At 34.5% G+C, this 230,686-nt stretch carries 183 protein-coding genes, 1 tRNA gene and 1 pseudogene (2 of these 185 cut by a window edge); 86 read left to right on the plus strand and 99 right to left on the minus strand.

Annotation, left to right across the window (positions count from 1 at the left end):
* Both gmk and nadD read left to right on the plus strand, forming a co-directional pair.
* A protein-coding gene (gene gmk / locus C3L50_RS08035; RefSeq protein ID WP_103805660.1) for a guanylate kinase crosses the window boundary here: on the plus strand, positions 1-36 show its 3' portion. Its footprint begins 534 nt before the window's first position; the window shows 36 of its 570 coding nt (coding positions 535-570); the start codon falls outside the window, past its left edge; it ends in the stop codon at positions 34-36.
* 70 nt (positions 37-106) lie between these two features.
* Positions 107-688, plus strand: a complete 582-nt coding sequence (gene nadD, locus C3L50_RS08040) for a nicotinate (nicotinamide) nucleotide adenylyltransferase (protein ID WP_103805661.1) — start codon at positions 107-109, stop codon at positions 686-688.
* A gap of 88 nt (positions 689-776) precedes the next feature.
* On the opposite strand, the gene C3L50_RS08045 is transcribed toward nadD, so the two are convergent.
* The 3 genes from C3L50_RS08045 to C3L50_RS08055 all read right to left on the minus strand — a co-directional run bounded on the left by C3L50_RS08045 (position 777) and on the right by C3L50_RS08055 (position 19,029).
* Positions 777-5,366: a T9SS sorting signal type C domain-containing protein gene (locus tag C3L50_RS08045; RefSeq protein ID WP_103805662.1), complete on the minus strand. Its 4,590-nt coding sequence runs from the start codon at positions 5,364-5,366 to the stop codon at positions 777-779.
* Between the two features lie 460 nt (positions 5,367-5,826).
* Positions 5,827-10,623, minus strand: coding sequence for a T9SS type A sorting domain-containing protein (locus C3L50_RS08050; RefSeq protein WP_103805663.1), 4,797 nt, complete (start codon positions 10,621-10,623; stop codon positions 5,827-5,829).
* A 351-nt stretch (positions 10,624-10,974) separates the two neighbouring features.
* Positions 10,975-19,029 (minus strand): HYR domain-containing protein, encoded by an 8,055-nt coding sequence (locus tag C3L50_RS08055; protein ID WP_103805664.1) that lies wholly within the window; start codon positions 19,027-19,029, stop codon positions 10,975-10,977.
* A gap of 336 nt (positions 19,030-19,365) precedes the next feature.
* On the opposite strand from C3L50_RS08055, the gene C3L50_RS08060 reads away from it, so the two are divergent.
* Positions 19,366-19,842 carry a regulatory protein RecX gene (locus C3L50_RS08060; protein WP_103805665.1) on the plus strand — a complete coding sequence of 159 codons (477 nt, stop codon included), beginning with the start codon at positions 19,366-19,368 and terminating at the stop codon, positions 19,840-19,842.
* Between the two features lie 171 nt (positions 19,843-20,013).
* On the opposite strand, the gene C3L50_RS08065 is transcribed toward C3L50_RS08060, so the two are convergent.
* The 5 genes from C3L50_RS08065 to purN all read right to left on the minus strand — a co-directional run bounded on the left by C3L50_RS08065 (position 20,014) and on the right by purN (position 25,661).
* Complete coding sequence (locus C3L50_RS08065) at positions 20,014-21,168, minus strand: beta-ketoacyl synthase N-terminal-like domain-containing protein (protein WP_103805940.1); 1,155 nt, start codon at positions 21,166-21,168, stop codon at positions 20,014-20,016.
* Between the two features lie 371 nt (positions 21,169-21,539).
* Entirely contained in the window at positions 21,540-23,438 is a 1,899-nt protein-coding gene (locus C3L50_RS08070) for an amidophosphoribosyltransferase (RefSeq protein WP_103805666.1), read from the minus strand.
* Between the two features lie 165 nt (positions 23,439-23,603).
* Positions 23,604-24,527 (minus strand): PfkB family carbohydrate kinase, encoded by a 924-nt coding sequence (locus C3L50_RS08075; RefSeq protein WP_103805667.1) that lies wholly within the window; start codon positions 24,525-24,527, stop codon positions 23,604-23,606.
* A gap of 75 nt (positions 24,528-24,602) precedes the next feature.
* Entirely contained in the window at positions 24,603-25,082 is a 480-nt protein-coding gene (gene rnhA, locus C3L50_RS08080; protein ID WP_103805668.1) for a ribonuclease HI, read from the minus strand.
* A 9-nt stretch (positions 25,083-25,091) separates the two neighbouring features.
* Positions 25,092-25,661, minus strand: coding sequence for a phosphoribosylglycinamide formyltransferase (gene purN / locus C3L50_RS08085; RefSeq protein ID WP_103805669.1), 570 nt, complete (start codon positions 25,659-25,661; stop codon positions 25,092-25,094).
* A gap of 175 nt (positions 25,662-25,836) precedes the next feature.
* On the opposite strand from purN, the gene C3L50_RS08090 reads away from it, so the two are divergent.
* The 6 genes from C3L50_RS08090 to C3L50_RS08115 all read left to right on the plus strand — a co-directional run bounded on the left by C3L50_RS08090 (position 25,837) and on the right by C3L50_RS08115 (position 31,208).
* Positions 25,837-26,073, plus strand: a complete 237-nt coding sequence (locus C3L50_RS08090; protein WP_007137004.1) for an acyl carrier protein — start codon at positions 25,837-25,839, stop codon at positions 26,071-26,073.
* Between the two features lie 174 nt (positions 26,074-26,247).
* Positions 26,248-27,501, plus strand: a complete 1,254-nt coding sequence (fabF, locus tag C3L50_RS08095) for a beta-ketoacyl-ACP synthase II (RefSeq protein WP_103805670.1) — start codon at positions 26,248-26,250, stop codon at positions 27,499-27,501.
* A gap of 9 nt (positions 27,502-27,510) precedes the next feature.
* Positions 27,511-28,251: a ribonuclease III gene (gene rnc / locus C3L50_RS08100; RefSeq protein WP_103805671.1), complete on the plus strand. Its 741-nt coding sequence runs from the start codon at positions 27,511-27,513 to the stop codon at positions 28,249-28,251.
* A gap of 113 nt (positions 28,252-28,364) precedes the next feature.
* Entirely contained in the window at positions 28,365-28,850 is a 486-nt protein-coding gene (locus tag C3L50_RS08105) for an IPExxxVDY family protein (RefSeq protein WP_103805672.1), read from the plus strand.
* Positions 28,851-28,855: 5 nt separating this feature from the next.
* A complete protein-coding gene (pyk, locus tag C3L50_RS08110; protein ID WP_103805673.1) occupies positions 28,856-30,286 on the plus strand; it encodes a pyruvate kinase in 1,431 nt (476 codons plus the stop codon).
* Positions 30,287-30,434: 148 nt separating this feature from the next.
* Positions 30,435-31,208: a Bax inhibitor-1/YccA family protein gene (locus C3L50_RS08115; RefSeq protein ID WP_103805674.1), complete on the plus strand. Its 774-nt coding sequence runs from the start codon at positions 30,435-30,437 to the stop codon at positions 31,206-31,208.
* Positions 31,209-31,259: 51 nt separating this feature from the next.
* On the opposite strand, the gene dinB is transcribed toward C3L50_RS08115, so the two are convergent.
* Positions 31,260-32,342: a DNA polymerase IV gene (gene dinB, locus C3L50_RS08120; RefSeq protein WP_103805675.1), complete on the minus strand. Its 1,083-nt coding sequence runs from the start codon at positions 32,340-32,342 to the stop codon at positions 31,260-31,262.
* Between the two features lie 126 nt (positions 32,343-32,468).
* Between dinB and C3L50_RS08125 the strand changes: the two genes are divergently transcribed.
* Positions 32,469-32,936 carry a CYTH domain-containing protein gene (locus tag C3L50_RS08125; protein WP_207764313.1) on the plus strand — a complete coding sequence of 156 codons (468 nt, stop codon included), beginning with the start codon at positions 32,469-32,471 and terminating at the stop codon, positions 32,934-32,936.
* A 2-nt stretch (positions 32,937-32,938) separates the two neighbouring features.
* Here the strand turns inward: C3L50_RS08125 and C3L50_RS16585 are convergent, their stop codons facing one another.
* The 9 genes from C3L50_RS16585 to C3L50_RS08175 form a co-directional block, all read right to left on the minus strand.
* Positions 32,939-33,523 carry a septal ring lytic transglycosylase RlpA family protein gene (locus tag C3L50_RS16585; RefSeq protein WP_317044957.1) on the minus strand — a complete coding sequence of 195 codons (585 nt, stop codon included), beginning with the start codon at positions 33,521-33,523 and terminating at the stop codon, positions 32,939-32,941.
* Between the two features lie 77 nt (positions 33,524-33,600).
* Entirely contained in the window at positions 33,601-34,020 is a 420-nt protein-coding gene (locus C3L50_RS08135; protein ID WP_103805677.1) for a hypothetical protein, read from the minus strand.
* A gap of 102 nt (positions 34,021-34,122) precedes the next feature.
* Positions 34,123-36,858, minus strand: a complete 2,736-nt coding sequence (locus tag C3L50_RS08140) for a TonB-dependent receptor (RefSeq protein ID WP_103805678.1) — start codon at positions 36,856-36,858, stop codon at positions 34,123-34,125.
* A 327-nt stretch (positions 36,859-37,185) separates the two neighbouring features.
* The gene (gene pgi, locus C3L50_RS08145; protein ID WP_103805679.1) at positions 37,186-38,829 is read right to left on the minus strand and encodes a glucose-6-phosphate isomerase; all 1,644 of its coding nucleotides are present in this window, start codon (positions 38,827-38,829) and stop codon (positions 37,186-37,188) included.
* Between the two features lie 593 nt (positions 38,830-39,422).
* A complete protein-coding gene (locus C3L50_RS08155; protein WP_103805681.1) occupies positions 39,423-39,938 on the minus strand; it encodes a hypothetical protein in 516 nt (171 codons plus the stop codon).
* Between the two features lie 23 nt (positions 39,939-39,961).
* Entirely contained in the window at positions 39,962-41,377 is a 1,416-nt protein-coding gene (locus tag C3L50_RS08160) for a CotH family protein (protein WP_103805682.1), read from the minus strand.
* A gap of 4 nt (positions 41,378-41,381) precedes the next feature.
* On the minus strand, positions 41,382-42,845 hold the full coding sequence (locus C3L50_RS08165; protein ID WP_103805683.1) for a T9SS type A sorting domain-containing protein: 1,464 nt from the start codon (positions 42,843-42,845) through the stop codon (positions 41,382-41,384).
* An 84-nt stretch (positions 42,846-42,929) separates the two neighbouring features.
* Positions 42,930-43,643: a hypothetical protein gene (locus tag C3L50_RS08170; protein ID WP_103805684.1), complete on the minus strand. Its 714-nt coding sequence runs from the start codon at positions 43,641-43,643 to the stop codon at positions 42,930-42,932.
* Positions 43,644-43,684: 41 nt separating this feature from the next.
* Positions 43,685-45,217 (minus strand): transglutaminase domain-containing protein, encoded by a 1,533-nt coding sequence (locus tag C3L50_RS08175; RefSeq protein ID WP_133158865.1) that lies wholly within the window; start codon positions 45,215-45,217, stop codon positions 43,685-43,687.
* Between the two features lie 146 nt (positions 45,218-45,363).
* On the opposite strand from C3L50_RS08175, the gene C3L50_RS08180 reads away from it, so the two are divergent.
* Positions 45,364-47,109, plus strand: a complete 1,746-nt coding sequence (locus C3L50_RS08180; protein WP_103805686.1) for an O-antigen ligase family protein — start codon at positions 45,364-45,366, stop codon at positions 47,107-47,109.
* Between the two features lie 60 nt (positions 47,110-47,169).
* On the opposite strand, the gene C3L50_RS08185 is transcribed toward C3L50_RS08180, so the two are convergent.
* The 4 genes from C3L50_RS08185 to uvrC all read right to left on the minus strand — a co-directional run bounded on the left by C3L50_RS08185 (position 47,170) and on the right by uvrC (position 53,568).
* Positions 47,170-48,384 carry a M23 family metallopeptidase gene (locus tag C3L50_RS08185; protein ID WP_103805687.1) on the minus strand — a complete coding sequence of 405 codons (1,215 nt, stop codon included), beginning with the start codon at positions 48,382-48,384 and terminating at the stop codon, positions 47,170-47,172.
* 64 nt (positions 48,385-48,448) lie between these two features.
* Positions 48,449-49,231, minus strand: coding sequence for a DUF3108 domain-containing protein (locus C3L50_RS08190; RefSeq protein ID WP_103805688.1), 783 nt, complete (start codon positions 49,229-49,231; stop codon positions 48,449-48,451).
* 332 nt (positions 49,232-49,563) lie between these two features.
* Positions 49,564-51,765, minus strand: coding sequence for a patatin-like phospholipase family protein (locus tag C3L50_RS08195; RefSeq protein ID WP_103805689.1), 2,202 nt, complete (start codon positions 51,763-51,765; stop codon positions 49,564-49,566).
* A 9-nt stretch (positions 51,766-51,774) separates the two neighbouring features.
* Entirely contained in the window at positions 51,775-53,568 is a 1,794-nt protein-coding gene (gene uvrC, locus C3L50_RS08200) for an excinuclease ABC subunit UvrC (protein WP_103805690.1), read from the minus strand.
* 96 nt (positions 53,569-53,664) lie between these two features.
* Between uvrC and C3L50_RS08205 the strand changes: the two genes are divergently transcribed.
* From C3L50_RS08205 to C3L50_RS08215, 3 genes are all read left to right on the plus strand, one after another.
* The gene (locus C3L50_RS08205; RefSeq protein ID WP_103805691.1) at positions 53,665-54,903 is read left to right on the plus strand and encodes a pyridoxal-dependent decarboxylase; all 1,239 of its coding nucleotides are present in this window, start codon (positions 53,665-53,667) and stop codon (positions 54,901-54,903) included.
* A complete protein-coding gene (locus tag C3L50_RS08210; protein WP_103805692.1) occupies positions 54,896-55,459 on the plus strand; it encodes a 5-formyltetrahydrofolate cyclo-ligase in 564 nt (187 codons plus the stop codon). Before C3L50_RS08205 ends, C3L50_RS08210 begins: the two co-directional genes overlap by 8 nt.
* Before the next feature lie 292 nt (positions 55,460-55,751).
* On the plus strand, positions 55,752-56,747 hold the full coding sequence (locus tag C3L50_RS08215; RefSeq protein WP_103805693.1) for an NAD(P)H-dependent glycerol-3-phosphate dehydrogenase: 996 nt from the start codon (positions 55,752-55,754) through the stop codon (positions 56,745-56,747).
* Here C3L50_RS08215 and C3L50_RS08220 read toward each other — a convergent pair.
* A complete protein-coding gene (locus C3L50_RS08220; RefSeq protein WP_165783990.1) occupies positions 56,744-59,089 on the minus strand; it encodes a CHASE domain-containing protein in 2,346 nt (781 codons plus the stop codon). The two genes, C3L50_RS08215 and C3L50_RS08220, sit on opposite strands and share 4 nt — an antisense overlap.
* A gap of 321 nt (positions 59,090-59,410) precedes the next feature.
* On the opposite strand from C3L50_RS08220, the gene C3L50_RS08225 reads away from it, so the two are divergent.
* Positions 59,411-60,085: an SCO family protein gene (locus C3L50_RS08225; RefSeq protein ID WP_103805695.1), complete on the plus strand. Its 675-nt coding sequence runs from the start codon at positions 59,411-59,413 to the stop codon at positions 60,083-60,085.
* Positions 60,086-60,103: 18 nt separating this feature from the next.
* On the opposite strand, the gene C3L50_RS08230 is transcribed toward C3L50_RS08225, so the two are convergent.
* Complete coding sequence (locus tag C3L50_RS08230; protein WP_103805696.1) at positions 60,104-60,526, minus strand: hypothetical protein; 423 nt, start codon at positions 60,524-60,526, stop codon at positions 60,104-60,106.
* Between the two features lie 301 nt (positions 60,527-60,827).
* On the opposite strand from C3L50_RS08230, the gene C3L50_RS08235 reads away from it, so the two are divergent.
* Positions 60,828-61,061 carry a FeoA family protein gene (locus C3L50_RS08235; protein ID WP_103805697.1) on the plus strand — a complete coding sequence of 78 codons (234 nt, stop codon included), beginning with the start codon at positions 60,828-60,830 and terminating at the stop codon, positions 61,059-61,061.
* 6 nt (positions 61,062-61,067) lie between these two features.
* A complete protein-coding gene (gene feoB / locus C3L50_RS08240) occupies positions 61,068-63,170 on the plus strand; it encodes a ferrous iron transport protein B (protein WP_103805698.1) in 2,103 nt (700 codons plus the stop codon).
* Between the two features lie 121 nt (positions 63,171-63,291).
* On the opposite strand, the gene C3L50_RS08250 is transcribed toward feoB, so the two are convergent.
* Complete coding sequence (locus C3L50_RS08250; RefSeq protein WP_103805700.1) at positions 63,292-63,951, minus strand: metal-dependent transcriptional regulator; 660 nt, start codon at positions 63,949-63,951, stop codon at positions 63,292-63,294.
* Between the two features lie 71 nt (positions 63,952-64,022).
* Entirely contained in the window at positions 64,023-65,894 is a 1,872-nt protein-coding gene (locus C3L50_RS08255; protein ID WP_103805701.1) for an Nramp family divalent metal transporter, read from the minus strand.
* 92 nt (positions 65,895-65,986) lie between these two features.
* Between C3L50_RS08255 and C3L50_RS08260 the strand changes: the two genes are divergently transcribed.
* From C3L50_RS08260 to C3L50_RS08345, 18 genes are all read left to right on the plus strand, one after another.
* Positions 65,987-68,068 (plus strand): TonB-dependent receptor plug domain-containing protein, encoded by a 2,082-nt coding sequence (locus C3L50_RS08260; RefSeq protein ID WP_103805702.1) that lies wholly within the window; start codon positions 65,987-65,989, stop codon positions 68,066-68,068.
* An 80-nt stretch (positions 68,069-68,148) separates the two neighbouring features.
* Positions 68,149-68,613: a thioredoxin family protein gene (locus C3L50_RS08265; protein WP_103805703.1), complete on the plus strand. Its 465-nt coding sequence runs from the start codon at positions 68,149-68,151 to the stop codon at positions 68,611-68,613.
* A 108-nt stretch (positions 68,614-68,721) separates the two neighbouring features.
* Complete coding sequence (locus tag C3L50_RS08270; RefSeq protein WP_103805704.1) at positions 68,722-69,132, plus strand: BrxA/BrxB family bacilliredoxin; 411 nt, start codon at positions 68,722-68,724, stop codon at positions 69,130-69,132.
* A 179-nt stretch (positions 69,133-69,311) separates the two neighbouring features.
* Positions 69,312-70,679 (plus strand): oxygen-dependent tRNA uridine(34) hydroxylase TrhO, encoded by a 1,368-nt coding sequence (trhO, locus tag C3L50_RS08275; protein WP_103805705.1) that lies wholly within the window; start codon positions 69,312-69,314, stop codon positions 70,677-70,679.
* A 68-nt stretch (positions 70,680-70,747) separates the two neighbouring features.
* The gene (locus tag C3L50_RS08280; protein WP_103805706.1) at positions 70,748-71,989 is read left to right on the plus strand and encodes a peptidase U32 family protein; all 1,242 of its coding nucleotides are present in this window, start codon (positions 70,748-70,750) and stop codon (positions 71,987-71,989) included.
* The gene (locus tag C3L50_RS08285; RefSeq protein ID WP_103805707.1) at positions 71,989-72,219 is read left to right on the plus strand and encodes a ferredoxin; all 231 of its coding nucleotides are present in this window, start codon (positions 71,989-71,991) and stop codon (positions 72,217-72,219) included. Before C3L50_RS08280 ends, C3L50_RS08285 begins: the two co-directional genes overlap by 1 nt.
* Positions 72,220-72,392: 173 nt before the next feature.
* Entirely contained in the window at positions 72,393-73,748 is a 1,356-nt protein-coding gene (locus C3L50_RS08290) for a PSP1 domain-containing protein (RefSeq protein ID WP_103805708.1), read from the plus strand.
* Positions 73,732-74,211, plus strand: coding sequence for a gliding motility lipoprotein GldH (locus C3L50_RS08295; protein WP_103805709.1), 480 nt, complete (start codon positions 73,732-73,734; stop codon positions 74,209-74,211). Before C3L50_RS08290 ends, C3L50_RS08295 begins: the two co-directional genes overlap by 17 nt.
* Positions 74,212-74,217: 6 nt before the next feature.
* Positions 74,218-76,530: a penicillin-binding protein 1A gene (locus C3L50_RS08300; protein ID WP_103805710.1), complete on the plus strand. Its 2,313-nt coding sequence runs from the start codon at positions 74,218-74,220 to the stop codon at positions 76,528-76,530.
* A gap of 115 nt (positions 76,531-76,645) precedes the next feature.
* Positions 76,646-77,467 (plus strand): class D beta-lactamase, encoded by an 822-nt coding sequence (gene blaOXA, locus C3L50_RS08305; protein WP_103805711.1) that lies wholly within the window; start codon positions 76,646-76,648, stop codon positions 77,465-77,467.
* 32 nt (positions 77,468-77,499) lie between these two features.
* Positions 77,500-78,201, plus strand: a complete 702-nt coding sequence (locus C3L50_RS08310) for a CoA transferase subunit A (RefSeq protein WP_103805712.1) — start codon at positions 77,500-77,502, stop codon at positions 78,199-78,201.
* 31 nt (positions 78,202-78,232) lie between these two features.
* The gene (locus C3L50_RS08315; RefSeq protein WP_103805713.1) at positions 78,233-78,781 is read left to right on the plus strand and encodes a lysozyme inhibitor LprI family protein; all 549 of its coding nucleotides are present in this window, start codon (positions 78,233-78,235) and stop codon (positions 78,779-78,781) included.
* A gap of 143 nt (positions 78,782-78,924) precedes the next feature.
* Positions 78,925-79,581, plus strand: a complete 657-nt coding sequence (locus C3L50_RS08320) for a CoA transferase subunit B (protein WP_103805714.1) — start codon at positions 78,925-78,927, stop codon at positions 79,579-79,581.
* A gap of 118 nt (positions 79,582-79,699) precedes the next feature.
* Positions 79,700-80,779, plus strand: a complete 1,080-nt coding sequence (locus C3L50_RS08325) for a sensor histidine kinase (protein ID WP_103805715.1) — start codon at positions 79,700-79,702, stop codon at positions 80,777-80,779.
* Positions 80,776-81,465, plus strand: a complete 690-nt coding sequence (locus C3L50_RS08330; protein WP_103805716.1) for a LytR/AlgR family response regulator transcription factor — start codon at positions 80,776-80,778, stop codon at positions 81,463-81,465. Before C3L50_RS08325 ends, C3L50_RS08330 begins: the two co-directional genes overlap by 4 nt.
* A gap of 137 nt (positions 81,466-81,602) precedes the next feature.
* Positions 81,603-82,358: a dioxygenase family protein gene (locus C3L50_RS08335; RefSeq protein ID WP_103805717.1), complete on the plus strand. Its 756-nt coding sequence runs from the start codon at positions 81,603-81,605 to the stop codon at positions 82,356-82,358.
* Between the two features lie 87 nt (positions 82,359-82,445).
* Complete coding sequence (locus tag C3L50_RS08340; protein WP_103805718.1) at positions 82,446-83,135, plus strand: pirin family protein; 690 nt, start codon at positions 82,446-82,448, stop codon at positions 83,133-83,135.
* Between the two features lie 6 nt (positions 83,136-83,141).
* Positions 83,142-83,645: a hypothetical protein gene (locus tag C3L50_RS08345; RefSeq protein WP_103805719.1), complete on the plus strand. Its 504-nt coding sequence runs from the start codon at positions 83,142-83,144 to the stop codon at positions 83,643-83,645.
* A gap of 70 nt (positions 83,646-83,715) precedes the next feature.
* Here C3L50_RS08345 and C3L50_RS08350 read toward each other — a convergent pair whose 3' ends face one another.
* From C3L50_RS08350 to C3L50_RS08375, 6 genes are all read right to left on the minus strand, one after another.
* Positions 83,716-85,317: a fumarate hydratase gene (locus C3L50_RS08350; RefSeq protein WP_103805720.1), complete on the minus strand. Its 1,602-nt coding sequence runs from the start codon at positions 85,315-85,317 to the stop codon at positions 83,716-83,718.
* A gap of 176 nt (positions 85,318-85,493) precedes the next feature.
* On the minus strand, positions 85,494-85,952 hold the full coding sequence (locus C3L50_RS08355) for an FKBP-type peptidyl-prolyl cis-trans isomerase (protein WP_103805721.1): 459 nt from the start codon (positions 85,950-85,952) through the stop codon (positions 85,494-85,496).
* A 234-nt stretch (positions 85,953-86,186) separates the two neighbouring features.
* Complete coding sequence (locus C3L50_RS08360) at positions 86,187-87,626, minus strand: nucleoside recognition domain-containing protein (protein ID WP_103805722.1); 1,440 nt, start codon at positions 87,624-87,626, stop codon at positions 86,187-86,189.
* Positions 87,613-88,065, minus strand: a complete 453-nt coding sequence (locus C3L50_RS08365) for a hypothetical protein (protein ID WP_103805723.1) — start codon at positions 88,063-88,065, stop codon at positions 87,613-87,615. The genes C3L50_RS08360 and C3L50_RS08365 overlap by 14 nt, the downstream gene beginning before the upstream one ends.
* 10 nt (positions 88,066-88,075) lie before the next feature.
* Positions 88,076-88,789, minus strand: coding sequence for a 3'-5' exonuclease (locus tag C3L50_RS08370; RefSeq protein WP_103805724.1), 714 nt, complete (start codon positions 88,787-88,789; stop codon positions 88,076-88,078).
* A 74-nt stretch (positions 88,790-88,863) separates the two neighbouring features.
* A complete protein-coding gene (locus C3L50_RS08375) occupies positions 88,864-89,334 on the minus strand; it encodes a methylated-DNA--[protein]-cysteine S-methyltransferase (RefSeq protein WP_103805725.1) in 471 nt (156 codons plus the stop codon).
* A gap of 191 nt (positions 89,335-89,525) precedes the next feature.
* On the opposite strand from C3L50_RS08375, the gene C3L50_RS08380 reads away from it, so the two are divergent.
* Entirely contained in the window at positions 89,526-90,599 is a 1,074-nt protein-coding gene (locus C3L50_RS08380; protein ID WP_103805726.1) for a T9SS type A sorting domain-containing protein, read from the plus strand.
* 87 nt (positions 90,600-90,686) lie between these two features.
* Here C3L50_RS08380 and C3L50_RS08385 read toward each other — a convergent pair whose 3' ends face one another.
* Genes C3L50_RS08385 through hemA form a run of 8 tightly spaced genes read right to left on the minus strand, consistent with a single transcriptional unit; the run spans position 90,687 to position 97,455 of the window.
* Complete coding sequence (locus C3L50_RS08385; protein WP_103805727.1) at positions 90,687-91,079, minus strand: c-type cytochrome; 393 nt, start codon at positions 91,077-91,079, stop codon at positions 90,687-90,689.
* A gap of 3 nt (positions 91,080-91,082) precedes the next feature.
* On the minus strand, positions 91,083-92,078 hold the full coding sequence (gene hemB, locus C3L50_RS08390; RefSeq protein ID WP_103805728.1) for a porphobilinogen synthase: 996 nt from the start codon (positions 92,076-92,078) through the stop codon (positions 91,083-91,085).
* Between the two features lie 56 nt (positions 92,079-92,134).
* On the minus strand, positions 92,135-93,037 hold the full coding sequence (gene hemF / locus C3L50_RS08395) for an oxygen-dependent coproporphyrinogen oxidase (protein ID WP_103805729.1): 903 nt from the start codon (positions 93,035-93,037) through the stop codon (positions 92,135-92,137).
* Entirely contained in the window at positions 93,037-93,402 is a 366-nt protein-coding gene (locus C3L50_RS08400) for a hypothetical protein (RefSeq protein WP_103805730.1), read from the minus strand. Before C3L50_RS08400 ends, hemF begins: the two co-directional genes overlap by 1 nt.
* A gap of 8 nt (positions 93,403-93,410) precedes the next feature.
* Positions 93,411-94,439 carry a uroporphyrinogen decarboxylase gene (gene hemE, locus C3L50_RS08405; RefSeq protein ID WP_103805942.1) on the minus strand — a complete coding sequence of 343 codons (1,029 nt, stop codon included), beginning with the start codon at positions 94,437-94,439 and terminating at the stop codon, positions 93,411-93,413.
* Between the two features lie 58 nt (positions 94,440-94,497).
* Positions 94,498-95,163 carry a uroporphyrinogen-III synthase gene (locus C3L50_RS08410; RefSeq protein ID WP_103805731.1) on the minus strand — a complete coding sequence of 222 codons (666 nt, stop codon included), beginning with the start codon at positions 95,161-95,163 and terminating at the stop codon, positions 94,498-94,500.
* Complete coding sequence (gene hemC / locus C3L50_RS08415) at positions 95,163-96,092, minus strand: hydroxymethylbilane synthase (protein ID WP_103805732.1); 930 nt, start codon at positions 96,090-96,092, stop codon at positions 95,163-95,165. Before hemC ends, C3L50_RS08410 begins: the two co-directional genes overlap by 1 nt.
* A 58-nt stretch (positions 96,093-96,150) precedes the next feature.
* A complete protein-coding gene (hemA, locus tag C3L50_RS08420; protein ID WP_103805733.1) occupies positions 96,151-97,455 on the minus strand; it encodes a glutamyl-tRNA reductase in 1,305 nt (434 codons plus the stop codon).
* 223 nt (positions 97,456-97,678) lie between these two features.
* On the opposite strand from hemA, the gene C3L50_RS08425 reads away from it, so the two are divergent.
* From C3L50_RS08425 to C3L50_RS08455, 7 genes are all read left to right on the plus strand, one after another.
* Positions 97,679-98,551, plus strand: coding sequence for a helix-turn-helix domain-containing protein (locus C3L50_RS08425; RefSeq protein WP_103805734.1), 873 nt, complete (start codon positions 97,679-97,681; stop codon positions 98,549-98,551).
* A gap of 63 nt (positions 98,552-98,614) precedes the next feature.
* Positions 98,615-99,628 (plus strand): ferrochelatase, encoded by a 1,014-nt coding sequence (hemH, locus tag C3L50_RS08430; RefSeq protein ID WP_103805735.1) that lies wholly within the window; start codon positions 98,615-98,617, stop codon positions 99,626-99,628.
* A gap of 19 nt (positions 99,629-99,647) precedes the next feature.
* A complete protein-coding gene (locus tag C3L50_RS08435) occupies positions 99,648-100,514 on the plus strand; it encodes a hypothetical protein (RefSeq protein ID WP_133158866.1) in 867 nt (288 codons plus the stop codon).
* Between the two features lie 10 nt (positions 100,515-100,524).
* Complete coding sequence (locus C3L50_RS08440; protein WP_103805737.1) at positions 100,525-101,076, plus strand: CopD family protein; 552 nt, start codon at positions 100,525-100,527, stop codon at positions 101,074-101,076.
* 73 nt (positions 101,077-101,149) lie between these two features.
* Positions 101,150-102,622, plus strand: coding sequence for a sensor histidine kinase (locus tag C3L50_RS08445; protein WP_394338022.1), 1,473 nt, complete (start codon positions 101,150-101,152; stop codon positions 102,620-102,622).
* A 12-nt stretch (positions 102,623-102,634) separates the two neighbouring features.
* Positions 102,635-103,417 (plus strand): enoyl-CoA hydratase/isomerase family protein, encoded by a 783-nt coding sequence (locus C3L50_RS08450; RefSeq protein WP_103805739.1) that lies wholly within the window; start codon positions 102,635-102,637, stop codon positions 103,415-103,417.
* Positions 103,418-103,592: 175 nt separating this feature from the next.
* Positions 103,593-103,991, plus strand: a complete 399-nt coding sequence (locus C3L50_RS08455; RefSeq protein ID WP_103805740.1) for a hypothetical protein — start codon at positions 103,593-103,595, stop codon at positions 103,989-103,991.
* Between the two features lie 655 nt (positions 103,992-104,646).
* Here the strand turns inward: C3L50_RS08455 and C3L50_RS08465 are convergent.
* The 4 genes from C3L50_RS08465 to C3L50_RS08480 all read right to left on the minus strand — a co-directional run bounded on the left by C3L50_RS08465 (position 104,647) and on the right by C3L50_RS08480 (position 108,083).
* Positions 104,647-105,300, minus strand: a complete 654-nt coding sequence (locus tag C3L50_RS08465) for an HD domain-containing protein (protein WP_103805742.1) — start codon at positions 105,298-105,300, stop codon at positions 104,647-104,649.
* Between the two features lie 170 nt (positions 105,301-105,470).
* Complete coding sequence (locus C3L50_RS08470; protein WP_103805743.1) at positions 105,471-106,457, minus strand: acyl-ACP desaturase; 987 nt, start codon at positions 106,455-106,457, stop codon at positions 105,471-105,473.
* Positions 106,458-106,523: 66 nt separating this feature from the next.
* Positions 106,524-107,258: a lysophospholipid acyltransferase family protein gene (locus tag C3L50_RS08475; protein ID WP_103805744.1), complete on the minus strand. Its 735-nt coding sequence runs from the start codon at positions 107,256-107,258 to the stop codon at positions 106,524-106,526.
* Between the two features lie 90 nt (positions 107,259-107,348).
* The gene (locus C3L50_RS08480) at positions 107,349-108,083 is read right to left on the minus strand and encodes a lysophospholipid acyltransferase family protein (RefSeq protein ID WP_103805745.1); all 735 of its coding nucleotides are present in this window, start codon (positions 108,081-108,083) and stop codon (positions 107,349-107,351) included.
* A 118-nt stretch (positions 108,084-108,201) separates the two neighbouring features.
* Here C3L50_RS08480 and C3L50_RS08485 point away from each other — a divergent pair, with 118 nt between their 5' ends.
* From C3L50_RS08485 to C3L50_RS08505, 5 genes are all read left to right on the plus strand, one after another.
* Entirely contained in the window at positions 108,202-108,624 is a 423-nt protein-coding gene (locus tag C3L50_RS08485) for a hypothetical protein (protein ID WP_103805746.1), read from the plus strand.
* A gap of 156 nt (positions 108,625-108,780) precedes the next feature.
* Positions 108,781-109,353, plus strand: coding sequence for a DUF6705 family protein (locus C3L50_RS08490; RefSeq protein WP_133158867.1), 573 nt, complete (start codon positions 108,781-108,783; stop codon positions 109,351-109,353).
* A 167-nt stretch (positions 109,354-109,520) separates the two neighbouring features.
* Entirely contained in the window at positions 109,521-109,925 is a 405-nt protein-coding gene (locus C3L50_RS08495; RefSeq protein ID WP_103805748.1) for a ribonuclease P protein component, read from the plus strand.
* Between the two features lie 74 nt (positions 109,926-109,999).
* The gene (locus C3L50_RS08500; protein WP_103805749.1) at positions 110,000-111,637 is read left to right on the plus strand and encodes a S41 family peptidase; all 1,638 of its coding nucleotides are present in this window, start codon (positions 110,000-110,002) and stop codon (positions 111,635-111,637) included.
* The gene (locus tag C3L50_RS08505) at positions 111,637-112,428 is read left to right on the plus strand and encodes an OmpA family protein (protein ID WP_133158868.1); all 792 of its coding nucleotides are present in this window, start codon (positions 111,637-111,639) and stop codon (positions 112,426-112,428) included. The genes C3L50_RS08500 and C3L50_RS08505 overlap by 1 nt, the downstream gene beginning before the upstream one ends.
* Before the next feature lie 22 nt (positions 112,429-112,450).
* Here the strand turns inward: C3L50_RS08505 and C3L50_RS08510 are convergent, their stop codons facing one another.
* From C3L50_RS08510 to C3L50_RS08540, 7 genes are all read right to left on the minus strand, one after another.
* Entirely contained in the window at positions 112,451-114,058 is a 1,608-nt protein-coding gene (locus tag C3L50_RS08510; RefSeq protein ID WP_103805751.1) for a DUF1501 domain-containing protein, read from the minus strand.
* Between the two features lie 11 nt (positions 114,059-114,069).
* Entirely contained in the window at positions 114,070-115,899 is a 1,830-nt protein-coding gene (locus C3L50_RS08515) for a DUF1800 domain-containing protein (protein ID WP_103805752.1), read from the minus strand.
* 165 nt (positions 115,900-116,064) lie between these two features.
* Positions 116,065-116,514 carry a GNAT family N-acetyltransferase gene (locus C3L50_RS08520; protein WP_103805753.1) on the minus strand — a complete coding sequence of 150 codons (450 nt, stop codon included), beginning with the start codon at positions 116,512-116,514 and terminating at the stop codon, positions 116,065-116,067.
* 42 nt (positions 116,515-116,556) lie between these two features.
* Positions 116,557-117,534, minus strand: coding sequence for a DUF4837 family protein (locus C3L50_RS08525; protein ID WP_103805754.1), 978 nt, complete (start codon positions 117,532-117,534; stop codon positions 116,557-116,559).
* An 82-nt stretch (positions 117,535-117,616) separates the two neighbouring features.
* On the minus strand, positions 117,617-118,276 hold the full coding sequence (locus tag C3L50_RS08530) for a 3-keto-disaccharide hydrolase (RefSeq protein ID WP_103805755.1): 660 nt from the start codon (positions 118,274-118,276) through the stop codon (positions 117,617-117,619).
* Between the two features lie 31 nt (positions 118,277-118,307).
* On the minus strand, positions 118,308-120,362 hold the full coding sequence (locus C3L50_RS08535) for a LysM peptidoglycan-binding domain-containing protein (protein WP_103805756.1): 2,055 nt from the start codon (positions 120,360-120,362) through the stop codon (positions 118,308-118,310).
* 107 nt (positions 120,363-120,469) lie between these two features.
* The gene (locus C3L50_RS08540) at positions 120,470-121,657 is read right to left on the minus strand and encodes a phosphoglycerate kinase (RefSeq protein WP_103805757.1); all 1,188 of its coding nucleotides are present in this window, start codon (positions 121,655-121,657) and stop codon (positions 120,470-120,472) included.
* Positions 121,658-121,881: 224 nt separating this feature from the next.
* Between C3L50_RS08540 and C3L50_RS08545 the strand changes: the two genes are divergently transcribed.
* On the plus strand, positions 121,882-122,649 hold the full coding sequence (locus tag C3L50_RS08545) for a hypothetical protein (RefSeq protein ID WP_103805758.1): 768 nt from the start codon (positions 121,882-121,884) through the stop codon (positions 122,647-122,649).
* A 117-nt stretch (positions 122,650-122,766) separates the two neighbouring features.
* On the opposite strand, the gene C3L50_RS08550 is transcribed toward C3L50_RS08545, so the two are convergent.
* Positions 122,767-123,645, minus strand: a complete 879-nt coding sequence (locus tag C3L50_RS08550; protein WP_103805759.1) for a helix-turn-helix domain-containing protein — start codon at positions 123,643-123,645, stop codon at positions 122,767-122,769.
* Positions 123,646-123,834: 189 nt separating this feature from the next.
* On the opposite strand from C3L50_RS08550, the gene C3L50_RS08555 reads away from it, so the two are divergent.
* The 5 genes from C3L50_RS08555 to C3L50_RS08575 all read left to right on the plus strand — a co-directional run bounded on the left by C3L50_RS08555 (position 123,835) and on the right by C3L50_RS08575 (position 132,792).
* On the plus strand, positions 123,835-125,814 hold the full coding sequence (locus C3L50_RS08555) for a glycoside hydrolase family 97 protein (RefSeq protein WP_103805760.1): 1,980 nt from the start codon (positions 123,835-123,837) through the stop codon (positions 125,812-125,814).
* A gap of 29 nt (positions 125,815-125,843) precedes the next feature.
* Positions 125,844-127,487 carry an alpha-L-fucosidase gene (locus tag C3L50_RS08560; RefSeq protein ID WP_103805761.1) on the plus strand — a complete coding sequence of 548 codons (1,644 nt, stop codon included), beginning with the start codon at positions 125,844-125,846 and terminating at the stop codon, positions 127,485-127,487.
* Positions 127,488-127,504: 17 nt separating this feature from the next.
* Positions 127,505-127,846, plus strand: a complete 342-nt coding sequence (locus tag C3L50_RS08565) for an L-rhamnose mutarotase (protein ID WP_103805762.1) — start codon at positions 127,505-127,507, stop codon at positions 127,844-127,846.
* A 170-nt stretch (positions 127,847-128,016) separates the two neighbouring features.
* A complete protein-coding gene (locus tag C3L50_RS08570; RefSeq protein ID WP_103805763.1) occupies positions 128,017-129,573 on the plus strand; it encodes a glycoside hydrolase family 43 protein in 1,557 nt (518 codons plus the stop codon).
* A 138-nt stretch (positions 129,574-129,711) separates the two neighbouring features.
* The gene (locus C3L50_RS08575) at positions 129,712-132,792 is read left to right on the plus strand and encodes a glycoside hydrolase family 95 protein (RefSeq protein ID WP_103805764.1); all 3,081 of its coding nucleotides are present in this window, start codon (positions 129,712-129,714) and stop codon (positions 132,790-132,792) included.
* A 228-nt stretch (positions 132,793-133,020) separates the two neighbouring features.
* On the opposite strand, the gene C3L50_RS08580 is transcribed toward C3L50_RS08575, so the two are convergent.
* The 6 genes from C3L50_RS08580 to C3L50_RS08605 form a co-directional block, all read right to left on the minus strand.
* The gene (locus C3L50_RS08580; protein WP_103805943.1) at positions 133,021-133,998 is read right to left on the minus strand and encodes a PorP/SprF family type IX secretion system membrane protein; all 978 of its coding nucleotides are present in this window, start codon (positions 133,996-133,998) and stop codon (positions 133,021-133,023) included.
* Between the two features lie 42 nt (positions 133,999-134,040).
* Positions 134,041-148,233 carry a T9SS type B sorting domain-containing protein gene (locus C3L50_RS08585; RefSeq protein ID WP_133158869.1) on the minus strand — a complete coding sequence of 4,731 codons (14,193 nt, stop codon included), beginning with the start codon at positions 148,231-148,233 and terminating at the stop codon, positions 134,041-134,043.
* Between the two features lie 125 nt (positions 148,234-148,358).
* On the minus strand, positions 148,359-151,301 hold the full coding sequence (locus C3L50_RS08590; RefSeq protein WP_103805766.1) for a PorP/SprF family type IX secretion system membrane protein: 2,943 nt from the start codon (positions 151,299-151,301) through the stop codon (positions 148,359-148,361).
* Between the two features lies 1 nt (position 151,302).
* Positions 151,303-152,778 (minus strand): T9SS type B sorting domain-containing protein, encoded by a 1,476-nt coding sequence (locus tag C3L50_RS08595; protein ID WP_103805767.1) that lies wholly within the window; start codon positions 152,776-152,778, stop codon positions 151,303-151,305.
* Between the two features lie 91 nt (positions 152,779-152,869).
* Positions 152,870-154,159 (minus strand): hypothetical protein, encoded by a 1,290-nt coding sequence (locus C3L50_RS08600; RefSeq protein ID WP_103805768.1) that lies wholly within the window; start codon positions 154,157-154,159, stop codon positions 152,870-152,872.
* 80 nt (positions 154,160-154,239) lie between these two features.
* Entirely contained in the window at positions 154,240-154,686 is a 447-nt protein-coding gene (locus C3L50_RS08605; RefSeq protein WP_103805769.1) for a hypothetical protein, read from the minus strand.
* Positions 154,687-155,142: 456 nt separating this feature from the next.
* Between C3L50_RS08605 and C3L50_RS08610 the strand changes: the two genes are divergently transcribed.
* The 5 genes from C3L50_RS08610 to recA all read left to right on the plus strand — a co-directional run bounded on the left by C3L50_RS08610 (position 155,143) and on the right by recA (position 158,978).
* Positions 155,143-156,291, plus strand: a complete 1,149-nt coding sequence (locus C3L50_RS08610) for a DNA polymerase III subunit (protein WP_103805770.1) — start codon at positions 155,143-155,145, stop codon at positions 156,289-156,291.
* Positions 156,292-156,294: 3 nt separating this feature from the next.
* On the plus strand, positions 156,295-156,678 hold the full coding sequence (locus C3L50_RS08615; RefSeq protein WP_103805771.1) for a DoxX family protein: 384 nt from the start codon (positions 156,295-156,297) through the stop codon (positions 156,676-156,678).
* 27 nt (positions 156,679-156,705) lie between these two features.
* Positions 156,706-157,215, plus strand: coding sequence for an acyl-CoA thioesterase (locus C3L50_RS08620; RefSeq protein ID WP_103805772.1), 510 nt, complete (start codon positions 156,706-156,708; stop codon positions 157,213-157,215).
* Between the two features lie 58 nt (positions 157,216-157,273).
* Entirely contained in the window at positions 157,274-157,819 is a 546-nt protein-coding gene (locus C3L50_RS08625; RefSeq protein WP_103805773.1) for a hypothetical protein, read from the plus strand.
* Between the two features lie 154 nt (positions 157,820-157,973).
* Positions 157,974-158,978, plus strand: coding sequence for a recombinase RecA (gene recA, locus C3L50_RS08630; protein ID WP_103805774.1), 1,005 nt, complete (start codon positions 157,974-157,976; stop codon positions 158,976-158,978).
* Positions 158,979-159,021: 43 nt separating this feature from the next.
* Here the strand turns inward: recA and C3L50_RS08635 are convergent, their stop codons facing one another.
* Positions 159,022-159,768 carry a lysophospholipid acyltransferase family protein gene (locus C3L50_RS08635; protein WP_103805775.1) on the minus strand — a complete coding sequence of 249 codons (747 nt, stop codon included), beginning with the start codon at positions 159,766-159,768 and terminating at the stop codon, positions 159,022-159,024.
* Positions 159,769-159,883: 115 nt separating this feature from the next.
* On the opposite strand from C3L50_RS08635, the gene trpS reads away from it, so the two are divergent.
* Positions 159,884-160,855 (plus strand): tryptophan--tRNA ligase, encoded by a 972-nt coding sequence (gene trpS / locus C3L50_RS08640; RefSeq protein ID WP_103805776.1) that lies wholly within the window; start codon positions 159,884-159,886, stop codon positions 160,853-160,855.
* A 65-nt stretch (positions 160,856-160,920) separates the two neighbouring features.
* Here the strand turns inward: trpS and dprA are convergent, their stop codons facing one another.
* Positions 160,921-162,021, minus strand: coding sequence for a DNA-processing protein DprA (gene dprA, locus C3L50_RS08645; RefSeq protein WP_103805777.1), 1,101 nt, complete (start codon positions 162,019-162,021; stop codon positions 160,921-160,923).
* 102 nt (positions 162,022-162,123) lie between these two features.
* On the opposite strand from dprA, the gene C3L50_RS08650 reads away from it, so the two are divergent.
* Positions 162,124-163,071, plus strand: coding sequence for an HU domain-containing protein (locus C3L50_RS08650; RefSeq protein ID WP_103805778.1), 948 nt, complete (start codon positions 162,124-162,126; stop codon positions 163,069-163,071).
* 56 nt (positions 163,072-163,127) lie between these two features.
* On the opposite strand, the gene C3L50_RS08655 is transcribed toward C3L50_RS08650, so the two are convergent.
* The 7 genes from C3L50_RS08655 to C3L50_RS08685 form a co-directional block, all read right to left on the minus strand.
* Entirely contained in the window at positions 163,128-163,613 is a 486-nt protein-coding gene (locus C3L50_RS08655) for an energy transducer TonB (protein WP_103805779.1), read from the minus strand.
* Between the two features lie 80 nt (positions 163,614-163,693).
* A complete protein-coding gene (locus tag C3L50_RS08660; protein WP_103805780.1) occupies positions 163,694-165,961 on the minus strand; it encodes a helix-turn-helix domain-containing protein in 2,268 nt (755 codons plus the stop codon).
* Between the two features lie 237 nt (positions 165,962-166,198).
* A complete protein-coding gene (locus C3L50_RS08665) occupies positions 166,199-166,756 on the minus strand; it encodes an OmpH family outer membrane protein (RefSeq protein WP_103805781.1) in 558 nt (185 codons plus the stop codon).
* Positions 166,757-167,003: 247 nt separating this feature from the next.
* Entirely contained in the window at positions 167,004-167,852 is an 849-nt protein-coding gene (locus C3L50_RS08670; RefSeq protein WP_103805782.1) for a class I SAM-dependent methyltransferase, read from the minus strand.
* A gap of 124 nt (positions 167,853-167,976) precedes the next feature.
* A complete protein-coding gene (mnmG, locus tag C3L50_RS08675; RefSeq protein WP_103805783.1) occupies positions 167,977-169,848 on the minus strand; it encodes a tRNA uridine-5-carboxymethylaminomethyl(34) synthesis enzyme MnmG in 1,872 nt (623 codons plus the stop codon).
* 188 nt (positions 169,849-170,036) lie between these two features.
* Positions 170,037-170,456 (minus strand): rRNA maturation RNase YbeY, encoded by a 420-nt coding sequence (gene ybeY / locus C3L50_RS08680; protein WP_103805784.1) that lies wholly within the window; start codon positions 170,454-170,456, stop codon positions 170,037-170,039.
* Positions 170,453-173,773 carry a DUF4175 family protein gene (locus C3L50_RS08685; protein ID WP_103805785.1) on the minus strand — a complete coding sequence of 1,107 codons (3,321 nt, stop codon included), beginning with the start codon at positions 173,771-173,773 and terminating at the stop codon, positions 170,453-170,455. The genes ybeY and C3L50_RS08685 overlap by 4 nt, the downstream gene beginning before the upstream one ends.
* A 164-nt stretch (positions 173,774-173,937) precedes the next feature.
* On the opposite strand from C3L50_RS08685, the gene gltX reads away from it, so the two are divergent.
* Complete coding sequence (gene gltX / locus C3L50_RS08690; RefSeq protein WP_103805786.1) at positions 173,938-175,440, plus strand: glutamate--tRNA ligase; 1,503 nt, start codon at positions 173,938-173,940, stop codon at positions 175,438-175,440.
* Between the two features lie 33 nt (positions 175,441-175,473).
* On the opposite strand, the gene C3L50_RS08695 is transcribed toward gltX, so the two are convergent.
* Positions 175,474-176,112, minus strand: a complete 639-nt coding sequence (locus C3L50_RS08695) for a hypothetical protein (RefSeq protein WP_103805787.1) — start codon at positions 176,110-176,112, stop codon at positions 175,474-175,476.
* 76 nt (positions 176,113-176,188) lie between these two features.
* Between C3L50_RS08695 and C3L50_RS08700 the strand changes: the two genes are divergently transcribed.
* The gene (locus tag C3L50_RS08700; RefSeq protein WP_103805788.1) at positions 176,189-177,172 is read left to right on the plus strand and encodes an SPFH domain-containing protein; all 984 of its coding nucleotides are present in this window, start codon (positions 176,189-176,191) and stop codon (positions 177,170-177,172) included.
* Between the two features lie 31 nt (positions 177,173-177,203).
* Here C3L50_RS08700 and C3L50_RS08705 read toward each other — a convergent pair whose 3' ends face one another.
* From C3L50_RS08705 to C3L50_RS08720, 4 genes are all read right to left on the minus strand, one after another.
* Positions 177,204-177,458 carry a DUF6327 family protein gene (locus C3L50_RS08705; RefSeq protein ID WP_103805789.1) on the minus strand — a complete coding sequence of 85 codons (255 nt, stop codon included), beginning with the start codon at positions 177,456-177,458 and terminating at the stop codon, positions 177,204-177,206.
* Between the two features lie 3 nt (positions 177,459-177,461).
* The gene (locus C3L50_RS08710; protein WP_103805790.1) at positions 177,462-177,812 is read right to left on the minus strand and encodes a competence protein; all 351 of its coding nucleotides are present in this window, start codon (positions 177,810-177,812) and stop codon (positions 177,462-177,464) included.
* 19 nt (positions 177,813-177,831) lie between these two features.
* Positions 177,832-178,182 carry a YtxH domain-containing protein gene (locus C3L50_RS08715; protein ID WP_103805791.1) on the minus strand — a complete coding sequence of 117 codons (351 nt, stop codon included), beginning with the start codon at positions 178,180-178,182 and terminating at the stop codon, positions 177,832-177,834.
* Between the two features lie 273 nt (positions 178,183-178,455).
* Complete coding sequence (locus tag C3L50_RS08720; RefSeq protein ID WP_103805792.1) at positions 178,456-180,576, minus strand: glutamine--tRNA ligase/YqeY domain fusion protein; 2,121 nt, start codon at positions 180,574-180,576, stop codon at positions 178,456-178,458.
* A gap of 110 nt (positions 180,577-180,686) precedes the next feature.
* Between C3L50_RS08720 and C3L50_RS08725 the strand changes: the two genes are divergently transcribed.
* The 3 genes from C3L50_RS08725 (at position 180,687) to C3L50_RS16320 (ending at position 181,447) form a co-directional block, all read left to right on the plus strand.
* Complete coding sequence (locus tag C3L50_RS08725; RefSeq protein ID WP_103805793.1) at positions 180,687-180,914, plus strand: hypothetical protein; 228 nt, start codon at positions 180,687-180,689, stop codon at positions 180,912-180,914.
* A 19-nt stretch (positions 180,915-180,933) separates the two neighbouring features.
* The gene (folB, locus tag C3L50_RS08730) at positions 180,934-181,293 is read left to right on the plus strand and encodes a dihydroneopterin aldolase (RefSeq protein WP_103805794.1); all 360 of its coding nucleotides are present in this window, start codon (positions 180,934-180,936) and stop codon (positions 181,291-181,293) included.
* An 83-nt stretch (positions 181,294-181,376) separates the two neighbouring features.
* A tRNA-Cys gene (locus C3L50_RS16320) sits at positions 181,377-181,447 on the plus strand.
* 230 nt (positions 181,448-181,677) lie between these two features.
* Here C3L50_RS16320 and C3L50_RS16325 read toward each other — a convergent pair.
* From C3L50_RS16325 to rnr, 4 genes are all read right to left on the minus strand, one after another.
* The gene (locus tag C3L50_RS16325; protein WP_103805795.1) at positions 181,678-182,064 is read right to left on the minus strand and encodes a hypothetical protein; all 387 of its coding nucleotides are present in this window, start codon (positions 182,062-182,064) and stop codon (positions 181,678-181,680) included.
* 28 nt (positions 182,065-182,092) lie between these two features.
* A complete protein-coding gene (locus C3L50_RS08740) occupies positions 182,093-182,770 on the minus strand; it encodes a LysE family translocator (RefSeq protein WP_103805796.1) in 678 nt (225 codons plus the stop codon).
* Positions 182,771-182,840: 70 nt separating this feature from the next.
* Complete coding sequence (locus C3L50_RS08745) at positions 182,841-183,506, minus strand: head GIN domain-containing protein (RefSeq protein ID WP_103805797.1); 666 nt, start codon at positions 183,504-183,506, stop codon at positions 182,841-182,843.
* A gap of 27 nt (positions 183,507-183,533) precedes the next feature.
* On the minus strand, positions 183,534-185,714 hold the full coding sequence (gene rnr, locus C3L50_RS08750; protein ID WP_103805798.1) for a ribonuclease R: 2,181 nt from the start codon (positions 185,712-185,714) through the stop codon (positions 183,534-183,536).
* A gap of 108 nt (positions 185,715-185,822) precedes the next feature.
* On the opposite strand from rnr, the gene C3L50_RS08755 reads away from it, so the two are divergent.
* From C3L50_RS08755 to C3L50_RS08770, 4 genes are all read left to right on the plus strand, one after another.
* Positions 185,823-186,056 (plus strand): DUF2007 domain-containing protein, encoded by a 234-nt coding sequence (locus tag C3L50_RS08755; RefSeq protein WP_103805799.1) that lies wholly within the window; start codon positions 185,823-185,825, stop codon positions 186,054-186,056.
* Between the two features lie 644 nt (positions 186,057-186,700).
* Complete coding sequence (rpiB, locus tag C3L50_RS08760) at positions 186,701-187,129, plus strand: ribose 5-phosphate isomerase B (RefSeq protein ID WP_103805800.1); 429 nt, start codon at positions 186,701-186,703, stop codon at positions 187,127-187,129.
* A gap of 4 nt (positions 187,130-187,133) precedes the next feature.
* Entirely contained in the window at positions 187,134-188,051 is a 918-nt protein-coding gene (locus tag C3L50_RS08765) for a cation diffusion facilitator family transporter (protein ID WP_103805944.1), read from the plus strand.
* Between the two features lie 197 nt (positions 188,052-188,248).
* Positions 188,249-189,391 (plus strand): ATP-binding protein, encoded by a 1,143-nt coding sequence (locus tag C3L50_RS08770; RefSeq protein ID WP_103805801.1) that lies wholly within the window; start codon positions 188,249-188,251, stop codon positions 189,389-189,391.
* Here the strand turns inward: C3L50_RS08770 and C3L50_RS08775 are convergent.
* Positions 189,381-189,647 carry a DUF1294 domain-containing protein gene (locus C3L50_RS08775; RefSeq protein ID WP_103805802.1) on the minus strand — a complete coding sequence of 89 codons (267 nt, stop codon included), beginning with the start codon at positions 189,645-189,647 and terminating at the stop codon, positions 189,381-189,383. The two genes, C3L50_RS08770 and C3L50_RS08775, sit on opposite strands and share 11 nt — an antisense overlap.
* Positions 189,648-189,702: 55 nt before the next feature.
* Between C3L50_RS08775 and C3L50_RS08780 the strand changes: the two genes are divergently transcribed.
* The gene (locus C3L50_RS08780) at positions 189,703-191,826 is read left to right on the plus strand and encodes a Tex family protein (RefSeq protein WP_103805803.1); all 2,124 of its coding nucleotides are present in this window, start codon (positions 189,703-189,705) and stop codon (positions 191,824-191,826) included.
* On the opposite strand, the gene C3L50_RS08785 is transcribed toward C3L50_RS08780, so the two are convergent.
* Positions 191,823-192,545 (minus strand): hypothetical protein, encoded by a 723-nt coding sequence (locus C3L50_RS08785; RefSeq protein ID WP_103805804.1) that lies wholly within the window; start codon positions 192,543-192,545, stop codon positions 191,823-191,825. The genes C3L50_RS08780 and C3L50_RS08785 overlap by 4 nt on opposite strands.
* Position 192,546: 1 nt before the next feature.
* Complete coding sequence (locus C3L50_RS08790; protein WP_103805805.1) at positions 192,547-195,666, minus strand: Eco57I restriction-modification methylase domain-containing protein; 3,120 nt, start codon at positions 195,664-195,666, stop codon at positions 192,547-192,549.
* Between the two features lie 49 nt (positions 195,667-195,715).
* Here C3L50_RS08790 and C3L50_RS08795 point away from each other — a divergent pair.
* Positions 195,716-195,844, plus strand: a pseudogene (locus C3L50_RS08795) (S1 RNA-binding domain-containing protein); the annotation flags it as partial.
* Between the two features lie 56 nt (positions 195,845-195,900).
* Here C3L50_RS08795 and C3L50_RS08800 read toward each other — a convergent pair.
* The 10 genes from C3L50_RS08800 to tatA all read right to left on the minus strand — a co-directional run bounded on the left by C3L50_RS08800 (position 195,901) and on the right by tatA (position 204,612).
* Positions 195,901-196,503: a porin family protein gene (locus tag C3L50_RS08800; protein ID WP_103805807.1), complete on the minus strand. Its 603-nt coding sequence runs from the start codon at positions 196,501-196,503 to the stop codon at positions 195,901-195,903.
* A gap of 183 nt (positions 196,504-196,686) precedes the next feature.
* Complete coding sequence (locus tag C3L50_RS08805) at positions 196,687-197,700, minus strand: hypothetical protein (RefSeq protein WP_103805808.1); 1,014 nt, start codon at positions 197,698-197,700, stop codon at positions 196,687-196,689.
* Positions 197,681-199,306 (minus strand): flavin monoamine oxidase family protein, encoded by a 1,626-nt coding sequence (locus C3L50_RS08810; protein WP_103805809.1) that lies wholly within the window; start codon positions 199,304-199,306, stop codon positions 197,681-197,683. The genes C3L50_RS08805 and C3L50_RS08810 overlap by 20 nt, the downstream gene beginning before the upstream one ends.
* The gene (locus C3L50_RS08815; RefSeq protein ID WP_103805810.1) at positions 199,281-200,801 is read right to left on the minus strand and encodes a polyamine aminopropyltransferase; all 1,521 of its coding nucleotides are present in this window, start codon (positions 200,799-200,801) and stop codon (positions 199,281-199,283) included. Before C3L50_RS08815 ends, C3L50_RS08810 begins: the two co-directional genes overlap by 26 nt.
* The gene (locus C3L50_RS08820; RefSeq protein ID WP_103805811.1) at positions 200,794-201,009 is read right to left on the minus strand and encodes a DUF350 domain-containing protein; all 216 of its coding nucleotides are present in this window, start codon (positions 201,007-201,009) and stop codon (positions 200,794-200,796) included. The genes C3L50_RS08815 and C3L50_RS08820 overlap by 8 nt, the downstream gene beginning before the upstream one ends.
* A 17-nt stretch (positions 201,010-201,026) precedes the next feature.
* A complete protein-coding gene (locus tag C3L50_RS08825; RefSeq protein ID WP_103805812.1) occupies positions 201,027-201,209 on the minus strand; it encodes a hypothetical protein in 183 nt (60 codons plus the stop codon).
* An 11-nt stretch (positions 201,210-201,220) separates the two neighbouring features.
* Positions 201,221-202,417: a DUF4178 domain-containing protein gene (locus tag C3L50_RS08830; RefSeq protein WP_103805813.1), complete on the minus strand. Its 1,197-nt coding sequence runs from the start codon at positions 202,415-202,417 to the stop codon at positions 201,221-201,223.
* Between the two features lie 3 nt (positions 202,418-202,420).
* A complete protein-coding gene (locus tag C3L50_RS08835; protein WP_103805814.1) occupies positions 202,421-202,783 on the minus strand; it encodes an S-adenosylmethionine decarboxylase family protein in 363 nt (120 codons plus the stop codon).
* Between the two features lie 99 nt (positions 202,784-202,882).
* Positions 202,883-204,265, minus strand: coding sequence for an alpha/beta hydrolase family protein (locus C3L50_RS08840; protein WP_103805815.1), 1,383 nt, complete (start codon positions 204,263-204,265; stop codon positions 202,883-202,885).
* A gap of 167 nt (positions 204,266-204,432) precedes the next feature.
* A complete protein-coding gene (tatA, locus tag C3L50_RS08845; RefSeq protein ID WP_103805816.1) occupies positions 204,433-204,612 on the minus strand; it encodes a twin-arginine translocase TatA/TatE family subunit in 180 nt (59 codons plus the stop codon).
* 206 nt (positions 204,613-204,818) lie between these two features.
* On the opposite strand from tatA, the gene C3L50_RS08850 reads away from it, so the two are divergent.
* The 5 genes from C3L50_RS08850 to C3L50_RS08870 are packed head-to-tail and all read left to right on the plus strand — an operon-like array spanning position 204,819 to position 210,828.
* The gene (locus C3L50_RS08850; protein ID WP_103805817.1) at positions 204,819-205,319 is read left to right on the plus strand and encodes a peptidase; all 501 of its coding nucleotides are present in this window, start codon (positions 204,819-204,821) and stop codon (positions 205,317-205,319) included.
* A gap of 9 nt (positions 205,320-205,328) precedes the next feature.
* On the plus strand, positions 205,329-206,816 hold the full coding sequence (locus C3L50_RS08855; RefSeq protein WP_103805818.1) for a GH3 family domain-containing protein: 1,488 nt from the start codon (positions 205,329-205,331) through the stop codon (positions 206,814-206,816).
* A gap of 7 nt (positions 206,817-206,823) precedes the next feature.
* On the plus strand, positions 206,824-207,705 hold the full coding sequence (locus C3L50_RS08860) for a carboxypeptidase-like regulatory domain-containing protein (RefSeq protein WP_243400354.1): 882 nt from the start codon (positions 206,824-206,826) through the stop codon (positions 207,703-207,705).
* Between the two features lie 43 nt (positions 207,706-207,748).
* Positions 207,749-209,431 carry a DUF6909 family protein gene (locus C3L50_RS08865; protein WP_103805819.1) on the plus strand — a complete coding sequence of 561 codons (1,683 nt, stop codon included), beginning with the start codon at positions 207,749-207,751 and terminating at the stop codon, positions 209,429-209,431.
* 44 nt (positions 209,432-209,475) lie between these two features.
* Positions 209,476-210,828: an exopolysaccharide biosynthesis polyprenyl glycosylphosphotransferase gene (locus C3L50_RS08870; protein WP_103805820.1), complete on the plus strand. Its 1,353-nt coding sequence runs from the start codon at positions 209,476-209,478 to the stop codon at positions 210,826-210,828.
* On the opposite strand, the gene C3L50_RS08875 is transcribed toward C3L50_RS08870, so the two are convergent.
* The 4 genes from C3L50_RS08875 to C3L50_RS08890 form a co-directional block, all read right to left on the minus strand.
* Positions 210,825-212,021, minus strand: a complete 1,197-nt coding sequence (locus C3L50_RS08875) for a glycosyltransferase family 4 protein (protein ID WP_103805821.1) — start codon at positions 212,019-212,021, stop codon at positions 210,825-210,827. The two genes, C3L50_RS08870 and C3L50_RS08875, sit on opposite strands and share 4 nt — an antisense overlap.
* Before the next feature lie 86 nt (positions 212,022-212,107).
* Positions 212,108-213,193 (minus strand): non-hydrolyzing UDP-N-acetylglucosamine 2-epimerase, encoded by a 1,086-nt coding sequence (gene wecB / locus C3L50_RS08880; RefSeq protein ID WP_103805822.1) that lies wholly within the window; start codon positions 213,191-213,193, stop codon positions 212,108-212,110.
* 9 nt (positions 213,194-213,202) lie between these two features.
* A complete protein-coding gene (locus C3L50_RS08885) occupies positions 213,203-213,733 on the minus strand; it encodes an ORF6N domain-containing protein (protein ID WP_103805823.1) in 531 nt (176 codons plus the stop codon).
* 110 nt (positions 213,734-213,843) lie between these two features.
* A complete protein-coding gene (locus C3L50_RS08890) occupies positions 213,844-215,157 on the minus strand; it encodes a phenylacetate--CoA ligase family protein (protein WP_103805824.1) in 1,314 nt (437 codons plus the stop codon).
* A 128-nt stretch (positions 215,158-215,285) separates the two neighbouring features.
* On the opposite strand from C3L50_RS08890, the gene purD reads away from it, so the two are divergent.
* The gene (purD, locus tag C3L50_RS08895) at positions 215,286-216,560 is read left to right on the plus strand and encodes a phosphoribosylamine--glycine ligase (RefSeq protein WP_103805825.1); all 1,275 of its coding nucleotides are present in this window, start codon (positions 215,286-215,288) and stop codon (positions 216,558-216,560) included.
* A gap of 35 nt (positions 216,561-216,595) precedes the next feature.
* Here purD and C3L50_RS08900 read toward each other — a convergent pair whose 3' ends face one another.
* Positions 216,596-216,826, minus strand: a complete 231-nt coding sequence (locus C3L50_RS08900; RefSeq protein WP_103805826.1) for a DUF6341 family protein — start codon at positions 216,824-216,826, stop codon at positions 216,596-216,598.
* Positions 216,827-216,874: 48 nt separating this feature from the next.
* Between C3L50_RS08900 and C3L50_RS08905 the strand changes: the two genes are divergently transcribed.
* Positions 216,875-217,804: a DUF6427 family protein gene (locus tag C3L50_RS08905; RefSeq protein ID WP_103805827.1), complete on the plus strand. Its 930-nt coding sequence runs from the start codon at positions 216,875-216,877 to the stop codon at positions 217,802-217,804.
* On the opposite strand, the gene upp is transcribed toward C3L50_RS08905, so the two are convergent.
* Complete coding sequence (upp, locus tag C3L50_RS08910) at positions 217,799-218,452, minus strand: uracil phosphoribosyltransferase (protein ID WP_103805828.1); 654 nt, start codon at positions 218,450-218,452, stop codon at positions 217,799-217,801. The genes C3L50_RS08905 and upp overlap by 6 nt on opposite strands.
* Positions 218,453-218,577: 125 nt before the next feature.
* Here upp and C3L50_RS08915 point away from each other — a divergent pair, with 125 nt between their 5' ends.
* From C3L50_RS08915 to C3L50_RS08925, 3 genes are all read left to right on the plus strand, one after another.
* Entirely contained in the window at positions 218,578-219,183 is a 606-nt protein-coding gene (locus C3L50_RS08915; RefSeq protein ID WP_103805829.1) for a DUF4254 domain-containing protein, read from the plus strand.
* Between the two features lie 134 nt (positions 219,184-219,317).
* Positions 219,318-220,310, plus strand: a complete 993-nt coding sequence (locus C3L50_RS08920; protein WP_103805830.1) for a glycosyltransferase family 9 protein — start codon at positions 219,318-219,320, stop codon at positions 220,308-220,310.
* A 115-nt stretch (positions 220,311-220,425) separates the two neighbouring features.
* A complete protein-coding gene (locus C3L50_RS08925) occupies positions 220,426-222,396 on the plus strand; it encodes a T9SS type A sorting domain-containing protein (protein WP_165783991.1) in 1,971 nt (656 codons plus the stop codon).
* 113 nt (positions 222,397-222,509) lie between these two features.
* Here C3L50_RS08925 and C3L50_RS08930 read toward each other — a convergent pair whose 3' ends face one another.
* A complete protein-coding gene (locus C3L50_RS08930) occupies positions 222,510-222,818 on the minus strand; it encodes a hypothetical protein (protein ID WP_103805831.1) in 309 nt (102 codons plus the stop codon).
* A 469-nt stretch (positions 222,819-223,287) separates the two neighbouring features.
* Here C3L50_RS08930 and C3L50_RS08935 point away from each other — a divergent pair, with 469 nt between their 5' ends.
* On the plus strand, positions 223,288-226,071 hold the full coding sequence (locus C3L50_RS08935) for an outer membrane beta-barrel protein (protein WP_103805832.1): 2,784 nt from the start codon (positions 223,288-223,290) through the stop codon (positions 226,069-226,071).
* A 50-nt stretch (positions 226,072-226,121) separates the two neighbouring features.
* Complete coding sequence (locus tag C3L50_RS08940; RefSeq protein WP_103805833.1) at positions 226,122-226,883, plus strand: GLPGLI family protein; 762 nt, start codon at positions 226,122-226,124, stop codon at positions 226,881-226,883.
* Between the two features lie 247 nt (positions 226,884-227,130).
* On the opposite strand, the gene C3L50_RS08945 is transcribed toward C3L50_RS08940, so the two are convergent.
* Entirely contained in the window at positions 227,131-227,658 is a 528-nt protein-coding gene (locus C3L50_RS08945; RefSeq protein WP_103805834.1) for a MepB family protein, read from the minus strand.
* Positions 227,659-227,897: 239 nt separating this feature from the next.
* Here C3L50_RS08945 and C3L50_RS16330 point away from each other — a divergent pair, with 239 nt between their 5' ends.
* Positions 227,898-228,050 (plus strand): hypothetical protein, encoded by a 153-nt coding sequence (locus tag C3L50_RS16330; protein WP_165783992.1) that lies wholly within the window; start codon positions 227,898-227,900, stop codon positions 228,048-228,050.
* Here C3L50_RS16330 and C3L50_RS08950 read toward each other — a convergent pair.
* Positions 228,047-228,775 (minus strand): hypothetical protein, encoded by a 729-nt coding sequence (locus C3L50_RS08950; RefSeq protein ID WP_103805835.1) that lies wholly within the window; start codon positions 228,773-228,775, stop codon positions 228,047-228,049. The two genes, C3L50_RS16330 and C3L50_RS08950, sit on opposite strands and share 4 nt — an antisense overlap.
* Before the next feature lie 246 nt (positions 228,776-229,021).
* Complete coding sequence (locus tag C3L50_RS08955) at positions 229,022-230,074, minus strand: ferredoxin--NADP reductase (RefSeq protein WP_103805836.1); 1,053 nt, start codon at positions 230,072-230,074, stop codon at positions 229,022-229,024.
* 301 nt (positions 230,075-230,375) lie between these two features.
* Between C3L50_RS08955 and C3L50_RS08960 the strand changes: the two genes are divergently transcribed.
* Positions 230,376-230,686 carry the 5' portion of a GIY-YIG nuclease family protein gene (locus C3L50_RS08960; RefSeq protein ID WP_103805837.1) on the plus strand. The gene runs 1 nt beyond the window's last position, so the window shows 311 of its 312 coding nt (coding positions 1-311); the start codon lies at positions 230,376-230,378; the stop codon is cut by the window's right edge — 2 of its three bases fall inside, at positions 230,685-230,686.

Here is a 230,686-nt window from a genome sequence, read left to right on the forward strand (position 1 = left end):
GAAGCACATCAATTGGTGAAGGATTTTGTAAAATAAGGCATTAGGTTTTAGGTATTGGGTATTAGTAAAATCCAAAACCTAAAACCTAAAACCTAAAACCTAAATTATGAAAATCGGTCTCTATTTCGGAACATTCAATCCCATTCATATTGGGCACTTGATTATTGCCAACCACTTTGCTGAATATTCTGGTTTGGATCAAATTTGGATGGTTGTGACACCGCACAATCCGCTCAAAAACAAACAGACTTTATTGGACGATTACCAACGACTGCAATTGGTGTTTTTGGCCACCGAAGATTACCCAAAAATCAAGCCTTCGGATATCGAATTCAAGTTGGCACAACCCAATTATACCGTGAATACTTTGGCTCATTTGCAGGACAAACATCCGCAACACGAATTTTCGTTGATTATGGGAGAAGACAATTTAAAGTCCTTACATAAATGGAAAAACTATGAGGTAATTTTGCAAAACCACGACATTTTCGTCTATCCAAGAATTTCATCGGAACTGGAAACTTTGCCATATAAAGACAATCCCAAAATTCACATTATTGATGCGCCAATTGTAGAAATTTCATCGACCTTTATCCGAGAAAACATCAAAAACAAGAAGAATGTTCGCCCACTTTTACCTGAAAAAGTTTGGGAATATATCGACCACAATAATTTATATAAAAAGTAAAAAAATCTATTCAATTAGTAAATAGTAATCCACAAAAAAACCTTCTAGTTAAATACTTAGAAGGTTTTTTTTAATCTTAGAATATGGTCTAGAATATAATTTTATTCGTAACTAATTCGCCATTTTGCAAAGTAGTTTTTACAATCAAAGCTTGATGACTCGAACTGAAATCTGTTGTCAAAAACTCATTGCTATCTACTTTGTTGTTTTGATATATTTGTCTTCCTAACAAGTCGAAAATGACGACTTTGTTTATCGTTTCTGACAAGGAATTTATTTTTATTTGTTTGTTTTTTACAGAAACTACAACTTTGTTTTTTTGTGTTGTTACAGTATCTGTTCCTAAGGTTTTACCATTGGTATAACGCAACACAAATCGATCATTAAATGTACCTGCAACAGTACTAAAAGTATAATTACCAGCGTTTAATTCAGTGATGGTATTGGTTAATTTGTCTTCAATAAAAATCTTTTGATTAGTCATTGAACCATCTACTTGATCAATACTTATTGTGAAAGGGCTTTCAATTGTTGACCTGAATCCTAGAGGAACTTCATCATTTTCGCTAAATGGTAAGGCACGACCCTGAATTGTTAAATTTTTACCTTGGTTCACACTGTAAAAGTCTATGAATTCTTGCCCATCAAAACTTTCTCCATCAAAAGCATTATCAATATCATTTGTAGCTCCATCAATATAACCTACCAAGGTTTGTTTAAACGCTCCTTTTGCATTGGTTAGATTCAACCAAATACGGTTTTTCTCTATTTGTGCTGTTTTGCCTTTAGTGTTTTTAATTTTAAAAAACTGGCTGTTATCCAATATTGCTCCTCCTGAACTTAAGCGCATGGCATTATTGAATGCAACTGAGCCTCCTGTAGCTTTACTTGTAGTAAAAAAAGCTTGTCCTGCAGCAATTTCACCTGTTGGAATTATTCCTCCGCTAACCGCTACTCCACCTGTTCCGTTATAAGATGCATAATCATCCGAAGTATATGCAAATGCTCCTGACCCAGCAGTTCCGTTTGTAATGTTAGATGCTAATTGAATAGCCGTGTTGTGTGTCCAAAAATAAATCGTTCCCTCTATAACAGTACTATTGGCTGACAAAAATTTATTGGCATCAATAGCTGATGGATATGGATTTCCTAACAAATTAGAGTTTCCTGTTGGCCCAATCACAATGCTTTTGTTTCCATTGTGTGGTGTTCCTGTAAAAGTAGCTTGATAAAAACTTGGCGGCGGAGGCGGGGTTGGCGATCCTATTTGTTGTCCTCTAATAATGTATCCTTTTCCGACGGTCATTATCGTTGAAGCTGATTCTGATTTCCAAGATTCTGGAGTGGCAAAATCATTAAATGAATAAAACATTCCAGAAGTATAAGCAGGAGATATAGCCAAATTTTGATTAGCAACTGGTGAAGACCAATAAGTATAGTCAGAAATACGAACCGATGATGTATTTCGTTTATAGATAATATTGCCTGAATTTATTGCGGCATCATTTATTTGTACTAAACTGGCAGTGTTTTCGAAAGTTAAACTTCCTGCGGTAATTTTTAATTCATTGGTCAGGGTCAAAGTATCATTTGCATTAAAAGTAACCGCTCCTGAAGTTATCATACAAGAACAAGCAGTTACATTTCCAGTTGAGGAATAATTTGCAGCAAAAACAATTTTTTGATTTACTGTAGGTATTCCTTGTGACCAAGCTCCAGTCCAAGTATTGGTAACCAAAGAATTAATAACTACATTTCCAGTTGCCGATGAAGTACAAGTTCCGTTGGAAGCTGAAAATTGATAAGTTCCTTCAGTTAAACCTGATATTGTCATTGATGTTCCTGTAATAGGAAAATTAGTTACTACAGTTCCTGTTTGATATATCGTTCCAGATGCAGGCAAACCACTTAAGACTACGCTTCCAGTTGGGGTTGAACAATTAGGCTGAGTTATAGTTCCTACTGTTGGTGTTGCTATTCCAACTGTAACGGTTATTGGATACGATACCGTACTTGTACAACTAGGCCAATCCGTTTTAAGCGTTAAAGTTGCATTGTAAACTCCAGCATCTGCACCCCAAGGCACATTTACTGAAAATGTATTTGGAGCACTTCCTAAACCAACATAAGATAAATCACTAAATCCAGCTGTATTAGCCGTTGAATCAAAATCCACAACACAAGCAGCTGGCGAACCCGTTGTGGCTGAATAAGCAAAAGATGCGGTGGTCGTATTTTGACAAACACTAGAATTTGAATTAATTAATGTAATGGTTAGTTCTGGATTTACCGTTACACTAAAAGCAGAAGAATTAACTGTAGCACAACTTCCACTACCAACAACGGCTCTATATTCCCAAGTTCCAGCTACCGAAGGGTTTTCAGAATAAACTGTAGTTGTATTAGCAATAGTAGTCCAAGTAACTGATGGTAGTAATCGTTTTTCCCAACGCACTACATTACCTACGTATCCACCACCTAATGTCATATTTCCGGTAGAAGAATTTAAACAAATTGGTGTGTTTCCACTATAAACTCCACCTCCTACTGGAGTTGGACTTACAACAATAGTTTGTATTGAAGAATAAGCAGAAGTACAACTACCGCTTTGAACCACAGCTCTATATTCCCAAGTTCCGGCGGCATAAGGAATTTCAGAAAAAGTGGTAGCGCTTCCGCCTGCCCAATTCCATCCACCACCGTTGAGTTGCTTTTCCCAATTTACAATGGTTCCTGTATATCCAGAAAGAGTTAAAGTTCCTGTAGAAGAACCTTGACAAATTGGTGTTGAACCTCCAGAAACTGTTCCACCAACACTTGCTGGATTAACAGAACTAATATTTATAAGAGAACTAACAGAACACCCTAATTCATCTGCATAATTAAGCGTGTAATTTCCAGAATCTAATGCTGTACGATTTAAAGTTGTAGCTCCATCTGCCCACGAAACATCTAAAACATTAACTGTTACAGGAACATTGGCACCCGATTGATACAAATCGATGGTTTTAGAATACACTAAAGTATTAGATGCGTCAAAAAGTTCTAATAACATATTTTGCCCTCTATCTTGACAACAATCTGTACGATTAAAAATTCTTAAATAATCAATATTTTTTCCCAATTGTAAATCAACTGTAATATACTCATTAATATTTGATGTTGCACTATGCCAAAAATTATTACTTCCAGAATTATTTCCATCAATAGCACTTGATGCTGGGTATAACCCTGAAAGTGTTGAAGTTGCAGAAGCTGTTGCTCCATTCGAAGATCGTGCAACATTGGTTCCAGTAAAAATTTCATAAGCCTCAATTTCAGCCACTTGTTGCCAAGAAGCATACTTTTGGGTCAGTCTTATGTATCTAATATTTGATAATCCTCCTGAAAGAGTAGGTGAAATACTTCCATTATTCGAAACTGGACAAGTTTCATCAACCTTGTTTGGAGTGATAACAGGCAATGCTTTGACCGTCAACAAGACTGAATTGGAATTAGTGCGACAACCTGTACTAGATCGCACAACACATCTCACATAATTACCAGTCCAAGCAGCAGGCGTGTTAGTCAATGTAAAAGTAGCCGTTGTATATCCCGCTACATAAGGATTTAAAGCGGCATCTATATTTACCCAGTTTGTATTATCTGCTGAATACTGCCATTGATAGGTTGGACTTGAGGCTGAAGTTGCCACACTAAAGCTTCCGCCAGAATTTTCGCAGATAGTTAAAGCTGTAGGTTGTGTTGTTATTGTTGGAGCAGTACAACTATTGTTTATTCTACCTGTTGTTGCAGCAAAATAAGTATTGTCCTTATTGGTTGCCGTAGATGATGTTGACCCCCAAGAACCTGGAACAGTTCCTTCTCCTCCAAGAGTTATAGTTCCAGCCGTATGAGTTAAACTAGTTCCTAGATTAGCGATTACATTTGTGGCAATAGAAAAATCATTATTGATAGTAGTTGCAACACCAAATGTTTTAGTTCCTGAACCAGAAAGCGTAAGATTGTTGTAAGAATAATTCCCAATATTTTGATTTCCAGAGTTATTGTAGTTTACTGTCCCTGTTGATGGTGTTAACCCACCACCTGTCATTGTTCCTCCCAAATTTAAAGTTCCAGCCCCTGTAAAAGTTACTTGATTCCTATTAGTCGAACCATTCATTGTTATATTTCCGCTAACATTGATAGTACCTGTGGAAACAGATAAAATACAATCCCTATTATTATTTCCTGAATCAGACATTGATATTGAACTAGCAGAAAGTGAACCATTATCAACATTAATAATAGTATTCCTTGTCCCTCCAGTTGGTCCAGTCATTACTATTGCTCCATAAACGACAAGCGTACCAGGTGAGGTGATTGTTAAAGTGTTGGTATTAGTACCTGTATTATTTATAGTCAAAGTTAAACAAACTGCTCCGGCAATTGAAATAGTTGGTTTGTTGGCAACATTAGGTATTACAACATCATCCGCAGCTGTAGGAACAGCATTTCCACTCCAGTTAGCTGCTGTATTCCAATTTGTACTGGAAGATCCATCCCAAGTTCTAGTGGCGCCAAAAGAAACTAGAGGTGTTATAGAAACAAACAAAACCATCAAGAACAATCCAATTGCTGATGATGATTTTGATGATAATATAATTTTTATAACAGAATTTAAGTAGGATGAATTCATGAATTTATTGGCAGTGCTTTTCTATTTTACTAAAAATCTATTCTTTACACTTAATTGGGGTTAGCAAAAAATTGGCTTTTGTGGCTCGAAAATAGTTTATCTTAATCATCAAGAATAAAAAATCCGATGAAACACGTTTTTTATCGATAAAAAACAAAATTTAATATAAATGGATTGTTATTGCATAAATAAAATAGTTCTAGTTTAAAAAAAACAAGGTTTTTAAAACATTTTACAATAGCCTAATTAACAATTCCTATGAAATTTTTAGCATAAGTCAAGTACAAAAAAACAAATGGATGAATTTTAGAAATAAAAAAAACTCCTTGTCAATAACAAGAAGTTTTGGATTTTTGAAAAAAATTATTGTTTTACTTTAGTAAAATTTCTTTGACAAATGCTAAACAAAAAATATAAAATGATAAAAAATGACACTATCTTGTTCTAATTCCTTACATATTTATTTAATCATAATTTTTTTACTGAATTCTCCTTCCGTAGTTTTGATATTTACAATATAAATTTCGGATGGTAGATTTTTTATTGGAATCTGAATAAGTGCTTGTTCTCTTTCTTTAACATCCCAATTGGCTATTTTTTGACCTGAAATATTGTACAGAGTTACTACATTTAGAGTTGCATCCTTGAGATTATTTTTGATGATTAGTGTTTTATAATTATTGGAATATAAAACATCTATTCCATCTCTTTCCCCGGTTTTTTCTTCGACACTCAAGGTTTTATCTGTGTATCTCAATACAAATCGATTGTCAAATTTTCCTGCAGCAGTATTGAAAGTATAGTTTCCGCTTTTTAAATTAGTGATAGTATTGGTCAATTTGTCCTCAATAAAAACATCTTGATTAGTCATTAAACCATCTACTTGACCAATATTTATGGAGAAAGAACCTTCAATTGTTGATCTGAATCCCAGTGGAACCTCATCATTTTCATCAAACGGCAAAGCTCTTCCTTGAATGGTTAAATTTTTATCCTCATTAATACTATAAAAATCAACAAATTCCTGACCATCAAAACTTTCTCCATCAAAATCATCATCAATAGCATTTGTAGCTCCAGTTATATAACCCACCAAGGTTTGTTTGAAAGCACCACCGGTATTAGTTAAATTCAACCAAACGCGATTTTTCTCTATTTGTGCCGTTTTGCCTTTAGGATTTTTAGTTTTGAAAAACTGACTGTTGTTACCAGTTATTCCATTAACTCCAACACGCATATCATTATTAAATACTATATTGGTTCCAGATATTGAAGGTTTGCTTGAGGCAAAGAAACCTTGTCCTGCAGCAATTTTACCAGTAGGAATTGCTCCTCCGCTTGGAGCAGAAGCAGTGCCTAAAAGATTTTCAGGAGCTAGTGCTACACCAACGCCACCAGTAGCATTATAAGAAGCATAATCATTTGCAGTATAAGGCAAGGCTTCTGGCCCATTATTAGAGGTACCCTTTCCAATTTTGGTATTGTGAGTCCAGAAATAAAGAGTCCCATAAAGGACATCCTTGTTTTGTAACAAAAATGCATCTGCATCTAAAGCCGATGGATATGGATTCCCTATAAGATATGATTTGTCAGGAATGATTGATGTGATTTCATAATGTCCATTGTTTGGAACGCCATTAAAAGGAGCTTCCCAAAAAGCTGGAGGATTTGGAGGATTTGGCGACACCCCTCCAATAATATAACCTTTTCCTATACTCATGTTATTGGATGTCGATTCAGCTACCCAATTTTCTTCAGAGGAGTCAAAAGAATAAAACATACTCGGAGAGGTTTTAGGAGAAACTTTAATTAATTGTTGATTCGCTACTGGCGATGACCAATATGTATAATCAGTTTCACGGGTTGAAGTATTTATTCTTTTATATATTATGTTGCCAGAATTTAAGTTTGTATTGTAGATTTGAACTAAACTAGCTGTATCTTCAAAGATTAAGTTTCCTGTCCCCGAAACAGTAACTGCATTAGTTAAAGTTAAAGTATTTGGTGAATTAATTGTTACAATTATTCCTGAGTTCACTTGGCAAGAACAGCCTAATAAATCTTCGGTAGATGAAAAAGTATCGTCAAAAACAATATTTTGTTCTGCAGTTGGTGTACCAAAAGTCCAAGCTCCAGCAGACCATGTGTTTGATAATGATGTTATCGAAATATTGACTGTTGGAGAAATACAACCACTAGCATTTTGAGCCCTTATTGTATGCAAGGACCCTTGCACTAATCCTGAATATACTAAAGTATTCGAAAATGCACCACCGTCAAAACTATAAGTTTCTGTCCCAATTTGTGTTATAGTAATTGTGCCTGTTTGTATAGCACAAGTTGGAGCTGTTTCTGTTACCGTAGGCGCTAATGGTAAAGTAGGTTGAGCATTAATTGTAACTTGCTTTGAGGGAGAATTACAACCGCCAGCACTTTGAATAATTAAATTGTAATTTCCAGCTGTCAGTCCTGATTTTATATTACTAGATTGAAAAGAGACGCCATTATCAAAACTATAGAAATCCCCAGCATTTTGAATAGCTACCGTAATTGTTCCTGATGAAAATGAACAATTTGGATGTACAACAGAGGTAATCACTGGTGTAGAGGGAGTCCTTGGACTTGAGTTGATAACAGTTAATTTTGAGGGTGAACTACATACCAAATTTTTTATAATAACGTAATAATTCCCTGGAGTTAATCCTGACTTTATGTTACTAGATTGGAAAGTAGCACCATTATCAAAGCTGTATGTTTCTCCAGCATTTTGAGGAGTAACAGTTATAGTTCCTGTCGGAACCCCACAAGGTTGAGCAGTCGTTGTGACAGGCATTGAAGGAACTAATGGCTGTTCATTGACAGTAACAGAAGTAGGTAGAGAAATACAAGCTGACGCAGCAATAAACCTAACATCATAATCTCCTGGTGTCAATCCCGAGAATATACCTGTTGAATTAGTTACTGTTGGTGTAACTGGGTTTGTCCCCGTAATCGTATAAGTAATTCCTGATACTGGAAATGGAACCGTTACAGTTCCTGTTGAGGAGGTACAATTGGGCTGTGAAACGTTTGTAACTGGAGCACCAAGCAAGACAGACAACACATTGCTAAAAGCACTGCATCCTCCAGATCTAACACTACGACGAAAATACGTTGTTTGATTTATTTGTGGAGAATCATAAGTTGTTAAAGTTGCGCCTACAATATTGATGAAATTAAATCCATCAATAGAAGATTGCCATTGATATGTGTAAGTTCCAGCTCCCATACCCCCGGCTGGTGCTGAAGAAGTAAATCCTGCTGGATTAAGACTTGCACCACAAAAACTCTGATTACCCACAATTGTTCCTGCTGTTAATGCAGAAGTTCCTGATACTGTCAAAGTAAGCAGATTACTAACTCCCGAACAACCATTATTATCTATAAGTAACCTAAATTTATAAGTCCCTGCATTTGAAGTAAAAACAGTATAAAAAGGATCAAGTACATACTGATTTTGAGTATTCGTGGGGCCAGCAGCATTTACCCAATTTACACCATTATCATAACTCACCTGCCATTGATAGGTTGACCCGCTAGGGTTTCCCGATAAAATATCCAAATCATTTTGACCACCACCACCGACTTCTTGGCAAGCCGTAATATTTAAATTGGAATCTAAATTTCCCTGACTAAAAGAAACTACAGGTGTTGGCAATGATGAAACAGACATTGTTTTTTGTGAAGTCGCCGTACAACCATTACTAGTAACAGTATAGGTAATCGTGAAAGTACCAGCAGAAATCCCGCTAACCACTCCGTTACTGTCTACTGTAGCTCTTGCATTGCTTGATGACCAAGACCCGCCAGGTGTTGCAGCAGTAAGTGAGGTAGAAGAACCTACACATATCCCTGACGCCCCAGTTATAGTTGCTGACGGAGAAGGGTTTACCGTGAAACTAACTGGATTAGATACAACTGAACAACCAGATCGAGAAACAACCACATCAAAAACAGATCCACTAAGTGTAGTCGTTGGATTTGTAATGGTGTAAGTTGAAGAATTAGCCCCTGATATATTGATACCGTCTTTCCTCCATTGATATGATACAGCTCCAGATGCTGTTGCAGATACACTCAAAATTACAGGACTACCCGAACAAACACTTGCAAGAGCAGTAGGTTGTGATGTAATTGTAGGCGGATTTGTTAAAGTAATAGTATTTGTGCGCGATCTTGAACCACTAGGACAACCAACTGGTGAAATAGCCTCTGCATAATATCTTGTTGATTGATTTGTTGGTATAAAAGTGAAATTTTCTCCACTTGCAGAACTTCCTATTGATATACCTCCATTAGATTGTTCATACCAATAAATAGTGTTTCCAGGAGATGTTGCGTTTAAGGTTAAGCTTGAACCATCACAAACACTTGTAGTACTTGCAGTAACTAAAGTTGGATTTGATGGCAAATCATTTACTATTACATTGTATTTAGCAGTAGCAACTCCACAACTATTTGAAACAGTCATTGTCAATACAACTGTATTTCCTTCATCACCTACAGTGGAAGTATATGTTGGTGCTAATGTAGTTGCACCAGAAGTAATTGAACCCGTACCATTTTCTGTCCAAGCTATTGTGCCGTTTGATGACGTTGCACCACTTACAGTTGCTGTACTATTTAGACAAATTGTTTGAGTCCCACCAGCTGTTGCTGTAGGCATAGCCAATAAAGTTGATGTCAAAGTATTAGTTAATGTTGTATTATTTGCTAATCCGCTTATTGTTCCTGTCCCTCCTGTTCTTATTACATTGCCTGAACTTACAGCATTTATTGCTCTTACTTCAAGACCTGATAAAGTTAATCTATCATCATTTCCAGTTGTTGTACAGGTATAGGTTATTGTAATTGTTGAGGCTGTAACAACTATTGACGATGCTGTTATGTCTCTTCTTCCCCAATAAGCTATAGCTCCCGTTAAAGGTTTAAATTCAAAATTAGCTGGAGCGGATAAAATTATGGTTTTACTAGTAGCACTACTAGCGAAATCCCCATTATTATTCTCATTAATAACAATATCGCCTAAAACAGAATAGGATGAAGGAAAGCTAAAGCAAACTGGAATTGATAAATTGGGTTTTGTAATTGTTACTTGTGCGTTAACTACATTCCCAAACAAACCAACAAACAAAACCATGAACAACAAACGAATTGTCATTGATGGCCTTAGTGATACTGCAGAATTTATTTCTGAATTTAAGTAGGATTTCTTCATTAGGTTAAATTATATTTTTTTGATAGGGGGCTACCGTTATTTTGTTTGTGACGCTAAATTCTTTAGTGTTAAAATAATTTTATGGCGCAAATCTATAAATCTGTTCAATATTGCTCAAAATATATTCGTTCAACTGCTAAATTAGTCGATATACTGTTGTTTTCCAACAAAATATAACTCCTTGATGCTCAATTACTAGAAGATTTATTCAATTTTAGATGCACATTAGGCTGATTGGAAATAAAAATAACCCTGTCGGAATTTGAAACTCCAACAGGGTTAGCCTATCTGTACACTAAATTAATAGCGAACACTTGAACAAACTTAATTAATCCGTCACTCGGTATAGCATTATTTAATAATTATTTTTTTACTGAATTCTCCTTCAATCGTTTTGATTTTTACTATATAAATTTCGGATGGTAGATTTTTTATTGGTATCTGGATAAGAGTTTGTTCCCTGCCTTTAACATCCCAATAGGCTATTTTTTGACCCGACATATTAAATAGAGTCACTAAATTTACTGTTGCATCCTTGACATTATTTCTAATGATAAGTGTTTTAAAATTATTGGAATATAAAACAACTATTCCATCACTTTTCTCGATTTCTTCGACACTCAAGGTTTTATCTTTGTATTTCAATACAAATCGATTGTCAAATGTTCCTGCAGTGGTATTGAAAGTATAGCTTCCGCTTTTTAAATTGGTGATGGTATTAGTCAATTTGTCTTCCAAAAACACTTGTTGATTGTTTAGCAGACCATCAGTTTGTCCAATTTTTATTGTAAAAGTTCCTTCAAGATCCACTCTATATCCTAAAGATACTTCGTCATTTTCGTCAAAAGGTAAAGCACGTCCTTGAATAGTGAGGTTTTTGTCGCTATTGATGCTGTAAAAATCAAAGAAATTGTTACCATCATAGCTTTCACCATCAAAACGACCTTCATAGTCATTTGTGGCATTGGCAACATAGCCAATTAAGGTTTGTTTGAAAGCTCCTTTAGTATTGGTTAAATCCAACCAAATGCGGTGTTTTTCGAGTTCGTTAGCTGTTTTCCCTTTAGAATCTTTTGTTTTGTAAAACTGGGAATTGTTGCCTGATATTCCCCCTACACCCACTCTCATCCTATTGTCATAAACAATTGTTGTTCCCGTTGGAGCCGACTTACTCGAACCGAAGAACCCTTGTCCAGAAGCTATTTTACCAGACGGGATATTAATATTTTTCCCTCCTGTGCTTGCGCTTGGTGCTGCAGCTGTAGCTACCCCTCCAGTACGATTGTATGAAGCATAATCATCTCCTGAATAAACTAATACTCCTGAACCTGGATCTGGGTTTCCAATGGCAATTGGCGTGTTGTGAGTCCAAAAATACAGGGTTCCATCGAGAACGTTTTGATTGTCGTCCAAGAACGTATTGGCATCTAAAGCCGATGGATATGGATTTCCTAATAGATAGGACGTATTAGCAGTGATTCCATTAATTTCATAGTGACCGTTATGAGGAACGCCTATAAAAGTTGCTTCATAAAGATTGGGTGGATTCGGGAATTTGTACGTTTGTGGCCCTCTAATAATATAGCCAATTCCTGATGTCATTGATGTTGCGGCTGATTCTTGTTTCCAATTTTCTATACTAGAATCAAATGAATAATACTTATCTATTGATGTTAATGGCGAAACACCTCCTAAAGTAAATCCAGCTACTGGTGAAGCCCAATAGGTATAATCCAAATTACTAATTTTAGTGGTTAATCGTTTGTATATAATATTTCCAGAATTAGTATTAGAAACATTATTTACTTGCACTAAACTGGCTGAATCTTCGAAGGTTAAAGAACCTCCATTAACATGCACCCAATTTGTAATAGTCAAAGCATCTCCTGAATTAATTGTAACATCTCCAGCTGTAACCGTACAAGAACAAGCTGTTAAATTTCCTGCTGAATTATAATTACCTGTAAATTCTAACGCTTGGTTTAAAGCAGGTGGTCCATTTGTCCAAGCCGAACCATTCCAAATAGCTGTTGTTGCTGCTTGAATAACAACATTTGCAGAAGGTACTGAGGTACAAGTTCCTAAAGTGACTGTAAAATTATATGTGTTTGGAACCAGTCCCGAAATTGTTACCGAAGATGTATTTCCTGTAATTCCTCCAGGATTTATAGTCCAATTTCCTGCTGGCAATCCACTTAAAACCACACTTCCTGTTGGCGTAATACAATCGGGCTGAGTGATTGTAGGAATTGGTGCAGTTACTTCTGGGAGGAATGTAATCTTTCTATTCAAAGTTGTAGTTACATTACAATCTGAACCCGAAGAATGAAAAATGACTTGCACTTTGTACTCTGCTGACTCTGATGGCGTTCCATTAATTATATTTAATGTAGCTGTATTAGCTCCTGAAAAATGAGGTCCATTAGCCACATTAATCCAAGGCCCAGAAGCAACCGAACTCTTCCATTGATAGGAAACTACAAATCCTGGAGGTGGAGTTGAGGTAGAAACCGTATAAGAATAATTGGTTCCATAGCATTGCGTCACATTAGTTGCTGATGGTGAAATTCCGGTTACTTCATTAACCAAAAGTGTTGCAGCTGATGAGGTTATACTGCATCCACTACTATTGGTTATAACAACCTGATATTGTGTTCCACTAGGAGATTGTGCACTTCCTACATTATCTATTTTAATTTTCCCTATTGAAGGATATGAAATATTACCTTCAATTGGAATGGTAATAAAACCTGCATCCGTAGGTTTTTTTCTTTGCCAAGTATAAGTTAACCCAACACCTGTTGCAACAACAGTGAAATTAACGGATGCTCCTTCGCAATCTAACTGTGTTATAGGTTGTGTGGTGATAACAGGCAAACCATTAATAGTTACAGAGAAAACACAATTTGAAGTATTACCCGCTGTGTCTGTAGCTGTCCAAGTTACTATTGTTGTTCCTACATTAAACGCAACTCCGTTTAGACTAGTCCCTGAACCCGTTGTACTTCCTGACAAAGTGTATGCAAGTGAAAAACTACAGTTATCCGTTGCTATGGCATTCCAGCTTGTTCCAACTTTTGTATAAGAAGTTGCATTGTCTGCACAAATAGAAGCAGGAGTTGTAGGACAGCTCGTGAAAACTGGTGCCTGATTATCAACAACTGTTACAATAGAAGTACAGGTAGAAATATTTCCAGAAACATCAGTGACAGTTAAAGTAACATTGTTGGCTCCTAAATTAGTACAGTTAAAACTAGATTTACTTATTGAAATAGATTGAATTGAACAATTATCCGTACTGCCATTATTTACCATAGACTCTGTGATAGTTGCTACTCCAGTAGCATCAAGATATACCGTTATTGGTTTACAAATAGCGATTGGAACAATATTATCCGTAACTGTAGTATTTAGTGTAGCAGCATGTACACCTAGACCATTATCTGGTGGGCTGCTTATAACATTGGCAGTATTACTCACAGATGGTATTGAACTACAAGTAGGCACGACTGTAATAATTTTTTGAACTGTATTTTGCCCAGCTCCTATTTTAGTTAAAGACCCAACATTCCAAGTAATTGAATTGCCAGTTTGGGTACCACCATCGTTATCAGTTATAGAAAGGGATGCTGGCACCAAGTCAGAAATGATTACACCTGCAGCAGCAGTTGTAGTACTATTATTTACTACGGTAATTTTATATTTAAAGGGTACACCTATAATTGCATTAGTGATAACTGCTCCAGTTGTATTGTCAATTGCCACTTTAGCAATCTCAAGCTGTGATCCATTGGCAGCAGGTGGTTGGCCTCCATTATATTCATAGGTGTAAGCATCAGCCGAAACAGAGGAATTTGAACATAAATTACTAGTTGCAATAAGTATTGTGTGGTTATAAACCCTTGGTTGATTTCCTTGTACAGAAAGTTCTAATTGAAAAGTGTAGGTTCCACCCGCTGTAATTATTGGTGTGGCTGTAATCGGAGCCCCTCCCATAGTAAGAAAACGCACATTCATCGTTACGTTATTCGGATCCGAATCGGGGATGTATGATAAATTAAAAAAGTCAGGTACTGAGCCAATGTTTGTAACTGTATAAGTATAAAAAACTAGAGAGCCTGTAAATTTCTTAACAAAACCTGATGTAAAAGATGGAGTAATACTCACATTAGGTACAGAATTGACAACTACAGTAGTTGTTTGTGTAGCCATACAACCATTTCCATTAGTAACAGTAAGCGTATAAGTTCCTGCTGCACCCATTGATACATTTGCAATACTTGGATTTTGTAATGTAGAACTAAATCCTAGCGGACCTGTCCAATAATAAGTTGGGGTACCAAACGCTCCTGATGTAACAGCTCCAAATAAATTCAAGGTATTCCCTACACAAACTACACTATTAGAGGTTGCTGTAATCGCTAGTGTTGTTTGAATAGTTACAGTTGCTGTACAACTCGAAGAATTCCCAACAGCATCGGTCACGGTTAAAGTAACAGATTGTGGAATTCCGTTGGCATCTGTACAAGTGAAATTAGTTTTAGACAAGGTCATAGTGGCAATGCCACAATTATCTGTACTTCCGTTATCAATATTTACAGGTAACAATGTTCCTGTCCCATTTGCAGCCAAAACCAAAGTGAAATTTTTACAAGTAGCAACAGGTGCAATATTATCCGCAACCGTAACTGTCGCAGTACAGGTCGAAGAATTTCCAGCCGTGTCTGTCACTGTGAGTGTTACTGTATTGGTGCCTAAATTAGCACAATTAAAGCTAGTTTTACTTAGCGAAAGTGTCACTGAACCACAATTGTCTGAACTTCCATTATTTACATCAGCAGTGGTAAGCGTTGCAATACCTGCACTGTTTAAATAAATAGTGGCTGGTTTACAAATAGCAGTTGGAATAACAGCATCAACAACAGTAACGGTTGCTGTGCAAGAACTTGTGTTTCCGCTGGTGTCTGTAACGGTTAATGTCACTGTATTGGCTCCTTTATTGGCACAAGTAAAACTGGTTTTACTGGCCACCAAACTTGCAATACCACAATTATCTGTTGAATTATTATTAATGTCAGCAGCCGTAATACTGGCAGTTCCAAGTGCATTCAAATTCACCGAAATATTTTTACAGATAGCTGTTGGCAATGTTTGATCAAGAACCGTAACGGTTTGTGTACAATTAGCCGTATTTCCTGATGCATCGGTAGCTGTCCAAGTTACAGTTGTACTTCCTAAAGAAAAAGTTACTGGAGCATTATTGGTTACAGATGCAACCGAACAATTATCAGTAGCTGTTGGGGTTACCAATACGACAGTAGCTGTACATCCAGCATTAGCAGCGACCTGAACATTGGCTGGGCAATTTATTGTTGGATTTTCATTATCAGTTACTGTAACGATTTGATTGCAAGGTGTAGAAACATTTCCATTCTGGTCAGTTGCTGTCCAAACTACAGTTGTACTACCTATTCCAAATAAATAAGTCAATGGGTTTATGGTAACGCCACCTACTTTAGCGGTGATAATTATGCTTCCAACGGGAGTACAATTATCTGAAACCGTTGGCGTCCCTAATGAAACTATCGTTGTGCAGTTTCCAACACCATCGTTGTTGGTGTTGGCTGTTGCTGTTGCTGGACAAATGATAGTTGGAGGTGTAATATCTTTCAAGGTGATTGTAAAAGTGGTTGACTCGGTATTTCCATTGCCGTCATTGGCCGTGATGGTGATTAGTTGGGTGGTATTGTGTCCGCTGATTACAGTTCCTGAAACTGGTGATTGCGTTTTGATAATACTTCCTGTCGCTGTACAGTTATCTCCTGCTGTTGTTAAATTGGTGTAATCTGGAATGGTAAAACTACAAGCGGTAACTATATTTTCATTTCTATTAGCAATTGCGGTAAGGGTGGGTTTTGTGGTATCATCAACTATTACATTTTGATTGGCGGTTGTTGAATTGCCGTTGCCATCATTGAAAGTCCAAGTGACAACCGTTGTTCCTTGGGTAGTTATTGGAAAAATAGTCGAAGTGGTTCCTGTTATGGTTCCTGCGCAAGCATCGGTAGTCGTTGGAGCCGTTGGTGTTCCGCTGCATTGTCCCACATTCACATTTGCCAATGTTGGTGTTACTGGAGCAACGGTATCATCTAAAATTACATTTTGATTGGCGGTTGTCGAATTGCCGTTGCCATCAGCAAAAGTCCAAGTAACTACCGTTGTACCTTGGGTAGTAATCGGAAAACTGGTTGACGTTGTTCCTGTGATAGTTCCTGCGCAAGCATCTGTAGTAGTTGGTGCCGTTGGCGTTCCGCTGCATTGTCCGACATTCACATCGGCTAATACTGGTGTTTGTGGTGCTGTTACATCTTTCAAGGTTATGGTGAAAGTGGTTGACTCGGTATTTCCATTGCCATCATTGGCCGTGATGGTGATTAGTTGGGTGGTATTGTGTCCGCTGATTATTGTTCCTGAAACTGGTAGTTGGGTTTTAACGATACTTCCAACGGTTGTACAGTTATCTCCTGCTGTTGTTAAATTGGTGTAATCTGGAATGGTAAAACTACAGACTGAAACTATATTTTCATTTCTATTGGCTATGGCTGTAAGGGTGGGTTTTGTGGTATCATCTACAATTACATTTTGATTGGCGGTTGTTGAATTGCCATTGCCGTCATTGAAAGTCCAAGTGACAACAGTTGTGCCTTGGGTGGTTATTGGAAAAATGGTGGCTGTTGTTCCTGTGATGGTTCCTGCACAAGCATCGGTAGTTGTTGGTGCTGTTGGTGTTCCGCTGCATTGTCCGACATTCACATCGGCTAATACTGGTGTTTGTGGTGCTGTTACATCTTTCAAGGTGATTGTAAAAGTCGTTGACTCAGTATTTCCATTGCCGTCATTGGCCGTGATGGTGATTAGTTGGGTGGTATTGTGTCCGCTGATTATTGTTCCTGAAACTGGTAGTTGGGTTTTAACGATGCTTCCAACGGCTGTACAGTTATCTCCTGCTGTTGTTAAATTGGTGTAATCTGGAATGGTAAAACTACAGGCTGAAACTATATTTTCATTTCTATTGGCTATGGCTGTAAGGGTGGGTTTTGTGGTATCATCTACAATTACATTTTGATTGGCGGTTGTTGAATTGCCGTTGCCATCATTGAATGTCCAAGTAACAACGGTTGTGCCTTGTGTGGTTATTGGAAAAATGGTGGCAGTTGTTCCTGTTATCGTTCCTGCGCAAGCATCGGTTGTGGTTGGTGCAGTTGGGGTTCCGCTACATTGTCCCACATTTACATTGGCTAATGTTGGAGTTACTGGAGCAACAGTATCGTCAACTATTACCGTTTGATTTTGAGTTGTGGTATTGCCGTTGCCATCGTTGTAAGTCCAAACAATAGTGTAAGTCCCTTGTGAAGCATATGAAAGTGGATTTGCAGTTGTACCTGTAATACTTCCTGAGCAAACATCTGCTGCAGTTGGTGCGGTTACTGTAGCTGAACATTGTCCTGTAATAGTTGGCAAAGTGGCCAAAGTAGGAACTGGAGCTTGATTGTCTTCAACAGTAACTATAGCTACACAAGTAGCAGTTTGTCCACTAGAATCAGTAACAGTTAAAGTGACATTGTTGGTGCCTAAATTAACACAGGTGAATGTTGTTTGTGAAACTGAAAATGATACAATACCTATATCATCTGTACTTCCCCCATCAATATCAGAAGCAGTAATTGTAGCATTTCCTGAGGCATCAAGCTGGGCCGTATAACTTTTGCACAATGCAATTGGCGGGTTGTCTATTGTAAATTGAGCTATATAATTATTTCCACCATTACCGGCTAAATGTGTACCAAATCCCGGCACACCAGAATATGTAAAATCTGCTGTTGTATAAATTTCTAAATAATAATTTCCAGAAGTTAAGCTGCTTAAAACATTAATATTAGCACCATTTGATTGCCAAGTTTGATTTTGACAGCCAGGACCTGCTCCTGAATCATTCGAGCTAAAACCTATATTAGAATCTAAAAATACTGGTGCTATATCTGTTGTTTTATATATTCGATAATAAAGTTTTCCATTGGTAATGTCATCCGTATTACATTTATACACTTTATTCTGCGCCCCATTTAAAACCAAGGTATTCCCAGGCTTAAAAACACCAAGATTTGTTCCCTGAAAATCTGTATTTGCTGTAGTTGCTTGTAAATCATAATAGACATTTCCACCACTGTTACTATTCAAAATGGCATAACTTTCGTAAATACCAGACTGAGCTTTAATTTCATTATTTATTCCAAAATGAAAAAAAGCAATCAAAAATAAAGCAACTTTTTTTGAATTATAAATGACGTCTTGAAACTTCATTTCAGAAATCCAATTTTTATTTGGGTTAAAGTAATTTTTTTTCATAAGTAATAATTTTTAATATTACAATTCGTCATAGTAAGGTCAATCCCTTTTTTAAACAAAAATGTAGATTTGTAAAATTTAAAAACAACTAACGCCTTGATCAATTACTATTTTCATTTTCAGCGTGTTAAATACTAAAAAAGAGTGTAGAAATTATAATAAAGTTATGATTACATTGTGAAAACTTAAAATAAAATCGACAAACTACTTCGTTTTCGGTTTTATTACGGTTTTTTTTTGTGGTTATAGAAAATATTCCTTATAAAAATATAAAAAACCTAATTTTGTCTCTTTAATTTCTTTACAAGAACTCTACTTACAAAATATTTTAGCATTATGAAAGACGTTTTCTCCATAAAAGAGGCCAAACAAAAGATAGAATTTTTTTGTTCCTATCAAGAAAGATGTCACGAAGAAGTGGTTGATAAACTGCGAAGTATGAAAATGGATTCGGGTGAAATAGACCAAATAATGGTGCATCTTATCGCTGAAAATTTTCTCAACGAAGAACGTTTTGCCTGTAGTTTTGCCAGAGGAAAACACCGCATCAAGCATTGGGGAAAAATTAGGATTACCAACGAATTGAAATTCAAAAACATATCACAAACGCTCATCAATACAGCGTTGAATGAAATCACTCCCGAAGAATATTTAGAAACATTTCACGCATTAGCCGAAAGAAATTGGCAATCTATTCGAGAAACGAATACCTTAAAAAAACGTAAAAAATTCTGTGACTATATGCTTAGACGTGGTTTTGAAAGCAATCTGGTTTACGATAAAGTGAAGGAATTAGAAAACAGTATTCAGTAATTAGTTTTCAGTTTTTTGAGTATTCCGTTCTAATGAAATATTGAATGGTCAGCACTACACGAATTTACAACAACAAAAATCACTTTGAAATATCAGTGGAAATCCGTTTAATCCGTTCAAATCTGTGGCTAAAAATTCGTGAACTTTGTACCTTCTTTGTGGACTTCGTGGTTAAATACTCAACAAAATACTCACTGCATTCCCGCCAAAACCAACTGAATTTACAAGTACTTTTCGAATTTGTTTTCTAGGTTTTTGAACTTCCGCAAATGGAACGCCAATAAATTCCTGTTGTAGCATCATCAAAATTCCCAATTCAATACTCAACATTCCCGAAGCACCAAAAGTGTGGCCAATTTTCCATTTGTTGGTTGTAAGCATTGGCAAATTCCCGCCAAAAACCTTTTGAATAGCTTTGTATTCTGTTAAATCACCTGCTTTTGTTCCTGGAGCGTGCATCACTATGGCATCAACTTCTAATAAATCTGTGTTTTCTAAAGCCATTTTCATCGATCTCTGAAAACAAATCGCTTCTGCTGAAATGGAGATGTTGTGTTCTAAAATTTCGGTGGCATAACCAATTCCTGCTACATAAGCCAAAGCATTCTCTTTTTTTCCAATTTCCAAACAACAAACTGCTGCTCCTTCGCCAAGAATCATTGTGTTTTGTGTTTTCTCTAAATCCAATGCTCGGTTGGGAAACGCTTCTTCACTGTTAGAATAAATTTTTAAAGCCCGCATTTGACCAATCGTAAAATCCGTCAATGGCGCTTCACTTCCACCAACCAGAAATTTGTCAGTCATTCCAGCACGAAGCCAAGCCACACCATTCAACAAGGCATGCAAAGCCGTAGAACAAGTAATAGAATGCGAAATTTCGGGACCCAAACTTTGTAAATCGTGGGCAACCCAAGAAGAAATATTGCCTAAAGTCGTCGTTGGCGAAGCTAAAGTTTGTGCTTTTCCAGTTTCTAAATAGTCCTTAAAATGTTTTTCGAATAAATCAGTAGCTCCACGAGAAGAACCGATGTTGATTCCAAAAATATCTTTAGTTGTCCAGCCCGAATTTTCTATAGCTTTTCTAGATGCTACCATAGCATACAAAACCGATTTGTCTAAAGATTTATATTTAATATCTGATTGCCTTAAAGCTTCGACTAATACTTTTGAACTGTCATCCAACTGAGCAACAAGGGTTTGTTTATGGTCTAAAAATTGAGTTGTAAAACAATGATTCTCCTTTTTGTAATTTTCCCAAACTACTTTTGGGTCATTGCCCAATGGAGAAATCGATGCGAGTGCTGTTATGGAAATAATTTGTGACAAGTCTTTTTGTTTTGTGGCAAAGGTCGTAAAGTTTTTTATTAAATGGAACATAAAAAACAGAACAAGAATGGTGCAAATTCGAGTGATTTGCTCAAATTTTATTGTTTTATTTTTTAAAAAGTCAAATCCAAAATCAAAAACTTATGTTGCTGTTTTTGTGAATTTTGTGTTCAAAAAACAGCAGATACATTTTACTTGACTTTATTCCAATAAAAAAGGTGGAATTCCTTCCACCCTTTTTGCCCCAAATCTACCATAAACTTAACCTACTAATATTATGGTGAAACAAAGATATCTTCTTAATCGTGTGATGACAAATATTTTAGACGAAATACTAAAATATTCGACAAAATACCTATAATAGGGTTATTTTAATACGCTCTTGCATTTTTTCCTTCATAAAAATTCATAAATGCCTTATTTACAACACGATTCCCCCCTGGAGTTGGATAATCTCCTGTGAAATACCAATCACCTAAATTTTTCGGACATGCTATATGTAAATTTTCAACCGTTTGAAAAATAATTTTCACTTCGGCATTAATTCCTGGCGAACTTAAGAGTTCTGAAATTTTATTCGAAATTTCCTGTGGCTGGAATGGCGCATAAATTTCGGTAACAAAATTAACCACTTCGTTATCATGTAAATGCTCTTGTTCTTTGCATTTAGCATAAACTTCATCAACAATATGATACAAATTTCTCTCTTTCAATAATTCTAATGCCGCTCTAAAAGCGACCAATCCCTCTAATTTTGCCATGTCAATTCCATAACAATCTGGATAGCGAATTTGTGGAGCAGAAGAAACAACAACTATACTTTTGGGTTTCAAACGATCCATCATTTTGATAATACTCATTTTGAGCGTTGTTCCTCTCACAATACTATCGTCAATGATTACCAAATTGTCTGTTGGTTTTATTACACCATAGGTAACATCATAAACGTGAGCCACTAAATCATCGCGACTGCTGTCCTCAGTGATGAAAGTTCTTAATTTTGCATCTTTGATGGCTACTTTTTCGGTACGGATTTTTACCGCCAGTATTTCCTCTAATTTTTCTTTGGTTAATTTTTTTCTATTTTCTAGAATATAATTATTTTTTCTTTGATTTAAAAAATCCTGAGCCGCTTCAACCATTCCGTAAAAAGAAGTTTCGGCAGTATTTGGAATATAAGAAAAAACAGTGTTGTCTGTATCATCATCAATGGCTTCAAGAACTGCAGGAAGAACAAGTTTTCCTAAATTTTTTCGTTCCTGATAGATTTCGGCATCACTACCTCGAGAGAAATAAATTCTTTCGAATGAACAGGCTTTTTTAACGGTTGGTACAAGAATTTCTTCCTCAGTTACTGTTCCATTTTTCTTGATAATCAAAGCATTTCCAGGCTGAAGCTCCTGAACTTTCTCGAATGGCACATTAAAAACCGTTTGAATAACTGGTCGTTCTGAAGCAACAACTACAATTTCATCATCTTCATAAAAATAAGCCGGACGAATTCCTGCTGGATCTCTAAAAACAAAGGCGTCACCGTGACCTAAAAGACCAGCCATTGCATAACCCCCATCGAAGTTTTTAGAGGCTCGTTTCAAAATTCTAGCTATGTCTAATTTTTCGGCAATTACTGGTGAGGCTTCTCTTTTATTCAATCCATTATTTTTGCATTCTTGGTACAAATCGGTAACAGCATTATCTAGAAAATGTCCAATTTTTTCCATCACTGTAACCGTATCGGCCATCTCTTTTGGATGTTGTCCCAATTCGATCAAACTTTGAAAAAGCTCAGTCACATTGGTCATATTGAAATTTCCGGCCAAAATTAAATTACGGTGCATCCAGTTGTTTTGACGCAAAAAAGGATGAACACTTTCGATACTGTTTTTCCCAAAAGTACCATAACGAACATGTCCTAAAAACAATTCGCCTAAATAAGGAATTTCCTTTTTTTGCAAAGCTACATTATCTGCATACTCAGGATTTGCGGCCAACTCTTCATTGATCCTGTCGTTTATTTGGGCAAATACATCTTGAATAGGTTGAGCAGCATTCGACCTTACTCTGCTTATGTATCGTTCTCCAGGCTCAACATCTAGTTTGATGCTTGCAAAACCGGCTCCATCTTGTCCCCGATTGTGCTGCTTCTCCATCAAGAGATACATTTTTTTTATCCCGTAAAAAGCAGTTCCGTATTTTTCTTTATAGAATTCTAACGGTTTTTTTAATCTTAAAAGGGCAATGCCACATTCGTGTTTAATTGCGTCGCTCATTGTGTTGTTGTTTGTGGTTTAGTTGTATTGTTAGACAATTAAATTGTCGTCTTGAATTCATTAAATTAATTTTCAATCTCGTTTTTTATTCGTAATTGACGTATAAAAATTCACTTATTCCTATTAATCAAAAAAGCCCCGTTTCCGAGGCTTCTTTATAAAAAGCTATATTTCTATATCAAATTGAGTTAAGGATTTGAATTGTTGCAATCTAGCAATCACTTCATCCTTCTCTAGATGTACCATTCTTTCGGTTCCAAATCTCTCGACACAAAAAGAAGCGAGATTAGACCCATAAATGATAGCGTTTTTCATATTTTCGAATGATATGTTTTCACTTTGTGTAATATACCCTGCAAATCCTCCTGCAAAGGTATCTCCTGCTCCTGTTGGATCAAAAACTTCTTCTAACGGCAAAGCTGGGGCAAAGAAAATTTTGTGATCGTGAAACAACAAAGCGCCGTGTTCTCCTTTTTTAATAACTACATATTCTGGTCCCATTGCGTGGATTTTTGCAGCTGCTTTTACCAATGAATATTCTCCCGAAAGTTGTCTTGCTTCTTCATCGTTAATGGTAATTACATCAACACGTTTTATCACTTCCATTAATTCTGGCAATGCACAATCCATCCAAAAATTCATGGTATCAAGAACCACTAATTTAGGTTTAACATCCATTTGGTCTAAAACACTAATTTGAACCAATGGATGAAGATTTCCTAACATTACAACATCGGCAGTTTTGAATTTTTGTGGCACTTTGGGTTGAAAATCAGCCAAAACATTCAACTCGGTTGCCAAGGTATCTCTAGAATTCAAATCGTTGTGGTACAAACCACTCCAAAAGAAAGTTTTTCCTCCTTTAACGATTTCAAGACCTGAAATATCGATGTTTCTATCAGTTAATAAATCTAAATATTCTTGTGGAAAATCATCTCCAACTACCGAAACAATGGCAGATTCTAGATTAAAATGAGAAGCCGAAAGCCCAATATAGGTTCCTGCCCCACCCAAAATTTTGTCTGTTTTACCAAAAGGCGTTTCAATGGCGTCGAAAGCTACTGTTCCAACAATCAATAATTTATTCATTTGATGTGATTCGAATTAAGCGGCAAAGATAGTTTATAAGTTTTAGAGTTGCAAAGGATGAAGCTCTCAAAGTTTTCATAAAAGTTTTTCATCTTCCTTTTCATAAAAAGCATCAATCGAAAGCTCTTTTTGATTCGAAGCCATAACTGCCAATTCATCGCAACGTTCGTTTTGAGGGTGATTATTATGCCCTTTTATCCATTTGAAATCGACTTGATGTTTTCTGTAAACAACCAGAAATCGCTTCCATAAATCGGGATTTTTCTTGCCTGCAAAACCTTTTTTCTCCCAGCCAAACACCCATTTCTTCAAAACAGAATCCACGACATATTTAGAATCAGAAACTATCAACACTTTCATATTGGGATTTTTCAATTTTTCGAGACCCACAATCACGGCCAATAATTCCATCCTATTATTGGTGGTATGACGAAAACCTTCGTAAAATTCTTTTTTATGCGGCGTACCCACCAATTCCATCACGACACCATAACCGCCTCGACCAGGATTGCCTTTGGCAGCACCATCAGTATATATGTGTACGTCGTGTTGCAAAGTTTGAAGTTAAAGGTCAGATTTAAGAAGATCTTCAATTACTGACGGAAAGTACTTTTGTTCTAGTTCGTGTATTTTTTCGGCCACTACTTCGGGTGTGTCTGTGACCAAAACTGTTACTCTTTTTTGAAAAATAATGCTTCCTTCGTCATAATTTTCATTTACATAATGAATGGTGATTCCGGTTTCCTTTTCTTTATTTTCGACAATAGCTTGATGCACGTTCATACCATACATTCCTTTTCCACCATATTTTGGCAACAACGCGGGATGGATATTTATTATAGTATTAGGATAAACTTCGATGATGTCTTTAGGCATTTTTAATAAAAAACCAGCAAGAACGATTAAATTTGGAGCAAAACCAATAATTTTTTGTAAGACTTTGCCTTGATTTAATTCTTCTTTCGAGAAAATTTCAGTAGGAATTTGAAATTTTTGGGCTCTTTCAATCACCTTTGCTTTTGGATTGTTAGTAAAAACAGCAACAACCTTCGCTAGGTCTTTATGCTCAAAAAATTTTATGATATTTTCGGCATTAGAGCCCGAACCCGAAGCAAATATTAGGATTTTATTCATAACTACATTAATTTCATTTATGCAAAAAAAGGAATAAAAAGTGATAATAAATAACATTATGAAGTCTTTGTGAAATTTATTTTATAAATTAGCTGACACATTTATTAACTAAATAGTTGTTTTAAAATAAAGTTTTTTATTTTTGCCAACAAATTAAAAATTAAAATTAAAGATTATGTCAGACATTGCATCAAGAGTAAAAGCGATTATCGTAGACAAATTAGGTGTTGACGAAAACGAAGTTGTAACAGAAGCAAGCTTCACTAATGATTTAGGAGCTGATTCATTAGACACAGTAGAACTTATCATGGAATTCGAAAAAGAATTTGATATTCAAATTCCAGACGACCAAGCTGAAAACATTGCTACTGTAGGTCAAGCAATTTCTTATATCGAAGAAGCTAAAAAATAATAAAAAAACACCCGATTGCATTATTGTAATCGGGTGTTATTATTTTTAAAATTAAATTCTGGATTGAAATTCAATCAAAAAAAATATTTATATAATACCCATAGCTCTTTTGTGACACTAATTCAGCAAGATAGCATGGGTTTTATTTGTTTAAAAATACTAATTTAATAAATTATGGAATTAAGGCGAGTTGTTGTAACAGGTCTAGGTGCTCTTACTCCGATAGGAAATAACATTCAGGAGTATTGGAATGGACTTATTAACGGCATTAGTGGAGCGGCTCCAATAACGTATTATGATCCTTCAAAATTTAGAACTCATTTTGCTTGTGAGGTAAAGAACTTCAATGTTGAAGACTTCATAGACAGAAAAGAAGCTCGAAAAATGGATCGTTATGCGCAATATGCTCTGGTTGCTGCCGAGGAAGCTGTGCAAGATGCTGGTTTCAATTTTGAAAAATTAGACAAAGATCGAGTGGGCGTTATTTGGGGCTCAGGTATTGGCGGATTAGAAACTTTTCAAGTAGAGGTTTTAAATTTTGCTGCGGGTGATGGAACTCCAAAATTCAACCCTTTCTTTATACCCAAAATGATTGCCGACATTGCGGGTGGTCATATTTCGATAAAATATGGGTTTAGAGGCCCGAATTTTACAACTGTTTCGGCTTGTGCTTCCTCTACAAACGCAATCATTGATGCTTTCAATTATATTCGTTTAGGACATGCAGATGCCGTGGTAACCGGTGGATCAGAAGCCGCAGTTACAATTGCTGGAATGGGCGGATTTAATGCAATGCACGCTCTTTCGACAAGAAATGACGATCCAAAAACAGCTTCAAGACCAATGGATAAAGACCGTGATGGTTTTGTTCTTGGTGAAGGTGCAGGAGCTTTAATTCTAGAAGAATACGAACACGCTATCGCTCGTGGAGCCACTATTTATTGCGAAATTGGCGGCGGCGGAATGTCGGCAGATGCACATCACATTACAGCACCACATCCAGAAGGATTGGGAGCCAAAAATGTTATGCTAAACTGCTTGAGAGATGCTGGATTGAAACCAACTGATGTAGATGGTGTGAATATGCACGGAACATCAACTCCGCTTGGAGATTACGCAGAGTCTAAAGCAATACAACATGTTTTTGGCGATCACGCCTATACCATGAACTTGAACTCAACAAAATCAATGACAGGGCATTTGCTTGGAGCTGCTGGTGCAATAGAAACTATTTCGTCTATTCTCTCTATAAAACATGGAATTATCCCTCCAACAATCAATCATTTTACAGATGACGAAGGCATTGATCCAAAATTAAACTTCACTTTTAATGTAGCTCAAAAAAGAGATGTGAAAGTTTTAATGAGCAATACTTTTGGTTTTGGCGGACACAATGCTTGTGTATTAGTTAAAAAATTAGATATCTAATTCGTATAAATGAGACTAATTAGAAAAATATTTTCAAAATCCCGTTCTCTTGAAGACGGGATTTTTTTTGATTCTATTAGCGAAATACTAGGATTTGCTCCCTTAAATTTAGAGCATTTCAAAAAAGCATTCACACACCGCTCTTCAAACAAACAAGATTCTATTGGTAATGCAATAAATTATGAACGCTTAGAATTTCTAGGTGACGCCATGCTAAGCGCGGTGATAGCAGCACATTTATTTAACAAAGTTCCCGCTGGCGATGAAGGTTATTTAACAAAAATGCGTTCCAAAATTGTGAGTCGAGAACATTTGAATGAACTTGGAAAAGATTTGAATCTCGTTCGATTCATTGAAAGTAAAGTTCCTGTTCAACATTTTGGCGAAAACATTCACGGCAATATTTTTGAATCATTGGTAGGTGCCATTTATTTAGACCGAGGATATGAATATTGCGAAAAATTTATTCAAAAAAGAGTCATTATTCCGTATGTTGATATTGCTAGACTGGAAGGTAAAGTAATTAGCTACAAAAGCTTATTGATTGAATGGTGTCAAAAAGAAAAAAGGCAATTTCACTATGATATTTTTGACGATAACGGAATTGATGGACAGCGTTTTTTTGGTGTAAAACTGAGCATTGACGAGAAAGTTATTGCAAAGGCTAGAGCAACATCTAAAAAGAAAGCAGAAGAAAAAGCATCACAACGAGCCTATTTTGCCTTTCAAAAGAAAATTGATTTAAAATAGTCGAAATTTCTTTAATTTATAACGTTTTCGCAATTAAAAGAGAAAAAACATAGATTTTGTCAGGTTAATGCTCCGTTAGAAATGCTATCTTTACAACTTATTTTTTATAGAAAATGGCGATTCACAAATTAGATTTTGACGAATTTGATGAAATTGATTATCACCTAGTTGCTATTCATACTTCATTAGAAGACTATCGGTTAGCCTATTTTATTAATCAAAAGTTGCCTATAAATTTAAGTATATTTAAAGATGAAATTCATATAAATATAAAAGAAGGAGAAACAAAATTCTCAAGATTTTATTATTTCGACAAGGAAAATGATATTTCTTGGAATTTGATTCAAAATAAAAACAAGGTAATTCAACAAAAAAATGAAACTAGTCAAAATCTATTTTCAGATGTAAATATGGAAGTGGCAACAAAAGTGTATTTGCTTCCAGAATTTAAAAAAGTGGATTATTTTTTAAAAATAGAAAACATAGAAGAAGGTCTTTTAACCCAAATGCAACTTTTATTAAATACAATTGAAAACATCTCGACAGCTTATAACGTCGATACAAATAAAATAAAATCAAAGAATAATTTAATTTTTTAATATCAATGTCAACAAACAAAAAAACAAAAATTGTAGCCACACTTGGACCTGCATGTAGTACAAGAGAAATCATCAAGGATATGATTGACGCAGGAGTAAATGTGTTTAGAATCAATTTTTCGCATGCTGATTACAATGATGTAAAGGAGAGAATTGCTATTGTTAGACAACTTAACGAAGAGTTTGGCTATACCACAGCAATTCTAGGAGATTTACAAGGGCCAAAACTTAGAGTTGGCGTTATGGAAGATGGGGTAATCGTAAACGATGGCGATTTAATAACTTTTACAACTGCCGAAGACATCATAGGAACTGCACAAAAAGTTTTTATGAAATACCAAAATTTTCCAAACGATGTAAATCCTGGAGAACGTATTTTACTTGATGATGGTAAGCTTATTTTTGAAATTATTGAAACCGACAAAAAATCGGAAGTAGTAGCAAAAGTTATTCAAGGTGGTGAATTAAAATCTAAAAAAGGAGTAAACCTTCCGAATACAAAAATATCACTTCCTGCTCTTACCGAAAAAGACATTGCCGATGCCATTTTCGCTATAGAACAAAAAGTTGATTGGATTGCACTTTCTTTTGTAAAAACTCCAAGAGACCTTCAAGACCTACAGGAATTAATTGCAAAACATTCTGACGAAAAAATTCCTATTGTTGCCAAAATAGAAATGCCAGAAGCACTTGTCAATATCGACAAAATTGTAGCTTATTGTGATGCTTTGATGGTTGCTCGTGGCGATTTAGGAGTAGAACTTCCTGCTCACGAAGTACCATTAGTACAGAAAGAATTGATTCTTAGAGCAAAAACAGCTAGAATACCTGTAATTGTAGCTACTCAAATGATGGAAACAATGATCAATAGCTTGACACCAACTCGTGCCGAAGTAAATGATGTTGCTAACTCGGTTATGGACGGTGCTGATGCGGTAATGCTTTCTGGAGAAACTGCTACAGGACTTTACCCAGTTCAAGTAATTCAAAAAATGACTCAAATTCTTGAAGCTGTCGAAGATTCACCACTTATCAATGTGCCACAAAACACACCACAAGTTAGAACAAACCGCTTTATTACAAAAACCATTTGTCATCACGCAGCGCTTACAGCCAACATCATCGAAGCAAAAGCCATTTGTACTTTAACAAACAGTGGTTATACTGCTTTCCAAATTTCGGCTTGGAGACCATCTGCACATATTCTTGTTTTTACATCTAATAAAAGAATTCTTACTCAACTTAACTTATTGTGGGGAGTAAAATCTTATTTTTATGATAAAATGAAAAGTACCGATGATACTATTGCGGATGTAAATGAAATTGCAAGAGAAAAAGGATATGTTACCAAAGGAGATTTTCTTATCAATTTAGCTGCTATGCCACTAAAAGATAAAGGAATGGTAAATACCTTGAGAGTTTCAGAAGTAATGTAATCTAAATTATCGAATACTAATTAATCCGTGTCAATTACAAAGTGGCACGGATTTTTTTTGTTTATACAGCTAATGAAAAAATTTAAGAATAAATAAACATTCATCTACCGAAAATATTCTATTTTTGAACAAACAAACATTTTATACTATGGCATTCGAATCAAAAAATCCGTTTTTAAATAATAAATCATTTACAGCCACATCGGCTTCAACTGATCACAAAGTACATCAGGCAACTCTTATTGATTACAACCAAGATATGACTTTGGCTGGCACAATTAATAAAACATTAATTCTGTTTTTATTACTCACAGCAGCCTCTTTGATTACTTGGTGGATGGCTTTTAATGGCATGAATCCAATGTTGCCCACTATTGGCGGTGCTATCGTGGGGTTAATTCTAGTTGTAATTGCTGCTTTCAAACCTCAATATTCACCAGTTTTAGCTCCTGGATATGCTTTATTCGAAGGATTATTCATCGGAGGAGTTTCAGCAATTTTTGAAGCCAAATATCCTGGAATAGTAATCCAAGCTGTTGGAGCAACATTTGTAACTTTTGCAGTTTGTTTGGGATTGTATAAATTTAAAATTGTAAAAGTAACCGAACAATTCAAATCGGTTGTGGTGGCTGCAACATTTGCTATCGCTACCTATTATTTGATTTCGTGGTTGTTTTCTATGTTTACTAGTTTTGTTCCCGTTCATTATGGTAATGGAATGATGAGTATTGGCATCAGTGTTTTTGTGATTGTTATAGCCTCTTTAAATTTGTTTTTAGATTTTGACCGAATGGAAAAAGGTGTAGAACAAAAAATGCCAAAATTCATGGAATGGTTTGCCGCTATGGGATTAATAATCACCTTGGTTTGGTTGTATATCGAATTTTTAAGATTACTTTCTAAACTTTCGAGTAGAAATTAAATTCAGTTTTTAAGATACTTATAACCACGCTTTCGGGCGTGGTTTTTTGGTTTAAAAAGCAAATTTTAACTGCACCACAACCGTCTTTTTTTCTTCGGTATTGAGATTGCTCAAGGATATTCCCAGTAATCGAACAGAGTCTTTCATTCGTTCTTGATACAAAAGTTCTTTCACCGTTTCTAGAATCAAACCCTTATCAGAGATAAAATAAGGCAATGTTTTGCTGCGAGTTTGTTGTGTAAAATCGCTATATTTTATTTTTAAGGTAACTGTTTTTCCAGCGACATGGTGTTTTTTTAATCTTTTTTCTAATGAATTGGCAATATTTTCTAATTGTTCTATCATAAAAATTTCGGAAGAAAGATTTATATCAAAAGTATGTTCGGCTGCCACCGATTTAGTAATCCTATCTGATTTTACTTCACCATTATGAATGCCTCGCACCACATTATAATAGAAACTTCCTGATTTTCCGAAATGCTTTTCTAGAAACTCCAATGATTTGCTTTTAAGTTCCAATCCTGTGAAAACACCCAATTTATACATTTTCTCGGTAGTGACTTTCCCAACTCCATAAAATTTTCGAATGGGTAAAACTTCCAAAAAAGGAATAACCTCATCAGGATTGACTGTTTTTTGTCCATTAGGTTTGTTGTAATCGCTAGCAATTTTGGCCACAAACTTATTGACCGAAATTCCTGCCGAAGCTGTCAAACCCACTTCATTGAGAATGCGCAATCTTATTTCTTGTGCCAATAAGGTCGCACTTGGATTCCCTTTTTTGTTTATTGTAACATCGAGATAAGCTTCGTCAAGCGAAAGAGGCTCAACCAAATCGGTATATTCGTAGAAAATTTTACGAATTTTATTGGATATTTCTTTGTATCGTTCAAATCGAGGTCGGACAAAAATCAAATCAGGACAATATTTTTTGGCCAAAACCCCACTTAGTGCGCTTCGAACTCCAAATTTTCTGGCTTCATAACTAGCTGCCGCAACTACACCTCGATTTTCTGCTCCGCCAACGGCTATAGGCTTTCCTCGCAAATCAGGATTATCCATTTGCTCTACCGAAGCAAAAAAAGCATCCATATCGATGTGTATGATTTTTCTATTTGGAATTATTTCAGACATAACCCAAATTTATGTAAAATATCTTAACCTATATTGACTTAATATTCTACATTTAACCCAAATTAGGATTTTGTTTTTTCAAAAAATGCAAAATTTGATAATAACTAATTTAGAGTTTTAAAAATTATGTTGGAAATAGAAAGAAAATTTCTCGTGACTTCAGAAGCTTATAAAAAAGAAGCATTTACTCAAAATCGAATTGCACAGGGTTATTTGAGCTCAATTCCTGAAAGGACTGTTCGTGTTCGAATAAAAGGAGAAAAGGGATTCTTGACCATAAAAGGCGCCTCAAATAAGTCTGGCTTGTCTCGATTTGAATGGGAAAAAGAAATTCCAGTTGATGAAGCTAAAGAATTATTGAAATTATGCGAAAAAGGTGTTATCGACAAAACCCGTTTTGAAGTAAAAATAGGCAAACACGTTTTTGAAGTAGATGAATTTTATGGGGAAAATGAAGGATTAATTATGGCTGAAATTGAGCTAAATTCTGAATCTGAAATCTTCGAAAAACCAAGTTGGCTAGGCAAAGAAGTGACTAACGACAATCGATATTATAATTCGTATTTGAGCCAGAATTCCTTTAAAAAATGGTAGAATTATTTTTGAAGTACTTCCATTGTAACATTCATATTTCCTGAGGCTTTATTGCTTGCAATTTCCATAAAAGCCCGTCTTGAAAGATCTATTTCTCTTGAACGTACAAAAGGACCTCTATCAATTACTTCAACAATTACTGATTTTCCGTTGGCTTCATTAGTAATTTTTATGATGGTTCCAAAAGGCAGTTTCTTATGAGCTGCTGTATATTTGTTTTTATCGTATTTTTTTCCGCTAGCTGTTTTATGATTGTGAAATTTATCGGCATAATAAGAAGCATGTGCTCCTTTTTTATAGAATTTAAACTTCCCTGCGGGAATAAACAAACTATCGGCTTCAACTGTTTGTTCTTCTATAAAATTTTTAGCTTTTTTGATAGTATCGGTCGATACTAATTTGTCGGTTTTTGCAACTATTGTTTTGCTTTTGACAAGACTATCCCGGCTCTTTGTAGTTTTGTTTTTTTTATTCGAAGTTTGTCCATTTGCTATCGAAAGAACAACAACAGAAAGTAAAAGCGTTAGTATTTTCATACTCATCGCTTTAAAATCACTTCTTTGATTTTTAAGAATCTTCGATTTCATATTAGACATTTAATTAAACTCCATTTTGCAAAAACCGTTCCAAGAAAGAAAAAGCCCTTTTCAGGACTTTTAGATTTTTAGAACCACAATCCCCAAGGAATTCTACTTAAAATAAGTAATAATCCTAAACCATAATAAATGGTGACTGTTTTAAATTTAGATTCGCTTGACTCTTGTTTTTTGTGTTTTACCCATCCAATGGTCATCAAAACTATTCCTATTATATTCATCAAAGGATGTTCCATAGAAGTCAATCTTAAGGCGCTATCACTCATAGAAAAACCTGAAAGACCAAGAGGCGATACAAAATACACTAAAATCCCTATTACTACTTGGGTATGAATTGCGCCTAAGGCATATAGCCCAATTTTTTTGTCTGTGTCTTTATATTCTTTTTTGGATACTAGTCCAATTATTGAATTAATAACAGCTATTACTACTAATAATACCGCTAAATAAGCCCAACCTGAGTGTAATTTTTGAATGATTTCGTACATAAATATGTTTTTAGTTTTAACAAATATAAATAAAAAAAGGATTAAAAAAAAACGGCATCTACCTAGAAGCGATGCCGTTTTTGTAATTATTGAGTTTTTCTACTAGAAATTGTAACGCAAACTAAAGTTCCAAGTTCTTCCATAACCGAAGAATACTTGATTTCCGTTTGCAACACCTTTATAGGTTCTTCCTGCTGATTCCCAAGTTGCTCCAGAAGTTCCAGATACAAAATCATCGGCAAAAATGTTAGTTCTTGATTCAGAAATATACACCTCGTCTAAAACGTTGTTCACATTAATTCTGAAATTAAGTGAATTGCTTTGGTTTTTACCTACTAGCATTTTATATGAGAAACCTAAATCCATTAATCCGTATGAAGGCAATTCTAGAGTTCCTTTATTAGTTGCTGAACCAAATTTAGATGGGTCAATAGAAGCATATAAATTTTGGGCAACTCTATAATTTGCATCCAAGAATACTCTTGTAAACACTTCGTAAGAAGCACCGATACTAGCAGTTGTTTGAGCAGCATCACCCACTTTAATACCATCTAAGTATAAAGTTGTAGAAGTTCCTCCACTAATAGGCTCATTATTTGCATCATATCTGTTACTTGTGCTGTTACCTTGATATTTCCAATCTCCAACAGAAATCATAGCATTCAAATTCAATTTTGGTAATGGTTTAGCATTCATTTCAAGCTCAACACCAGAGTGAATTTCAGTAATTCCTGAAAAATCATAATAACCTCCAACGTTTGTCGCGCTAGCATCATTTGATCTTTGGTATCTGTCTTTCCAAGAAGTGTAATATAAATTTAATTTAGCATTAAAAATTTTAGAACGGAAACCATATCCAGCTTCAACACCTAATATTTTTTCGTTAGTCAAATTTTCACCAACAACAGATTTATTATTTGGATAAACAGCATTAAACAGTGGTTGTTTAGAGTAATATCCTGAGTTTACAAACACATTATGTTGCTCATTGATATTGTAATTTACTCCTCCTTTTACGTTACCTCCAAGAATGTTTTCGAAATCGGTTTTGTATAAAGGATCCGTTGTTTTATATATAAATGTATCTTCTCTTTGAAATCCTTGTTGAGAAATAGCACCTTGGATAAATGCAGAAAGATTATCATTAGAATATTCTAATTGAGTAAATGCTCCATACCATCTTACAAATCCATTATTGTTGTATTCGATTTTCTCTTGATTCTTAACATCTGTCCAAGGATTGAAACTTGGTTTAGCCGAATACGTTTCGTATAAATATCTGTTAGGGTTATTGATGTCTTTGTTGTCAAAATAAACACTAGCTCCTAATCTGTCATTAATGTTTCTGAAGTGATATCCAACATAAGTTCTGGCATCAATTCCAAAATCAAGAATTAAATTTTTTGTCAATTGTGTATTTAGATTTACAACAGCTCCATACCAGTCATGCGAATTTATAGAAGCTCTTCTTGTGAAACCAGTAGTTGAGTTAGTTATATATTCTCCTTCGTGACCAACAATTGTACTTGGTTTAAGAGGAGTTCCAACACTATTCGGTTGACCTGTATTGTATTTTACAAATTCATCAAAAGGTACTAAACCATTAGCAGTTTTGTAGGCAAATGGGCTTTTTCCAATGTTTCCAGTTCCACCTCCACGACCCCAAGAGCCATAAAGTACTGTACTTAATTTCATTTTATCATTAATCTTGTAATCCCAGTTAATAGACATTACAGGTTTGTGATAAAAATTTCTTGCCCAAGAAAATTCTTCTCCATTTTTATAACCCCAATCAGAGTTGTATTTAGTATTTGGTTCTCCATTGCTACCATATTTCAAATAATCGGTCAATGTGTTTGCAAAACTTCTTTGGTGGTGCCATTGTGGCGCACCTGTGAATGTAAATTGAATGTCATGCTTTTCGTTTGGTTTGTATCCAAAAGCAATGAAATAATTCTTACCTTCAAATTTTGTTCCATCAACATATCCGTCACCAGTTGTAGAGCTCAATAAAACCGAAGCTGAAAAACCATTTTTTAAAACTCCTGTATTATAAGAACCTTGTACTTTAAAATAATTGGCATTACCAAATCCTGATGAAAATGATCCTCCTTCTTTCATGTCAGAAGTTCTTGTCATAACGTTTATTGTTCCACCTACTGATGAAATAGCCAATTTAGAAGACCCTAAACCTCTTTGCACTTGCATAGCCGAAGTCACATCAGACAAACCTGCCCAGTTACTCCAATAAACTGCTCCGTTTTCCATATCATTTACTGGAACACCATTGATCATAACAGCAACATTTCTTTGGTCGAAACCACGAATATTAATTCTTGAATCTCCAAATCCTCCACCTGCTTTGGTAACATATACTGAAGGTGTATTGGCTAAAATTTCAGGAAATTCCTGAGTCCCTAATTTTTCTTGAATTTCTGAAGCTCTAATAGTAGAAACAGCAACAGGAGTTTTTCTGTCTTTTGCAAGATCTACAACCCCAGATTTTACAACAACTTCGCTTAATTCGTTAGAAGTTGAAGTCAAAACGATTGTTCCTAAATTAGTAGTTCCTCCAGTTGTAACCGAAAATTTCACTGTTTTGGCTTCATAACCAATAAATGAAATTACTAATTCCCCAGAATTAGCAGTAGTATTAATTGTAAATTTCCCGTCAAAATCTGCTGTAGTACCTGATTTTGTTCCTTTGATTGCAACATTTGTTCCAGGTAATGAATTTTGACCATCAGTGATTGTTCCTGTGATTTTCCCTTGAGAAAATACCGTGGAAACCAACATAAACAGTAATCCAGTGAGTAACCAGTTTTTCATTGTTTTCATTTTAAGTGTGTTAGTAAGTTTTGGCAAAATTCTAACATTTAAACGACAAAAACGTTAAGGAAATGTTAATAAAGATAGTTTTGATATCATATTGTTAACAAATATCACTTTTTGCTTGTGATTTGTTAAAAACAAATAACAGCAACTAACTGATTATCAATAAAATCCACCTAAATCAACGTTATCAAGCGGTTAATAAATAATTGGGTTTTATAAATTTTGCCAATCCAATTTTTGAGATTTTTCATAAAAAAACCTTTGATTTTAGTTAAAATCAAAGGTCTCTTTAAATTTATGATAACGTTTCCGTGAAAACAGAGATGTTTTTTATTTATTCTTCAAAAAATGATTCAATAAAAATTCAGTGGAGCTATCGTGAGAATTAACATTTTTCGAATTTATTTCGTCAAGAATAGAATTGGCTAATTGTTTTCCCAATTCAACTCCCCATTGGTCATAACTAAATATATTCCAGATAATTCCCTGAACAAAAATCTTGTGTTCGTATAAGGCTACCAAAGAACCCAATGCTTTTGGGGTTAATTTTTGAATTAGAATTGTATTCGTTGGCTTGTTACCACTAAAAACTTTAAAAGGCAAAAGAAAACTAGCTTTCTCAGCTGAAAGTCCTTGTTTGTCGAATTCTGCTTGTACTTTGGCTGCAGATTTTCCGTGCAATAAAGCTTCGGTTTGTGCAAAAAAATTAGACATCAATTTGTCGTGATGATCTTCGTTCCCATATAATGGTTTTACAAATCCAATGAAATCAGTTGGAATCAACTTGGTTCCTTGGTGAATTAATTGAAAAAAGGCGTGTTGCGAATTGGTTCCTGGCTCACCCCAAATAATGGTTCCTGTTTGGTAATCGACTGGTTTTCCGTTACGATCTACACTTTTTCCGTTGCTTTCCATAAAACCTTGTTGCAAGTAAGGCGCTAATTTTTGCAAATATTGGCTGTATGGAATTAAGGCTTCGCTCTCGGCACCAAAAAAATTATTGTACCAAATGCTTAGCAAAGCCAATATTACTGGGATGTTTTTGTCAAAATCTTCGGTTTTGAAATGTTCATCCATTTCATTGGCACCGTTTAATAATTCATTATAATTATCAAAACCTATGGCCAAACTTATTGAAAGTCCAACGGCACTCCAAAGCGAAAATCGTCCTCCAACCCAATCCCACATTGGAAAAACATTGTCAGGATTGATTCCAAATTCAGTTACTCTTTGCAAATTGGTTGAAACGGCCACAAAATGTTTGGCAACATCTTCCTGTTTTGCAGATTTCAAAAACCATTCTCTTATGGTTTCAGAATTGGTTAAGGTTTCTTGAGTGGTAAAGGTCTTAGAAACAATGACAAAAAGTGTCGTTTCAGGGTTTAATTTTTTTATGATTTCGTTTACGTGATCGCCATCAACATTGGATACGAAATGCACATTTAAGTGATTTTTATAATATTGCAAAGCCTCAACAACCATTGCTGGACCAAGGTCTGATCCACCAATTCCAATATTTACAATATCTGTAAAGGATTTTCCTGTAAATCCTTTTCGATCTCCATTTACAACCTCATTGGTAAATGTTTTAATTTTACTTTTTACTTCAAAAACTTCTGGAATAACGTTTTCTCCATCAACTTTGATGTTTGCTGTAGCTGCAGCACGCAAAGCAGTATGCAAAACGGCGCGATTTTCGGTTTGATTGATACCATCTCCATCAAAATATTTCGAAATCGAGTCTTTTAATTGACTTTCATTTGCTAATTCAAGTAATAAATTTAAAGTTTCTTGATTGATGATATTCTTTGAATAATCAACCAAAAAGTCATTCCATTGGATGTGAAATTGTGAAGTTCTGGTGTTGTCTTTTTCAAACATTGCCGACATAGAAACATTTTGCATTTCCTGAAAATGATTCTGAAGTTTTTGCCAAGCTATTGTAGTGGTTGGGTTTGTGTTATGTAATGCCATAGTAAATTTTGTTTTATGATAGGTGTAAATTTACACTTAGTTTTCAAATTAAAAACGATTTTAAAATCAATAAACTGTTTTTTTTTAACTATAACCTTGTAGTTGAATTTCTTTTTACTTTTTCAAGAATAGTTGCACTATTTTTTGTGTATTACAAATTGCTCACCAACGTCGAGAGCATTAGATATTAGCATTTTTAGTTTATTCCTACCGCTCGGATATGTAATATCGGATATGTAATAAATGTCCTCAGATGGATTGCGAGGAATTGCATTCCGTGCCAATTCCAATTGGCAACTAAAACAAATCTAATACAATTACTTATAACTCATACTCTAATCCTGCATCATTTCTTGCTGAACTAATCCATTAAACAAAAAAACTACAACTTTTTTAGGGTTGTAGTTTTGTCTGCTATTGATTGTGGGTACGAGCTTGAAGCTCGCACTAGCCTTTGAACTTATTGCTGCTCGCGCCATCTGGGGCTTGAAGCTCGCACTAGCCTTTGAACTTATTGCTGCTCGCGCCATCTGGGGGCTTTCTTAATTTAAATAACACTTCGAACAGCTAAGTTCATTACCAGTTGTTCCAAGTTATTTGATAGCAGCCTTAATTCTTATATTAGCTTCAGTTGCTACGTGTCCCCAAATAAAATTCAGTAAATGAACAGACGGATCCACTCCAGATGGAATAGCATTATTTGCAACGTAGCTTGCTATTTCTACTGGATCAAAAACCTCTTTTTTAAGAATATACAGATAGGTTTGTTCATTATTGTCTGTTATTTGTATATCGAAAGTATGAACCAGTAATATATAGGCAGCTAGGTTTTGAGTATTCGAATCTAAATAGGGGTAAATAATTGAGGGATTTTGTTTAATCAGCGTTGTTATGCTCTGTAGCCAATTGCTATCTACATTTACAATTCTCAAACCATCCTTAAAAGGTGGAAGATATGAAAGGGTAAAATCCTCTTCAGGGTTTTTAATATACATTTCTATATGTTCTAAAGCATATTTATTGTCGTATCCTTGCATCAAAACATCTATTTGCCCGTATGTACTTAAGGAAGTAATACTAAATAATATTATTGTTATATATTTTTTCATTATTTCTGTTATTTTAATAATTATTAATTACAATCTAGTGGTAGTAATAGTTTTGCTATTGCAGTATCGGATAATTTCTTTACTGTTCTGTACCAAGTAATAAGTTTTTGCCATCTATCATAATCCGCTTCATATTTTTGTACTAAAGTTTTTCCAGTACTCACAACTATTCCGTTTGCAATTAAGTCTTGAGCTTTAGAATCCAACTCACCATTTTGTCTAATTTGATTTTTAATTTGATCTACGGTTAAATTTGAATAATCGTGTTTTAAAGCACTTATAGCTAATAGATTTTTTTCACAATCATTCAAGGTTTTAGCTTCTGTATTTTTAATAACTTGCGAGAAAAGAAAACCTTCTGCTTCAAATAAAGCGGACGCTTTAACATATTCAGCTTTAGTTTTTAATAACCCATCTCTAAAAGTTGTGGTGTATAAATTTGTATTTAAAACATGTGACAATTCAAATGCTAGAAGGGAATTAGATTTTATTTCTGCAGCATTTTCCCCAATTTTTATTTCCTCACATCTAACGTTGGTTTTTGCTCCTTGATGATTTCCACTTTTTATGATTGTTAAATTAGGAGCTGTTAATTTGGCTCTAACAATCATTTCTTTTAATAGACCTGTGGCGTTGTCAATTACATCAGATATTTTCCAATCTGTCGATTCTGGTTCCACCTCACATTTCCCACATTTATTAAGTTTGTGAACAAGTTTACCAGTTTGCGGGTCATCATTACAATCAGGGCCTTTTGAAGTACCTTCTTTCCAACCTATTCCAGGGCTTGTTTCTGCTATATCTGTTCCTGAATCATAGCCATCTCCATCATTGTCTAAATACCATTTGCCTTTAACAGGCGGTTCTGGTGTAGGTGTTTCAACAGCCCCATTATTGTCTTCAGGAGGTACTTCATCATCGTTAATACTATCATAATACTCATCTAGAGCTTCCTGTTCTTCTTGTTCCATTTGAGCAACCCAGTCGTTATAATCCTGCATAAAATCACCCCAACCATCATCAACTGGAAACCAACCGTTTGAATGATCATATATCTCATAATTACCTGTACTTTCATCATAGTTTTGAATGTCTCCTACAAGATCAGGATCTATAAATTCTCGATATTCCATATCATTTGAATAATCGTCGTCATTGTTTACAACATCAATATAATCTTGAACAGTATCATAATAATCAACGTGACCTCCAAGCTCTTCAAATTCATTTATTAAGTCAATTAAATCTTGATTTTCATCCCACTGCGCCTGCATCGTTAAACTAAAGAACGTACACAAAAATAACAAAAACCATTTGCTATTCCACTTTTTCAAAATGTTTTTTCCATGTGTAAAAGTTGTTTTTTGGCGGTCACATGGAGAATCGCATTTATTTATCGGTGTTTGCTTTTGCAAACTTGTTGTTTGTGGCGATTTCATAGTTTTATTGTTTGATTACGATTCTAGTGTGTAGTTTTTCGTTTTCCTGAACCCGTATCACGTAATAGCCATTGGGCAAGTCAGCAGTGTTTACGGTGTAGGATTGCATTCCTGCCTGTAGGGTTGTGGTAGCTACTTGCACTGTATGTGCTGTAGCAACACTGGTTAGGGTTACTTGTACTTGGGCAGGGTCGTTGAGTTCAAAACCTATGTAGAGTTGTTCTTGGAACGGCACAGGATATACCTTGATAAACTCTGCTTTTTGAGCAGCAAGTGCTAGCAATACGGCATCTTCTTCGGCAGTAACAGTGGTTTCATTTTTTGGTCGCAACACTAGTGATATTGGCGTACCAGGTTCTTTCCAAACGCCTATAAAACTATCGACATCGGCTAGTAAATAAGGCGTGTTGTTGTAGGTTTTTTGACTCAAGTCCATACCCAAAACACTATAATCAAGTGGATAAGTCTTAAAACTATGGCTGTAGAATTGCTCAAGGTTGAAATTGAAACCTTGCAAGAAAAGATTATTGTTATCGAAAAGCACTAAATCTTCAAAAGTCTTGCCCTCAAAAACAATCTTGGTTTGCAGGTCGCCCAATTCGTTTTTGCTGAAAGTGATGTCTATAGGCAAAACGCGCAAAGGAGTTATTCCAGACCAGTCGTATTCTATAAAACGTCCTGTCCATTCACCCACAATATCATTGGTTTTTAGGACTTTGGTCTCTACAGCGTTTTCAGTAACCATTTCTCGGCTGGCAGCAATTACTTCTGGTGCTATTTTTTTATCTCCTTCATTGGCTTTTTCAATGGCCTGATCGGCTTGAGACAACACTTGCTCTCGTTTGTCTATTTTTATGTTCTTCAGGAATGCTCTGCTATTTGGGGTTTTGTTGCCATACAAATATTCCAAGGCTTTGTCAGTATTTTGTGGTACTCCGTAACCCAAGTAATAACACACTCCGAGCCAGTGTTTTGCCATATCAAAATCACTTTTCTCGAACCAAGCTACGGCTTGGCTGTAATCTTGTGGCACACCAAATCCTTTGAGATACATATAACCCAAAGAATAAGCGGCTCGGGAATTTTTTTTATCAGCCGCTTTTTGAAACCATTCTACCGCTTTGTCCATATTGAGGGTACAACCTTGCCCCTGACGGTACAAGTTTCCGAGGTTGAATTGCCCAATGGCACTGTTATTGTTGGCGGCTTGCTCAATATAGGTAAATCCTTTGGCTTCGTCTTTGGCTACACCAAGTCCTCCCACATACATCAGCCCGATATAGTTTTGGGCTAAGGGTACACCAGACTCTGCACAAGGCAAGAGGTCTCGAAAAATTTTGTCATAATCTTTGAAAAGCGCATCGCTTTCCATAATTTCTTTGGCAGTTTCCAGCTTGATTTTGCAATCGGTCTGTGCCGTTACTCCCAAAGCTAAAAACAAGAGCATCAATGTGTACGTTTTTTTCATTTGCAATTATTTAGGTGTTATTAATTATTCCTTTATTCATCTTTTAAATTCTGATTTTGTCTTTTATCTTTGTTCCTATTAATTCTAATTCCATTGAAAACCATTTGAAGTAGAACCTTTGGATTCGTTCACTTTCACATTGTATTCTTTGCAAGTTTTAGCAAACTCTTTTTCGAAATTGAATCTTAAAACACCAAGTTTGGGTTTTAATAAATTAGAGTCAAAACTTAAATAAGAGTTGGTCAAAAGTTGATTCAAATGATAGCTATAAATAAGTTTATACAATTTTTGTTTTTGGTCTTTGGTCAAATCAGGATTGCCTTTGCTTAATTGCATATACTCAGGTTTGGCTTTTTCTATAGCTTCTTCTCTGTAATTATCCACTACAAAATAACAGTATTGGTTGTAGGTAACTAATTGGCTGATTTTTTTGGCATACCGATTTCGGGCTTCCTTAATTTTGAAATTAAACAGAGTTCCTGGGTCTTCAATACTGAATGGCGCATTGGCTTGTTTTTTTCTAGTATCCAAATCTTTTAAAACTTGATTTCGTTCGTCTATGATTTTTATCAAATCTTTGGTTTTATCATCAGTAAGTCCTGCACGTTTGGCATTTATGTAAAATACTTTTTCCATTGCGGCGGCTACAACACTTGCATTATGAGGTTCTTTTTCCGCCGATTTTGTAGCAGTTTTTGTTTCTTCATCAGGAATGGATGCGTTTTTTGGCTCATCAAAATTTTGAGCTTGGATTGCTGTTGCAAGCAAAAGAATTGCTAGATAAATTAGTCTTTTCATATTGTTTTGTTTTTTGGAATTTTATATTTGGAATTTATATTTCAGTACCATTCGATTTGCTTGGTAGCCGTATTGATTCTAAAAATGCGCTCGTAGCCATTACTTTTTTTGCAGAGTACTAGAAACAATCCATTGTCGGGTATTTTAGAAAAATGGATTGCATTATTTTTTGCAGTCGCCTCTTCGATTTTTTTCCAACCATTGTCCCAAACCAGAAGCTTGAAAACTTCATTATCAAAAACTTCAAAGGAATTAAAATCCAATGTTGGTCCTTTTATAGTCTTGTCTCTAGTAATACTATATGAAAATGTTTTAGCATAATTGGGCTTCAACAAGATTTGATTCTTCTTGGCATCCAATAATATGGGATATTGTTCTTTTTGCATTTTTTGAGTATCAGCCAAATAAAAACTAGGCAAATACACGATACTCGTTCCTAAATTATTAAATTCTATAGTGTTTGAAGTTTTCTTTCCCCAATCAGTAGCGCACCATTTGCCAAGATTAAAAACATTCAGATACCCAACGGTTGCTGGATTTGTTGCAGGAATTGAATAACTTATTTTTCCGACAGGCACATATTCTGCCGTAACATCTACAATGTTTTTATCTTTCATAAATCCATCGGGTATCATCTTAGAATCTACTGTAGTTGCTAAAGCAGTTTGTTGAATGGAATAGGTTTTACGAAACACTTTGGCTAAACGTTTTTCGGTAGCATTATAAGCATAAGGCAAACCTTTGGAATTACCAAAACAGTTGCCGTTGAACGGAATATGTTCACCTTTTTCGGTAATTATTGTGTTCCAAAAATGCCTTTTAGAAGATGCTCCGTAAAAAGGAGTAAAATCAAAAGTTACTGCAAGCCCCATCGAGCGACAAGCCAATAAGGTTAAATTAGCCAAGTCACTACAAGCTCCTTCTCTTCTAAATAGCAATTGTTTTGGACTCAAAAAAGGGATTGGATCGGGACGACTGTCTAAAAACATGAAATTTTTAAGTTCCAAAATTACATTCGTAGCGACTTCGGCAGCTGCATTTTTATCAGCAACAGTATTGCTGGCATTAGAGACTAAAAACTGATAGTCGCTACGCCAATCTTCCAAAGGCTCGGTCATACTTCGATAAGGCAAAATGTATTCACAAAAAGTAGCAAAATCATACGATTTAGACCAAGTATTATTCCTCCAAGAATCAAAAGCCAAGTCAATGTTTTTAATTAATAATTCAGGAGTTACAGCATCAATATCCTTTAATTGGTAGGTTTGAGGTTTAATTTTTATACTGTTTTTTAGTTTTTGAAATTCGGCTACGGCAATTTCTTTATTGTCATATTCAAGTTCGTTAAAAGAGATTTTTTTGCCGCTCTCATCTACCCAATTATAATTTTGAGATTGTTGGATTGTAATATTATCTATCAAAAAAGCGACCGCTTGTTGTTTTTGGACATCGTTTTCATAATGTGCTGTCAATAGGTTTTTTAAGTTTATTTTTTTTAATACCGTACTGTCTTTGGGCTGAGCCAACAAACTACAAGTACAAATCAGAAAACAGAATAAGTATTTTTTAACCATAATTACTTTCTTACATTTTTTATCAAAAGTCATAAAAAAAAAAACAATTAAATGTTAAAATTAAGTTAAGTTTTAAATTTATTTAACCTCTATTTTCTTAAAAAAGCTAAAATTTGTAATTCGAATCTTCCAATCAATAAGCAAGTATGAAAATTAATTTTTTTTCCATTTCTTACATTTTAGTACTCATTACTTCAATCATAAACTGCTCTAGTAAAAGCCTCCCTTTTCTCAAAGGAGATTATATTTACTGGATTTTTACACTGACTATTGTTTCCTTCGTATTTGCAGTAAAAACCAAAATTAAAACACTAAAAATCAATGTATTTGATGGTCTATTAATACTACTTTCAGCCATTGGAATAATCCATTTTATATTTTTATCAAAAGCTACGGTTTACAATACATCTATTTGGAATTACACTGGTTATTTGGCAATTTATTTAATGTTTAGAAGTTATTGCACAACAGCTGATATCGTTAAAAAAGTACTTGAAATCCTATTGTGTTTTTGTTCCATTACAGCAATCATCAATGTCTTTTGGATGTTTTTACAATGGAAGCATTTGGTTTCATCTCCCAATGAATTTTTCGTGACCACAGGAATCTTCTTTTCGCCTAACCAGTTAGGTATTTATTTAAGTATTGGCTGCCTTTGTACTTTGTTTTTATTGCAAAAAACAAAAGTTTTATGGCTAAAAATTGGCTTGGGATTTAGTTTGCTATTAATTTTCGTTGGGCTTTGTATTAGTGAATCCAGAGGTGCTTTTATTAGTTTATGTATAGCAATCGCTTACTATTTTTATCATTCGAGAGTAAAAACGAAACCTCTTTTTAATTGGAAAACAGTTTTAGGAATTGGTCTGCTTTTAGCCAGTAGTTTTTATTTTGTCGAAATTGTTAACAAGAACAAAACAGAATCTACTTCGGGACGTTATTTTACTACCCAACAAGTTATAAAACAAATTGCTCATAATCCTTTAGGCTACGGTGTAAATTCATTTTCTTTAGAATATAATAAAGCCAAAGCACAGTATTTTGAAAATAATTCCAATTGGGAAGAAATGAAAAATGCAGGCTATGTTTATAATACTAACAATGATTTATTAGAATTGACTTTTGAACTTGGCGTTTTATGGATTGCCTTTTTTTTAGTTTTCATAATACTACTTTTCAAGAAAAAAGACATCGCTTTTGAAATTCAAACAGCTCGAACAATATTACTTTGTTTACTGCTTTTTTCGCTCACAAACAACATTCTTACACTACCCATTTTTGCAATAATAGCTTGTATTTGCAGCATTATAATTATAAATTCAACATTCCCAAAAGTGATTTATGAATTTGAAAATAAAGCAATCTATAAATACATTGGAATTGGACTTATCCTGTCTTTTGCATCCATACAAATTAATAGAATCTATGCAGAATACAAACTATACAAATTGTATGAAGATGAAATTTATCTAAAAGGAGAAAATCAATTACAAGGGTATTTATCCAAAATTGACAACAAAGGTGAGGAACTTTTTGTTGGAGGAATCATTCTTATCAAAAATGGATACAAAAAAGAAGGAGTTAACTATATGCAAACTGGTTTTGAACGTTCTGGAAAACCAACTTTAGGAAGAATCCTTGCCAATGGATTACGAAAACAAAAAAAATACACCCAAACCGAAGATATTTACAAATACAATAAAAATGTTGAACCCTATCGATATGAAGCTCGAATGGATTTATTTGATTTATTCGTAGCAACTAAACAAAATGAAAAAGCAAAAAAAATGGCTTTAGAAATCATCAATTTACCAATTAAAATACCATCCACTACAATTATCAGCTTTAAGAGAAAAGCCAAATTATATCTTAATGAGTTTGAGAGTAAATATTAAGAAGAAGAAATTGCATTTTGGCTTTAATATACAAGATTTCCATAAAAGATTTTTTTTCATTTACAAATTAGCAACACTATCCAATTCCCATTTTAGTGGTTCTATTTGTAGTTTAAATCGAGGCAGATTTTTACTTTCCATAGGTTGAGAATTGGGTAATTTCAATCTTAGAGCATCTACTTGCACGCCGTTTTTCCAGAATCGATAACAAACGTGTGGTCCTGTTGCCAGTCCTGTGCTGCCTACTCTACCAATAATGCTTCCTTGGGTAACTCGTTGTCCTCTTCGAACCAAAATTCTGGACATATGTAAATATTGAGTAGAATAGGTTTTGTCGTGTTTTACTTTTACAAAATTTCCGTTTCCGGCGGTGTAACCCGTTTGTTCCACAATTCCTGATGCCGTTGTCATAATTGGAGTTCCTGTTGGCGCAGCATAATCGGTTCCTTTGTGGGCTTTCCAGATCATTTGTACGGGATGAAATCTACTTCTCGAAAAACGCGAAGTAATATTTGCATATTTGAGTGGCGATTTGAGGAAAAAATTCTTGAGTGCCTTTCCGTCTTCGTCATAATAATCAATTTTGCCTCCTTTATTTTGAGCAAAAGGAAAAGCATAAACCATTTTGCCTTTGTATTCAAAAAAAGCTGCTTTCAAACTATCAACACCATCATAAATAGTGTCATCAATATATCTTTCAGTAAAAATAACTCCAAATTGATCACCCTTTTTTAACTTGAAAAAATCGATTGACCAAGCATATACTTTTATTAATTTATTGGCCAATGCTGGATCTACTTTTTGCCTATGTAATTCTTCTGAAAACGAACCTTTTAATTCTCCAGCAATGGTTCTTTTTTTAATTCGAATAGGTCTTGTTACTTTAGAAACGCTAACCGAATCTCTAAAATCAATAATAAAATAACTAGCTCTGTCAGGCTGATAAATAGCATATTGTAGTTTTTTGTAACGGTCTTTTGAGCGCAAAAAAGTATAAGGTTTCCCGATTCTAACGGTTCTAACATCAAAACTATCTTTTACTTTCTGGATGATATCATAAACTTCATTACCACCAAGATTTTGGTGCTGAATGATACTCCCAAAAGTGTCTCCTCTTTTTATGGTGTCGTGAAGAACATTAAAATCGTTGAAATTAAAACCAAATTGTTCTGTTCTTTGATGTGCCTCGAGCTCTGGAGTGATGCTCTCAGATTCTGTTTGTTTACAAGAAAATATTGAAAACAAAACGATAATAATTAGAAATACTTTTTTCAAATTAGCTATAATTATTTATTTATCAAGCGGTCTTTTCGGAATCAATTAAAATTTGAGTCAAACATCAACTACGCTTGTTTTTTTTAACTTTTAAGGGAAATTTTAACCCTTTGTAACTATCTAAATCTGCTTTTATGGAGCCTACAAGAAGGCTTGCTTTTATTCGAACAGGCAGTTTATTGTTGTCGTCTGATATCCAAACAGTTAAACTTTCTTCTTCTTTAAATACGCGTCCAGTTTGAACTAATGGTCTAAATATCATTGTCGAAACGATTCCAAATTTAGTTCTAATATCCTCACGCCCTATAAACTTTAACCTAAATTTTGTAGTTTTATCGTCAAAAAACATATCGATTGCCACAAATTCTCCCACTTTCATTTTATCAATATTGGGATAATTTCGCAGATAATAAAAAGACGATAAAATATCTTGGGTGTTTTTGGGAATAGAAAAGGTCTTCTCGGTATTGTGTTTGTAATCTTTTACTAAAACCTTATTCTCAGATGGGTTGAAGAATCCTTCTTGATTTTTGGTATAACCACCTTCATCAGTTTTTCGAACATATTGATACGGGCTACCTGTTTCTTTATCAATATAACTTTCGAAGGTGTCATCTACTTTAAAAAAAAATCGAGAAACTCCAGTCGTATAGCCTTTTCCGATAACTTTAAAAACTTTTTTTTTATTTATTATGGCTTCTTTAATTTCTAAAGTGGCGTAACCTGCTTGTACAAACTGGTAATGGACTCTAAAAACAAATTGTTCTCCTACATCAAAAGCCGATTCCTTTTGAGGTGTAAATCCTAAGACAGCAAAACCTATAAGTACTAGAATAATTTTTTTCATCCTTTTTTAAACTATTGTTTTACTGCTAAACAAATTTTGTTCCAAATGTATTAAAACAAAAAAACTCAGTCAAATAATGACTGAGAATTCATGCTATTAACTAACCAAAAAAATATAAATTATGAAAATTTATATGAAATGCGAAAGGAAACCACCCCTTTCGTTTTTTCAGGTGCAAAGGTACAACTGGTTTTAGATAAAATTTAATAAAAATAAAGTTTAACATATTGAATGCAAACACTTAAATTGATTTCAACTTATTTTTTTACATTATATAAAAAAAAGTGGGTTTTTCTGTTGTCTCTATAAATTTTATTTTGGCTGTTTGCGATTTAAAACCCAAATCCAATGCTAAACCAAGTAAATCCTTTGGTGATTTCTGGCGACCAAGTGTATTTTATTTCTATTGGACCAATTATGGTTTCTAATCCATAACCTATTGCATATCCCGAATATTTTGGCAAAGATATCCAGTCTAACGAATCAAAAAGATTGGTTCCGATATTGGCATAATTAGCTGAAAAATTCAAATGGTTTTTCTTGAAAACCTCATAATCAATTGCTAAAGAAGATTTTAGATAACTATCTCCTGCAACACTCAAGAAATCATATCCATAAAATGGCTTGAAATTATTAACTGGAATAAAACCGTAGCCTCCCAAAACAAAATCAAAATATGGAACGCTTTTTTCTCCTATAGAAAAACCTCCTTCTGTTTGCAATTTGAAGGTGGTTTTATTAAAAACTTTTACTGCAATACCAGCATCGGCTTTGGCTATCGAAAATGGATTGAATTTTCCTGAATAATCTGTAGAAAATAAATAGTTATGAATATCGCCCATAAGATACCATCCTTTTGTTGGAAAATATTGATTGTTAAACGAATCATATTTCATATAAGCATAAACGCTACCATATTTACTTCGGTCTATAACGGAATTTGAGTTGACAATTGTTTCAGAATTTATATTTAAATATTTGTGTTCTAAACCTAAGCCTATAAGGAATTTTTGAGCAAATATGGATTGAAAATACAACTGATTAGTTAAGTCAAGAAAATTAACATTTATAGAATTTATCGATGGATCAATAGACAAACTACTGATTTGCTTTGTAACATTCTTGTTGAATTGATTCAATTGCGATTTAAATCCAATACTCAAATTGTATCCATTATCGATATAATAGTCTAAATTATAGCGCACATTGTCGCCTATAATCAAATCGAGTGAGGCTACATCGTTTTTAAAAAAGGTGTTTTTATTAGTAATATTGGCCAAAACGGCACTTTTAAAGAGTCCGTCATAATGCAATCCGAATTTAAGATAGGTAATAATTGGATTTTCAATCAAATTAAGAACTAAATCGTCTCCTGTACCATTGGGTTCTAAGGAATAGGTTACCGTTCCAAAATTATGAGTAGCATCAATATTATTGATTCCTGTTTCTAAATCTTTATAATTGATTTTTGCTCCAGACTTAAATTTCAACTTTCCTTCGATATAAGCTTTGGAATAATGAACCAAATTATGGCATATTATATTTACAATTTGCAAACTGTCAGATGCTACTTTTAATTTGGGTTTTAGATAAGGATTTGATTTATCTGCTAGTTTATCCAAATCTTCATAAACCGTAAAAGCTGCTTCTTCGCCTCTAAGAATAATTTCTTTTGCTTTTTCAAAAGAGACAATTCCAATGTTTGTGATGTCTGGTTTAATATAAATGTTGGTATTTTTAGAATTGGCATTCATTTTTTCAATCATCTGAAGGTTCGTGATTTGAAATAAAATTTTGGTGCCATCCTGAAGCTCTTCTTTGCCTCTTAACCCACTTTGCATATCTACACCTATAATGATGTCGGCTCCAAGTTTTCTAATTTCATCAATGGGATAATTATTAGTAACACCTCCATCTACCAAGAGTTTTCCGTCAAGAATTACGGGCGAAAAAACCGATGGCAATGCTGAACTGGCAAATAAAGCTTGCGCCAAAACTCCTTTGTCTAAAATCACTTGTTTTCCTAGTTCAATATCAGTTGCCATACACAAAAAAGGAATTGGCAATTGATTAAAATCCCTCACATGTCTGGCATGCAAAGTAAGTCGGTTAAACAAATTGTAATTAAACATCCCCTTTGAAAGAGATTGAGGCGCTCCTATTTTGAATTTATTAAACGGGAGAATTAGGGCATACAACTCATCATTTCTTTTTTCGTAAAAACTTTTTGACGAACGAGGAATATAATCAATTAACAAATTATCGAAATTGGTTATCCTAACAATTGAATCTAATTGTGTGGCGTTATACCCCGAAGCATAAAGACCTCCTATTACAGCTCCCATACTGGTTCCTCCGATGAAATCTATTTTTACACCCGCTTGTTCTAGCACCTTCAAAACTCCTACGTGAGCAAATCCTTTGGCTCCACCTCCACTCAAAACCAATCCAATTTTTGGTCTTTTGATAGTGTCTTGCGAAAAAGACAATTGAAAAGCGAAAAGAAGTAAAAGGAATGGGGCAAATTTTTTCATTGTGATTTGCTAATTGGTTTTGTAAAAGTCGGTAATTTTTTTGGCTTTTGATACACCTACAATGTCCGAAATTTCTTTTTCTGTTGCCAATTTCAATCTTTTAACACTTTTGAAATGTTGAATCAAGGCTAACATGGTCTTTTCGCCAATTCCTGGAATGCTTTCTATCGAAGAATTCAATGCCGATTTGCTTCTTTTATCCCGATGATGGGTGATTCCGAAACGGTGTGCTTCGTTCCGTAATTGCTGAATTACTTTCAACGTTTCCGATTTTTTGTCTAAATACAACGGAATAGAATCACCCGGATAAAATAATTCTTCTAATCGTTTGGCAATACCAATAATCGCAATTTTTCCACGCAATCCCAATTCGTCAATACTTTTTAACGCCGAAGACAATTGTCCTTTTCCTCCGTCAATGATGATGAGTTGTGGCAAAGGTTCGTTTTCGTCCAACAATCTTTTATACCTTCTGTAAACTACTTCGGTCATCGAAGCAAAATCATCTGGGCCTTCGACGGTTTTTATGTTGAAATGGCGGTAGTCTTTTTTGCTCGGTTTACCGTCTTTAAAAACCACACAAGCCGAAACTGGATTGGTTCCTTGAATATTCGAATTATCAAAACATTCAATATGACGCGGCTCTACTGGCAATCGCAAATCTTTTTGCATCTGCGCCATAATTCGGTTGGCGTGACGGTCAGGATCTACGATTTGCAATTGTTTCAATTGTTCGATGCGATAAAACTTGGCATTGCGAATGGACAAATCCAAAATTTGTTTTTTATCGCCCAATTGCGGAACGCTCACTTTTATTTTTTCGCCCAAATCTACTTCAAACGGAACAATAATTTCTTTGGATAATAACTGAAAACGCTCCCGAAGTTCGATAATTGCCAATTCTAATAATTCTTCGTCGGTTTCGTCCAATTTCTTTTTGATTTCCATTGTATGCGAACGAATAATCGACCCGTGTGAAATTTGCAAGAAGTTGACAAAAGCAGCACTTTCGTCCGAAATTATCGAAAACACATCAATATTGGTGATTTTCGGATTGATAATCGTGGATCGGGATTGGTAATTTTCGAGAATTTCAATTTTTTCTTTTATTTTTTGGGCTTCTTCAAAGTGCATTTTGCTAGCCAAATCCATCATCAATTTCTTGAAATCCTTCATTGATTCCTTGAAATTTCCTTTCAAAATTTCCCGAATGGCATCAACTTGTTTTTGGTATTCTTCCAAAGATTCATAGCCTTCGCAAGCCCCTTTGCAATTGCCAATATGATATTCCAGACACACTTTAAACTTTCCGCTTTCGATATTCGAGCGAGACAAATCATAATTGCAAGTTCGGATTGGATACAACTCTTTTATCAATTCTAAAATAGTACTTACTGTCTTGAAACTCGTATAAGGTCCAAAATATTCTGAACCATCCTTGACCATTCTTCTGGTAGAAAATATTCTAGAGAAAGGTTCTTTTTTGATGCAAATCCAAGGATAACTTTTGTCATCACGCAACAACACATTATAGCGGGGTTGCAAGGTTTTTATCAAATTGTTTTCTAATAAAAGTGCATCGGTTTCCGTTGGAACCACAATGTGTTTTATGGTTACAATTTTTTTGACCAACACATTGGTTTTGGCCGTATCGTGAATTTTATTGAAATAGGAAGAAACCCTTTTTTTAAGATTTTTGGCTTTGCCAACGTATAAAATCTTCCCTTCCTTATCATAATATTGATAGACACCAGGGCCGTCAGGCAAGGTTTGAATTTGAAGTTCGAGAGTTGGGTTGTTCATATAACAAAGTTAACCTGAAAAATATGAAGTTCCAAATTAGAGCAACTAGCTAATTTTCTCAAAAGTTATAGTAACTTTATCAAAAATATCACAACAATGATTTACTGGAAGAAACTCTCGCAAGAAGAAAGAAAAGAAAGAATACAAAGCGCTTTGAAAGAAAATGTAAATTTTTCTAACGATGCTTCTTTAGGTTATCCCGCTTCAAAACTAGACGGAAAAGTATTTTATGACGATGCGCCTTTTTTGAAAGATGCACCCACTTTGCAAACCTATGTTGCCAATCCGAATCACATTGGATGCCATACTTTAGGAACTTCTGAAAGTGCTTTCAAAGGAACACAAGAAATAGAACGTGAGGTTTTAAACGTCATTGCTGTTGATATTTTCAAGGCTCAACCCAATTCGATTGACGGCTATATTTCGCCAGGAGGAACTGAAGCCAACATTCAAGCCATTTGGATGTATCGCAACTTTTTTATGTATCAAAAAAAGGCAAAATTGGACGAAATTGCCATTTTAACTTCAGAAGATACTCATTATTCGATTCCAAAAGGAGCCAATCTTTTGATGTTAGATTTAATCAAAATTCCAGTTGCTTTCGAAAACAGAGAAATTGACAAAATAGCTTTGGAAAATGAAATCATCAAAGCCAAACAAAACGGTAAAAAATATTTTATCGCCATTGCCAATATGGGAACAACAATGTTTGGTTCTGTTGACAATCCCGACGATTATACTTCGGTTTTAGAGAAACACAATGCCGAATACAAACTCCATATTGACGGGGCTTATGGCGGTTTTGTATATCCGTTTAGCAATCAAAAATCGACTATGAATTTTAGCAATCCGAAGATTAGTTCCATTACCATTGACGCTCACAAAATGCTGCAATCACCATATGGAACTGGTGTTTTTGTTTGTCGAAAAGGGCTAATAGAAAATGTTCTGACTAAAGAAGCCCAATATGTCGAAGGAATGGATTTGACCCTTTGCGGAAGTCGTTCAGGTGCTAATGCAGTGGCAGTTTGGATGATTTTATTTACTTACGGCCCGTTTGGTTGGTTCGAAAAAGTAAGTATTTTGCAAATGCGAACTCAGTTTTTGTGTCACGAATTAGACGAATTGAACATCCAATATTTCAGAGAGCCTTTTATGAATATTGTCACTATTCATTCGCAATATATTAGTGAGGAAATTGCCAAAAAATATGATTTGGTGCCCGAACAACACAATCAAGATAATAAATGGTACAAAGTTGTATTGATGGACCACGTAGAAGTGCAACATTTGACTTCCTTTATAAACGATTTGAAAACGATGATTCATGCTTAAAAAAGAACTGCGACAAAAATACAAAGCCTTACGCAACCAACTTTCAGAAGAAGATTTGGAGGAAATGAGTTTGGCTATAGCCAATAAAATACTAAAGTTGCCTATTTGGGAGAAAACCTATTTCCATATTTTCTTGCCCATCACAGAACACAAAGAAGTCAACACCGAATATATTTTGCATTTACTTTCTGGAAAAGATAAGGAAATTATCATTTCGAAAAGTGATTTTGAAACAAGAGTAATGACTCATTTTCTTTTGACGGATAATACCAAAATCAAGAAAAACCAATACAACATTCCAGAACCCGTTGACGGCCTAGAAGTTCCTTCAAAAAAAATAGAGGTGGTTTTTGTACCGCTTTTAGCTTTTGACAAAACCGGACATCGAGCGGGTTATGGCAAAGGATTTTATGATAAATTCTTGAGCGAATGCAAAGTAGAAACCATTAAAATTGGGCTATCCTTTTTTGAAGTCGAAGAAACTATTGATGATGTTTTTGAGAATGATATAAAGTTGGATTATTGTGTAACGCCAAATGAAGTTTTCAAATTTTAATCGAAAATAAGCACAATTTTAAAATTTTTGAATTAGAACAAAATAAAAAGGCGCCCTCAAAACCTTTAAGAACGCCTTTTGCAAAATACTAAAACAAAACTAACTAATTCAACCTCAATAATTTAAAAACAACCAATTTTTAAACATCCATAACGCATAAAAATTTTAAATATTGTGTTGAAATAAAAAAAAGTTGAAAATTATTTTTTTGATTTTAAAATTCCTTTTCTCTGGCTTACTTTTGCTTCATAAGTATATTTTTAAGTACTTTTGATTAAATTTAATAAATAAAATGACCGAAAATTTAAAATTTGCCGTAATTGGTGGAGGAAGTTGGGCAACAGCAATTGCTAAAATGTTATGCGTAAACCTACCTGAAATAGCTTGGTATATGCGAAATGAAGATGCAATTGAACACATCAAAAAACACCATCACAACCCAAATTATCTAAGCTCAGTCGAATTTGACATTAAAAAACTAAAACTAACCAGCGACATCAATGAGGCCGTTGGCTATGCTGATTATATTATTTTTGCCATTCCCTCGGCTTTTTTGAATGGAGAACTAGAAAAACTTACCGAAAGTTTGGAAGGCAAAGTTGTTTTTTCGGCCATCAAAGGAATTGTTCCCGAAACGAGTTTAATTGTTGGCGAACATTTTAATACAACCTACAATATTCCATTCGATAATATTGGTGTAATTACAGGGCCTTGCCACGCCGAGGAAGTTGCGCTAGAACGTTTGTCCTATCTTACAATAGCTTGTGGCGATGCCAAAAAAGCCAAAATAATGGCCAAGAATTTATCTGGAAATTACATCAAAACCAAAATCTCTGACGATATTATTGGCACCGAATATGCCGCAATGCTCAAGAATATTTATGCCATTGCAGCAGGAATTGCCCACGGATTGGGCTATGGCGACAATTTTCAATCGGTTTTGATGAGTAACGGTATTCGTGAGATGAAAAAATTCATCAAAAAAGTACACAAAATGAAACGAAACATCAATGATTCGGCTTATTTGGGCGATTTATTGGTAACCGGATATTCCATTTTCTCTAGAAATAGAATGTTCGGAAATATGATTGGAAAAGGCTATACCGTAAAATCAGCTATGATGGAAATGAGTATGGTTGCCGAAGGCTATTATGCTGCCAAAAGTGCCTACAATCTCAATTTAGATTATGGTGCTCAAACACCTATTATCAATGCCGTTTACAGCATTTTATACGAAGGAAAATCGGCAAAATCAGTTTTTAAAAAACTAACTGATAAGTTAGATTAGTAACTAATGTGGTCAAAATACTTTTGAAGTAAAACAGACAATTCTTGTTTTTTAATTGGTTTAGAAATATAGCCGTTGCAGCCCGCATCAATTGTTTTTGATTTATCTCCTTCTAAAGCAAATGCGGTTTGTGCCAAAATAATTACCTCTTTATTAAATTTTCTAATTTCTTTAGTGGCTTCATATCCATTCATAAGTGGCATTTGCATGTCCATTAAAATCAAATCGATGTCTGGATTGTTGCGACAAATTTCTACCGCTTCTAGACCTGTTCGTGCCGTTAGTATTTCGCTACTAAATTCTTCAAGTACTTTCAAAATTAATATTCTGGAAATATTGTCGTCTTCAGTAACTAATATTTTTAAATTTTTTACTTCAATTGGAGCTGAATTTACTTCTAGCCCATTAGTAGAATTCTGGATTTCTTGATTACTGATGGTATAGGGAAGCGTAAAATAAAATGTAGAGCCTTTATCGGGTTCACTTTCTACCCAAATTTTGCCGCCCATTAAATCTACATAAGCTTTGGCTATGGCCAAACCTAATCCAGCACCTTGACGAGCCATTTTATCATTAAAATCGGCTTGAATAAAGCGTTCGAATACGGCTTTTTGTCTGTCTTTCGATATTCCGATTCCGGTATCTTTTACAAAAAACAGAATATTTTCACCTTGTATCTCATACCCAAATTCTATTGTTCCTTTGACGGTATATTTGATGGCGTTTTTAACTAAATTGATTAGAATGGCATAGAGTTTTTCTCGATCGGTAGTAATTGTTGATGCTTTTACGCCAGTATTTTTTTTCAAAATAAGTTGTATTCCTTTGTCTTGGGCTTCGGGATTGAAAAACGTGTTGATGTACTGCAATTGTTCGTCGATATTGGTAGTCGAAAGGCTAACGTTCATTTGTCCAGCTTCAATTTTTGAAACATCAACTATGTCATTGATAATACTAAGAAGTCGGAGACCACTTTTTTCAATGATTTCGATATACTTTTTTTGCTCCTCTAAACTTAGATTTCCTTGTTTCAGCAATTCGGCAAAGCCCATTATTCCATTCATTGGTGTTCTAATTTCGTGGCTCATATTGGCCAAAAAAGCTGATTTTAATTTGTCGCTTTCTTCTGCTTTTATCTTTGCTTTTTGTAATTCTATATTGATTGCTTTTAATTTTTCTTTTGATGTAATTAGCCTTTTATAGTTTTTATTCAGCGATTTATTCATTAGCTCATACTCCAAATTTTTATTTAACAAATCTGCACTTAATTGCTCGGCCATAATTTTTGCCTTTTTTTTGGTAATAAGTAAAGAATAGGACAATGCAAACATCAAAAGGCTTATTGTTGTACCGCCAATTAATATAAACAGTGTTTGAGATGAAAAAAAGAACATTCCTTCTGTAGGTCTTGAAAACACTAAAGTCCATTTTTTATTATTAAAAACTACAGGAAGAATTCGAGTTCTACTTTCTTCATTAGCGTTGTTTCTTGTCAAGTTTTTTTGACTGTCAAACAAGAGTGCTTTTTGTGAAATTATGCCTTCATCATAAATTTGTAAACGAATATGGGTTTGCTCATTAAAATACTTGGATGCCAAAAAACTATTCATTAAATCATCCATTCTAAAAGCACAAAAAACCCAGCCAATAATAGCTTTCCTTCGAGCTTCGACAGTATTTGTGAGCAGATTTTTGTAAACGGGAACAAATAGTATTGTTCCTGCCTGCCAATTTTTCTTAGTTTCTATGCGAAGCTTGACTTTTCCGGTTAGTGTTGGTTTATCATTATCTCTAGCCATTTGCATTGCTTCTCGTCTAACGGACTCGGAAAACATATCGTATCCCAAAACAGAGGCATTTTTTTTGGTAAAAGGCTCTAAGTAAATTATACCCGTAAAAAAATCTCTTGCTTGATTAGGAAAAACATTATATTCTGAAAATCCTTCTTTCCGAATAGTTGAAATATGTGCTTTGAGCTGGTTTTTTTTAATTATTGTAGCAAATCCTAAACTTTGAACTCCCATAAATTTCACATTTTCACTAGAAAATTTATTGAAATTTTTCCACTCTTCTCGCGTTACGCTTTCAGAAACTTCAAACAGTGACGAACCACTGATTAAAAACTCTGAATGCATATTGATTTGGGTAATTATTTTTGATTTAATCTCATTACATACTTGATCAAATTCCTTTTTTGACTGAGTTTCCTCTTCTTGTTTAACATAATTGAAAACCAAAAAAGTGGCTAGTAGTCCTCCCATTAGAATTAATGAAGAAATCCAAACATGCTTATAATTTCTTAAGGCACTTATATAAAAATATCTTGAATTTGACTTCTTCATTATTTGCTGAATTGTAAAACCTCTTGAAGATGCGGTTTTTTTATGAGATAAATTTATGTTTTTTTTTAAACACTTCATTAAATGTGAAAGCCAATAAAACAGCACAAATTAAGAAAAAAAAGCCAATAAAACAATCTATTAGATGACTTTATCTTATTTGCAAAAAGTATTTATAAACCTCTAAAATTAAAAATCTTAGTTTTTTGATTAATTCATGATGCCTATAACTTGAAGGTGCCAAATACATAAGCATCAAAATTCAACAACAAACGAAGTCAAATATAAAACTCCATTTTCGTATTTTTGCGCCAAATTATTCATATGAAAGCCTTTCTTTATCAATATCGAAAATTCTTTGGAGTATTGTTGGTCTTTTCCATCATTGTGATTTCCTTGTTTTATTCAGCATTGAAACCCAAAAAATCATTACCTATATACAATCCATCGGATGTAAATCCAGAATTGGTAGATACAACTGTTCAATACATTAGCAAATACCACAAAATTGCCGATTTTTCGTTTACCAACCAAAACGGCAAAACCATTACCCAAAAAGATTATGAAGGCAAGATTTATGTGGCCGATTTTTTCTTCACCACCTGCAAATCTATTTGCCCGAAAATGACAACTAATTTGGTCGATGTTCAAAAAGCATTTCTGGATAATCCAAAAGTAAAATTGCTGTCGTTTACGGTAATGCCGGACATTGACAGCGTTTCAGTTTTGAAAGACTACGCACAAATAAATGGTGTGATTGACACAAAATGGAACTTAGTAACTGGCGACAAAAAAGCGATTTATACCATGGCTCGAAAATCCTATTTGGCCGTAAAACAAGGAAAACCTGAAGAGCTTTATGATATGGTTCATACCGAAAATTTTGTGCTTGTTGACTCCAAAAAACGAGTTCGTGGCTTTTATGACGGAACCAAAAAAGAGGAAATTCAAAAACTAATTGAAGATATAAATTGGCTTTTGGAGGACGAAAAAAAGTAGTTTTTTATGATTTAAATTTTAGTAAGAAGTACATTTCCAAAATTTGAAATTACTATTTAATACAGTTTCTTTTTTGATAGTGATTGTATTTAAATTCGAGTTGTCATAGAAATTCTTTGGCATTACTACATAAGTATTTACGGGCAATTCAATCGCCAATACTCCATTTTTCACATTTGAATGAATACTATTTAATTTTAGTTGTTCGAAATTGCCAGTACCTAAATTATCTAAATCAGCTTTAATTATAAAATAAATTTCTCCATTATAATTGGTATATATTCTAGCACTTTCATTAATTACTGGCATACAATCCCCCTCACCATATTTAATAGTTCCATAAACACCTGTAGTTATATTGGTTTTTGGATTCTCGTTGTTTTCGCAACTTGTGATAGAAAATGAAGTAATTATTACTAAAATAAAAATTAGTGGTTTCATATTGTAATTGTTTGAAATTTTAATTTGTAAAATATAATTTCTGACTTAAAACTAAGTAAATTTACAAAAAAACATTACAAAATGTTATCTAAACAATTATCTTTTTTGAATTATTGTCCTTTTAAAGAACTCAAATCAGTAAACTAAAACTAACCGTTTGTGCTTGGCAAGTATTTCTGAGTCGGCTAAAACAGGGTTTATTGCGTTAAAAACACTAGCAAAAATTCAAACCTGACAATTATCATTAAATATTCTTTTTTTTACTGTACTTTTGTAATCTAAAATCAATCTAAATAAGAGTTTGAAAACTACGATTGCCAACTTACGAAAAGGAGAAAAAGCCATCATCAAAGATTTTGACGCTGATATTATTCCGTTAAAATTATTAGAAATGGGTTGTTTGCCCGGAAACACGGTTCAATTACTTCAAATTGCTCCTTTTGGCGATCCTTTGTATTTAAATGTCAATGGCTCACATCTTGCCATTCGCATCGAAACTGCTCGTGAAATTGAAGTAGATTGTATTACAAAATAACTTTAAATGACCAAGCAAAATATCAATGTCGCTTTAATTGGAAACCCAAATACTGGAAAAACTTCGGTTTTTAACCAACTTACTGGCCTGAATCAACAAGTAGGAAATTATCCTGGAATTACGGTCGAAAAGAAAGTTGGTTTTTGCAAATTAGCTCATAATATCAATGCAAATGTAATCGATTTGCCAGGAACCTATAGTCTTAATGCCAGCTCAGCTGACGAAAGTGTGGTGATTGAACTTTTGCTCAACAAAAACGACAAACTCTTTCCCGATGTGATTGTGGTAGTTTCGGAAGTAGAGAATTTGAAACGAAATTTACTGCTTTTTACCCAAATAAAAGACCTTGAGATTCCAACTATTCTAGTCATTAATATGATAGATCGTATGAAACTCAAAGGAATTTCGCTAGACATTCCATTTCTTGAAGAACATCTAAAAACCAAAATTGTATTAGTAAGTTCTCGAAAAAATATTGGAATTGAAGAACTAAAAACTGCAATCACAACCTACAAAACCATTACAACAGAAGCTTGTTTGAATGCTTCTTCTATTGATGATGACTATTTCAATACACTTCGAAAAACGTTCCCTAATCAGTCTTTGTACAAACTTTGGCTAGTGATTACACAAGATGTGAATTTTGCAGATTTAAACAGAAAAACACTTGAAAACGAATCGTTTACAAAAAGCAAATCCGAACTCAAAAAATTACAACAAAAAGAAACCATCAAGCGTTACCAATTTATAAATGACACTTTAAAAACAGGCCTAAATATAGATTCTTCAATAGCCACCGATTTCAGAAGCAAACTAGATCGCATTCTCACCCATAAAGTTTGGGGTTATCTGATATTCTTTGTCATTTTATTCGGAATTTTTCAATCCATCTTCGAATGGTCAAAAATTCCAATGGATTTCATTGATAGTAGTTTTGCCAGTTTAAGCACTGCAGCAAGCGAAAATATGCCTCCAGGAGCTTTTACTAATTTAATTGCTCAAGGAATTATCCCTGGAATTGGCGGAATTTTGATGTTTATTCCACAAATTACCTTTCTGTTTTTGTTCATATCCATCCTCGAAGAAAGTGGCTATATGAGCCGAGTAGTGTTTTTGATGGACAAGATTATGCGCCGATTTGGACTTTCAGGCAAAAGTGTTGTTCCCTTAATTTCAGGAACTGCCTGTGCCATTCCAGCCATTATGGCAACCCGAAATATCGAAAACTGGAAAGAACGATTAATCACAATTTTAGTAACACCACTCACTACTTGTTCGGCACGATTACCTGTTTATGCTATAATAATTGGATTGGTTATTCCCGATAAATATCTATTAGGCATATTGAATTTACAAGGATTGACCTTAATGTTGTTATATCTTATTGGTTTTGGAATGGCAATTCTTTCGGCTTATATTCTTAATAAAGTACTACAACTCAATTGCAAAACTTTTTTTGTGGTCGAAATGCCCAATTACAAATTGCCCATGTTCAAAAACGTGATGATAACCGTGGTCGAAAAAACCAAAGCTTTTGTATTTGGAGCAGGGAAAATTATCTTGGCAATATCAGTAGTTTTATGGTTTTTGGCTTCCAATGGGCCAAGTAAAGATTTCAGAAATGCCGAAACAATTATTACTTCAAAAACCGAAAATGCAACCCTTTCTAAAGTTGAAATAGAAAACAAAATTGCCGCTTACAAACTCGAAAAATCATACATTGGATTAATGGGAAAAACCATCGAACCAGCTATTTCGCCTTTGGGTTACGATTGGAAAATTGGTGTTGCTATCATTAGTTCATTTGCTGCAAGAGAAGTTTTTGTGGGAACATTAGCCACGATTTATAGTGTTGGTGGTAGCGACAATGACAACACGATTCGAAACCGAATGAAAGAAGAAATTAATCCTGAAACGGATCAGAAAATATTTAATTTTGCCTCAGGAATTTCGTTATTATTGTTTTATGCCTTTGCGATGCAATGTATTAGTACTTTAGCCGTTACAAAAAAAGAAACCAACAGTTGGAAATGGCCTTTAGGACAATTGGTTTTTATGAGTAGTTTTGCCTATATTGTAGCCTTAATTGCTTATCAATTATTAAAATAATCGCAATGATTCAAGATATTTTAACATACCTCACCTTAGCATTTGCAATTGTTTTTTTGGTTAAAAAATTCTTTTTCAAAAAGAAAAAAACCAACAAAAACTGTGGCGAAGACTGTAATTGTCAGTAATCTACTTTCACAAAAAGATTATTAGCTATTTTATTCGAAATCGTTAATTCTGTTGTTTCGTTTACTCTTATTTTTGTAGATAAATCGAAGCTTTCTTTGGCCAGAATTTCAATTTTTGAACCCAAAGCAATGGCTTGTTTGTCTAAATATTTCAAAAATTCGGCCGAAGAATCTTTTACTCCCACACAAATTCCGATTTGATTTATAGCCAAATCCGAAAGCAATTGTTTATCCGTTTTGGCCATTCTTCCCTGAGCATCTGGAATGGGATCGCCGTGTGGATCTTCGGTTGGATTGCCCAAAAAATCATCCAATTTATTGATGAGTTGCTCAGATTTGATATGTTCTAATTGTTCGGCAATATCATGAACCTCATCCCAAGCAAAATTTAATTTATCTACTAAAAAAACTTCCCACAAACGATGTTTCCTTACAATCATTTTGGCCGAAAGTAATCCTTTATTGGTCAAAGAAACGCCTTGGTATTTTTTGTAATTCACTAAATCTTTTTCGGCCAATTTTTTGAGCATATCTGTCACTGAGGAAGCTTTGGTTTCCATCATTTCGGCAATAGCATTAGTGCTCACATCGGCATCAGTAACCGTTGTAAGATGATAAATAGCTTTTAAATAATTTTCTTCTGATAAAGTCATTTGATTTTAGATTACAGATTTTAGATTTTTAAAATCTTAATACTTGATTCTTTTTTACTTAATATTTCTTTCTAATTTTTTACAATAAACAATGGAATCGAAATTTTGTGTCGCAACTTGTCAACGGTGGTTCCAAAAATCAAATCCTTGAATCCAGTGTGACCGTGAGTTCCCATTACTAAAACATCAAAATTGCCTTTGTTGATGATTTCAGGAATCACTTTATTGGGCTTGCCATACCCTAATTTTGTCTTTACTGTAAAGCCTTTATGCGAAAGTATTGCCTTGTATTCTGCCAATAATTTTGCATCAATTAGGGTTTCGTGATCTTCAATATTTTTACCATAAACCATTGCCCCCACTGTTTCTACCACGTGAATCAAGGTATATTTTGCCTCTATTCCGCCCAATTCAAAAGCACTGTTTATGGCAATAGTATCGGCCGAGGAGAAATCTACAGCAATTGCGATTTTCTTTGTATTGTAGGTTCCAATTTTAGAAAATTGAAGATTTAAATTGTGTGGCGAATGATTTTGAAATTCCTGTTTTGCTTTGGTTATAAACGGTTTGAAAACGATATACAATAACAAAATCAGAAATCCAAAAGCTAATGGAACGACCGTAAGCCACAACACGATTGGGTTTTCTGAAGTTTCGAGCCAGCCAACAATTTCGTTAAAAACCAATTTAGCATTCAAAGAAACAATAATGGTGGCAATAATCCAAGCAGCAACTTGAGTGATTTTAGAAATATGAAATCCTTTCATTTTGGTTTTATCACTCACAAAATGAATGAGTGGAATAATGGCAAAACCGAGTTGCAAACTCAAAATCACCTGACTTAAAATCAATAATTTCCCCGTTACGCTTTCGCCATAAATTAAAATCACAACTACCGCAGGCACAATGGCAATCAATCGGGTAATAATTCTTCGCACCCAAGGTTGCATTCTAAAGTTCAAATAGCCTTCCATCACAATTTGTCCAGCCAAAGTTCCTGTAATGGTAGAACTTTGTCCTGACGCAATCAAGGCAACTGCGAATAAAATGGGTGCCCATTTTGTTCCTAAAAGTGGCTGCAAGAACTGATGTGCATCCTGAATTTCGGCTACTTCAAAATAACCGTTTTTATAAAATGTGGCTGCCGCCAAAATTAAAATAGCAGCGTTCACAAAAAATGCCAAATTCAAAGCAATAGTCGAATCGATGAAATTGTATTTCAAAGCTTGTTTAATTCCATCTGGAGTTCTGTCAAATTTTCGGGTTTGTACCAATGAAGAATGCAAATATAAATTGTGAGGCATAACCGTTGCACCTATGATTCCGATGGCAATATACAAAGCAGTTTCCGTTGGAATGGATGGAATCAAACCATAAACGACTTTGTCTAATTCGGGCTGGGCAAAAATCATTTCGAAAACGAAAGAAAACCCAATAATAGCGACCAATACAATAATAAAAGCTTCCATTTTTCGGATGCCTTTATTGATTAAAAAAAGCAGTAAAAATGTATCTAAAACAGTGATTAAAACCCCTTCGATAAGCGGAATATCAAACAATAAATTAATTCCGATTGCCATTCCTAGAACTTCAGCCAGATCGCAGGCAGCAATAGCAATTTCGGCCAAAAAATATAAAATATAATTAATAGGTTTCGAATAGGTTTCTCTTGAAGCTTGCGCCAAATCGCGCTGAGTCACGATTCCTAATCTGGCGCTTAAACTTTGCAAAAGCAATGCCATCATATTACTCATCAACAAAACCCAAAGCAAAGAATAGCCAAACTGACTTCCTCCCGCAATATCAGTAGCCCAGTTTCCGGGATCCATATAGCCTACACTGACCAAATAAGCAGGCCCAAAAAAGGCTAATATTTTTCTGAAAATGGAAGTTTTATTTTGTGTCTGAACCGATTGATTGACCTCTTCTAATGATTTGCTCATAGCTGAAATTGAATTGTTAAGGCAAATATATACAAATAAATTTTGTTTGGGTAATTATTTTTTTAGCTTTGTCTAAAATTTAATTTACTCAAATGAAATATATATTTTTACTTATATCATTCTTTTCAATTAACCTATTGTTTTCACAAAACACAATTCCAAAAACAGAAAATGATTCTATTGAAAAGAAAGACAATCAAAATGAACTAAACGAAGTTGTGGTTTCGGGGACTTTAAAACCCATAAGAAGACTCGAAAGTGCCGTTCCTGTTGAAGTTTATTCTCCTGTTTTCTTCAAAAAAAATCCAACCGCCAGTATTTATGAAGCTTTGCAAAATGTAAACGGAGTACGACCTCAGCTCAACTGTGGCGTTTGCAACACAGGCGACATTCACATCAACGGATTGGAAGGGCCTTATACATCGGTAATGATCGATGGAATGCCAATTGTGAGCAGTTTATCAACTGTTTATGGATTGTCTGGAATTCCGAATTCTTTGGTCGAACGAATCGAAATTGTGAAAGGCCCAGCTTCCTCTTTATACGGAAGTGAAGCTGTGGGCGGATTAATCAACATTATCACCAAAAATCCAAATAATGCTCCCCTATATTCTGCCGATGTTTTTACAACTTCTTGGCTAGAAACCAATGCTGATATTGGCGGAAAATTTAATATTGGCAAAAAAGCCACTTCATTATTGGGGTTGAATTATTACAATTACAATCAAACTATTGACAACGACAATGATAGTTTTACCGATGTAACGGCTCAAAACAGGATTTCGGTTTTTAATAAATTGAATTTTTCTCGAAACCAAAACCGATTATTCACGATTGCCGTTCGCGGAATGTACGAAGATCGTTGGGGTGGCGATGTACGTTGGGAGAAAAAATACCGTGGTGGCAATGAAATTTATGGCGAAAGTATTTATACCAAACGAGGCGAGCTGATAGGAAGTTATCAATTGCCCACCACCGAAAAACTGATGCTTTCCTTTTCGGGAACAGCGCATTTTCAGGACAGCCACTACGGAACGACTTCGTATATTGCCAATCAAAAAATTGGTTTTGCCCAACTAACTTGGGACAAGAAAATTCAAAACAACGATTTATTGGCTGGAATTGCTTCTCGCTATACCTATTATGACGACAACACAACAGCCACCGCTATTTTAACCGAAAACAATCCTGAAAAAACCTGGCTTCCTGGGATATTTCTTCAGGACGAAATTACTTTTAGCGAAAAACACAAAGTCCTTTTAGGCATTCGATACGATTACAATTCCATTCACGGAAACATTTTCACGCCAAGATTTGCCTATAAAGTAAAATTCAACAACAATAATATCCTTCGATTGAATGCTGGAACAGGTTTTAGAGTAGTCAATCTGTTTACTGAAGATCACGCTGCCTTAACTGGTTCGCGTGAAGTGGTAATTGCCGAAAATTTAGACCCCGAAAAATCCATCAATGCCAATCTGAATTACATCAAGAAAATCTATTTGGACAATGGCACATTTTTAGGCATTGAAACTACTGCTTTCTACACCCGATTCAGCAACAAAATTGTATCCGATTATGAAATTGATCCCAATAAAATCATTTATGACAACATTGATGGTTATGCTTTGAGCCAAGGGATTAGCTGTAATACGGATATTAATTTCACGAATGGATTAAAATTTATTTTGGGAGCGACTTATATGGATGTTTCCAATGTGGAAAACGGCATTAAAACAAGACCGCTTTTGACCGAAAATTTCACAGGAACTTGGACAGTTTCTTATAAAATAGACAAAATAAAAACCATAATTGATTATACTGGAAATGTGTACAGCCCGATGAAATTGCCTTTACTAAGCGAAACCGATCCAAGAAATCCAAATTCGCCTTGGTACAGTCTGCAGAACATTCAATTTACCTATTCAGGCTGGAAGAATTTCGAACTCTACGCTGGCATCAAAAACCTGCTAAATTTTACGCCCAAACGAAATAATCCGTTCTTGATTTCTAGAACCGAAGATCCATTCGACAAAAATGTACAATATGATTCGAATGGAAAAGTATTGGTAACTCCTGATAATCCGTATGGTTTAACCTTTGACACGACTTATGTTTATGGTCCTAATCAGGGGATTCGAGGTTTTTTTGGGTTGCGGTATAATTTTTATTAAACTACTTAAAAGCATAGCCGCTGATTCACAGATTTTCAAAAATTATTTTTAATCTGCAAATCTGTGGCTAAAAAAATTAAATGAAAAAAAGTCTTTATATATTATTCATTTTCTTCTGGACAATGCCATCTGGTTTTGCCCAATTGAAAACCCATACTTTTGAAGAAGCCGAAAAACTTTCTAAAGAAAATCCAAAACCATTTGTGATTTTTATTAATACCTCTTGGTGTAATTACTGCAAAATGATGGAGAATTCCACTTTCAAAAACCCTGAAATCATTAGTCTTTTAAATTCAGATTTCTACTTCATTTCATTGGATGCCGAAAGTAAATCAGACATTCATTTCAATAATCATACTTTTAAATTTCAACCCAAAGGACAAAATACTGGAATCCACGAACTCGCTACACAGTTAGCAACTATCGATTCGCAAGTAGTGTATCCAACACTTACTGTTTTACAATCGGATTTTTCGATAGTTTTTCAAAAGCATTCTTTTTTGAAGGCGAAAGAGTTAATCATAATTCTGGAAAAATTAAAATAACTGTATCCTTATCAAACTATAACAAAACTTTATAATTCAAACTTATATCTTGATTTGAAACTTCGTAACTTTGCAACTTATCAAACAATAATCTTAAAATTAAAAAATATGTATCCACAAGAAATGGTATTGCCAATGCAAGCTGAATTAACTTCAGTAGGTTTTCAAGATTTACATAATGCCGATGCAGTAAATGATGCAATAAAAGCCGAAGGAACTACATTGGTGGTGGTGAATTCAGTTTGCGGTTGTGCAGCTAGAAATGCACGTCCAGGAGCAGCAATGAGTTTAGAAGGTGCCAAAAAACCAGATCATTTAGTGACTGTTTTTGCAGGAGTTGACAAAGAAGCGGTTAATGCTGCAAGAGAACATATGTTTCCTTTTCCTCCATCTTCACCAAGTATTGCCTTGTTCAAAAACGGAGAATTGGTTCACATGCTAGAACGTCATCATATCGAGGGTCGTCCTGCCGAATTAATTGCAGACAATTTGAAAGACGCTTTCAACGAGTATTGCTAAACTTTTTTGGCTCAAAATTTATCAAAAGCACTATTTATTTAGTGCTTTTTGCGTTTAAATAATTACCATCCATCAATAGCCCCTATTGAACTCATTCTGAGCTCTTCTTGTTCGTTGCAATTTCTAGATAAATTAGCTACTTTTGCAAAAATATTTCTCATCTTAAACCTGTTTATAGCATGCAACTGTACAACACTTTAAGCGCAGAGGAAAGGACTGTTATGATTGACGATGCTGGAAAGCAACGTCTCACCTTGTCTTTTTATGCCTATGCGCAAATTCAAAATCCAACCCAATTTCGTAACGATTTATTTCTAGCTTGGAATCCGCTTGAGGTTTTAGGTCGAATTTATGTTGCCCACGAAGGCATTAATGCTCAATTATCATTGCCCGCAGATAATTTCTATGCGTTCAAAGACACTGTCGAAGCTTATGATTTTATGAAGGGAATGCGATTGAATATTGCCGTAGAGCACGATGATCATTCGTTTTTGAAATTGACCATAAAAGTGCGTGACAAGATTGTTGCCGACGGTTTAAACGACGCTACTTTTGACGTAACCAATATCGGAATTCATTTAAAAGCTAAAGAATTTAATGAAATTTTAGAAAATCCAGACACTATCGTAGTCGATTTTAGAAATCACTATGAAAGCGAAATTGGCTATTTCAAAGGAGCTATCACACCCGATGTAGATACTTTTAGAGAATCTTTGCCCATCATAAACGAGCAGCTAAAGGATTTCAAAGAAGATAAAAACTTAGTGATGTATTGCACAGGAGGAATCCGTTGTGAGAAAGCTTCGGCCTATTTTAAACACCAAGGTTTTAAAAATGTGTACCAACTTGAAGGCGGCATCATCAATTATGCCAAACAAATCAAGGAAGAAAATCTGGAAAGCAAATTCATTGGTAAAAACTTCGTTTTCGATCACCGTCTGGGCGAAAGAATTACAGACGATATCGTTTCGCAATGCCATCAATGTGGTGCACCTTGCGATGTTCATACCAATTGTTTGAACGAAGGCTGTCATTTACTTTTTATTCAATGTGAGTCTTGCAAAGAAAAAATGCACGGCTGCTGTTCAACCGAATGTGTGACTGTAATTCATCTCCCAGAAGAGGAACAAAAAGCCATTCGAAGAGGCGTTAAAAACGGAAACAAAATCTTCAAAAAAGGAAAATCGGATGTTTTGACTTTCAAAAACAACCAAGATCCTTTGGCGAATGTTCCAAATTTAAGCGAACTCATAAAATCAAAACCGCTCCTTAAAAAAGAGCCAAAAATAAAAAAACAATACCTCGGAAAAGGCACTCACTTTTTTCCAAAAACTAATATTGCTCAATTTTTAATCGAAGAAAACCAAATTAATATTGGCGATTCCATTCTAATCAAAGGTGCTACAACTGGCGAAGAAATGTTGATTGTCGAAAAAATGTTGGTCAATGATGTCGAATCTCAAAAAGCTGTTTCTGGTGAAATGGTGACTTTTAAAGTTCCTTTTAGAATTCGATTATCGGATAAATTATATAAAATTTTAAACTAGTTTTTAAAGAAATTCACCCATCATCTTTGTGAAATTTTGAACTTTGACAAAGATTTACATCCTATAAAATGACAACAAATAACAAAATAGAATTAATGGCTCCGGCCGGAAACTTCGAATCCTTGCAAGCTGGTTTAGACAATGGTGCCGATTCCGTGTATTTTGGAGTAGAGCAATTGAATATGCGCGCCCGAGCAACAGTAAATTTCACAATGGATGATTTGAAGGAAATTGCTCGTCGCTGTGAAGAAAAAAACGTTCGAAGTTATTTGACTTTAAACACCATTATTTACGATCACGATTTGTCGGTTGTAAAAACATTGTTAAACAAAGCCAAAGAAGCCAATATTACGGCAGTAATTGCTTCAGACCAAGCCGTGATTGCAATGGCAAGAGGCATTGGAATGGAAGTTCATATTTCGACCCAATTGAATATTACCAATATCGAAACCATAAAATTCTACAGCCTTTTTGCAGATACAATGGTTTTGAGTCGAGAATTGAGCCTTCGCCAAGTGAAAAACATCACCGAACAAATCATAAAAGAAGACATAAAAGGCCCTAACGGAAAATTAGTAGAAATAGAAATTTTTGGTCACGGTGCCTTGTGTATGGCCGTTTCTGGAAAATGCTATTTGAGTTTACATTCCGACAATTCATCGGCCAATCGTGGAGCTTGCAAGCAAAATTGCCGCAAAAAATACACCGTTATCGACCAAGAAACGGGTTTCGAAATTGAAGTAGATAACGAATATTTATTGTCGCCAAAAGATTTATGCACGCTAGATTTCTTAGATCAAGTGATTGATTCCGGCATTCAAGTTTTGAAAATTGAAGGTCGTGGTCGTGCACCAGAATATGTGGCAACCGTAGTAAAAACCTACCGCGAAGCGATTGACAGTTATTACGAAGGCAGTTTTTCGAAAGAAAAAATAGCGGTTTGGATGGAAGCTTTAAGCACAGTTTACAATCGTGGATTTTGGTCTGGCTATTATTTAGGCCAAGAATTGGGCGAATGGAGCGATGTTTCAGGATCAATGGCAACACAAAAGAAAGTGTATGTGGGCAAAGGAACTCACTTTTTCCCAAAAGCAGAAATTGGACAGTTTAAAATTGAAGCCTATGACATTCAAATTGGAGACAAGATATTAGTCACAGGACCAAGCACAGGAGCACAAGAAATGGTTATCGAGGAAATGTTTGTAAATGATGTTACGGCAGAGAAAGCCTCTAAAGGCGACGATTGCACCTTAAAATTACCTTTCAGAATCCGAATGTCTGACAAATTATATAAAATCGTGGAAGCCTAATGGTTATTGTAACACTGCAAAGAGCCAAATGTATTGGGTGCAATTATTGCGTAGAAATGGCACCCGTTCAATTTCAAATGTCTAAAAAAGACGGGAAATCGGTATTGATAAAAAGTGTCAATGCCAAAGGTTTTTTTACCTTAAAATCGCCCGACCACACTATAACCGAAAGCTGTGAATTGGCTGCCAAAGCTTGTCCTGTGAAGATAATTTCGGTAAAGGAAACCTAATCTAATTTATTGTATAAAAAAAACCTCTAATTCTGTAAAAAAGAAATTAGAGGTTTTTTGTTTTCAAAAACTTGAAACCTTAAACTTTAAACTTTAAACTAAAAATAATATCTTTACCGATTAAAACGTTTAAGAACTTAAATTGCGTCTATCGCAATACTACATATAAAATTATGGCATGTACAAGTTGTTCAACCTCTGATGGCGGTGCACCAAAGGGTTGTAAAAATAATGGGACTTGCGGCACCGATAGCTGCAACAAATTGACGGTTTTTGACTGGCTTTCTAATATGAGTTTACCTAACGGAGAAGCGCCTTTTGACTGTGTAGAAGTCCGTTTTAAAAACGGAAGAAAAGAATTTTTTCGCAATACAGAAAAATTAACGCTAAGCATAGGAGACATTGTCGCTACCGAAGCATCTCCTGGACATGACATCGGAATTGTTACCCTAACAGGCGAATTGGTTCGCATTCAAATGAAGAAAAAAGGAGTCAATTCTTCTAATACAGATGTTCCTAAAGTATATAGAAAAGCATCACAAAGAGACATCGATATTTGGTCTATTGCTCGCGATAGAGAAGAACCGATGAAAGTTCGTGCTCGTGAATTGGCCATTTCTCAAAAACTAGAAATGAAAATTTCTGATATCGAATTTCAAGGCGATGGTTCTAAAGCTACTTTTTATTACACAGCCAACGACAGAGTCGATTTCAGACTTTTAATCAAAGACTTTGCGAAAGAATTTAGCACCAGAGTCGAGATGAAACAAGTAGGTTTGCGTCAAGAAGCAGCTCGTTTGGGCGGCATTGGTTCTTGCGGAAGAGAATTGTGTTGTTCTACTTGGCTAACCGATTTTAGAAGCGTAAACACCTCTGCGGCACGCTACCAACAATTGTCCTTGAATCCACAAAAACTGGCTGGACAATGCGGAAAATTAAAATGCTGCTTGAATTACGAACTCGACACTTACATGGATGCTCTAAAAGGGTTTCCGGACTTTGACACTAAATTAGTAACTGAAAAAGGCGATGCCATTTGCCAAAAACAAGATATTTTCAAAGGATTGATGTGGTTTGCTTATACCAATGATTTTGCCAATTGGCATGTTTTAAAAATAGATCAAGTAAAAGAAATTGTTGCCGAAAACAAACTCAAAAACAAAGTAGCTTCACTCGAAGACTTTGCCATAGTAATTGTTCAAGAGCCTGAAAAACATTTTAATAACGCAATGGGTCAGGAAAGTTTAACCCGTTTTGATCAGCCTAAGAAAAAGAAAAAACCAAATAAAAAACGTAAAAACGGCGAAAATTTAATTGTTGCTAATAATAACAATGTTAATGCTAATACAAATAGCAATACTACTAGCAAACCTAACAACAATAATAAACCTAATAACAACAGGCCTAATAACAACAACAGACCCAATAACAACAAGCCTAAACCCAATAACAACAATAACACTAACGAGAAAAAACCTGTAGTTGCGAGAAAACCTATAATTATTACTAAAAATGAGAATAAGGAATAGCGCAATATTGCTTTTAGTTGTAATTCTCTTTTTTTCGTGCGACAAAAAAAGAGTTTTCGACGAATACAAATCCGTAGGAACAGCTTGGCACAAAGACAGTATTGTTTCATTTAATTTACCCGAATTAGATTCGACAAAACGATACAATCTTTTTGTAACTTTGAGAGACAACAACAACTATCCGTTCAACAATCTGTTTTTGATTGTGGGCCTCGAAATGCCCAATGGATTTACAAAAGTAGATACACTTGAGTACGAAATGGCCAATCCAGACGGATCTCTTATGGGAGAAGGATTTTCAGACATCAAGGAAAACAAACTTTTTTATAAAGAAAAAGTTCGCTTTAGAGGAAAATACAAAGTCAACATCAAACAAGCAGTTCGCGAAAACGGAAAAGTTCCAGGTGTAACCGCTTTAGAAGGAATCACAGAAGTAGGTTTTAGAATAGAAAAAATAGATTAAAAAAATATGGCTACTCAAAAGAAAAATATTCAGACAAAAAATATTGAAAAAGACATCACCTACTATAAAAAGAAATTTTGGAAAGTTTTCTTTTATGGCCTTGGAGGATTATTATTATTTTTCCTATTTGCCTCTTGGGGACTTTTTGGGTCTATGCCTTCGTTTGAGGATTTAGAAAATCCCGATTCTAATTTGGCCACCGAAATCATCTCGTCTGATGGAGTGATTTTAGGTAAATATTTCGAAAAAAACAGGTCGCAATTAAAATATTCTGACTTACCTAAAAATCTGGTAGATGCACTGGTAGCAACTGAAGACGAACGTTTTTATGAACATTCAGGAATTGATGGACGAGGAACATTAAGAGCCATTGCCAGTTTAGGAACAAGTGGCGGAGCGAGTACGCTAACCCAACAATTAGCCAAACAATTATTCCACGGCGAAGGTTCAAAATTCTTGCCTTTTCGAATCGTTCAAAAAATCAAAGAATGGATTATCGCCATCAGATTAGAAAGACAATACACCAAAAACGAAATCATTGCCATGTATTGCAATGTCTATGATTTTGGAAACTATTCTGTTGGAGTAAGTTCGGCAGCCCAAACCTATTTTTCAAAAGCACCCAAAGATTTAACCATAGACGAATCGGCAATTTTGGTCGGAATGTTCAAAAATTCAGGTTTATACAACCCTGTAAAAAATCCACAAGGAGTTAAAAACCGAAGAAATGTAGTGCTTTCGCAAATGGAAAAAGGAGGTATCATTACCCAAGGTCAAAAAGAAAAACTTCAAGCATTACCAATCACTCTGCATTTCAAACTAGAAAGCCACCGCGAAGGAACAGCTACTTATTTCAGAGAATATTTGCGTGAATACATGAAAAAATGGATGGAAACCAACAAAAAAGCCGATGGATCCGATTATAACATCTACAAAGACGGTTTAAAAATCTACACCACCATCGATTCTAGAATGCAATTACATGCCGAAGAAGCCGTTGCCAAACATATGGAAAACCTGCAAGAACAGTTTTTTGAAGAAGCTAAAACCAATAAGAATGCACCATTCGTAAACATTACCGAGGCCGAAACCCAACGCATACTCAAACAAGCCATGAAAGCTTCCTACCGATGGACAGTGATGTCCGAAATGGAAAAATCCGAAGAAGATATAATAGCCTCGTTCAGCAAAAAAACAAAAATGAAAGTCTTCACTTGGAAAGGCGAAAGAGACACCATTATGACTCCTTTAGACTCCATCCGATATTACAAACACTTTTTGCAATCGGGTTTAATGGCTATGGAACCACAAACGGGTAACATCAAAGCTTGGGTGGGTGGAATCAATTACAAATATTTTCAATACGATCACGTAGGTCAAGGTGCACGACAAGTAGGCTCTACATTCAAACCATTTGTGTATGCAACCGCAATCGAACAACTAGGAATGTCTCCCTGTGATACCATCCTCGATGGACCGTTTATGATTCGAAAAGGACGTCATCACGTAACCGAAGATTGGGAACCAAGAAATTCTAACAATCAATACCGTGGCATGGTTACTTTGAAACAAGGATTAGCCAATTCTATCAACACCATTTCGGCCAAATTAATAGACAAAACGGGACCTGAAGCCGTAATCGAATTAACCCATAAATTAGGCGTAAAATCTGATATTCCAGCTCAGCCTTCTATCGCATTAGGCGCTGTTGACATTACCGTAGAAGACATGGTGGCAGCTTACGGAACCTTTGCCAACCAAGGTGTTTATGTAAAACCTCAATTCATTTCTCGAATCGAAGACAAAAGTGGCGTTGTAATCTACGAACCCATTCCAGAATCTCACGATGTATTGAACAAAGATATCGCATTTGCCGTAATCAAATTACTCGAAGGCGTTACTGAAAGTGGTTCAGGAGCTAGATTAAGAACACAAGGTGGCGGTAGTGGAGACAATCGCTGGACAGGATATCCGTATATGTTTACCAATCCAATTGCTGGAAAAACAGGAACAACTCAAAACCAGTCGGATGGTTGGTTTATGGGAATGGTTCCTAACTTAGTTACTGGAGTTTGGGTAGGTTGCGAAGACCGTTCGGCACGTTTCAAAAGCTTGACTTATGGACAAGGAGCAACAGCCGCATTACCCGTTTGGGGTTATTTTATGAAACTTTGTTACGAAGATGAAAACCTCAAAGTTTCCAAAGAAGAATTCGATAGACCTGCCAATCTTTCTATAAAGGTAGATTGTTACACCCGCCCAAAAGTTGTAAAAGACACCACAGCCGTTGAACAAGAAACCGAAGAATTCGATTTATAGTTTCTAGGAGCTGTTTCCTGCTGTACACTGTATCTTTTGTGGCGAACCCCGCCACAAAAGGATGCCGTTCCCATCAGGGCTAGGGCATTTGTTTCTAAATATAAACGAAGTATCTATGAAAAGAATAGCTGTTTTTTGGATTTTATTGATGAGTTTAACAATGACTTGCCAAACAAAAAATAGTCAGGACAAAGAGACTCTTGTTCCTGAATTCAACAAAATACTAGACAGTTTAAAAGTTAAAGGGTCAATTTTAATCTACTCCTTTACAGATAAAACGTATTATTCCAATGATTTTTCTTGGGCAAAAACCGGAATTATTCCCGCATCCACATTTAAAATTCCAAATTCTATTATTGCACTTGAAACCGGTGTAATAAAGAATGAGTCCGATGTTTTTAAATGGAACGGAGAAAAAAGATGGAATAAAAAATGGGAACAAGATTTAACTTTCAAAGATGCATTTCAGGTTTCTTGTGTTCCTTGTTATCAGGAAATAGCGCGAAAAATTGGTGTCGAAAGAATGAAAAACTATCTCAATAAACTCAATTATAAAGAAATGGTTTTTGACAACACAACCATCGATGTTTTTTGGCTTGATGGAAAATCCAAAATATCCCAAACCCAACAAATTCAGTTTCTAAAAAAATTCTATTTTTCAGAATTGCCTATTTCAAAAAGAACCGAATCAATAGTGAAAAGCATAATGCTAATTGAGAAAACAGATGAATATACCCTAAGCGGAAAAACAGGTTTGTCAGCAAAAAACGATTTGTATAATGGTTGGTTTGTTGGTTATTTTGAAGTAAAAAACAAAGTTTATTTCTTTGCTACAAATCTAGAACCTATGAAAAAGGAAGCCGCCAATGAAGACTTTTACTCAGCTAGAATCAATGCAACAAAACAAGCCTTTAAAAACCTTAATTTTTTGAAATAAACGTTTTTAATTGTTTAAATTAGTGGTTAATTATGATCAACAAAAAAGTTAACAACGTACAAGAAGCACTCGAAGGAATCGAAAACGGAATGACCTTAATGCTGGGCGGTTTCGGATTGTGTGGCATTCCCGAAAACTCCATCGCCGAACTCGTCAAAAAAGGAACCAAGGATTTGACCTGCATTTCCAACAATGCCGGTGTTGATAATTTTGGATTGGGACTGCTTTTACAAAAACACCAAATCAAGAAAATGATTTCTTCCTATGTGGGAGAAAATGCCGAATTCGAACGCCAAATGCTTTCCGGCGAACTCGAGGTAGAACTTATTCCGCAAGGAACTTTAGCCGAACGTTGTCGTGCAGCCCAAACTGGAATTCCCGCTTTTTTCACACCTGCAGGTTTCGGAACCGAAGTCGCCATTGGTAAAGAAACCCGCGAATTCAATGGAAAAATGCACGTAATGGAATTGGCTTTCAAAGCTGATTTTGCCATTATAAAAGCTTGGAAAGGCGACACGGCAGGAAACCTCATCTTCAAAGGAACCGCTCGAAACTTCAATCCGTGTATGGCTGGAGCTGCCAAAATCACTATCGCCGAAGTAGAAGAACTGGTAGAAGCAGGAACGCTTGACCCCAACCAAATTCACATTCCCGGAATTTTTGTTCAGCGCATTTTTCAAGGAGAGAAATACGAAAAGCGGATTGAGAAGAGGACTGTTCGAGAAAGAAAATAGTTTGTTGTTAGCTTAGAAAAACCAATAATATATGAAACACTTTTTTTTATCAATGATTCTTTGCATTATAGGAAACATTGCTCTTGGTCAAAATGGTCCAAAAGAAATGTCTCCAGAAATTTTAAAAAAAATAAAAGCAGAAGTAGAAGCCCAAATCCCTAAACTAAAACTAAAGCTTTCAAAACAAGAATTAAATGCTGATGAAATAGAATTCAAAATAGATACATTCCGAATAGAAACAATAGCTTCCAAACGAATGGAAATTGATTATTCAACAACAGGAATGAATATAACAGTTGATGAATTGACTACTTCCTACGACAAGTTAATGAACAAGTATTATGGCAAACTTATGAAATTGCTTAAACCCGAAGACAAAAAAATTCTTATTACAGCGCAAAAAGCCTGGTTGGTATTTCGTGATGCTGAACTCAAATTAATTGGAACTATGACTGATGATCAATATTCAGGAGGCGGAACAATTCAATCAAATATTCGAATGGGTCAATATTCATCTTTAGTAGTTGAAAGAACAATAGATATTTTTAATTATTATAGCAGAATTCTTAAAGATGAATAATGCCAGCCACTACAGCTACAACAATGGATTTGAGTTAGCTTGATAAAAAAATAATTTTTTTAATCAACAAAAACTTAAATGACCTTCTATTACTTTTAAAGTTCAAAATCTTAATTTATCTTAATGGTTTAAAAATTAAAAATATGCTAACAAAAGAAGACATCGCCAAACGCATCGCCAAAGAAGTCAAGGATAAATACTTTGTAAACCTCGGAATTGGCATTCCAACTTTGGTAGCCAATTATATCCCAAAAGGAATTGAAGTGGAATTTCAGAGTGAAAACGGCGTTTTGGGAATGGGTCCTTTCCCTTTTGAAGGCGAAGAAGACGCTGATTTAATCAACGCCGGAAAACAAACCATCACGACTTTGGAAGGTGCTTCTTTCTTTGACTCGGCAACCAGTTTCGGAATGATTCGTGGACAACACGTCGATTTGACAATTCTTGGTGCTATGGAAGTGGCCGAAAACGGCGATATTGCCAACTGGAAAATCCCCGAAAAAATGGTCAAAGGAATGGGCGGCGCGATGGATTTGGTCGCTTCAGCCGAGAATATTATCGTGGCAATGATGCACGTGAACAAAGCGGGAGAAAGCAAAATTCTCAAAAAATGTACTTTGCCTTTAACAGGCGTTGGCTGCGTGAAAAAAGTCGTAACCGAATTGGCCGTTCTCGAACTGACTCCAAAAGGTTTTAAACTATTGGAACGTGCGCCTGGTATTTCTGTAGAACATATTATGGCTTCCACCGAAGCTGAATTAATTATCGATGGAGAAATTCCGGAAATGGTGATTGATTAACAACACTTTTCCATAAGTGGTTCTATACTTTCTTAAACTACCGCAACAATTACCCATTTTACCTAAATAATTTTATTGAAAACCCTAACAATCATACTTTTGAAACAATAATTTCACTATGAAAAAAACAGTTTCTTTTTATGCTATGCATTTATGTATTTGTTTGGCATTTATGATTTTACCTTATTTGCTTACTGCTTCAGGGAGTGTTTTTAGTTTGCCAGATTTATCGGGTAGTGGACACGACAGACTGTACTTTTTTACCTATTTTACGTTATTGATTTTCTTCTATTTAAACTATTATTATTTAATTCCTAAAGTCTATTTTTCTAATGAAAGAGTAGTGTACTTTTTTCTCATCATCTTGTTTTTTTTATTTTTTCTTTGGATGTCTGTTTTTTTCGATAATCCGGAGCGTAATTTTTTGGATTTTAGACCTGTATTTTCCTTTAAAGAAGATTTTCGGCCACCAACACACGGAAATTTTTCCCCTTCCAAACATTTTAATCCTAAACCAATGGGAGGCCCACATTCTCAATACGGACACACAATATTAGTTTATTTAATCGGTGTTGTTACTAGTTTGTTGATTGCCATTAATATTCGTTTGCAAAAGGTGGAGAAAGACAAAATGAAATCGGAATTGTCTTTTTTGAAAGCACAAATTAATCCTCATTTTTTGTTCAATACCTTGAATAGTATTTATTCATTAGCCATAAAAAAAGACGATAAAACTGCCGATGCCGTGGTACAATTATCCGAATTAATGCGCTACATTATTACCAATGCCAACGATGATGTTATTGCTTTAGAAAAAGAAATCAATTACATTAACAATTTTGTAGAACTTCAAAAAACACGTTTGGGCAATACGGTTAATGTAGAATATAATGTAGAAGGAAATCCTTATGGCAAGAGTATCACACCACTCATTTTAATTTCGTTTATAGAAAACGCCTTCAAGCACGGGGTAAATCCCAATCAGGATTCAGAAATTGTTATTAAAATTGATATTGTAAATAATTTTTTGACTTTATTTGTTTCCAATCATAAAGTAGAAAATCTACAATCGGATGGAGGTATTGGATTGCAAAATACTATAGAAAGATTGACCCTTTTGTATCCCGATAATCACGAATTAAAAATTGACGACAGTCCAAAAAAATATACTGTAACTTTAACCCTAAAAGTAGGATGATAAAAGCAATTGCACTAGATGACGAACCGCCAGCACTGGATGTTTTAGAAAGTTTTTGCGACAAAATTGATGTTATCGACTTGCAAAAAAAGTTTACTAAATCGGATGATGCTTTCAAATATTTGAAAAAATATCCGGTAGATTTATTGTTTTTAGATATCAATATGCCTTCTATTTCGGGAATTGATTTTTATAAAAAACTGCCACATAAAACGATGGTCATTTTTACAACTGCTTATTCTGAATATGCTGTGGAAGGATTTACGTTGAGTGCGACCGATTATCTTCTGAAACCTTTTTCATTCTCCCGATTTCAGCAGGCGGTAGAAAAAGCCTATTCACAATGGAAAATTCAAAATCAAAATCCCGAACAAAACTACCTTTTTATTCGGGCAGATTACAGTTTGATTAAAATTCTAATTTCGGATATATTGTTCATCGAAGGACTGGATGATTACTTGAAAATTCATATTCAAAACCAAAAAACAATTGTCGCCAGAATGACTTTGAAAGCAATATTGGAAAAACTCCCAGCGACTGAATTTGCACGGGTACATCGATCGTTTATAGTTCCTATTTCTAAAATAGAAAAAGTTCGAAATAAAATCATCTTCATTCAGGAAGAAGAGATTCCAGTAAGCGCCAGTTATGAAACTGCTTTTTTTACTTTACTCAACAAGGATTAATTTTTATTGTTAAAAAATTACAAATTCAACTTTATTTTCATCCATTTACCTCATAAAAACAATCTATTACCTCATAAATTTATAAACTTTTGTGAGTTTAAATACTTTTATATCCGTAACCTTAAAATACTATTATTATGGAAAGAAAAGAATTTTTAAGAGGATTAGGTTTAGCTGGTCTTGGTGCTTTGACCATTCCTGTAATTAAAGCCTGTAGTAGTGATGATGCTTCTTCTTCTTCTACATCAACAACAGACACTACCCAAGCTACAAATACAGGAGGATCAACAAATACTTCTTGTTCGGTTACTTCGTCAGAAACCGCTGGCCCGTTTCCAACCAAATCACCTTCTTCATTAGTTACGGCAAATATTGTAAGTGATAGAACAGGTGTAGGATTCACAATCAATATCACCATCAAAAATACCAATGCCAGCTGTGCAGTATTGGCTGGAGCCATTGTCGATATTTGGCATTGCGACAAAGACGGTTATTATTCTGAATACGGAGGAACTTCAATGCAGTCAGCCGATTTTACAAGCGCTCATTTCTTAAGAGGCAGACAAACAACCAATGCTAACGGACTGGTTAGTTTTACCTCTATTTTTCCGGGTTGGTACACCAGTAGAGCAACTCACATTCACGTACATATTTACAACGCTTCGGGAACTTCGTTACTGGTTACTCAAATTGCTTTTCCAGAAGGTTCAGGAAGTGCCGTAGCACTAGTCAATGCGTCAACAGCCAATGGATATACCAAAGGATTATCGGGTTATACCTATAATGCTTCTGATAATGTGTTTTCTGATAGTGTAGCCAATGAAATGTCCACCGTTACCGGAAGTGTAGCCGCTGGATTTATTTTAACACATACTATAAATGTTGCAGGTTGATTTTTGAATTAGTAAAAAAATGACGCCAAAACCTGTAAGATTTCTAGATTTTGCAGGTAATTTTTTTAATTGTCAAAAGCTATTTATATGATACAACAGCATCTTGCCCAAATATATAAAGCCGATTTTCGAGGAGAAACCACATCCGAAAGTTTTAAACGCCTGTCTACTTTCAATTTCGAAAACTATCAAAATGATTCCAGAAAACCATTTGGGTCTTTGCAATTTTTGAATGAAGAAATACTGGCTCCAAAACACAAACAAACAACTGCTGCATCATCTAATATAGAGTTATTCATTTTACCTCTTTTTGGCGGTATAGAATACAAAGACAGTTTGGGAAACGAAAATTTCATAAGAGTAGAACAAATACAGCACATAACAAACCAAAAAGGAATGTCATTTGAAGTTTCTAATCCTTTTGATGAAAATGTGAGTTATCTACAAATGGGTTTCGACTTTAAAAATTCAGGTTTTCAAAACAATTCCAAGCCCGTTGATTTTGATTTAACCCAAAAAAATCAATTGATTTCTCTCTTTAAAACTAGAAATTCACAGGGTTTTATCGGAATTTACGAAGGCAGAAAAGAAGGCTTTTACCAGCTTAAAAATACATCAAATGGCATTTTTGTTTTTGTTATTAACGGTGCTTTTGAAATCGAAAACCGATTGTTAGAATCTAAAGACGGATTGAGTTTGCAACAAATAGATACCATAGAATGGGAAGCATTGTCTGAAAATGCGATTCTTTTAGTATTGGAAATTTCTTTAAAATAAACCATTATGAAAGCCATAATACGATTAGCCTACCGAATTATAATCGACAACTCCTCTACATTCCTTTGGGACAAATATGTTTGGGAAGACACCTACAAAGAATATTTAATGCAAAACCAGCAATTTAACTCGAAAGAGAAACCCAAAAACACATTCAGAGAATTATTGTCAGAAAATGAAAAAGCAGTACAGTTGCATTATTTAGTGGGCATAGCCGCAAATGGTTATATCGAACAATTAAAAGGAAATTTTCATCGCGTTACCGATGTATTGGGAAACAATCATTTCCCCTTTGTCAATTACAAGCTAGATATTATCAACACTGACATCACCGATATTTCGAAACACAAAGTCGGGATTACTTTTTATTCGCCTTTGCTTACTTATTTAGGCGTGGTAGAAAACCATTATTTAGTTTCAAAAACCACCGATGATGTAGATGGTTTGGAGACTATTATGTTTCCTGTACAACCCCGTTTATCTATATGTTATTACGAAAAGAAAACTTAAATTGACTTTCTTAAAATAAAATGACCGCCAACATTGACGGTCATTTAAAAATAAACTCTTTTTATTTTATCTACAAATTCGCAAAGAAATCATTCCCTTTATCATCTGTAATAATAAAAGCAGGAAAATCTTTAATGGTGATTTTACGAACAGCTTCCATACCTAATTCTTCAAAGTCAACTACCTCAACCGAAAGAATGTTTTCTTTGGCTAAAATCGCCGCTGGTCCTCCAATGGAACCTAAATAGAATCCACCGTAAGTTTTACAAGCATTCATCACATCTTTGGTTCGGTTTCCTTTGGCCAGCATTACCATACTGCCGCCATTTCTTTGGAATTCCTCAACATACACATCCATACGTCCCGCAGTAGTTGGTCCAAAACTTCCCGATGGCATTCCTTCCGGTGTTTTGGCAGGTCCTGCGTAGTAAATTGGGTGGTTTTTGAAATATTCTGGCATTGGTTTACCAGCATCCAATAATTCCTTGATTTTGGCGTGGGCAATGTCACGGGCTACAATCAAAGTTCCATTCAATTTCAAACGGGTTTTGATTGGATATTGCGATAATTTTTTAAGAATATCGGCCATTGGTTGGTTCAAATCCACCTCAACCGCTTCTTCTAAATGTGGTGGAGTTGCAGGCAAAAATTGTTTTGGATTGACTTCCAATTGTTCTACGAAAATACCGTCTTTGGTGATTTTTCCTTTGATATTTCTATCGGCCGAACAAGAAACTCCCAATCCAACCGGACAAGAAGCGGCGTGGCGTGGCAAACGAATCACTCGAACATCGTGGGTGAAATATTTTCCACCAAACTGCGCTCCGATTTGACTTTCTTGGCAAATTAACTGTACTCTTTTTTCCCATTCCAAATCACGGAAAGCCTGACCGGCCATATTTCCTGATGTTGGCAAATTATCAAAATAACCCGCCGATGCTTTTTTCACGGCAGCCAAATTTGCTTCGGCAGAAGTTCCTCCAATCACTAAAGCCAAGTGATAGGGCGGACAAGCCGAAGTTCCTAAATCCATTATTTTGGCACGGATGAAAGCATCCAAAGATTTTTCGTTCAGCAAGGATTTTGTTTGTTGGTACAAATAGGTTTTGTTGGCAGAACCACCGCCTTTTGCCAAGAACAAAAACTCATAAGTAGCTCCTTTTTTGGCATAAATATCAATTTGTGCCGGAAGATTCGAACCCGAATTTTTTTCTTCAAACATACTAATTGGTACAATTTGAGAATAACGAAGGTTTTTTTCTTGATAGGTATTAAAAATTCCTCTGGAAAGCCATTCGGCATCATCAACGCCTGTATATACGTTTTCGCCTTTTTTAGCCATTACAATCGCCGTTCCGGTATCTTGACACGAAGGCAATTCCCCATCAATAGCCACTACTGCATTTTGCAATAAATTATAGGCTACAAATCGGTCGTTGTCGGTTGCTTCTGGATCATCCAAAATGGCTTTTAGTTTTTCTAAATGCGAAGTTCGCAACATAAACGAAACATCTTTCAATGCTTCTTGTGCCAACAATTCTAAGCCTTTTGGGTCAACAGTAAGAATTTCTCTGTCGCCTAGTTTTTCTACTTTTACAAAATCGGAAGTGATTTTGCGGTATTGAGTATCGTCTTTTAAAATTGGATAAGGATCCTGGTATATAAAGTCCATAATTTGAGTTTTTTTAGAACGTCAAAGATAAGAATTGTAGAAAGAAATCTTTGCGATTTATATCAAGAACCGCTATAAATTAGTGAAATAATTAACATATTGACTTTGATTAGTAGAAACAAAAAAAGCTACAAACTTTAAGATTGTAGCTTTTTATAATTGTATTGGAATTGAAATTAATTCACCGTAATTAGATTAATATCAAAAATCAAGGCCGAACCTCCTGGAATTGGACCAGCACCATCGGGACCGTAGCCTAATTCAGATGGAATCAAAAGAATTCCTTTGCCTCCTTCTTTAAAATACGGAATTCCTTCCGTCCAACCTTTGATTACATTCTGCAATGGAAAAGAAATTCCTTTTTCATCGCTTTGATCAAAGACTTCTTTATTGGTAAAATAGCCTTTGTATGCAACCGTAACTTCTGAATTGGCATCGGGTTGTTTTCCGGTTCCTGCTTCTTCAATTACATAATACAAACCCGATTCGGTTCGTTTTGCTTTTAAATGATTATCGGCAATGTATTTTAGGATTTCCGTTTCATTATCGATTTTTGGGGTGGCAATTTCTTCTTTTTTCTTGGGGTTACAAGAGATTAAAACAACAACTAGTAGAGCTAGAAAAGAATGTTTCATAGTTTTTATATTGTATTTATTTTTAAGTTAATATGCTTGTAAGCAAGAATAAAATAACTAAAGCTATAGCAATGTATTTAGCATATTTTGACATTTTGTTTGTGGTTTAATGGGTTATTAAATGATTTCGTATAAAAATCAAAAGAAAGAAAAATAGATTAAAACTCCTAATATTATTTTTCAATCAACGTATGGAATCCGCTGATTGAAAAAACATTTTTATTCGTTACATTTTTAAAAAAACCAGCTCGCCACAAAAATTGCTGTAATCACACAAATCACATCTACCAAAAGCATTGTTCCCAGAGCGTAACGAGTATTTTTGATATTCACCGAACCAAAGTAAACCGCAATCACATAAAAAGTACTTTCAGCACTGCACTGAAAAATGCTGCTCAATCGTCCTGTCATCGAATCGGCACCAAAAGTATTCATTGAATCTATCAAAAATCCTCTTGAACCCGCAGAACTGAACGGTCTTAGCAATGCAACTGGCAAAGCATCTGTAATTTCTTTGCTTACTCCCATATTCGAAAAAGCAAAAGCAATCCAATTGCTAATAATTTCAAACAAACCACTGTTTCTGAATAACGAAATGGCTACTAACATTCCTAAAACATAAGGAAAAATAGTAACTCCAGTTTTTACACCATTATTCGCTCCCGATACAAAAGCTTCATAAACAGTCGTATTTGCCTCGGTAAATTTTTTCTCTTTTATAAACGAAAAGATCAAAGTAAAAACAATAATCCCAACCAATATCAAAGCCGAAAGATTAGAGGTAAAATAGTTTTTGCCAATTAAATCCAAATGGTTCACGTACATCAGCAAACCAATAATGGCAGCAATTAATGTAATCAAGCCCACAACCAAAGAGGCACTTTTGAAGTTGATTTTTTGTTTGATTCCCACAATCAAGAAAGCGGCAATTGTACCGATAAATGAAGTGATAATACAAGGCAACATTACATCGGCGGGGTTCGTAGCATTGGCGGCAGCACGATAGCCAATAATAGAAGTTGCTATCAAAGTAAGTCCCGAAGCGTGCAAACACATAAACATGATTTGCGCATCACTCGCCTTGTCTTTTTCGGGATTTATTTCTTGCAAACTTTCCATTGCTTTCAATCCGAAAGGTGTGGCAGCCGAATCCAATCCTAAGAAATTGGCGGCAAAATTTAAAGTCATATATGAAATAGAAGGATGGTCTTTTGGAACGCTCGGAAATACTTTTACAAAAACGGGACTCAACATTTTAGCTAATTTCCCAGAGGCTCCAGAAATGATTAAAAGCTCCATCAGTCCACAGAAAAAAGCCAAATACGCCATCAATGGCAAAATCAAATCCAGCAAAGTGGCTTTACAAGTCGGCAACAAACCATCCGATTTTTGAACTCCACTGAAAATTTTTACGGTTTTGTTTTTATAAACATAAGTAGTATCGGCGTTTAAAGTATCTCTGTTGATTATAAAAGTTTTTTCATCGGATTTATTGATGCTGTCTTTTATAAAAACAGGAATCTGATCGATATATTTTTCTGAAATCAGAATAGGATCGTCTTTTTTTCCGTTCAAAACATTGTCAATACTATAACTGTTCCCCGAAAACAAACTAAAAATCACAAATGCAATCGACGAAATGAAAATAACCAACCAAAATCTACTTAATACCATAATCTTTAATTTTTGTAAATGTAATATTTTGTTTTTTGAAAATAATAGCAAGAACTAAAAGAACACTTTGCTGAAGAAGAATTATATAGTATCCATAACCCAACATATCGTAAGAATTGTAAAAAGAAATAAACATTAATCCTAATGTTAAAACAATCAACAACAAACTTATATTTTTTCTATTAAAAAAAAGTAAAACTGGTGAAAACACAAGTGAAAAAATCACTAGAATAAACGCTAAAAATTCAAAAATATCCAAATAAGTAATGGATGGAAAGGTAAAAAAGTCAAATAAATACTTTATAAAAGGGTCATAATAGTAATCTATAGAACCACCACCATCCAAACCACATCCAATGATTATAACTTTATTATAAGGCAGAAATAATGAAATTAATCCAACAAGGCTAAAAATAAAAAGACTAGTTTTTTTATACATTTAGATTAATTTAAACGTGAATAATCTCCTCTTCAATCAATAAATCCTCTCGTCTCAAACGCAAGAAAATCTGAGCCACGGCAATGGTATCTTTTTCGCAATAGGTCACGATTCTATCAATATCTTTTTCTACATAAAAAACATGACCCACTTGACTGCCGTCGATATCGCCTTTGGGAGAAGGAATTCCGAGGACTTTGCACATTAATTTCAAGGAAGTAAAATGTTTGTAATCGCCAAATTTCCACAATTCTAATGTGTCTAAATGCGGAATTTCCCAAGGTTTTTTGCCAAACAAATTCAATTTATCGGGAATGGCAATGTTGTTGATGATCATTCGACGTGCAAGGAACGGAATATCGAATTCCTTGGCATTATGGCCACACAAAACGTGTTGTGGTTGGTTGAAATGATTGTTCAACAGATTATTGAAATCCTTCAAAAGTTTGGGTTCTTCTCCAAAAAAAGAGGTCACCCTAAAGTTTCGAATATCGCTTTTAATCACAAAATAACCCACCGAAATGCAGACAATTTTCCCAAATTCGGCCCAAATTCCAGCTCGGTCATAAAAATCTTCGGGCGTGTATTCGTCTTTGCGCTGGTATTGGGTTTTGTGTTCCCAAAGCGTTTTCATTTCTTCATCCAAAGTATTGAAATCGGCCACTTCTGGAACGGTTTCGATGTCGAGAAACAAAATGTTGTTGAGGTTTATTTTTTCTATCATTGCAATGTAGTTTAGCCACTAATTCACGAATTTAATTAATTGTAAGGAAAATTCGTGAATTAGTGGCTAAAATTTTAAAACAATCTTTGTTGCGTAGTTGGGTTTTCGTGTTCCAAAAGCCATTTTTTGCGCCACAATCCGCCAGCATAACCCGTGAGAGAACCATCTGTCCCGATTACACGGTGACAAGGAACGACAATCCAAAGCGGGTTTTTCCCATTGGCTGAAGCCACAGCACGAATGGCTTTGAAATCGCCCAATTTCTTGGATAATTCCAAATACGACATTGTTTTTCCGAAAGGAATTTCGAGTAGCGCTTTCCAGACTTTTTGTTGAAATTCAGTACCCATTGGGTTTAATTTGAAATAGAAATTCGTTCTTTTCCCTTCGAAATAATCGTTGAGTTGGGAAGCGGCTTCTTGCAAAACGGTTGGAATTGCATTTGAAACTACTCCTTCATCAGAAACAGAAATTTCAGAAACACCATTTTCATCGCCCATAATTTTGGCTATTCCTAGTGGAGTTTTGACGAAGACTGTTTCCATAGTTTTAGAATTGAATTGCAAAGTACGCAAAGTTTTGATATTTCAAACAAAGCCTTAATTTACTAATCATTAGAAAAATAATGTAACCGATTACATATTTATCGTCTAAAGGCTTGTTTTTTATATTATATTTTTTAATTTTATCAAAAAAAAATTATATTCATTTTTTTAATCCTAAAATCTTAATTATTATGACAAAAAAATTACTCAAAAACAGATTATTCGTTGCTACGGCATTAATGCTAGTTGTCGCTTTAGCACCTATGCAATCGATAGCACAGAAGAAAATTGCCTATGTGACTAAAACCAAAACAATGGATGCAACAGCTGCTACAGTTACAACTGATCCTATAATTAAAATGTTTGAGGCAGATTCTCGTTTTACTATAACAGTTATCCAAGACGATGGAAATGGTTCTTCTGCAGTAAATTTAAGCCAATACGATTTACTTGTAATACAGGAAAGTTTTGGAGGTGGTGATAATGTACTTAAACCAGCTGGAATTTATGCAATCAAAAATCTTACAATTCCCGTTATTTACAACAAAGCATATGCTCTAAAATCTACTAGAGCACTAACAGCATCTGCTGCTGTTCCTGCCGATGTTGCAGATTTAGCTATTACGGTTCCAGCTGCTAAACAAAGTAATCCTTTGTTTACTGGAGTAACTTTTACTAATGATGCTGTTGCCATTTTTAATGCGCAATATACTGATGCTGGAGCTCCAACTGGTACATTAAAAAGTCTTCAAAAAGATTCTGGAATAGAGTTATCAGCTACTGGAACTAATTTAGCTTTAGTAACTGGTGTTACTGCGACAGATGCAGCTATTGTACTTAATGATATTCCTGGGGGAACTTCTTTTGGAACAGGTGGCAGTGATATACTTCCTTTGACTTCACGCATGATTGCTTTTTCATGGAACTTCGGAGCAATTTGCGGTGGAAATGGAACAAATATGACAGCTAATGCATTGAAAATTTGGAAAAATGCTGCTCTTATTTTGACAGGACAGTCTTTAGGATTAAAAGAAAACGCTTTGGCATCAGATAGTATTTCAGTATATCCAAACCCTACTAATGGTTTAGTTACTGTGAATAGCACAGCAGCTGTAAAAGCAATTACTGTTTATGATACTACAGGAAAACAAATTTCTGCAAGCAAAACTAATACAGTTGATTTGTCTAACCAAGCTAAAGGAGTTTACTTGGTACAAGTTCAAACAGAAAATGGTTCTACTTCCAAAAAAGTTGTGGTAGAATAAATCACTAATAATTTTAAAATAAGAAAGAGGCTGTTTCGCAAGTTAGTGAAACAGCCTCTTTTTTTGTTGCAAAAACACTGATGGGTATTATTTCAGAGTCGAATAAACATAAGCTTCTAAAGCCTTCAATTCTTCCTCCGAAAAAGTCTTGGTGAGTTCTAAATTGGGTTTCATTACTGCGTATTGGGTTGGATCAACAATTGGTTCTCCTTCGCCCTTTAGAAATGAAACTATATCTCCATTTTTGTCTTTATAGATTTTGGCAATATCTTGCAAACTGGGTCCAACGAGTTTTACATCGGGTTTGTGACAAGCTACGCAAGCTCCTTTTCCAACAAAAATTTCCGCTCCTAACTCTTCTGGTTTTTGAGTTTCGGTGGTGGTTTCAGTTGTGGTTTCGGGTTTTCCAAAGGATTCTTCGCTCTCTTTTTTACAAGATACAAATGCCAATACGGATAATAAAAATATAACTTTCTTCATTGATTATTTATTTAAAAGTATTGCAGCTTCTTTGGCAAAATAAGTTGAAATCAGGCTTGCTCCTGCCCTTTTGATACACATTAATTGTTCCATCATAATCTTGTCGTTGTCGAGCCAACCTCTTTCGGCGGCAGCTTTTATCATTGCGTATTCACCGGATACGTGAAAAACCGTTACGGGAACATTCACAGCATTTTTTACTTCACGAACGATATCCAAATAAGCGATTCCAGGTTTTACCATCACCATATCGGCACCTTCTTCTACGTCCCAAACGGCTTCTTTGATGGCTTCGATTCGATTAGCATAATCCATTTGGTAGGTTTTCTTGTCTTTTGGAACTTCAATATCAGATTCTCTTGGCGCACTGTCCAAAGCATCACGGAAAGGCCCGTAAAATGCCGAAGCATATTTAGCCGAATAACTCATAATCCCCACGTTGTGGAAACCTGCCGCATCCAAACCTTGTCGCAAACGCAAAACTCGACCGTCCATCATATCGGAAGGAGCAACAAAATCGGCTCCAGCCTGAGCGTGGGAAACAGCCATTTTTACCAAAGCATCGTTGGTGGAGTCATTTTCCACATCGCCATTAGCAATAATACCGTCGTGGCCATAAATAGAATAAGGGTCTAACGCCACATCGGGCATTACTATCATTTCTGGACACGCTTTTTTAATGGCTTTAATAGCCCTTTGCATTAATCCATCAGGATTCCAAGCTTCTTTTCCTGTATTGTCCTTTAGGGATTCATCTACTTTTACATAAATGTTTACAGCACGAATTCCTAAAGCAAAAAGTTCTTTGACTTCTTCTACAGTTAAATCTATCGAACGACGGTAAATGCCAACCATCGAAGGGATTTCAACTTTTACGTTTTCGCCTTCAGCAATAAACATCGGAAACATAAAATCGGATGGACTTAATGTTGTTTCACGAACTAAGGAACGAATGCTTTCATTCACACGTAATCTTCTGCCTCTTTGTAATGGGAACATACTATTTTGTTTAAATTGTTTTAAAGTTTAAGTTTTAAAGTTTTTTTACTTTGTACTTAAACCCAATTTTTTGGTTTTTCTAATACTTTCAATAACTTTTCTTCTTCGCTTCCTATTTCAGGATGATGGTCATACACCCACTGAACGTGTGGTGGCAAACTCATCAGGATACTTTCAATTCTACCGTTGGTTTTTAAGCCAAATAAAGTGCCTTTGTCGTGAACTAAATTGAACTCCACATAACGACCACGACGGATTTCCTGCCAAGTTCTATTGGCATCCGAATATACTAAATTTTTTCTTTTTTCGACAATTGGAACATAGGCTTCAAGAAAACTGTTTCCGACTTCGGTAACAAAATCGAACCAATTTTCCATTGACATTGTATCGGTTGCTTTGCAATAATCGAAAAACAATCCGCCAATTCCTCGTGCTTCGTTACGATGTGCATTCCAAAAATACCCATCACATTGTTTTTTATATTTTGGATAAAAAGCTGGATTGTGCTTATCACAAGCTGTTTTGCAAGTTTGATGAAAATGAACGGCATCTTCCTCAAACAGATAATAAGGCGTTAAATCTTGTCCGCCGCCAAACCATTGCTGAATCACGTTTCCATTGTCATCATACATTTCGAAATAGCGCCAGTTTGCGTGAACCGTTGGCACCATTGGACTTTTTGGATGAATGACCAAACTCAATCCACAGGCAAAAAAATCAGCTTCGCCAACGTTGAATAATTTTTGCATAGAATCTGGCAATTTTCCGTGAACAGCCGATATATTAACACCGCCTTTCTCGAAAACTTTACCGTTTTCAATAACGCGGGTTCTTCCTCCTCCACCTTCTTGTCGTTCCCAAAGATCTTCTCGAAATTTGGCTTGACCATCAACGGCTTCTAATCCTGCTACGATTTGGTCTTGAAGGTTTTGTATGTAGGTGTAAAATTTATTTTTCATTATAAATTTGCTTTCGCAACAGCGATTTTATTGAATATCCCAAATGAAAAAATCTTGCTTTCGGTTTGAATATGATTATAAATGGCAATAGATTTTTCAGATAAATCAATTGAATTTTCTTTGGAAAAAGCTATCAAAAAATCGGCAAATTGCTCTTGTTGATTCCAATCTAAATGCAAACGGTCTAAAAGAAAAATCAAATCATCGTTTGGTATTGCAAACAAACTTTCGACATTCAGCCCAAAATCTTTTAAAGCTTCTTCTATTTCAACCTCTTTTTCAGGCACAAAAACCAAAGAAAGCAACGTCTTTAACACATTGTCTATTCGAATACTTTCCTGATCTCGTAAACCTTTGTTGAGCATTTTTGAACTTACTTTTGTCTGTACTCCTTCACCGCATCCACAAAAGCTTTGGCGTGATCTACAGGAATATTGGGTAAAATTCCGTGGCCTAAATTGGCGATGTATTTGTCTTTTCCGAATTCGTCAATCATTTCGTGCACCATTTTCTTGATGGTTGGAATTGGCGACAATAATCTTGAAGGGTCAAAATTTCCTTGTAAAGTCACGTTTCCGCCAGACAAATAACGAGCATTTCTTGGTGTACAAGTCCAATCTACTCCAAGAGCAGATGCTTTGCTTTTTCCCATTTCGCCAAGAGCAAACCAACATCCTTTTCCGAAAACAATAACCGGCGTAATATCTGCCAAGGCATCCACAATTTGGTTGATGTATTTCCAGGAGAATTCCTGATAATCTGTTGGTGAAAGCATTCCGCCCCAAGAATCGAAAATCTGGATGGCGTTGCAACCTGCTTTTACTTTTTCTTTCAAATATAAAATAGTCGTATCTGTAATTTTTTGCAATAAAGTATGCGCTGCAACAGGGTTCGAGAAACAAAATCCTTTGGCAGTGTCAAAACTTTTCGAACCCTTCCCTTCCACGGCATAACAGAAAATCGTCCAAGGCGAACCAGCAAAACCTATCAAAGGCACCTCATCGTTCAACATTTCTTTGGTCAATTTTACGGCATCAAAAACGTAGCCTAAAGTTTCGTTTACGTCTGGAACATAAACTTGATTTACTTGCTCCATTGTGCGAATTGGATTGGGGATAATCGGGCCCAAATTATCTTTCAATTCCACGTGAATTCCCATTGCTCTTGGCACCACCAAAATATCCGAAAACAAAATTGCAGCATCTGGACCAACAATGCGAATGGGTTGCACCGTGATTTCAGCAGCCAATTCCGGAGTTTCACAACGAGTAAAAAAATCATATTTATCACGCAATGCTCTAAATTCTGGCAAATATCTTCCCGCTTGACGCATCATCCAAACCGGTGGACGTTCTACTGTTTCTCCTCTTAATGCTTTTAAAAATAGGTCGTTCTTTATCATTTTCGTTTTTTTATCGTTCAACAGACCTAACAAGTTTTAAAAACCTGTTAAGTCAAAATTATTTATATTCTTCGATTACATCCTCAATCAAGTTATCAACCGATGGTTGATCCGCGACTATTATATTTCTGGTTGTTTTTTCCAAAGTTTCGGCAGTGGTTTCGCCAATGCAAAAGCAAATTTCGTTTTTTATTTTGTTTTCCTTCAAATAACTTTCAATAGCTGACGGACTGAAAAACAGGATTCCATCAACTGGCGTTTTTATTTTTTGTGGCGTCAAAGTCGTTTCATACACTTGAATTTCGTTGAAGTTGACTTTGGCTGCTTTCAAGGCTTTCGGCAAGGTCTCTTTTCGTAAATTTCCGCTGAAAAAAGTATAACTTTCCTTGGCATAAATCAAGGTGATGATTTCGGCCAAATCGAAAGCATAATCAACATAAACTTCGACCGTAAAACCATTTTCTTCCAACAATGCCTTGGTTTTCATTCCCACACAAAACACGTTTTTGGATTTTAATTCGCCGCATTTGGGATGAAGTAAAACGCTTTGAGCCGCATTTTGACTAGTGAAAATCAGATTGTCGTTAATTCCTTTTAAGTCAAAATCTGAGTTTTCGGTTTTGATGAAATTGGCTTCGGTTACTGAAAAACCTGCATTCAATAAGGCTTGCTTTTGATGGCTCAAAAGTATTTTTGTGGATAGAATGCTGATTGGGTTACTCATTATTTCTTCAAACTCTCTTTTATAGTTGCCATCAACTCCGCACCTCCATTATCCAAAATTTCTTTGGCGCAATTGAAACCTAATTTTTTCCATTCTTCAACGGGTGCGATTTTTTCAATTTCCAGTTTTTGCTTTCCATCAATAGACAGCAAAGCACCTTTGAAAGTAAAAGTGTCTTCCAATTCGCAATATTTTGCCAATGCGCCAATGGGTGCGGTACAACCGCCTTCGAGTGTTTTCAGGAATTGTCTTTCGATGTAAGTACAAATTTCGGTTTCTACATCATTGAGTTGAGAAACAGCATCGAGAACAAATTCATCGTTACCCATTGCCACAACAACCATTGCACCTTGAGCTGGTGCTGGAATCATCCAATCCAGATTGATGAAATCGGTTGGTTTCAAATTGATTCTTTCTAAACCTGCAGCGGCAAAAACAGCTCCGCTCCAATCACTTTCGGTTAGTTTTTGCATTCGAGTGTTCACATTTCCACGCAAATCGACTACTGTATGATTGGGATATTTGTTCAACCACATCGATTGACGACGCAAACTTCCTGTGGCTATTGTTGCGTTTTCTTCCAGAAAATCGAGGTTTCCTTTGTGAACCAAAATATCCAAAGTGTTGGCTCTTTGGAGAACTGCGGCTTGAACAATCCCAATAGGCAAGGCCGTTGGCACGTCTTTCATCGAATGCACGGCAATATCGACTTGTCCATTTATCATGGCAATATCTAATGTTTTTGTGAAAATTCCGGTGATTCCGAGTTCGTAAAGGGGTTTGTCGAGAATGATGTCGCCTTGCGATTTTACGGCAATAATTTCAGTTTTATAACCTAAATCGTTTAGCTTTTTTTGAACTGTATGGGCTTGCCAAAGAGCTAATTCGCTGTCGCGAGTCCCAATCCGAATTGTTTTTTTTGAATTCATTAAACCTTTTTTCTTTTTTTTTAAACCATAAAGATATTAAGGTTTGTTTAGATTTTTACTATGACAGGTTGATTTTGTATTTTTCTTCGATTGGCGAAGTTGTTTTTTGAGGAGTTTGTAGTCCTATTTGAAATACTTTTTCGATAAACTCTATACTCTCGTCAACCGAAGTGTTTTCGTCTTTAAGGTGACTGGCGAATTGGTTGGTTATTTTTTGGATAATTCTGGAAGTAATTAATTCGGCTTGTTCTTCGTCAAAATTGGATAATTTTTTACGTTGAAAAGTCAATTCTCCGGCAACAATATCATTCAATTTTGCTTTCAATGCGTGAATGGTTGGCGCATATTTTCGGCCATTCATCCAAGTATTCAATTCTAATTTCATATCCTCGATAATGGCTTCGGCAGCTGGAATGTGTTGTTTTCTTCTTTCGAGCGTGTCATCGGTCATTTGCGACAAATAATCCATATGGATTAAAGTTACACCCGGAATTTGTTGCACATCGGCATTCACATTTTTAGGAATGGATAAATCCAAGACCAAAAGGTCCTTTTTTAAATTCAACAAAGTTTTGTCGATAGTTGGATTCTGTGCACCAGTTGCCACTACCAAAACATCGGCTTTTTGTAATTCGAGATGTAAATCTGAATAATCTTTTACGACTAAATTCAGTTTGCCAGCCAAAATTTCGGCAGAACTTTTGGTTCTATTAATTAAGGTAATTTGCTCGTTTTTAGTATGTTTTACTAAATTTTCGCAAGTATTTCGACCTATTTCTCCTGTTCCGAAAAGCAAAATATTTTTATTTCCAATATCCTCAATATTTCTAATGATGTACTGTACAGCTGCAAAAGAAACAGAAGTGGCTCCCGAACTAATTTCGGTTTCGTTTTTAATTCTTTTGCTGGTTTGAATAACCGTATTGATCAATCTATCTAAAAAAGCGTTGATTAATCCCAATGAACGAGCTTCTTCAAAACTGTTTTTTATTTGGCCAATAATTTCGAAATCGCCAAGAATTTGACTGTCTAAACCTGTTCCTACTCGAAACATATGGTCGATAGCTTCTTGGTTTTTATATACAAATCCTACTTTTTGAAATTCTTCGACAGTTCCATTGCTGTTTTCGCAGATTAATTTTATTAATTGAAAAGGATGATCAGCATAACCATAAATTTCGGTGCGATTGCAAGTAGAAGTAACGATTAAACTTTCGATACCTTCTTCTTTGGCTTGGAGCAATACTTTGGTTTTTGTTTTAGCATCAAGACTAAACTTACCTCTAACTTCGGCATCTGCTTTCTTGTAACTCAACCCTATAGAGTAGAAAGTTTTGTGTTTGGGTATGTTTAGGTTTTCCATATTTGATGTTTTCTAATCGGATTGGCAAAGTTAGAACTACAGTTTTTATTAAAACAACGCTCAAAGTACTAATAGTATCGCCAAATGATTTTTGTTTATAAGTCTGAAATTTAATTTAAAAACACTATTTTTGTAATGAAATCAGGCATTTATAAGACAAATGTAAAATTTATTTATTAACAATTACCTGATAATTATCATATTATTTTAAAAAAATGTCGCAATGAGTTCACAGGATATTATAACAATCGAAGACGACTTTACCCTACTAAGGTTTCAAAATGACAGTGATGAAGTGTATTGTACACAGCGTGAAGTAAAAAGCGGATTGATTCAATTCCATTTTGGTTTGAAAGGAAAAGCCAAATTTCTTTTCAATCAAGGAAGCTACGCTTTAGACTTAAAGGAAGAAAAGTCTTTGTTGCTGTACAATCCACAAAAAGAATTGCCTTTAAACTTAGAAATTGCCCCTAATTCTTGGGTAATTTCGGTTATCATTTCCATTCAAAAATTTCACAACTTGTTTTCTTCCGAAGCCAATTACATCACTTTTTTGAGTGAAGACAATCGGGATAAAAAATATTATAAAGAAGGCGACATCAGTCCGTCGATGGCGATTGTTTTGACTCAATTGTTTCATTATAACTTGCATCCATCCATAAAAAACTTGTATTATAAAGGCAAAGGATACGAATTATTAAGTTTGTATTTCAACCGAACCGAAGATCCAAATGCAGAGCAATGTCCGTTTTTGATTGATGAAGAAAACGTTTTGAAAATAAAAAAAGCCAAAGAACTCGTTCTTGCTAATATCGCCGAACCACCAAGTTTACAGGAATTAGCCGATGAAATAGGATTAACTTTGAAGAAGCTAAAAATGGGTTTCAAACAAATTTATGGAGACACTGTTTATGGTTTTCTTTTCGATTACAAAATGGATTCTGCCCGAAAATTATTGGACAGTGGTTCGTATAATGTCAATGAAGTAGGTTTGAAAATTGGCTACAGCACAGGAAGTCATTTTATCGCGGCTTTCAAAAAGAAATTTGGCACCACCCCAAAGAAATATTTGATGTCGATTAATCCGAATACTTAAAAAATAATTAACAAACCCTTTCAGAGTATGAAACTCTGAAAGGGTTAATACCAAAAACAACATATGAAAGGAGTTCTATTAGTCAATCTGGGTTCGCCAGAAAGTCCAACTGCAAAAGACGTAAAACCGTATTTAGACGAATTTTTGATGGACAAATATGTGATTGACGTTCCATTTTTGTTGCGTGCTTTCTTAGTTCGTGGCATCATTTTGAGAAAAAGACCAGCAAAATCGGCTGAAGCTTACGCCAAAGTTTGGTGGGAAGAAGGTTCGCCGCTTGTGGTGCTTTCCAAAAGAATGTTCGAAAAAGTAAAACCTCAAGTTAGCGTTCCAATGGCATTATCAATGCGTTATGGAAATCCTAACATTTATACTGGACTAAAAGAACTAGCAGACAAAGGCGTTACCGAAGTATTGCTTTTTCCTTTGTATCCGCATCACGCGATGTCGTCAACGGTTACGGTTCTCGAAAAAGCCGAAGAAGTTCGAAAAGAGCATTTCCCGAATATGAAATTTTCATCAATTCCTGCTTTTTACAACAAACCCGATTACATCAAAAATTTATCTGATTCTATCAAAAAACATCTGGAAGGGTATGATTATGACCATCTTTTGTTTTCCTATCACGGACTTCCGGAGCGTCATATCCGTAAAACTGATATAACCAAATCGCATTGCAAAATAGACGGTTCTTGTTGCAACACGCCATCGCCAGCTCACGAGTTTTGCTATCGTCATCAATGTTATGAAACCACAAAATTGGTCGTAAAAGCATTAGGTATTCCCGAAGGAAAATACAGCCAGACTTTTCAATCGCGGTTGGCTGGAGACAAATGGCTGGAACCTTACACGGATGTCGAAGTAAACAAAATGCCCGAGAAAGGCATTAAGAATTTGGCAGTTGTTACCCCAGCTTTCGTGGCAGATTGTTTAGAAACATTAGAAGAAATTGCAATGGAAGCCAACCACCAATTCAAGGAACATGGAGGTGAAAATTTTATGGCAGTTCCGTGTTTGAATGACGATGAAGAATGGTGCAAAACGGTGGCAAAATGGTTAAATGATTGGGCAAAATAACTTTATAAAAATAAAAACATTGGAAAACGAAATTAAAATAGGAAAGAAAATTTTTATCCGAAGTGCTGGAAAGGATGAATATTGGTTACAAGATATAATTTACGATAATCCAAAAGTTCTTGGACTTGGAAATTTAGTTCCTGTAAATAAAGAAAAGAAACAATCAAGTGGAGGAAGACTTGATATTCTTTTAAAAGACCCTGAGCAGAATTCAATGTATGAAGTTGAAGTTATGCTTGGAGAAACTGACCCTTCGCACATCATTCGCTCGATTGAATATTGGGACAATGAAAAAAGAAAATACCCCCAAAGACAACATTTTTGTGTATTAGTTGCTGAATCTTTTGACAGAAGATATTTCAACGTAATCCAACTAATGAGTTTAAACATTCCAATGATTGCTGTTCAAGCAGATTTACTCGAAGTAGGCGGAGAAAAAATATTGAACTTTACAAAAATAATAGATATTTATCTCGAACCCGAAGAAAATGAAGAAGATGTAAAAGTTGTAAATGAAGCAACTTGGACAAATGATGCGCCTTGGGTACATACAAATGCAAAAGAATTAATCGAAATTTATAAAGAACAAGACAGTAAGATAAATATAGGTTTTACCCAAAGTTATGTGAGTATAAACATTGATGGGAAAAACGCATATTGGCTACATAAAAGAATGAAACCAACTTCTACATTAAGTTTTAGTGTTAAAGACGAAGAGAAAACAGAAGCTATAAAAAAGCTTTTAGAGGAAGCTGGATTTAGCTATACGTACAATCGTTACAAGGAATTTATGTTAAATATTGATGTGAAAATCATCAAATCTAACACTCCTTTATTAAAAGAAATTCATCAAATTAGATTTAAAAAAATAATAGAAGAGGAATAACTTTATAAAAATGGAACTATACAACTACCTAAAATCCCTACACCTCATCTTTGTCATCACTTGGTTTGCCGGACTTTTTTATATTGTTCGTTTATTTGTGTACCAAATTGAAGCCAACGACAAACCTTCGCCAGAAAAGGAAATTTTGCAAAAACAATACAAAATAATGACCTATCGTTTGTGGTACATTATCACTTGGCCTTCAGCTGTTTTGGCCAGTTTTTTTGCGTTTTGGATGCTGTTTTTTACCCCTACGGGAAATGCTTGGTTGCAAATGCCTTGGATGCACGTAAAACTTGGCTTTGTTTTTGTGCTGTATTTATACCATTACAAATGCCACAAAATATACCAAGAATTGCAAAACGACCAAGTAAAATACACCACAAATCATATGCGTTTGTGGAACGAAGGAGCAACAATTATCTTATTTGCCGTGGTATTTTTGGTTATTCTGAAAAATGCTATAAACTGGATTTATGGCGTAGTCGGAATTATGTTGTTTTCTATCTTGATTATGTTGGGCTTTCAATTTTATAAAAGAATTCGAGAAAAAAGTAATTAGTAATTAGCGAATAGTAATTAGCTTTAAAAGCCCTTGACTATTCACTAATTACTATTCGCTAATCACTAAAAAAATGCTAAAAACCTTCAAAATATCAATGCTTTCGTTGCGAATCAGGATTTTCCTTTCGATGATAGTATTGATTATTGTGGCTTCCATATTATTAGCATCCATTTCTATAATTCAGTTCAAAAATGAGGCCAAGCAATACCATCAAGAACGCTTAGAGCATAAAGAAGACGCCATAAAAGAGAACATCAATTATGTGCTTTCAAACACCACTTATCCGCTAACACCTAGTAATTTAGCCTTGATTTTTAAGGATAAAATTCACGAATTGTCCGATATTCACAATCTTGAAATTAATATTTATAGCCTTGACGGAATACTTTTGAAATCTTCAAAATCAAGATTTTCTATTGACCCAGTAACCCCTCCAATTCCAAAATATATTCTAAAACTGGTTCAATCTTCTATCGAAAAAAGATACGTTGACATCAAAACCATTGATGGAAAAAAGAACCGTTCGTCTTATAGCTTAATCAAAGATGACAAATTCAAACCTTTAGGAATCCTGAATTTACCTTATGTAGAGGACGACAGCTATTATCAAGCTGAACTACAAAGTTTCTTGATTAGATTGGCGCAAGTGTATAGTTTCATGCTTTTGGTAGCTTTTGGGGTGGCTTATTTTCTTTCTTCCTATATCACAAAATCGTTAAAAACCATTTCGGATAAATTGAGCGAAACGAGTTTGAATCAGAAAAACGAAAAAATTGTACTCGAAGCCAACAGCAAAGAAATCAATCTTTTGATTAAAGCTTATAACGGAATGGTCGATGAGCTCGAAGAAAGTGCTCTCAAATTAGCCCAAAGCGAACGAGAAGAAGCTTGGCGAGAAATGGCCAAACAAGTGGCGCACGAAATCAAAAATCCGCTAACGCCAATGCGATTGACGGTACAAAGTTTTCAACGAAAGTTTGATCAAAACGACCCGAATCTAAAACAAAAAATCAACGATTATTCCGAAACCTTAATTCAGCAAATTGACACGATGAGTTCTGTGGCTTCGGCATTTTCAAACTTCGCCTCGATGCCAGTTCAACAAAACGAAACTTTGAATGTGGTGGACGTGGTGGAATTAACAATGGATATTTTTAACGAAGAATACATCCATTTCAAAGCCGAACAAGAAGAAATTATTTCGAAAATTGACCGTACACAACTCGTTCGAATTATTACCAATTTGGTCAAAAATGCTCTTCAAGCCATTCCAGAAAATCAAGAAAATAAGGCAGTTTGTGTCAACATCAAAAAAGCATCCAGCAATGTCATTATAACAATTGCCGACAACGGAATTGGAATTGATACTCATAATTTCAATCGAATTTTTGATCCAAAATTCACCACAAAATCCAGCGGAATGGGATTGGGTTTGAGTATCATCAAAAACATTATCGAAAATTATAACGGAACTATTACATTCGAATCTCAAAAAGGAAAAGGAACTACTTTTAGGGTTTCATTGCCATTAATAAACCCATAAACTTAAAAGCAAATGACATTAGAAAATATAATTTTAGAACACGAAAAAGGCATCGCCACGCTTTTTATCAATCGTCCTGAAAAATTGAATGCGTTAAACAAAGCAACGATTCAAGAATTACACGAAACCTTAAAATTAGTCAATGAAAATCCTGATGTTCGTGTAATTATCATAACTGGAAGCGGCCAAAAAGCTTTTGTAGCTGGTGCCGATATTGCTGAATTTGCTCATTTTTCGGCCGAAGAAGGAACTCAACTTGCGGCAAAAGGACATCAAATTTTGTTCGATTTTATCGAAAATATGAAAACACCTGTCATTGCTGCAATTAATGGTTTTGCCCTTGGTGGCGGATTGGAATTGGCAATGGCTTGTCATTTTAGAATCGCTTCGGAGAATGCTAAAATGGGTTTGCCTGAAACTTCGCTTGGCGTGATTCCGGGTTATGGCGGAACGCAACGTTTAGCACAATTAGTGGGAAAAGGTCGTGCAATGGAAATGATTCTAACCGCAGGAATGATTGATGCCGAAACCGCAAAAATATACGGATTAGTGAATCACGTAGTACCCCAAGAAGATTTGTTTTCTGCCTATATGACCGTGGCTACAAGAATTATGAAAAATTCTCCCGTGGCTATTAGCAGAGCTATTGAAGCCGTAAATGCTAATTTTAAAACGGGTGTGAACGGATTTGATGTTGAAATCAAAAATTTTGGAGCTTGTTTTGCCACCGAAGATTTCAAAGAAGGAACAACTGCCTTTTTAGAGAAAAGAAAAGCAGAGTTTAAAGGGGAATAGAGAAGTGTTCAGGTTTTAGTGTTCAGTTGGTCTTCAAAAAATTAAACTGCAAATTCGCAAATTAATCAATCCAAACTCGCTTAAATTTGCGGAACTTTATAGACAGTAAAGAAGAGTTGTTTATTCTTCAAATATCAATTCATTATATTTTAAAACATTTTCAAAAACAACAATTATGTCCTTCCAACCTGTATTTGTCCAATTCTGGGAAAAAGTAAAAGAAAGCATCGAAAATAAAACCTATGCCAAATTGACTTTGGCCAAAACCATAGGCGACACCGAGTTGAAAAACATTTATGTGCGTCCCGTTTTGTTAGAAAATGATATGTTTAGCCTTCAACTTACGGCAAAATACAAAACCGAAGAAATCGAAAGTTTCCATTCGCTGGAAGAGGCTTTTTTTGTTTTGGCTCCCTATATGAACAATCCTTTTTTGACGGCATTGTTATTCACAACCGAAAACGACATTACCTTTAAACTCAACAAAAAACGTGTGGGAAGTATTATCGAACAAGCACCCACTTTCAAGAACGCTTCGGATGTGATTTTGGAAATGAAAGAAAAGGGGATTTGAAAAAGTTTGCAGTATTCAGTGGTCGGTATTCAACTAGCTAAAATTTTATGAAACAAACAGAAAATAATAATATATCCTTTCTGAAATTCGGTTTTTATCTAAAAAGATTGTCGATTTTAGAACTATTACTGTGCTTATCTCTTATTATTTCTGAATGTACTATATGGTATTTTAAAAAGCACCAAATCAATATGTCTTTTTTTATTGACCCTGAAAGCTTAACTTTTGTTTTGATATGGTGGTTACCTTTAACTATAGGTATCGCAAATCTTTATAGAAATATTTATTTTAGTTTATTTTGGCTCTTAATTTGTATGGTTTGGTTTATCTTAAAAGAAGATTTTATTACATCTATTCTACCACTTACAATTCTGATATATTTGCATCTAGTTAGACTATTTTTTAGATATATATTCAAATATGAACCTGTTTTTCTTATGGTAAGCAAATTTTCTTACACTAGATATAGTAAAATTGAAAGGCGTGAGTCAACGAAGACAGATTTTATTTTTACAATGCTAACCTTTTTATTTGGAGCTATCATTTCAATTTTAATCGCAAATTTTTAAAACTTTAGCTAACACCTCTTTTACGATATTTGGGTATTAGTAGGCTTAATTAAAAGTTTAGCACTGCCTCCTGAACACTGAACACTTTACTTTTCCCCATCCCATTCCGCATAAAACTGCGAAAGGAATTTTTCCATAAAATGATGTCTTTCCTGCGCAATTTTTCGCCCTGTTTCCGTATTCATTTTGTCTTTTAGCAACAATAATTTTTCGTAGAAATGGTTGATTGTGGGAGCTTGGCTATTTTTGTATTCTTCCTTGCTCATATGAAGTTTTGGAGCAATATTCGGGTTGTACAAGGGTCTGTTTTTGAAACCACCATAATTAAACGCTCTAGCAATTCCAATGGCGCCAATGGCGTCTAATCGGTCGGCGTCTTGAACGATATTCAATTCTATGGACGAGAATGTCTTTTCAATATTTCCGCCCTTAAAAGAGACGTTTTCTATGATATCGATGACGTGCTGAATAGTAGCTTTGTCAACATTATTGGATGCTAGAAATTCTCTGGCGGTTTTTGGACCAATGGTTTCATCTCCTTTGTGAAATTTACTGTCAGCAATATCGTGAAGCAAAGCTCCTAATTTTACCACATCGAGATTACAAACTTCGCCATCTGCAATATGCAAAGCGTTTCTATACACTCTTTCTATGTGAAACCAGTCGTGTCCGCCTTCGGCATTTTCTAATTTTTCCTTTACAAAAAGAATGGTTTTATTGACGATCTCTGAATAACTCATAATTCAATTGTGTTTATAAAAAAAGCTGATTTTTAAAATCTTACATTCAAAAATCAGCAATTCAATATGTTAAAAAAAAATCAATTTCAATGGCAAAAATCAACAATCAACAATCAATTCCAATCCATCTGAAATCTGCATTCGTTAATCTTCAATCTGCAATCTAAAATCTACAATCTCGCTGGTTCTACCCATTTGAACTGAAATGATTCTTGTGGAATGACCAATCTTTCTGAAATTCTTGCCATTCTAGCAGGTAATTTCATCAAATAATCTCTAGCTTTTTCGGCTTCGTCAGTCAAACCACCTATTTTATCAATTTCCCATTTGTTGATAAGTTTTTGCATAATCTCCACATAATCATTGGCGGTATAAACTCCAATTCGTTGTGCAGAATCTGAAAAATGTTCAAAAGCCGAGCTTATTTTTTGTCCTGATTCTCTCAAGAAATGTGCTGGCATCACGATTTTAGCTTTCATCATATATTGAAAAGCAAGCATCATTTCGCTCGGGTCAATTTTGAAAATTTGATTCACAAATTCGCTATAAGCCAAGTGATGACGCATTTCGTCTCCGGCAACCATTTTACACATTTTGGATAATTTGGTATCACCATAACTTTTGGCCAATTGCGAAACTCTGTTGTGCGAAACATAAGTTGCTAATTCCTGAAAACTAGTATAAACAAAGTTTTTATAAGGATCTCTTCCGGTACCAATGTCGAAACCATCATTAATTAGATGTTGGGTTGTCATTTCAATTTCTTTCATATTCACACGACCTGAAAGATAAAGATATTTATTTAACAAATCGCCGTGACGGTTTTCTTCGCCAGTCCATTGGCGCACCCATTTAGACCAACCATTTCTTGCTTCGTTATCAACCCCTTCTACTTCCATCAACCAGTTTTCGTAGGTGGGCAAAGCTTCTTCGGTAATCATATCACCAACCATAGCCACCCAAAAATCATAAGGCAAATCTTTTGATATTTCTCTCAATTCTTTTACTTCTTCCAAGAAATTATCACTTTCAGAATTAGGCAAAAAATCTGATGGTTGCCAAATTTTTTCTACTGGAATTAAATACTGGTCAACATAATCGCTGACGTTTTTCTCTAGAAGCTGCATCACTTCTAATCGTACGTTTTTTATTGACATCTGTGTTTTTGGTTTATTATTTTCAACTTGAAATCGCTCCCAAGAAAGGGCAAAGTTAGTACTTTTTTAAAGTTTTATACCTTGAACGATAGCATTTTCTGTTTTTTCCATTATTTCATCAAAAGGATAATCCTTGACGGCTAATGGTTGGTGTATGGTAAAACTGATGTTATTCCCTAAACCATAAGGGAAAAACCCAAATCGGAAGAATTTCCATGAGTTGTTGATACTCACTGGAACAACATAGGCTGAAGGGGCATATTTGCATAATATTTTCAATCCGCTTTGAGCGAATTCCTTTGGTTTTCCGGTTTTGCTTCTGGTTCCTTCGGGAAAAATTACTGCCGAGCGTTTGTTTTTTTCTATGTATTCTGACATTCCTTTGATAAGCGGAATGGCTTGTTTAGGATCTTTTCTATCAATAAGAACTGAACCACCGTGTCTTAAATTATAGGAAACACTTGGAATTCCTTTGCCTAATTCGACTTTGCTGACAAATTTGGGATGAAATTTTCTCAAAAACCAAATCATTCCAATAATATCATACATTCCTTGATGATTGGCCACAAAAATGATAGGAACTCCCGTTGGAACATTTTCTCTTCCTTCGATTTTAAAGGTGTTGAACATAATGTGTCCTATTCGTAACAAGAAAAAATTCAAATAATCGACACTTTTCTTGTGGGCTTGGTATCCAAAAACATTGAAACAAATCCACTGAATGGGATGAAATACAACTAATGTCAACAGAAATAATAGAATTGCAATAAAGGATATTGGGTAGGATATGATTTTTTGCATTAGGTGTTTTTTTTGGTAAAAATAGGAAATATATTTTTGAGCGTTAGATGGGTTTATTGATTTAAATTTAATGATTTTTTAGATTCAAAATTAATTCTTTATTCCATCGATAATCGATTTTTCAGTCTTTTTCAATATCTCCTCAAAAGAATAATCGCTCACTTTTAAAGGCTTTTGAACCGTGAAAAAAAGATGATGACCAACACTTAAAGGAAAATAACCGTATTGATACACTTTCCAAGAATTGTTGATGGTTATGGGAACAATATAGGCCGATGGCGCATATTTGCACAATATTTTCAATCCGCTTTCGGCAAATGTATTAGGAATTCCTGTTTTGCTTCTGGTTCCTTCAGGAAAAATAACCGCTGAGTAGTTTTCTTTTTCGATGTACTCTGCCAATGATTTTATTTTGGGAATGGCTTGTTTGGGATTGCTTCGGTCGATACACACATATTTCCCGTTGCGCAGAAAATAGGAAATACTCGGAATTCCTTTTGCTAATTCCTGTTTGGTTACAAAAAGACAATTAAATTTTCGCAAATACCAAATAATTCCAGCAGTATCCAACAAACTTTGGTGATTTGCCACAAATATAACGGGAACGCCTTTTGGAATGAGCTCCCGGTTTTCAAAAGTAAATCGTGTTCCTAAAATATTATTGCATTTCAAACTAAAAAAAGCCACATAATCAAAAGAGATTTTCAATCCCTTGTCGCCAAAAATCTTAAAGGCCAACCATTGAAGAGGCTGAATCGTACACAAAACCACCATATACACAAAATAGTAAAATAGTGTAATGGGATATAATAAAATTTTCTTCATTAGATTTTTAGATTACACGCAAAAGTAATAAATATTTTTGTCTTCAATTTTAATCCCAAACATTTATCCGTTTAGGGTTTAATTGTACCTTTGTTTTTAAAAATCATATGTAAGGCTTATGAAAAACATACTTAAATTTTTAGTATTAGCATTCCTTATGATAAATATGGGGTGTAAAGCGCAAATGGTAAAAACTACCAGAGACGTTTATCAATTAAAAACTAACGAACAACAGTTTCTAAACAAACCTTTAAAAGATTTACTTAAAGAAATTAAACCAGAAATTAAAACTGCCGATGGCAACATTGGAGAAGGATACCAATACTTTTCGTTTAGGTTTAGAACAAGAGAACAGTGGAAAAAAAATGAAGGCGATTGGGAAGATAGAGTTACCCTATATGTTTATGTAAAAGAACCTATTGATTGGAAATATGAAAAAAGACCCAAAGGAAATGAATTGCTTTGGACTAAAGAAGATGCCGAAAAATATGGGAATCTTAGAGTAACATTGATAAAAGTGATAAATCAACCTAAGGAGTAAAACTTAGAAAAAAATAGTACCAATAAAAGCTACAATCCTAAAAAATTGTAGCTTTCGTTTTTTATAAATATTTCTTTTGTTCTATTTCAATCCCAAACATTTATCCTTTTAAGGTTTAATTGTACCTTTGTTTTTAAAAAATCATTAGTAAAACCAATGAAAAATATAATGTTTTTAGGATTGACCTTATTTTTTGCTTTGATGATTAAAGCACAACCTACAACAGTTCCTGTAGAAAATAAAATAACTTTTTTTAATTCTCACATAAGCATACCTGACGACACTTACTTAAAAGATATAAATCATCTCTTTGACAAATACATTGGAACTTGGAAAGGAATCTATAACAATAGAAACTATACTTTTATAATTAACCAAGAAACACATGCCTATAGAGGTTTACTGGAGGACAGGCTTATTATGCATTATACAATTACAGGTGTAAATAGTACAATTATAGAAGACACATCTACCTTACTTAATGAAAGTCCATTTGTAATAAAGGGATATATCTTTAATGAAATTACAACTCAATATATTTTAAATTATACTGGGAAAAATTATAAATGTGGTCAGAGTGGACAAATAAACATTTCTGTTAACAACCTTTCTCAAATGAAATTAAATTATTTTCCAAATAATAATATGATTGACGACGTTGATTGCCCTAATTTAGTTGGTGCAGAAGAAATTATGCCAGAAAACGGTATTTGGTTAACAAAACAGTGATTGACAATAGTTTCAAAATACTATTTATTACTCCTATCAAAGCTACAATCCTAAAAAGTTGTAGCTTTAGTTTTTTATAAATATCTCTTGTCTTCAATTTTAATCCCAAACATTTATTCGTTTAGGGTTTAATTGTACCTTTGCCTTCTAAATTTTCTATTTTTTTAATGAAATTCACTTATCCAAAAAACGAAAAGCTAAAAAGTAAAATTACGATAGATTTGCTTTTTTCTAAAGGCAAATCCGTGTCCAAATATCCTTTGAGACTAGTTTTTGTTGAAAGTGATTATGGCATTCCCGAATCCCGAGAATTCGGGACAGATCAAAAACTAAAAATGGGAGTTTCGGTTTCCAAAAGAAATTTCAAACACGCAGTTGATAGAAACTATTTCAAGCGGGTTCTTCGCGAAACCTATCGATTGAACAAACACATCCTAATCGATAATTTGGACAAAAATTATGCGATGATGTTTTTTTACCAAACCAAAGACCGATTGTCTTACGAAGAAATCAATACCAAAACCATTCAACTGTTTGAAAAGTTTGTACAACAGTTGAAAAACGAGGAATAACGACTTTGTTTTTTACTTGAATGTTTAAATTGCTTAATATTTCCTATTTTAGTGGTCTAAAATTAAGCCCTATTATGATTCCTTTTTATAAAAAAAGATACATTTTTCCTGTTATAGCCTCAGCATTTTTGTTTGTAGGCGTTAGTTTCAAAGATGATTTTTTTGAAATTGCCAAGCAAATAGAAATATTCACGACACTTTTCAAAGAGTTAAACAAAAATTATGTTGACGAAACCAATCCGGGTGATTTAATGGACAAATCCATCAAAGCAATGTTGGCTAGTTTAGACCCTTATACCGTTTATTTTAACGAGCAAGATGTGGTTAAATACAAAATAAACAACACTGGCGAATATACCGGAATTGGTGCGATGATTACTAGAAAAAATGATAAATTAATCATTCGTGAACCCTATAAAAATTTTCCTGCCGACAAAGCTGGACTCAAAGCTGGTGACGAGGTGATTCAAATTGGTGATATTCTTTTGTCTGACTTCAAAGAGGATGCTTCACAGCTTTTTAGAGGTTCCAAAAACACTAAAATTGACGTTAAATACATTCGCCAAGGCAAAACCAATACTACTCAAATCGTTTTGGACGAAGTAGAAATCAAATCGGTGCCTTTTTATGGCAAAATAGACGACAAAACAGGCTATATTGTTTTGGCTCGTTTCAATCAAAAAGCTTCTTATGAAACCAAACAAGCTTTAGAGCAATTAAAAAAAGAGGGAGCCGAAAGAATAGTTCTTGATTTGAGAGGCAATCCTGGAGGACTTTTGAACGAAGCCGTGAATATCTGCAATTTATTTGTTGCTAAAGGTGAAATTATTGTAACCACAAAATCGAAAAACGAAAAATACAACACCACTTATAAAACGTCTAAAGAACCTGTCGATATCGAAATTCCATTGGCAATCTTAGTCAACAGCAAAAGTGCTTCGGCTTCAGAAATTGTTTCGGGAGCTTTGCAGGATTTAGATCGCGCGGTAGTGATTGGCAGTCGAAGTTTTGGTAAAGGATTGGTACAAAAACCTATTGATCTGACCTATGGAACGCAATTAAAAGTAACGATTTCGCGCTATTACACTCCTTCTGGCAGATGTATTCAAGCTTTGGATTATGCTCATAAAGACAAAAATGGTGTTGCCACAAAAACTGAAGCAAAAAATTATACCGCTTTCAAAACCCGAAAAGGCAGAACGGTTTATGATGGCGGAGGAATTCAGCCCGACATTGAATTGGAAGAAACCAAATGGAGTCCAATTGCTGAAGCATTGCAAAAAAATGACGGGATTTTCAATTATGCCACTTCTTATTATTACAAAAATCCAAATTTAGGCAACCAAATCCCAAACTTTTCGGATGCCGATTTTCAAAATTTCAAACAATTTCTAAAAACCGAAAAATTCTCTTTTGACACCGAAACTGATTTGGCTTTGAAAAACACATTGGCTAAAGCCAAAAAAGAAAAAATTGACGAAAAAATTGCTGCAGAATACCAGCAATTAGCCATTGCTCTTCAAAAAAGTGAGGAAAATTTATTGGATAAAAACAAGGCTGAAATCAAGAATTTAATCCTTGACGAAATCATTAAACGCTATCAATATCAAGAAGGCTTGTATCAATATTACTTGAAAAACAATACCGAAATTAAGAAAGCAACTAGTGTTTTGAATAATAGTTCCGAATATAAAAACATATTAAAAATGTGATGAAAAGGAGCCTACAAATAGTGTTGTTATTGTTTTTTAGCTCACTTGTAGCGCAAATCAACACGGCTCAATCGGTGTATTTTGAATTTGATAAATTCACCTTAAATAAAAACGATTTATCACCCATTATTACCTTAATTAATTCGCCTAATTTTTCACAATTTGAAGCGATTCAGCTTTATGGTTATTGTGATGACAGGGGAAGCGAAGCCTATAACGATAAATTATCCAAACGAAGAGTCGATTTTATTCAAAAATTATTAATCTCTAATGGAATTTCTCAAAATAAAATATTCATTTGCGAAGGCCGAGGAAAAGTAAATCTGGATATTGACACCACAAAAAATTTAAAAGAAGTAAGAGATAAAAACCGGCGTGTCGATTTGATTTTTATTAAAAAATCAACCTATACTTCCTTTCCAGAAAATCCAAAAGTGGGCGACAACATTATTCTAAATCAAGTTCTGTTTGAAATGGGTTCGAGTGAACTTTCTTTAACAGCTAAAAAAGAATTAGATAGAATTGCAGTGCTGTTACAAAAACACAAAAACCTGCGTTTTGAAATTAAAGGCCACGTTTGTTGTACATCAAACAAATATAAAGACGCGATTGACAAAGAAGACCAAGTTAGAAATTTGTCTGAAAATCGAGCCAAAAATGTGTTTTTATACTTTCGTTCCAAAGGAATAAGCCCTTATCGAATGTCGTTTAAAGGGTATGGAAATCTATTTCCTCTTGGAAAAGAAGATGCTCAAGACCGTCGTGTGGAGCTTTATATTACAAAATTATAATAGGTTTTCTTAAGTTTTTACATCACGAAACAATCACTTTGGTATGGAATTTATAAGTGTTGTATTCTAATTCTAAAATATAAATTCCGGATGCCATTGAATGATCAGGAGAGAATTTTAAGGTATTGCCATTTACTCTGAATGCTTTATTAAAAATCTTTGTTCCTTGAATAGTAAATAATTGCACGTTTACATGCCCATTCAAACTGTCTTTAAAGTTAATATTGATTGTGTTTTCAGTAATTGGATTTGGATAAACCGAGAAAAAAGTATCACTTTCAAACGAAACTGTATCTAAAGCGGTGTTTTTAAATAGGGCCAATTTTGCAAAAGTACCTCCTAAAACATCGGTAGTTTGAGATTCACTCATACAGAGCCAATCTTGCATAATCGAAGAATAAATTTGTCTGAAATCGAATTGCATCGCCACTTGGTCAGAAGTTGTAGCATTCAACGGCAAGTTAGGTGAACTTCCTATCATCCCCGAAACAGGGTTTTGTGCAGTTATAGAACTTGGTCCGGTATTCAAAGCGGCTCCAAAGAAAATTACTGGTGCTCCAGCTCCGTGGTCAGTTCCTAAACTTCCGTTGCTTTTTATTCTTCGACCAAATTCACTAAAGGTCATTCCTGTCACCAAATTCGATTTACCCATAAGCTCCAAATCTTGTTGAAAAGCATTTATGGCTTGAGATAAAATACTTAAATTATTGGCGTGAGCTCCTTGGGTCTTATCAGTAACATCTACTTGAGCGCTATGCAAATCAGAAGTGTTGGGATGATTGACAATATAAATTGGAGTTTGCAATCCGCCGTTGATTAATTTGGCAACAATTTTTAATTGGTCTCCTAATTTATTCGAACTTGGATAGGTTGCAGATTGGGCTTGTGTGGTGTTAAAAGCGTTTTGAATGGCTGCTCGATATACATTACTTTGGTCTTTCATTAAACGAAGAAAAGTTAACTCGGCTCCATAATCAGAATTGGGTGCGGGATCTGTGATTTGATTGATTACATTCAAAAGCGAATTGGGATCTGGAACACTATAGCCCATATTGATATTGGGGCCTTGTAAAGAAAAAGGCAAGGTAGAACCAATTTGAATGGCCAACGGGTCAGGCATATCACTATTAGGATAACCTATAGGATAACCTGGATATATTTTATCTAAAGATCTTCCTAGCCAACCGCTGTCTAAATCTTGATTACTATTCGAAGCCGTAAACCAAATGTCGGTCGCTCTAAAATGACTGTAACTCGGATTGGGATATGATACCCCTTGTACAATCATTAACTTACCGTTGTCGTGCAGATTTTTCAAGTCTGACATAGCCGGATGAATTCCAGTAGTGGTGTTATTAGCCAATGGTAAAACCGAACTTTGATTCATTAAAATATTAGAACGGGCATTGTTCAAATTCGTCCATTTGTCTAATGGAAAAACTGTGTTTAATCCATCGTTTCCGCCATTCATTTGAATGATTACCAATATTTTTCCGCAACTCACCGCTGCATTTGCCAAAATATCCAATGCATTACTTTCAATAGAGGAGGATGCCATTACAGGAATTCCGTTTAATGCCAAAGGAATTGTGGCCAATGTACTTGTTTTTATAAAACTTCTTCTTTTCATGACTTCAAAGGTTACATTAATTGGTATTCTGCAAGTTGAGTAAGGGTGACAAGCAAGGATTTTAATCTTGTTTTCACACTGTTTTTATAAGTCGTATTCGAAGTGTTGCTAAGATAAAGCGACCAAGCAGTAGTCCAATAGCTATTTGTGGTTTGATTGGAAAGTAGTGATTGTATTTTAATCTGTTCTTTTTGAGTAACGCTTAAGTCAATTGGCAATAAATAGGCAATACATTCTGCTACCAATAAATCGGGATCTTCACAAATAGCAGGGTCAAATTGTTGTATAAAGGCTATCAAATCAACTTCGATACGCGTTGTAAGCAGATTGTAAGTAAGATTGTAACCATTGAAAATTCTGTTTAAGAAATCAAATCTTTTTTGAGTTGTATTTGAATTTATCCAATATTCATGAAAAGAGGGATTTTGATAAAAAGCAACCCAGCCCGAAACATTGGGAATTCTTCCCATAGTTTGCTCTAAACCGCTAGAAATACTATTGTTGTAATAATTCCAAACTTTATATTGCGCTTCAAAATTGGTTTGATCTGCAACTGTATAATTCAAATTGAACGTTCTCAAACTACCAATCACCAAATCGAAAGGCGATTTGATGTAAACGCCTCTATTGGCCATATCATAAAAATGTTGGCTTTTAAAAAGTTGGTCTAATACGGGTGCGATTTCCCAATTGTTGGCTACAAATGTTTGTGCCAATGGTGTTATTATAGTCGATTCTATTGTAGCATCAATATCATAATAGACAAAATAACGATACAAACGGCGGCAAATATATTCTGAAACCACTTGCGATTTCGTGAAAATCATATTGATAAAAGCATCTAATTCTGAAGCTCCTGCATTGTTGATAATGGTGTTATTGAAAAATGAGGAAAATTGTTTGTTACTCGTTTCGTGATAAGTATTATCAAAATTAGTACTAGGAGTAGCGGTATTTAAATTGACAACCCTCCATCCTGTTAAAACTTTGGCAGCTTGCACCACATCAACTTCTGTGTATTGACTTAATGGGTCTTTTCCTAAAGTAAAAAGTTCCATGATTTCACGAGCAAAATTCTCATCTGGTGAGGTTTTTGTATTGGCTTGATTGTTCAAATAATACATCATTGCAGGCTGAGTTGCCATAGTTCTTATAAGTGTTTTAAAATTTCCAAGAGGATTATCCCGAAACATTTTCATATAAGTGTACAATATTCGGCAAGAATTACTCCCTGCATACGAAAATGGAGCAGTACGAACAGTTTCAAAATCTACAGGAATAAAATGATACCAAAACCAAGTCATTTTTTCCTTAATAGTAAGGTCCTGATTGCAAGCCAAACCAAAATTCCATTGCGATAATGAGTCTATTCTTCTTGAATTAGTGGTGTTTGTTCCAGAAGGCAATGGGTTGGTTGTCCAATCAGCACCGTAAGGCAAACTACTTTCATCTGGTGAATAATTATTATACGAATTTACAGGCGGAGAAGGTGGCGTTGTGTTTACATTTAATACGGCATTTACAGCATTGGTCATACTCAAAGTTAGCAAAGTATCAACATCCGATTTTTTGAATCCATATCCTGTTCGTCGCAACAAATGCAAAACTTGTGATTTTTCCCAAATGCCAGTATAAGGGCTCAATCCGCTACTTACGGGAACCACTCTATCTGTAAAACCTGAATTTTTTGACTTTGTATTGCTTTGGTATCGTCGTCCGTTGAATATTTTTCGAGAATATTTTTCAAATAAAGGATCTCCAGAATCCTGATTTTTTTTAAACTTATTTAATACCGATTTAAATAAATTTCTTCGATTGATAGTATTGCTAGTATTGCTCATATAAACTTCCTAATTTGATGTGTATAATTCGACTCAAAAAACATTCAATAGTTTAATCAAAAATATGTTTTTTTACAATACGTTCAACGTACTAAAAATCTGTGGGTTATATTATGCAAAGAAGCAAGCCATAGCTAGGCTTTCACAAGATTATAAAGCGTTAAATTACTCTTTTTTCATCTCAATATGCGGAATATCGTCTTCCAAATACATTTCGCTGGTTTGGACAAATCCGTGGCTTTCGTAGAATTTTTTCAAATATAATTGGGCTCCAATGGTGATTTTGCTTTCGCCAAAATGACTCTTAATTGCCGCAATTGATTCTCTCATTAGATCGTGACCCCATTTTTTGTCTCGATAATTAGCATTAACAACCACACGCCCGATGGAGGCATTTTCAAAAGTAATTCCAGGTTGGAAAAGCCTAGAATATGCCACAATTTTACCATCGAATTCACCAAAAAGATGCAGTGATAATTTATCTTTTCCATCAAGATCAAGATAAACACAGTTTTGTTCTACGACAAATATCTCGCTTCTCAATCTCAGAATATCATAAAGTTCGTTTACCGAAAGGTTTTCGAAAGACTTTATTTTCCATTGTAGGCTGCTCATAAATAAACTGGTTTATGTTTTATCAATGCAATTGATTTTCTCTTAGTTCAAAATAACAATTGATTTGATTACGGCTTCTAATTCGTGTATTAAATCCCGCTCTTCTTTGGACGGTGAATAGCAAAATCCTTCCAAAATTAATACTCTGTTGCGTTTCTGATCTATAATGGCATAATTTACAAATGGACCGGACATAAAATCGTTTTTCAGCTCCCAAGTTCCTTTGGTTTCGAAAGCCTCTTTGCCGTTTATTTTGGTTTTGAAAAAATAAGGCGAATAGCCTTCTTCAGTAATCATTTGAGTATCTGCTTCGGTTCCTCTAATGTATAAATTGCCAATAGAATCTCGGGTTTTGATGATGTTTTCAATTATATTAGAGCTGTTTTTAATTGTGTTTATAGGAACTTCATAAATCAAAATACTGGTGTTGCCACTAATAATTTCTTTTTTCAACCACAGAAATTTGCTGCTTTGAAGCGCATACAAATAGCCGTAAGGAACTTGCAACGAAATCTGAAACTTGTTTCTAATGATAACTGGATTCATCAAGGAAAGTCGGTTTATTCTTTGACTTTCGGCAATTTCAGTTTCCTTAATGATTTGGATAATTTGAGAAGCATTTTTTTCGATTAGTTCTAGTATTTCACCATTGGTTTTTCCCGAAATATGAAACACATTCTGAGGCGAAGCATATTGGTTTTTTCGAATTTCGAATTTGGTTTTGGTGTCTTTTTTTACAACAATAATTGTTCTGCTATCGGTCATAAATCCTTCCATTAATTTTACTGGATATTGATTTATGGTAAAAAGAGGTTCTTCTTCGGGCAAGCCAATAACGGGTGATGCAAACTTATTTCGAATGCTTTCGCCAATCTCACCGTTCCAGAGTTGGTCGTCAATAATTACAGAAATTGTATTGATTTTTCCGGTTGCTTTTCGCGGCAAATTGTCCTCTTGCTTTTTACAAGAAAAAAACAAAAGGGCTATTGCTGATAGAAATAAAAAGAAATTTTTATTCATTGATACGGAATTGTTCCTCAAATAAAGCGAAAAAAAGACTTGCTTTTATAAAAAGTGACAAAAGTATTTTGGCAATTTGGCTTTATTCTTTAGAAATATTTTTGATTTGAATGTTTCTAAAATCAATTGGGGAACCTTCATAATTCAATGAAATTTTACCTTCTATAGAAGAAGCTTCAACACATTCGTTTATTAATTTTCCGTTCAAAAATTGGGTGATTTTTCCATTATAGGATATGATTACGATGGAGTTCCATTCGCCATAAAGCTTCTCGTTTTCGCTAAATTTTGCCGAGGTAACACTTGCGCCAGCTTCAACTAATTTTCCGTTGACAACGGCCGTTATTTTATCTAAAAAGATAAAGTCTCCTGTGGTATTTTCTTTAATTTGAAATTGAATTCCTTTTGGCCAAATGTTATCTGGAGCATCTGTTGGAATATTGTACATCACACCGCTATTCTTTTTTACATTCCCTCTACTAAATTTTGGGTCTATATTCCATCTAAAATCAAGACTAAGTTCAAAGTTTTTATAACTTTTTTTGCTCATTAAATAGCCTATATTTTCACCGTGCATTCGAATCATGCCGTCGGTAAACTCATATGTTTTTGAAGGTTCTACTCTTTCGGAACTGGTTTTAGTAAAAGCATACCAATCGCTCTTGGAGAGTTTTTTTTGCTGAGAAGCACAAGAATTTAATAAAATGAGTAATGAAAAAACGAAAATTATTTTTTTGAACATTGGGGTAATTGTATAACTTTAAAATGAAGTTTTAACCGTTAATTTTTAGTTTCATTCCGGGTTTTAATTCTTCGCCGCTGATGTTGTTCCATTTTTTAATATCTGAAATACTAACTCCAGGATATTTTTTTGAAATACTATACAAAGAATCTCCTTTTTGTACTAAATAATTGGTGATATTGGTTTTTGAAGATGAAGCTAAATTTGGTTTTTTAGTCAATGTTTCAGCTACAGCTTTGTTCTCTAGTGGCACTTCGCTTTTAGCAACAATCAATGAACTTCCCAACGCAATGGCATTGTCTTGCAAATTATTCCATTGTTTCAAATCGTCTATTGTGCTTCCGAATTTTTTGGAAATATTTCCAAGATTATCTCCTTTTTTTACAATATATTCAACATTTTCTGTCTTGGTTGTCAAGGCAATCTCCTCCTTTTCATTTCCTTCGATTTTACCTACTTGCAATGATGCACCCAATTGAATTGAATTAGTAGCAAGATTATTCCATTCTTTGATTTCGGCTACAGAAACATTGTTCTTTTTGGCGATACTACTTAAATTATCTCCTTTTTGAACCACATAATAAGAGGCAACAGCCGTTGATAAAGTATCCGATTTTATATTTTTATTCGTTTTATCGTCTTTATTAACTTTGGATTCTGAACTAGCAACTTGTTGATTTGTTTTAACTTCTAAAGGAACATTGTTGGTTTTTGGTTCATTTTTAACCGTTTTTGCAACGCTTTCATTAGTAATTATTTTTAAACTTTTTCCGCGTGCAACTGTACTTCCTTTTAAGTTATTCCAGTTTTTAATATCATTTACTGTAACGCTATATTTATTGGCAATTTCAGTTAGATTATCCCCGCTTTTTACAGTATAATATTTTGTTTTAGGAAGTGATACTCGTTGCGTAGCATTTAAAGTGTCATTCAAGACAATGGCTTTTGTAACTTGAAATGGTTTTTCACGAAAATCTAAATCCCGTTGTACATAAGCATAAATTTTGTCTTCGTTTGAGGCGAAAACGGCAATTTTATCCTTTGGTAATCTTAAAAAATGATCTTGATCTCCATAATACGGAATCACATTCATTTTATAAGAAGGGTTTAAAAGTTGTAGTTGAGTCACAGAAACATCTAGCAAATCAGCAATTTGCTTGAACGACATTTGCTTTTTTATTAGTATTGTATCAGTAGCAAAATTCTGTACTAATGCTCTTTCTGGCTTAATTCCGTGTTCTTTGTGGTATTCATAAATGTACATTGTTGCTAAAAAAGCTGGTACATATCCTTGAGTTTCTTTGGGTAAATTTTTTCTAATATTCCAATAATTTTGTTGTCCACCCGATCGGCGAATTGCTTTTGCAACATTGCCTGGTCCTGAATTATAAGATGCCAAAACCAAATCCCAATCGCCAAAAATTTCATACATTTTGCTCATGTATTCAGCAGCAGCATTACTCGATTTTAAAGGATCACTTCGTTCGTCAACATAGGAATCAATTTTCAGATTGTATTGTTTTCCTGTTTGATACATAAACTGCCAAAGTCCGGTTGCTCCCACTCTTGAAACTGCTTTTGGATTCAAAGCTGATTCTACAATGGCTAAATATTTGATTTCCAAGGGAACGTTTTGTTTGGCCAAAGCCTCTTCAAACATTGGAAAATAATATTCTGAAATAGCCATTAATCGTCCAAAAGATTTCTTTCTGTTCTTTAAAAATGACTTTATAATATTTTCTAAACCAGGATTGTATTCAATATTAAATGGAGATTTTGCATCCATTGCCGCTAATCGTTGTTTCAACAATTCGGTTGGCAATTCATAATCCACCTTTTCGTCGATATTGATATTTTTTATATCGTCAGAAATATCATTGAATAAATCGAGACTGGTTAATTCCTTCAACCACAGACTGTCAACGCAGGAAGCGAGATTATCTTTTACAAAAGTTTTCTTGATGGAATCTAAGTAGTAGTTTTGAGTTTCTGTTTTGGTAACACCTTTATTTTCAACATACTTTTGCGAAAACGTTTGAATTGAAAAAAACAAAAAAAGTATTGGGGCTATATTTTTTATCTTCATAATTTTATAATCAACATATTATGCAACAAACAATTATAAAACTGTTTGTTGCAAATTTAATATGTTGTAACTGTAATTTTCACTAAATATTGTTAAAAACGCAGTTTTTAGTTCAAAATAGCTGCGATTCCAGGTAAAATCCTACCTTCTAACATCTCTAACATGGCTCCTCCGCCTGTAGAAACATAACTTACTTTGTCTTCAAATCCAAATTGTTTCACGGCTGCAACTGAATCTCCACCGCCTACAAGTGAGAAAGCTCCGTTTGCTGTTGACTCAGCAATAAAGTTGCCAAGTGCAATGGTTCCTTTAGCAAAACTTTCCATTTCAAAAACTCCCAAAGGACCATTCCAAAGAATTGTTTTTGATTCTAGAATTACTTTTTTGAAGTTTTCCAATGATTTTGGACCAGCATCCAATCCTTCCCATCCATCAGGAATTTCACGAACATCAACAACTTGTGTATTGGCAGTATTCGAAAAATCATCGGCTGCAACAACATCAACAGGAATGTGAATTTGAACTCCTTTTTCTTTGGCCAATCTCAAAATTTCTAAGGCTAATTCTTGTTTGTCGTCTTCGCAAATAGAATTACCTACTTTTCCTCCCAAAGCTTTAACAAAAGTAAAAGTCATCCCTCCGCCAATAATCATATGATCTACTTTGTCCAAAATGTTTTCGATAACGGTAATTTTCGACGATACTTTTGAACCACCAAGAACTGCTGTAACGGGTTTTACAGAATCTTTTAAAACTTTGTTCAAACTTTCGATTTCTCTTGCTAACAATAATCCGAAACATTTAGCTTCTGGAAAAAACTGTGCAATGATAGTTGTCGAAGCGTGTGCTCTGTGTGCTGTTCCGAAGGCATCGTTTACATAAACATCTCCAAATGAAGCCAATTCTTTTGCAAATTCAACATCTCCAGCTTCTTCTTCTTTATAAAAACGAAGGTTTTCTAACAATAAAATTTGTCCTGGTTGCAAATTACTTACCGCTTTCTCAGCTTCGCTTCCTATACAATCTGGCGCAAAATAAACTACTTGACCCAAAATTTCTGAAGCTTTTTTGATGATATGCCCCAATGAATATTTTCTATCTACTCCTTTTGGTCTTCCCAAGTGAGACATCAAAATCACACTTCCACCATCGGCAATAATTTTGTCTATTGTTGGCTTTGCAGCTTCAATACGAGTAGCATCGGTTACATTAAAATTTTCGTCCAAAGGAACGTTAAAATCAACACGGATTATGGCTTTTTTGTTTTTGAAATCGAAATCGTTAATAGTTTTCATCAGATATTATTTTTATTATTTATTATTTATTTTGAAAGAAAAACAAATGTATAACATTTCAAGAACTTAAAAATAAGAATAGTTTAAAAATTAGAAGGACATATTAGCGAAAACGTTGTAAAAATTTAAATTTATTCCATTTTTGATTGCCTTTCAAAAAATCCATACATTTATTGAATCTCATTTTTTAAAAAAATTAGTTTTAACTTCGTAAAAAATCTATAATGATACATACTCTTTTAAATGATTTAGACGCTCTATATGTTGTTATTTTTTTGTTTATTACAATGTTGACGGCTATTTGGATTGGATACAAAATTGGCTTTAAAAAAGCAAAAGTCGATAAAAAAAACTCCGAAATTTCTTCATCCTTATTAGGGTTGTTGGCGTTAATTTTGGGATTTACATTTGCAATGGCTGGTTCTCGTTATGAGAATAGAAAAAACAATTTAATTGATGAGGCTAATTGTATTGGAACTGCGGTTTTGAGAGCTGATATTTATCCTGATAGTTTAAAAAATGAATTCAAAAAAGACTTTAAAGAGTATTTAAAATCACGAAAAGCATATTATCTTTTAGAAAATGATGAAGAAAAATTGAATGCTTCATTAAAACAATCGGCAGTAGCAAGTGAAAAATTATGGAACCGAGCCACTTTCTATGCAAAAAACAAAGACTACTTTATTCAATCGAATATGATGGTGCCTGCGCTTAATGATATGTTTGATAGTGCCTCAAAATCGAATATGGTTTTGAATTCAAGAGTTCCAGAAACTATCGTCTATTTACTATTTTCTTTTTCGATAATTATTTCTTTTTTTATTGGATATAATTCAGGTTTAGAGAAAAAAATAAACGTCAAATTCGTGACTGGTTTTTGTTTTCTTATCTGTGTCGTGATTTTTATCACTTTAGATTTAGACCGACCAAGACGCGGTTTGATTACTCTAGACTCTGAAATTTCTTTGTTGGAAAAATTAAATCAACCATAAAAGTGATACTTAATTATTTCAAATAAATGAGACCTATACATTTCTCATAAACCTGAAAAAAAAATTGACATTCCATTTTTGTCCACAGCAAAATATTGCCGACGACAAAAAAAATCATTATTTCAAATGGCTGTTCTGTTGACGGTATTCTCTTGGAGTTAAGCTAACAATTTGCTTGAATATTTTTGAAAAATGAGGCAAATTAGAAAAACCTGTATCTAAAGCAATTTCTAAAAAACTCTTATTGGTTGTTGCAATAAGATATTGCGCTCTTTCGATTTTCTTTTCGTGAATGTAATTCAAAGGTCTTTGCCCAGTATGCAGTAGAAATTGTTTTGAAAAATAATCCTGATTCTGATTCACTCTTTGAGCCAGTTTTGTTACCGTGAGATTTTCGCCCAAATGAAGCTGCACATAACTCATTGTGCCTAAAATTTTGGAAGGCACCGATTGTGAAGCACTAGATTTAAAACCATTAGAACTCAAAAACCGGGAAATGAGTTGCAATAAAATCCCTTGGTTTTCAAACTTTCTATGTGTTTTCATTGACTCATTCAGCGACCTATATTCCTTATAATAAGCCTCTTTTTCATAGACTTTTGGATTATCTGACCGATTAATTCCTCTTCCTGGATTAGTCTCCAGCAATCTTTTAATAAGGATGATGTCAATTGCTGTAGTGGCTAACTTCATCACCAACCTGTTGTTAGTAAACAAAGAAATACCATCGGGAGATTCTTCAAAAAATTGAATAAAATACTGGCTCAAATAAGCTTCACAATTCAAATTGCACAAGGTAAAACTTGGAATTAGATACAGATAACCAGGTTCTAATATCAAACGATTTGAGTTGTCAGAAACAGTGCCCATTCCTTCATCAATATAATACAACCTATAATATGGACTGATAACATTGTTATAATTCCAATTCTGATTGAGTTTCACATAATCGATATGTAATAAGGAAAAGGAGTGTTTGAAAATAGCATTTAACATTCTGTTATTTTTAAGTAAAAGTCGGTTTTGAATAATAAAAAATCGGTTTTGAATAAAAAATTAGCCCTGTAACTGATTTACATTTGTTTTTTTAATTCAACGAAATTGATTTGTAAAAATACGAATTTGTAAATTTTAAAGCCTAATAATAGTATTTTTGATTTTTAAAATTCTTAATGCAATTAAAATATGAAAACGATGTTTTACAAAATTCAAAAACAGATTAGTCTAAAATCAATATTTTTATTTTTGCTGCTTTGTGCTCTCAAAAGCAATGCGCAACAAATAATAAATAGTCCCGATAATAAACTCAAAGTACAAGTATCGGTATTGAATGGAAAACCAACTTATACGGTTTTCTATAACGAAAAAGTAGTTTTAGAACAATCGCCTCTTGGATTAAAAACAAATGTGGGCGATTTTAGTAACGGATTAGAATTAAGTACTAAAATTATTCCAACTAAAATTGATGAAAGCTATGAATTGCCTAACATCAAACAAAGCAAAGTGCGTTATATAGCCAATGAAACTTCTTTTTCTTTCACCAAAGAAAATAAACCTGCCATAGACATTATTTTTAGAGTAAGCAATAATGATGTAGCTTTTAAATACAAGGTTCATCCGCAAAACAAAGCCCTTTCGGCTGTGGTCAAAGAAGAAGCTTCAGGATTTGTATTACCTGCAGGAACTACCACTTTTCTTTCAGCTCAAAGTAATGCAATGGTAGGTTATGCCCGAACAATGCCTAGTTATGAAATTCCTTATACGGTTGATGCGCCAATGGGCGAAAACGGCATTGGTAACGGTTATACTTTTCCTTGTCTTTTTAAATTGAAAGACAGCAAAGGTTGGATTTTAATTTCGGAAACAGGCGTTGATAGCCAGTATTGCGCCAGCAGATTAATAGGGCGTGAAAACGGTTTATACACTATCGGTTTTCCAATGGAAGGCGAAAACAACGGAATCGGTTCAGCCACTCCCGGAATCGCTTTGCCTAGCGAAACTCCTTGGCGTACTATAACTGTGGGCGAAACTTTGGCTCCAATTGTCGAAACTACGGTTCCGTTTGACTTGGTTAAACCTCGTTACAAGGCTTCGCAAAAATACGAATACACCAAAGGTACTTGGAGCTGGATTATTGGTATGGACAAAAGTATGAACTATAACGAACAAATCAGATACGTTGATTTTAGTGCTGATTTGGGTTACAAAACACTTTTGGTTGATGCGCTTTGGGACACTCAACTAGGGCGTGAAAAAACCGAAACATTAGCAAAATATGCCGCCAACAAAGGTGTTGGTTTGTATTTATGGTATAATTCTAACGGAAGCTGGAACGATGCGCCGCAAACGCCAAGAGGCATTATGAACAACAGCATTGCCAGACGCAAAGAAATGGCTTGGATGAAAAAAATCGGAATCAAAGGAATCAAAGTCGATTTTTTCGGTGGCGACAAACAAGAAACGATGAAGTTGTATGAAGACATTTTATTCGATGCCAACGATTATGGAATTATGGTCATTTTTCACGGTACGACCTTGCCTCGTGGTTGGGAAAGAATGTATCCCAATTATGTTTCCAGCGAAGCGGTTTTGGCGAGCGAAAATTTGTTTTTTACACAAAAAAGCTGCGACACCGAAGCCTTTAGTGCCACATTGCATTGTTTTATTCGCAATACTGTAGGAAGTATGGATTTTGGAGGAAGTGCGCTGAATAAATTCTACAACGACAAAAATATTCCCAACAAAGGTTCCAAAAGAATGACTTCGGATGTATATGCTTTGGCTACAGCGGTTTTGTTTCAAAGTGGCGTACAGCATTTTGCATTGGCTCCCAATAATTTGACCGATGCTCCAAAATGGGCAATCGATTTTATGAAAGAAGTACCAACTACTTGGGATGAAGTTCGTTTTATTGATGGTTATCCTGGTAAATACGCCATCATAGCGAGACGTAATGGAAACAAATGGTACATAGCAGGAATAAATGCTCAAAAAGAAACCATTAAAACCAAAATAAAATTAGGGATGATTCCGATGGGTGACAAACTAAAAAAATACAGCGATGACACTCTTTTGAATGGTTCGGTAAGCGATTTGATTCAGAAAAAAAATCAAGAAATAGAGCTAATAATTCCTTGTAATGGGGCAGTTCTTATTACGAATTAACGGCTCATTAATCTGTTAAAATTAAGAAAATGAATAGACGTAGCGCATTAAAATTAGGTGTTTCAGCATTAGCTGGGCTTTACTTATCTCCTTTATTAGGACAATCCAAAATTCTTGAAACTCCTGCTTTCAAAGGCACGTTTGAACCCACTTGGGATTCCTTGGCAAAATACCAAACACCTACTTGGTTCAGGGATGCTAAATTTGGAATGTGGGCACATTGGGGACCGCAATGCGAACCAGAAGCTGGCGATTGGTATGCTCGTGGAATGTATCAAGAAGGTTCACGTCAATACAAATTTCATTTAGAAAAATACGGGCATCCATCGAAATTTGGATTTAAAGATGTGATCAATGTCTGGAAAGCCGACAAATGGAACCCAGAGGAATTAGTCAATTTATATAAAGATTCGGGAGCCAAATATTTTATGGCAATGGCCAATCATCACGATAATTTAGATTTGTATGATAGCAAGTTTCAACCGCATTGGAATTCGACCAAAATAGGCCCTAATAAAGACATTATTGGCGGTTGGGAAAAAGCGGCTCGAAAAGCAGGATTGCCTTTTGCAGTTAGTATTCACGCTGCTCACGCTTGGACTTGGTATGAAAGTGCACAAGGCTCAGACAAAGAAGGTGCTTTGGCTGGAGTGCCATATGATGGAAAACTGACCAAAGCCGACGGAAAAGGAACTTGGTGGGAGGGTTTAGACCCACAAGAATTGTATGCTCAAAATCATCCGTTAAGTGCGGTTTCTTCAGACAGAGGATCCATTCACAAACAATGGGACTGGGCAGAAGGAGCTTCAATACCATCGACTGCCTATTGCGAAAATTTTCACGATAGAACCATCGATTTGATTGACAAATACAATCCCGATATGATTTATTTTGATGATACTGCCTTGCCGCTCTGGCCTGTTAGCGATGCAGGTTTGCGCATAACGGCACATTTGTACAATAAAAGTCTTGAAAAAAATAAAACCGTTCAAACAGTTGTTACTGGAAAAATTCTTAATGAGCAACAACGCAAGGCGATAGTTTGGGACATCGAAAAAGGACAAAGCAACAGCATCGAACCCTTGCCTTGGCAAACCGATACCTGTATTGGAAACTGGCATTACGACAGAGGCATTTACAATAATAAACGCTACAAATCGGCCAAAACAGTGATTCATACTTTAATTGATGTGGTGAGCAAAAACGGAAATTTGATGCTCAATATTCCGGTTCGAGGAGACGGAAGCATCGACGAATTGGAACGAGAAATCGTAAAAGAAATCGGTGTTTGGATGAAATTAAACAGCAAAAGTATTTATGGAACCCGACCTTGGAAAATATTTGGCGAAGGCCCTCAACAAGAAAGTGCCGGAGCATTAACCGCCCAAGGTTTCAATGAAGGAAAAGGAAAACCCTATACTTCAGAAGACATTCGTTTTGCGCAAAAGGACAAAAAGCTTTATGCCACTGTAATGGCTTGGCCAGAAAACGGCACTGCAATTATTAAAAGTTTAGGAAAATCATCTCCACATTATACAGAGAAAATAAAACAGATTCAATTAGTGAGTACAGGCGAGAAACTGAAATTCAAACAGCATTCAGACGCTCTTGAAGTCTATTTCCCAAATCAAAAACCCGAAGCTTCTTATGCCAATGCATTGGAAATTATTTAAATTAAAAAACAAAATTTATGGTTTTGAAAAAAGTGTGCTACAGTTGTGATTTAATTGACAACCCGGAATTAATAAAAGAGTATAAAAAACACCATTCCAAAGATAATGTTTGGCCTGAAATCACTAAAAGTATCAGGGATGCAGGAATTGTTGACATGGAAATTTATATTCTTGGCAATAGATTGTTCATGATTATGGAAGTGGATGAAAGTTATACTCCGGAACGCAAACAAAAAATGGATGCCGCCAACCCAAAAGTTCAGGAATGGGAAAAATTGATGTGGCAATTCCAGCAAGCACCTCCAGGCGCCAAGGATGGCGAAAAATGGGTGGAAATGGAGCAGATATTTAAACTGTAATACAACACTATGAACTATAATTTATGATGCTTTGTGTTGGATATTTTTTTAAATTATAAACATAGGTTAATTCGTAAATCTTTACGGAGGTAGTTTTTTTATTATAAGCAATGATTAAACAATTAAAATATATAATAGCTTGTGCAAAATTACTATTGCTCTGTTTTTGTATGCAGACTAATGCACAAGAATCTTCTAAAAAAACAGTTTGGGGCGATTGGCAAAAATGGGGCGATCAAAATGATGAAACCTATAGAAACCCAATTCTTCCAGCAGATTATAGCGATATCGATTGTATTAGAGTTGGTAATGATTATTATGCCGTTTCCTCTACATTTCAATATTCTCCAGGATTCGTGATACTTCATTCTAAAGATTTGGTGAATTGGGAAATTGCTGGTCATGCAATAGAAGACATAACTGCCATTTCACCAGAAATGAATTGGGATAAGATGAACAGGTATGGCAGAGGGGTTTGGGCAGGAGCTATTCGTTATCACGACAATAAGTTTTGGATTTATTTTGGCGACCCAGATATGGGCTATTTTATGACCACGTCTAAAAAAGCAGAAGGTCCGTGGGCACCGCTTACTCCCATTTTAGCAGAAAAAGGATGGGATGATTGCTGTCCATTCTGGGATGATGACGGACAAGGTTACCTGATAGGAACAAAATTTGCTGATAACTACAAAATTCATCTGTTTAAAATGACGAGCGATGGCAAAAGTTTGATTAAAGAATCTGATAAAGTCATTTATCAATCTAAAGGAAGCGAAGCCAGCAAGCTCTATAAAATTCAAGGAATTTATTATCATTTTTTTTCTGAAGTAAAATCAGGAGGCAGGGTAGTGATGATGAGACGTTCTAAAAATATTTATGGTCCTTACGAAGATGCAAAACAATTGAGTTATGCTCAAAAAGAATATCATGAACCTAATCAAGGTGGCATAGTTCAAACCCAAAAGGGCGATTGGTATTTTCTAACCCATCATGGCAGCAGTGGTGATTGGTCAGGTAGAGTTATGAGCTTGTTACCTGTAAACTGGATAGACGGCTGGCCAATTCTGGGAAAGGCAGATGACAACAAAATAGGGAATATGGTATGGGAAGGTGAAATTCCAGTAAAGGGACAAAAACCGCTTTATCCACAAACCAGCGATGATTTCAACACAAAAAAACTAGGCTTACAATGGGAGTGGAACTATCAGCCTAGAATGGATAAATGGTCTTTGACCGAGCGAAAAGGCTGGTTGAGGCTGCATGCCTTTATGCCCATAGAAAAAGACAATTTGCTAAAAGCGGGAAATACTTTAACACAACGGGTAATGCGTACATCCTCAAATGAGGTGATTATAAAACTAGATTTACGTGGAATGGCAGATGGACAAAAGGCAGGTTTAACCCATTTTGGTTCACCTAACTATTCTACCATTGGCGTAAGCTTTCAAAATGGAATAAAAAAAATAGAATTTGCTGTAAAAGGGGAAGTCAAAGAAGAACTGAAATTAGAGAACAATCAAATATGGCTTAAATCTTCTTGGGGTTTAGATGGAGTAAGTAAATATGAATATAGTACAGATGGGAATAAATTTATTCTATTTGGAGAACCTTATCAGTTAAAATGGGGTGCATATAGAGGTGATAGAATTGGAATTTATTGCTATAACGATAAGGACGAAAAAGGTTTTATAGATGTAGATTATTTTAATTATAGATTTAATAAATAGATTTCTGATGAATTATAAAATTTTTGATTTTATTTACGAGCATAGTTAACACAACAGCATAATCTCCCTTTCGAATTCAATTAGATAAATCCAAATAGGATATTTTACTTTATTTAAAACAAATCAAAATCATTTCAAATGAAATACTTTTTAAATCGCTTTCTAACATTAACCATTCTTATAACAAGTATAGCTTTTGCCCAAACATCAAAAGAGAATAAAAGTGCAATTCTCGGCGTCGTTTTAGAAGGCGGTTATACCAATTTGAAAGAAGCCAACGGAATTTTGGGACTGCAATTTAAAAAGGTAAAATCCGACAATTGGTATGAAGCAGCAATTAGTCTGGCAGCTTTTGACAACACGGAAAAACAGATTAATCAAATAAGTACAGATATAGATTTCAACAACCTGCCGGAAGGCTTTCAATTCATTCCTTTTGAAAAACAAATAGATTTATCCCAATCCGATTATTTACGCATCACAATAGTTTCAAAAACAGGAAAAAATCTTTTTACAGCTAATTTCAAAAACGGAAGTTATAAAGGGATCCCCATCTATTCCAACTGGATTACACATCCAAAATATGGAAATGGCCCCAGTGTCATGAACCCAGAAAAAGTTACCGCTGGCGTTGACCCTGCGGTTGTGAACACAAAAAACCTTAATGTCAATTATCTTTATGATGATGCTTATCCAATTGGCAAACAAGATAATCTGTTATGGTATAAAACTGGAGCTTATGACCCAACTTCCACTATTTATGACCGTGGTGGAAAAGATTGGGAAGAACAAGCCTTGCCTATCGGTAACGGTTATTTAGGTGCGATGCTTTTTGGAATGCCTGGAAAAGATCACATTCAGTTTAATGAAGAAACTTTTTGGGCAGCAGGTTATCGGGGCGTTCAGGAAAAAGTTCCGTCAGACAATGTGAACAAAAAAATGGGCGAAGGCATAAACGGTTTTATGAACAGCGGGAATGTTTTTGTTGATTTTAATTTGCCTCAAAACCCTGAAATTCTAAATTATTATCGCGATTTGGATTTGAATACCGCCATTTCATCCGTGCGTTATCAGTACAAAAAAGTAAATTATAAAAGAGAATATTTTGCCAGTTATCCTGCTGAAGTTATAGTTTTACGATACACCGCCGATGAAGCAAAAGCATTAAACTTTAGTGTAAAATCAGTATCGGCACATCCCGGAAATATTTTTGTTAACAATGGTGTTATTACTATAACAGGCAAATTAAAAGATTCTGAACCTTATACCGGTGGCGGAAAAGCAACTTATAATCAAGCTTCTGATTTAGAGTATTGTACTAAAATAAAAGTCATTGCTGATGATGGCGAACTTATAAACCATTACGGCAATATCGAAGTTAAAAATGCTAGCGGAGTAACCATAATTATTACTTCGGCAACTGATTATGATCCGAATGCTTTTAGTATCAATGCTGATGGAAAAGTAAACTTGGACATTCCTCAATTCAAGCATAAAGATGGTATACAATTCGCAATTCAAAAAGCAGAAAACCGAATTTCGAATACTGATGGAAAAACCTATGAAGTTCTTAAAAAAGAACACATTGCCGATTATCAAGCTGTATTTAATCGTGTGAGTTTTAATTTAGGCGAAAAAGAAGCATCAAAACCAATCCCTACAAATGAACGTGTAGCAGCTTATGCCAAAGTGATTAAAGGAATAAAAGCAGGCGAAAGCATCTCTTATCTAAAAGCCGATTATGATAATCTCAATACTCATTTAGAAGAATTATTTTATCAATATGGTCGTTATCTGATGATTGCTTCGTCAAGAGAAAAAACCTTGCCAGCCACTTTGCAAGGAAAATGGAATCAATCGGTTGCCGAGATTTGGGGATCGACTTATTGCATCAACATCAATTTACAGATGAATTATTGGTTTGCAGGTGAAGCCAATCTTATCGACAGCGGAAAAGCATTGGTAAACTGGATCGAAACTCAAATTCCTGCTGGCTCATTGACGGCTAGAAATATGTATAACGCAAGTACTTCATCGTATCATTTGGATAAACAAAATAATATTGTTTTTACACCTTCTAAAAATGAAGCAGAAAACGGTGTTTTTGTAATGCACACCAAACAATCCATCAATGGTCAAACTGATTTAACAGGTTCTACAAACATACAATCTCCTGGGAATACGGCTTTTTTGATGTATAATCTTTGGGATCTTTTTCAGCGCAGTCAGGATAAAAAATGGTTGGCCAATCAATTGTATCCTATTTTAAGAAAATCAGCTAATTTTTATGCTGCTTATCTTAATAACAATAAGGTGAAAACAGAAGATTTGAAACAGTATCCAAACGGTTATTTTTATACCACAGGCAAAGGAAGATCACCCGAACACGGACCTTATCAAACAGGTGTGAAATACGATTTACAATTAATTGCAGGACTTCTGGATTATACTTTAGAAGCAGCAAAAATCTTGAACATTGATATTGAAAAACAACAAGTTTGGAACGAATTAAGAACCAATATTGAAAAACCAATAGAACTGGGAACTGATGGACAAGTAAAAGAATGGGTTCAGGAAACGAATTATAACAAAGATAATAATGGCAAAGATTTAGGCGATCCGCACCACCGACACATTTCCCATTTAGTGGGATTGTATCCCGGAAATTTAATCAATCCGCAAACTCCCGAATTTCAAAAAGGGGCTAAAATTGTCTTGCAAAAAAGAGGAGATGATGCTACAGGTTGGTCAATTGCGAATAAATTTCTACTATGGGCAAGTGTCCAAAAAGGAGATAAAGCTTTGGAATTATTGCGATACCAATTGGCACAACGCACCTATTCTAATTTGTTTGATTTCCATGCGCCTTTTCAAATTGATGGAAATTTTGGAGCAGCAGCTGGTATTCAGGAGTTGCTTTTGCAAAGTAATAATTCCAATATTTATCTTTTGCCTGCATTGCCAACACTTTGGACAGAAGGAAACATCAAAGGAATCATTGCCAAAAATGGTGCGCAAATCGATATAACTTGGAAAAATGGAGAACTCGAAACTGCCAAAATTTTAAATGTAACCGGAAAATCTATGAATATTCATTACAGAAATGCAAAGACAATTCAACTACTCGTTGATGGAAAATGGAAAACTTTGAAGGCATATAAAGGACAATTTGTATTGCCAAAAAACAAAGCAAAGCAACTATTTGAATTAAAATTTTAAAGTCCCGATCGCTCCCGCACGAATCCTTTTGTGTGGATATTACAAATATGCAACTACAACAAAATTAAGCTTCTGTTTTCTTTTTAACCAAAAAACTACACCTTTTTATTGATATAGTTTTTTTGATTTGTTTTGTCTGCTCTCGTTATTGCCACACGAAAGGATTCATGCGAGAGCGGGGAAATTATTGTATATCTGAGCGCTTGTATTTATCTCTCCATCCCTCTTTTAATACCCCCAACCGTGGTGATCTACAGATTGAGTACAAGGACAGTCGCTAATTCCTTGAAGGAAATCCAAACCAATTGTAATCATATGTGTTCCTGAATTAAAGGAAGCCATTTCATTAAAAGTCATTTGATAGGAATATCCAAAATAAAAGACCGACTTCTTGAACCCAAACATTGGCCCTAAATTCAAGGGTTTTAAGACCTGATCGTTCAGAAAACGATAGGATGCTCCTACCCAATAATATTCGTCTCTGTTGTTGTATTTTCGATATTTAAAATTCAAATCGGTACTCGAACGGCCATCACTAGCAAAGTATTGAAAAAATGCCGAAGGTTCAATTTCGGAGTAGTTCGCAGTTTTGATAACATATCCGGTATAAACTTGATAATTTAAAAGCAAATTAGGTTCTATTTTATATCCTGAAAACTGGTCGATGTTTTTACCTAAAATATTAGCTCCATTTACGCTTAGGTAAAATTGATCCCAACGATATAAAAAGCCAACATCGAAGTTGTTGTTTGTCGTTCTCCTGTCGTTTGTAATGCCGTAATCAGGATCAGTAGGGCTTAATTTTGCGATATCAATATTAAAAGTATTGATGTTGAAAGACATCCCAAAAGACAAATACTGCTTAGAATAATAATCCAATATGATATGGTGTGCAAAAGTGAATTTAGCTCCAGCCTGATTGGTATATCCATTTTTGTCATTGTAAAACGAAGCTCCAACTCCGGATTGATTTGCAATTCTAAAATCGGCATACACGGATTGATTGTCTGGTGCGTCTTGTATTCCGACCCATTGGGTTAATCCATTGGCTCTTATCCTTAAATTATCACCAATTCCAGCATAGGTAGGCGAAATAACGAAAGGATTATCGGCTAGATATTGCGTAAAAACGGGTATATTCAGCTCTTGACTATAACTCGAAGTTAGGGTCAAGAATAAAAAGGATAGTAGTGCTATTTTTTTCATTTGAAATCTTTTAATTGGAAGCATTGTTTTCCGTCTTTACTATTATCTATACAAGGTGAAATGTCCAACAAATTCACGGGCATCTTTTTCATTTCGCAATTTAATAATGTACCAGTAATCGCCTGTTGGTAACTCATTACCATTGTATTTACCATCCCAGAATTGTCCTTCTCTGTAGGTACCCACTTTGCGTCCGTAACGATCAAAAACATAGAATATCAAATCTGGATAATTCATTGTATTTGTTGGTGTCCATCCATCATTGTCGCCGTCACCATTTGGTGTAAACACATTAGGAATTTTAATATCGACAAATTCAAAATATCTGGTAGCCGATGCCACACAACCATTGGCATCAGTAACCGTAACCGTATAGTCACCCGATTTGTAATAAATAAATTTATTTTGACTGCCCATTGAGTCACCATTTAGCGTGTATTGATATCCGCCTGCTCCACCAGTTGCTGTTGCCACAATTTCGTTCAGTCCTCCATCTGTCAAAGTTAATGTTAATGGCAGAATTTGTACAATCGTGAAATCGGGTGTGTCTTTTTCGCAACCATTGGTATGTCTTGCTGTAATATGATGCACTCCAGGAGGCACATTGGTAAACACATTACTGGCTTGATAAGGGGCAATTCCGTCTAAAGCATAATCGACATCGGCAGGATTTGTAATACTGGCATCAATCGTTACTGTAACTGTTAAAGTAGGTGCATTATTACTACAGCCATAATCAACAATCACTTGTGGATTTAATTTTACGGATTCTGGTAATGGAACATCAAATTCATACGAACAGAAATTGGCATCACGAATGTACACCGTATGCATTCCTCCTGATAATCCTGTAAAATCAAAATCGGTTTGAATTAACGTGCCAGTTGTGAAAGTTCCTCCATCTATACGAACGCTGTACGGAGCTGTTCCGCCACTAACCGTAATGCTAAAAGCACCATCTTTGTCACCAAAACAGACTTCAGGTATTAGAGTTCCCGTAATTACAGCTGAACTTAATGGTGTTGGCTCTGCAATGATAATTCCTGTTTCATATACATAACATCCGTTTTGGTCTTGTGTAATAATATCATAGCTTCCTGGTACTAAATTATCAAAAACACCTGTATCAAAAAACTGGTTCAAATCGGGCGAAATAGCGTATTTGATTTTACCTGTTCCTCCAGAAGCGGTAACCACAATTTTTCCGTTATTCAAGCCATTACAAGTGGCATTCGTAGGAACTGATATAGCAGATAATGCAGTGGTTGGTTGTGTAATGGTAACAGGTATTGAAGTTGCTGAACAATCGCCACTTTCAACATATACCATATAAGTTCCTGCTTTCAATTGAGTGAAATTACCCGGTGTGGCTTGTACCACCCCAATAACATCATATCCTAATCCGTCTTGCAAATAATATACATAATTACCTAAACCTCCAGTTGCTTTAGCTACAATAACTCCCGTAGTTTCTCCATTACAATTAATAGTTGACGTAAAATAATCTGTTTGAACGGTCAAAGCTGGCAAGGGTTCCACCTCAACATCATTAGAAACCACACTTTTACAACCATTGGAATCTTTCACATAATAACGATTTGTTCCAACTGGCGCCGAAACCGTAACTGAGCTATAAAACACTGAGGAACTAAATGTTATATTATCTGTACTATAAGTATATGGTGCTATACCTCCTTTGGCAGTAAGTATCAATGTTGAAAGTACTGTACAGGTTTGTGAAGTTGATTTTACTAGACTTGCCTGAACTAATTTGGGTTCATCGATTGTAATTATTCCAGAAGTAGTTCCGCTACAACCCCAAGTGTCTGTTACAGTAACGCTATAGGTTCCAGCTCCCAAACCGGTGAATACATTTGAAACTTGAGGGCCGTTTGAAATAGCTGGTGTCACTGACAAATAATTCAAGGTATATAAATAATTACTTCCTTGACCTCCAGTTACCGATGTAGCCGTAATAGTTCCCGTTTTGTCTCCAAAACATGAAATAATTAAAGGACTTGCAGCAGCTGTAACTGCAATTGGTGTTGGAACTACTAAATTTACTAGAACAGATTTCACGCATCCGCCTTGATCTTTTACATTAACTGTATAAGAACCTGCTGTTAAATTTGTAAAATAGGTTTGAGAACCATAGGCTACATTTACTGGGCCAACTAATTCATATTGATACCCACCTGGCCATCCTCCTGTTGCTGTCACAGAAATACTTCCATTATTACCTGGAACACAAGTGATTTCAGTATGGGTTTCACTAATTACCAAATCAGCTGGTGCTTGAGTTATTGTGAAACTAGTTGTAGCTGAACAAAAAGGACTGTTTTGCAAAGTTGCTGTTACATTGTATAAGCCGGCTGTTAGACCTGAAATTGCCCAAGGTCCAGCAGTTGTTGAAGTACCATTAATTGGCGTTGCCAAAGCTGCACTCGTAATTACATAATTGAAAGCGCCAGCATCGTTTGTTGGTGTCAGTTGATTATCTACTATTGTCAATTCAACCCTTCCTTCATTCGATGCATAACAAACTACATCGTTTGTTTTTACTGCTTTTAACTCGAAGGTGTTTGGATTGTTTACAAAGTGAATTGCTGATAAACTACATCCAGTAACCGTATTCAAAACGTCGATTTGATATTGACCTACAATTAAATTATTGAAAATTCCTGTTGTATTCGTAGCATTATAAACGGTTCCGTTCAATCCAGAAACTGTATAACTAAGTGTATTTGCAGCTGGAATACCTCCTGTAGTAGCAACTGTAACGGCTATGCTTTCGTTATTAGAACAATTAATTGCAGCAGTAATCGCAACATTTATTTTGTCTAAACTAATAAATGGATTGATAATGATTGGCGCAAGTGTACTGCCCATACAGCCTTTATTATCAAAAACATTGATAGTGAAACTTCCTCCTAATAAATCGGATTCGATATACGAATTAGAAGCTCCACGTTGCACTAATACACCATTTTTGATAAATTCATAAATAGTATAAGTTCCTGAGGCACCAACCACGGTGTTTGCTGTAATGCTTGCATAATTCGTACCGTTAGTTCCAGCGGTACAACCAAATTGTACTACTGTTGATGCTCCCAAATCGATTACGGCCGGCTGAATTACATCTATCAAAGCCGTTGCTTGACAACCTCTTGCAGAAGTAACTGTTACAGAATATCCTGTGGCCGCTGTTAATCCTGTAAATATATTGGAAGCTTGAGGCGTTCCACCATTCAAACTGTACATATAAACAGGGTTGTCGTTTATTCCCACTGCTGGAGTAGCCATTGTTGCTGTAATCGTTCCATCGTTTCCGCCGTTGCAAGTCACTGGGGTCGAAGTCAATGTAAAACCAGTAATTGTTGTGGCTGGAGTTATAGAAATTGGAACATAAAACTCGCATAAAGTAGTCGTATCGCGAACACCCATCGTGTGATTTCCTGATGTAACTCCCGTAAATGAAGTGGTTGCCACAAATGCGCCTCCATCAATATTGAATTGGTAATTCGCAGAACCTCCTGTTGCCGAAACATTGACAATACCATCATTATTGGCACAACTAGGAGTCGTTGCAACTACTGCTGTTAAACTTAACGGTTGCAAAATAGTTACTGGAGTCGTTGTTGAAAGACATCCATTGGCATCTTTTACGGTTACATTATAAATTCCCGGAGCATTTACCGTAAGGATATTGCTGGTTTGGAAACTAATTCCATCCACACTATATTCTAATGCTGGACTAAATCCGGTTGCGGTTACGGTAATAGTATAAGAACCCGTTGCACTTGGACATTGAGTTGCCACGGCAGAAGTTATTGTTGGATTAGTATCTAATAGAATGTTTTGTGGATTATTCATAGAACATCCTTTAGAATCAATTACATAAACCACCCAATTCATATCGGCTCCGTTGTTAGTATCTACGACTAATTGGTTGCTCAAAACAAAACTTGTTGGAACAGGATCTGAAGCTCTAGCAATTGCATATTTATACGGTGCTGTTCCACCTGTTGCAGTAATAGTAACTGTGGCAGTATCATTATTACAATTAATATTAGTCGCTGCTGAAATGGAACTTAAAGCTGCCGATGGTTGTGTAATAGTTAGTGAAGCATTAGCCGAACAGCCTGTCACATTATCCGTAACAGTAACGGTATAATTTCCGAAGGCTAATCCTGAAATGGTAACTTTATTTCCGGCTTGTACCAAAGTGCCTGTACCTGTTGTTAATGCAGCGGTATAAGTTCCTGCAAAATTTTCAACAGTGAATTCAGCCGATCCATTGGCTAATCCAAAACAAGTCACTTCGCTAGTGATTAAACCAGAAACTGTGATATTATTTATTGGTTTAACTTGATATGCTTTTTCGAATGAACAGCCGTGAGCATCGGTTACTTTAAATAAATAAGTGTTTGGAGCCAATGAAGTGAAAACAGGATTTGTACCATTATCAACACTAATTGGCGAAATAATTTCATATTTAGCTATTGGCGTATAACCTCCAACCACTGTCAAAGTCACATCTGAAGTAGGTACTGGACAAGTTGGAGCAGTTCCCACAATGGTAATGTCGGTGATTTTTTGATACGGATTTACAGTCGTACTACCGTTAAAAATACAACCATTTGCATCTTTTGCAGAATAATTTATTGTTTGAATCGTACCATTATCTACCACATACAAAAGATTGGTTGCATAATAATTAGCCGAACCATCAAAATTATAAGTGTAAGGCGCTGTTCCTGTTCCAACAGTAGCATTTACTGTCACTATCGCAGTTTGAGGAATGTTACTTGCATTACAAGCAAAATCAGTAACAACAGCCGTTGCATTTAATAAAACTGGATCTATAAGGGTTTCTGAACCGTTGAATAGACATTGTTTGGAGTCTCTTACAATGTAATTCACTAATCCAGCTCCTAATCCTGTAAATGTATTGGAAGTTTGCCAAGATGTTCCCGCATTAATACTATATTCATAAGGAGGAATTCCAAGAGAAGCCGTAATAGTAAGCGTTCCATCTAGAACCGTTGGACAAGAAGGTTTTGTATGTGTTGAAGTAGCCGTTGGATCTACTTTTGGATTGACAGTAACCACGGTTGTTTCGACCGAACAGCTATTTAAATCGGTGATTCTGAATTGGTAGGTTCCTGCTGTACTTGTGGTATAAGTTGCCGTTCTAGAATCATTAGCAAAAGGAACAGCAGCGCCATACGGAGAACCGTTTATAGCAACTTCATAAGTAAAATCGGGTGTAGCATTAGCAGATGTAAACAATCCATCAATTGCATTTAATGTTATAACCGCATTTGGAGAAACTGTACAATCTATTTCTTTGGTTAAGGCAACATTTATGGATAGTTTTTTATCAATAGTGATGGTTTGCTCACTGAAACATCCATTGGCATCAATCACTCTAACCGTTTGCAATCCTGAATTTAATCCCGTAATAGTATAAGGGAAAGCAGCAACATTTTGAGAAGCCCCTCCATTGACCAAAATGGTGTAAGGTGCGATTCCAGAAGTTGTTAAACTAACATTTATTCCAAAAGTTCCTTCGTCCACACATTTATCAACAATGGCTAAAGCAATTACTGGTTCAGGATCTTTGGTTAAAACCACTACCGTACTTGGTTGAATACAATTGTAGGCGTCTTTTACGTGAACATAATAACTTCCAGCAGCAACATTAAAAGTACTTGACGAATTCCAAGCAGGATCATTTGCCAATGGCGCAGTTGCTGAACTGGTAATCATATACGAATATGGAGCCGTTCCGTCTTTTGCCAAAGCATTGATAATTCCTAGATTATTACAATTTTCGTTTTGGACAACCGCAGCAGAAACCGATAGAGGAATTGCCGATTCTTTGATTTCAAAAATAGCCGAAGCCGATTGACAACCATTGAATGCTCCAGTTCCATTTTCAATAAATTTGATATAATATTGCCCAGGAGATAAAGTTCCAGGAGATGGAACGGTTAGAGTAAATGGCGGAACACCTAGAACTGAAATATTGCCCGAAGTACCCGCAACTGCCACATTTGTATAAGCTGTGAATATTTGATAATCTACACTAGTAGTTGTAGTATCGAATCCAGTTAAGGTAAAAGTTGCACTACCATCATTGGCTCCGATACAAGTAACATTGGCAGGAGTAACGGCTGCTGTAAGCAATGATGCTGCTGGAATTGGCTGGTTGGCAGCTTTTACATAATAGCAATCTGTAGTTAAATCGTGAACTACAAAAGTATAAGTTACTCCAGGAACAAGATTGGTAAACGTTCTAGTGTCGCCACCAGGAGCATCAGGCACGAACCAAGTTGAGGTGTAAGGATTAGTATTGGTTTCTAAAATTCCAAAAGCATAACTACCACTTCCTAATGTTGAAATCGCTTTGACAATCGCCGTACCTCCGTTTGTACAATCGGATGTTATCGTAGTTACATCTATCGTTAAATCAGAAGGAGGAGAAGCAATGGTAATTTGTTTGGTTAAACTACAACCATTAGCATCGATAACATTGATGGTATAAACTCCATAATTAATAATGGAGAACGTATGATCTTCTCGAACTGTAGCCACATAAGGATTACCTGCAATTATATCTCCAAAATTGTTAGTGATAAAATACTTAAATGGTGCTGTTCCGCCCAAAACATTTTCTACAGTTATAGAACCTAAACTTGAGCCTCCCGGATTGTTACAAGTAATATCAACTTTAGTCAAATCAAAACTAATTGGGTCAGGTTGTGCAATTGTAATACTTGCAGGAACAGTATTGATACAACCTTTACTGTCTTTTACGGTAACGGTATAATTTCCAGCTGTAAGACCAGTAAATACATTCGAAGATTGATAATTAGTACCATCTATGCTGTAAGTAAATGGAGCAACACCTTTGGTAGCATCAATCGTAACTTGTATTCTTCCATTAGCATCGCCATTACATTTGATAGATTGTGTTTCTGTTAATGCCGTAATTACTGGATAAACTATCGGATTTACAGTGATAAGATTAGAAACTTTTGTACAAGCAGGAACATTCGAATCGGTGATTAAAAACTGATAAGTATTAGCCGATGTTACTGGATAGGTAAAGCTTGTTCCTACTATTGGAACGGCTATTCCATAAGCACTTCCACCAATACTCGTTTGATAAGAGAAAGGCGCTTTGCCACCAGTTATTGATACCGTAATTACGGCATTTGGAGAAGCTGTACAATCTAAATCTTTTGTCAAAACAGCTGTTGCATTTAACACTTGGTTTACTGTAACCGAAGTGGTATTGGTACAGCCATTGGCATCTTTTACGGTTATGAAATAAGTTCCCGGAGCTACAGTAAAAGTATCAGCAGGACTTGGCGCTACACCAGAATTTATAGTGTAAGTATAAGGCGCAACACCATTGGTACCTACAGCTTTAATTTGGAATGTACTTCCCGAAGCAGAACATTGATTGGTAACTGAAGCCGTAACCGTTGGAATAGGATCTTTGGCAATAGTAACATCTGTTTTAGTGGTACAACCATTGGCATCTTTTACATAAACATCCCAATTTAGATTTATTGTAGGATCAAGATTGCCAGTATTTGAACTAGAGTAAGTTCCTGCTGCAAAACCATCTTGTACAAATGAATATAAATATCCAGGAGTTCCACCGCTTGCCGTTGCTGTAACTGTTGCTGTTGCTACATTACAATTAGCATTAACATTCACAACTGAAAGACTCAACGGAGTTGCTGGGCCTGTAATGATAACATCGGTATTGGCAGTACAACCTGTGGTATTATCGGTAACTCTTACATTGTAAGTTCCAACGATGAGGTTGGATAAGGTAATCACATCATTAACATTGGTAAAAGGAACTGCTGGTGTTACCACAACCGCATAATTTCCTGTGGAACTAAATCCAGAAACAGTATATTTTGCAAGACCAGTATTGCCTCCGTTACACAAAACATTCGAAATATTTTGACCAACAATTGCAATTGGTATTACTGGCGCAACGGTATAAGGTTCTGAATAAAAACATCCATTAGCATCCGTAACTTTAAAAACATATGTATTTGGTACTAATCCTGTAAAAACACCTGTTGTATTAGAAGTGGCTGAAGCAATTGGAGAAACAATTTCATAAGTCAATCCTCCCACTCCATTTGTAGCCGTAACTGTTGTTGAAGTAACCGTACAACTTATCACATTGCTCAAAAAAGCCAAATCTGTTGGTGGATTTAATGGTGCCAAAACAATTTGTTGCACTGAAGACAAACAGCCATTGGCATCTTTTACAATAATATCAAATGATTGGCTACTTCCGTTGTCATTTACCGTCAAAGTATTACTTGGAGTAAATGAGATTCCGTTATTATAGCTATAAGTATAAGCCCCTGTTCCTCCAGAAGGTGTAACGGTTATTGTTGCCGATTGTTTAGTATTTGTTGGGCTACAGCTAAATGTAGTTGCCGTAGCATTGGCAATAATTGGATTTGGATTCACAATAGTCACATTAGAAACTGCCGATTCACAACCTTTGCTATCAATTACTTTAATGTTGTAAATTCCAGCTGTTAAACCAGTAAACACATTAGAAGCTTGGGTAGTAAACAAAGTGGCGGTACTTAACTTAATAGCATACGTATAAGCCGATGTAAAACCATTAGCTGCTGTAACTGTAATAGTTCCATCATTGGCATTATTACAACTAATATCCGTTTTAGAAGTGGTCATTGTGGGTGTCGTTTTTGGAGAAACTACAATAGCACTGCTTTTGGCCGAACAACCTTTGCTATCTGTTACCGAAAACACATAACTACCTGCAGCAGCTGTTGTATATGGGAAAGATGCAACCGCAGTTGGCGTTCCTCCATTAAATGCGACGGTGTAAGTATAAGGAGCACCGTTACCTCCAGCGACAGTAGCGTTTATGGAAGCATCAACTAAACACGTTAAATCTTGAGTCAAAGCAGCATTCAATTGCAATTGTGGTGCAATAATGATATTCGAAATCGTGGAAGTACAATTTTTACTGTCGGTAACAACTATGGTATGCGTTCCAACGCCAACGTTTGTAAACGTATTGCTGTTTTGAGCTGCTCCTCCGTCTAAAGCGTAAACAAATGGACCCGTTCCACCAGTTACATCTACCACTAAAGTTGATTGATTTACTGAATCATAACACAAATCCGAGGAACTTGCCAAAGTAGCTACTGGAGCTATTATTGGACTCACAATTACAGGAGCGCCAACATTAGTAACACATAAATTGGCATCTCTTGCAAATACTGTATAATTACCCGAAGACACATTGGTAAATTGACCATTGGTTTGATAAGGACGAACAACAGCTCCTCCCGTAGTATTTCTTAATTCGTATTGATAAGCTGGTGTTCCTCCGCTTCCTACTGCATTTATTGTTGCTCCGTTGGAACAACTTGGCTGTACAGTTATCGAAGCCGTTACGGTTAATGGTGTTGGCGCAGTAATAGCTTGAGGCAATGTAAACAAACAAGGACTTGCCGACATATCATATTGCACTCTTATACTATGAGACCCTGCTGACAAGCCACCAATTGTCAATGGAGAAGTAGCGCTTAAAACAAAAGCTGCTCCGTCTAACGAATAATAAAAACCTGTTGGTGCAAAATTTTGTACTGCAATGGTAATTTCGCCATCGTTATTTCCAGCGCAAGTAATGTCTTTATGTCCAATTACTGCTGCTGTAAAAGCTTTGTTAGCATCAATAATTAAAGGAAAATCTTTTTGTGTAATACAGGATTTTGGCAGTTGATACACCTTGATGTCATCAATTAAAGCATCATTTCCGTTATAAAGAATACTACCTGATTTGATTCTAAAAGTAAGATTCGTATTGTTACCAGGATTTAGGCTTAATGCTTTGAAAACCCATTTGTTTCTGTCAGGATCATTGATAGGTCCTGCAATTACACCTGTAAATTGTGAGGCAACCACTGTTCCTGAAGGATCTACCAATTCTATAATAAAATCTGGAGAGGCTCCGTTAATACCCAATTTTAAAAGATTAGCAAGATATACTTCGACTTTAATGGGCTGATTTGGAATAACATCTACAATAGGTTTGCTGTATAAAACACCGTAAGGACCTGCAGCACTTCCTATATTCACTAATAAAAACCTTCCATCGGCATCAGCGCCATTAGTAGTATGGTCTTTAAAATGATACCAAGCACCTGAATTATTACTCAAAGGGTCATCACTTCTCCAAAAGAAACTAGCAACCGAATAAGCATTGTCTTCTACAGATCTACTTGGCGTACCATTCGGATATTTACATAAATAAGGAGGATTTACTCTTTGATCATTAAAACAATAAGCAGAAGCGATTCCTGAAGTGGTTGTTGGTGCTCCCGATCCAAAATCTTCTTTCAATAAATTGCTATAAGTTGGCACTGATAATAATTTATAGGTAACACTTACAGTATGTGAGCCTGAAGGCACATTTACAAATACATTTGGTGGTGTATTGGTATTGACCACTCCATCTAATAAATATTCATAACTAAAATTGGCTCCTCCATTATTGGTTACTGTTACGGTGCTTGTTGCGGTTCCATTGCAATTAAATGCTGGAGAATTTACTGAAATAGTTGGATCTGATGGTTTTGGATCTAAAACATTACCTGGCATTGGAAAAGTACATCCCAAAGCATCTTTGACCATTAAAGTATAGGTTCCAGGTGCAACATATTTTTCATTCGAAGCTTGCCAAGTTAACCCTCCGTCAAAACTATATTGGTAGGGTGCAGTTCCTCCTTGTGCATTAGTAATTCGTAATTTTCCTTCTGTACCAGTAGGGCCACAACCTGCCAATTCTGCCACTCCTCCAGAAGCAGTAACAGCCGAAGCTGGCCCTGTAATTGTTATGGTTTGTGCTGGAAAAAAACAATCAAATCCTCCAAGACTGTATTTTAAAATCGCATTATAATTGGCTGCAGCTAAATTTGAAAAAGTAGCATTTGCTTGATAGGTTACTCCATTATCAATACTGTACATTAAAGTATAGCCATTGGCATTGGTTACATTAAATTTAATTTCCCCCGAATTGACGCCGTAACAACTGATATTAGTAGATGAAACAGTATAAACTGGTTTTGGGATTTCGGCAACGGCTATTGAAGTTATTGCTTCACATTTATTTAAATCAACAACTTTTATATCATATGTCCCAGCTGTAGAAACTGGATATTTAATTGATGTGGAAGGTGTATTTAATGTAATAGCAACCCCATTTACATAATAATTATAATTGGGAGTTCCTCCTTCAACAGAAATAGTTATTTCGCCCGCACTACAAGTCAGTGCTTTACTAAGAGTGGCTGTGACTTTTAACAAAGCAGGATCAATAATTTTTTCTATGGCTGTGTAAGAACAATTTGCTGGACTTGTTGAAACATTTACCGTGTAATCACCCCAACCTAAATTAGAAAAAGTGTACTCATTAGCTAGTATTGGTCCAACGCTATTGACTAAAGTTGCTCCCTTATAAATACTAAAATAGTATTGAGGTTCAACGTTTCCTGCAATCAGTTTAATGGATCCATCTGCAACACCATGACAAGAAGGCTGTGTGAGAAAGGTTTGAACTATTAAATCCTTTTTAAAAATTTGAATGTTGGGTACACTAAAAATACACGGATTAGAGGTTACCCCAATTTGCTTGATAAAAACCGTATAATTACCAGGAGTCGTTATGGTAAAAACTGGGCTATTGGGTATATAATTAACACCGTCTATGCTATATTCGTATCCTGTAGGCACATTTCCAATACTAATTTGACCAGGTGCTGAACAAATAATATCCTTCTTAGTGAAAGTAGGATTTAATAAATTTTGATACACATTAAAATAAAAAATACTTTGACAACCACCTGTATAATTCAGTACTAGCTTAAATTGTCCAGAAATATTGGCTAAATAATCAGCTCCTGTACCTACTAATTTCCAACAAGAATTTGCAAAATTTTCATTGGCGCAATTATCTACTGCTGTAGAAGGACAAATTGATTCATCTAATTTATACCAATTAATAGAAAGTGCATCTGTAATTCCTGTTTTTATCAAACGAGTATCATTGGCTCCACACAAGAAAAGATAAGGCAACGGTTTTCCGTTATTTGGACAAATTACCACTTCACCTATATAAGGCGCTTGAGCATAAGGAATTACTGGATTTGTATTGGTCACCCCAAAATTAGAAACGGTTATTGTTTCTACGATGCTTTTACAAGTAGCCGCAGCGGTGTTATGAACGTAATAAACTCCGGTTTGTGTTGCAGTAAATGTTTGTCCAGTACCAATAGGATTACTTCCATCTGGATTCTTTGACCAAGAATAAGTTGTATAACCATCGGAAGCTTTTAAAACTACGCTTGTACCACACAAAATTACATTTTGAGTAAATTTACAATTGGTGATATCTACTAAAAAATTTGTGGACTCAGGCGAACCCAATTTACAAGCCGTAGAGGCAAAACTTCCCTCTTCTTGAACAACCGTTGGGTTAATAACACCTTGATAAGTGGCAAATGCTTGATTCTTTATTTCATTGGAACAAGCAGTAACTAAACTATTGCAATCAGGTACCACTTGAACTGATAATCTTATGGTATAAACCCCACCGTTGATGAGTACAGAAGTATCTGGAATTTTAAAAATTAATGTTTTTGTTGCACTATCATAGGATTGAAGCGTTGCTCCACCTGAATTACTGTAATCAATTCCAGTGGTAGCATTAAAAATAACATTTTGAGGAAGCACATCTTTTATTGTAAAATTGGTCACATTATCATTACCAACGTTTTGATAACTAATTTCGTAGGTTAAAAACTGTCCTAAATTAACGTTAGCTCCTCCAACATTAACTCCACTAGTATTTTTAACCAATTTGGTCAAATCAATTTTTGGAGCAATAATATCTACTGCATAAGCGGAAAAAAAGGCAAATATTGGATCAGATTGACCTTTGGCAACTTGTAAAGTAAAGCTTGTAGATGATTGATTATTTTTAATGTATTCAGGATCTGCTCCCTTTATTTCAAGAGCTCCTGTATCATAACCCAAAGTGTTAGAACCCGAAGGGTTTCTTGGAGTTTGAACTCCATTAGTGTTTTCGATTGTCGAGATAAAAAAGTTGTTTGCAGGTCTAAGTGGCGTTGTAACTTCTTTCGAGCCTATTTCTAACTTTGTTCCTCCCTTTGGTTTATCGCCATCCAAAGTTGCATAAGCAAATTGTAAATCAACTGGACCCGATGGTGGTGTTTTAAACCCAGAAACAGGTATTAATGTAAAATGACTATCATCAATATAACTAAATCCATCAAAAACAGTAAACGACTTCATATGAAGAGTTGGATCTTCATATATCACAAAAAGAGTCCATCCAGCTGATATTCCAGTTGATTGATTTGAACCTTGACTAGCAATAACATCTGCAACCGTATAGGTTCCAGATAAACTTGATAATCCGTTCAATAAGTTAGTTACTTCTGCATAACAAGCATAGGGCGTATTCGGATTTTCAATGGGTCCACTCTTAACTGGAGCAGGAATTGGAGCAGTAATAGCATCATAAATTAGCTGACCTGTTATTGTATTATAGGTTGTTGCACCTGGTAACTTTAATTTAATTTTGGCAATATTAGCTCTACTACCATCTGTACTTTTTAGCACGGCGCCCCAATACAAAGCGGCATACTGAACCCTATAACAAGTTGTTGGGCTACCATCAGCTTGATTTGGAATTGCCAAATCGGCACTGCTGGAACTAAAGGTAGTTGGATCGCCATCAATATCAATGTATTTCATTGATATGTCCTCATTTGATTTTGTGTTGTCGTTAAAAGGGAGATTATCTTTTCCGAGAATAGTATTCCCTGCCACAATCATTTTTCCCCTAGTTTCTATATTTTTTCTTATGGAAAATGGCTTATAATTTTGGGCATAAGAACCAATAGTCCATAAAATCATTGCAACAACAAAAAGTGATTTTATTGTAAAACTACTTTGCGCTAAAAAAGAGCCTTCTCGAAAAAGACTCTTCTTTTCAGTTTTTACATATCCATCTTCCCTCTTATTGTTAATAATTTCAGAGGGCATATTGGCAAAAGAAAGAACTCCTTTCAATAACTTCTTTATAATGTTAAAAACCAAAACATTGGTTAGTAAGTAGTTGTTTTTCATTTGAATAAATTGTTTGTTGTAAACAAAAATCAATTTTAATTTTTATGCTTTTTAAAATTAGCTAGTGGCCAGTACCTAATTTTAAAATAAATTGTGCTCCATTTTTTCAATTATAAATTGAATAATTAGTTCTCTATTTTAGAGATAGACATCTTACCGTTGTAAGAGGTGCTGCCTTTAGTTTCCAAAGCTTTTTTAGCTTCTTCAATATTGTCAAATTTATCATAATAAATATAGTATTTACTAGTTGTAACGTCATAAAAGAAGTTAATATTGTTTTGTCCTGCCGCTACTGCTTTTGTTAAAAATTCATCTCTTTTGGCTACATCGCTATGCACGGCCACTACTAAATAAAATCCTTTCGGTACACTTTTATCCTCTTTCAATATTTGCATATTAGGTTGCTCTTCACCATAATCAAAATCTGTTGATTTAATTGGAGTGGTGCTAAAAGGAGTTGTTTTTTTAATACGTTCCAATGCCGCTTTGTCTTGTGAAAGTCTATCTTCTGCATTTACAAAAGAAGCTCGTTTTATTCTTCTTTTTTTCTCGATCTCGGTGGCAATTTTAATCTTTTCTAATGATGAAACCAAATCTTTGTTTGATTGTATAGCTTGTGATTGTTCTGCTTTTAATGTTTCAATAGCTTTCAAATAATATTGGTTCAACGGGTCATTTTTATCCGAAACTTTTTGGATTCTTTGATTGTATATTACTTCAATCTCTTTAATTTTTTCTGTTTGAATTTTGTTTACCTCAGCTATTTGAAGAGTTAAACTTTCTAATGCTGCATTTTCTCCAGCAGTGCTTTTGAATGGTTTTGGTTCTTTATAAATACCTTTATCACTCAAATCATTTTCCTCCTTCATTTCCTGAAGGTCTTTTTCTTTAGCTGATACAGTCGCGTTCAAATTAGTCAATAATTGTTGTTGTTTCTTTTTCGCAGTCTCTAATGATACCGCAATATTATCCATTGATTTTGTGTACTCATCTTTGGCTTTAGCTTTGGCGTCTGCATCCGCTTTTGCTTTAGTGTCTGCTGCAAGTTTGGCTTTAGTGTCTGCTGCAAGTTTGGCTGCAATAAGTGCATCGGCTTTAGCTTTCTCTTCGGCTGCTAGTTTTTCTTTAGCAAGAAGGTCTGCTTTAGCTTTGGCGTCTGCATCCGCTTTTGCTTTAGTGTCTGCTGCAAGTTTGGCTGCAATAAGTGCATCGGCTTTAGCTTTTTCTTCGGCTGCTAATTTTTCTTTAGCAAGAAGGTCTGCTTTAATTTTGGCGTCTGCATCGGCTTTGGCTTTAGTGTCTGCTGCAAGTTTGGCTGCAATAAGTGCATCGGCTTTAGCTTTTTCTTCGGCTGCTAGTTTTTCTTTAGCAAGAACATCGGCTTTAATTTTGGCGTCTGCATCGGCTTTGGCTTTAGTGTCTGCTGCAAGTTTGGCTGCAATAAGTGCATCGGCTTTAGCTTTCTCTTCGGCTGCTAGTTTTTCTTTAGCAAGAAGGTCTGCTTTAGCTTTGGCGTCTGCATCCGCTTTTGCTTTAGTGTCTGCTGCAAGTTTGGCTGCAATAAGTGCATCGGCTTTAGCTTTTTCTTCGGCTGCTAATTTTTCTTTAGCAAGAAGGTCTGCTTTAATTTTGGCGTCTGCATCGGCTTTGGCTTTAGTGTCTGCTGCAAGTTTGGCTGCAATAAGTGCATCAGCTTTTGCTTTTTCTTCGGCTGCTAGTTTTTCTTTAGCAAGAAGGTCTGCTTTAATTTTAGCGTCTGCATCGGCTTTGGCTTTAGTATCCGCAGCTAATTTTTGTTTAGCAAGAGCATCGGCTTTGGCCTTAGCATCTGCATTCAATTTTGCTTGGGCAGCTGCATCAGGTTTAGGTTTAGTATCGACTACTTTAGCATCTGCAGCTAATTTTGGTTTTGGAGCATTAGCTTTGGCTAATGCAAGCGCATCCGATTTAGCCTTAGCATCAGCGGCTAGTTTTGCTTTAGCTTTGGCATCGGCTTCTAATTTTGCTTGAGCTACTTCTGCTCTTCTAGCTTTAACCTCAATAGCTTGTTCTTCTTTTCTGGCTTGTTCTTCTGGAGTTAGTTTTTTTACTGTTGGCGCTACCGTTCTTTCATCAGCAGGTAAAATGATTGATCCTTCTTCATTGTCATCTGCATAATCGTATTTTTTGTTTTTGAATTTATAGGCTAAAGCTATTTCGTGTGAAGCACCAAAATTGGACAAATTGCCCATCCCTTGTTCGTAATTGTATTCGAAAGAAATATTTTGCGTCAAGTTAACGCCAAAACCTCCTGAAATTCCGTGTAAACTGTTGTAACCAGCTTGTGCCCAAACTCCAATTGGAATACTAAACATGGCTAAACCTGACACAACGGTTTTGTCTTTTTTAAATTCTGTTCTGAGTATGCCTGAAAACTTACTTTGGTCAAAAAATCCATAACTTTCAATATATCCTGTATGCATAATGTGAAGTTGAATCGCTTTTTCAGGATCGTCTGCTACTATTTTTGAATTTTGGAGATTGTATAAAACCAAATTATTCAGAGACAAACCAAAATCAAGAAAATCCAATCCGTAATTGATTCCTGGATTTATGGTAATTAAAGTGCTAGAAGGAATGTTATCTAAGGATGGATCTGGGTAATTTGTGATTATTTTTGAATCGTTTAAACCACTTTTGTAAAATCCTAAATTGAGTCCAAAAGTAAGGTTGCTGTCATTTCGAAGTTGTACATTATGAGCATAATTGGCCACACCACCAAAAGTGGTTAACACACCATAATTTTGCTGAAATAAACTAAAGGCAATGGCTTCATTTTCTTTAAATCTTCCTGAATAACTAAATAAATAGGTTTGCGGAGAATCCTCAAATTGAGTAAACTCTCTTTTATTATAAATACTTACATAAGGATTTTGCTCTCTAACGAAACTAAAGGTTGGATTGAGAATGTATTTATTGAACTTTAACGAATTTCTTACGGGTAGTGAAAACGAAACAACTCCATCCTCTTGAGAATGGAGTATTTGCATCGCAAATAAAAGAAAGATAATAGGTAAAATTCTTTTCATATTACTTCACAATCGTTATTGAACCCTTTTTAGTTGCCCCATCTTGCGGCTTTATGAAATAATAAAAAACAGGATTTATTTGCTTAAATTCAATTGGACTTTCGGGCCAGTTGTTCAAGTAATTATCGGAGGTAAATACAAGTTCGCCATTCGAATTCCGTATCTCAACTTTGGTATTACTGCCTACTGAAAATTCTTGTGGGATAACCCAAGTATCATTTATACCATCGCCATTCGGGCTAATCAAATTTGGAATCTTGACAACATTAAGATCTATGACAGAGTTCACAAGAAAAGAAACTTCGTCAACAACTGCACATCCTGATTGTTGGGTTATCTTAACTTTATAATTTCCTGTGCTAGTTACATCATAGGTATTTGTCGTAATGCCTGAAATTAAAGTGTTGTTTTTATACCATTCGAATGTTGGACTTGCCGCATTTGTTGTTACTATAACTTTTATGATTTCTCCATCCGCAATAACGTTTGTATCAGGAATGTTGATAGAACTTACTGTTTTTAATTCTTTTAAATCAATTGTAAAAGTGCTGGAACATCCTCCAAAATCAACAAAAACGGAATAGAATCCTTCTTGGTTTGCTAGTAAGGTTTTAGTAGTAGCTCCATTTATTTTCACGTTATCCTTATACCATTGATAGGTATTTCCTGTAACAGAACCCAAACCAAGTGTTGTAGCACCGCCAGCTGAACAAAAAGGATTTCCAAGACTTGAAACAACTGATGCCGAAGTTCCTCCTGAAGATTGAGTTACTGTTACCGAGTTGGATCTAAAATTAGAATCAGTACAAGTTCCATAATCAAGCATAACATAGTAAACTCCGGCTGACTTTGCTATTAAAGAGGAAGAAGTCGCTCCAGAAACAACCACATTATCTTTGTACCATTTATACTTAATACTCGAATAATTTACTGGAGAACTGTTGGGAATAGTTGGGGTTGAATTATCGATTGCCAAAGTAACGCTACCGCCAGTACAAATACTAGCTGTTGCTTGTTTGTTATTTATAAAAAAAGATTCTTCGTATGGTTTGTAATAAGCTGGAAAATAGGTTAAAGTTCCGCCAACATTAACAGCGTCTTTTACAAAAAAATTACTGCTTATGAATCCTGTAGAGCTTTTTACTCTTAATTTATATACATCAGATCCTATTAAAGTGGTTGGAACCGCAAAAGTTATTTTTTTTTGACTAGCCGTTATATCTGTAGATGATACAATTGTTGTGCTAATTGGATTGGTAAAACTACCTGTATTATCTGAAAGCTGTACCTCAAAAGTAGTTCCAGCCGGAAAACCCGAATGATTAAAAGTAGCGTCAAATTCATTAAAAGTCCCTGCACAAATTTTATCAAACGGTAAGATTTGTGGTGCTATTGTTTGTCCGTAAACGATTGTGGTTAAAGTCGAAACCAAAATCAAGAAACAAAAAAAATATTTATTTAAAATAGGGAATTTCATTGACTAAAATATTTGCTTAGCCGAAATTAAATAAATATCTTTATAAAAATCGACTTAATTAATTCAAAAAGTTCATTTTATTTGGTTTTATTTAATCTTCGTTTGATACGGTTATTCTTCCTATACGCAATCTAAAATCGGGTCTTTTATCATTCATAAAATCTATGAATGTCTCACTGTTTTCGGCTTTGGAGTAAACATTAGCAAAACCCACATTTCCATACCAATTTTCTAAATCTTCATTATTAGAATTGTTTTCAACAAAAATATTGCCTTTGCAAAGATTGAAATACATTTGCTCTAATTTTACTTTTTTAAGATTTAAATCATTAATTGCAATTTCTTTGCTCAACAATATAGCTGGATTAAAACCAGAAATAACACTTTTCTTAAAGTCAATTGAAGCATTTTCGGCAACATAAACACCCTCTTTAATAAGTCCTGATTCTATATCCACTTTAACATTTTCACTATTGTTGACCAATGTTAAATTTCGTGCTGAAACTAAAGTTTGTTTTTTAGTGAAATCTACCTCTTCTTGTTTGTCATAAGAACGGACATTCATGCATCTTGAACCGTTAGTACTAGTCAAATAAGAAGAGCGAATTGCCAATGAATTTTCGATAGTACATTGTGTTCCATAATTAAATTTATAGTCATCATTACTCGATTTAAAAGAGATCAACTTGTTCAAATTAACTTCTCCTCCTAATATTTCAAATGAATCACCAGCAGAATAACTGACCATTATGTTTTCAAAGATAGTTTTGTTACCAACTCCCGCCAACAACAATCCATTAAAATTATTGAATCCCTTAATTTTAGCACCTGCATATTCTATTCTCACAAATCTTAAAACACCTGAATTGCTAGCTGAATTATTACCACCATAATAAGATAAATTAGCATCTGTATCAAAATTTATTGCTGCCAAATTTCCAAATTTGTTAATCGGCGCATCACCAAGAATAATCACTCCACCCCAATCACCTGCTTTTCTAACTACTTTATTAGACGTAAAAACTATCGGATCGGTTTCTAAACCATCGGCAACAATGGTAGCTCCTTTGGTAACGATTAGCGACGCTTTAGACTCGCTGTCTGCCATTATAACTGTTCCAGGCTCAATTGTTAAAACGGCATTGTTCATTAGATAAACATTACCTTGTAGTAAATACACATTTCTTTTATACAGTTTAGTATCAACCTTTATATAACCTGTTAGAATTTGACTTACATCATTATAAACCACTTTGTTTGGTTTAAATTCGGTCCAATTGTTTAACCAGCTTTTAAATCCTGTTATTCCTTTTTCTTGTTGTGCATTCATATCACAAACCACTAAAAGAAGTATGACGATTATTTTAATTAATTTTTTCATGACTTATCAACTTTATATTTTCAACACTTACTCCTATTTTTTTAAATTCTAATAAGTGTTTTAATTTCGTTTTTTTCGTTTTACATATCATCAAATTCGTGTAGCGATTTCAATATGTTTTCATAAAACAGAATGGCTTTTATCAAATCGTCTTTATCACCATAAGGCAATATCTTTTTTTGATATTCGGCTGTATTATCCAAATACTCTTTTGTATTCTCCTCTTGCCCTTCAAATGCCTTTCTGTATTCAGAGGTTTTTGGAATTCCAAAATCTTCCAAAGTAATACCCGGTTTTGTAGCCAATGAAATATAAGGCAATGTTTTAGCCAAAACGGCTACACGTTCTACGCACAATTCAATCAACTCTCCTTTTGGCAAACTGGACAACTCATTTTTATCGTAATATTTTTTAATTATTGCTGTTCTGCTTATAATACTTAATGGAGCCTTCTTTTTATCTTGAGCAAAAGAAGCTGTTGAAATAAATAAAAATGCGATACTGATATAAAGAATTTTAGCTTTCATAATTAATTAGATGTTTTATTTTAAACAAATTTACAAAACAAAATTTAATCTGCAATTTTATTTAACACTAAAAATAAATAAATTACTACAAATGCTGAAAAAAAATACAAATAATCGAATAAATATGCTTTTTATCGGATATTTTGCGCCGATCTAAAAATAATTTAATAAGTTTAATTTGATTAAAAAAAATAAACTACTAACATTATGTTTTTAGTTATCAACAAATGTAATTTTAAAGCTACAAATTTTTAAGAAAGAAAAATATATCTAATAAATATGCGTTTTATCGAATATTTTGACTCTATGAAACAAAAATTCAAGTCGCTACAAATCGTTTATTATTTAAAAAAAGATTAATTCATACTTTTTAGGTTCTAGTATATTAAATCAACAACAACGAAAACTTTGCCATCTAAATTTCGACACTAGACCAATTTCTTCTATATTTGCCTTATGCAGTTTTCAGAAATTTTAGGGCAGGAACACATCAAAAATCATTTGACACGAAGTGCCGATTTAGGTAGAATTCCACACGCCCAATTGTTTGTCGGTCCCGAAGGATGTGGCGCTTTGCCAATGGCGATTGCCTATGCACAATATATTTTGTGCAACAATCAAAACGGAGAAAATTCGGGTGCCAACGAAAGTTGTAATGTTAAATTCCAAAAATTATCGCATCCCGATTTGCATTTCGTTTATCCAACAGTAAGCACCGAAGATGTAAAAACAAAACCCAAAAGCATTGATTTCATTGCCGATTGGAGAGAATTTGTAGCCCAAAATCCTTACGGAGGACTTTTCGATTGGTATTCTGTTTTAGGAGTTCAGAACAAGCAAGGCGAAATTCGGGTAGATGATGCACAGGAAATCCTGAAATCACTTTCGCTAAAATCCTACGAAGGCGGTTATAAAATTATGATTGTTTGGATGGCCGATAAAATGAACACAGCAGCCTCCAACAAATTATTGAAATTATTAGAAGAACCGCCAGAAAAAACCATTTTCATCCTCATTTCCGAAAACGAAGAAGATATTATTCAAACGATTCGTTCGCGTTGTCAAGTTTTGCATTTTATCGGTTTGAGCGAAAGTGTGATTAGTGAAACCTTAGTTTCTCGTGAAAACATCGATCCCAAAACGGCTACAAAAATCGCCCATCAAGCACAAGGAAATTTCAACAAAGCCTTGCATTTATTAAAAGACGACAACGACGAATTTCCGTTCGAAGAATGGTTCGTGGTTTGGGTTCGTGCGGCTTTCAAAGCCAAAGGAAATGCAGCGGTAATTGCCGATCTGATTCAATGGAGCGAACAAATTGCCACTTTGGGAAGAGAAACCCAAAAGAAATTCCTGCAATTTTGTATCGATATTTTTCGTCAAGCTTTGCTACACAATTATGAAACATCGAGTTTGGTATATATGGAACCCGCCGTCGAAGGCTTTACAATTGCAAAATTTGCACCTTTTGTAAACGGAAACAACATTCACGAAATATTTCAAGAATTGTCTGATGCCATTTATCATATCGAGCGCAACGGAAATGCTAAAATAATCCTGACCGATTTATCAATAAAATTGACTCGTTTAATCCACAAAAAATAAGTTATGAATAATACTGCCTCCATTTTGCTTCTCGTTTTTTTGGCTCTTACTTTTATACAATCGGCTTACGAAAAAATATTTTATTGGCAAGAAAACATCGATTGGCTCAAAGAACACTTTTCTAAAACTAGACTCAAAAATCTAGTCAATCCCTCGCTAATTCTTCTCGTTATTTTTGAACTTATTTCAGGTATTTTATCTGTTGTAGGTATCATCGAACTTTTAGTCAACAACGGTAGAACTTTTGGTTTTTATGGAGCCATTTTTTCAAGTATCACCCTACTGATGATGCTTTTCGGTCAGCGATTAGCCAAAGATTATGACGGCGCCAGAACCATCGTTATTTACTTTATTCCAGCAGTAATGGCGGTCTATTGGCTGAATTAGAAATTAATTTAATTTACCACATAAACTATGACTCCAAAACATCCTTCAGATTCCTTGACGATACTAACGGATTTAGTTTTGCCAAGCGAAACCAACGCTTTGAACAACCTTTTTGGTGGCGAATTATTGGCTCGAATGGATCGTGCTGCCAGTATTTCAGCAGGAAGACATTCGCGCAGAATTGCGGTAACGGTTTCGGTAAACCACGTAGCTTTCAACAAGGCCATTCCACTGGGAAGTGTTGTCATTATTGAGGCAAAAGTATCCAGAGCTTTCAAAACTTCGATGGAAATTTATATTGATGTTTGGATTGAAGACCGAGAATCTGGCGAAAGAATCAAATCGAACGAAGCGATTTATACTTTCGTTGCCGTGGACGAAACCGGAAAACCCGTTGAAGTTCCGCACATTATTCCCGAAACCAAACTGGAACAGCACCGTTTTGATGATGCCTTGAGAAGAAAACAATTGAGCCTCGTCTTGGCCGGAAAATTGAATCCTCACGAAGCCACGGAATTGAAAGCTTTGTTTATATGAAACCTTATATATTTGTTAGAGCTATAAATTAATTTATAATTAACCTAAAAAATTAAAAATGCCTAATTTATTTTTTGCTAAAGAAGAATTAAAATTTGCCAAAGAAGCTCTTGAACAATTTAAAAACACCAAAGAATTTTTACCCAATAGTAAACATTGGACAGATTTTTTAATACATTTAGAATTATCATTTATAAAAGCAGAAAGAGGTTCTCAGGATATAAAAAATATTTTTATTCCTTTCCAAGGAAAATATAAAAAAATTAGAAAAATTGACCCTGTTCTTTCTTACTTAAAGAATGCTAGAGATGCTGTATCTCACGGATTAGAAACAATAGTGGATTTAGAAATTGTAAGTAAAAAAGTTGTAGATAAAATACAGTTATCAAGACTTGATGAAAATGGTAATGTTATTGAAATTACTGAACATCCAATGTTTCCTGCTAGAATAAAACTCAAAACATTTACTATAAACGGTCAGATTTGGAATCCTCCTACATATCATAGAGGAAAAAGATTGATATATGACAAAGAACCTTTAGAATCTGCAAATTTAGCACTGCACTTTTATGAAAATTTTATAAATGAAATTGAGAAACTTTAGACTCTTTTTGATATATAAAATTGCTTGTCATTGCAAAAATGGATATTATTCCCTCATTTAAATTATTAAAATTCCCCAAAAAATTCCCCTTGCTTCTTCCAAAAAAAGAAGTATTTTTACCAAAGATAAGTACCAAAAATAAATCAAAGAAAAGATGAGTTCAGAAAAAGAAGCCAAATTAAAAGCGTTACAACTTACCCTTGACAAACTAGATAAAACCTACGGAAAAGGCACCGTAATGAAAATGGGCGACAAAGCCATCGAAGAAGTAGAAACCATTTCTTCAGGTTCATTGGGAGTCGATTTGGCCTTGGGAGTTGGCGGTTATCCAAAAGGAAGAGTGATCGAAATATACGGTCCAGAATCTTCAGGAAAAACAACCTTGACATTGCACGCCATTGCCGAAGCTCAAAAAGCAGGAGGAATTGCCGCTTTTATAGATGCTGAACACGCTTTCGACAGAAATTATGCTGAAAAATTAGGCGTTGACATCGAAAACTTAATCATTTCGCAACCAGACAACGGAGAACAAGCCTTGGAAATTGCCGAGAACTTGATTCGTTCCGGCGCCATTGATATCGTCGTGATTGACTCGGTTGCTGCATTGACTCCAAAAAGCGAAATCGAAGGCGAAATGGGAGATTCTAAAATGGGTCTTCACGCTCGTTTGATGTCGCAAGCCTTGAGAAAACTAACTGGAACCATCAGCAAAACCAATTGTACGGTTTTCTTCATCAACCAGTTGAGAGAGAAAATTGGCGTAATGTTCGGAAATCCAGAAACGACTACGGGTGGAAATGCCTTGAAGTTTTATGCTTCGGTACGTTTGGATATTCGTCGTTCAACACAAATCAAAGATGGCGAAAACGTATTGGGTAACAGAACAAAAGTTAAAATCGTTAAAAATAAAGTCGCTCCGCCTTTCAAAACTGCCGAATTTGATATTATGTACGGCGAAGGAATTTCGAAAACAGGAGAAATCTTAGATTTGGCCGTTGAATTTGAAATCATCAAAAAAGCGGGTTCTTGGTTCAGTTATGGCGATACCAAACTAGGGCAAGGTCGCGATGCCGTGAAAGCTTTAATAAAAGACAATCCAGAATTGGCCGATGAATTAGAAGAAAAAATCAAAGCTAAGATTAAAGAAAATAATGCTTAAAATTAGAAAAGAGTCTCGCAAATGTGAGACTCTTTTTTTTATTCTATTTCTTCTTCTGAAAATCCAATAATTGTGTGTGAATGGTATTCCAAGATTGGTCTTTGAGACTGTTTTTATCTGCCATTGTTTTTCCTTCCGTTTCAATAAAAGAATGCACTTTTACCCTCATAATTCCTGGACTTCCACTCAAAAAAGTAAAAGAAAAACGTTCTTTATTGTCTCCAAAAGTCATTGGGACAATAGGCAATTGATGTTCGATAGCCAATCGGAATGCACCATCCTTGAAATAATCTAAAAGTATCGATTCGTCATTAGGAACACCTCCTTCGGGAAAAATACAAATACTAAGTCCTTGATTAATTCTTTTTTGGGCACGTTCAAAAACGCCGTGTTTGCTTCTGGAACTCAATCTATCGACCAAAATGCAGGTTCGTTTGTAGAAAAATCCAAAAATCGGAATTTTGACCAACTCTTTTTTTCCCACAAAAACAAAGGGTTTTCTAACCGTAGCAAGCATCAGCATAATGTCAGCCATCGAAGTGTGATTGGCGATAAGCATATAACTTTGATTCTTTTCGAATTCCTGTTCTCGTTCGATTTTATAATAAAACCCCATTCCGAAAAGAATAAATTTTGCCCAAATTCTCGCCATTTTAAAGAAGTAAGGATAACCCCTTTCAGTCAAAATAGACAACACCAAAAAAGGAAGCATCACCAAAATAGGAATAGCCATCAAGACATAAAACCAAACCCGCCAAAGCGCCCAAAAAACAATTTTTATTCCTCTCATAGTTTTCAAAAGTAAGTAAAACTATGCTATTATTTATAAAAGCATTAAATTTGAAAACTTTTAAGAAATTAAAACAATAATCATTGCAACCTTTGCGGTCAAGAAAAAAAATATAATGGCAAAAATACTCACTGGCGTTCAAAGCACCGGAACACCACACTTAGGAAACTTACTGGGCGCAATTATTCCCGCTATCGAATTATCCAAAAATCCCGCAAACGAATCCTTTCTTTTCATCGCCGATTTGCATTCGATAACCCAAATAAAAGATGGTAAAACATTAAGAGCCAATACATATAGCACCGCTGCTGCTTGGTTGGCTTGTGGTTTGGATGTAAATAAAGTAGTTTTTTACCGTCAATCCGATGTGGCGCAAACGGCGGAGTTGTCTTGGTATTTGAGTTGTTTTTTTCCATTTCAAAGGTTGACCTTGGCGCACTCTTTCAAAGACAAATCCGATAGATTAGAAGACGTCAACGCAGGATTATTTTCGTATCCAATGCTGATGGCTGCCGATATTTTGTTGTATGATGCCGAATTTGTTCCTGTTGGAAAAGACCAATTGCAACATTTAGAAATCACTCGTGACGTGGCTTCTCGTTTTAATCATCAAATGGGGGAAACCTTCGTGCTTCCAGAAGCCAAAATTCAAGAAGACAGTATGTTGATTCCGGGAACGAATGGCGGAAAAATGAGTAAATCGGCCAACAACATCATCAATATTTTCTTGGACGACAAAGCCTTGCGCAAACAAATAATGAGCATCGAAACGGACAGCACACCGCTTGAAGCTCCTAAAAATCCAGATACTTGCAATTGTTTTACTATTTATTCATTATTGGCCAATGAAGAACAATTGGAACAAATGAGAGCTAATTATTTGGGTGGCAATTACGGTTACGGTCACGCCAAACAAGCTCTGTTTGAACTAATCGTAGAAAAATTCAAAACCGAAAGAGAAAAATACAATTACTACATCAACAACCTTGCAGAAGTTGATGCCTTATTAAAAATTGGTGCCGAAAAAGCTGGAGTTGTCGCCAGTGGCGTTTTGGCAAGAGTGAGAGAGAAATTGGGGTTTGAGTAAAAAAATAACCGCAGATTCGCAGATTATAATAACAATTTAAAAAATCTGCGAATCTGCGGTTTTATTTAAATCGCCTCAAACAATTTACCCGGCAAGGGTCGAATCACGCCTTTGAGTTCCATATTTAGTAGCATTCCCGAGATTTTATAAATCGGGAAATCACATCGCAACGCAATAATATCCAACAATTCTTTACCGTTTTTTAGTAAATAATCATACACTTTTTGTTCGTCGTTTTCGAGGACTACAAAAAGTTGCTTTTGAACAGGTTTAGCTTTGCTTTCAATGTCCCAATTCAGGATGTAAACCAAATCGGCAGCACTGGTCAGCAGGTTTGCTTTTTGTGTTTTTATCAAATTGTTGCAACCTTGACTGTATTTGTCGGTAGTTCGGCCAGGAACGGCAAAAACATCGCGGTTGTAATCGTTGGCAATATTGGCGGTAATCAAAGATCCTCCTCTATCGGCCGATTCGATGACTATTGTAGCTTCGGTCATTCCTGCCACGATGCGGTTTCTACGAACAAAATTTTCTTTTTCAGGATTAGATGTACTCCAAAACTCCGTCATAAAACCGCCATTTTTCTCCACTTTGGCTACATACTTTTTGTGATCTTTAGGGTAAATTTGATTCAAACCGTGGGCAACAACACCTATCGTTTGCAAATCATGTTCCATCGCCAATTGATGGGCAAAAATATCAACACCATAAGCAAAACCACTTACAATTACAGGATCAAGCGGGGCCAAATCTTCAATTAATTTTCGGCAAAATTCCATTCCGTAGGAAGTAATTTTTCGAGTTCCCACAATGCTGATGATTTTCTTGTTTTTTAGGTCGATATTGCCTGAAGTAAACAACAAAACTGGCCCGTCGATGCAATGTTTGAGTCGGTCGGGATAATTTTCATCTTGAAAATAAGCTACATCAATTTCGTTTGATTTTATGAATTTTAGTTCTTGTTCGGCTTTTTCGAAAACGGTTTTGTCTTTAAGATTTTTTAAAAGCACCGAACCAATTCCATCAATAGAAGCTAGTTGAGAGCTTTTGGTTTTGAAAACTTCGACGGCATTTCCGCAATGCGTAATCAATTTTTTGGCCACAATATCGCCCACTCCTTCTACTTGTTGCAATGCCAATAAATGAAATAAATCCTGGTCTGTCATACTAATCGTTTGAGGCTGAAATGTATAAAAATTTAGCCGGATTGTTAATAAAAATTGTGAATAAAATTTTGATAACTATTTTCAATATATAACTTTGTAACTATGAACATCGAACTCTATATCTCGCAACTTTTGTACCGTTACCAATGTGTAACCGTTCCAGGTTTTGGGGCTTTTTTGACTGAAATCCAGTCGGCTCAATTAATTGAGAGCTCTCATTCCTTTTTTCCTCCAAAGAAAATGATTTCTTTCAATGCCCATCTAAAAAACAACGATGGATTATTGGCCAATCACATTGCCCAAGCCGAAAAAACGTCTTATGAATATGCGGTAAGTGCCATTCAATACGAGGTTTTCAATTGGAAAAAAGCGCTACAAGAAAACGGATTGTTTTCCATCAAAAACGTGGGGAATTTTTCGCTTAACGCTGATAAAAATTTGATTTTCACTCCTTATGACCAAACCAATTACTTGACTAATTCTTTTGGTTTGAGTGCTTTTGTTTCGCCAGTTGTAAAAAGAGAAATTTTCGAACAAAAAATCGAAGCTCTCGAAGAAAATATTGAAGAAAGTGAAGTAATAGAATTCATTCCAGAAAGAAGAAGAACAAGTGCTTATTTGAAATATGCTGCCGTTTTTGTTCTTGGTTTAGGTTTGGCTGGCGCGGTTGGTTATCCAGTTTACCAACAACAAATTGCCAATGAGACCATTATTGTAGAAAAATCAGTTCAGAAACAAGTTCAAAACAAAATTCAAGAAGCCACTTTCTTTATTGAAAATCCAGTTCCTGCCGTGACTCTTACAGTGAAAGAGGAAAAAATGTCTTATCACATTATGGCGGGTGCGTTTAGAGATGAAAGAAATGCCCAAAAGAAATTCGAGCAATTATCCAGCCAAGGGTATAAAGCACGCAGAATTCCACAAAACAAACACGGATTATTTCCGGTTCTTTACGGAAGTTACGCCACTTTTGCCGAAGCCAAAAAAGTGAGTCAGGAAATTCAAAATACCGAAAACCCTGATGCTTGGGTATTGATTGAATCACTATAAATTACAAAAACCTATTCGAATGAATAGGTTTTTTTACATCTAATTCTAAAACTAAACTATTGAATACTGATTGGGAAACTATAAATACATCTTACTTTTCTTCCTTTCTGTTCTCCAGGCGACCATTTAGGCATCATTTTTAAAACTCTTATTGCTTCTTTGCCTGTGCCATAACCTAAATCTCTCAATACTTTAATATCAGTAAGTGTGCCATCTTTTTCTATAACAAAAGTCACATAAACTTTCCCCTTAATAACTTCTCCTTGAGGTTTTATAAAGTTTTTCTCTATAAATTCATACATTTTTGTCGGTCCACCGGGAAACTCTGGTTTTACTTCAATTCCTGCTGTATTGTAAATCAGGTTATCATCTTGGTTTACTACAACTGTTGAAACATCATCTTCAGAATCAGGATTGCCTTTAATAGTATTACGCATAACTTCTTCGTTATCTGACTGTTTTACAATAGGTTCTTTCTTTTTGGTTTGCCCAAACGAGAATGAAATAAAAAGAATAACGAATAAAAGAGATAATTTTTTCATAGATTTCTGAATTCTGTAGTCACCAATTGAGTACTAATTATTTTACAAATATATAAGAATAATTGGAGTATTATTTTTTATTAGTTCAAACTCGCCTTGAACATTCTCAACTCTTCCCAAGAAAATTTATCGCCGTATTTTTCTTTTAATGGCGAAATCGATTCTTCTTTGTAGCCATAAAAAGCCTCTGTCAAATCCTGGATTTTATCTTCGGGTAAAACATCGTTGATGCTTATGGTTTTTGTAATAATCAATTTGGTCAAATGGCTTAAAATAGTTTCGGGAGTAAATTTTCTAATAGCTGCTATTTCGGCAATAGTATTGTTTTCGAGCCACAATTCGTAGGTTTCCTGAACCGTAGATTTTTTGGTTTCTTTCGTTTCTTTTTTCTTTTTGGTATAACGATTTGCATCAGCTTCGTCTTCAATTAGCGTTACATTGAGTTCCTTGAATTGCTTTTGGATGGCTTCGGTTTTGTGGCTGATGTATTTTTTAATTACATCTGAAGTTAATTTTTCTTTAGAAATCGTTTCTCCGGCCACCACGGTTTCAATCAATAATTTGGCTTTCATCAATCGCAAAACGGCTTTGACTTGTAGCTCTTCCAAAACCATTAATTCCTCATAAAACGCTTTAGCTTTGGAGACACGTTTGACTTCTTCGACTTTCCAAAGAATTTCAAAAACCAAGTCGTCCATTGGTTTGATAAAATAATTATACGCTGCCGTGAAACGCTCCGAAACGTGATACAAATCGACGGTTTCTGTGTTAAAAATCTTGTTGAGTTGAACGATGAATTTTTGAGATGGATCCAAAAGTCCGTCAATGATAAGTAGTTGTTTGGCCGCCCAAGTCGCCTGTTTCGATTTGACTGAAACATCACTGCTTTCGTTGTAACTAAACTTATGATTGCGCCATTCTTGTGCCAATTCTGCCCAATCAAAGGTGTTTATCAAGTAGTTATGGATGAAATTCTTGGTTTCGAAATGCAAGGAATTTTTCAGCACTTCTTCCGAAGCTTTGTTCAACGAATAATCCATCACGTCTTGATCGTTCGAAATGCCATTCATTCGCAATGGAGAAAGCAAAATTAAGCCGTTTAACGAACGTAAACGCGATAAAGCCACATAAGCTTGTCCGGGAAGAAAAACTTGCGAAACATCGAGCGCTGCTTTGTCAAACGTTAATCCTTGGCTTTTGTGAACTGTAATTGCCCAAGCCAATTTGATGGGATAATGCACAAAAGTGCCTAAAACCTCTTCCTCTATTTCCTTGGTCAATTCATCTACTTTGTAGCGAATGTTTTCCCATTCGTATTTTTCGACTTCGATGGTAGTGTTTTCTTCGGGAAAATGAACCAAAATCTCGTCTTTCGAAAGGGATTTGATAATGCCCATTTTACCATTGAAATATTTTTTATCAAATGACAAATCGTTTTTCACAAACATCACTTGTGCGCCTACTTTCAATTTTAATTCCTCATCAACAGGATAAATTTTATCTGGAAAATCGCCCACAATTACAGCTTTGTAAACCTGTTCTTTTCCTTCTAAATCTTCTAACGCTTGGGTGTTCATCGCATCGGCTTTGGCGTTATGAGTTGTTAAAGTGATGTAACCTTTGTTGGCTTTCAAATCGAAGTTTGGATTTACATATTGATTCAAAGCCTGAACATCGGCAGGAGAAATTTGATTGTTGCGCAAATTGTTCAAAATCGAAATAAAAACTTCGTCTCTTTGTCTAAAAATTTTATCTAATTCAATATACAAAGGCGGATTTTGCTGAATGACATGCGAATGAAAAAAGAATTTTCCTTTGTAATAGGTCTTTAAAGTACGCCATTCTTCGTCTCGAATTACGGGTGGCAATTGCAATAAATCGCCAATAAACAACACTTGAACACCACCAAATGGAGTCGTTTTTTTGCGAACAGTTTGCATCATAAAATTCATTGCGTCGAGCAAATCGGCACGAAGCATACTGACTTCGTCAATAATCAACAATTCCATATTTTGAATAACCGATTTCTTCAGTCCACTCATTCTGAAATGTCTGCGCAAAGTAGCCTTGGTTTCAAACTTGGTGCTTTCCGAGAAATGAGGCGAAGAATTGTCGGGAATAAAACCTCCAAAAGGCAGTTGAAACATCGAGTGAATTGTCACTCCGCCAGCGTTCAAAGCAGCTATTCCTGTGGGCGCCACGACAACAGTATTCTTGTGTGTGGTTTGAATAATTTCCCGCAAAAGTGTGGTTTTACCAGTTCCAGCTTTTCCCGTAAGGAAAATTGAACGATGCGTTTGATTGATAAATTTCAGGGTGTAAACGGCTGCTTCAGAGATAGTTTGCATTTGGCGTATAAATTAAATATGGCTGTTAGAAGAAATTTTTAGCGACAAGTTCACAAATTATTTTGAAAACGAAGTATTAAAATCTCACCAATTCGAATCAAAATTAGTTTAATGAAATTAAAAAAAATATCCGTGAATTCCTAGCTAAAAAGAAAAGCTAAAATATTGTTTTTGAAGAGATAAAACAAAAAATGCCTCCAAAAATTGAAGGCATTTGATAAATAAAATTTTACAATATTATTTTTTAGCAGCTGATGCTTTGTATTTTTCGTTCAATAATTTAACAATTTCTTTAGTAATATCGGCTTTATCTTCAGCATATAAAATAGTTGCATTAGAGTCGCCTGTTCCGTAGATATAAGCATATCCTTTTTCTTTTCCGTACCCTTTAATGAATTTTTTTACTCCAACAATTACGCTGTCCATTTCTACACCACCTTCTTGTTGTAACTGTTGTGCTAACATTTGTTGTGCTTGAGCCAACTGTTGTTCTCTTCTTTGCAATTCAGCTCCTTTTTTTTGAGCCCATTCTTGACCATTGGCTTGTGCTTGTGCTTGAAAATTTTGAGCTTCTTGTTTGAATCTATTTATTTCAGCTTGAAGCTGTCTTCCTTTCTCTTCACCTTTGGCTTTATATTTTGCTTCAACATCTTTTGCAGCGGTGTATTCTTTCATTAAAACCGAAGTGTCCACATAAGCTGTTTTTAATTCTTTTACTTTTGTTTCTGATTTCTCTCCGTTATTGCAAGAAACAATTGAAATTGCAATTGCAAGAATTACTACTATTTTTTTCATTTGGTAAATTTTCTGATTTTTAAGAATTGGTAACAAAAATATAAAAAAATAAGTAGTATTATCAAAAACGGATGAAAATGCTACAACTATTTACGATATAAGTTTTCGTTATTAGATTGATTGAATGTATAAACAATCGCTATTAAAAACGATTTTTTTAGCTCATTCCTAATCGATTTTCTCCAAAAAGAGAATATTCGTGTTCGTCAAGACAAAAAACATTGCTTAAAAGCGCTTAAAATGATTTTTACTTGTTTTTTAAGACATAAATGTGTGAAGAATACTCAAAATTGGACTTCGCTTTCCAATTGGATTGCAATCCTGTAAAAAACGCTTTAACGAAATTCATTTTTCCTGATTTGTATTTTTCAGAAAGCAAACTCACATAAAACGAATCAAATTTCATTGGCAAAACTTTTTCTAGTTTCATTTCTTCTTTTTCAAAAAGCAATTGTATCGCTGTTTTAGAAAAATGCCAAAAATGAATCGGCACATCAAAAGCTGCCCAAAATTTTCCGTAATATTGTGCATCGAAAGATTTGAAATTGGGAACCGCCACAATTAAAGTCCCTGTTGGTTTTAATAAACGTTTCAATTCTTTGATTTGTTTGTCTAAATCTGGAACGTGTTCCAAAACGTGCCACATCGAAATCACGTCAAAAGAATGACTTTCTAATTCACTGGTTTCTTCCACAAAAGAAATGCCTTTGCTTCTGGCAATTCCTTTGGCTCGATCGCTTGGCTCTACTCCTATGGTTTGCCAACCGTCATTTTTGGCAACCAACAAAAAATCTCCTGTTCCTGCTCCAATATCTAATAGTCTCCCTTTGTTGGATTGTTGCGAATTGATTAAATTGAGCTTATTCTTTAAAGCAATACCTTTTATAAAATGATAGAGTTTTTCAAACAAAGAACGCTTATTGTCTGTGTGGGAAATATAATCTTCACTTTCGTAGTATTTGCCCAAATTCTCCAAACTCGGTTGCGGATGTGTAATCAGCATATCCAAAGTTTCGTCATAATACAAATCGAAAGTCTCTTGCGAAACCGAATAATCTTTTACAGTAAGGAAATGTTTTTTGTTTGAAATGTTCATTTTTAGAAATAGGTGTTGGGTACTTGGTGTTAGGTTTTAGTTTGAAAATATTTGAAGGTTTCACGTGGAACAAATTAGTAAGCAGTATCCAGCTGCAAACTGAACACTGAATACTGAACACTTTTTATCTTCCCATATGAATCAAAAGCACGGAAACATCGCTTGGCGACACTCCGCTTATTCTGGATGCTTGCGAAATAGTTACAGGTCTAATCTTGCTTAATTTCTGTCTCGCTTCAATCGACATTGATTTGATTTTGCTGTAATCAAAGTTTTCAGGAATTTTTACATCTTCGAGTCTTGATAATTTATTGGCGTTGTTTCTTTCCTTTTCGATATAACCTGAATATTTCACTTGAATTTCGGCTTGTTCCAAAATTTCTTGATCCAAATTGTTTTCGGCAACATAAGTGGCTACTTTTTCGAATTTGATTATATCCTCCAAATCGATTTGCGGACGAGAGAAAACTTTAAACATTTTATCACCTTGCGTAATCAAAGCTGTGTCCTTCGATTCTAAAATTGGATTTGCTTCGGCTACTGTTACACTAGTCTCTTTGAAAAAAGCAACCATCTTTTCAGATTCGTTTAACTTGTGTTCCATTCTGCGCAAACGCTTTTCAGAAGCTAAACCAATTTCATATGACATTGGTGTCAATCTGAAATCGGCATTATCCTGACGCAATAAAGTACGGAACTCCGCACGGGAAGTAAACATCCTGTATGGTTCTTCCGTTCCTTTCGTAATTAAGTCATCAATTAAAACACCAATATACGCTTCGTCTCTTTTTAAAGTAAAAGGTTCTCTTTCCTGAGCTTTTAAGGCTGCATTAATTCCTGCCATCAATCCTTGTGAAGCTGCTTCTTCATATCCTGTTGTTCCGTTTATTTGTCCGGCAAAATATAATCCTTCGACCAATTTAGTTTCTAAAGTATGTTTCAATTGGGTTGGCGGAAAATAATCGTATTCGATAGCATAACCTGGACGGAAGAATTTCACGTTTTCAAAACCAACAACCGAACGCAGCGCTTTAAATTGAATATCCTCTGGAAGCGATGTAGAAAAACCATTTACATACACCTCGCAAGTATTCCAACCTTCGGGTTCAACAAACAATTGGTGTCTTTCTTTATCCGCAAAACGATTAATCTTATCTTCGATAGACGGACAATATCTTGGGCCAAGCGATTTGATTCGACCGTTGAACATTGGCGAACGATCGAAACCTTCTCTTAAAACATTGTGCACTTCCAAAGAAGTGTAGGTCATATAACAAGACCTTTGATGAATCAAAGGTTTCGTTTCGTCAGAATACGAAAACTTATCTGGTTTGGCATCTCCTTTTTCCTCATTCATTTTAGAATAATCCAAAGAACGTCCATCGACTCTTGGTGGTGTTCCTGTTTTCATTCTACCAGATTCAAAACCGGCATTGACCAAATCTTCGGTAATTCCATAAGCAGCACTTTCTCCTGCTCTACCTCCACCAAATTGTTTTTCGCCAATATGAATTAATCCATTCAAAAAAGTTCCGTTTGTCAGCACCACCGTTTTTGATCTGATTTCAATCCCGAGCGAGGTTTTGATTCCTTTTACTTTACCATATTCAATGAGCAATCCTTTGACCATTTCTTGGTAAAAATCAAGATTGGGTGTTCCTTCGAGCATCAATCGCCATTCTTCTGAAAAACGCATTCGATCACTTTGAACCCTTGGCGACCACATTGCAGGGCCCTTGGACTTGTTCAGCATCTTGAACTGAATGGCAGTTTTATCGGAAACAATTCCAGAATATCCACCTAACGCATCAATTTCACGAACGATTTGTCCTTTGGCGATTCCGCCCATAGCGGGATTGCAAGACATCTGTGCAATGTTTTGCAAACTCATTGTAACCAACAAAGTTTTCGATCCCAAATTGGCAGCCGATGCCGCAGCCTCGCAACCAGCGTGACCCGCACCTACAACAATTACATCATACTCTTCTAAAAACATTCTTTTATTGATTTTTGATTTTTAGATTTCAGATTACTTTCTAAAATCTAAATCTTTAATTTAATATACTTTTTCCACGTGAAACACATTTCATTTTAGATCGTTTCTAAAACTAAATTTTGACTTAATCCTAATTTGTTTCACGTGAAACAAATATGCATTCTGAAATCTGTATGCAGAAATTACGCCTACTGTTCCACGTGAAACATAGCGATTTTTTCGTCTTCTTTAGTGCGCATCAAAAGAGCATCCGCTTCCGTTTTGTCTTTGTATCCACAGTAATGTAATATCCCGTGAACCATAACACGCTTCAATTCTTCTTCAAAAGAAACATTGAAATCAATAGCGTTGTCTTTTACTCTTTCAACAGAAATAAACATATCGCCACTTATTTCATTCCCCATCGTATAATCAAAACTAATGATGTCAGTAAGGGTGTCGTGGCTTAAATGCTCCAAGTTGATTTTGTGTAAATAGTCGTCATCGCAGAAGATGTAATTTATCTCGCCTTCTGTTTTATTTTCGGATGTGATTGCTTTGGAAATCCAATTAGCAATAGCTTCTTCGTTGTCTAAAACGAACTCGGTTTCGTAATTAAAGTCGATCATTTTTTATTGAAATATTCTTGAACTCTTTGATTAAAATTCGTGCGCAAAGGTAGGGATTGTCTATTTAAAATCTCTACAGAGTTTAAATAATCTAACAAAGCCGATGGCAAGGGTTTCGATTGGTTTGTAAATTCCTTTTTATTCGTTTCCGCTTGGCGTTTGTTTTCTTGTCCTTGTTGCTGAATGGCGGTGTTTAGTTTCAGTAATTCTTGTTTTACATTAAGGATGCGTTGCAGGTTTTCATTCTTAAAACCTTTGTTTAATAATTGCTTTTCTATCTGCTTCATTTGATCCAAAGCATTCTGTCCGTTACCGCCAAGACCACGTTTGTTCAACTCATTTTGCAAGGCTTCACGCAATTGTTTTTGTTCTTTGTAAATTTCCATAATGGCTTGCGCATCGCCTTCGCCATCTTCTCCGTTCTCGCCTTCCGAACCACTACCTTTTCCTGATTTTCCTTTTTCACCCTTTTCGCCTTGCTTGCCCTGACCGGGTTTGTCGCCTGGACTCTGCCCTTTCTTCATTCCCTCTTTCATTTTCTCGGCAAGTCCTTCTTGTTTCTTGATAATATCTGGCAATTGCATTCCGTCGCCGTCGCCTTTTTTTGGTTTGCCTGCACCCATACTTCCCGACAATTGCATTTGCATATTGTTTAAAGCATCGGATAAAAAGTCCGCTAATTTGTTTGCCGAAGCCACCGTATATTGCTGATGCGAAACTCCTTTTGCAATTTGAGCATCGGCTAAAGTCTCTAATGATTTGTCTAAATTATAAAGTGCATTACCCACTTCCTTGGTTATATTTTCTTCAATTTTAGGGTTGCGCAAAGACATCGCAAACAAACTATCATCCACGTGTTTGAACTGTAATTTCAAATCTTGTTGGTTTTTTAATGCTTTATTAAACGCAGGATAACCTACTTTATAGCCTTTGAATTTGCCCATCAAATCTTCTTGCGAAAAAGAGAAAGCCAAAAGATTATCCAGAATCTGACGCAACATTGAAATGTCTTCTTCGAGTTCTTCTTTCTCTCCGCTTTCCATTTCCTGTTCCATTTTTTGGGACATTTGCTTCATCTTTTTGGCAGCACTTTTCTGTTTTGGCTTGGCAGATGACTTACTGTTTTTCTGTAATTCATCCGAAGCTTTTTTCAAATCTTCATCAATGCTTTTTTCCTGTGCAGGATCATCTAGAATGTACAACGGTTTTTTTAATTCCTTATTTTCATTATCCAAGTCTTTTAAATCTTCCTGAATTTTATCGAATTCTTTGTTGATTTCGTCTTGGTTTTCTTTAGTGTTTTCTTTTTCTCTGTTTGACAAATCTTCTTGCTTGTCGGCGAGTTTGTCCAATTTATCTTTTAGTTGTTCAGCTTTTTTCTGAACATAATATTTCTTGGTTAGCTCCACCAACTGCTCCAAACTCTTGGTTTGATTTTTGGCCGTTTGTTTGAACTTATCCATTTTCTCCATCAAGTCTTCTTGCTTGATTTTGTCGTTCAACTCTTTTAACTCATCTAAAAGTTTCTTATTTTTCTCTAAATCCTTATCGACGTTTTCTAACCTTTTTTGCAATTCTTCTTTAAACTCGTCTTTCTTTCCGGTTTTGGATTTATCTAAATTGTCTTTCATTTTTTCGGCAAAATCCTTCATCATTTTATCCTGCTGATGCTGACGCTTGATAAAATCATTAATTTTTTGCTGATCTTTAAATTCGAGATTGTCTTTTTCTTTTCCTGCTTTTTGCAATTTATCCATTTCAGAAATTTGCTTGTCTTGGTTTTTTAATGATTTTTCTAAACCATTAATACTTTCATTTTGTTGTTGAAAATCCTGATCTTCTTTCTCTTCATCCGTAGCAATTCGATTCGAGAAAACAGAAGATTTAGTCTTTTTGAAATTATGAATAGCATCGTTATCAAAAACCTCAAAATAGTATTCATACGACACTCCCTGCTCTACAGGAAGCGAACTTGGAAAAGCAAAAACAAACTGATCATACAGATTCGACTTAACTGCAATTGTTCCACGTTTGGCCGATTCTGGTTTGTTTTTAGGATAATAAACTATCTGAAGTTTAGACAATCCATAATCATCTGAAATTTGCCCTAAAACATAGCTTTTATCCACTTTTAAACTATCGGGAGCGTTGTTGACATTGATGGTCGGAAATTGATCTTTGATAACTGAAATCTGATAATTCAGTTTTTCATAGTTTTTTACTTTAGAATTTGAAGTCAGGATTTGATATTCTGTATTTTCAACGATTTGCTTTGATAAAGAAAAATTGTTTTCAGTTTTAGCAAATGAAGCATTGGAAGAAGCATTTTTCCATACCACATTTTGAGTTGCCAAAGCATTAATTCTCCAAGTTACACGAGTTCCTTCGGGAAGAATGGCATTTCCATTTCCTTTGATAATTTCTGGCTTTTTGTTTAGATAAGCAGGGAAATTTAAAAGCATTTCGAAATTAGCAATCGATGGAACGCTCACCACATTCAATTCATAATCGGATGAAGAAATGGTATTCGCCTCCACGTGGAACAAAATATTGGAAGACGGTTTTTCAATTCGGTATTGAAATTCTCCCGGCTTGGTTGATTCCATAAAATAACTTTCGTCGCCAATAAAAATCATTGCATTTTCAGGAACAATTTTCCCTTGAGTTTTGATGCGAACGATGAAATCTTGATTTTGTTCCGTTTGTAAATTACTATTCAATAACACAAATTCAAAAGGAGCTGGTGGCAAAAATTGTTCACGGAAATGCACTACCCTATTCAAACTTTGAGAGATGATTGTACTGTTTCCCGAAACAAAGAAGAAAGCAAAAAACAAAATAGGCAAAATCGCCAAAGGCAAATATTTTCTGTTCGTATTAAAATTAATGGCATTACCAAAATGAATTGGTTTTAGTGCGTTGGCTTTTTGTTCTATTGAAGCCAATAATAATTCCGATTGATTTTGGTCATTTGATAATTGGAGGAAATTCGTCAATTTATCATTTACTTCCGTGAAATGATTTCCAATGATAGCGGATGCTTCTTTGTAATCAATTCCTTTTTGAAGCTTGAACAATTTGAAAATGGGAAACAAAATAAACCCGAACAAAAGGAAAAACTCAACACCTATAAATGTCCAAAACAAAAGGGTTCTTCCCACAGGCTTTAACCAAAGAAAATATTCTACAAAAACGGTAAACAGGAAATACAGTAATCCTAACCCAATAAAGAAAATCATTCCCCGAATGAGTTCGTTGGTGTAAAACTTCCTGATGAAAAGTTCCAGCTTTTGATAAATGAAATTTGATTGCTCCAAAATGTGTGACTTGTTTTTATAACCGATAAAAGTAACTATTTTTCAATTCTGTTTCAGTTAAAAATTAATTAAAGGTAAATTCATCGACTAATTCTCTAAAAACTTCCCTCTTCCCTCTTCTGACTTCCAACTTCTAATTATCTTTGCACCAAAATTTATAAAAAATGTCAAGACCAATTCGTGTGCGTTTTGCACCAAGTCCAACAGGACCTTTACATATTGGCGGTGTACGTACTGCCCTATTCAATTATTTGTTTGCCAAAAAAACCAAGGGTGTTTTCTTTCTTCGAATTGAAGATACCGATCAAACTCGTTTTGTACCCGGTGCCGAAGCCTATATTATGGAAGCTTTGGAATGGTTGGGAATTGCGCCAGACGAAACCATCGGGAAAAACGAAAAATTTGGTCCTTACAGACAAAGCGATCGTAAGGATTTGTACGTACAATATGCGCAACAATTAATTGATTCGGATTGGGCATATTATGCTTTTGATACTCCAGAATCCTTGGATTTTCATAGAAAACAACACGAAGCCGAAGGAAAAACATTTATTTACAACCATCACAATCGAGAGAAATTAGATACTTCCTTGGTAATTTCTGCTGAGGAAACAGCCAAAAGAATTGCCAATGGCGAACATTATGTAATCCGTTTTAAAACTCCTGTCGATGAAACTTTGCATTTAAAAGACATTATTCGTGGCGAAGTAAAATTTGAAACCAATCTTTTGGACGACAAAGTTTTGTTCAAAAGTGACGGAATGCCAACCTATCATTTGGCCAATATTGTGGATGACTATTTAATGGAAACTACTCACGTAATTCGTGGCGAAGAATGGTTGCCGTCAATGCCTTTGCACGTTTTATTATACAAAGCATTTGAATGGGAGGCTCCAGAATTTGCTCATTTGCCTTTGATATTAAAACCAGTTGGAAACGGAAAATTATCCAAACGTGACGGTGATAAATTAGGTTTTCCTGTATTTCCATTGGAATGGAAAACAGAAGAAGGCGTTTCATCAGGTTATAGAGAAAAAGGATTTTTCCCTGAAACCGTGGTCAACTTCTTGGCTTTATTGGGTTGGAATGACGGAACGGAACAAGAATTGTTTTCGTTGGAAGAATTAGTGGAGAAATTTGATTTAAGTAGAGTTCACAAAGCAGGAGCTAAATTTGATCCCGAAAAAAACAAATGGTTCAATCATCAGTATTTAATCAAACAAAATGATGCCGATTTGGCGAAAAGCTTCGCTTCTATTTTAGAAGAAAAAGGCATCTCGACTGCGCTCGATTTGACAAAAATAGTTTCTCTAATTAAAGAAAGAGCACATTTCGTTTCGGAATTTTGGGATTTGAGCGATTACTTTTTTCAAGCACCAATTACTTATGACGAAAAAGCGAGAAAGAATTGGAAAGAGGAAACGCCTGCATTAATGCAAGAATTGATTTCGGTATTGGAAGAAATAAGTGATTTTACATCTCTAAATATTGAAACCATCGTCAAAGACTGGATGACCAAAAACGAAATTGGAATGGGAAAAGTAATGCAGCCGTTTCGTTTGAGTCTAGTTGGTGCCCTAAAAGGTCCTCACCTATTTGACATCGTGGAACTCATTGGAAAAGAAGAAACAATTCAAAGAATTGAGAAAGCAATAGCTACTTTATAAAACTAAAAAAGCTCCCAAATTTGGGAGTTTTTTTTATAAATAAATAATCAAATTGCCATTCAATATTCCGGGATTTCCTTTAAAACTATAACCCAGGTTCTTGTTATTCAAATTACCGAGCATATTATTTACGCCATATTGATAGGAAACATTGAAACGAACGTGGCGAACACCGGCTGTAACTCCAATAGTTGGATAAAAATTAAATTGTGAAATATCCACAATGTCTTTGGCCAACAAAGTAGTTCCAGAAATGATGTTGTTTTCTTTGCCTTTCTCTACATTTAACTTTCCGTTAATTTGAACTAAAGGACCTATTTCTACACTGAGATGATTTTCGACAATTTTATAACTAAACAGAAACGATATTTGTACAGAAGATAATTTATAATTGGTGTCTTCTGTTATAAAACCACTGTTCGTACTAACCGAAAAATTGTTCTCACTGAACTGCATTGCATAAAGTGCATCCCAATTGTCATAGTAATTTCCACGCATAGAAAGTCCGCCGTTCCAACCTGTTCCGGGTTTGGTTTGAAAATTATTGGTGTTTAAAGTAAACTGATTGACACCAAAACTTATTCCGATTCGATTAGAATCTCTATACTCATATTGAGAAAAACAAATCGTCGAAATCAAGGTTAAAACAGAAGTAAGAAAAATCTTTTTCATAAATATTGAATTATTCAAAGACAAACCTAAAGTTTTTTTGTAATTTAACGGTATTTTTTAACCTAAATTATATTCTATGAGTCCTGTATTAATTATTATTTTAGTCTTTGCACTATTTATTTTCTTCTCGAGTTTTTTTACCGTCAAACAACAAACCGCAGTTGTTATAGAACGATTTGGTAAGTTTATTGGCATTCGACAATCGGGTTTGCAACTCAAATTGCCTGTAATTGATAAAGTGGCTGGGCGTGTAAATCTTAAAATTCAACAGCTAGATGTTATTATTGAAACACAAACCAAGGATAATGTGTTTGTAAAAATGAAAGTATCTGTACAATTCAAAGTAATTCCAGAACACGTTTACGAAGCATTTTATAAATTGGAATATCCACACGATCAAATTACGGCTTATGTTTTTGATGTGGTTCGAGCCGAAGTACCAAAATTGATACTTGACGATGTGTTTATCCGAAAAGATGATATTGCCATTGCTGTAAAAAGAGAATTGAACGAAGCAATGACTACTTATGGATACGACATTATCAATACGTTGGTTACCGATATTGACCCCGATATTCAAGTAAAAAACGCTATGAATCGCATCAATGCTGCCGAGAGAGAAAAAACAGCAGCAATGTTTGAGTCCGAAGCGCAAAGAATTAGAATTGTGGCTAAAGCCAAAGCCGAAGCCGAAAGTAAAAAATTGCAAGGTCAAGGTATTGCCGATCAACGTAGAGAAATTGCCCGTGGATTGGTTGAAAGTGTAGAAGTTTTGAACAATGTGGGCATCAATTCGCAAGAAGCATCAGCATTGATTGTAATCACGCAACATTATGATACACTGCAAGCCATTGGCGCTGATACGAATTCGAATTTGATTTTATTGCCCAATTCTCCACAAGCCGCCAGCGATATGCTCAACGGTATGGTGACTAGTTTTACAGCTTCGAATATTATTGGAGAACAAATGAAAAAACAACCCAAACGAGAAAAATCTAAAAATCACACCTCGACAGATTACAATCCGTCAGATACTTCAAATCCAGCTGAACCAGCTTAAAAACAACGTGTTTTTAAATGAAAAAAGAGGCTTAATGGCCTCTTTTTCTTTTTGTTATCCAATTGATTAAAATTGGAATGGCAATATTAATTATAGTTCCGATATTGTTAGAAACAATTGATTTATAATCACCTAAAAAACTCTTTACTATGTTTTTGGGTAATAAACTTTCTTTTGTCTTTTCGACGTTTAAAACGACTCTTTTCAAGTTGAGTTCTCTTTCTATTTTCAAGATTTTTAATTCCAACTCAATTTGTGCGTAGGATGAATATTTTTTGTTTTCCATACTTTAGTCGTTAAAAAAGATTTCTGAAAATTTCTCCAAGATGGGTCCTTCCACCATTTTATCTTTAATTAAAAATAAAAGTCCTGAGAAAACTAAATAAATTCCACCTACTATTAAAAATCCTAAGGCATAACTATCCAAGGCATTCCCGATTGCGATGGCTCCTGCTATAGAACAAAACAACAAAACCATCATCAAAGCAATGGCAATTAAAACAAACTTAAAAATCATCGTGGTAGATTTCATTGCCACCTTAAAACCCCATAACTTATAATAAGCTATACTGTTTTCGATATAAGCTTGCGCTTCTTTTTGAATGTCTTCGGTATGTTCTTTTAGTTCTTCAAAAGCCATAAATTAGTGTTTAAGAAAATTAATTTTCGTGATTAGCTAATTGTTTTTTTTGAAGTTTGGCGTTTTGTTCTTTCAAATCGGCTAATTTAGTTTCCAAAAAAGAAATAACGTCTTCAGTTTTATAACTCATATTCGAAACCATTTCTTCGTAAGTTTCTTCCATATTGTGTTTTGATCCTTCAAACTTTTTTCTCAATTGATGCGTTACATCTTCAAATTTATGTTTTAAATTGTCTTTAGCTTCATCAAAACCATCTTTAATTTTTTCTCTGGTTTTCGAACCTTTATCTGGAGCAAATAAAATTCCAACTCCTGCTCCAATCGCTGCACCTAATAAAAGTGCCAATACTGAATTTGTGTTATTTGACATCGTTTTTAGAATTTAAATTAATACTGTCCTAAAGTTAATCTATTTATTAACACAGCAATGTTAACAAGCCGTTAAATTGAACTAAAACTTAAAATAAAGCGTTTTTTTGAATCAACTTTTCATTAACAACTACAAAGATGTAAAACTAAAATAATTGCTTTAAAATTAATTTATGAAAGTTAATTTTAATCAATTAAATTGATATAATTTTAAAAATCTATCAGAAAAATAAATAATAAAAAAAAGCGCTTCTAAAAGCGCTTTTGATAGTTTTTATTTATTTAAAAATTGTTCTATAAATTCCGATTCTCTTTCGGTTGTACTTTTCGGAGGATTGGATTTTAATTTCAAAATTTCCTCTTTAAAGGAATTTACAAATTCCGAATCGGTTTCAATATTTAGTAAATTTAAAATGGCTCTCAAACGAACAAATGTTGATTCACTTCTTAAAGACATCAAATACAATTTAGTTAAATCTTCATTATCAAAATCGGATGATTTCAAACTGGAATATTTCAAAATTAAATTGGCAAACAACAAGGAACTTTTGTTATTGTTGATGTTCTTTTTGAATGAATTTTGAAGTAAACTATAATTCGCAATTCCGGCCAAGGTCTCCCCTATTGCTTTTCTGATAGCGATACGTTCTTCTCTTGTGGCAACTTTAAAATATTTATTGATGTCTTTCAGTGAATTATTGATGCTGTTTTCTTCTTTTTTTCCTTTTTCTTCCCAGGCATCTTTAAGTCCAACAGTTTTGTTAAAGACTAATTTAGAAGCAGTTGAATCTTTATCCACATTGAAATAACCCAAACGTTGAAACTGGAATTTATCTCTAGGTTTCACTATAGAAAGACTTGGTTCTACAAATCCTTTTACGATTTGCAAAGAGTTTGAATTCATAAAATCAAGGAAATTTTTTTCCTTGTGACTGTCTGGTGCTTCGTCTATAAAAAGTCTATCATACAAACGAACTTCCGCTTCAACAGCATGCTTTATGGAAACCCAATGCAAGGTTCCGGCCACTTTTCTTTTAGAAGCTTCACTACCGCTTCCACTCAAGGAATCGGTGTCATAAGTGACGTGAATTTCTGTAATATTTCCTGCTGCATCTTTCACAACACTTTCTCCTTTAATGATATAGGCGTTTTTTAAACGTACTTCATTTCCTAAAGACAAACGGAAAAATTTGGCTGGAGCCACTTCTAAAAAGTCTTCTCTTTCTATATATAATTCTTTTGAAAAAGGCACTTTTCTGAAACCTGCCGATTCATCTTCTTGGTTATTTTCGGCATCTAAAAGTTCTTCTTTTTCTTCTGGATAATTGGTAATAACCACTTTTATCGGATCTAAAACAGCCATAACTCTAGGAGCTGTTTTGTTTAAATCTTCTCTCAAACAAAATTCCAAAAGCGAAACATCGATGATATTTTCACGTTTGGCCACACCAATAACATCGCAAAATTTACGAATCGAAGCCGGCGTATAACCTCTTCTTCTCAAACCTGAAATAGTTGGCATTCTTGGATCATCCCAGCCGTTCACTATATTTTCTTGAACCAATTGCAATAATTTACGCTTGCTCATTACAGTGTAATTCAAGTTCAAACGCGCAAATTCGTATTGGTTGGGTCTTACTAAAGTTTCATCATAAATTTGATCCAAAAACCAATCATATAATTCCCTGTGCATCACAAATTCAAGTGTACAAATGGAGTGTGAAATTTGTTCGATATAATCACTTTCGCCGTGGGCATAATCATACATTGGATAGATTTTCCAATCGTTACCTGTTCTGTGATGATGACGGTGTAAAATTCTGTACATCAAAGGATCACGCATCAACATATTGGTGGAAGCCATATCGATTTTGGCACGCAAAACGTGGCTTCCTTCCGGGAAATCTCCATTTTTCATTCCTTCAAACAAAGTCAAATTCTCTTCAACCGAACGATTTCTATAAGGTCCATCTACTCCTGGTTGTGTCGGTGTACCTTTTTGAGCCGCCATATCTTCAGAAGATTGACTGTCAACATAAGCTTTCCCTTTTTTAATCATCAAAATAGCCCAATCGTACAACTGCTGAAAATAATCGGAAGCATAACGTTCTTCGGCCCAATTAAAACCTAACCAAAGCAAATCTTCTTTGATGGCATCAACATATTCCTGCTCTTCTTTGGCTGGATTGGTGTCGTCAAAACGCAAATTAACTGGCGCATTGTACTTTAGACCCAAACCAAAATTCAAACAAATGGATTTGGCGTGACCAATGTGCAAATAACCGTTGGGTTCTGGCGGAAAACGAAATCGTAATTTATTCTGGGGAAAACCACTTGCTAAGCTGTCTTCTATAATTTGTTCTATAAAATGGAGTGATTTTTCTTCGGTTGACATAATTTTCTAAATTGAAATGCAAATGTAAAAAAATAGATGCAGATAATAGACTTGGATATAATAGACTTTCAATTAAATTTATTACTATTTTTGTATAAATATTGAAAGTTATGAGACAATTAACTATTACAATTCCAGATGATTTTTATCCTACTTTTATGGAATATTTAAAAGATAAACCCGAAGTTTCGGTTGATGAAGAATTTGAATATTTTGATAAGACAGTTCCTCAATGGCAACAAGATTTAGTTTTGGATAGAATAAAAAATTCGAAACCAGAAGATTACAGAAGTTGGGAAGATGTAAAGAAAGATTTGGATAAAAAATGGCTTAAATAGCATTGAAATTAACTATAAAATGGGCATCATAAAACTAAAAAACATCCGTACTTATTCCTACCACGGTTGTTTAGTTGAAGAAGGAAAAATTGGTTCAGATTATTCGGTTGACTTAGAAGTAAAAACCGATTTGCGTAAATCAGCTCTTTCGGATAATCTGGAAGATACTGTTGATTATGTGCTTTTGAACCGTATTGTCGAAGAAGAAATGGCTATAAGATCGCAATTATTAGAACACGTTGCTCACCGAATTATTAAAAGAATTTTTGATGAAGTGGCCGCTATTTCGAGAATTACCTTGGCAGTTTCAAAATTGAATCCTCCTATTGGCGGTGATGTTGAAGCAGTTACAATAGAAATGGAAGAATATCGAAATTAAGCTAATTATGAATTTTTAAATCTTTGTAATTATTGCTTTCCTTTTTTAACTTTTTTAGTATATTTGCACACCAATAAATAATTGGCGTCGTGGCCGAGCGGCTAGGCTGGGCTCTGCAAAAGCTCCTACTCCGGTTCGAATCCGGACGATGCCTCTGAATTAACCTCTCTTTTTGAGAGGTTTTTTTATGTCTAATTTTTAGGAAAAATTAAATAAAGTTACAGTTCGAATCCGGACGATGCCTTTAAAACCTTCAAGGAAACTTGAGGGTTTTTTTGTGGTTAATTTTTAGGAAAAATTAAGTAAAGTTATAGTTCGAATCCCAACGATGTCTCTAAAACCTTCAAGGAAACTTGAGGGTTTTTTTGTGATTAATTATTAAGTTTAGTCAATCTTTTTCAAAATATCTTTAGTTTTATTATTTGTTATTGCAATAACAAAAACACCAACTATATTTATTATTAAAACTAAAATACAGTAAACAATAAACATAAATATATAACTTAATAAGGTTTCGTTTATAATTATTAAAAAGACATTTCTATCAACATAGAAAAATTTTTGAATAAAAACCATAATGCAAAATGAAATTATCCAAATATTAAACTGGTATTTTAAGCTTTTGTTTATCGTATTTATAAATTTTAAAACTGTAATTTTTTTAAATAAATCTGATTTATATGCAACAATTATAATTGGTAATAATAGTAATACAAAAAAACATAAAATAATATAACTTTCGTACGTTTTATTTATTTCAAAATCATTCATAATCTACGCTTTATAATTATTTAAATCATTACTTATCAATCCTTTCCAAAGCATCTTTCAGTTTTTCTTTTTCCTTTGGAAACCAACCTTGAACAATTAAAGCCACGCCAAAAATCATCAAAACAATGCTTATTATTTTCTTTATTTTAAGAATATTACTTGGTGTCATTTTGGTTTTTAACTGCTTGGCCAATACTATTTTGATGCAATCAACCAATAAATAAGATACAATAACAGTTGTGAAAAAAGTTAACATTCTGGAATTTTGCATCTCTAATTTGGGTCCAACTGAAATAATTACAGCCAACCAAAATCCCAATACTCCAATGTTGATAATGTTAAGAAAAAAGCCTTTTACAAACAGACCTAAGTAATCTTTTTTTATAATTTCGTTGTCTATTTTATGGGTATTTACCTTTTTTTCTTTGTGTAAACTGATATACGAAATAATACCATAAGCCAACATCAACATTCCTCCAAAAATAAATAAAGCCGAATTGTCTTCGAGACTTTTAATGAGTCGATAACTGCCTAAATAAGCAATGGCAATAAATACAATATCACCCAAAACCACACCAATATCAAAAACTAAAGCAGCCCTGAATCCTTTTATAATACTAGTTTCTAGCAATATAAAAAAAACAGGACCTATCATAAAACTTAAAAAAATTCCCCACGGAATTCCTGATACAATATCGTTAATCATTTTTTAGTAATTAGTTTTTAGTGATTAGTGATTAGCTAGTTACTAAAGGCTAATCACTAATTACTACAAATTATTTTTCAATTATAGTTCCGCCTGCAAAGGTTTCTTGTTTGATTTCTTTTGGTTTGCCATAAATAGAAATAGATCCGCCTGCATTCACTTTGGCATTGACAAGAGTTGTTGCATTTACATCGGCACTTCCTCCTGCTGAAACACTCACCGAGGTTTGAGAAGTTACTAAATCTTTAGCATAAAAAAGTCCTCCTGAATTGATAATTGATTTTTGAGTTACAGCTTTGCCAGTTAAACTAACAATTCCGCCCGAAGAAATCTTAATTGAAGCGTTATCTACATCCAAATCAACTTCAATTTTTGCCGCTTCTTGCGAAGATAAATCTATAGTTGTTTGTTTAAAAACTGCTGCACAACTCACAATACTACCTTCGTTGGCATCAATACTTTTAATATTTTTGAAATATAAAGTCACTTTAGTTCCGTCTCCTGATAATATTTTTGCTAATTTCATTCTTAATTTTAGAACTCCATTTTTATTAACAGTTTCAAAACTACTTTCGTTTTTTCCTGTAATTTCTACCTTATTTTCTGTAGAAGGTACTAAAGTTACATTCAATTGATCAAACACTTTTATTTCATCAAAATCGTCTAATTTGATGGTGGTTTGACTATAATTTAATTGTGTTACTAACACAAATATTACTACAATAATCTTTTTCATTTTTTTAAATTTTAATTATAAAAACATCTATTCATTTCTTCTAATAAAGTTAAAATCCAATTGTTTTTTGACTAAATCAGCATTTTTTACTTTAACGTAAATCTCATCTCCTAATTGCAAAAGCGATTTTGTTGTAGCTCCAACCAAGGCATATTGTTTTTCGTCGAAAGTGTAATAATCGTCTTTAATTTCACGAATTCGAACCATTCCTTCGCATTTATTTTCGATAATTTCTACGAAAATTCCCCATTCAGTCACACCTGAAATTACTCCTAAGAATTCCTGATCATTATGATTTTGCATGTATTTCACTTGCATATATTTGATAGAATCTCGTTCAGCATTCGATGCTAAACCTTCCATAGTTGAGGAATGCAAACATTTGGTTTCATAAGTTTCTTCATCGACTGATTTTCCTCCATCTAAATAAAATTGCAATAATCGATGCACCATAACATCAGGATAACGACGAATTGGCGATGTAAAATGACTGTAATAATCAAAAGCCAAACCATAATGTCCAATATTATCGGTCGAATATTTGGCTTTGCTCATGGTTCTAATCGCCAAAGTATCAATTAAATTCTGTTCTTTTTTTCCATTCACTTCCACCATCAAAGCATTCAATGATTTCGAAATATCACCTTTATTTCTGAAATCTATTTTATAACCAAATTTGGCAATTACGGTTTGCATCGCAATTAATTTATCTTCATTCGGTTCATCATGAATTCTATAAATGAAAGTTTTCTTTTGTTTTCCAACGTATTCAGCCACTTTTCTATTCGCTAAAAGCATAAACTCTTCAATCAAATGATTAGCATCTTTTGAAACTTTAAAATAAACACCTTCTGGTTCGCCTTCTTGATCTAAATTAAATTTTACTTCGACTTTATCAAACGAAATGGCGCCGTTATTCATTCTATTTCTTCTCAAAATTTGAGCCAAATCCTGCATTTTAAGCGTTGCTGCGACAATTTCATCCAAAACTTTATAGGAAGTGCCAGTAATTGAAGTTTCGGCTGGAATAGTATTGTCTTTCGTTTCTATGATGTATTGTGCTTCTTCATAAGCAAATCGTTGATCTGAATAAATCACAGTTCTTCCAAACCATTGATTGACCACTTGTGCTTTTTCACTAATTTCGAAAATAGCCGAAAACGTATATTTTTCTTCTTGCGGACGCAATGAACAAGCAAAATTGGATAAAACTTCAGGCAACATTGGCACTACTCTATCTACCAAATATACTGAAGTCGCACGTTGATAAGCTTCATCATCCAAAATGGTTCCTTCTTGAAGGTAATGAGAAACATCGGCAATGTGAATTCCTATTTCGTAATTTCCATTGTCTAACTTTTTGAAAGACAAAGCATCATCAAAATCTTTGGCATCTTTTGGATCAATTGTGAAAGTTAAAGTATCACGCATATCCCGACGTTTATTAATTTCTTCTTCGGTAATTGAAGTGTCTATTTTTTGAGCATAAACCTCTACTTCTACCGGAAATTCGGCTGGTAAACCATATTCTGCAAGAATAGCGTGAATTTCTGTATCGTGTTCTCCTGGTTTCCCAAGAACTTTTACTACGGTTCCAAAAGGACTATCGGCTCTTTTAGGCCAATCTTCAATGTGAACTAAAACCACATCACCTTGTTCGGCTTCGCCTAATTTATCTTTTGGAATAAAAATATCGGTGTACATTTTTGGATTGGCAGTCGAAACAAAAGCAAAATTCTTTTGAATATCAATTACTCCCACAAAATCAGTTTTGGCTCTTTCAACCACTTCTATTACTTCTCCTTCAGGTCTTCGTCCTTTTCTACGATTATAGACATAGACTTTTACTTTGTCTTTGTCTAAAGCTCTATTTAAATTATTGGTGGGAATAAAAACGTCTTCTTCAAAATCAGGACAAATAAAATATGCGGTTTTTCGACCAGTCATATCGATTGTTCCTTCGTAATAATCCTGGCTAATGGCTTTGACCAAATATTTTCCAGGTTCAGTTTCGATTATTTTTTTGGAGGAAGCAAGAATCTTTAAATCTCTGATGATTTCGTTTCTGCTTTTGGTATCATCTTTTTCTAAAATGGCAGCTATTTGCTTATAATTAAATGCTTTATTGGCATTTTGAGCTAGTATTTTGATAATTTTTTCAGAGAAGTCTTTCTCTTTTTTTACTGGTTTTCTCAGTTTTTTACTCATAAATCTTTTCTTAAAGGTCTAAAATTACAAATAAGAAAACAGAAAACAGAAAATAGAGAATAGATTTATCTAAAATATAACTTTTGTATCTTTATAAAAATTTACAAAATGGACCATTTTCAAACCATTGCCTCATTTAATTTTGCTCATGAAATCATAGTTTTGAAATCTATTTTACAAAATGAAGGAATTCCTTTTTTGTTTCAAAATGAGAATTTAATTTCAATTGATCCATTGGCTAGTATTGCCTATGGCGGAATTCATCTGAAAGTTCATAAAAATGATTTTGAAAGAGTTCAAAACATTTTAGACGAATTAAACAATAATTTAAAAATTGTTTGAAATTTAAAAGTTGTCAACACATATTAAAAACAACAAAAAGAAAAGGAAATTTAAATTAATTTTTTAATGGTTATTATAGCGTGTTAATAGTTAGAATAAAATTAATTTAAAATATAGAATTTTGTAGTTATTTGTTTTTATAACGATTTATTAACATAGTTTTAAGAAGGTAAATGGTTTAATTTCAAGCATTTTTTAAAAACAATTAACAACAGTTAATAACAAAAAAAGTATTGTTTTTGTAAATAAGTTTCATTTCTATTTTTGTTAATAAAACCTTTATTTCTATCAATAACTTTTCTAAAAATCAACCAAACTAAATTTGGTTTTTTCATTCCGGTTTTGGATTACATTTTTATTCAATACAAACAAGAAATAGTTCTAATTTTCTATTCAAAGTTATAAACATTCTGTGTTAATTTAAGGTTAACTGATTATCAAGTATTTACAAAATGCTATTAACATTACTATTATTTAACATTAAAATTACATTTGAAATAATTTTTCAAGTTAATTTTTATAGAAACTATTTTTTTAAAAAGCTATAACATTAAAACTATGATAGTTATATATTTAATTTGATATTAAGAATAATAAGTAATTGTTTCAGTAAATTTGCGGCACAAAATTCAATCTAAATTATTATGAAAATCTCTATCGGAAACGACCACGCAGGACCAGAATATAAAAAAGCTATTGTTGAATATTTAGAATCAAAAGGATACGAAGTGACCAATTATGGAACTGATACCGATGCTTCTGTAGATTATCCAGATTTTGGACATCCAGTAGCTAATGATGTTTCTGAAGGAAAAGCCGATTTCGGAATTGTAATTTGTGGTTCAGGAAACGGAATTGCGATGACGGTTAATAAACATCCAAAAGTAAGAGCTGGATTGTGTTGGATAAAAGAAATTGCTTATTTAACTCGATTACATAATAATGCTAATGTTCTTAGTATTCCGGCCCGTTACACATCAATACAACAAGCAATCGAAATTGTTGAAACTTTTTTGACCACCGAATTTGAAGGCGGAAGACATCAAACTAGAGTTGATAAAATTAGTTGTTAATATTTTGGGACAGCATCATAATCACGAGCATCACCACCATCATCAAGTAGAAGGTAAAAATTTATTATTTTCTATTATTTTAAATATTGTTATTACGGTAGCACAAGTTGTTGGTGGAATCCTATCTGGAAGTTTAGCCTTATTGTCAGATGCATTACATAATTTTTCTGATGTTCTTTCTTTGGTTTTTAGTTATGTAGCTCATAAATTAGCTAAAAGAGAAGCTTCTGTAAATCAAACATTTGGTTATAAAAGAGCTGAACTTATTGCTGCTTTTGTTAATGCAATGACTTTAATCATTGTGGCTTTGTTTTTGGTTTATGGAGCTGTCGAACGCTTTTTCAATCCAGAACCCATTAAATCTGGTTTAGTAATTTGGCTTTCCATTATAGGAATTGTTGCAAATGGTTTGTCGGTATTATTATTAAAAAATGATGCTGATAAAAATCTGAATATGAAATCGGCCTATTTGCATTTGTTTACAGATATGTTAGCATCAGTAGCCGTTTTAGTTGGTGGATTATTGATGAAATATTTTCAGTGGTTTTGGGTCGATAGCGTTTTAACATTGGCAATTGCAATATATTTACTTGTTGTTGGCTTTGATTTACTTAAAGATTCAACAAAGATGTTAATGCTTTTTACTCCAACTCATATTGATATAAATGAAATTATCGAAGAAGTACACAAAATTCCAGGTACTGATAAATTACACCACATTCACGTTTGGCATCTCAACGATGATGAATTGCATCTTGAAGCGCATCTCGATTGTTCAGAAGACATAAAAATGTCTGAATTTAATGAAATCTTGCATAAAATAGAGCACGTTTTATTTGATAAATTCCAAATCAATCACATTAATATTCAACCCGAATATAATAGGGAAGAAGCTTCTAAGGATTTTATAGTTCAGGATTAGTCAAAAAAAAATCGAGGTGCTTCGCACCATAAATAATTAAAGCTCGGTCTAAAAACTGGGCTTTTTTAATTTTTTATTGACCAAATTAATGTAAATTTAGTCAATCAACTGACCGAATTAATGTAAATTTAGTCAATCAACTGACCGAATTAACGTTTTTTATTTATATTTGCATTATAATTTTTAAATAATTAGAAATGCCTAATCATTATAAAAGAGCCGTTTTAACTGAATTTGCCCGCAAGTTACTGCCTAATAAAGTATTGATTTTGCTTGGTGCAAGGCGAGTGGGAAAAACAGCTTTTATCAAAAATTATCTCGAAACAATTCCTGCAGATTCTTATTTGCATTTGAATGGAGAAGATATAAAAGATGCCAATTTGTTAAAAGAACGTTCGGTAAGTAATTATAGACGGCTTTTGTCAAATGTGTCTTTGTTGGTCATTGACGAAGCGCAGCATATTCCTGATATCGGAATGATTTTGAAATTGATAGTCGATTCTATCGATGATATAAAAGTAATCGCCACAGGATCGTCGGTTTTTGATTTGTCTAATAATTTGGGTGAACCTTTAGTGGGTCGAAAAAATACGATGTATCTTTTTCCACTAGCACAAATAGAGTTTGCAGAGAAAGAAAATTACAAGAAAACCATCGAAAATCTTGAGCAAAGATTGCTTTTTGGAAGTTATCCAGAGCTCGAACAATATGAAGATTGGGCAAGTAAAGAGGAGTATATCAACGAAATTATAAACTCTTATTTGCTAAAAGACATTTTGATTTTTGACGGTATCAAACATTCGAATAAAATTTATGATTTGTTGCGATTAATTGCTTTTCAAATCGGAAAAGAGGTTTCGTTACTCGAACTAGCCACGCAATTGCAGATGTCTAAAAACACGGTAGCTAATTATTTGGATTTACTTTCTAAAGTTTTTGTTTTGTTTAAAGTAGAAGGTTTTAGTCGCAATCTTCGTAAAGAAATAGTAAAATCATCTCGATGGTATTTTTATGACAACGGCATTCGAAATGGTATTATAAACAACTTTAAAACCATTGAAAACCGTAATGATATTGGCGAACTTTGGGAAAATTATCTTGCATCCGAAAGAATAAAAAAACAGCAGTATCAAAAAATAAATACCAAAAATTATTTTTGGCGCACTTACGACCAACAAGAATTGGATTGGTTAGAGGAAAGAGGAGAAACACTCGCCGGATTTGAGTTTAAATGGAGCGAAAACAGAAAAGCAAAGATTCCTACGGCTTTCGCTAAAGGGTATCCTGAAGCCACTTTTGAAGTGATTAACAGGAGTAATTATTTAGATTTTATTCTCTAGTTAAATAAAACCAAATAATAAAAATTTGAATAGATACGATTCCAAAATATTTCCACAAATAGGATATTTTCGAAGTTTTATGTCTGAAAATAAGCATCGCCAAACCCGAACCAATTGTTCCTCCAAAGAAAACAAAACCTAACAAATTACGTTCTGAAATTCTTTGTTCTTGAGCTTTTGCCAAATGTTTGTCATAAGCTGTTAAGGCAAAAGCGATTCCATTCAAAATCAAAAAATAGTAGAATAAAATAGTCATTTAACAGAAATTAAGTTCCAAAGATATTATTTTAGCTGTTCGAAAAAATCAAAAAATGACCAACCTACAATTCATCTCCAAGTCTGTCAACACAGCACCTATAAACATTCAAAACACCGTTCAATTATTGCAGGAAGACTGCACGATTCCGTTTATTTCCCGTTATCGAAAAGATAAAACAGGAAATTTGGATGAAACGATTATTGAACAAATTGCTAAACTTCAAAAAGATTACGAAACGATTATAAAGCGAAAAGAAGCGATTTTAAAATCAATCGAAGAGCAAAATGCACTTTCGCCGGAATTAAAATCAAAAATAGATCAATCGTTCGATTTACAGGAATTGGAGGATTTTTATTTGCCGTTCAAAAAGAAGAAAAAAACCAAAGCCGATGTCGCCCGTGAAAACGGATTGGAACCCTTGGCGAAAATCATTATGGCACAAAATAATGAGGATGTTGATTTTCTTTCGACTAAATATATCAATGAAAATGTCATCAATGAAGATGCAGCTTTACAAGGCGCAAGAGATATTATTGCCGAATGGATTAATGAAAATATCTATGTTCGTAAACAGTTGCGAAGACTTTTTCAGCGCAAAGCAACTATCACTACCAAGGTGGTAAAAACCAAGAAAGACGAACCCGAAGCTCAAAAATTCAATCAATATTTTGATTGGTCAGAACCTTTGACCAAAGCACCATCGCACAGATTATTAGCAATGCTTCGTGCCGAAAACGAAGGTTTTATTAAGTTTAAAGTGGAGGTTGATATTGACGAAGCTTATGATATCATTGACGAATTGGTTTTGAAAGGACAAAGTCCAAGTACGCCACACGTTCAATTAGCAATTGAAGATAGTTACAAAAGATTATTGAATCCTGCCATTTCAAACGAAATTTTACAGGAAGCCAAAGCCAAGGCGGATGCCAATTCGATTCAGGTTTTTGCCAATAATTTGGGGCAATTGTTGCTGGCACCACCTTTGGGCGAAAAACGAATTTTGGCTATTGATCCCGGTTTTCGTTCAGGTTGTAAAGTGGTTTGTCTGGACGAAAAAGGCGATTTGCTGTACAACGAAACCATTTATCCGCACGCGCCGCAAAATGAAACTGCAATGGCTATGAAAAAGATAAAATCGATGGTAAATGCCTATAATATTGATGCCATTTCCATCGGAAACGGAACTGCTTCCAGAGAAACGGAGTTTTTTATCAAGAAAATAGCTTTTGATAAACCCGTTCAGGTTTTTATTGTTTCAGAAGCAGGAGCATCTGTTTATTCCGCTTCGAAAATTGCGAGGGAGGAATTTCCAAATTATGATGTAACGGTTCGTGGTTCGGTTTCTATCGGAAGACGATTGTCGGATCCGTTGGCCGAATTGGTAAAAATCGACCCAAAAGCCATTGGAGTAGGGCAATACCAACATGATGTAGATCAAACCAAATTGAAAGAAGAATTAGATTCGACAGTAATCCGTTGCGTGAATTCGGTTGGAATAAACATCAACACAGCGAGCAAACATTTGTTGAGTTACGTGAGCGGAATAGGAGAGAAGCTGGCCGAAAACATCGTACAATACCGTTCGGAAAACGGCCCTTTCGAAGACCGAAAACAATTGAAAAAAGTGCCTCGTTTGGGCGAAAAAGCGTATCAACAAGGTGTTGCTTTTATTCGAATTTCGAATGCTAAAAACCCGTTGGATAATTCGGCCGTGCATCCTGAGGCTTATCCGATTGTGGAGAAAATGGCCAAAGATTTAAAACTTTCGGTAAATGATTTGATTGCCAATAAAGAGAAAACAGCTTTGATTAAAGTCGAAAATTATATTACACCAGAAATAGGATTGTTGACTTTAAAAGATATCATCAAAGAGCTCGAAAAACCAGGATTAGACCCTAGAAAATCAGCCAAAGTTTTTGAATTTGACCCCAATGTAAAATCAATAAAAGACTTGAAAACCGGAATGATTTTACCAGGAATTGTCAACAACATCACCAATTTTGGTTGTTTTGTCGATTTGGGAATCAAGGAAAGTGGTTTGGTTCACATCTCTCAACTCAAAGCTGGCTTCGTGAGCGATGTGAATGAAGTGGTAAAGTTACACCAACACGTTGAGGTAAAAGTAACAGAGGTTGATGAAGATAGAAAGAGAATTCAGTTGACGATGGTAATTTAGTTTATTAAATTAATCCAATAATGATGTAATTTAATTTTTTCTAAAGTAAGTCTTGAGTGATTAGAGGTATATTTACTTATTTTTATTTGAGAAAATGAATCATCTTTAACAAACTTATCGGCATTTTGCCAAGCTAAAGATGATTCATTTGGATTTTTATTTTCTTCCTCAATCCAAGAGTTAATTTGTTGGAACCAATGATTCTGGTTTTCACTTTGAATGTAACCAATAATTACTGCTTGATTAGATTTAATATCTTGTCCGTGAACTTCTTTTCTAAATCGTTCAACTGCTCCTAAATTTCCAAATAAGTATTCTTTTTTTCTGGAATTCCCTGGTGTTGGCAGTCTTTTGGCTTCAATAACTAATATTTTGCCTGTATTGTGGGTCTCTTTTCCTAAAATTACACCAATGTCATAACTTCGATGCTTTTCGCCAGAGGATTGGTTTTCAAATATAAAATGATAGAAATCTGATTTAAGAATTTCATTGTATTTAAAATTTCTTTCTTGGCTATTCAAAAATCTATGGAATTGTTCGGTTATTTTATTTTCTCCTTGGATAGTATTTGGTAAATTTTGAAAATCAAAACTTTTTGAAATATATGATGGAAATAAGGAGATTTTTTCTTCAATAAAATTAAAAAATTCTAATTGATAGGATTTTCTAATAATATCAAACTCTTTTGGTTTTTTATATGTGTTTTGCGCTTTCCTCATATTAAAAACCTGCTTCAATCATTTCGTCAAAAACATCATCAACATCACGTAAAGCAATTGATTTTAACCAGTATCTTAGGTTTTTTGGTTTTATAAGCGTGATTGTATTCTCTCCATATATTTTCAACACTCTATTTACTACTGCATTTCTAGAAATATTATTTCTAATAATTTCATCTATCTCAAATTCTGCATTTTTAATAATTTGTTTTTCATAACTTTCGTTACTATAATAAAATTCTAAGGCATAAAAATCATTGCCAATAAAGAGTTTTCTTAATCGTTGTTCTTTATCTTCTTTTTTATAAATTGAATTGAATGATTGGTTGAAAATGTCTTCAAATTCGTTTAATTCAATAATTGTAGCAATTTCATTTACTTTTGGTTTCTTTTCATACCATGATGGATAGATGTTATCTAAAACATCATTCATTACAATTTTTTCAGCAAATGAAATCTGAATTTCATCTGAATTTAAAGGGATTGTCCAATTGTCAATTTCTTTTTTTGTAATTACAGAGGATTTACCAAGAAAAAATTTTGAGCAAGTTGATACTGTTTTTAAGGCATTTATTTTTTCGTTTACTTTTATTTTGTTTTCAAATGAAATAATGTCTTTTTTATTTAATTCAGCAAATGAAATACCAACAATTTGCGAGTCATAAGCAACATCACAATTATGAGTTAGGTAAAATAATTTACCATTAAGGATATTTTCCCTTATAGTCATTAAAGGTCCTAAAAATGCTTTTTCATTAGGAACATAATAAAAATCGAAATTTTCAGGAAATTTAATTAATTTATTTTCTTTAAAATTCGAAACGAACAATACGTCTTTATTTGAAGCATAGTCACAAAAGAAATTTTTACCATCAATCTTTCCTTGAGGAGTACCTTTCATAAAACCTTCACTATAAGCTCTTTCATCAATCCCTAAATGGTTTAAAACATAATCTTTTAAATTCGTTTGAAAACTGTTTGTAACATTCAATTTTTTTATCAAATGATTCAGCCTATTTCCTCCTAAAAGGTTAGACCTCCAGATGGTATCATCTTCTAAAATTTGATTTTTTGAAAGTTCATGAAAATCATAATAATCAAATTCAAATGATAAACCCTCGATAGTATTTTTTAATAATCTAGAAACAATATGCAACGTATTGTAATCTTCTACTTTTTCTTTTTTATAAAAAATTGCACAGGATTCAACAGCTGTAGAGGCCGTTTTTTTAAGTTTCCCATTTTCATAAATTGGTTTTCCTAAATCATCTACTGTGGTTTTACTTTTAGATTTGTATAAATAATTCTTTAATAATGTAAAATCAATTATTTGATGCACATAAAATTGATTAAAAAGACTATTTCTAAATTCTTTAACACCTTTCCCTTTATTAAAAAGTAATGAAGTTGATTTTTGAATAAAACACAAATCTGCTTTTGGTTTTAGAAGAACGCTACTGGCTTCTAAAAACATCAATGCTAACTGATTATCAGGAATTTTAACAGAAAATTCAAAATTTATTTCTTGTTTTAATTTTTTTGTTATAGTAGAATATTCGGGTTTTTCTTTATTTTCTGTAAGAGGAAAAAACGGAGGATTTCCTATAATTAAATCAAAACTTTCATGAAAATTATGGTATTTTTCTTTGCTAAGAAAATCAAAAAAATCTTCTTGAAAAATATTTTCATTTTCTAAATTTTCAAAAACTTTTTCATCATTCCAAGTCCATAATTCATCATTTGGAACTAATTGACATAACGCTAATTGCAAACTAAATTTTGTTAACTTTACAGCAGTAGGGTGTAAATCAACCCCAAAAATATTTTTAGTTAAAATATCTTTTACTTCTTTTAAAGTTGGATTTGGTAAATAAGTAGGTCTTCCTGCTTCAACCCATTTTCTTACTCTTAAACGCTGCACCAAACGTTTAAAAGCAGTAGTTATAAATATACCACTGCCGCAACTTACATCTGCTAATTTTACATTGGTTTTTAAATCTTCTTCATTTGCAGATATTGGCAAACACTCATCTATTAATAAATTAACTAAATGGCTTGGTGTGTAAACGGTACCTTTGTTCTTATCTTCTTCTTTTTGAATAAACTCTTCATAAAAATTACTAATAAGTTCAATTGGCATATATTTAAAAGAATATTCTTGCCACAACGATATTTGATTTCCTTTATCTAAAGTTCCATCTAAATGTTCGGCAAGAGTTTCAAGACTATTTTCTTTTAGGTAATTTTCTCTCTTTTCTTTCTCAATTAAATCAATATTTCCGTTTTTATCTCTAGGAGAAATTTCAAAAACACCACCATTAAAATGACCCTCTAAAGCAGTAAATAAATCAATTATTTTTTTATTAGATAGAATTTCATTTAATGTGTTATAGCCAATTTTGTTTTTTTTGTAAAATTTTTGAGCGTATTCTAAACCATTTTCCTCTAAATATTTTATAAGAATACACTTAAACAATAAATCTTCGGCAAAGTCTTTTTTTAAGCTTTTATTTGTAAAATCCTTAATAAATCCAAATTTGATTTTATTTAAAATTTCCACTAGTTTTTCATAAGCAGAAGTATTTTTCAGAAAATGTTTAGAATTATCTCTATTTTCCCAAAAAAGACCTGAATTTAATTTTTTTGCATTAAAAAAACCTTTTAAAATTTTTAGTTTTTCTTCTACGTTAAATGGAGTTTCTTTAATTAAGCAATTCAGATTAGAAATTTGATTATCAATTAGTTTAACAGATTCTTTTGTGTCAAATAATTGGATTGAAACTGTATCAACAACAACTATTAATGCTACTTGATTACTACTATAAACATTTCTATGAATCTCGGCAATTTTGTTTTTATCATAAATTCCATTTGAATTATCATAAAAATAAACTTGAGGAACACAAAAACGATTGTCATCATAATATTTGAAGTAAACAGCATCAGCTTCAAGGTTTTCGGCAAATTCAAGCGCAATATAATGTTTTGGATGAAGGTTTGAAGAAGGATTTTTAGTAAAAACAATTTCAGGAAAATCATTTTTAATAGAAGGATCAGAACTAAAAAAATCTAATTTTTTTAGTACATCAACTAAAAATTCATTTTCTCGAACTTTTTCCATACTACAAAAATAATTTTTTGGATTGAGAAAATCTATTTTTAAGGACTTTATTTCCCAACTCAAAGCAGGATTTGTGAGTGATGTAAATGTAGTTGTGAAATTACACCAACACGTTGAAGTAAAAGTAACGGAGGTGGCTGAAGATAGAAAGAGAATTCAGTTGACGATGGTTTTGTAAAATAAAAAAGCCAGTTTCAAGATTTTGAGACTGGCTATACTTTTAGAATTACTATTTTATAACTGAATTACACCACCAAGATTGAAGCTGTAACCAGCATTGACTACACGAAAATCTGTTGCTTTATTTATATTAGTCAAACCATTGAAGAATTGTGCATCAATTAAAATTCCGAATTTTTCTGTAATCCCAATTTTATAACCAATACCATATGTAAATCCTAACTGAAAAGATTCAATAGCTGATGAAGGAATTTTTTCAGATGTACCATTATATTTTGCAGTTGCTTTTGTTAAAAAAGAAGGACTTAAGCCAAAATTCAAATTCCATTTTCGTGTGCTACCAAAATGCCAATTGGCATTGATTGGAATGCTTAAATAGTTTAAAATATCCTCGTATTTATCCTCAGCATCAGTATTTGTTCCTCCCATTTTATCAAATATCAAACCCGAACGTAAACTCCACCTATTGTTAAAATAATAATCAGCAGTTACTCCAAATTGTACACCTGAATTGTATTTAGAGGAATCATATTCACTATTTTCATAAAAACTTGAGCTTCCAATTTTTGGAGTAATTTCCATAGTTCCTTTGTTTCTAGTTTGAGCATTTGTGTATCCCATTGATACTAAAGCTAGTACTAATAATAATTTTTTCATTTCTTAAATTATAAAAATAATACTACAAAAATAAAAATTTTAGTTGAAAAAGAAAAGAAAAAAATCGATAATTTAAGCTTGTTAAATCTATTTTGAAGATAGAGTAAAATGAATCCAGCTGACGATGATATTATAAAAATATTGATTTCCGTCAGTTACCTAAAAAACAACAAATTTAGATTGTTATTTCTTGCTCTTCCAAATAAATCCATCCAAGAGGTAATGTGTAAATTGTGGTACCGTTAATAGCGGAACTACTAAAAAATACCAATTAGAAAAATCATTGGAAGAACCTGAAAATTGTTCTTTCCAAACTAAAATCTCCCAAAGATATTCTTCAGAAAAAGCAATAAAAATCAGAATTGCAATGAAGAGTAACAGCCCTTTGAAATGTTTAAAATAATGCAACCAATTTAAATCTGCAGTTGGTTTTGTATCAATTTCTTTCAGATAGATTAAGGCGATATAAGGGATTCCGTGGGAAACAACATTGAGTAAAGTAAAAATTAAATCGTTGTTGAAATAAACAATTCCAAAAAACCAAGACATAAAAGTTCCTATGATTATAGCATTTTTTGGAATATTGAAATAGTTGGTCTTTATGAATAAGTAGATTGTTCTAATCACATAAAAAAGAAGTATAAAACCATAAATCCAGCTCAAAACAGTAATCAGAAAAGGATTTTCGAAATGCAAAAACTCATTTTCTACAAACCAATTGAATTTTCTGGGAGCGGATAAAAACCAATACAACATTGGATAAATTGTGGCGGTATAAATAATCAAGTTATCAATCCAAGTCCATTTTTTGGATTCATTTCGAGCATATAAACGCATAAAACCATATTGCTGTCTAATGAAGTGAAAAACGGCGATATAAGCCAAAACAGACCAAAAAACACCACTTCCAAAAGAGAACAAAAAAATTCCGATTAGAAAACACAAAATTGGCAGTCCAATCAGTAATTTTTTTCTTTTTTGAAATTCGGTTGCTACAAAATAGGTTTTGAATAAAGTGGCATAAACGTGAGCCACGTCAACAAAAACAATCAGAAAAAGCCAAGTATAAAACGAATAGTTGTCTTCTATTTGATGCAATTGTTTTTCAAATAAAAATACAATCGCAACTACTAAAAAGGAAGGAGATAGAATAAACAGACTGTCTGTTTTTGCTTTATTAATCCAGGGTTGTTGCATCGAGCATTGTGTTTACTGCGTTAATTCCTTGGTGAAAGGCTTCTTCAAAAATCGAAATTCCCGATAAATCGCTGTGGGCAAAATAGATTGTATCATCAATGGATTTCGAAGCTTCTTTTTTGGCTTGACCATAAATAAAATCAGGAACAGGGCTAATCATTCCGTGTCCTAAAAGATGAATTTCGATACTTTCGGTAAGTAATTTAATGTTGGGATGCGCTATTTTTAAATCATCAAAAACCATTTGTTTCCAGTATTCTTTCGGCTTTTTATATATTTCCCTCCGGGTCTTTTTTAAATCGGCTGAAGAAAAACTGTAATAATATGTAATTACTTTTTTGTCTTGTATTTGTTGTAAAGATTGTTGCTGGTCATATACGTATCCTAAACCTTTTGAACCGTAAATTACATTGTCCCAACAGAGCGGAAAACTGCCATTATCTGTTAAATCTGAAACTACTAATGTTGCCAACAACCAGGGTGTATAGTGAAAATTAGATGCTAAATTTTTCCTATTTTCTAATAAATATTGATTGACAAACTGAGGAGTCGCAAGCAAAATTTTATCGGCTTTTATTGCAATGGTGGTTTTTGTTGTATTATCAAAAACTTTTGCCACAGTTTTATTATTGCTGTTTTCAATTTGAAAAACCAAATGATTTTTCAGCGATTTTCCTTTTACATATTTCTGCAAATGATGTGCTAATCTCGAGTTTCCTTCAGGCCAAGTGAGTACGGTATCTTGTTTATCTGCGGAAGCATTTTGTTTTCTTCCGGCAAAATAATGAATACCAGCATAAGCCGAAACATAATGAATTCCCAAACCAAAATCATCTTTACAGCAATAATCGATGTAATTAAAAAGGGGTTTTGAGGTAAATTGATTCTCCTCAAACCATCGTTTCATCGTGATGGAATCCAATTTTTTTACGTCTTCATTTTCAGAAGATTCTGCAAGAGGAATCATAAACCAATATTTTCCTTGTTCGTCTTTTTTGGTTCTAAAATCATCCATTAATTTAAAGAAACGGACTAATTCTTGATCTTCTTCAGTTGTATTTCCTGCCTTTGGAACCACACCTTCCTGCCAATTATTTTTATAAAATAAACGTTCATCAGGAGCAATGGTGAGCTGGGTTTCATCAAATTTTGGAAAACCTTTGGAGTCGTAACCGAGTATAATTTTCTCTTCTTCTAAAAATTCTAACAAGGCTTTATCTTCCAAATTGGGTAAAGGCAAATAATGAGCACCCAATGGATATTTGGAATATTTATTTTCTCCATTGGAAGAGTTTCCTCCCAAATGATCTTCTAATTCAACCATTAAAAAGTCTGTGATTCTTCTTTTGGTCAATTGTCTTGCTGCGCTTAAACCCGAAATTCCGCCTCCAACAATTAAGTAGGAAACTGAAATTTCCTGTGTTGGTTTTGGAAAATCTTGAACCCGAAGCTGATGGCCTAAAATATGATTGGTTCCAGATAATCGAATCAAAAGTGTAACTACTTTTTCTTTGCAGGCATCCAAAAAAGGAATAACCAACAGAGAAGTCGCAATTATTTTGAAGAAGTTTCTTCGTGAATTATTGTAATTTTCCCCATTCTTCATCGAAATAGCGTACTAAAATTTGGTTATCTAATCGATTGATTTCTATATTTTTTGAAATCATATCCTGAGAAAAATAATTGAATGTATCAAACTGATAATTGTAAAAACGCAGGGTATTTACTTTTCGATTTACAGTATTAAAAGTAGTTCCAAAACCATTTATGGCAATCGTATAACCCCATTCGCCAAACGAAGGAACATAGGCGTGATAGGCATCTACCTGCGGGAAAACCTGCATCACCGTTTTATTAATACACCAGAATGATTTGGGAGCAAAATAGGGAGAAGTAGTCTGAATTACTGCAACCGCATCCGGCTTTAAAAGTTTTTGAACCGTGGCATAAAAATTAAGCGAATACAATTTTCCTAAGCTGTAATTGGACGGATCTGGAAAGTCAATAATCACTACATCAAATTTTTCTTGACAGTTTTTTGCCCAAATGTAAGCGTCTTTGTTGTAAACGGTAACTTTAGGATTATTGAGCGAATTTTTATTAAAACCTGTCAATATAGTATTGATTTTGAACATTTTGGTCATACCTTCATCAAGATCGACAAGAGTTATTTTTTTAACGTCTTTGTATTTCAATATTTCTCTAACAGCAAGCCCATCGCCACCGCCTAAAACCAAAACGTTCGACACACTTTTTGCCATTGATAGTGCAGGATGTACTAAAGCCTCGTGATAACGGTATTCATCGGCAGAACTAAATTGTAAATTGTTGTTGAGGTACAATCGATAATCGCTCTTGTTATGCGTTAAAACGATTCTTTGATAAGGCGTTGTATTGGTGTAAATAATGTTTTCACCGTACAATTTTCCTTCGGAATAGGATAAAATTTTATCTGAAAATATAAAAACGGCGAGCAAAATCATGAACGACAAAATGGCTTTCGTTTTTAAAAAATGTACTTTTTTTAATTCTTTTTTAAGCAGATAACATAAGGCAATAGCGATAGAAACATTAATCATTCCGAAGAATAGTGAAGTTCCCATAATGCCCAGTTTTGGCACTAAAATAAGTGGAAATAGGATAGAGGCCAATAAGGCTCCAATGTAATCAAAGGTAAAAACATTCGAAACCAAATCCCTAAATTCGACTTTGTCTTTCAGGATATTCATCAAAAGCGGAATTTCTAATCCGACCAAACAACCCGTTATAAAAACAAGGAAGTAAAGTATGAACTGAAAGGAATAAATACTTTCGAAAAGCAAAAATAAAATTACCGAGCTTAATCCGCCAATTAAACCTACCAGAATTTCTATTTCGACAAAACTATTGAGCAGATTCTTGGTCAAAAATTTAGAAAAATAGGAGCCAATACCCATCGAAAAAAGATAGACTCCAATGATAAAAGAGAATTGTTTTACCGAATCGCCCAATAAATAGCTAGCCAAAGTTCCCGCGACCAATTCGTAAACTAATCCGCAGGTGGCAATGGTAAATACAGCAAAAAGCAGTAAGTATTCAAATTTTAAAAACTTTTTACCCATGAATGGCTGCACTAATAATCATTGAAATTCCAATGATAAAGGCGGCAAAAACAATTGCCAAAGCCACATTATTATTTTTTGAAATCTGGTTCCAAGTGTTTTCTGGAGTCAATTTTTCGATGATAAAATAAGCTATCAATAAAATGATAATTCCAATAAGCGAAAAAACAATTGATGCTAAAACGGGTTTCATAGTTAAAATATCCATGGTATTTTTGGTTTTGATTATTTGTGATAAAAGTGATTAATGCTGCTCCTGTTAGTAGAATTAGGTTTATAATTTTCGGTCGATTCGCAATCGCAGATTTGGTTTCCTGCTGTGTTGTAATACACAAAAAGACCATAGAAAAACAATCCTATTAATACGATAAGGTAATTGTTTTTAATAAAAGGTATTATTTTTTCCATACAATTAGTTTTTATTCATTCCATCTTTTTTGTTCAAAATTTTTCTCGAGATAATACATTCCAATGACAAATACGGTCATAAATATATAGACCATCCAAACATTTCTTGAAGAAGGACTTGACCAATTGGCTTGAATTTGAATTTTCTGATTTTGAAAGTCTTCAGTAGCTTTCATTGGGGTAATTGTCAAATGATATTTACCAGCGGCAACGCCACAAATATTAAATTCTTCGGTTGTATTTCCTTCCGTCCAGTTTTCGCCATCGGTGTATCCGTGATAGTATTCGATGTCTTTGTTGGCATAAATTTCTTCGCCGGTTGTTTCGTTGATTAAAGCAATTTGCACATTGGCCCAAGAATTGTCAACCTCCGAATGCACTCTTATAGACAATGGCGCAGCACTTCCTTTCAACTCAAATGAGGGTGTTACATAATCTTTGGTGGTATATTGTTCAAAAGGAAATTCAGTATTCAAAACATTTTGTTCTACCCGGTCTTTATTGAGATACCAATTGGTAAGAAGAATTAATAGGGCAACTACACAGAAAGTTATGGCTAAATTTCGAATATTGAAAATAAAGGGTTGTACTTGTCCAATACCTTTTTTGGAAGGTAAATTTGAAGTTCCAAAAGCTTTTTTTATATCACTTTTTGAAATATGTTTTCCTAAAAAAGCGGTTTGTTGGCGCCCCATTTTTTCAAAAGAAAGCATCAAAGGTGGGTTGATAAACTCGATTAATTCAAATTTGTCAAAAACATCAAAATCAAAAAAGCCTTGAGCGGCAACTAAAGATGGATAGTAATAATCAAATCGGTCATATATGATTTCTTCATATTCTACAGTCAATGGATGATTACCAACTTTTTGATCAAATGGAATTTCGGTTAAAATAATCCAATGCCCAGCGGCTTCGGATAAATAGATATAATCGTTCTGTTTTGCTTCTAAAATATATTCTGTCCATTCAAAGCCTTGATTTTCTTTGATAAGAATACCAGTAACTTTATATTCTTTACCATCAAAAGTTGCCGTTTTTCCTAATTCAAATTTTTCGTCAAAGGAGTAGGCTTCTCTTTTTTTATAGAATTTAAGCCCAACTTCAGTGTTTCTATAAACAGAAGTACAATTAGGACAAGCAAAAGTGCTTACTTCAAAATGAACTTCTAGCGTGGTGGATGTGTTGCAATTATAACAAGGAACAGTCATATACTATCGGTTAATTTCGAAATCTTTTAAAATTTTTGCTTCAAAATAAGCTATATAATCGTTGGTAATCGCTTTTACTTTAGCAGTATTGTCTTGGAGATAATTGCACAAGTAAACATCCAAAGTTAATTGTTGGAATTCAGGCCAAGTATGAATACAAATGTGGGATTCTTTTAAACAAATAGCAATGGTAAAACTATTGTTATCAAAATTATGCTGACTAATGCCTACTTTTTCTAAATCGAATTTTAAAATTAATTTTTCTGAAAATGCGATAAATTTTTCACTAGATAGGAGTTTTTCTGTTTTTTGAACCTCAAGCGTAACCAATTTGTGTAAACCTGGGGAATAAGGATTTTGAATCATTCAGCAATTACATTTTTTTACTAAAGTAGTATTTTTAGTCGTAATACAATTGTTTTTGCCTTCTCTTTTTTTATTAGACAGAAATGATTTTATAAAAATTTATTTCAACCCCAAAATCCAGTCGCTCATGGTGTTTAAAGCAGTAGGAGCAAAGGTTTGTTCAATAGTTAAATATTCGGCTGTTGCTCCTGTTTTGGCTTCTTGAAACAAATGATTTAATCCCGGAAGTTCTTTTATTGCAACTTTTTTATTTCCTGCTTTGGCTAATGAAGCCTGAATTCCAGCTAAATTTTCAGTTGCTTTTACTTGAACATCTAATGAACCATTTAACGCCAATACAGGAATTTTCAACTTAGACCAATACAAATCAGGATTGAATTTTATAAAATAAACATACCACGAACTTGTAATGTTTTGAGTTTGTTGCGCAACAAAATTATCGATTTGACTTTCTGAAAGACCTTGACTTTGAGTTATTTTTTTAAATTCTTCTTTAACGAATGGTTGAAAATCAGTTTTTAAATCGGCTCCTTTATAATTGATAATATAGGCATATACTTTTTGGTTAAAAGCAGTACTAGCCTCAATTTGAGCGGGAGTTGCACCTTGCGATTTTGCAATTGCTTGACTTTGCAAAAGCATCATTTGGTCAATTGGAATGCCCGGACCGGCAAGCGATATGATAAATTGTACTTTTTTGTTTTGAACCGCTACAATGGGTGCAATTAATCCTCCTTCGCTGTGGCCGATTAAACCAATTTTTCCAAAACCTTTTGCACTCAAAAAATCGACAGCTGCGCTGATATCTGTAGCAAAATTAGCCGAAGTATCTTCTGTAGTTCCTTTGCTAGAACCGCCAACACCTCGATCGTCTAGACGCAATACTCCAATTCCTTTTTGAGCAAAATCATTAGCAATGACAGCAAAAGGTTTGTGACCAAAAATTTCTGAATCACGATTTTGAGCACCTGAACCTGTAATTAAAACTACTACAGGAAAATCTTTTTTGTTTTTAGGAAGCGCCAAAGTTCCTGCCAATGTATTTTTATCTTTTGGATTTACAAAAATCACTTCTTCAATTGGATAATCAAACGGAGGTTTTGGTTCTTGAGGGCGATTAAGTACTGGAGCATCTCCTTTTTTACGATTTAAAATAAGCGGAAAACTAGCGCCATTTTGTATGAAAGTTCCATCGATTGTTTCGCCTTTAAAGAGGCCTTCAAATTTTAAATTAAGATTGGGAGCGTTGATTTTCAATTCATTATTTACATAAATAGTTTCCTTTACAGGAATACCTTTTGCGCCTTGCATCGGACTGTCTAAAGTGGATAGATAGAATTCTCCGTTTTTTTGAATGTTAAAAATCAATGGAAGTTTGGTTCCTTGAACAGATAAGTCTCCCTCCCACGATCCTACAATTTCTTGAGCAAAGAGCGATTGTAAGGACACTAAAAATAATAATAAAAGGCTTTTGGTTTTCATTTGAACTGGAGTTAAATCACAAAATTTTATCGCAACAATGTCTGTTTAAAACACAAAGGATGAAGACAATTAATAGATTTTGATTAGGATATAAAAATATAAATTCCAAACTCCAAAGCAAAAATAGTTTGGAATTTGGAATTCTAAAAGACAGAAATTTCTAAAGTTTATTCTTTAGTTTCTTCTTTTTCTTTTTTATCTGCTGGTTGGTCGTCTTTAGCAGCGTTTTTGAATTCTTTAATTCCACTACCTAAACCTTTCATCAATTCTGGAATTTTTTTACCACCAAAAAGTAATAAAACAACTGCCAAAATAACAAGGATTTCCGTTAAACCAAATCTTCCCATAATTAAAATAATTTATTGCCGAAGCAAATTTGTAATAAATCGTTTGGCAAAGGTAAATAGAAATACTGTACTCAAAATCATTTTGAGTTATTTATTTAAGGTCGAATACGTTAAAAATTTCGTAAAAAATGCCATAGCACAAACACAAACAAGAAAACAAGCGAATGATTGCATTAATTATTATATTTGTATCATAAACGCAAAATATGTCTGAGAATAGGCTTAAAAGAAGAAAACTTCACCATAAATTATTCACAAAAAACCGTTTGGTTATTTTAAATGAAGAAACATTTGAAGAACTTTTTTCCTTCAAATTGAATCTGATGAATGTTTTTGTGGCCGCAACTTCAGGGGCTATTTTATTGATTACTTTCACCACTTTTATCATTGCTTTTACCCCTTTGAGAGAGTTTATTCCAGGATATTCTTCTTCTAAATTAAAAAAAGACGCTACCGAATTAGCTCTTAAATCAGATTCCTTAACTTTGGCTTTACAGCAAAATGAAGCCTACATCAAATCTATTCAGAAAGTATTGACAGGCGAATTAGAATATGCCAAATTCAATAAAGACTCTATTCTTGCCTCAGCCTCTGACACAGTTTCTAAAGCGGATTTATCTCCTTCAAAAGAAGAATTGGAATTAAGAAAAGAAGTCGCCAAAGAAGAAAAAAACACGAAATCCAACGCATCAAAAGCGAAAAAATAAAACCATACAATGTCTTTAAAATCTTTTTTTGCTAAAATCTTTGCTCAACAAATTTATCGAAAAACACAGCTTTGGGCAACCAATCCCATAGCAACGCAGCAGCAAGTTTTCGAAGATTTAATTCGTCAAGCGAAAAACACCCAATTTGGAATCGACCATCATTTCGACCAAATCAAAACTTTTGAGGATTTTTCAAGAAATGTTCCCGTTCGAGACTATGAAGGCTTGAAATCGTATGTAGATAAAGTGGTGAAAGGAGAAGAAAACGTGCTCTGGAAGGGCAAACCGCTTTATTTTGCCAAAACTTCAGGTACGACTTCGGGAGCCAAATACATTCCACTCACCAAGGAATCGATGCCATTTCATATCGAAGCGGCTCGAAACGCCATTTTGCATTACATTCACGAAACAGGCAAGGCCAATTTTGTTGATGGCAAAATGATTTTCCTCCAAGGAAGTCCGATTTTAGAAGAAAAAAACGGCGTGAAACTCGGCAGATTATCCGGAATTGTGGCGCATTTTGTTCCCAAATATTTACAAAAAAACCGAATGCCTTCTTGGGAAACTAATTGCATCGAAGATTGGGAAACCAAGGTAAATGCCATTGTCGAGGAAACTTTCTATGAAAATATGACCGTCATTTCGGGGATTCCATCTTGGGTGCAAATGTATTTCGAGAAATTGCAGCAAAAAGGAGGGAAGCCTGTGGGCGAAATTTTTAAAAACTTCAATTTGTTCATTTATGGCGGCGTCAATTATGAACCCTATCGTGCCAAATTCGAAAATTTAATGGGTCGAAAAGTAGATAGCATTGAATTGTTTCCGGCTTCGGAAGGATTTTTTGCTTATCAAGATTCGCAGAAGGAAAAAGGAATGTTGCTGTTGTTGAACTCCGGAATTTTCTATGAATTCATCAAAAGCGACGAATTTTATACCGAAAACCCAAAAAGACACACCATTGGCGAAGTTGAATTGGGCGTAAATTATGTCTTGATTATTTCGACCAATGCCGGACTTTGGGGTTACAACATTGGCGACACCGTACAGTTTACGGGTTTGAAACCGTATCGAGTTATCGTTTCGGGCAGAATCAAACATTATATTTCGGCTTTTGGCGAACACGTTATTGGCAAGGAAGTCGAAAGTGCTTTGCAGGAAGCTATTATTGACACCAATATTCGTATTAATGAATTTACTGTTGCGCCTCAAATCACTCCAAACGAAGGATTGCCTTATCACGAATGGTTTATCGAATTTGAAAACGAACCTGAAAATTTCGTTGCTTTTGCAGAAGCTTTGGACAACGCTATGCGGAGACAAAATATCTATTACGACGATTTGATTGTGGGTAATGTGTTGCGAAAAGTGGTCATCACAAAAGTGGTCAAAAACGGTTTTCAAGACTATATGAAATCCATTGGAAAACTGGGCGGACAGAATAAAATTCCGAGGTTGAGCAACGACAGGAAAATCGTAGATTTACTAGAAAGAGAATAGAACAAAGATGATAAAAAAAAGACTTTTTTTAGTAGTGGTTTTATTCACGTGTTCCATTTCGGCGCAAATAAAAGGAGTCGTCAAAGACAGTCTTTCTGGAAAACCCATTCCGTTTGTGAATATTTGGGTGGAGGGCGAAAACATTGGCTCGACTTCAGAAGAAAACGGCACTTTTTTCATTAATACAACTGCAAATGGGAAGAAATTAATTTTTTCAACTTTGGGTTACGAAAAGAAAATTATCAAGGCTTCTTCAGTTATGGGAGTCAATTTGAAACCAATGGCGTATTCCTTGAATGAGGTCGTAATTTCAAAAAGCATTGGCACCAAGGAAATTGAAATTGGAAAATCTAAAAATGAAATATATCAAGCATTTGATAATGGACCAAAGATTGACACCAAATTTTTTTCTTATATTTCGTCGTACAAAAAGACAAAATATTTAAAACAAGTTAGTATTTACACCGACAGCAAAATCGAAAATGCCAGTATTAAGATTCATTTTTATACAGTAGATTCGAATGGTTTTCCTGCCGAAGAATTATTAGACAAAGATTTTGTGGTTACAGTCAAAAAGGGAACAAGAATCAACCGATTTGATTTAGCTAAATTCAATTTAAAATTTCCAAAAAACGGTCTTTTTGTTGGTTTCGAAAAATTGTTAGTCGAAAGAAATAAAACCGAAAAAACCATTACCGATTTGAATACGAACATTACACAAGTACAAAAAACTTATTTTCCTTTTGTTTTGTACAATTATGTAGAAAGAGAATTTTTATATACTTTTTCAGGCGGAAAATGGAATAAACAAACGAATCAGAATGAAAGAGATCCATCGCCCAAAATGATGATAAATGAACCAGTGATAACACTAATTTTATCTAACTAAATTATTAAAACCATACATTTGTATGGTTACAAAGTAGAATTTTATGAAAGAAATGAAAAACATATCCAGATCTAGAGCACAAGAATCATCGGCGGCAATAGAAAAAATGTACATCACAATGCGCCATTTGTTTAACCGTGGTTTTTATAAACCGATGGGTGTTTCGGGCGATACATTACGAGAAGCATTATTGGCATTGCGACCAGAAATTTATGGAAACATTGCCGAAGAAAAAGTAGAATTAAGTGGACTGTTATACGTTATCGAACGACTTCCAACAGGAATTGAGGAATGTAGATTCATCAATTTAACTTCGGACGAAGGCTATTCGAAATCACATTTTCAGGCTATTGTTCCTCCAAAAAGACGACGCAATTGCTATCGAATTGACGATGAACAAATGAATGTTGAAATCACCCGAGGACGTTCGGATATTTATGATATTTTGACGCATTTGACCTTTATTTTCATCGAATCACATAAGATTAAAAACAGAGTTTTGCTTGATGATGCTGGCGAAGTTTCGCGCGATTGGCAAAAATTAGAGGCAGCAGTTTCACAAAAGAAAAAACTGACTCAAATAGAAAAAGAAAAAGCCGTTTCGCACGCAGCCAATATTTTAGGTAGAACTTTTATTGAAGTTTTAGACATTTATGATGCTTTTGGATCAGAATTATCGCCAGATCGATTTTTGCACGTGATTTATTGGTTGGGAAAATTAGCCATCGAAGAAGTGGTCGATGATAACAAGAGAACCATCACTTTTAGTCCGATTTTAAGAGAACGATTAGGACACCATATTCACGGCGAAATCTGGGCAACCAACATCAAAGAAGTTTTAAAACAACACAAACTTTTAGATCGACCAATCCATGTTATCAGTGCCAACATGCACAGTGTGATGAATTCGATTTTTGCTACTACGGTTTTGAAAACCAAGTTCAAAGACAAATCCGATTTCTTTATTTATGAAGAATTAAGCAAATCGGGTGCGAATGAAGTTAGGGAAAAAGTTTCAGCATTTGCAAAATTGCACGGAATGATCTCGCTTCCTGATGCAGCTTCTGGAACCAATATTGACGTACAAATTTTTGACACGGCCAAAATAGATTGGGCTAAATCCTCGTTTCCAAACGCTAAAATAGGAGAAAAACAACCAGTTCTTATCGTGATGGATTATGCCTTTGGGGAGCAGGCTTATGAAACCATAGATGAATTATTGAAACCCTACAAAAAAGATATTTTATTGAATGTCGAATCGGTTTCTATTATGGGAAAAGCAGGAATTCTTCAAGGAGGAAAAGGCGATATTATGATTCCATCTGCACACATCAACGAAGGAACTGCCGATAATTATTACTTTGAAAACGAATTAAAAGGAGATATGTTTAAAGATGATGGCATTCCTGTTTTTGAAGGACCTATGGTCACGGTGCTTGGAACATCATTGCAAAATAAGGATTTATTGAAGTTTTTCCACGAATCGACTTGGGGTGTAATTGGATTGGAAATGGAAGGTTCTTATTATCAAAAAGCCATTCAATCGGCTTCGAAAATTAGAAAAAGTATTCCACAAGATGTGAAAGTAAGATATGCATATTACGCTTCGGATAACCCACTCGAAACAGGAAGCACATTGGCTTCAGGAGGTTTAGGAACAACAGGAGTAAAGCCCACGTATTTGATTACTATTAAAATATTAGAACAAATTTTTAATATAAAATAATCAGGGTTTACGATTTAAAAAACTTCTCTAAACACATCAAATAGGTGAAAACCAAAACAGGAAGATATTCAGGTTATATTCGTCCATTTTCATACATGATTGATTTAATTATCATCAATGTATTGGCTTTCTATGTGTTTCCGTTTCACGACAATAAAGTTGTTTATTCCATTCTAATTAGTTTTGCCTGGTTGTCAATTGCCATTTATCTTGGTTTTTATGAAGTCTATCGCTATACAAAGGTGATAGCAATTTTAAATTGCGCTTTAAAACAATTCATTCTATTTTCCTTATTTTGCTTGGCTTTAGAGTTGTTTTATTCTGATTTTTATTTTCAAAAAAGAGTCGTTTTCTTTGTTTTTGTATCGATAGCATTTGTTTTATTTTTCAAACTTTCTATTTATTATTTTCTAAGAAAATTTAGAGTTTTATATGGAGGAAATTCCAGAAGCGTTGTTTTATTGGGAAACATGAAAAACATCAATCCACTAAAAAACTTTTTCACAGAAAATCCAGATTATGGTTACAGACTAATGAAAGTTTTCACTCTAGAAGACCGTAAGAAAGAAAGAATCGAAGAGTGTCTTTCCTATGTAATTTCTAGTCATACCAATGAAATATATTGTGCGATGGCCGATTTGTCAGAAAGCCAAATTAGCAAAATTGTTGATTTTGCCGATAATAATTTGAAGACTTTAAAATTTATTCCAAACGAAAACCAAATTTTTTCAAGAACAGCAAAGTTCGAATATTATGACTATATTCCAGTTATTTCTTTGAGAGATATTTTACAGGATGAAACCATAAATAAAATAATTAAACGCGTTTTCGATGTTGTTTTTTCATTATTAATAATTGTCGGAATATTGTCTTGGCTTACACCAATTTTAGCCCTATTAATAAAATTAGAGTCAAAAGGGCCTTTGTTTTTTGTACAAAAAAGAAATGGTCTTAATTATAAAGAATTTAATTGTTACAAATTTCGTTCGATGTATATAAACGATAAAGCCGATGTGGATTTGGCTTCAAAAAATGATGTTCGAATTACCAAAATAGGCAAATTTATTAGGAAAACTAGCATTGATGAGTTGCCTCAGTTTTTCAATGTTTTAAAAGGTGATATGTCGGTTGTTGGGCCTAGACCACATATGGTTAGCGTTGCTAATTTGTATGCAGCCAATGTCGATAAATTTATGGTTCGTCATTTTGTAAAACCAGGCATCACCGGTTTGGCTCAAACCAAAGGGTATCGTGGCGAGGTAGAAACCGATGAAGACATCATTAATAGAGTAAAATACGATATTTTTTATATGGAAAACTGGTCTATTTTATTAGATATTCAAATCATTATCAAAACTATTTATAATACTTTGAAAGGTGACGAAAAAGCATTTTAAAACAAGTTCTTATTGATTAAATTTTTAATTTGAAAATCAAGATTGAAATTCTTTTCGGCACTATCAAAAACTTCTTTTTTCATCATTTGAATTTCACTTTTCCCAGTTTTTGATATTTCGATTAAAGCCTTATTTAAACTTTCAAAATTGCCCACATTCGCTACCCAGCCTAAATTATTTTCGTTTACAATAGTTTCGCCTTCGCCACCACCAAAATACAATACAGGAAAACCCAAAGCCCCATATTCGAATATTTTAGAAGGAACAGAGCCATAAATTCTTGTTTTTAATGGAATAATGGCAATATCAAAAGTTTGTAGTTTTTCGTGCAGAATATGACGTTCCAACATTCCGTGAAAGAAGATTTTTTTCTCGGTCCCGAGGCTTCGGGATTGTTGAATCAACTCTTCAATTTGTGCTTTTTCGGCACCATCGCCAAAAATATGCAATTCAATGTTTAGATCTTCTAATTCTATTTTTTGACACAATTCAAAAACACCTTGGGCAACACCCAATAATCCTGCATAAAATAGCTTGATAGGTTCATTTTCATGGGTTGAAAAATGAATTTCTTTGGCTTGATGATCCGGAAAATTGCGGTACAAATGGCATTCTTTTTCAGGAAAAATAGAATGAATGTGCGTGATAATTTCGTTCGATTGACCAAAGATTAAACTAGCTTTCGAATAAATAAATCGTTCAAAAAACAATGAAACTTGATGCGAAAAACTTTCTTTTTTCAAGGCTTTCAATTCAATAGCCGCCAGTGGCCACAAATCGGAAACATTGAGGATTATTTTTTTTCGCTTAAGCGAAAGAATTAAAACCGACACAAACGACAACAACAACGGAGGCGATTGCACCACCACTTTATGCGGTATTTTTTTGAACAATAAATAAAAGAAAAGCACCGAAGAAAACGACAAAACCGACAGCGTTCTCTTGAAAATATTTTTGCTCACACTTGGATAAATCCAAAGCCTTTTTACCGTAATATTTTGCAATTTTTCCGTTACCGAAAATTTGCCTTTGTATTCTGGAAATAGTTCTCCTTTTGGGTAATTTCCTAACGGACAAAGCACGGTAACGTTATACTTATTTTCGTGTAATTTCAGTGCCAATTGCTCAATTCTATTGGCGGCAGCCCCTTTTTCGGGCGGATAATAATTGGATATGATGAGGATTTTGTTCATTTTTTTACCGCAAATTCGCAAATTTATTTTTTAATTAACAGCCAAATAAACAATTTTATGTTTTAATAATTTGCGAATTTGCGGTTTTATTTTTGAAGTAGAATTTCAATAATTCGTTCCGAGGCTTTTCCGTCCCAAAGTTCTGGAATTCCTGCTTGTCGTTTTCCGTTTTTAAGAAATTCTCCAAATAGTTTTTCTAAATTTTCTATCGAAGTTCCTACTAAAGTATTTGTTCCAATTATTTGTGTTTCAGGTCTTTCGGTGTTGTTTCGCATCGTAAAACAAGGAATTCCCATCACGGTAGTTTCTTCCGAAATTCCACCCGAATCCGTAATTACGGCAAAACTATTTTTGATGAGGTACATAAAGTTTAAATAACCTTGTGGCTCTACAAAAAGAATGTTTTTCAGTTCTAAATTCGTTTCGCCAAGAATCGCTTTTGTTCTGGGATGAATCGGGAAAATCACTTTTTTGTCGCCAGCCAGTTTATCAATTCCCTGTAATAATTGAATTAAGGATTGCTCTTCATCCACATTCGACGGACGATGCAGGGTAAGAATGATGTAATTTCCGGTTTCCAATTGATATTCATTCCAAAAAAAAGGTTCGAAAATTCTATCTAAATTTTGGTACAAAGTATCAATCATCACGTTGCCCACGAAATGAACATTGGTTGCATCAACACCATATTTCAGCAAGTTTTCAGAAGCCGATGTTGAGGTTGTAAAGAAATAATCGGTAATACTGTCGGTCACGATTCTATTGATTTCTTCAGGCATTGTCATATCGCCGGAGCGGATTCCGGCTTCGACGTGGGCGACTTTTAGGTTTTGTTTTTTGGCTACAATCGCACAAGCCATAGTCGAATTGACATCGCCAACAACCAATACCAAATCACAAGGATTTTGTTGCAATTCTTTTTCAAAAGCGACCATAATAGCTCCAGTTTGTTCCGCTTGCGAACCGCTTTTTACCTCTAGGTTGCTGTTGGGTTTGGGGATATTCAATTCCTCGAAAAAAGTATCGCTCAAGTTCTTGTCATAATGCTGACCTGTATGCACCAAACGATAGGAAATAGTGGCTCCTTCGTTTTGCTTTTTTTCAATTGCCTTGATGATGGGAGCGATTTTGATGAAATTGGGTCTTGCGCCTGCTATGATGGTTATTTTCATTTTTTTAAATTATTTTTTGTAACCAATTTTTGTTCTTGGCGTTTCATTTTCTTTTTTCTCGGACAATTCATCCAAATAAGAGAAAACTAACTCGATATTCTTGTCGTGATTTTCTAATTTTTTCTGAATTTGTAGAATGTCTATTTTTAAATCGGTGGTATCCAAAAGCATTTGTCTCACTTTTGAAAATATTCTCATAATTTGAATATTGGTCTGTATGGCTTTGTCACTTTTCAAAACGCTCGACAACATAAGAACACCGTGTTCCGTGAAAACGGAAGGTAAATATTTTAAATTAGATCCTCTGCCATTCTTCAAGGTCACAATTTGTGATCTTGAAGAATCGTATTCTATCTTTGTAAGTTCAAACATAAAATCTTCAGGAAATCTGGATAAATTTCTTTTTACAGCTTGTTTTAAAATTCTGGTTTCAATTCCATAAAGCAAAGCTAAATCTGAATCAAACATCACTTTTTGGTTTCTAATAAAGTAAATTTTATTAGAAATTAATTCTTCAGAAAGTAGTATTTCGTTTCCCATAAAGTATTCTTTTAATTTCTTTAAGGACGCAAATTGCGACCTTGAACGTCTTGAAGTCGCAAAATGCGATTTCAAGATTCAATTTGGACATCACAATTTGTGACCTCCAATTATTTTAATAACGAAACAAACTGTTTCAATTTGCCACTTTTGCTTCGTTCTAATTTTTCTTTTCTAACGAATGAGAAAATCAATCCTTTCTCCAAATATAAGGCAATTGCGGCTTCAATTTTTTGGATTTGTTCTTGATTTAATTCGGTTTTGCTCACATATTCGATTTCAAAAGTATCGATTTTAGTTTGTTTGATGACAAATTCTTTTACGTTACCGTCGTCTTCGATGATGCTTTTGGTCACGTAGTAAAAAGTCAATCCAGGCGATTTTTTCCCGCTTGGTAAAATGGCAATGTCATTGGTTCGACCGATTAATTGTTGAAGAATCGGTTTTTTCGGGGTGCTTTTCGCGTCCAAAATTCCAATGTCGCCAATGTCGTATCGAATAAACGGATGTGCTTTGTTGAATAAGGAAGTGATTACGACACGACCTTCATTTCCATAAGGCAAAACGGTATTGTTCTCGTCCAAAATCTCCACAAAAAGTGTTTCGGAATTCACTTGCCATTCGCCGTTAGGATTTTGAAAGGTAATCAAATCCAGTTCCGAAGCTCCGTATTCATTGACAACAGCAACTCCAAATTGTTTTTCTAAAAGGATTTTATCTTCATTAAAAAGCATTTCAGAAGTTACAACACAAACTTTCAAAGTCGGGCAAATATTCTTTAAAACAATATTTTTTTGCTGTAGAAATTTGGCAAATAAAACGATGGAACTCGTGTATCCATTGATGTAATCGAATCTTTTTATTTTGAATTGTTGTAAAAAACGGTCTAAAACTTTATCCGATAAATCAAAAATTGGAAAGCGAAAACGATTGGTAAAAAAATCCTTGAAACGTTCTTTTTTGTTTCCAATAAAATCCAACGGAATACCATAAAATCGCGCTTGATAGGAAGAATTAAAATCGATACCATACCATCCAAAACGATTAATGATATTCGCCCAAGTCAAGGCGTGCGAAAATTTGTCTTTAGCAAAAATAAATGGATCACCGCTGGAACCAGAAGTTTTATTGACGTACACTTTTTTCAGAGAAAACTCGGTTGAAAGTCTTTCAATCAAGGGTTTTTGAAAATCTTTCTTGGTCATTATCGGCAAATCTTTCCAAGTATTGAAAGTGGTTTTGCCAACGAGATTTTGATAGGAAGAATTATTTTTTAAATGATAATCAACAATTTCTTGTTTTTTGTTTTCGATGAAAGTTTCAAATTCTTCTTCTGGGATAGACTGGATTTTTTGCAATTCGGCTTTGGCTTCCTTCATCGGAAAACCATTTATTAGCAGCGAAAAATCGAAAAGTGGAAACATTTTACGGATATATTTCACCAAAAATAATATTTACAGTCAACTAATACTCTTGAATTAGTAACTTTTTAAAAATTAATTATTTTTTACGTTCAAAAGCAATTATTTTTGCCAAACTTAAAAACGACACTATGAATATTTTACTATTAGGATCAGGAGGTAGAGAACACGCTTTTGCTTGGAAAATGGTTCAAAGTCCACTTTGCGACACACTTTTTGTAGCACCTGGAAACGCAGGAACAGCAGCAATTGCAACCAATTTAGATTTCAGTGCTACTGATTTTGATGCCATAAAAGCCTTGGTTATCAAAGAAAATATTGAAATGGTAGTAGTTGGACCAGAAGATCCGTTGGTAAAAGGGATTTATGATTTTTTTAAAAATGACCATGATTTAAAAGATATTCCAGTTATTGGACCATCCCAATTGGGAGCAACTCTTGAAGGAAGTAAAGAATTCGCCAAGGAATTCTTGATGAAACACAAGATTCCAACAGCGGCTTACGATAGTTTTACGGCAGAAACCGTAGAGAAAGGATGTGAATTCCTAACTACTTTGCAACCGCCTTATGTCTTGAAAGCCGATGGATTGGCCGCAGGAAAAGGTGTTTTAATCATTCAAGATTTGGCAGAAGCTCAAGAAGAATTGAGAAATATGTTGGTAGGTCAAAAATTTGGTGCGGCTAGTTCCAAAGTAGTTATCGAAGAGTTTTTGGACGGAATTGAATTGAGCTGTTTTGTTTTGACTGACGGAAAAAGCTATAAAATTTTGCCAACTGCCAAAGATTACAAACGAATTGGCGAAGGCGACACGGGATTGAACACAGGCGGAATGGGAGCCGTTTCTCCGGTTCCTTATGTGGATGCTGTTTTGATGGAAAAAATCGAAACACGTATTGTAAAACCAACCATTGAAGGTTTTCAAAAAGACGGAATCGAATACAAAGGTTTTGTGTTTATTGGATTAATCAATGTGAAAAATGAGCCTATTGTTATTGAATATAACGTGAGAATGGGAGATCCGGAAACGGAAGTGGTTATCCCAAGAATGAAATCGGATTTGGTGGAATTGTTTTTGGCTGTGGCCAATGAAAAACTAGACGAATTCGAATTGGAAATTGACGAAAGAAGTGCCACAACAGTTGTGGTGGTTTCGGGCGGATATCCAGAAGATTTCGAAAAAGGAAAAGTGATTTCAGGCTTTGAAAACGTGGAAAATTCCATTGTTTTTCACGCTGGAACCAAACTAAATAACGGAAATATAGTTTCTAATGGCGGAAGAGTTTTAACGGTAACCTCATACGGAGATAACTTCGAAGAGGCCATAAAAAAATCTTACCAAAATATAGACAAGCTACATTTTGATAAGATGTATTTTAGAAAAGATATTGGGAACGATTTAAAATAGTTCCCAATATTTATCGTTTCAAATTTCTTAAAATATTATTTCAAGAAAGAGTGAGCGGTTGTATCTTGATTTTCTTCGCCTTTTTCATCGTAGATTTTCAATTGTTTGCACCAATATACGATAGCAACAGAGCAAATGGCCATAAAAATCCAGTTCAAAAGATTAGCAGCGAACCAATGTGTAAGTTCTAATTCTCTTAGAAAATCGTGTAGAGCGAAAAAAATTGTTTCAAATAACCATTGAATTCCTTCAAAAAATGCTTTCATCTTAGTACAAGTATTATATTTACAGTCGCAAAAGTATAAAATATCCTTATGATAACAAGTGTTTTTAAAAAATCTACGCCAATAAATTTAATTTTGGTTGTAATTTTAATGCTGGTTTTCTTTTTTATCTATCAATTTCAGGATTTATCTTGGACCAAATCGGTTGTTTCCATTTTAAAAACATTCGGATTGTTTCTTGTTTTGTTGGCATCTGTTTTTATTACCAATTTTATTGCCAAGAGAAACGGATTGAGCAAAGACAGTGGCTACACGTTGTTTTTTTATTTTTTGTTTCTGTTATTTTTTCCATCCGTTTGGAATAATACCAACTTAATTGCTTCTAACTTTTTTATCTTATTAGCCCTTAGAAGATTAATTTCACTACAATCCTTAAAAGCTACGAAAGAAAAAATATTCGATGCTTCATTGTGGATTTTTGTGGCGTCTTTGTTCCACTTTTGGAGTATTCTTTATATAATTTTGGTGTTTATATCTGTTATTTTCCATGTTGCTCGCGATTATAGGAATTGGGTTTTACCGTTTATTGCTTTTTTTGCTGTTGGAATTATTTCGGTGGGCATTTCACTACTATGCAACAAAGACCTTTTAGGTTACATCAGTCAAAATGCAGTTTTCAATTTCAATATTGATTATTTTACAAATAATTATCAGAATATTGCCTTTTCGATTTATATAACGGTGGCTTTATTTTTTGTGGTTTCTATGTTTGCATCACTTTCAAGCAAACCATTATTATTGAATTCTTCGTTCAAAAAAATTATTATGGCTTTTTTTATTGGTCTATTAATTTTTGTAATTTCATCAAACAAAAGCAATGATATGTTGATTTATACCATTGCACCATTGTCTATTATGGCAACGAGCCACATCGAAGTTAAGCAATTACAATTGAAGCAAGAACTGGTTTTGGGTGTATTAATTCTGTGTAGTTTGTTTGCGTTTTTCTCTCAATTATAATTTATTACCGTAAGCCAAATCACCAGCATCACCAAGTCCGGGAATGATATATTTTTTGTCATTTAGTCTTTCGTCTAGTGTGGCAACCCAAAGATGGCAGGAATCTGGCAAATGTTTTTCAAGGTAAGCAATTCCTTCTGGAGCTCCAATAATTACGGCAATGTGAATCTCTTTTGGAAGTCCTTTTTCCATTAATTTGTTAAAAACAGCCACCATCGATTGACCTGTGGCAAGCATAGGATCGATTAAAAGCAAGGTCTTGTTTTCGATATTGGGAACAGCTTGATATTCGACTAAGATATCAAAAAAATCATCGTTATTAGGATGATGTCTGTAGGCAGAAACGAAACCATTTTCGGCACTGTCAAAATAATTTAGAAAGCCTAAATGAAGAGGTAAACCAGCTCGAAGAATGGAACATAAAACCAATTTATCTGCTATTTCAGTGGTTTTTTTGATGCCCAGCGGTGTTTGAATTTCGATATTTCGATACTGTAAATCTTTGCTTAATTCATAGGCCATCACTTCGCCAATGCGTTCTATATTTCTTCGAAAACGCATACTGTCGTGTTGCACATTCACGTTTCTAATTTGACCCAAAAAATGATTGAGAATGCTATTGTCTTCGGATAGATAATGTGTTTGCATAATGATAATTTAAGATTTGTAAATTAAAATTTAGGAATTTCGCAAAAACTCCGCTAAACTTCTTATGTTTTTTATAGACTATAAAAGTATAAAAAGTATCTTTGTATTTATAAAATATAAAAGATATGTTTTCAAAATTAGCTTATTCTGTTTTCGAACAAAGTATTCAAGATTATCATCAATTTGATAATGTAGATCAACCTATAAACAATCCTTTTCCAAAGGAAAAAATTGAACATTTATTATATTTAAAAAATTGGATTGATACGGTTCAATGGCATTTTGAAGATATTATTCGTGACCCAAATATTGATCCTGTTGCTGCTTTGACTTTAAAAAGAAGAATTGATGCTTCTAATCAAGAACGTACCGATATGGTAGAATATATAGACGGTTATTTTCTTCAAAAATATGCCCATATTGCTGTAAAAAATGATGCTAAAATCAATTCCGAAAGTCCAGCTTGGGCATTTGATAGATTGTCTATTTTAGCTCTAAAAATTTATCATATGCAAGAAGAAGCTACTCGAGCAGAAGCTTCGCAAGACCACAGAGATAAATGTCAAGCCAAATTGAATATTTTGTTGGAGCAAAGAACCGATTTGTCAACAGCAATTGAAGAGTTGCTAACTGACATTGAAAACGGTGATAAATTTATGAAAGTGTACAAACAAATGAAAATGTACAACGACGATGATTTGAATCCTGTTTTGTATCAGAATAAAAAATAAGAACACTATTTTAAACCATTAAGGTATTAAGGGTCATTAAGTTTTTCTTAATTTTCTTAATACCTTAATGGTTTTTAAACATAAATCAATTGTCCAAAAAAATCAAACATATAGCCGTCTTCCGACTTTCAGCAATGGGAGATGTCGCTATGACGGTTCCTGTTGTAAGAGCTTTTGTAAACCAATATCCGTTGGTGAAAATTACAGTAGTTTCTCGTCCATTTTTCAAACCTTTTTTTGAAGGAATTTCCAATGTTTCTTTCTTTGCTTTCGACGAAAAACAACGTCACAAAGGATTCTTTGGATTGTTGCGATTGTTTCAAGATTTGAAAGGGTTGCAGATTGATGCTTTTGCTGATTTGCATAATGTTTTACGCTCCAAAGTCGTTCGAATACTTTTCTTCTTAAGTGGAAAAAAAATAGCATTTGTAGATAAAGGAAGAGCCGAAAAAGCAGCCTTGACACGAGCCGAAAATAAAATATTCAAACCCTTGACCACGATGTTCGAAAGACACGTCAAAGTTTTTGAACAATTGGGTTTTAAAGTAGAATTGTCGCATCCGACCTTTCCAGAAAAGGCAATTTTAGATAGCGAAATCTTTAGTTTAATTGGAGAAAATAACCAAAAATTAATCGGGATTGCGCCTTTTGCACAATACGATTCCAAAGTCTATCCGTTAGATTTGATGCAAGAGGTTATCAATGAATTGGCAGAAGAAAAGAATCATAAAATCCTGCTTTTTGGTGGTGGAAAAAAAGAAATTGAATTGTTAGATTCGCTTTCAAAAGGCAAAGAAAACATAGTTGTTGTTGCTGGAAAACTTAAGTTTCAACATGAATTACAACTCATTTCCAACTTAGATGTAATGTTTTCTATGGATTCTGGAAATGCTCATATTGCAGCAATGTTGGGTGTAAAAGTCATTACGCTTTGGGGAGCGACGCATCCTTTTGCGGGTTTTTCGCCGTTTAATCAACCTTTGGAAAACGCTTTGGTTTCCGATAGAAATTTGTTTCCAAAATTGCCCACATCAGTCTATGGAAATAAAAAAGTGGAAGGCTATGAAGAGGCGATGCGAACGATCAGTCAGGAACAAGTGGTTTCTAAAATAAAATCTCTATTGTAGATTTTATTTGCCAATACATTCAGAAAATCGAGTTTGTTTTATTTTAAATGCTTATCTTGTTGCGCCTATTTAGGATTTGAAAAACGCAACAATGTAATCGATTACAGTTTTAATTATGAAAAAAATTATATACAAAATAGCAGTACTGCTACTTTTAATTTTGAGTTCGGGAATTAGTTATGCCCAACAAATTGCCTTTCCAGGAGCAGAAGGATACGGAAAATATACCGTTGGAGGACGGGGAGGAGTAGTTTATGAAGTAACTAACCTTAATGATTCAGGCACAGGCAGTCTTCGTGCTGCAGTTGAAGCTTCAGGACCTCGAACAGTTGTATTTAGAGTTTCGGGTACAATTACGTTAAATAGTGATTTAAAAATTTCTAATCCCTATCTTACTATAGCGGGACAAACAGCTCCCGGAGATGGTATTTGTTTGAGGAAATATGCTTTAGTATTCAATAACGCGGTACATGATGTAATTGTACGCTATTTAAGGGTGAGATTAGGAAATGAATCTGGTGGAGAATCGGATGCGGTATCTGCAAGAGATTGCAGTAATATTATTTTAGACCATGTTTCTGCCAGTTGGAGCGTTGACGAAACGATGTCCCTGTATTTTTGTGAAAACATAACCATTCAATGGTGTATGGTTTCAGAAAGTTTGTACAATTCAAATCATCCTAAAGGCAATCATGGTTATGGAGGTATTAATGGTAGTAACAATAGCACATCACATCATAATTTATTAGCGCATCATTCTAGTCGCAATCCTCGAATGGCCTCAGGTTGTGGGTATTTTGATTATAGAAATAATGTTATTTACAATTGGGGGTTCAATAGTACTTATGGCGGAGAACAACAACAAGTTGGCGATCCCAATCATTCATTTTCTACTATTAATATGGTGGCCAATTATTATAAACCAGGGCCTGCTACCAAACCGGGTACTATTACTTATCGCATTGTAAATCCTTCTTCACGTAATTTGGCTGACGATTACGGAAAATGGTATGTAGATGCAAATGTTATGGTAGGTAATACTGCTGTTACTGCCAATAATTGGAACGGTGGCGTCCAGCCTCAAGACGGCAATGCTTATCTTGCTGGATTAAAATTGGATAATCCTTGGCCAGCAATGGCTTTCAATCAACAGACGGCTAGCGATGCTTATTATTCGGTTTTAGACAATGTAGGTGCTACTTTGCCAAAACGTGATGTGGTCGATGCTCGAATTGTGAGTGATACCCGTAATGGAAATGCAACTTATGAAGGCCCAACATACGAAACGGTACAGTCGGTTCCTGATAAAACTAAAATGTGCGGTATTATTGATTTACCAGACAATGTGGGTGGGTGGCCAGTATTAAGTTCTACAACGGCTCCAACCGATACCGACAAAGATGGAATGCCGGACGATTGGGAAACCGCCAAAGGCCTAAATCCAAATAATGCATCCGATAGAAATACGGTTGGAACAGATGGATATACTAATCTTGAAAAATATTTGAATAGTATTGAATTTAACTATCCAGTAACGGATTATAAATTGACAAAACCTACCGGAACAACCTATAAACTCGAATGGAGAGATGATTATATTGCCGAAGATGGTTTTATTGTGGAGCGTTCTTATAACAATGGCCCATTTCAAGTGATTGCAACTTTGCCTCAATATGCCAATAATTATACCGACACACCTAGTTTTACGGGTTTAGTTACCTATCGAGTGGTGGCTTTCAATGCCGATAACACTTCGCCACGAACCACGAGTATATCTGATGGAGCTTTGGGACTTAATGACAAAACTTTAGATAATTCTAAAATCATTTGTTCTCCAAACCCTTTTTCGAATGAACTCACAATTGAAATACCAGTTTTGGAGTCTCAAAAAATTCGCATAGAGTTGTTTGATATTGGCGGCAAAAAAGTGGCAACAATAGCAGATCGTTTATTTGAAACAGGAAACAATTCATTGCTTTGGAATAGCAGTAATTCCAATTGTGATTTAAAATCGGGTGTCTATATCATTTCTTTTTCTAACGCCTCTTCAATTATTAAAAAAGAAGTGAAACTAATCAAAAAATAAGATTGACATCGATGATTTGATAAAAAGGAAATCAATAATAACAAGTTGTAAGGGTTGAAGGTGTAAAAACATTCAACCCTTTTTGATAGTTGTAAATTTGTTAATGGAATATATTACAAATAGATTTTCTCGTCTTGGCAACGCTTTAAAATATAGCTTTTTAGATTTGAAATGGTGCTTTGATAATCAGGTGCTTCAAAACCAAAACGCTCGTGTTCCATTTGTTCTTTTTCGATGGCGTTGCAACCTTTGATAACTTCCTTGAGGATATCGAGCATTGCCAATTCCTTGTTGTCCGTTTTCTGAAATTTAAATTCCACGATTTCGTCTTGCAATTCTTCGCAATAAGCAATAAGTTTTGCTACTTCGGGTTCATCCAAAAGGGAAGGATTGGTCTTGAATATTTCTCGGGTGGATTTCATAATTAAATTATAATTTAAAAAAATTCGGTTTTACAGGAAATGTAGTGAGAATTACAAACACATTACTACTAAAATCCGAAAAAAAAACAAATTTCACATTTCATTTTTAACCGCAAAAATCAGAAAGGTATCGCAAACAAAGGTTGCAAAAAATAGTAAAGACACAAGACGCTTCGCTTGACTTGAAATTATATTTTCAGGTAAAAACGAGTTGAGTTAAAAAAATTTAAATTATTGAAATAAAACGAATTATAATTTTCTGTCGAAGCATTTGTTTTCATTCATACGAATAGTATTATGAATTAATTAACAGCTTGTTTTAAATAATTTAGGAATATTAATACTATTTTTGATTTTTTTGAGTTCTATTTTCTAATTCAAAACTAACTTTATCGAAAGAGTTTCTGCTTTTTGGGTACCTTAATTTTATAAATTTTTAAAGAATAATAAAGTAAAAATAAAACTATTTATGCCAAAAACTTCACTTTTAATTGCAATTTTATCTTTATTTTCTTTATCTGTTTTTGCTCAAAAAGCCAGTGTTACGGGGGTTTTGACTGATGGTAACGAAAAAACTCCAGTGTACAATTCGGTGGTTGCCTTACTAACACCCAAAGATTCTATTTTATATAAGTTTACCCGATCGGATAAAAAGGGGAACTTTGAGCTTAAAAATGTAAAAGCAGGAAACTATATTGTGATGACTTCTCACAGACAATATGCCGATTATTTAGATGATATCACTGTAAATGAAACTGAAAAAAACTTAGGAACAATAGCTTTGGTAAGCAAAATTAATGCACTTAGAGAAGTAATTATAAAAACAGGTTCCATAAGAATTAAAGGCGATACGACTAGTTACAGAGCCAGTGATTTTGTTGTTAGTGCCAATGCTAATGTAGAAGAATTACTAAAAAAACTTCCAGGAATACAAGTCGATAAAAATGGTACAATAAAAGCTATGGGCGAAACGGTACAAAAAGTATTGGTTGATGGCGAAGAATTTTTTGGAGATGACCCAGGAATGGCCGTGAAAAATTTGCGAGCAGATGCCATAAAAGAAGTGCAGGTTTTTGATAAGAAAAGTGACCAAGCCGAGTTTACAGGAATTGATGATGGTGAAAAAAAGAAAACGATTAATCTAAAATTAAAAGAAGACAAAAAGAAGGGATATTTTGGAAAAATAGATGGTGCCAATGAGCCATTTACAGGTTCCGATTCCAGATACAATACCAATCTTATGTTTAGTAGTTTTAAAGGTAAACGAAAAATATCGGCGTTTTTATTGAATGGCAATACCGGTCAAGATGGATTGAGTTGGCAAGATAGCGATAAATTTGGAGGACGTGATAGTAACGTGAGTATGAGTATGGATGATGATGGCAACGTAAATTATGAATGGTCGGGCGGCAATAATGATGAAGAACCATATGTTGATACTCAAAATGGATTTGTCAAAAACACCAACGCAGGATTGCAATACAGCAACAAGTGGAATGATAAACAAACATTGAATTTAACACCAAAATACAACAAGCAAATTTATACCAACAACAATAACAAAAAAACACAAACCCAAGTAGGAGAAACCGAATTAATCGAAAACACGTCTAAAGTAAGCAATGTTGATAGGAGTAATTTTAAATTGAATGCTATTTACGATGTAAAAATAGATTCTTTAAACAGTTTACAAATTACCACCAAAACTAATTTTTATAATACGGAAAGTGGTGAATTTACCAACGGAAACACTACCGGAATAGATGGATTGTTAAAAAACAAACAGCTAAAAACATTTACAACAAAATCAGATAAGCAATCCTTGTTTGCTAGTGTTTTATATAAACATAAATTTGCCAAACCTCGTCGTACATTTTCTGTAAACGCTAGTGCGAGCACCTTGAATACAGACGCAAATAATTTTTTAAAGTCTTCGAACGAAAGTTATGAAGACGGTAATTTTGCCTCTAGGGTCGATCTCGATCAAAACAAAATTGAGGAGAAAAAAAATCAAAATTTAACTGTAAATCTTACTTATTCAGAACCTATTGGTAAGAAATATGCAATGCAATTTGCCTATCAAGTTACTCAAAACAAGGGGGACAGCAATTATTTGACTTATAATTATTCGGATCTAACAGGAAATTATGACGAGCTCGTCAATTCTTTGTCAAACCAGTTTTACCAGAATATAATTACCAACAAGCCCAACATTAGATTGAGTTATAATTCCAAAAAAATCAATTACAACTTAGGAGGTGGTATTGGATTTACTTCGTTTGATTTGGAAGATCAAACTATGGACAAAGAATACAAACGCAATTATATCAATTTTTTTCCGTCTGCAAATTTTACTTTTAAATACAAAAGCAATAGCAATTTGCGTATCAATTATCAAGGAGCTACAAAACAGCCAACACTCGACCAGTTGCAGCCTTTGAGAGACAATCAAGACTTTTTTAATCAAACCTTGGGAAATCCAGATTTAAAGCAATCTTTTACTAATAGTTTCAATTTATTTAACAGCACTTATAGCATTTTGACAGAAACGCAATTCTATCAAAGTTTCTCATACAGAACGACTTCTAATTTAATTTCTTATAGCAGAGTCATCGATCCAGAAAGTGCCTTAACCATTACCAAACCCATCAATACGAATGGTAATTATTCACTCAATTTGTATATAGGATATGGTTTTAAGGTAAAGAAACTCGATTTATGGGTTAATCTTAATCCAAATCTAAACTACAATAAATCAGTAAATAGCATCAACCTTAGAACTAACGATACTAAAACTTTAAATTCAGGATTTTCGGTTTATTTAAATAAATCAAAAGAAAAGAAATATGACATTACTTTGAGTAATAATTTTTCAAATAGCCGAAATACGACTTCACAAAGCGATGAAATAAAATCATTCAATACTAATAATTTAGCTTTGGATATTGGGGTTTATTTCAAAGAAAAATGGAAACTATCTACAGATTACAATTTGTATTCTCGTCAAAAAACAGTCGATTTTCAGGACAATCTCACCAATCAATTGTGGAATGCAAGGCTACAACGCACTTTTAAAAACGATGAATTTACCGCTTATATAATGGTGCGAGATATTTTGAATCAAAATATTGGCATCAGAAGATATGTTTATGAAAACTCCATTACAGAGGAGCAAAATGACAGACTCAAAAGATATGCTATGATAGGATTTACCTGGAATTTTAAAAACAAAGGCGAAAAAACAAATAAATAAATTCGGTCTTGCACTAAAATCCAAAACAAATTACCATAAAAATTACAGCTATGAAATCAATACTTTTTATACTTACAACACTCCTTTTTGCAACTTCAGCAACAGCGCAACAATTTATAGAAAAAGCAGTAGTTGAATATGAAGTAAATACGAATTTAAAAAAAACAATGAGCAATGATAGTTGGGATGAGATGATGAAAGACAACCTTTCCGACCTTAAAATATCGTATTACAACTATACTTTTGCCGACAACAAAAGCATCTTCAAATTTGACAGATGGAGTCCAAAAACAAGAATTCCTAAATACCAAAAAGACCTTGACGAAGAAAACACTTGGTATTTTGATTTTGGCGCCAATAAAATGATGATGCAAAAACAAATAGTAGGAACTAATTTTGTGATTGCCGACAGTATTCAAAATATTGAATGGAAAATTACAAACGAAAACAGAGAAATAGCAGGTTATAATTGTCGGAAAGCCGTTGGCAAAATAATGAATGATGTTTATGTATTTGCTTTTTACACCGATGAAATTACCATCACTGGAGGGCCTTGTTCTATCCACGGATTGCCAGGTTTGATTTTAGGACTTTCAATCCCTAGATTATACACTTCATATGTAGCCACCAAAGTAGATTTGACGATGACTAAAGCCTCCGAAATAAAACCCATCACAGCCAAAAAAACCTATGATTTATTGGGTCTAAAGAAGGAAATGGAAGAAAAAACAAAAGAATGGTTCAACTATGGCGATGATAAAGTTGAAAATGAAAGGCAAAAAAACATTTTTTTATGGAATGCTTTTTTGTAGTTATGGCGAGGAACGAATCAATAGCCTATAAATAAATCTTCTCGTCTTGCAATTCATTTCAATAGTCCAAAAGTTTTGCTACTTCTGGTTCTTCCAAAAGGGAAGGGTTGGTTTTGAATATTTCTCGGGTGGATTTCATAATAAAACGACTTAAACGAGCTTGTGTTTTGTGATTTATATTGAAATGAAATCTTTTTTTGAGTTTGTACAACTGCTTCCGCTGTTAGCTGTTCGTTGCTTTTTTCGATTAGTTTTGTTTTAATTCTATTTTTAGTAACTTTTTTACCTTGTTTAAGTCAGTTTCGTTTTCAATTATTTCTACAAAATATTTTGTTTGCCAATTTTGAGTTTTTTGTGCTTGTTTATTTTCTGTTACGCTCCAATTTGGATAAACTCTAATTCCACGTTTTCCTTCTACTTTTTTCCTTGTCAAAATTCTGTTTTCGCTCAAAACTCTTTTGTCGAAAATGAAAATTCCAAACCTTTCTGCTTGACGAGTTGCAATTAAGTAAAATTCGAATTCGTCGTCAACATTATGTGGTTCAGTTATTCCGTTTTCATTCCGTTTCCAAATTGCTACAAATTGCCCAGTTTTGGTTGGCGTAATTTTCGCCATTCTGAATTTCACTTTTTGTTTATTCAGTTTAAAATTATGAGCGAAATATTCTTGACTTTCTTTTTCAGGTTCTATGTTTTCAAGTTCTATTCCGCAAACTTTAAATATCGAATTATTTAAAAGTTCTATTTCAGAAAATATTTTGATGGAATTTGTCAATTTTGGGTTAATTAATTTTTCTTAATAAGTTCTGTTTTTCTGTGTAACGTGCCCCATCTGGTGCTCGTCTGCGACGAGTACCAGTGGGGAAGTTTTCGTTAACTATTTAATCATTGAAATTTGAACTCCACGATTTCATCCTACAATTGCTAGAAAAAGTCCAAAATTTATGCTAATTCTGGTTCGTCTAGTAGGGGAAGGGTTGGTTTTGAATATTTCTCGGATGGATTTCATAAGCAATGGCAATTTCAATATCAAAAATCAATTTCAATTATTTGGATTTCAAGATAAATAGCATCAAAGGAATTGTTGTTTCCAGTTCCGTTCAACAGGAGTTTCATTGTTCGTGCTGCGCACCCAACGAAACTCTAGCTGTTATGGGCTGCCTTTAGTTTTCTACAACAGTTATAAAATCTTCTTTCCATTTTCCACTTTCTTTTCCGTAATAACAATTAATCTGAACTCCTTCTTCGGGAATTTTGATAGTCAATGATATTCTGTCGTAAAAACGAATAAGGCTTTCAAATTCAATGTAGAATTTTTCTTTGATGTCTTTTTTATCTTTAAAAACGGCTTTTCTTCCGTCAACTTCTATATCTACTTTCAACTTGTGATAATTTGCAATGATAAATTCTCTTGTTGTTTGAATGTCAAAATGGTAAAAACATTTTACTTTATTTGAGTTAAAAGCCAAATTCAAAACTTCTTGCATATCAGAAACCACTTCTTTATTAACAGGTTCTATTTCAGGATAAAGAATGGTGCGGAACTCCATAATTTTATCTCTGTCAGAGTCTAAAAATTTGCGATAACCATATCCTAATCTAAGATCAATTAATATATCGTCTTTGCTAATTATATACTTTTCATTGATTGTACCAGCGGATTCTTCATCTCCCGAAATGATTTTGATTGTATCATTAACAATTTTATATTTTCCTTTGGCTGATGTATTACCGAAATGCCCTGAAGATATTCTTTCAAATTTTCCATTCTCTGAAAAGCGAAATTCCCAAATAGTTTCTGCCCACATTCCAATGAAATTTTTTTCTATGCCTTGTCCAAAAGCCATTTTGCAACTTAAAATCAATGCAATTAAAAGAAAATATTTTTTCATTTTAGGTTGTTTTTTAACGAGTCGGGGTAAGGTTGCCCATAACTTGTATAAAAGCGCTACAAACCTGTGTATATACACCCAAAATTGGGTAGATTGGGGAAGGTTTCTTTCGTTCTATAGTTGTATCAAATATATTAATTTTTTCTTACAAATTATCAAATGGACTTTTATAATAAATCCAAACTCTCTTAAAACAAAAAAACTTCCCTTTTCAGAGAAGTTTTCGTTTATAATTTAAATCGTTTTTTAAACATCATCAAAATCCACCACAATTTCAGCAGAAGTAGGATGTGCTTGACAACTCAAGATTAAACCTTCGGCAATTTCGCTATCGGAGAGGATGGAGTTTTTCTTCATTTGGGCAGTTCCTGATTTTACTCGACAAAGACAACTGCTGCAAATTCCGCCTTGGCAAGAATAAGGAGCATCGATTCCTTGTTTCAGGGCGGCTTCGAGAATGGTTTGTTTTTGCGACATTTCGAAAGTGGTTTCGTCGTCATCTACCGTAATGGAGATTTTGGTGTGTCCTTCGTGAGCACCGGCATCCACATTTTCGACAGCCGAACTAGTAAACAATTCAAACTTAATAGCCGAATCTTGAATGTTGTGTTCCTTCAAAACTTTGGAAACGGTGTTGATCATTTCTTCTGGTCCGCACAAATAGAATTTAGCGAATTCCAGTTCTTTGTGTTTGTTGTTCAAGACAAAATTCACGACCGATTTATCGATTCGACCAAAAAGTGCTCCATCGGCTTTGGCTTGACTATAGACATAATGCACAAACAATCGTCCAGTATATTTCAGTTGTAAATCGTGTAATTCTTGGTGAAAAATAGTTTCTTCTGGCGATTTATTTCCGTAAACTAATACGAAAGAACTTTGTGGTTCGCTTTTCAATACCGATTTCAAGATAGAAATGGCAGGTGTGATGCCGCTTCCGGCTACAAAAGCTGCGTAGTTTTTTAGGTTGTGAATTTCGGGTTCGAAAGTGAATTTTCCTTCCGGTTTTGCGACTTCAAGAACGTCGCCCGCTTTTAGTTTGGTATTGGCAAATTGGGAGAAAGCACCATTTTTTACTGCTTTCACGGCAATTCTCAATTCACCACTTTCAGGCGATGAACAAATAGAATAAGCACGACGAATTTCTTGTCCGTCCAGCGTCAATCTTAAGTTAACATATTGACCCGCAACGAAAGTATAATGCGATTTGAATTCTTCGGGCACATTAAAAAGTATGGAAACGGCGTCTTTGGTTTCGCGTTTTACTTCTTTTATAATGAGTTTTTTAAATAAAGGCATTGGAATATTTTTTTGCAAATATAGTAAACTGCTAAGGTTTCATAAAATCAATCTAGTTTTAATTAATTACATTGAATACTGTAGTGGAGATGCTTCGTTCCTCAGCATGACAAAATTAAGAAAAAAAATTAGTTAGGGGAAAACATATAAAACTCAACATAATCTGAAACATTTTCTTATTTTTATGGTTAATTAAACCACTAATAGGGAATAGTATCAATCAACAATACAGCACTAATTTGTCATGCTGAGGAACGAAGCATCTCTACATAACTGATAAATCAACTTTTAATTAAATTAAATGATAGAGTTTCAAGAAGGATATCATACGTATTATGTTTATATTTTAACAAATAAAGCTAAAACCGTTTTGTACACTGGTGTAACAAATAATTTAAAAAACAGGCTTCAACAGCATAAAGATTCCTTAAATCCAAACTCATTTACAGCCAAATATAATGTTCATTTTTTGTTATATTTTGAAAAATTTACTTGGATACAACTGGCAATAGCTAGAGAAAAAGAAATTAAAGGATGGAAAAAAGACAAGAAGATCATATTGATAAAAACAATCAATCCCGAGTTAAATTTCCTTAATAACTTGTTTGAATA

The sequence above is a fragment of the Flavobacterium alvei genome, assembly GCF_002920895.1.
GTDB classification, from domain to species: domain Bacteria; phylum Bacteroidota; class Bacteroidia; order Flavobacteriales; family Flavobacteriaceae; genus Flavobacterium; species Flavobacterium alvei.

What these genes read in the sequence shown, in the direction of transcription:
- nadD (WP_103805661.1), top strand. Translation starts at nt 107, where the DNA reads ATGAAAATCGGTCTCTATTTCGGAACATTCAATCCCATTCATATTGGG.
- C3L50_RS08045 (WP_103805662.1), bottom strand. Translation starts at nt 5,366, where the DNA reads ATGAATTCATCCTACTTAAATTCTGTTATAAAAATTATATTATCATCA.
- C3L50_RS08050 (WP_103805663.1), bottom strand. Translation starts at nt 10,623, where the DNA reads ATGAAGAAATCCTACTTAAATTCAGAAATAAATTCTGCAGTATCACTA.
- C3L50_RS08055 (WP_103805664.1), bottom strand. Translation starts at nt 19,029, where the DNA reads ATGAAAAAAAATTACTTTAACCCAAATAAAAATTGGATTTCTGAAATG.
- C3L50_RS08060 (WP_103805665.1), top strand. Translation starts at nt 19,366, where the DNA reads ATGAAAGACGTTTTCTCCATAAAAGAGGCCAAACAAAAGATAGAATTT.
- C3L50_RS08070 (WP_103805666.1), bottom strand. Translation starts at nt 23,438, where the DNA reads ATGAGCGACGCAATTAAACACGAATGTGGCATTGCCCTTTTAAGATTA.
- C3L50_RS08075 (WP_103805667.1), bottom strand. Translation starts at nt 24,527, where the DNA reads ATGAATAAATTATTGATTGTTGGAACAGTAGCTTTCGACGCCATTGAA.
- purN (WP_103805669.1), bottom strand. Translation starts at nt 25,661, where the DNA reads ATGAATAAAATCCTAATATTTGCTTCGGGTTCGGGCTCTAATGCCGAA.
- C3L50_RS08090 (WP_007137004.1), top strand. Translation starts at nt 25,837, where the DNA reads ATGTCAGACATTGCATCAAGAGTAAAAGCGATTATCGTAGACAAATTA.
- fabF (WP_103805670.1), top strand. Translation starts at nt 26,248, where the DNA reads ATGGAATTAAGGCGAGTTGTTGTAACAGGTCTAGGTGCTCTTACTCCG.
- rnc (WP_103805671.1), top strand. Translation starts at nt 27,511, where the DNA reads ATGAGACTAATTAGAAAAATATTTTCAAAATCCCGTTCTCTTGAAGAC.
- C3L50_RS08105 (WP_103805672.1), top strand. Translation starts at nt 28,365, where the DNA reads ATGGCGATTCACAAATTAGATTTTGACGAATTTGATGAAATTGATTAT.
- pyk (WP_103805673.1), top strand. Translation starts at nt 28,856, where the DNA reads ATGTCAACAAACAAAAAAACAAAAATTGTAGCCACACTTGGACCTGCA.
- C3L50_RS08115 (WP_103805674.1), top strand. Translation starts at nt 30,435, where the DNA reads ATGGCATTCGAATCAAAAAATCCGTTTTTAAATAATAAATCATTTACA.
- dinB (WP_103805675.1), bottom strand. Translation starts at nt 32,342, where the DNA reads ATGTCTGAAATAATTCCAAATAGAAAAATCATACACATCGATATGGAT.
- C3L50_RS08125 (WP_207764313.1), top strand. Translation starts at nt 32,469, where the DNA reads ATGTTGGAAATAGAAAGAAAATTTCTCGTGACTTCAGAAGCTTATAAA.
- C3L50_RS16585 (WP_317044957.1), bottom strand. Translation starts at nt 33,523, where the DNA reads ATGAAATCGAAGATTCTTAAAAATCAAAGAAGTGATTTTAAAGCGATG.
- C3L50_RS08135 (WP_103805677.1), bottom strand. Translation starts at nt 34,020, where the DNA reads ATGTACGAAATCATTCAAAAATTACACTCAGGTTGGGCTTATTTAGCG.
- C3L50_RS08140 (WP_103805678.1), bottom strand. Translation starts at nt 36,858, where the DNA reads ATGAAAACAATGAAAAACTGGTTACTCACTGGATTACTGTTTATGTTG.
- pgi (WP_103805679.1), bottom strand. Translation starts at nt 38,829, where the DNA reads ATGGCATTACATAACACAAACCCAACCACTACAATAGCTTGGCAAAAA.
- C3L50_RS08155 (WP_103805681.1), bottom strand. Translation starts at nt 39,938, where the DNA reads ATGAAAAAATATATAACAATAATATTATTTAGTATTACTTCCTTAAGT.
- C3L50_RS08160 (WP_103805682.1), bottom strand. Translation starts at nt 41,377, where the DNA reads ATGAAATCGCCACAAACAACAAGTTTGCAAAAGCAAACACCGATAAAT.
- C3L50_RS08165 (WP_103805683.1), bottom strand. Translation starts at nt 42,845, where the DNA reads ATGAAAAAAACGTACACATTGATGCTCTTGTTTTTAGCTTTGGGAGTA.
- C3L50_RS08170 (WP_103805684.1), bottom strand. Translation starts at nt 43,643, where the DNA reads ATGAAAAGACTAATTTATCTAGCAATTCTTTTGCTTGCAACAGCAATC.
- C3L50_RS08175 (WP_133158865.1), bottom strand. Translation starts at nt 45,217, where the DNA reads ATGGTTAAAAAATACTTATTCTGTTTTCTGATTTGTACTTGTAGTTTG.
- C3L50_RS08180 (WP_103805686.1), top strand. Translation starts at nt 45,364, where the DNA reads ATGAAAATTAATTTTTTTTCCATTTCTTACATTTTAGTACTCATTACT.
- C3L50_RS08190 (WP_103805688.1), bottom strand. Translation starts at nt 49,231, where the DNA reads ATGAAAAAAATTATTCTAGTACTTATAGGTTTTGCTGTCTTAGGATTT.
- C3L50_RS08195 (WP_103805689.1), bottom strand. Translation starts at nt 51,765, where the DNA reads ATGAAAAAATTTGCCCCATTCCTTTTACTTCTTTTCGCTTTTCAATTG.
- uvrC (WP_103805690.1), bottom strand. Translation starts at nt 53,568, where the DNA reads ATGAACAACCCAACTCTCGAACTTCAAATTCAAACCTTGCCTGACGGC.
- C3L50_RS08205 (WP_103805691.1), top strand. Translation starts at nt 53,665, where the DNA reads ATGATTTACTGGAAGAAACTCTCGCAAGAAGAAAGAAAAGAAAGAATA.
- C3L50_RS08210 (WP_103805692.1), top strand. Translation starts at nt 54,896, where the DNA reads ATGCTTAAAAAAGAACTGCGACAAAAATACAAAGCCTTACGCAACCAA.
- C3L50_RS08215 (WP_103805693.1), top strand. Translation starts at nt 55,752, where the DNA reads ATGACCGAAAATTTAAAATTTGCCGTAATTGGTGGAGGAAGTTGGGCA.
- C3L50_RS08220 (WP_165783990.1), bottom strand. Translation starts at nt 59,089, where the DNA reads ATGAAGAAGTCAAATTCAAGATATTTTTATATAAGTGCCTTAAGAAAT.
- C3L50_RS08225 (WP_103805695.1), top strand. Translation starts at nt 59,411, where the DNA reads ATGAAAGCCTTTCTTTATCAATATCGAAAATTCTTTGGAGTATTGTTG.
- C3L50_RS08230 (WP_103805696.1), bottom strand. Translation starts at nt 60,526, where the DNA reads ATGAAACCACTAATTTTTATTTTAGTAATAATTACTTCATTTTCTATC.
- feoB (WP_103805698.1), top strand. Translation starts at nt 61,068, where the DNA reads ATGACCAAGCAAAATATCAATGTCGCTTTAATTGGAAACCCAAATACT.
- C3L50_RS08250 (WP_103805700.1), bottom strand. Translation starts at nt 63,951, where the DNA reads ATGACTTTATCAGAAGAAAATTATTTAAAAGCTATTTATCATCTTACA.
- C3L50_RS08255 (WP_103805701.1), bottom strand. Translation starts at nt 65,894, where the DNA reads ATGAGCAAATCATTAGAAGAGGTCAATCAATCGGTTCAGACACAAAAT.
- C3L50_RS08260 (WP_103805702.1), top strand. Translation starts at nt 65,987, where the DNA reads ATGAAATATATATTTTTACTTATATCATTCTTTTCAATTAACCTATTG.
- C3L50_RS08265 (WP_103805703.1), top strand. Translation starts at nt 68,149, where the DNA reads ATGAAAAAAAGTCTTTATATATTATTCATTTTCTTCTGGACAATGCCA.
- C3L50_RS08270 (WP_103805704.1), top strand. Translation starts at nt 68,722, where the DNA reads ATGTATCCACAAGAAATGGTATTGCCAATGCAAGCTGAATTAACTTCA.
- trhO (WP_103805705.1), top strand. Translation starts at nt 69,312, where the DNA reads ATGCAACTGTACAACACTTTAAGCGCAGAGGAAAGGACTGTTATGATT.
- C3L50_RS08280 (WP_103805706.1), top strand. Translation starts at nt 70,748, where the DNA reads ATGACAACAAATAACAAAATAGAATTAATGGCTCCGGCCGGAAACTTC.
- C3L50_RS08285 (WP_103805707.1), top strand. Translation starts at nt 71,989, where the DNA reads ATGGTTATTGTAACACTGCAAAGAGCCAAATGTATTGGGTGCAATTAT.
- C3L50_RS08290 (WP_103805708.1), top strand. Translation starts at nt 72,393, where the DNA reads ATGGCATGTACAAGTTGTTCAACCTCTGATGGCGGTGCACCAAAGGGT.
- C3L50_RS08295 (WP_103805709.1), top strand. Translation starts at nt 73,732, where the DNA reads ATGAGAATAAGGAATAGCGCAATATTGCTTTTAGTTGTAATTCTCTTT.
- C3L50_RS08300 (WP_103805710.1), top strand. Translation starts at nt 74,218, where the DNA reads ATGGCTACTCAAAAGAAAAATATTCAGACAAAAAATATTGAAAAAGAC.
- blaOXA (WP_103805711.1), top strand. Translation starts at nt 76,646, where the DNA reads ATGAAAAGAATAGCTGTTTTTTGGATTTTATTGATGAGTTTAACAATG.
- C3L50_RS08310 (WP_103805712.1), top strand. Translation starts at nt 77,500, where the DNA reads ATGATCAACAAAAAAGTTAACAACGTACAAGAAGCACTCGAAGGAATC.
- C3L50_RS08315 (WP_103805713.1), top strand. Translation starts at nt 78,233, where the DNA reads ATGAAACACTTTTTTTTATCAATGATTCTTTGCATTATAGGAAACATT.
- C3L50_RS08320 (WP_103805714.1), top strand. Translation starts at nt 78,925, where the DNA reads ATGCTAACAAAAGAAGACATCGCCAAACGCATCGCCAAAGAAGTCAAG.
- C3L50_RS08325 (WP_103805715.1), top strand. Translation starts at nt 79,700, where the DNA reads ATGAAAAAAACAGTTTCTTTTTATGCTATGCATTTATGTATTTGTTTG.
- C3L50_RS08330 (WP_103805716.1), top strand. Translation starts at nt 80,776, where the DNA reads ATGATAAAAGCAATTGCACTAGATGACGAACCGCCAGCACTGGATGTT.
- C3L50_RS08335 (WP_103805717.1), top strand. Translation starts at nt 81,603, where the DNA reads ATGGAAAGAAAAGAATTTTTAAGAGGATTAGGTTTAGCTGGTCTTGGT.
- C3L50_RS08340 (WP_103805718.1), top strand. Translation starts at nt 82,446, where the DNA reads ATGATACAACAGCATCTTGCCCAAATATATAAAGCCGATTTTCGAGGA.
- C3L50_RS08345 (WP_103805719.1), top strand. Translation starts at nt 83,142, where the DNA reads ATGAAAGCCATAATACGATTAGCCTACCGAATTATAATCGACAACTCC.
- C3L50_RS08350 (WP_103805720.1), bottom strand. Translation starts at nt 85,317, where the DNA reads ATGGACTTTATATACCAGGATCCTTATCCAATTTTAAAAGACGATACT.
- C3L50_RS08355 (WP_103805721.1), bottom strand. Translation starts at nt 85,952, where the DNA reads ATGAAACATTCTTTTCTAGCTCTACTAGTTGTTGTTTTAATCTCTTGT.
- C3L50_RS08360 (WP_103805722.1), bottom strand. Translation starts at nt 87,626, where the DNA reads ATGGTATTAAGTAGATTTTGGTTGGTTATTTTCATTTCGTCGATTGCA.
- C3L50_RS08365 (WP_103805723.1), bottom strand. Translation starts at nt 88,065, where the DNA reads ATGTATAAAAAAACTAGTCTTTTTATTTTTAGCCTTGTTGGATTAATT.
- C3L50_RS08370 (WP_103805724.1), bottom strand. Translation starts at nt 88,789, where the DNA reads ATGATAGAAAAAATAAACCTCAACAACATTTTGTTTCTCGACATCGAA.
- C3L50_RS08375 (WP_103805725.1), bottom strand. Translation starts at nt 89,334, where the DNA reads ATGGAAACAGTCTTCGTCAAAACTCCACTAGGAATAGCCAAAATTATG.
- C3L50_RS08380 (WP_103805726.1), top strand. Translation starts at nt 89,526, where the DNA reads ATGACAAAAAAATTACTCAAAAACAGATTATTCGTTGCTACGGCATTA.
- C3L50_RS08385 (WP_103805727.1), bottom strand. Translation starts at nt 91,079, where the DNA reads ATGAAGAAAGTTATATTTTTATTATCCGTATTGGCATTTGTATCTTGT.
- hemB (WP_103805728.1), bottom strand. Translation starts at nt 92,078, where the DNA reads ATGTTCCCATTACAAAGAGGCAGAAGATTACGTGTGAATGAAAGCATT.
- hemF (WP_103805729.1), bottom strand. Translation starts at nt 93,037, where the DNA reads ATGAAAAATAAATTTTACACCTACATACAAAACCTTCAAGACCAAATC.
- C3L50_RS08400 (WP_103805730.1), bottom strand. Translation starts at nt 93,402, where the DNA reads ATGCTCAACAAAGGTTTACGAGATCAGGAAAGTATTCGAATAGACAAT.
- hemE (WP_103805942.1), bottom strand. Translation starts at nt 94,439, where the DNA reads ATGATAAAGAACGACCTATTTTTAAAAGCATTAAGAGGAGAAACAGTA.
- C3L50_RS08410 (WP_103805731.1), bottom strand. Translation starts at nt 95,163, where the DNA reads ATGAGTAACCCAATCAGCATTCTATCCACAAAAATACTTTTGAGCCAT.
- hemC (WP_103805732.1), bottom strand. Translation starts at nt 96,092, where the DNA reads ATGAATTCAAAAAAAACAATTCGGATTGGGACTCGCGACAGCGAATTA.
- hemA (WP_103805733.1), bottom strand. Translation starts at nt 97,455, where the DNA reads ATGGAAAACCTAAACATACCCAAACACAAAACTTTCTACTCTATAGGG.
- C3L50_RS08425 (WP_103805734.1), top strand. Translation starts at nt 97,679, where the DNA reads ATGAGTTCACAGGATATTATAACAATCGAAGACGACTTTACCCTACTA.
- hemH (WP_103805735.1), top strand. Translation starts at nt 98,615, where the DNA reads ATGAAAGGAGTTCTATTAGTCAATCTGGGTTCGCCAGAAAGTCCAACT.
- C3L50_RS08440 (WP_103805737.1), top strand. Translation starts at nt 100,525, where the DNA reads ATGGAACTATACAACTACCTAAAATCCCTACACCTCATCTTTGTCATC.
- C3L50_RS08445 (WP_394338022.1), top strand. Translation starts at nt 101,150, where the DNA reads ATGCTAAAAACCTTCAAAATATCAATGCTTTCGTTGCGAATCAGGATT.
- C3L50_RS08450 (WP_103805739.1), top strand. Translation starts at nt 102,635, where the DNA reads ATGACATTAGAAAATATAATTTTAGAACACGAAAAAGGCATCGCCACG.
- C3L50_RS08455 (WP_103805740.1), top strand. Translation starts at nt 103,593, where the DNA reads ATGTCCTTCCAACCTGTATTTGTCCAATTCTGGGAAAAAGTAAAAGAA.
- C3L50_RS08465 (WP_103805742.1), bottom strand. Translation starts at nt 105,300, where the DNA reads ATGAGTTATTCAGAGATCGTCAATAAAACCATTCTTTTTGTAAAGGAA.
- C3L50_RS08470 (WP_103805743.1), bottom strand. Translation starts at nt 106,457, where the DNA reads ATGTCAATAAAAAACGTACGATTAGAAGTGATGCAGCTTCTAGAGAAA.
- C3L50_RS08475 (WP_103805744.1), bottom strand. Translation starts at nt 107,258, where the DNA reads ATGCAAAAAATCATATCCTACCCAATATCCTTTATTGCAATTCTATTA.
- C3L50_RS08480 (WP_103805745.1), bottom strand. Translation starts at nt 108,083, where the DNA reads ATGAAGAAAATTTTATTATATCCCATTACACTATTTTACTATTTTGTG.
- C3L50_RS08485 (WP_103805746.1), top strand. Translation starts at nt 108,202, where the DNA reads ATGAAAAACATACTTAAATTTTTAGTATTAGCATTCCTTATGATAAAT.
- C3L50_RS08490 (WP_133158867.1), top strand. Translation starts at nt 108,781, where the DNA reads ATGAAAAATATAATGTTTTTAGGATTGACCTTATTTTTTGCTTTGATG.
- C3L50_RS08495 (WP_103805748.1), top strand. Translation starts at nt 109,521, where the DNA reads ATGAAATTCACTTATCCAAAAAACGAAAAGCTAAAAAGTAAAATTACG.
- C3L50_RS08500 (WP_103805749.1), top strand. Translation starts at nt 110,000, where the DNA reads ATGATTCCTTTTTATAAAAAAAGATACATTTTTCCTGTTATAGCCTCA.
- C3L50_RS08505 (WP_133158868.1), top strand. Translation starts at nt 111,637, where the DNA reads ATGAAAAGGAGCCTACAAATAGTGTTGTTATTGTTTTTTAGCTCACTT.
- C3L50_RS08510 (WP_103805751.1), bottom strand. Translation starts at nt 114,058, where the DNA reads ATGAAAAGAAGAAGTTTTATAAAAACAAGTACATTGGCCACAATTCCT.
- C3L50_RS08515 (WP_103805752.1), bottom strand. Translation starts at nt 115,899, where the DNA reads ATGAGCAATACTAGCAATACTATCAATCGAAGAAATTTATTTAAATCG.
- C3L50_RS08520 (WP_103805753.1), bottom strand. Translation starts at nt 116,514, where the DNA reads ATGAGCAGCCTACAATGGAAAATAAAGTCTTTCGAAAACCTTTCGGTA.
- C3L50_RS08525 (WP_103805754.1), bottom strand. Translation starts at nt 117,534, where the DNA reads ATGAATAAAAATTTCTTTTTATTTCTATCAGCAATAGCCCTTTTGTTT.
- C3L50_RS08530 (WP_103805755.1), bottom strand. Translation starts at nt 118,276, where the DNA reads ATGTTCAAAAAAATAATTTTCGTTTTTTCATTACTCATTTTATTAAAT.
- C3L50_RS08535 (WP_103805756.1), bottom strand. Translation starts at nt 120,362, where the DNA reads ATGAAGATAAAAAATATAGCCCCAATACTTTTTTTGTTTTTTTCAATT.
- C3L50_RS08540 (WP_103805757.1), bottom strand. Translation starts at nt 121,657, where the DNA reads ATGAAAACTATTAACGATTTCGATTTCAAAAACAAAAAAGCCATAATC.
- C3L50_RS08545 (WP_103805758.1), top strand. Translation starts at nt 121,882, where the DNA reads ATGATACATACTCTTTTAAATGATTTAGACGCTCTATATGTTGTTATT.
- C3L50_RS08550 (WP_103805759.1), bottom strand. Translation starts at nt 123,645, where the DNA reads ATGTTAAATGCTATTTTCAAACACTCCTTTTCCTTATTACATATCGAT.
- C3L50_RS08555 (WP_103805760.1), top strand. Translation starts at nt 123,835, where the DNA reads ATGAAAACGATGTTTTACAAAATTCAAAAACAGATTAGTCTAAAATCA.
- C3L50_RS08560 (WP_103805761.1), top strand. Translation starts at nt 125,844, where the DNA reads ATGAATAGACGTAGCGCATTAAAATTAGGTGTTTCAGCATTAGCTGGG.
- C3L50_RS08565 (WP_103805762.1), top strand. Translation starts at nt 127,505, where the DNA reads ATGGTTTTGAAAAAAGTGTGCTACAGTTGTGATTTAATTGACAACCCG.
- C3L50_RS08570 (WP_103805763.1), top strand. Translation starts at nt 128,017, where the DNA reads ATGCAGACTAATGCACAAGAATCTTCTAAAAAAACAGTTTGGGGCGAT.
- C3L50_RS08575 (WP_103805764.1), top strand. Translation starts at nt 129,712, where the DNA reads ATGAAATACTTTTTAAATCGCTTTCTAACATTAACCATTCTTATAACA.
- C3L50_RS08580 (WP_103805943.1), bottom strand. Translation starts at nt 133,998, where the DNA reads ATGAAAAAAATAGCACTACTATCCTTTTTATTCTTGACCCTAACTTCG.
- C3L50_RS08585 (WP_133158869.1), bottom strand. Translation starts at nt 148,233, where the DNA reads ATGAAAAACAACTACTTACTAACCAATGTTTTGGTTTTTAACATTATA.
- C3L50_RS08590 (WP_103805766.1), bottom strand. Translation starts at nt 151,301, where the DNA reads ATGAAAAGAATTTTACCTATTATCTTTCTTTTATTTGCGATGCAAATA.
- C3L50_RS08595 (WP_103805767.1), bottom strand. Translation starts at nt 152,778, where the DNA reads ATGAAATTCCCTATTTTAAATAAATATTTTTTTTGTTTCTTGATTTTG.
- C3L50_RS08600 (WP_103805768.1), bottom strand. Translation starts at nt 154,159, where the DNA reads ATGAAAAAATTAATTAAAATAATCGTCATACTTCTTTTAGTGGTTTGT.
- C3L50_RS08605 (WP_103805769.1), bottom strand. Translation starts at nt 154,686, where the DNA reads ATGAAAGCTAAAATTCTTTATATCAGTATCGCATTTTTATTTATTTCA.
- C3L50_RS08610 (WP_103805770.1), top strand. Translation starts at nt 155,143, where the DNA reads ATGCAGTTTTCAGAAATTTTAGGGCAGGAACACATCAAAAATCATTTG.
- C3L50_RS08615 (WP_103805771.1), top strand. Translation starts at nt 156,295, where the DNA reads ATGAATAATACTGCCTCCATTTTGCTTCTCGTTTTTTTGGCTCTTACT.
- C3L50_RS08620 (WP_103805772.1), top strand. Translation starts at nt 156,706, where the DNA reads ATGACTCCAAAACATCCTTCAGATTCCTTGACGATACTAACGGATTTA.
- C3L50_RS08625 (WP_103805773.1), top strand. Translation starts at nt 157,274, where the DNA reads ATGCCTAATTTATTTTTTGCTAAAGAAGAATTAAAATTTGCCAAAGAA.
- recA (WP_103805774.1), top strand. Translation starts at nt 157,974, where the DNA reads ATGAGTTCAGAAAAAGAAGCCAAATTAAAAGCGTTACAACTTACCCTT.
- C3L50_RS08635 (WP_103805775.1), bottom strand. Translation starts at nt 159,768, where the DNA reads ATGAGAGGAATAAAAATTGTTTTTTGGGCGCTTTGGCGGGTTTGGTTT.
- trpS (WP_103805776.1), top strand. Translation starts at nt 159,884, where the DNA reads ATGGCAAAAATACTCACTGGCGTTCAAAGCACCGGAACACCACACTTA.
- dprA (WP_103805777.1), bottom strand. Translation starts at nt 162,021, where the DNA reads ATGACAGACCAGGATTTATTTCATTTATTGGCATTGCAACAAGTAGAA.
- C3L50_RS08650 (WP_103805778.1), top strand. Translation starts at nt 162,124, where the DNA reads ATGAACATCGAACTCTATATCTCGCAACTTTTGTACCGTTACCAATGT.
- C3L50_RS08655 (WP_103805779.1), bottom strand. Translation starts at nt 163,613, where the DNA reads ATGAAAAAATTATCTCTTTTATTCGTTATTCTTTTTATTTCATTCTCG.
- C3L50_RS08660 (WP_103805780.1), bottom strand. Translation starts at nt 165,961, where the DNA reads ATGCAAACTATCTCTGAAGCAGCCGTTTACACCCTGAAATTTATCAAT.
- C3L50_RS08665 (WP_103805781.1), bottom strand. Translation starts at nt 166,756, where the DNA reads ATGAAAAAAATAGTAGTAATTCTTGCAATTGCAATTTCAATTGTTTCT.
- C3L50_RS08670 (WP_103805782.1), bottom strand. Translation starts at nt 167,852, where the DNA reads ATGAACATTTCAAACAAAAAACATTTCCTTACTGTAAAAGATTATTCG.
- mnmG (WP_103805783.1), bottom strand. Translation starts at nt 169,848, where the DNA reads ATGTTTTTAGAAGAGTATGATGTAATTGTTGTAGGTGCGGGTCACGCT.
- ybeY (WP_103805784.1), bottom strand. Translation starts at nt 170,456, where the DNA reads ATGATCGACTTTAATTACGAAACCGAGTTCGTTTTAGACAACGAAGAA.
- gltX (WP_103805786.1), top strand. Translation starts at nt 173,938, where the DNA reads ATGTCAAGACCAATTCGTGTGCGTTTTGCACCAAGTCCAACAGGACCT.
- C3L50_RS08695 (WP_103805787.1), bottom strand. Translation starts at nt 176,112, where the DNA reads ATGAAAAAGATTTTTCTTACTTCTGTTTTAACCTTGATTTCGACGATT.
- C3L50_RS08700 (WP_103805788.1), top strand. Translation starts at nt 176,189, where the DNA reads ATGAGTCCTGTATTAATTATTATTTTAGTCTTTGCACTATTTATTTTC.
- C3L50_RS08705 (WP_103805789.1), bottom strand. Translation starts at nt 177,458, where the DNA reads ATGGAAAACAAAAAATATTCATCCTACGCACAAATTGAGTTGGAATTA.
- C3L50_RS08710 (WP_103805790.1), bottom strand. Translation starts at nt 177,812, where the DNA reads ATGGCTTTTGAAGAACTAAAAGAACATACCGAAGACATTCAAAAAGAA.
- C3L50_RS08715 (WP_103805791.1), bottom strand. Translation starts at nt 178,182, where the DNA reads ATGTCAAATAACACAAATTCAGTATTGGCACTTTTATTAGGTGCAGCG.
- C3L50_RS08720 (WP_103805792.1), bottom strand. Translation starts at nt 180,576, where the DNA reads ATGTCAACCGAAGAAAAATCACTCCATTTTATAGAACAAATTATAGAA.
- C3L50_RS08725 (WP_103805793.1), top strand. Translation starts at nt 180,687, where the DNA reads ATGAGACAATTAACTATTACAATTCCAGATGATTTTTATCCTACTTTT.
- folB (WP_103805794.1), top strand. Translation starts at nt 180,934, where the DNA reads ATGGGCATCATAAAACTAAAAAACATCCGTACTTATTCCTACCACGGT.
- C3L50_RS16325 (WP_103805795.1), bottom strand. Translation starts at nt 182,064, where the DNA reads ATGAATGATTTTGAAATAAATAAAACGTACGAAAGTTATATTATTTTA.
- C3L50_RS08740 (WP_103805796.1), bottom strand. Translation starts at nt 182,770, where the DNA reads ATGATTAACGATATTGTATCAGGAATTCCGTGGGGAATTTTTTTAAGT.
- C3L50_RS08745 (WP_103805797.1), bottom strand. Translation starts at nt 183,506, where the DNA reads ATGAAAAAGATTATTGTAGTAATATTTGTGTTAGTAACACAATTAAAT.
- rnr (WP_103805798.1), bottom strand. Translation starts at nt 185,714, where the DNA reads ATGAGTAAAAAACTGAGAAAACCAGTAAAAAAAGAGAAAGACTTCTCT.
- C3L50_RS08755 (WP_103805799.1), top strand. Translation starts at nt 185,823, where the DNA reads ATGGACCATTTTCAAACCATTGCCTCATTTAATTTTGCTCATGAAATC.
- rpiB (WP_103805800.1), top strand. Translation starts at nt 186,701, where the DNA reads ATGAAAATCTCTATCGGAAACGACCACGCAGGACCAGAATATAAAAAA.
- C3L50_RS08770 (WP_103805801.1), top strand. Translation starts at nt 188,249, where the DNA reads ATGCCTAATCATTATAAAAGAGCCGTTTTAACTGAATTTGCCCGCAAG.
- C3L50_RS08775 (WP_103805802.1), bottom strand. Translation starts at nt 189,647, where the DNA reads ATGACTATTTTATTCTACTATTTTTTGATTTTGAATGGAATCGCTTTT.
- C3L50_RS08780 (WP_103805803.1), top strand. Translation starts at nt 189,703, where the DNA reads ATGACCAACCTACAATTCATCTCCAAGTCTGTCAACACAGCACCTATA.
- C3L50_RS08785 (WP_103805804.1), bottom strand. Translation starts at nt 192,545, where the DNA reads ATGAGGAAAGCGCAAAACACATATAAAAAACCAAAAGAGTTTGATATT.
- C3L50_RS08790 (WP_103805805.1), bottom strand. Translation starts at nt 195,666, where the DNA reads ATGGAAAAAGTTCGAGAAAATGAATTTTTAGTTGATGTACTAAAAAAA.
- C3L50_RS08800 (WP_103805807.1), bottom strand. Translation starts at nt 196,503, where the DNA reads ATGAAAAAATTATTATTAGTACTAGCTTTAGTATCAATGGGATACACA.
- C3L50_RS08805 (WP_103805808.1), bottom strand. Translation starts at nt 197,700, where the DNA reads ATGCAACAACCCTGGATTAATAAAGCAAAAACAGACAGTCTGTTTATT.
- C3L50_RS08810 (WP_103805809.1), bottom strand. Translation starts at nt 199,306, where the DNA reads ATGAAGAATGGGGAAAATTACAATAATTCACGAAGAAACTTCTTCAAA.
- C3L50_RS08815 (WP_103805810.1), bottom strand. Translation starts at nt 200,801, where the DNA reads ATGGGTAAAAAGTTTTTAAAATTTGAATACTTACTGCTTTTTGCTGTA.
- C3L50_RS08820 (WP_103805811.1), bottom strand. Translation starts at nt 201,009, where the DNA reads ATGGATATTTTAACTATGAAACCCGTTTTAGCATCAATTGTTTTTTCG.
- C3L50_RS08825 (WP_103805812.1), bottom strand. Translation starts at nt 201,209, where the DNA reads ATGGAAAAAATAATACCTTTTATTAAAAACAATTACCTTATCGTATTA.
- C3L50_RS08830 (WP_103805813.1), bottom strand. Translation starts at nt 202,417, where the DNA reads ATGACTGTTCCTTGTTATAATTGCAACACATCCACCACGCTAGAAGTT.
- C3L50_RS08835 (WP_103805814.1), bottom strand. Translation starts at nt 202,783, where the DNA reads ATGATTCAAAATCCTTATTCCCCAGGTTTACACAAATTGGTTACGCTT.
- C3L50_RS08840 (WP_103805815.1), bottom strand. Translation starts at nt 204,265, where the DNA reads ATGAAAACCAAAAGCCTTTTATTATTATTTTTAGTGTCCTTACAATCG.
- tatA (WP_103805816.1), bottom strand. Translation starts at nt 204,612, where the DNA reads ATGGGAAGATTTGGTTTAACGGAAATCCTTGTTATTTTGGCAGTTGTT.
- C3L50_RS08850 (WP_103805817.1), top strand. Translation starts at nt 204,819, where the DNA reads ATGTCTGAGAATAGGCTTAAAAGAAGAAAACTTCACCATAAATTATTC.
- C3L50_RS08855 (WP_103805818.1), top strand. Translation starts at nt 205,329, where the DNA reads ATGTCTTTAAAATCTTTTTTTGCTAAAATCTTTGCTCAACAAATTTAT.
- C3L50_RS08860 (WP_243400354.1), top strand. Translation starts at nt 206,824, where the DNA reads ATGATAAAAAAAAGACTTTTTTTAGTAGTGGTTTTATTCACGTGTTCC.
- C3L50_RS08865 (WP_103805819.1), top strand. Translation starts at nt 207,749, where the DNA reads ATGAAAGAAATGAAAAACATATCCAGATCTAGAGCACAAGAATCATCG.
- C3L50_RS08875 (WP_103805821.1), bottom strand. Translation starts at nt 212,021, where the DNA reads ATGAACAAAATCCTCATCATATCCAATTATTATCCGCCCGAAAAAGGG.
- wecB (WP_103805822.1), bottom strand. Translation starts at nt 213,193, where the DNA reads ATGAAAATAACCATCATAGCAGGCGCAAGACCCAATTTCATCAAAATC.
- C3L50_RS08885 (WP_103805823.1), bottom strand. Translation starts at nt 213,733, where the DNA reads ATGGGAAACGAAATACTACTTTCTGAAGAATTAATTTCTAATAAAATT.
- C3L50_RS08890 (WP_103805824.1), bottom strand. Translation starts at nt 215,157, where the DNA reads ATGTTTCCACTTTTCGATTTTTCGCTGCTAATAAATGGTTTTCCGATG.
- purD (WP_103805825.1), top strand. Translation starts at nt 215,286, where the DNA reads ATGAATATTTTACTATTAGGATCAGGAGGTAGAGAACACGCTTTTGCT.
- C3L50_RS08900 (WP_103805826.1), bottom strand. Translation starts at nt 216,826, where the DNA reads ATGAAAGCATTTTTTGAAGGAATTCAATGGTTATTTGAAACAATTTTT.
- C3L50_RS08905 (WP_103805827.1), top strand. Translation starts at nt 216,875, where the DNA reads ATGATAACAAGTGTTTTTAAAAAATCTACGCCAATAAATTTAATTTTG.
- upp (WP_103805828.1), bottom strand. Translation starts at nt 218,452, where the DNA reads ATGCAAACACATTATCTATCCGAAGACAATAGCATTCTCAATCATTTT.
- C3L50_RS08915 (WP_103805829.1), top strand. Translation starts at nt 218,578, where the DNA reads ATGTTTTCAAAATTAGCTTATTCTGTTTTCGAACAAAGTATTCAAGAT.
- C3L50_RS08920 (WP_103805830.1), top strand. Translation starts at nt 219,318, where the DNA reads ATGGGAGATGTCGCTATGACGGTTCCTGTTGTAAGAGCTTTTGTAAAC.
- C3L50_RS08925 (WP_165783991.1), top strand. Translation starts at nt 220,426, where the DNA reads ATGAAAAAAATTATATACAAAATAGCAGTACTGCTACTTTTAATTTTG.
- C3L50_RS08930 (WP_103805831.1), bottom strand. Translation starts at nt 222,818, where the DNA reads ATGAAATCCACCCGAGAAATATTCAAGACCAATCCTTCCCTTTTGGAT.
- C3L50_RS08935 (WP_103805832.1), top strand. Translation starts at nt 223,288, where the DNA reads ATGCCAAAAACTTCACTTTTAATTGCAATTTTATCTTTATTTTCTTTA.
- C3L50_RS08940 (WP_103805833.1), top strand. Translation starts at nt 226,122, where the DNA reads ATGAAATCAATACTTTTTATACTTACAACACTCCTTTTTGCAACTTCA.
- C3L50_RS16330 (WP_165783992.1), top strand. Translation starts at nt 227,898, where the DNA reads ATGGCAATTTCAATATCAAAAATCAATTTCAATTATTTGGATTTCAAG.
- C3L50_RS08950 (WP_103805835.1), bottom strand. Translation starts at nt 228,775, where the DNA reads ATGAAAAAATATTTTCTTTTAATTGCATTGATTTTAAGTTGCAAAATG.
- C3L50_RS08955 (WP_103805836.1), bottom strand. Translation starts at nt 230,074, where the DNA reads ATGCCTTTATTTAAAAAACTCATTATAAAAGAAGTAAAACGCGAAACC.